This is a genomic window from Pseudomonas sp. BIC9C (assembly GCF_034541995.1).
Taxonomy (GTDB): Bacteria; Pseudomonadota; Gammaproteobacteria; order Pseudomonadales; family Pseudomonadaceae; genus Aquipseudomonas; species Aquipseudomonas fluorescens_CC.
In genome coordinates, this window is the sequence record NZ_JAWDGM010000004.1 from 286,009 (window position 1) to 513,493 (window position 227,485).

Annotated in this window: 204 protein-coding genes and 17 pseudogenes (2 of these 221 running past the window's edge); 128 read left to right on the plus strand and 93 right to left on the minus strand. The window is 61.0% G+C overall.

Features of this window, described 5'->3' with window-relative positions:
- From RS887_RS19140 to RS887_RS19155, 4 genes are all read right to left on the minus strand, one after another.
- Nucleotides 1-626, minus strand: the start of a protein-coding gene (locus tag RS887_RS19140) for a TolC family protein (RefSeq protein WP_322616573.1). It extends 790 nt beyond the left edge of the window; only the first 626 of its 1,416 coding nucleotides appear in the window; the start codon lies at nucleotides 624-626; its stop codon lies beyond the left edge, outside the window.
- Nucleotides 626-3,817 (minus strand): efflux RND transporter permease subunit, encoded by a 3,192-nt coding sequence (locus RS887_RS19145; RefSeq protein ID WP_322616574.1) that lies wholly within the window; start codon nucleotides 3,815-3,817, stop codon nucleotides 626-628. The genes RS887_RS19140 and RS887_RS19145 overlap by 1 nt, the downstream gene beginning before the upstream one ends.
- A gap of 12 nt (nucleotides 3,818-3,829) precedes the next feature.
- Nucleotides 3,830-5,071 (minus strand): multidrug efflux RND transporter periplasmic adaptor subunit MexE, encoded by a 1,242-nt coding sequence (mexE, locus tag RS887_RS19150; RefSeq protein ID WP_008018632.1) that lies wholly within the window; start codon nucleotides 5,069-5,071, stop codon nucleotides 3,830-3,832.
- Between the two features lie 152 nt (nucleotides 5,072-5,223).
- Nucleotides 5,224-5,517, minus strand: coding sequence for a LysR family transcriptional regulator (locus RS887_RS19155; protein WP_322616575.1), 294 nt, complete (start codon nucleotides 5,515-5,517; stop codon nucleotides 5,224-5,226).
- 147 nt (nucleotides 5,518-5,664) lie between these two features.
- Between RS887_RS19155 and RS887_RS19160 the strand changes: the two genes are divergently transcribed.
- Together RS887_RS19160 and RS887_RS19165 are read left to right on the plus strand one after the other, a co-directional pair.
- Entirely contained in the window at nucleotides 5,665-6,228 is a 564-nt protein-coding gene (locus tag RS887_RS19160) for a helix-turn-helix domain-containing protein (RefSeq protein ID WP_322616576.1), read from the plus strand.
- A 121-nt stretch (nucleotides 6,229-6,349) separates the two neighbouring features.
- Nucleotides 6,350-7,432, plus strand: a complete 1,083-nt coding sequence (locus RS887_RS19165; protein ID WP_322616577.1) for a 2OG-Fe(II) oxygenase — start codon at nucleotides 6,350-6,352, stop codon at nucleotides 7,430-7,432.
- Nucleotides 7,433-7,563: 131 nt separating this feature from the next.
- On the opposite strand, the gene katG is transcribed toward RS887_RS19165, so the two are convergent.
- Nucleotides 7,564-9,777 (minus strand): catalase/peroxidase HPI, encoded by a 2,214-nt coding sequence (katG, locus tag RS887_RS19170; protein ID WP_322616578.1) that lies wholly within the window; start codon nucleotides 9,775-9,777, stop codon nucleotides 7,564-7,566.
- A 331-nt stretch (nucleotides 9,778-10,108) separates the two neighbouring features.
- On the opposite strand from katG, the gene RS887_RS19175 reads away from it, so the two are divergent.
- A complete protein-coding gene (locus RS887_RS19175) occupies nucleotides 10,109-10,315 on the plus strand; it encodes a hypothetical protein (protein ID WP_322616579.1) in 207 nt (68 codons plus the stop codon).
- A 62-nt stretch (nucleotides 10,316-10,377) separates the two neighbouring features.
- Here the strand turns inward: RS887_RS19175 and RS887_RS19180 are convergent, their stop codons facing one another.
- Nucleotides 10,378-10,575 (minus strand): YbdD/YjiX family protein, encoded by a 198-nt coding sequence (locus RS887_RS19180; protein ID WP_322616580.1) that lies wholly within the window; start codon nucleotides 10,573-10,575, stop codon nucleotides 10,378-10,380.
- Between the two features lie 14 nt (nucleotides 10,576-10,589).
- The gene (locus RS887_RS19185; RefSeq protein ID WP_322616581.1) at nucleotides 10,590-12,647 is read right to left on the minus strand and encodes a carbon starvation CstA family protein; all 2,058 of its coding nucleotides are present in this window, start codon (nucleotides 12,645-12,647) and stop codon (nucleotides 10,590-10,592) included.
- 389 nt (nucleotides 12,648-13,036) lie between these two features.
- Between RS887_RS19185 and RS887_RS19190 the strand changes: the two genes are divergently transcribed.
- The 11 genes and pseudogenes from RS887_RS19190 to RS887_RS19240 all read left to right on the plus strand — a co-directional run bounded on the left by RS887_RS19190 (nucleotide 13,037) and on the right by RS887_RS19240 (nucleotide 22,669).
- The gene (locus tag RS887_RS19190; protein ID WP_322616582.1) at nucleotides 13,037-14,407 is read left to right on the plus strand and encodes a cache domain-containing protein; all 1,371 of its coding nucleotides are present in this window, start codon (nucleotides 13,037-13,039) and stop codon (nucleotides 14,405-14,407) included.
- Between the two features lie 8 nt (nucleotides 14,408-14,415).
- Entirely contained in the window at nucleotides 14,416-15,048 is a 633-nt protein-coding gene (locus RS887_RS19195) for a response regulator transcription factor (RefSeq protein ID WP_322616583.1), read from the plus strand.
- 226 nt (nucleotides 15,049-15,274) lie between these two features.
- Complete coding sequence (locus RS887_RS19200) at nucleotides 15,275-15,598, plus strand: hypothetical protein (protein ID WP_322616584.1); 324 nt, start codon at nucleotides 15,275-15,277, stop codon at nucleotides 15,596-15,598.
- A gap of 211 nt (nucleotides 15,599-15,809) precedes the next feature.
- Nucleotides 15,810-16,400 carry an amino acid synthesis family protein gene (locus tag RS887_RS19205; protein ID WP_007978708.1) on the plus strand — a complete coding sequence of 197 codons (591 nt, stop codon included), beginning with the start codon at nucleotides 15,810-15,812 and terminating at the stop codon, nucleotides 16,398-16,400.
- Nucleotides 16,401-16,443: 43 nt separating this feature from the next.
- A complete protein-coding gene (locus RS887_RS19210) occupies nucleotides 16,444-17,277 on the plus strand; it encodes an alpha/beta fold hydrolase (protein ID WP_322616585.1) in 834 nt (277 codons plus the stop codon).
- The gene (locus RS887_RS19215; protein WP_322616586.1) at nucleotides 17,274-18,755 is read left to right on the plus strand and encodes an aldehyde dehydrogenase; all 1,482 of its coding nucleotides are present in this window, start codon (nucleotides 17,274-17,276) and stop codon (nucleotides 18,753-18,755) included. Before RS887_RS19210 ends, RS887_RS19215 begins: the two co-directional genes overlap by 4 nt.
- A 12-nt stretch (nucleotides 18,756-18,767) precedes the next feature.
- On the plus strand, nucleotides 18,768-19,253 hold the full coding sequence (locus RS887_RS19220) for a flavin reductase family protein (RefSeq protein ID WP_008019716.1): 486 nt from the start codon (nucleotides 18,768-18,770) through the stop codon (nucleotides 19,251-19,253).
- A gap of 149 nt (nucleotides 19,254-19,402) precedes the next feature.
- Nucleotides 19,403-20,854, plus strand: a complete 1,452-nt coding sequence (locus RS887_RS19225) for an NAD-dependent succinate-semialdehyde dehydrogenase (RefSeq protein ID WP_322616587.1) — start codon at nucleotides 19,403-19,405, stop codon at nucleotides 20,852-20,854.
- 19 nt (nucleotides 20,855-20,873) lie between these two features.
- Nucleotides 20,874-21,263, plus strand: coding sequence for a carboxymuconolactone decarboxylase family protein (locus tag RS887_RS19230; protein ID WP_007991919.1), 390 nt, complete (start codon nucleotides 20,874-20,876; stop codon nucleotides 21,261-21,263).
- 89 nt (nucleotides 21,264-21,352) lie between these two features.
- Nucleotides 21,353-22,104: pseudogene (locus tag RS887_RS19235) on the plus strand (GntR family transcriptional regulator).
- Nucleotide 22,105: 1 nt separating this feature from the next.
- On the plus strand, nucleotides 22,106-22,669 hold the full coding sequence (locus RS887_RS19240) for an NUDIX hydrolase (protein WP_322616588.1): 564 nt from the start codon (nucleotides 22,106-22,108) through the stop codon (nucleotides 22,667-22,669).
- A gap of 493 nt (nucleotides 22,670-23,162) precedes the next feature.
- Here RS887_RS19240 and RS887_RS19245 read toward each other — a convergent pair.
- The 3 genes and pseudogenes from RS887_RS19245 to RS887_RS19255 form a co-directional block, all read right to left on the minus strand.
- Nucleotides 23,163-24,243: pseudogene (locus tag RS887_RS19245) on the minus strand (IS110 family transposase).
- 584 nt (nucleotides 24,244-24,827) lie between these two features.
- Entirely contained in the window at nucleotides 24,828-25,940 is a 1,113-nt protein-coding gene (locus RS887_RS19250) for a succinylglutamate desuccinylase/aspartoacylase family protein (protein ID WP_322616589.1), read from the minus strand.
- Between the two features lie 205 nt (nucleotides 25,941-26,145).
- Complete coding sequence (locus RS887_RS19255) at nucleotides 26,146-26,925, minus strand: ABC transporter substrate-binding protein (RefSeq protein ID WP_322616590.1); 780 nt, start codon at nucleotides 26,923-26,925, stop codon at nucleotides 26,146-26,148.
- Nucleotides 26,926-27,254: 329 nt separating this feature from the next.
- On the opposite strand from RS887_RS19255, the gene RS887_RS19260 reads away from it, so the two are divergent.
- Complete coding sequence (locus tag RS887_RS19260) at nucleotides 27,255-27,896, plus strand: type 1 glutamine amidotransferase (RefSeq protein ID WP_322616591.1); 642 nt, start codon at nucleotides 27,255-27,257, stop codon at nucleotides 27,894-27,896.
- 108 nt (nucleotides 27,897-28,004) lie between these two features.
- Here RS887_RS19260 and RS887_RS19265 read toward each other — a convergent pair whose 3' ends face one another.
- The gene (locus RS887_RS19265; RefSeq protein WP_322616592.1) at nucleotides 28,005-28,439 is read right to left on the minus strand and encodes a rhodanese-like domain-containing protein; all 435 of its coding nucleotides are present in this window, start codon (nucleotides 28,437-28,439) and stop codon (nucleotides 28,005-28,007) included.
- Between the two features lie 101 nt (nucleotides 28,440-28,540).
- On the opposite strand from RS887_RS19265, the gene ftrA reads away from it, so the two are divergent.
- Nucleotides 28,541-29,515, plus strand: coding sequence for a transcriptional regulator FtrA (ftrA, locus tag RS887_RS19270; RefSeq protein ID WP_322616593.1), 975 nt, complete (start codon nucleotides 28,541-28,543; stop codon nucleotides 29,513-29,515).
- A gap of 108 nt (nucleotides 29,516-29,623) precedes the next feature.
- Here the strand turns inward: ftrA and cobF are convergent, their stop codons facing one another.
- Together cobF and RS887_RS19280 are read right to left on the minus strand one after the other, a co-directional pair.
- Nucleotides 29,624-30,379: a precorrin-6A synthase (deacetylating) gene (gene cobF, locus RS887_RS19275; RefSeq protein ID WP_322616594.1), complete on the minus strand. Its 756-nt coding sequence runs from the start codon at nucleotides 30,377-30,379 to the stop codon at nucleotides 29,624-29,626.
- Complete coding sequence (locus RS887_RS19280) at nucleotides 30,379-30,951, minus strand: histidine phosphatase family protein (protein ID WP_322616595.1); 573 nt, start codon at nucleotides 30,949-30,951, stop codon at nucleotides 30,379-30,381. The genes cobF and RS887_RS19280 overlap by 1 nt, the downstream gene beginning before the upstream one ends.
- A 656-nt stretch (nucleotides 30,952-31,607) precedes the next feature.
- Here RS887_RS19280 and RS887_RS19285 point away from each other — a divergent pair.
- The 3 genes and pseudogenes from RS887_RS19285 to RS887_RS19295 all read left to right on the plus strand — a co-directional run bounded on the left by RS887_RS19285 (nucleotide 31,608) and on the right by RS887_RS19295 (nucleotide 34,725).
- Nucleotides 31,608-32,623, plus strand: a pseudogene (locus tag RS887_RS19285) (arginine N-succinyltransferase).
- A gap of 55 nt (nucleotides 32,624-32,678) precedes the next feature.
- Nucleotides 32,679-33,713 (plus strand): arginine N-succinyltransferase, encoded by a 1,035-nt coding sequence (gene astA / locus RS887_RS19290; protein ID WP_322616596.1) that lies wholly within the window; start codon nucleotides 32,679-32,681, stop codon nucleotides 33,711-33,713.
- A gap of 142 nt (nucleotides 33,714-33,855) precedes the next feature.
- A complete protein-coding gene (locus RS887_RS19295; RefSeq protein ID WP_322616597.1) occupies nucleotides 33,856-34,725 on the plus strand; it encodes an oxaloacetate decarboxylase in 870 nt (289 codons plus the stop codon).
- 212 nt (nucleotides 34,726-34,937) lie between these two features.
- Here the strand turns inward: RS887_RS19295 and RS887_RS19300 are convergent, their stop codons facing one another.
- Nucleotides 34,938-36,011, minus strand: a complete 1,074-nt coding sequence (locus RS887_RS19300; RefSeq protein WP_322616598.1) for a diguanylate cyclase — start codon at nucleotides 36,009-36,011, stop codon at nucleotides 34,938-34,940.
- 199 nt (nucleotides 36,012-36,210) lie between these two features.
- On the opposite strand from RS887_RS19300, the gene RS887_RS19305 reads away from it, so the two are divergent.
- From RS887_RS19305 to RS887_RS19315, 3 genes and pseudogenes are all read left to right on the plus strand, one after another.
- The gene (locus RS887_RS19305; protein WP_322616599.1) at nucleotides 36,211-37,665 is read left to right on the plus strand and encodes an NAD(P)/FAD-dependent oxidoreductase; all 1,455 of its coding nucleotides are present in this window, start codon (nucleotides 36,211-36,213) and stop codon (nucleotides 37,663-37,665) included.
- 22 nt (nucleotides 37,666-37,687) lie between these two features.
- Nucleotides 37,688-38,643: pseudogene (locus RS887_RS19310) on the plus strand (alpha/beta fold hydrolase).
- Between the two features lie 272 nt (nucleotides 38,644-38,915).
- Nucleotides 38,916-40,325: pseudogene (locus RS887_RS19315) on the plus strand (VOC family protein).
- Between the two features lie 518 nt (nucleotides 40,326-40,843).
- Here RS887_RS19315 and RS887_RS19320 read toward each other — a convergent pair.
- The 4 genes from RS887_RS19320 to RS887_RS19335 all read right to left on the minus strand — a co-directional run bounded on the left by RS887_RS19320 (nucleotide 40,844) and on the right by RS887_RS19335 (nucleotide 45,744).
- Nucleotides 40,844-41,422: a hypothetical protein gene (locus RS887_RS19320; protein WP_322616600.1), complete on the minus strand. Its 579-nt coding sequence runs from the start codon at nucleotides 41,420-41,422 to the stop codon at nucleotides 40,844-40,846.
- Between the two features lie 117 nt (nucleotides 41,423-41,539).
- Entirely contained in the window at nucleotides 41,540-42,613 is a 1,074-nt protein-coding gene (locus tag RS887_RS19325; protein WP_322616601.1) for a lipocalin-like domain-containing protein, read from the minus strand.
- Nucleotides 42,603-45,074, minus strand: coding sequence for an ABC transporter permease (locus tag RS887_RS19330; protein ID WP_322616602.1), 2,472 nt, complete (start codon nucleotides 45,072-45,074; stop codon nucleotides 42,603-42,605). The genes RS887_RS19325 and RS887_RS19330 overlap by 11 nt, the downstream gene beginning before the upstream one ends.
- Before the next feature lies 1 nt (nucleotide 45,075).
- Nucleotides 45,076-45,744 carry an ABC transporter ATP-binding protein gene (locus RS887_RS19335; protein ID WP_322616603.1) on the minus strand — a complete coding sequence of 223 codons (669 nt, stop codon included), beginning with the start codon at nucleotides 45,742-45,744 and terminating at the stop codon, nucleotides 45,076-45,078.
- Between the two features lie 1,324 nt (nucleotides 45,745-47,068).
- Here RS887_RS19335 and RS887_RS19340 point away from each other — a divergent pair.
- From RS887_RS19340 to RS887_RS19415, 16 genes and pseudogenes are all read left to right on the plus strand, one after another.
- Nucleotides 47,069-48,421 (plus strand): UDP-glucose/GDP-mannose dehydrogenase family protein, encoded by a 1,353-nt coding sequence (locus RS887_RS19340; RefSeq protein ID WP_322616604.1) that lies wholly within the window; start codon nucleotides 47,069-47,071, stop codon nucleotides 48,419-48,421.
- On the plus strand, nucleotides 48,418-48,546 hold the full coding sequence (locus RS887_RS19345; protein ID WP_322616605.1) for a hypothetical protein: 129 nt from the start codon (nucleotides 48,418-48,420) through the stop codon (nucleotides 48,544-48,546). The genes RS887_RS19340 and RS887_RS19345 overlap by 4 nt, the downstream gene beginning before the upstream one ends.
- A gap of 51 nt (nucleotides 48,547-48,597) precedes the next feature.
- A complete protein-coding gene (locus RS887_RS19350) occupies nucleotides 48,598-49,308 on the plus strand; it encodes a sugar transferase (RefSeq protein ID WP_322616606.1) in 711 nt (236 codons plus the stop codon).
- Nucleotides 49,309-49,956 (plus strand): CpsD/CapB family tyrosine-protein kinase, encoded by a 648-nt coding sequence (locus RS887_RS19355; protein ID WP_322616607.1) that lies wholly within the window; start codon nucleotides 49,309-49,311, stop codon nucleotides 49,954-49,956.
- Between the two features lie 22 nt (nucleotides 49,957-49,978).
- Nucleotides 49,979-51,019: a polysaccharide biosynthesis/export family protein gene (locus RS887_RS19360; protein ID WP_322616608.1), complete on the plus strand. Its 1,041-nt coding sequence runs from the start codon at nucleotides 49,979-49,981 to the stop codon at nucleotides 51,017-51,019.
- A 14-nt stretch (nucleotides 51,020-51,033) separates the two neighbouring features.
- A pseudogene (locus RS887_RS19365) lies at nucleotides 51,034-52,625 on the plus strand (GumC family protein).
- A complete protein-coding gene (locus RS887_RS19370; protein WP_322616609.1) occupies nucleotides 52,622-53,716 on the plus strand; it encodes a glycosyltransferase family 4 protein in 1,095 nt (364 codons plus the stop codon). The pseudogene RS887_RS19365 and the gene RS887_RS19370 overlap by 4 nt, the downstream one beginning before the upstream one ends.
- Nucleotides 53,713-55,080 (plus strand): O-antigen ligase family protein, encoded by a 1,368-nt coding sequence (locus RS887_RS19375; protein WP_322616610.1) that lies wholly within the window; start codon nucleotides 53,713-53,715, stop codon nucleotides 55,078-55,080. Before RS887_RS19370 ends, RS887_RS19375 begins: the two co-directional genes overlap by 4 nt.
- Nucleotides 55,077-56,045, plus strand: coding sequence for a glycosyltransferase (locus RS887_RS19380; RefSeq protein WP_322616611.1), 969 nt, complete (start codon nucleotides 55,077-55,079; stop codon nucleotides 56,043-56,045). Before RS887_RS19375 ends, RS887_RS19380 begins: the two co-directional genes overlap by 4 nt.
- On the plus strand, nucleotides 56,038-57,174 hold the full coding sequence (locus RS887_RS19385) for a glycosyltransferase (RefSeq protein WP_322616612.1): 1,137 nt from the start codon (nucleotides 56,038-56,040) through the stop codon (nucleotides 57,172-57,174). Before RS887_RS19380 ends, RS887_RS19385 begins: the two co-directional genes overlap by 8 nt.
- Nucleotides 57,175-57,186: 12 nt before the next feature.
- Nucleotides 57,187-58,188: a polysaccharide deacetylase family protein gene (locus RS887_RS19390; protein ID WP_322616613.1), complete on the plus strand. Its 1,002-nt coding sequence runs from the start codon at nucleotides 57,187-57,189 to the stop codon at nucleotides 58,186-58,188.
- Nucleotides 58,185-59,489 carry a lipopolysaccharide biosynthesis protein gene (locus RS887_RS19395; RefSeq protein WP_322616614.1) on the plus strand — a complete coding sequence of 435 codons (1,305 nt, stop codon included), beginning with the start codon at nucleotides 58,185-58,187 and terminating at the stop codon, nucleotides 59,487-59,489. The genes RS887_RS19390 and RS887_RS19395 overlap by 4 nt, the downstream gene beginning before the upstream one ends.
- Nucleotides 59,486-61,405, plus strand: a complete 1,920-nt coding sequence (locus RS887_RS19400; RefSeq protein ID WP_322616615.1) for a hypothetical protein — start codon at nucleotides 59,486-59,488, stop codon at nucleotides 61,403-61,405. Before RS887_RS19395 ends, RS887_RS19400 begins: the two co-directional genes overlap by 4 nt.
- An 83-nt stretch (nucleotides 61,406-61,488) precedes the next feature.
- Entirely contained in the window at nucleotides 61,489-62,175 is a 687-nt protein-coding gene (locus RS887_RS19405) for an N-acetyltransferase (protein ID WP_322616616.1), read from the plus strand.
- 4 nt (nucleotides 62,176-62,179) lie between these two features.
- On the plus strand, nucleotides 62,180-63,373 hold the full coding sequence (locus tag RS887_RS19410) for a GNAT family N-acetyltransferase (protein ID WP_322616617.1): 1,194 nt from the start codon (nucleotides 62,180-62,182) through the stop codon (nucleotides 63,371-63,373).
- Nucleotides 63,345-64,139 carry a ChbG/HpnK family deacetylase gene (locus RS887_RS19415; RefSeq protein ID WP_111285116.1) on the plus strand — a complete coding sequence of 265 codons (795 nt, stop codon included), beginning with the start codon at nucleotides 63,345-63,347 and terminating at the stop codon, nucleotides 64,137-64,139. The genes RS887_RS19410 and RS887_RS19415 overlap by 29 nt, the downstream gene beginning before the upstream one ends.
- Before the next feature lie 836 nt (nucleotides 64,140-64,975).
- Here the strand turns inward: RS887_RS19415 and RS887_RS19420 are convergent.
- Entirely contained in the window at nucleotides 64,976-65,272 is a 297-nt protein-coding gene (locus tag RS887_RS19420; protein ID WP_322616618.1) for a DUF1330 domain-containing protein, read from the minus strand.
- Nucleotides 65,273-65,342: 70 nt separating this feature from the next.
- On the opposite strand from RS887_RS19420, the gene ribBA reads away from it, so the two are divergent.
- The 6 genes from ribBA to RS887_RS19450 all read left to right on the plus strand — a co-directional run bounded on the left by ribBA (nucleotide 65,343) and on the right by RS887_RS19450 (nucleotide 72,679).
- Entirely contained in the window at nucleotides 65,343-66,452 is a 1,110-nt protein-coding gene (ribBA, locus tag RS887_RS19425; protein ID WP_322616619.1) for a bifunctional 3,4-dihydroxy-2-butanone-4-phosphate synthase/GTP cyclohydrolase II, read from the plus strand.
- Between the two features lie 293 nt (nucleotides 66,453-66,745).
- The gene (locus tag RS887_RS19430) at nucleotides 66,746-67,771 is read left to right on the plus strand and encodes an ABC transporter substrate-binding protein (protein WP_008022157.1); all 1,026 of its coding nucleotides are present in this window, start codon (nucleotides 66,746-66,748) and stop codon (nucleotides 67,769-67,771) included.
- The gene (locus RS887_RS19435; RefSeq protein WP_322616620.1) at nucleotides 67,768-68,712 is read left to right on the plus strand and encodes an ABC transporter permease; all 945 of its coding nucleotides are present in this window, start codon (nucleotides 67,768-67,770) and stop codon (nucleotides 68,710-68,712) included. The genes RS887_RS19430 and RS887_RS19435 overlap by 4 nt, the downstream gene beginning before the upstream one ends.
- A gap of 6 nt (nucleotides 68,713-68,718) precedes the next feature.
- Nucleotides 68,719-69,528 (plus strand): ABC transporter permease, encoded by an 810-nt coding sequence (locus RS887_RS19440; RefSeq protein WP_007976227.1) that lies wholly within the window; start codon nucleotides 68,719-68,721, stop codon nucleotides 69,526-69,528.
- Between the two features lie 17 nt (nucleotides 69,529-69,545).
- On the plus strand, nucleotides 69,546-70,700 hold the full coding sequence (locus tag RS887_RS19445) for an ABC transporter ATP-binding protein (RefSeq protein ID WP_322616621.1): 1,155 nt from the start codon (nucleotides 69,546-69,548) through the stop codon (nucleotides 70,698-70,700).
- 263 nt (nucleotides 70,701-70,963) lie between these two features.
- Nucleotides 70,964-72,679 carry an amidase gene (locus tag RS887_RS19450; protein WP_322616622.1) on the plus strand — a complete coding sequence of 572 codons (1,716 nt, stop codon included), beginning with the start codon at nucleotides 70,964-70,966 and terminating at the stop codon, nucleotides 72,677-72,679.
- Nucleotides 72,680-72,724: 45 nt separating this feature from the next.
- On the opposite strand, the gene RS887_RS19455 is transcribed toward RS887_RS19450, so the two are convergent.
- Complete coding sequence (locus tag RS887_RS19455; RefSeq protein ID WP_322616623.1) at nucleotides 72,725-73,723, minus strand: bile acid:sodium symporter family protein; 999 nt, start codon at nucleotides 73,721-73,723, stop codon at nucleotides 72,725-72,727.
- Between the two features lie 85 nt (nucleotides 73,724-73,808).
- Between RS887_RS19455 and RS887_RS19460 the strand changes: the two genes are divergently transcribed.
- The 7 genes and pseudogenes from RS887_RS19460 (at nucleotide 73,809) to RS887_RS19490 (ending at nucleotide 80,850) form a co-directional block, all read left to right on the plus strand.
- Nucleotides 73,809-74,597 (plus strand): helix-turn-helix transcriptional regulator, encoded by a 789-nt coding sequence (locus tag RS887_RS19460; protein ID WP_322616624.1) that lies wholly within the window; start codon nucleotides 73,809-73,811, stop codon nucleotides 74,595-74,597.
- 187 nt (nucleotides 74,598-74,784) lie between these two features.
- Entirely contained in the window at nucleotides 74,785-77,703 is a 2,919-nt protein-coding gene (locus RS887_RS19465; RefSeq protein WP_322616625.1) for a monovalent cation/H+ antiporter subunit A, read from the plus strand.
- Complete coding sequence (locus RS887_RS19470; protein ID WP_008020558.1) at nucleotides 77,703-78,047, plus strand: Na+/H+ antiporter subunit C; 345 nt, start codon at nucleotides 77,703-77,705, stop codon at nucleotides 78,045-78,047. Before RS887_RS19465 ends, RS887_RS19470 begins: the two co-directional genes overlap by 1 nt.
- Nucleotides 78,044-79,729, plus strand: a complete 1,686-nt coding sequence (locus RS887_RS19475; RefSeq protein ID WP_322616626.1) for a monovalent cation/H+ antiporter subunit D — start codon at nucleotides 78,044-78,046, stop codon at nucleotides 79,727-79,729. The genes RS887_RS19470 and RS887_RS19475 overlap by 4 nt, the downstream gene beginning before the upstream one ends.
- Nucleotides 79,726-80,214, plus strand: a complete 489-nt coding sequence (locus RS887_RS19480; protein ID WP_322616627.1) for a Na+/H+ antiporter subunit E — start codon at nucleotides 79,726-79,728, stop codon at nucleotides 80,212-80,214. Before RS887_RS19475 ends, RS887_RS19480 begins: the two co-directional genes overlap by 4 nt.
- Nucleotides 80,211-80,489 (plus strand): K+/H+ antiporter subunit F, encoded by a 279-nt coding sequence (locus RS887_RS19485; RefSeq protein WP_007986253.1) that lies wholly within the window; start codon nucleotides 80,211-80,213, stop codon nucleotides 80,487-80,489. The genes RS887_RS19480 and RS887_RS19485 overlap by 4 nt, the downstream gene beginning before the upstream one ends.
- A 95-nt stretch (nucleotides 80,490-80,584) precedes the next feature.
- Nucleotides 80,585-80,850: pseudogene (locus tag RS887_RS19490) on the plus strand (Na+/H+ antiporter subunit G).
- Between the two features lie 146 nt (nucleotides 80,851-80,996).
- Here the strand turns inward: RS887_RS19490 and RS887_RS19495 are convergent.
- From RS887_RS19495 to RS887_RS19510, 4 genes are all read right to left on the minus strand, one after another.
- Complete coding sequence (locus RS887_RS19495; RefSeq protein ID WP_322616628.1) at nucleotides 80,997-81,434, minus strand: DUF3995 domain-containing protein; 438 nt, start codon at nucleotides 81,432-81,434, stop codon at nucleotides 80,997-80,999.
- A gap of 101 nt (nucleotides 81,435-81,535) precedes the next feature.
- Nucleotides 81,536-82,549 carry an ABC transporter substrate-binding protein gene (locus RS887_RS19500; RefSeq protein ID WP_322616629.1) on the minus strand — a complete coding sequence of 338 codons (1,014 nt, stop codon included), beginning with the start codon at nucleotides 82,547-82,549 and terminating at the stop codon, nucleotides 81,536-81,538.
- 118 nt (nucleotides 82,550-82,667) lie between these two features.
- On the minus strand, nucleotides 82,668-82,871 hold the full coding sequence (locus tag RS887_RS19505) for a hypothetical protein (protein WP_322616630.1): 204 nt from the start codon (nucleotides 82,869-82,871) through the stop codon (nucleotides 82,668-82,670).
- Nucleotides 82,871-83,320 carry a hypothetical protein gene (locus tag RS887_RS19510; RefSeq protein WP_322616631.1) on the minus strand — a complete coding sequence of 150 codons (450 nt, stop codon included), beginning with the start codon at nucleotides 83,318-83,320 and terminating at the stop codon, nucleotides 82,871-82,873. Before RS887_RS19510 ends, RS887_RS19505 begins: the two co-directional genes overlap by 1 nt.
- Before the next feature lie 434 nt (nucleotides 83,321-83,754).
- Here RS887_RS19510 and RS887_RS19515 point away from each other — a divergent pair, with 434 nt between their 5' ends.
- The 3 genes from RS887_RS19515 (at nucleotide 83,755) to RS887_RS19525 (ending at nucleotide 84,763) form a co-directional block, all read left to right on the plus strand.
- Nucleotides 83,755-84,003 carry a hypothetical protein gene (locus tag RS887_RS19515; protein ID WP_322616632.1) on the plus strand — a complete coding sequence of 83 codons (249 nt, stop codon included), beginning with the start codon at nucleotides 83,755-83,757 and terminating at the stop codon, nucleotides 84,001-84,003.
- A 160-nt stretch (nucleotides 84,004-84,163) separates the two neighbouring features.
- On the plus strand, nucleotides 84,164-84,394 hold the full coding sequence (locus RS887_RS19520; RefSeq protein WP_008020538.1) for a hypothetical protein: 231 nt from the start codon (nucleotides 84,164-84,166) through the stop codon (nucleotides 84,392-84,394).
- 132 nt (nucleotides 84,395-84,526) lie between these two features.
- Entirely contained in the window at nucleotides 84,527-84,763 is a 237-nt protein-coding gene (locus RS887_RS19525) for a DUF2789 domain-containing protein (protein ID WP_015094504.1), read from the plus strand.
- 5 nt (nucleotides 84,764-84,768) lie between these two features.
- Here the strand turns inward: RS887_RS19525 and RS887_RS19530 are convergent, their stop codons facing one another.
- From RS887_RS19530 to RS887_RS19540, 3 genes are all read right to left on the minus strand, one after another.
- The gene (locus RS887_RS19530) at nucleotides 84,769-84,972 is read right to left on the minus strand and encodes a hypothetical protein (RefSeq protein ID WP_322616633.1); all 204 of its coding nucleotides are present in this window, start codon (nucleotides 84,970-84,972) and stop codon (nucleotides 84,769-84,771) included.
- Nucleotides 84,973-85,100: 128 nt separating this feature from the next.
- Nucleotides 85,101-86,708, minus strand: a complete 1,608-nt coding sequence (locus RS887_RS19535; RefSeq protein WP_416339983.1) for a methyl-accepting chemotaxis protein — start codon at nucleotides 86,706-86,708, stop codon at nucleotides 85,101-85,103.
- A 235-nt stretch (nucleotides 86,709-86,943) separates the two neighbouring features.
- Nucleotides 86,944-87,348: a TraR/DksA family transcriptional regulator gene (locus tag RS887_RS19540; protein WP_007935965.1), complete on the minus strand. Its 405-nt coding sequence runs from the start codon at nucleotides 87,346-87,348 to the stop codon at nucleotides 86,944-86,946.
- A 370-nt stretch (nucleotides 87,349-87,718) separates the two neighbouring features.
- Here RS887_RS19540 and RS887_RS19545 point away from each other — a divergent pair, with 370 nt between their 5' ends.
- The 3 genes from RS887_RS19545 (at nucleotide 87,719) to RS887_RS19555 (ending at nucleotide 90,608) form a co-directional block, all read left to right on the plus strand.
- Nucleotides 87,719-88,324 carry a glutathione S-transferase N-terminal domain-containing protein gene (locus tag RS887_RS19545; protein WP_322616634.1) on the plus strand — a complete coding sequence of 202 codons (606 nt, stop codon included), beginning with the start codon at nucleotides 87,719-87,721 and terminating at the stop codon, nucleotides 88,322-88,324.
- Nucleotides 88,325-88,543: 219 nt separating this feature from the next.
- Nucleotides 88,544-89,227, plus strand: coding sequence for a response regulator transcription factor (locus RS887_RS19550; protein ID WP_008020526.1), 684 nt, complete (start codon nucleotides 88,544-88,546; stop codon nucleotides 89,225-89,227).
- Nucleotides 89,205-90,608 carry a HAMP domain-containing sensor histidine kinase gene (locus tag RS887_RS19555; protein ID WP_322616635.1) on the plus strand — a complete coding sequence of 468 codons (1,404 nt, stop codon included), beginning with the start codon at nucleotides 89,205-89,207 and terminating at the stop codon, nucleotides 90,606-90,608. The genes RS887_RS19550 and RS887_RS19555 overlap by 23 nt, the downstream gene beginning before the upstream one ends.
- Before the next feature lie 126 nt (nucleotides 90,609-90,734).
- Here RS887_RS19555 and RS887_RS19560 read toward each other — a convergent pair whose 3' ends face one another.
- The 3 genes and pseudogenes from RS887_RS19560 to RS887_RS19570 all read right to left on the minus strand — a co-directional run.
- Nucleotides 90,735-91,145: an SRPBCC family protein gene (locus RS887_RS19560; protein WP_322616636.1), complete on the minus strand. Its 411-nt coding sequence runs from the start codon at nucleotides 91,143-91,145 to the stop codon at nucleotides 90,735-90,737.
- Nucleotides 91,146-91,171: 26 nt separating this feature from the next.
- A complete protein-coding gene (locus tag RS887_RS19565) occupies nucleotides 91,172-91,969 on the minus strand; it encodes an SDR family NAD(P)-dependent oxidoreductase (RefSeq protein WP_322616637.1) in 798 nt (265 codons plus the stop codon).
- Nucleotides 91,970-91,971: 2 nt separating this feature from the next.
- Nucleotides 91,972-92,448 (minus strand): annotated as a pseudogene (locus RS887_RS19570) (aldo/keto reductase); the annotation flags it as partial.
- Between the two features lie 2 nt (nucleotides 92,449-92,450).
- On the opposite strand from RS887_RS19570, the pseudogene RS887_RS19575 reads away from it, so the two are divergent.
- Nucleotides 92,451-93,035: pseudogene (locus tag RS887_RS19575) on the plus strand (LysR family substrate-binding domain-containing protein); the annotation flags it as partial.
- 215 nt (nucleotides 93,036-93,250) lie between these two features.
- Nucleotides 93,251-94,171 (plus strand): LysR substrate-binding domain-containing protein, encoded by a 921-nt coding sequence (locus RS887_RS19580; protein WP_111289336.1) that lies wholly within the window; start codon nucleotides 93,251-93,253, stop codon nucleotides 94,169-94,171.
- Here RS887_RS19580 and RS887_RS19585 read toward each other — a convergent pair.
- On the minus strand, nucleotides 94,092-94,688 hold the full coding sequence (locus tag RS887_RS19585) for a DinB family protein (protein WP_322616638.1): 597 nt from the start codon (nucleotides 94,686-94,688) through the stop codon (nucleotides 94,092-94,094). The two genes, RS887_RS19580 and RS887_RS19585, sit on opposite strands and share 80 nt — an antisense overlap.
- 72 nt (nucleotides 94,689-94,760) lie before the next feature.
- Complete coding sequence (locus RS887_RS19590; protein ID WP_322616823.1) at nucleotides 94,761-95,870, minus strand: NAD(P)/FAD-dependent oxidoreductase; 1,110 nt, start codon at nucleotides 95,868-95,870, stop codon at nucleotides 94,761-94,763.
- A 192-nt stretch (nucleotides 95,871-96,062) separates the two neighbouring features.
- Between RS887_RS19590 and RS887_RS19595 the strand changes: the two genes are divergently transcribed.
- Entirely contained in the window at nucleotides 96,063-96,383 is a 321-nt protein-coding gene (locus RS887_RS19595) for a DUF2388 domain-containing protein (RefSeq protein WP_322616639.1), read from the plus strand.
- A 53-nt stretch (nucleotides 96,384-96,436) separates the two neighbouring features.
- Here the strand turns inward: RS887_RS19595 and RS887_RS19600 are convergent, their stop codons facing one another.
- Together RS887_RS19600 and RS887_RS19605 are read right to left on the minus strand one after the other, a co-directional pair.
- The gene (locus RS887_RS19600; RefSeq protein WP_322616640.1) at nucleotides 96,437-97,369 is read right to left on the minus strand and encodes a pyridoxal-phosphate dependent enzyme; all 933 of its coding nucleotides are present in this window, start codon (nucleotides 97,367-97,369) and stop codon (nucleotides 96,437-96,439) included.
- A gap of 102 nt (nucleotides 97,370-97,471) precedes the next feature.
- Nucleotides 97,472-98,263: an SDR family oxidoreductase gene (locus RS887_RS19605; RefSeq protein WP_322616641.1), complete on the minus strand. Its 792-nt coding sequence runs from the start codon at nucleotides 98,261-98,263 to the stop codon at nucleotides 97,472-97,474.
- A gap of 124 nt (nucleotides 98,264-98,387) precedes the next feature.
- Between RS887_RS19605 and RS887_RS19610 the strand changes: the two genes are divergently transcribed.
- Both RS887_RS19610 and RS887_RS19615 read left to right on the plus strand, forming a co-directional pair.
- Nucleotides 98,388-99,335 carry a GlxA family transcriptional regulator gene (locus RS887_RS19610; protein ID WP_322616642.1) on the plus strand — a complete coding sequence of 316 codons (948 nt, stop codon included), beginning with the start codon at nucleotides 98,388-98,390 and terminating at the stop codon, nucleotides 99,333-99,335.
- A gap of 125 nt (nucleotides 99,336-99,460) precedes the next feature.
- On the plus strand, nucleotides 99,461-100,120 hold the full coding sequence (locus tag RS887_RS19615) for an isoprenylcysteine carboxylmethyltransferase family protein (RefSeq protein WP_322616643.1): 660 nt from the start codon (nucleotides 99,461-99,463) through the stop codon (nucleotides 100,118-100,120).
- A gap of 108 nt (nucleotides 100,121-100,228) precedes the next feature.
- On the opposite strand, the gene RS887_RS19620 is transcribed toward RS887_RS19615, so the two are convergent.
- The 5 genes from RS887_RS19620 to RS887_RS19640 form a co-directional block, all read right to left on the minus strand.
- On the minus strand, nucleotides 100,229-100,891 hold the full coding sequence (locus RS887_RS19620; protein WP_322616644.1) for an HAD-IA family hydrolase: 663 nt from the start codon (nucleotides 100,889-100,891) through the stop codon (nucleotides 100,229-100,231).
- A 59-nt stretch (nucleotides 100,892-100,950) separates the two neighbouring features.
- Nucleotides 100,951-101,358 (minus strand): response regulator, encoded by a 408-nt coding sequence (locus tag RS887_RS19625; RefSeq protein WP_111289322.1) that lies wholly within the window; start codon nucleotides 101,356-101,358, stop codon nucleotides 100,951-100,953.
- Between the two features lie 307 nt (nucleotides 101,359-101,665).
- Nucleotides 101,666-101,965: a pentapeptide MXKDX repeat protein gene (locus RS887_RS19630; protein WP_322616645.1), complete on the minus strand. Its 300-nt coding sequence runs from the start codon at nucleotides 101,963-101,965 to the stop codon at nucleotides 101,666-101,668.
- 53 nt (nucleotides 101,966-102,018) lie between these two features.
- Complete coding sequence (locus tag RS887_RS19635; RefSeq protein WP_322616646.1) at nucleotides 102,019-102,804, minus strand: molybdopterin-dependent oxidoreductase; 786 nt, start codon at nucleotides 102,802-102,804, stop codon at nucleotides 102,019-102,021.
- On the minus strand, nucleotides 102,801-103,418 hold the full coding sequence (locus RS887_RS19640) for a cytochrome b/b6 domain-containing protein (protein ID WP_322616647.1): 618 nt from the start codon (nucleotides 103,416-103,418) through the stop codon (nucleotides 102,801-102,803). Before RS887_RS19640 ends, RS887_RS19635 begins: the two co-directional genes overlap by 4 nt.
- A 280-nt stretch (nucleotides 103,419-103,698) precedes the next feature.
- Here RS887_RS19640 and RS887_RS19645 point away from each other — a divergent pair, with 280 nt between their 5' ends.
- Nucleotides 103,699-104,640, plus strand: coding sequence for a class I SAM-dependent methyltransferase (locus RS887_RS19645; protein ID WP_322616648.1), 942 nt, complete (start codon nucleotides 103,699-103,701; stop codon nucleotides 104,638-104,640).
- 27 nt (nucleotides 104,641-104,667) lie between these two features.
- Here the strand turns inward: RS887_RS19645 and RS887_RS19650 are convergent, their stop codons facing one another.
- A complete protein-coding gene (locus RS887_RS19650; protein ID WP_322616649.1) occupies nucleotides 104,668-105,441 on the minus strand; it encodes a helix-turn-helix transcriptional regulator in 774 nt (257 codons plus the stop codon).
- 110 nt (nucleotides 105,442-105,551) lie between these two features.
- On the opposite strand from RS887_RS19650, the gene RS887_RS19655 reads away from it, so the two are divergent.
- Both RS887_RS19655 and RS887_RS19660 read left to right on the plus strand, forming a co-directional pair.
- Complete coding sequence (locus RS887_RS19655; RefSeq protein WP_322616650.1) at nucleotides 105,552-106,655, plus strand: extracellular solute-binding protein; 1,104 nt, start codon at nucleotides 105,552-105,554, stop codon at nucleotides 106,653-106,655.
- 164 nt (nucleotides 106,656-106,819) lie between these two features.
- Nucleotides 106,820-107,950, plus strand: a complete 1,131-nt coding sequence (locus tag RS887_RS19660; protein WP_322616651.1) for a P1 family peptidase — start codon at nucleotides 106,820-106,822, stop codon at nucleotides 107,948-107,950.
- A 277-nt stretch (nucleotides 107,951-108,227) separates the two neighbouring features.
- Here RS887_RS19660 and RS887_RS19665 read toward each other — a convergent pair whose 3' ends face one another.
- Nucleotides 108,228-108,860, minus strand: coding sequence for a TetR/AcrR family transcriptional regulator (locus RS887_RS19665; protein WP_322616652.1), 633 nt, complete (start codon nucleotides 108,858-108,860; stop codon nucleotides 108,228-108,230).
- A 165-nt stretch (nucleotides 108,861-109,025) separates the two neighbouring features.
- On the opposite strand from RS887_RS19665, the gene RS887_RS19670 reads away from it, so the two are divergent.
- Nucleotides 109,026-109,466, plus strand: coding sequence for a hotdog fold domain-containing protein (locus tag RS887_RS19670; protein ID WP_322616653.1), 441 nt, complete (start codon nucleotides 109,026-109,028; stop codon nucleotides 109,464-109,466).
- Between the two features lie 157 nt (nucleotides 109,467-109,623).
- Here the strand turns inward: RS887_RS19670 and RS887_RS19675 are convergent, their stop codons facing one another.
- Nucleotides 109,624-110,346: a GNAT family N-acetyltransferase gene (locus RS887_RS19675; protein ID WP_322616654.1), complete on the minus strand. Its 723-nt coding sequence runs from the start codon at nucleotides 110,344-110,346 to the stop codon at nucleotides 109,624-109,626.
- 258 nt (nucleotides 110,347-110,604) lie between these two features.
- On the opposite strand from RS887_RS19675, the pseudogene RS887_RS19680 reads away from it, so the two are divergent.
- Nucleotides 110,605-113,986: pseudogene (locus RS887_RS19680) on the plus strand (Ig-like domain-containing protein).
- A 220-nt stretch (nucleotides 113,987-114,206) separates the two neighbouring features.
- Here the strand turns inward: RS887_RS19680 and RS887_RS19685 are convergent.
- The 3 genes from RS887_RS19685 to RS887_RS19695 all read right to left on the minus strand — a co-directional run bounded on the left by RS887_RS19685 (nucleotide 114,207) and on the right by RS887_RS19695 (nucleotide 117,154).
- Nucleotides 114,207-114,791, minus strand: a complete 585-nt coding sequence (locus RS887_RS19685; protein WP_322616655.1) for a YceI family protein — start codon at nucleotides 114,789-114,791, stop codon at nucleotides 114,207-114,209.
- 138 nt (nucleotides 114,792-114,929) lie between these two features.
- Entirely contained in the window at nucleotides 114,930-115,601 is a 672-nt protein-coding gene (locus RS887_RS19690) for a phosphoribosyltransferase (protein WP_322616656.1), read from the minus strand.
- 194 nt (nucleotides 115,602-115,795) lie between these two features.
- Nucleotides 115,796-117,154, minus strand: coding sequence for an MATE family efflux transporter (locus tag RS887_RS19695; protein WP_322616657.1), 1,359 nt, complete (start codon nucleotides 117,152-117,154; stop codon nucleotides 115,796-115,798).
- Between the two features lie 220 nt (nucleotides 117,155-117,374).
- Between RS887_RS19695 and RS887_RS19700 the strand changes: the two are divergent.
- Nucleotides 117,375-117,572: pseudogene (locus RS887_RS19700) on the plus strand (hypothetical protein); the annotation flags it as partial.
- Between the two features lie 236 nt (nucleotides 117,573-117,808).
- On the plus strand, nucleotides 117,809-118,789 hold the full coding sequence (locus tag RS887_RS19705) for an NAD-dependent epimerase/dehydratase family protein (RefSeq protein ID WP_322616658.1): 981 nt from the start codon (nucleotides 117,809-117,811) through the stop codon (nucleotides 118,787-118,789).
- Here the strand turns inward: RS887_RS19705 and RS887_RS19710 are convergent.
- Nucleotides 118,755-119,168 carry a MerR family transcriptional regulator gene (locus tag RS887_RS19710; protein ID WP_322616659.1) on the minus strand — a complete coding sequence of 138 codons (414 nt, stop codon included), beginning with the start codon at nucleotides 119,166-119,168 and terminating at the stop codon, nucleotides 118,755-118,757. The two genes, RS887_RS19705 and RS887_RS19710, sit on opposite strands and share 35 nt — an antisense overlap.
- Nucleotides 119,169-119,756: 588 nt before the next feature.
- Here RS887_RS19710 and RS887_RS19715 point away from each other — a divergent pair.
- Nucleotides 119,757-123,063, plus strand: a pseudogene (locus RS887_RS19715) (Ig-like domain-containing protein).
- A gap of 406 nt (nucleotides 123,064-123,469) precedes the next feature.
- Here the strand turns inward: RS887_RS19715 and RS887_RS19720 are convergent.
- From RS887_RS19720 to RS887_RS19735, 4 genes and pseudogenes are all read right to left on the minus strand, one after another.
- Entirely contained in the window at nucleotides 123,470-123,937 is a 468-nt protein-coding gene (locus RS887_RS19720) for an NUDIX hydrolase (protein ID WP_322616660.1), read from the minus strand.
- A 328-nt stretch (nucleotides 123,938-124,265) separates the two neighbouring features.
- On the minus strand, nucleotides 124,266-125,069 hold the full coding sequence (locus RS887_RS19725) for an alpha/beta hydrolase (protein WP_322616661.1): 804 nt from the start codon (nucleotides 125,067-125,069) through the stop codon (nucleotides 124,266-124,268).
- Nucleotides 125,070-125,089: 20 nt separating this feature from the next.
- A complete protein-coding gene (locus RS887_RS19730; protein WP_322616662.1) occupies nucleotides 125,090-125,392 on the minus strand; it encodes an AzlD family protein in 303 nt (100 codons plus the stop codon).
- Nucleotides 125,389-125,874 (minus strand): annotated as a pseudogene (locus tag RS887_RS19735) (AzlC family ABC transporter permease); the annotation flags it as partial. The gene RS887_RS19730 and the pseudogene RS887_RS19735, both read right to left, overlap by 4 nt.
- Before the next feature lie 750 nt (nucleotides 125,875-126,624).
- On the opposite strand from RS887_RS19735, the gene RS887_RS19740 reads away from it, so the two are divergent.
- The gene (locus RS887_RS19740; RefSeq protein ID WP_322616831.1) at nucleotides 126,625-126,825 is read left to right on the plus strand and encodes a hypothetical protein; all 201 of its coding nucleotides are present in this window, start codon (nucleotides 126,625-126,627) and stop codon (nucleotides 126,823-126,825) included.
- 456 nt (nucleotides 126,826-127,281) lie between these two features.
- Nucleotides 127,282-128,169, plus strand: coding sequence for an alpha/beta hydrolase family protein (locus tag RS887_RS19745; protein ID WP_322616664.1), 888 nt, complete (start codon nucleotides 127,282-127,284; stop codon nucleotides 128,167-128,169).
- Nucleotides 128,170-128,459: 290 nt separating this feature from the next.
- On the opposite strand, the gene RS887_RS19750 is transcribed toward RS887_RS19745, so the two are convergent.
- Nucleotides 128,460-129,392 (minus strand): transporter, encoded by a 933-nt coding sequence (locus RS887_RS19750; protein WP_322616665.1) that lies wholly within the window; start codon nucleotides 129,390-129,392, stop codon nucleotides 128,460-128,462.
- 463 nt (nucleotides 129,393-129,855) lie between these two features.
- On the minus strand, nucleotides 129,856-130,662 hold the full coding sequence (locus tag RS887_RS19755) for a lytic transglycosylase domain-containing protein (protein ID WP_322616666.1): 807 nt from the start codon (nucleotides 130,660-130,662) through the stop codon (nucleotides 129,856-129,858).
- Between the two features lie 772 nt (nucleotides 130,663-131,434).
- On the opposite strand from RS887_RS19755, the gene RS887_RS19760 reads away from it, so the two are divergent.
- From RS887_RS19760 to RS887_RS19785, 6 genes are all read left to right on the plus strand, one after another.
- Nucleotides 131,435-131,569 carry a hypothetical protein gene (locus RS887_RS19760; protein ID WP_258394918.1) on the plus strand — a complete coding sequence of 45 codons (135 nt, stop codon included), beginning with the start codon at nucleotides 131,435-131,437 and terminating at the stop codon, nucleotides 131,567-131,569.
- A gap of 296 nt (nucleotides 131,570-131,865) precedes the next feature.
- The gene (locus RS887_RS19765) at nucleotides 131,866-133,362 is read left to right on the plus strand and encodes a methyl-accepting chemotaxis protein (protein ID WP_322616667.1); all 1,497 of its coding nucleotides are present in this window, start codon (nucleotides 131,866-131,868) and stop codon (nucleotides 133,360-133,362) included.
- 195 nt (nucleotides 133,363-133,557) lie between these two features.
- Nucleotides 133,558-135,159: an ArnT family glycosyltransferase gene (locus RS887_RS19770; RefSeq protein WP_322616668.1), complete on the plus strand. Its 1,602-nt coding sequence runs from the start codon at nucleotides 133,558-133,560 to the stop codon at nucleotides 135,157-135,159.
- A 134-nt stretch (nucleotides 135,160-135,293) separates the two neighbouring features.
- Nucleotides 135,294-135,698, plus strand: coding sequence for a hypothetical protein (locus RS887_RS19775; RefSeq protein ID WP_322616669.1), 405 nt, complete (start codon nucleotides 135,294-135,296; stop codon nucleotides 135,696-135,698).
- A complete protein-coding gene (locus tag RS887_RS19780) occupies nucleotides 135,692-136,384 on the plus strand; it encodes an RES family NAD+ phosphorylase (RefSeq protein ID WP_322616670.1) in 693 nt (230 codons plus the stop codon). Before RS887_RS19775 ends, RS887_RS19780 begins: the two co-directional genes overlap by 7 nt.
- A 247-nt stretch (nucleotides 136,385-136,631) precedes the next feature.
- Complete coding sequence (locus RS887_RS19785) at nucleotides 136,632-137,072, plus strand: phage infection protein (protein WP_322616671.1); 441 nt, start codon at nucleotides 136,632-136,634, stop codon at nucleotides 137,070-137,072.
- 68 nt (nucleotides 137,073-137,140) lie between these two features.
- Here the strand turns inward: RS887_RS19785 and RS887_RS19790 are convergent, their stop codons facing one another.
- The 4 genes from RS887_RS19790 to RS887_RS19805 form a co-directional block, all read right to left on the minus strand.
- Nucleotides 137,141-138,709 (minus strand): DHA2 family efflux MFS transporter permease subunit, encoded by a 1,569-nt coding sequence (locus tag RS887_RS19790; RefSeq protein WP_322616672.1) that lies wholly within the window; start codon nucleotides 138,707-138,709, stop codon nucleotides 137,141-137,143.
- Nucleotides 138,706-139,797, minus strand: a complete 1,092-nt coding sequence (locus RS887_RS19795; protein WP_322616673.1) for an HlyD family secretion protein — start codon at nucleotides 139,795-139,797, stop codon at nucleotides 138,706-138,708. Before RS887_RS19795 ends, RS887_RS19790 begins: the two co-directional genes overlap by 4 nt.
- A 96-nt stretch (nucleotides 139,798-139,893) precedes the next feature.
- Nucleotides 139,894-140,307: a cupin domain-containing protein gene (locus RS887_RS19800; RefSeq protein ID WP_322616674.1), complete on the minus strand. Its 414-nt coding sequence runs from the start codon at nucleotides 140,305-140,307 to the stop codon at nucleotides 139,894-139,896.
- A 44-nt stretch (nucleotides 140,308-140,351) separates the two neighbouring features.
- Nucleotides 140,352-141,104, minus strand: coding sequence for an SDR family oxidoreductase (locus tag RS887_RS19805; RefSeq protein ID WP_322616675.1), 753 nt, complete (start codon nucleotides 141,102-141,104; stop codon nucleotides 140,352-140,354).
- Nucleotides 141,105-141,367: 263 nt separating this feature from the next.
- Between RS887_RS19805 and RS887_RS19810 the strand changes: the two genes are divergently transcribed.
- The 7 genes from RS887_RS19810 to RS887_RS19840 all read left to right on the plus strand — a co-directional run bounded on the left by RS887_RS19810 (nucleotide 141,368) and on the right by RS887_RS19840 (nucleotide 150,079).
- Nucleotides 141,368-142,957 (plus strand): winged helix-turn-helix domain-containing tetratricopeptide repeat protein, encoded by a 1,590-nt coding sequence (locus RS887_RS19810; RefSeq protein WP_322616824.1) that lies wholly within the window; start codon nucleotides 141,368-141,370, stop codon nucleotides 142,955-142,957.
- Nucleotides 142,958-143,252: 295 nt separating this feature from the next.
- On the plus strand, nucleotides 143,253-144,626 hold the full coding sequence (locus RS887_RS19815; RefSeq protein WP_322616676.1) for a glutamine synthetase family protein: 1,374 nt from the start codon (nucleotides 143,253-143,255) through the stop codon (nucleotides 144,624-144,626).
- A 7-nt stretch (nucleotides 144,627-144,633) separates the two neighbouring features.
- Nucleotides 144,634-146,025, plus strand: a complete 1,392-nt coding sequence (locus RS887_RS19820) for an aldehyde dehydrogenase family protein (RefSeq protein WP_322616677.1) — start codon at nucleotides 144,634-144,636, stop codon at nucleotides 146,023-146,025.
- A gap of 3 nt (nucleotides 146,026-146,028) precedes the next feature.
- Complete coding sequence (locus RS887_RS19825) at nucleotides 146,029-147,189, plus strand: iron-containing alcohol dehydrogenase (protein WP_322616678.1); 1,161 nt, start codon at nucleotides 146,029-146,031, stop codon at nucleotides 147,187-147,189.
- Nucleotides 147,190-147,349: 160 nt separating this feature from the next.
- Nucleotides 147,350-148,903 (plus strand): amino acid permease, encoded by a 1,554-nt coding sequence (locus RS887_RS19830; protein ID WP_322616679.1) that lies wholly within the window; start codon nucleotides 147,350-147,352, stop codon nucleotides 148,901-148,903.
- Nucleotides 148,904-149,122: 219 nt separating this feature from the next.
- A complete protein-coding gene (locus RS887_RS19835; RefSeq protein WP_322616680.1) occupies nucleotides 149,123-149,413 on the plus strand; it encodes a hypothetical protein in 291 nt (96 codons plus the stop codon).
- 81 nt (nucleotides 149,414-149,494) lie between these two features.
- Nucleotides 149,495-150,079, plus strand: a complete 585-nt coding sequence (locus tag RS887_RS19840; RefSeq protein WP_322616681.1) for a chorismate mutase — start codon at nucleotides 149,495-149,497, stop codon at nucleotides 150,077-150,079.
- A 66-nt stretch (nucleotides 150,080-150,145) separates the two neighbouring features.
- Here the strand turns inward: RS887_RS19840 and RS887_RS19845 are convergent, their stop codons facing one another.
- Nucleotides 150,146-151,111, minus strand: coding sequence for a GlxA family transcriptional regulator (locus tag RS887_RS19845; RefSeq protein WP_322616682.1), 966 nt, complete (start codon nucleotides 151,109-151,111; stop codon nucleotides 150,146-150,148).
- Nucleotides 151,112-151,215: 104 nt separating this feature from the next.
- Here RS887_RS19845 and RS887_RS19850 point away from each other — a divergent pair, with 104 nt between their 5' ends.
- From RS887_RS19850 to RS887_RS19870, 5 genes are all read left to right on the plus strand, one after another.
- Nucleotides 151,216-151,785 carry a thioesterase family protein gene (locus tag RS887_RS19850; protein ID WP_322616683.1) on the plus strand — a complete coding sequence of 190 codons (570 nt, stop codon included), beginning with the start codon at nucleotides 151,216-151,218 and terminating at the stop codon, nucleotides 151,783-151,785.
- A 274-nt stretch (nucleotides 151,786-152,059) separates the two neighbouring features.
- Nucleotides 152,060-152,434 carry a hypothetical protein gene (locus RS887_RS19855; RefSeq protein WP_322616684.1) on the plus strand — a complete coding sequence of 125 codons (375 nt, stop codon included), beginning with the start codon at nucleotides 152,060-152,062 and terminating at the stop codon, nucleotides 152,432-152,434.
- Entirely contained in the window at nucleotides 152,431-152,631 is a 201-nt protein-coding gene (locus RS887_RS19860; protein ID WP_322616685.1) for a helix-turn-helix transcriptional regulator, read from the plus strand. Before RS887_RS19855 ends, RS887_RS19860 begins: the two co-directional genes overlap by 4 nt.
- 27 nt (nucleotides 152,632-152,658) lie before the next feature.
- Nucleotides 152,659-153,393: an SGNH/GDSL hydrolase family protein gene (locus RS887_RS19865; protein ID WP_322616686.1), complete on the plus strand. Its 735-nt coding sequence runs from the start codon at nucleotides 152,659-152,661 to the stop codon at nucleotides 153,391-153,393.
- A 2-nt stretch (nucleotides 153,394-153,395) separates the two neighbouring features.
- A complete protein-coding gene (locus RS887_RS19870) occupies nucleotides 153,396-153,824 on the plus strand; it encodes a nuclear transport factor 2 family protein (RefSeq protein WP_322616687.1) in 429 nt (142 codons plus the stop codon).
- Nucleotides 153,825-154,103: 279 nt separating this feature from the next.
- Here the strand turns inward: RS887_RS19870 and RS887_RS19875 are convergent, their stop codons facing one another.
- Genes RS887_RS19875 through RS887_RS19890 form a run of 4 tightly spaced genes read right to left on the minus strand, consistent with a single transcriptional unit; the run spans nucleotide 154,104 to nucleotide 158,345 of the window.
- Nucleotides 154,104-155,228, minus strand: a complete 1,125-nt coding sequence (locus RS887_RS19875; RefSeq protein WP_322616688.1) for an agmatine deiminase family protein — start codon at nucleotides 155,226-155,228, stop codon at nucleotides 154,104-154,106.
- Nucleotides 155,229-155,277: 49 nt separating this feature from the next.
- A complete protein-coding gene (locus tag RS887_RS19880; protein ID WP_322616689.1) occupies nucleotides 155,278-156,378 on the minus strand; it encodes an extracellular solute-binding protein in 1,101 nt (366 codons plus the stop codon).
- 1 nt (nucleotide 156,379) lies between these two features.
- Entirely contained in the window at nucleotides 156,380-157,288 is a 909-nt protein-coding gene (gene aguB / locus RS887_RS19885; protein ID WP_322616690.1) for an N-carbamoylputrescine amidase, read from the minus strand.
- A 4-nt stretch (nucleotides 157,289-157,292) separates the two neighbouring features.
- The gene (locus RS887_RS19890; protein WP_322616691.1) at nucleotides 157,293-158,345 is read right to left on the minus strand and encodes an agmatine deiminase family protein; all 1,053 of its coding nucleotides are present in this window, start codon (nucleotides 158,343-158,345) and stop codon (nucleotides 157,293-157,295) included.
- Nucleotides 158,346-158,479: 134 nt separating this feature from the next.
- Between RS887_RS19890 and RS887_RS19895 the strand changes: the two genes are divergently transcribed.
- Nucleotides 158,480-159,355: a LysR substrate-binding domain-containing protein gene (locus RS887_RS19895; protein WP_322616692.1), complete on the plus strand. Its 876-nt coding sequence runs from the start codon at nucleotides 158,480-158,482 to the stop codon at nucleotides 159,353-159,355.
- Here the strand turns inward: RS887_RS19895 and RS887_RS19900 are convergent, their stop codons facing one another.
- Nucleotides 159,356-159,745: a cytochrome c family protein gene (locus tag RS887_RS19900; RefSeq protein WP_322616693.1), complete on the minus strand. Its 390-nt coding sequence runs from the start codon at nucleotides 159,743-159,745 to the stop codon at nucleotides 159,356-159,358.
- Nucleotides 159,746-160,093: 348 nt separating this feature from the next.
- On the opposite strand from RS887_RS19900, the pseudogene RS887_RS19905 reads away from it, so the two are divergent.
- Nucleotides 160,094-161,041: pseudogene (locus RS887_RS19905) on the plus strand (IS110 family transposase).
- A gap of 47 nt (nucleotides 161,042-161,088) precedes the next feature.
- On the opposite strand, the gene RS887_RS19910 reads toward RS887_RS19905, so the two are convergent.
- The 3 genes from RS887_RS19910 to RS887_RS19920 form a co-directional block, all read right to left on the minus strand.
- Nucleotides 161,089-161,484, minus strand: coding sequence for a DUF1801 domain-containing protein (locus RS887_RS19910; RefSeq protein ID WP_322616694.1), 396 nt, complete (start codon nucleotides 161,482-161,484; stop codon nucleotides 161,089-161,091).
- A 62-nt stretch (nucleotides 161,485-161,546) separates the two neighbouring features.
- Nucleotides 161,547-161,990, minus strand: coding sequence for an arsenate reductase ArsC (locus RS887_RS19915; RefSeq protein ID WP_322616695.1), 444 nt, complete (start codon nucleotides 161,988-161,990; stop codon nucleotides 161,547-161,549).
- 24 nt (nucleotides 161,991-162,014) lie between these two features.
- A complete protein-coding gene (locus tag RS887_RS19920; RefSeq protein ID WP_322616696.1) occupies nucleotides 162,015-162,944 on the minus strand; it encodes a Ppx/GppA family phosphatase in 930 nt (309 codons plus the stop codon).
- A 177-nt stretch (nucleotides 162,945-163,121) separates the two neighbouring features.
- Between RS887_RS19920 and ppk2 the strand changes: the two genes are divergently transcribed.
- Nucleotides 163,122-164,039, plus strand: a complete 918-nt coding sequence (ppk2, locus tag RS887_RS19925; protein WP_322616697.1) for a polyphosphate kinase 2 — start codon at nucleotides 163,122-163,124, stop codon at nucleotides 164,037-164,039.
- Between the two features lie 252 nt (nucleotides 164,040-164,291).
- Here the strand turns inward: ppk2 and RS887_RS19930 are convergent, their stop codons facing one another.
- Both RS887_RS19930 and RS887_RS19935 read right to left on the minus strand, forming a co-directional pair.
- Nucleotides 164,292-164,630 (minus strand): hypothetical protein, encoded by a 339-nt coding sequence (locus RS887_RS19930; protein WP_322616698.1) that lies wholly within the window; start codon nucleotides 164,628-164,630, stop codon nucleotides 164,292-164,294.
- Nucleotides 164,631-164,697: 67 nt separating this feature from the next.
- Nucleotides 164,698-165,357: an ATPase gene (locus tag RS887_RS19935; RefSeq protein WP_322616699.1), complete on the minus strand. Its 660-nt coding sequence runs from the start codon at nucleotides 165,355-165,357 to the stop codon at nucleotides 164,698-164,700.
- 230 nt (nucleotides 165,358-165,587) lie between these two features.
- Between RS887_RS19935 and RS887_RS19940 the strand changes: the two genes are divergently transcribed.
- Nucleotides 165,588-165,914 (plus strand): NIPSNAP family protein, encoded by a 327-nt coding sequence (locus RS887_RS19940; RefSeq protein WP_322616700.1) that lies wholly within the window; start codon nucleotides 165,588-165,590, stop codon nucleotides 165,912-165,914.
- Nucleotides 165,915-166,074: 160 nt separating this feature from the next.
- The gene (locus tag RS887_RS19945) at nucleotides 166,075-167,577 is read left to right on the plus strand and encodes a lytic transglycosylase F (RefSeq protein ID WP_322616701.1); all 1,503 of its coding nucleotides are present in this window, start codon (nucleotides 166,075-166,077) and stop codon (nucleotides 167,575-167,577) included.
- 20 nt (nucleotides 167,578-167,597) lie between these two features.
- On the opposite strand, the gene RS887_RS19950 is transcribed toward RS887_RS19945, so the two are convergent.
- The 6 genes from RS887_RS19950 to speB form a co-directional block, all read right to left on the minus strand.
- Nucleotides 167,598-168,056 (minus strand): GNAT family N-acetyltransferase, encoded by a 459-nt coding sequence (locus RS887_RS19950; RefSeq protein ID WP_322616702.1) that lies wholly within the window; start codon nucleotides 168,054-168,056, stop codon nucleotides 167,598-167,600.
- A 195-nt stretch (nucleotides 168,057-168,251) separates the two neighbouring features.
- Nucleotides 168,252-169,940, minus strand: coding sequence for a choline dehydrogenase (gene betA / locus RS887_RS19955; protein ID WP_322616825.1), 1,689 nt, complete (start codon nucleotides 169,938-169,940; stop codon nucleotides 168,252-168,254).
- A gap of 17 nt (nucleotides 169,941-169,957) precedes the next feature.
- The gene (locus RS887_RS19960) at nucleotides 169,958-171,532 is read right to left on the minus strand and encodes a purine-cytosine permease family protein (RefSeq protein ID WP_322616703.1); all 1,575 of its coding nucleotides are present in this window, start codon (nucleotides 171,530-171,532) and stop codon (nucleotides 169,958-169,960) included.
- A 9-nt stretch (nucleotides 171,533-171,541) separates the two neighbouring features.
- On the minus strand, nucleotides 171,542-171,736 hold the full coding sequence (locus RS887_RS19965; protein WP_416339987.1) for a hypothetical protein: 195 nt from the start codon (nucleotides 171,734-171,736) through the stop codon (nucleotides 171,542-171,544).
- A gap of 33 nt (nucleotides 171,737-171,769) precedes the next feature.
- Nucleotides 171,770-173,278 (minus strand): aldehyde dehydrogenase family protein, encoded by a 1,509-nt coding sequence (locus RS887_RS19970; protein ID WP_322616704.1) that lies wholly within the window; start codon nucleotides 173,276-173,278, stop codon nucleotides 171,770-171,772.
- A 70-nt stretch (nucleotides 173,279-173,348) separates the two neighbouring features.
- Complete coding sequence (speB, locus tag RS887_RS19975) at nucleotides 173,349-174,347, minus strand: agmatinase (protein WP_322616705.1); 999 nt, start codon at nucleotides 174,345-174,347, stop codon at nucleotides 173,349-173,351.
- 151 nt (nucleotides 174,348-174,498) lie between these two features.
- Between speB and RS887_RS19980 the strand changes: the two genes are divergently transcribed.
- The 7 genes from RS887_RS19980 to RS887_RS20015 all read left to right on the plus strand — a co-directional run bounded on the left by RS887_RS19980 (nucleotide 174,499) and on the right by RS887_RS20015 (nucleotide 181,678).
- On the plus strand, nucleotides 174,499-175,413 hold the full coding sequence (locus RS887_RS19980) for a LysR family transcriptional regulator (protein ID WP_111287857.1): 915 nt from the start codon (nucleotides 174,499-174,501) through the stop codon (nucleotides 175,411-175,413).
- 68 nt (nucleotides 175,414-175,481) lie between these two features.
- Nucleotides 175,482-176,990 carry a sigma-54-dependent transcriptional regulator gene (locus RS887_RS19985; RefSeq protein WP_322616706.1) on the plus strand — a complete coding sequence of 503 codons (1,509 nt, stop codon included), beginning with the start codon at nucleotides 175,482-175,484 and terminating at the stop codon, nucleotides 176,988-176,990.
- A 381-nt stretch (nucleotides 176,991-177,371) separates the two neighbouring features.
- Nucleotides 177,372-177,755: a glycine cleavage system protein GcvH gene (gene gcvH / locus RS887_RS19995; protein WP_322616707.1), complete on the plus strand. Its 384-nt coding sequence runs from the start codon at nucleotides 177,372-177,374 to the stop codon at nucleotides 177,753-177,755.
- Nucleotides 177,756-177,785: 30 nt separating this feature from the next.
- The gene (gene glyA / locus RS887_RS20000; RefSeq protein WP_322616708.1) at nucleotides 177,786-179,042 is read left to right on the plus strand and encodes a serine hydroxymethyltransferase; all 1,257 of its coding nucleotides are present in this window, start codon (nucleotides 177,786-177,788) and stop codon (nucleotides 179,040-179,042) included.
- Nucleotides 179,043-179,183: 141 nt separating this feature from the next.
- A complete protein-coding gene (gene lipA / locus RS887_RS20005; RefSeq protein WP_322616709.1) occupies nucleotides 179,184-180,173 on the plus strand; it encodes a lipoyl synthase in 990 nt (329 codons plus the stop codon).
- A gap of 33 nt (nucleotides 180,174-180,206) precedes the next feature.
- Nucleotides 180,207-180,965 (plus strand): M15 family metallopeptidase, encoded by a 759-nt coding sequence (locus tag RS887_RS20010; protein ID WP_322616710.1) that lies wholly within the window; start codon nucleotides 180,207-180,209, stop codon nucleotides 180,963-180,965.
- A complete protein-coding gene (locus RS887_RS20015) occupies nucleotides 180,962-181,678 on the plus strand; it encodes a L,D-transpeptidase family protein (RefSeq protein WP_322616711.1) in 717 nt (238 codons plus the stop codon). The genes RS887_RS20010 and RS887_RS20015 overlap by 4 nt, the downstream gene beginning before the upstream one ends.
- A 117-nt stretch (nucleotides 181,679-181,795) precedes the next feature.
- Here RS887_RS20015 and RS887_RS20020 read toward each other — a convergent pair whose 3' ends face one another.
- From RS887_RS20020 to ggt, 8 genes and pseudogenes are all read right to left on the minus strand, one after another.
- The gene (locus RS887_RS20020; RefSeq protein ID WP_322616712.1) at nucleotides 181,796-183,184 is read right to left on the minus strand and encodes a cytosine permease; all 1,389 of its coding nucleotides are present in this window, start codon (nucleotides 183,182-183,184) and stop codon (nucleotides 181,796-181,798) included.
- A 45-nt stretch (nucleotides 183,185-183,229) separates the two neighbouring features.
- Complete coding sequence (locus tag RS887_RS20025; RefSeq protein WP_322616713.1) at nucleotides 183,230-183,970, minus strand: TorF family putative porin; 741 nt, start codon at nucleotides 183,968-183,970, stop codon at nucleotides 183,230-183,232.
- Nucleotides 183,971-184,078: 108 nt separating this feature from the next.
- Nucleotides 184,079-185,818, minus strand: a complete 1,740-nt coding sequence (locus tag RS887_RS20030) for an amidohydrolase (RefSeq protein ID WP_322616714.1) — start codon at nucleotides 185,816-185,818, stop codon at nucleotides 184,079-184,081.
- Nucleotides 185,819-185,836: 18 nt separating this feature from the next.
- Complete coding sequence (locus RS887_RS20035) at nucleotides 185,837-187,633, minus strand: amidohydrolase (protein WP_322616826.1); 1,797 nt, start codon at nucleotides 187,631-187,633, stop codon at nucleotides 185,837-185,839.
- 202 nt (nucleotides 187,634-187,835) lie between these two features.
- On the minus strand, nucleotides 187,836-188,858 hold the full coding sequence (locus tag RS887_RS20040) for a helix-turn-helix transcriptional regulator (RefSeq protein ID WP_322616715.1): 1,023 nt from the start codon (nucleotides 188,856-188,858) through the stop codon (nucleotides 187,836-187,838).
- A gap of 112 nt (nucleotides 188,859-188,970) precedes the next feature.
- A pseudogene (locus RS887_RS20045) lies at nucleotides 188,971-189,111 on the minus strand (carbon-nitrogen hydrolase); the annotation flags it as partial.
- Between the two features lie 594 nt (nucleotides 189,112-189,705).
- Nucleotides 189,706-190,239: a cysteine hydrolase family protein gene (locus RS887_RS20060; protein WP_322616716.1), complete on the minus strand. Its 534-nt coding sequence runs from the start codon at nucleotides 190,237-190,239 to the stop codon at nucleotides 189,706-189,708.
- Nucleotides 190,240-190,308: 69 nt separating this feature from the next.
- Nucleotides 190,309-192,036, minus strand: coding sequence for a gamma-glutamyltransferase (gene ggt / locus RS887_RS20065; RefSeq protein WP_322616717.1), 1,728 nt, complete (start codon nucleotides 192,034-192,036; stop codon nucleotides 190,309-190,311).
- Nucleotides 192,037-192,172: 136 nt separating this feature from the next.
- On the opposite strand from ggt, the gene RS887_RS20070 reads away from it, so the two are divergent.
- Nucleotides 192,173-192,694 carry a methylated-DNA--[protein]-cysteine S-methyltransferase gene (locus RS887_RS20070; RefSeq protein ID WP_322616718.1) on the plus strand — a complete coding sequence of 174 codons (522 nt, stop codon included), beginning with the start codon at nucleotides 192,173-192,175 and terminating at the stop codon, nucleotides 192,692-192,694.
- Between the two features lie 199 nt (nucleotides 192,695-192,893).
- On the opposite strand, the gene RS887_RS20075 is transcribed toward RS887_RS20070, so the two are convergent.
- Together RS887_RS20075 and RS887_RS20080 are read right to left on the minus strand one after the other, a co-directional pair.
- Entirely contained in the window at nucleotides 192,894-194,144 is a 1,251-nt protein-coding gene (locus RS887_RS20075) for an IS256 family transposase (protein ID WP_322616429.1), read from the minus strand.
- Between the two features lie 51 nt (nucleotides 194,145-194,195).
- The gene (locus RS887_RS20080) at nucleotides 194,196-194,783 is read right to left on the minus strand and encodes an NUDIX domain-containing protein (RefSeq protein ID WP_322616719.1); all 588 of its coding nucleotides are present in this window, start codon (nucleotides 194,781-194,783) and stop codon (nucleotides 194,196-194,198) included.
- 166 nt (nucleotides 194,784-194,949) lie between these two features.
- On the opposite strand from RS887_RS20080, the gene RS887_RS20085 reads away from it, so the two are divergent.
- Nucleotides 194,950-195,375, plus strand: coding sequence for a GNAT family N-acetyltransferase (locus RS887_RS20085; RefSeq protein ID WP_322616720.1), 426 nt, complete (start codon nucleotides 194,950-194,952; stop codon nucleotides 195,373-195,375).
- Between the two features lie 127 nt (nucleotides 195,376-195,502).
- On the opposite strand, the gene RS887_RS20090 is transcribed toward RS887_RS20085, so the two are convergent.
- Nucleotides 195,503-195,853 (minus strand): hypothetical protein, encoded by a 351-nt coding sequence (locus RS887_RS20090; protein ID WP_111287897.1) that lies wholly within the window; start codon nucleotides 195,851-195,853, stop codon nucleotides 195,503-195,505.
- A 148-nt stretch (nucleotides 195,854-196,001) separates the two neighbouring features.
- Here RS887_RS20090 and RS887_RS20095 point away from each other — a divergent pair, with 148 nt between their 5' ends.
- The 9 genes from RS887_RS20095 (at nucleotide 196,002) to RS887_RS20135 (ending at nucleotide 201,010) form a co-directional block, all read left to right on the plus strand.
- Nucleotides 196,002-196,250, plus strand: coding sequence for a hypothetical protein (locus RS887_RS20095; RefSeq protein ID WP_008015571.1), 249 nt, complete (start codon nucleotides 196,002-196,004; stop codon nucleotides 196,248-196,250).
- Nucleotides 196,251-196,270: 20 nt separating this feature from the next.
- Complete coding sequence (locus tag RS887_RS20100; RefSeq protein WP_322616721.1) at nucleotides 196,271-196,609, plus strand: DUF6388 family protein; 339 nt, start codon at nucleotides 196,271-196,273, stop codon at nucleotides 196,607-196,609.
- 25 nt (nucleotides 196,610-196,634) lie between these two features.
- Nucleotides 196,635-197,339, plus strand: a complete 705-nt coding sequence (locus RS887_RS20105) for a YoaK family protein (protein WP_322616722.1) — start codon at nucleotides 196,635-196,637, stop codon at nucleotides 197,337-197,339.
- A 198-nt stretch (nucleotides 197,340-197,537) separates the two neighbouring features.
- Nucleotides 197,538-197,930, plus strand: coding sequence for a sulfurtransferase complex subunit TusD (gene tusD / locus RS887_RS20110; protein WP_322616827.1), 393 nt, complete (start codon nucleotides 197,538-197,540; stop codon nucleotides 197,928-197,930).
- 1 nt (nucleotide 197,931) lies between these two features.
- Nucleotides 197,932-198,294: a sulfurtransferase complex subunit TusC gene (tusC, locus tag RS887_RS20115; RefSeq protein WP_322616723.1), complete on the plus strand. Its 363-nt coding sequence runs from the start codon at nucleotides 197,932-197,934 to the stop codon at nucleotides 198,292-198,294.
- Nucleotides 198,294-198,587, plus strand: coding sequence for a sulfurtransferase complex subunit TusB (tusB, locus tag RS887_RS20120; RefSeq protein ID WP_322616724.1), 294 nt, complete (start codon nucleotides 198,294-198,296; stop codon nucleotides 198,585-198,587). The genes tusC and tusB overlap by 1 nt, the downstream gene beginning before the upstream one ends.
- On the plus strand, nucleotides 198,584-198,919 hold the full coding sequence (locus RS887_RS20125; RefSeq protein WP_046037873.1) for a TusE/DsrC/DsvC family sulfur relay protein: 336 nt from the start codon (nucleotides 198,584-198,586) through the stop codon (nucleotides 198,917-198,919). The genes tusB and RS887_RS20125 overlap by 4 nt, the downstream gene beginning before the upstream one ends.
- On the plus strand, nucleotides 198,916-199,917 hold the full coding sequence (locus RS887_RS20130) for a glycosyl transferase family protein (protein WP_322616725.1): 1,002 nt from the start codon (nucleotides 198,916-198,918) through the stop codon (nucleotides 199,915-199,917). The genes RS887_RS20125 and RS887_RS20130 overlap by 4 nt, the downstream gene beginning before the upstream one ends.
- A 91-nt stretch (nucleotides 199,918-200,008) precedes the next feature.
- The gene (locus tag RS887_RS20135) at nucleotides 200,009-201,010 is read left to right on the plus strand and encodes a glutathione S-transferase family protein (RefSeq protein WP_322616726.1); all 1,002 of its coding nucleotides are present in this window, start codon (nucleotides 200,009-200,011) and stop codon (nucleotides 201,008-201,010) included.
- Between the two features lie 127 nt (nucleotides 201,011-201,137).
- Here RS887_RS20135 and cysG read toward each other — a convergent pair whose 3' ends face one another.
- The 6 genes and pseudogenes from cysG to RS887_RS20165 form a co-directional block, all read right to left on the minus strand.
- Nucleotides 201,138-202,532 carry a siroheme synthase CysG gene (gene cysG / locus RS887_RS20140; protein ID WP_322616727.1) on the minus strand — a complete coding sequence of 465 codons (1,395 nt, stop codon included), beginning with the start codon at nucleotides 202,530-202,532 and terminating at the stop codon, nucleotides 201,138-201,140.
- A complete protein-coding gene (gene serS / locus RS887_RS20145) occupies nucleotides 202,533-203,813 on the minus strand; it encodes a serine--tRNA ligase (protein ID WP_322616728.1) in 1,281 nt (426 codons plus the stop codon).
- 16 nt (nucleotides 203,814-203,829) lie between these two features.
- Complete coding sequence (crcB, locus tag RS887_RS20150; RefSeq protein ID WP_322616729.1) at nucleotides 203,830-204,204, minus strand: fluoride efflux transporter CrcB; 375 nt, start codon at nucleotides 204,202-204,204, stop codon at nucleotides 203,830-203,832.
- Nucleotides 204,204-205,526, minus strand: a complete 1,323-nt coding sequence (locus tag RS887_RS20155; protein WP_322616730.1) for a replication-associated recombination protein A — start codon at nucleotides 205,524-205,526, stop codon at nucleotides 204,204-204,206. Before RS887_RS20155 ends, crcB begins: the two co-directional genes overlap by 1 nt.
- 138 nt (nucleotides 205,527-205,664) lie before the next feature.
- Nucleotides 205,665-206,288 carry an outer membrane lipoprotein chaperone LolA gene (gene lolA / locus RS887_RS20160; protein WP_322616731.1) on the minus strand — a complete coding sequence of 208 codons (624 nt, stop codon included), beginning with the start codon at nucleotides 206,286-206,288 and terminating at the stop codon, nucleotides 205,665-205,667.
- Nucleotides 206,289-206,354: 66 nt separating this feature from the next.
- Nucleotides 206,355-208,765 (minus strand): annotated as a pseudogene (locus RS887_RS20165) (DNA translocase FtsK).
- Nucleotides 208,766-209,071: 306 nt separating this feature from the next.
- On the opposite strand from RS887_RS20165, the gene trxB reads away from it, so the two are divergent.
- From trxB to infA, 4 genes are all read left to right on the plus strand, one after another.
- The gene (trxB, locus tag RS887_RS20170) at nucleotides 209,072-210,031 is read left to right on the plus strand and encodes a thioredoxin-disulfide reductase (protein WP_322616732.1); all 960 of its coding nucleotides are present in this window, start codon (nucleotides 209,072-209,074) and stop codon (nucleotides 210,029-210,031) included.
- A gap of 61 nt (nucleotides 210,032-210,092) precedes the next feature.
- Complete coding sequence (gene aat / locus RS887_RS20175; protein ID WP_322616733.1) at nucleotides 210,093-210,773, plus strand: leucyl/phenylalanyl-tRNA--protein transferase; 681 nt, start codon at nucleotides 210,093-210,095, stop codon at nucleotides 210,771-210,773.
- A gap of 57 nt (nucleotides 210,774-210,830) precedes the next feature.
- Complete coding sequence (locus tag RS887_RS20180; protein ID WP_322616734.1) at nucleotides 210,831-211,538, plus strand: arginyltransferase; 708 nt, start codon at nucleotides 210,831-210,833, stop codon at nucleotides 211,536-211,538.
- A gap of 111 nt (nucleotides 211,539-211,649) precedes the next feature.
- Nucleotides 211,650-211,868 carry a translation initiation factor IF-1 gene (infA, locus tag RS887_RS20185; protein WP_002553999.1) on the plus strand — a complete coding sequence of 73 codons (219 nt, stop codon included), beginning with the start codon at nucleotides 211,650-211,652 and terminating at the stop codon, nucleotides 211,866-211,868.
- Nucleotides 211,869-212,236: 368 nt separating this feature from the next.
- Here the strand turns inward: infA and clpA are convergent.
- Together clpA and clpS are read right to left on the minus strand one after the other, a co-directional pair.
- A pseudogene (gene clpA, locus RS887_RS20195) lies at nucleotides 212,237-214,507 on the minus strand (ATP-dependent Clp protease ATP-binding subunit ClpA).
- Nucleotides 214,508-214,537: 30 nt separating this feature from the next.
- Nucleotides 214,538-214,900: an ATP-dependent Clp protease adapter ClpS gene (gene clpS, locus RS887_RS20200; protein WP_033052565.1), complete on the minus strand. Its 363-nt coding sequence runs from the start codon at nucleotides 214,898-214,900 to the stop codon at nucleotides 214,538-214,540.
- 224 nt (nucleotides 214,901-215,124) lie between these two features.
- On the opposite strand from clpS, the gene cspD reads away from it, so the two are divergent.
- Complete coding sequence (cspD, locus tag RS887_RS20205) at nucleotides 215,125-215,391, plus strand: cold shock domain-containing protein CspD (RefSeq protein ID WP_416339984.1); 267 nt, start codon at nucleotides 215,125-215,127, stop codon at nucleotides 215,389-215,391.
- A 76-nt stretch (nucleotides 215,392-215,467) separates the two neighbouring features.
- Here cspD and icd read toward each other — a convergent pair whose 3' ends face one another.
- Nucleotides 215,468-216,724, minus strand: coding sequence for an NADP-dependent isocitrate dehydrogenase (gene icd / locus RS887_RS20210; protein WP_057399856.1), 1,257 nt, complete (start codon nucleotides 216,722-216,724; stop codon nucleotides 215,468-215,470).
- Here icd and RS887_RS20215 point away from each other — a divergent pair.
- From RS887_RS20215 to aceA, 10 genes are all read left to right on the plus strand, one after another.
- Nucleotides 216,723-216,950 (plus strand): hypothetical protein, encoded by a 228-nt coding sequence (locus RS887_RS20215; protein WP_322616736.1) that lies wholly within the window; start codon nucleotides 216,723-216,725, stop codon nucleotides 216,948-216,950. The two genes, icd and RS887_RS20215, sit on opposite strands and share 2 nt — an antisense overlap.
- A 279-nt stretch (nucleotides 216,951-217,229) precedes the next feature.
- On the plus strand, nucleotides 217,230-219,455 hold the full coding sequence (locus RS887_RS20220) for an NADP-dependent isocitrate dehydrogenase (protein ID WP_322616737.1): 2,226 nt from the start codon (nucleotides 217,230-217,232) through the stop codon (nucleotides 219,453-219,455).
- 197 nt (nucleotides 219,456-219,652) lie between these two features.
- Nucleotides 219,653-220,099, plus strand: a complete 447-nt coding sequence (locus tag RS887_RS20225; protein ID WP_322616738.1) for an NUDIX hydrolase — start codon at nucleotides 219,653-219,655, stop codon at nucleotides 220,097-220,099.
- A 108-nt stretch (nucleotides 220,100-220,207) separates the two neighbouring features.
- Nucleotides 220,208-221,302, plus strand: a complete 1,095-nt coding sequence (mnmA, locus tag RS887_RS20230; protein ID WP_322616828.1) for a tRNA 2-thiouridine(34) synthase MnmA — start codon at nucleotides 220,208-220,210, stop codon at nucleotides 221,300-221,302.
- Nucleotides 221,299-221,922, plus strand: a complete 624-nt coding sequence (gene hflD / locus RS887_RS20235; protein ID WP_085718320.1) for a high frequency lysogenization protein HflD — start codon at nucleotides 221,299-221,301, stop codon at nucleotides 221,920-221,922. The genes mnmA and hflD overlap by 4 nt, the downstream gene beginning before the upstream one ends.
- Nucleotides 221,923-222,046: 124 nt before the next feature.
- Nucleotides 222,047-223,417 (plus strand): adenylosuccinate lyase, encoded by a 1,371-nt coding sequence (purB, locus tag RS887_RS20240; RefSeq protein ID WP_007940861.1) that lies wholly within the window; start codon nucleotides 222,047-222,049, stop codon nucleotides 223,415-223,417.
- 86 nt (nucleotides 223,418-223,503) lie between these two features.
- On the plus strand, nucleotides 223,504-224,673 hold the full coding sequence (locus RS887_RS20245) for a cupin domain-containing protein (protein ID WP_322616739.1): 1,170 nt from the start codon (nucleotides 223,504-223,506) through the stop codon (nucleotides 224,671-224,673).
- Nucleotides 224,666-225,091, plus strand: a complete 426-nt coding sequence (locus RS887_RS20250) for a GNAT family N-acetyltransferase (protein ID WP_111287945.1) — start codon at nucleotides 224,666-224,668, stop codon at nucleotides 225,089-225,091. Before RS887_RS20245 ends, RS887_RS20250 begins: the two co-directional genes overlap by 8 nt.
- Nucleotides 225,092-225,455: 364 nt before the next feature.
- Entirely contained in the window at nucleotides 225,456-226,217 is a 762-nt protein-coding gene (locus tag RS887_RS20255) for a secretin N-terminal domain-containing protein (protein WP_322616740.1), read from the plus strand.
- 476 nt (nucleotides 226,218-226,693) lie between these two features.
- A protein-coding gene (gene aceA / locus RS887_RS20260; RefSeq protein WP_096510123.1) for an isocitrate lyase crosses the window boundary here: on the plus strand, nucleotides 226,694-227,485 show its 5' portion. It continues 534 nt past the right edge of the window; only the first 792 of its 1,326 coding nucleotides appear in the window; its start codon is at nucleotides 226,694-226,696; the stop codon falls past the right edge of the window.

Consider the following 227,485-nt stretch of genomic DNA (forward strand, 5'->3'; position numbering starts at 1 on the left):
CCAGCGTCACGCAGGCTCACCGTCACGGTGCGCGATTCACTCTGGTTCTTGAGGTTGGCCAAGGCGATTTTTTCCCGCAGTTGCGCACCGCGCAACTGACCATAGGCGTCCACCAGTTCGGCGATCATGGTCACCCGCAGTTGGTACAGGTCCGCCGCCGTGGCGTCTTCCCGGGCATCGCTGGATTCCAGTTCGCGCTGGATACGCCCGAACAGATCGATCTCCCAGGCCATGTCCAGGCCCAGATCGTAGCGCTCGGTGTTGACCCGATGCTCGGTCAGACCCGGCACCTGTGCCTTGCCCTGCGTGCTGCTGACCCGGCTGGTGACCACCGGCAGATTATCGTTGCTGATGTCATCGCGGATGGCGCGGGCGGCTTTCCAGCGGGCGAAGGCCACGCGCAGATCGCGGTTGCCATCGAGCGCTTTGCCGACCAACTGATTCAGTGTGGGGTCATCGAATTGCTGCCACCACAGCGTTTCGAAACGCGACTGATCGTAGTGGGCCCCTTGTGCCGAGACGACATGGGCAGGTGCCGTGTCCGGGGTCTTGTAATCCGGCCCTACGGTGCAGGCGGCCAGTGCCGCGACCAGGAGGCCGGGAAGAAAGAGCTTGTAAGCATTCATCAGTGTGCCTCCGAATCAATAACGTTGAGCGACTTAACCTGGGGCGCCTTGCCCGCGGTTTTACGCTCGATGTAGCGACGAATCAGGACGAAGAACACCGGCGTCAGCAGCAACCCGAAGAAGGTCACCCCGAGCATCCCGGAGAACACGGCGACCCCCATGGCCCGACGCATTTCCGAACCGGCTCCAGTGGAAGTCACCAACGGAATCACGCCCATGATGAAAGCGATCGAGGTCATCAGGATCGGCCGCAGACGCATGCGGCAAGCGTCGAGCACAGCATCCAGCGGCGACAGGCCCTGGTCCTGCCGGTCCTTGGCGAACTCGACGATCAGGATCGCGTTCTTACACGCCAGGCCCACCAGTACGATCAAGCCGATCTGGGTGAAGATGTTGTTATCGCCCCTGGAAAGGATCACCCCGGCAATCGCCGACAACAGCGTCATCGGTACGATCAGGATCACCGCCAGCGGCAGGCTCCAGCTTTCATACAGTGCCGCCAGCACCAGGAACGCCAGCAGGACGCAGAGCGGGAACACCAGCAACGCGGTATCGCCGGACAGGATCTGCTGGTAGGTCAGGTCGGTCCACTCGTAGGTCATGCCGTTGGGCAATTCTTCCTTGAGCAGTTTCTCGATGGCTTTCTGGGCCTGGCCGGAGCTGAAGCCGGGCGCCGCCGCGCCGTTGATTTCCGCACTGATGAAGCCGTTGTAGTGCATGACCCGATCTGGCCCCGACGTCGGGCTGACCTTGATGAACGTGGCGAGCGGGATCATTTCTCCATGGTCGTTACGCACCTTCAACTGGCCGATCTGCTCCGGCTCCAGGCGGAACTGCTGGTCGGCCTGAACGTTGACCTGATAGGTGCGGCCGAAACGGTTGAAGTCGTTGGCATACAGCGATCCCAGGTACACCTGCAGCGTATCGAAGATATCGCTGACGGCCACGCCGTGAGTCTTGGCTTTTTCCCGGTCAATCGCGGCGTCGACCTGCGGCACGTTCACCGTGAAGCTGGTGAACAGATTGGCCAGTTCCGGAACGCTGCGGCTCTTGGCGATGACGTTCATGGTCTCTTTGTACAGGGCTTCATAGCCCAGGTTGCCGCGGTCTTCGATCTGCAGTTTGAAACCACCGATAGTGCCCAACCCTTGAACCGGCGGTGGCGGGAACACGGCGATGTAGGCGTCCTGAATGCTGCCGAATTTGGCGTTCAGTGAAGCGGAAATCGCCTTTGCCGACAGGCTCGGGTCTTTGCGTTCATCGAAGGGCCGCAAACCGATGAAGGCGATGCCGGCGTTCGGGCTGTTGGTGAAGCCATTGATCGACAGGCCGGGGAACGCCACCGCGCTGTCAAAACCTGGCTCGTTCATGGCGATGGTGCTCATGCGACGGATCACCGACTCCGAGCGATCAAGGCTGGCGGCGTCCGGCAGTTGCGCGAAAGTCACCAGGTACTTTTTATCCTGGGTCGGCACGAAACCGGTCGGCGTGGTGCTGAAGCCCATGTACGTCATGGCGATCAGCCCGGCATACACCAGCAAGGCCACGCTGCTGCCACGAATGACCTTGGCGACGGCAACCACATAGCCATGGCTGGCCTTTTCGAATACACGGTTGAAGGGTTTGAACAGCCAGCCACCGAACAGACGATCCAGCACTTTGGAGAAACGGTCTTTCGGTGCGCCGTGGGCCTTGAGCAATACCGCGGCCAATGCCGGCGACAGGGTCAGGGAGTTGAACGCCGAGATCACGGTCGAGATGGCAATGGTCAGGGCGAACTGCTTGTAGAACTGCCCGGTCAGGCCCGAGATGAACGCTGCCGGCACGAACACAGCGCACAACACCAGCGCCGTGGCGATGATCGGGCCGGTCACCTCGCCCATGGCTTTCTTGGTGGCTTCGATCGGCTCGAGGCCCAACTCGATGTTGCGCTCGACGTTCTCCACCACCACGATCGCATCATCGACCACGATCCCGATGGCCAGCACCAGGCCGAACAGCGACAGGGCATTGAGCGAGAAACCGAACAGGTGCATCACGGCAAAGGTGCCGATCAACGATACCGGCACAGCGACCAACGGAATGATCGAGGCGCGCCAGGTTTGCAGGAACAGGATCACCACCAGCACCACGAGGATCAGCGCTTCGAACAGGGTGTGAACCACCGCTTCAATCGAACTGCGCACGAAGATGGTCGGGTCGTAGACGATCTCGTAGTCCATGCCCTCCGGGAAGCCTTTCTTCAGTTCGGCCATCTTCGCCCGTACCTGGTCGGAGACGTCGATCGCATTGGAGCCCGGACGCTGGAAGATCGGCATCGCCACCGCTTCCTGGTTATTGAGCAAGGCGCGCAGGGCATACTGGTTGGAGCCGAGTTCAATCCGCGCAATGTCCTTGAGGCGAGTGATCTCGCCGTCCGGACCACTGCGGACAATCACGTTCTCGAACTCCTCCTCGGTGACCAGCCGCCCCTGGGAGTTGATCGACATCTGGAAGCTCGTGGCGTTGGGCGCAGGTGGTGCGCCCAGTTGGCCGGCAGCGACCTGACGGTTCTGTTCACGAACCGCGTTGACCACGTCAGTCGCGGTCAGGTTGCGTGAAGCGGTCTTGTTCGGATCGAGCCAGATGCGCAGCGAGTAATCGCCGATACCGAACATCTTCACGTCACCGATACCGTTCAGGCGCGACAGCTCATCCTTGACGTTGAGGATCGCGTAGTTGGACAGGTACAGCATGTCGTAGCGCTTGTCCGGCGAGGTCAGGTGCACCACCATCGTCAACTCGGGCGATGCCTTGTCCACGGTGATGCCGATGCGCGTCACTTCTTCGGGAAGTTTTGGCTCGGTGCGCGTGACGCGGTTCTGCACCTGCACCTGGGCGTTGTCCAGGTCGGTGCCCAGGGCGAAGGTCACCGTGAGGGTGAGCCGGCCATCGGCGGTGGACTGCGAGTACATGTAGAGCATGTTCTCGACGCCGGTGATGGCTTGTTCAAGCGGCGCGGCAACGGTTTCGCCAATCACCTTGGGGTTGGCGCCCGGGTAGTTGGCGTGGATGACGACGGTCGGTGGTACCACCTCGGGGTATTCGCTGATCGACAACTGAAACAGCGCGATGGCGCCGGCAATCAGGATCAACAGCGACAGCACCGCGGCGAAGATCGGCCGCGTGATAAAGAACCGGGAGAACTTCATGACAGTGTTCCTTTATCCGCGAGGCGAAACGGCAGCATCGGTTTTCACCAATGCCGGGGACGGAGCGACGGGCTGGTTACCCGCCTCGATGGCCTGACGTTGACGGGCCAGGGTGGCGACGGTTTGCGCATCGGCCATTGGCGCATCCTGAGGCGCGACCACTGCGCCGGGACGAACCCGTTGCAGGCCGTTGATGACGATCCGGTCTTCCTTTTGCAAACCGCTGCGCACAATGCGCAACCCTTCGAGCTTCGGTCCCAGATCGACGCTGCGGTACACGGCCTTGTTGTCCTGGTCGATCACCAGCACGAACTTCTTGCCCAGGTCGGTACCCACGGCCTCGTCCTTGATCAACAGGCCGGCATAGGCCGCGCTGCCCACCAGCTTCAATCGGGCATACAACCCCGGGGTGTATTGGCCGTCGGCGTTGTCGAACACCGCACGGCCACGAATGGTGCCCGTCTTGGGATTGACCTGGTTGTCGACAAAGTTCATCTGCCCCAGGTGGCTGTTGCCCTCCTCGTTCGACAAGCCCATGTACACCGGCGTGGATTGACTGCGCCGGCCTTCACGGGAGAGTTGGCCGTACTTGAGGAACAGGCGCTCATCGGCATCGAAATAGGCGTAGACCTTGTCGGTGGAGACCACGCTGGTCAGCGCCGAGGTGTCGGCGGTGACGATGTTGCCGGCGGTGATTTCGGCACGGCTGACCCGGCCGCTGATTGGCGCGGTAACGCGGGTGAAGCTCAGGTTCAGGCGTGCAAGATCGAGTTGTGCCTGCACGGCATCGACGGCGGCCCTGGCTTCCTGGGCGCTGGTGTTGCGCGTGTCGGCCAGTTCCGCAGAGATGGCATTGCTGCTCAGCAGGCGCTGGCCGCGTTGCGCTTCGTTGGCGGTTCGAGCCAGCGTGGCGCGAGTTTGCTGCAATTGCGCTTCAAGGCGATGCACTTCGTGTTCGAATGGTCGTGGATCGATCTGGAACAGCAAATCCCCTTTCTTTACCGACTCGCCATCCGTGAAGGCGACACGATCGATCTGCCCCGAAACCCGCGGGCGAACCACGACGGTTTCCGGCGCTTCCAGACGGGCGGTGACTTCGTCCCATTCCGTGATGGGTTGCTCCAGCACTTTGGCGACCGTGACATGCGGCGCACCCGGTGCCTGGGCGGCATCGGGTGCGTGACCGCAGGCAGTGATGGTCGCCAACGCCAATGCAGCAAGGGGATAACGCAAAGGTTTGAGTGACTGTTCCATGAGTAGTGTCCGCCAGACGGTTTAGGGGTTGGAAAATTCTCGGCCTCACAGAGGGCAGCGACGAATTGAACGGAGTGAACTTGGTTATCACCATTAATGATGACTATCATGTATAGGCACAAAAAAATGAAGGTTCAGATCAAGCCTATGAATTAACTGGGTTTTTTATTGCAAGCCGTCAGACTGACAACGGAACAAATGGAGTCCAGTGCGGGCCCAAGCGCTTGCGCCACCTGCAAGGCGCGGGTGGTCGGTTCCATTTTGTGGCCAATGCGTTTAAACAGAGGGTCGTTGAACAGTCTGCGCAGACGACCCAATGCGCCGCTGACCGCCGGTTGGCCCAGGGAAAGTCTTTCTGCGGCCCGAGTGACGTTGCGTTCCTGAATGAGCGCCTCGAAAACCACCAGCAGATTGAGGTCGATACTGCGCAGATCATTACGTTTCATGGGTCAGCACCCTGTGAGGTGTTTTGACTTGAGCCACGGGCTCGAGACCGGCAAAACCATTGCCGCGAATTTATATTACGACCATAATTAATACCAGCCCCTGAGCAAAAATTTGCCAGGGCGCTCATCGGATGACAGGACCCACTCATGAAAGTGACGAAAGACCAGGCAGCCGCCAACAAGGAAGCGATCCTCGGCGCGGCCTCGAAGATGTACCGGGAAAAAGGCATCGACGGCATTGGCATCGGCGAACTTTCCCGCTCGGTGGGCCTGACCCATGGCGGCTTTTACGGACAGTTCCCCGGTGGCAAGGAGCAGTTGGCGTCGGAGGCTGTGAGCCGCACGTTCGAAACCAACATCGAAGACTGGCGAGCGGCCAAGTCCATCCCCGAACTGCTCAAGGGTTACCTGACCCAAGCCCACCTGACCAACTGGACCGAAGGCTGCCCGATCCCCGCCCTGGGGGCCGATGTCGCGCGCAACGGCGGTGCCGTCAGCCACTCGTTCACCAAAGGCGTTCAGACCCTGATCGAAACGCTGATGCCACTGGTCGACGGTGAAACCGATGACGAAAAACACCAGGAAGCCTTGCGCATCCTGTCATCGATCACCGGGGCAGTACTGATCGCCAGGGCCCTGGATAACCCTCGATTGTCGGAGCAGTTCCTGCAATCGGTGATCGAGGCCTGGTCTGCCGACGCCCAGGCATGACAATCCTGGTAAAACCAGAGAGACAAGTCATGAATGAGGAGTCGCCCTCAGCGCTCCAGGCAACATCAACAAGACTGAACTAGCTTTACCCGCAACCACGGCCAACCGGCAAGGAGTTGTGATGCGCGCCACAGCATTTTCAGTCGGCCAACCAGCCCCCTGGTTCTATTGCCGAACTCAACTGAGAGAACGCTTTTGTTTCGACACTATCGCCGGTCGGTATGTCGTACTTTATTTTTTTGGTTCTGCGGCGGATCCTGCATCAACTGTAGTTCTGGAAGGTATTCGGGCCCATCGCCAGCGGTTCGATGATGATCACGTCTGCTTCTTTGGTGTTTCCGTAGATCCGGATGATGAAAAACTCAAGCGGGTGGAAAGTTCGATACCTGGCATGCGCTTCATCTGGGATTTCGATCGGTCAGTCAGCAAGCTCTACGGTACGTTGCAACCAGACGGCAGCATCAGGCAAATCACCTATGTGCTGGATCCTGCGCTGCGTGTCCTGGCCGTCGTCCCGATAGAAACACCGATTGATAACCATGTCCCCTCGTTGATGCGCTTTCTGGACAGATTACCGGCACCGACTCCGCCACGCGCCGCCACGCCACACGCACCCGTCCTGGTGGTTCCCCGTATATTCGAGCCCTCGCTGTGTAAAGCACTGATACGTTATTACGACGAACGTGGCGGAGAGGAATCCGGGTTCATGACCGAGCAATCGGGTAAAACCGTCCAGGTCACCGACCATGGCCACAAACGACGTCGTGACTGCGTGATTGAAGATCAGGCTCTAACCAAGGCCTGTGTGTTGCGCATAGCCAACCGTCTGCTTCCACAGCTACATCAAGCGTTCCAGTTCAATGCCACTCGAATGGAGCGCTACCTGGTGGCCTGCTACAACAGCGAGGAAGGCGGGCATTTCCGGCCCCATAGGGATAACACCACGAAGGGTACGGCGCATCGCCGCTTTGCCGTTTCCTTGTTTCTTAATGCGGGAGAGTACGAAGGTGGCTTTCTGCATTTCCCGGAGTATGGAAAAGTGCTTTACAGCGCACCAACAGGAGGGGCCGTGGTGTTTTCGTGTTCACTGTTGCACGAAGCCACTCCGGTAACCCAGGGTCGCCGTTATATGTTTCTCCCGTTTTTATACGATGATGCTGCTCGCATCATTCGAGAAGAGAACCGCTCATTTATTGAAAGCTGACTCGCGCTCGACACGATTCAACTTTCATTACAGGCGGCCTTGAGTGCTGGACGCCCTCCGCTGATGCAGGAGCCGGAGGGCGAGCCGAGGCACTTTTTGCCGGTTAAGCCGGCGTTATGACAACCTCTCCTCTAGACGCTGCGAGTCAAGTCGAAGCGGTCCAGGTTCATCACTTTGGTCCAGGCGGCGACGAAGTCCTTGACGAACTTCTGCTGCGCATCGGCGCAGGCATAGACTTCGGCCAGCGCACGCAACTGCGCGTTCGAACCGAAGACCAGGTCAACCCGGGTGCCCGTCCACTTCACTGCACCGGTTTTGCGATCACGCCCTTCATACTCCTGCTGGGCATCCGACACCGGCTTCCACTCCACGCCCATATCCAGCAGATTGGTGAAGAAGTCGTTGGTCAGCGCCTCCGGCCGTTGGGTGAACACGCCATGCCGGGTTTGCCCGACATTGGTGTTCAACACCCGCAGCCCACCCAGCAATACCGTCATTTCCGGCGCACTGAGCGTCAGCAGTTGTGCCTTGTCGATCAGCAATTTTTCGGCCGGCACACGGTACTGTTGCTTCAGGTAATTACGGAAGCCGTCGGCAATCGGTTCAAGGAAACCGAAGGACTCGACATCGGTCTGATCCTGACTGGCGTCCATGCGTCCCGGGCTGAACGGCACCGTCACACTGTGGCCGGCGTTTTTCGCAGCCTGTTCGACACCCGCGCCACCGGCGAGCACGATCAGGTCGGCCAGGGAGATTTTCTTGCCACCGGTTTGCGCGCTATTGAACTCCTTCTGGATGCCTTCGAGTTTGGCCAGCACATTGGCCAGTTGCTGCGGCTGGTTGGCCTCCCAGGACTTTTGCGGTGCCAGGCGCAGACGCCCGCCGTTGGCACCGCCGCGTTTGTCGGAGCCACGGAAGCTGGAAGCCGCCGCCCACGCTGTCGATACAAGCTGCGAGACCGACAGGCCGGACGCCAGCACCTTGCTTTTCAGGCCCGCCACGTCGCTGTCATTGACCAGCGGATGATCGACGGCAGGGATCGGGTCTTGCCACAGCAATTCTTCGTTCGGCATTTCCGGGCCGAGGTAGCGCGAGAGCGGGCCCATGTCACGGTGAATCAGCTTGTACCAGGCACGGGCGAAAGCGTCGGCCAACTGGTCCGGATTGGCCAGGAAACGCCGGGAAATCGGTTCATAGATCGGGTCGAAGCGTAGCGACAGGTCCGTGGTCAGCATGGTCGGATCACGCCGTATTGACGGATCGTGGGCATCCGGAATGGTACCGGCGCCAGCGCCGTTTTTCGGCTTCCACTGGTTGGCCCCCGCCGGGCTCTTGGTCAGTTCCCATTCGTAAGCGAACAGGTTCTCCAGATAGTTGTTGCTCCACTGGGTTGGCGTGGTCGTCCAGGTCACTTCCAGGCCGCTGGAGATGGTGTCGCCACCTTTACCGGTACCGAACGTGCTCTTCCAGCCCAGGCCCTGCAGTTCGAGGCCGGCGGCTTCGGGCTCAGGTCCGACATGATCGACGGGACCGGCACCGTGGGTTTTGCCGAAGGCGTGACCGCCCGCGATCAGCGCGACGGTTTCCTCGTCGTTCATTGCCATGCGCGCAAAGGTTTCACGGATGTCTATCCCGGCGGAAACCGGATCGGAGTTGCCTTCTGGGCCTTCGGGGTTTACGTAAATCAGGCCCATCTGCACGGCTGCGAGGGGAGTTTCCAGAGTGCGCTCTGCGGGAACTTGCCCGGCATCCTTGCCATAACGCACATCGCCACCCAGCCACTTGCTTTCAGCCCCCCAGTAAACGTCTTCGTCCGGTTCCCAGACATCCGGGCGGCCACCGGAAAAACCAAAGGTCTTGAAGCCCATGGACTCCAGTGCAACGTTGCCGGTGAGGACGATCAGGTCGGCCCAGGAGATTTTGTTGCCGTACTTTTGCTTGATCGGCCAGAGCAGCCGACGGGCCTTGTCGAGGCTGACGTTGTCCGGCCAGCTGTTGAGCGGTGCAAAGCGTTGCTGGCCGGAACCGGCGCCGCCCCGGCCGTCACCGGTGCGATAGGTGCCTGCGGCGTGCCAGGACATGCGGATAAAGAAAGGCCCATAGTGACCGAAGTCCGCCGGCCACCAGTCCTGAGAATCGGTCATCAGCGCAGTCAGGTCTTTTTTCAGCGCCTGGAAGTCCAGACTTTTGAAGGCTTCGGCGTAGTTGAAGTCGCCCCCCAACGGGTCAGACTTGGGCGAGTGTTGACTCAAGATCTTCAGGTTCAGTTGGTTCGGCCACCAGTCGCGGTTCGTCGTGCCACCGCCAGCGGCGTGATTGAACGGGCATTTCGATTCAGTTGACATGGCATCTCCTCTTGATTTTGTTTTCAGCTAACCACCTTTGAGCGTGGATCCGGATCACCGATTGATGAAATAGCTTTTCGGTATGGGATCCATAGCCTCAAGGCTATGACAGCCCCGTGATCTGTCGCTCCAGAACATCCATTAAAGTACCGGACCGGGAAACTGTCGCTGCCACCGGGGAGATAGCTGATAAACAGTTCAAATCAGCACGAAGATGCAGCAGGTCGTGAGAACATCGGCAAGATCATGAACACCTGCCACAATGCTTCACTGTTATTTGCTACAAGGATGTTGGCGATTGGAAGGATCGTTTGCCGCAAGAGGTTTCGCCATGCTCCTCAAAGTTTTTGTCATCTGGACATTGCTGTCGATCATCGTCGCCGCCGTGTTCTGTCGCCTGATGCATAACGCCAAGGTTGCCGACCGTGCGCTCAAGATCGCCAGGCCGGATCGTCAGCCCCATGGTCAAAAGGTGGGCAACACTTCCATGACCCGGGATAAAAGTGGCGACGACGATTCGGATCGCCACGCGGCCTGAAACATTCAGGGCGTTCCTGCACGCAATAAAAACCGGCTTTTCAGCCGGTTTTTTTGTTTCACTCAACAGCACTTCGGTCCGGCTTTACTGCCGTAACGGGCCTCCTGGCGCTCGCGGAAGAACGCCTCGTAGTCCATCACCGGTTTGTCCGGGTGCCTGGTCTGCATGTGCTCGACATAGTTGTCGTAGTCGGGCATGCCGACCATCAGGCACGCGGCCTGACCGAGGTATTTACCGAGGCGACTGAGGTCATTGAACATGCTGCCCTCCTCGCCTATGCATTCGGCACGACCTGGAATGGCGCTTCTTTATCCGTACGCTCCTTGCTGCCCCAGGCGGCAATACCGACCTTGAGCGCGAAGAACAGGATGCTGAACACCACGAACAGGAACAGCGCGGTCAGCGTTGCATTGGTGTAGGCGTTGAAGATCACGTGCTGCATCTGCTCGATGCTCTTGGCCGGGGCCAGCACCTGACCGTTGGCCAGGGCATCGCTGTACTTCTTGGCCAGGGCCAGGAAGCCGATCGCCGGGTTGGCATCGAACAGCTTGATGAAGCCGGCGGTGGTGGTGCAGATCAGCAGCCATACCGCCGGCAGCAAGGTGACCCAGACATAACGCTGGCGCTTCATCTTGATCAGCACCACGGTGCCGAGCATCAGCGCGATACCGGCCAGCATCTGGTTGGAGATACCGAACAGCGGCCACAGGGTGTTGATGCCGCCCAGCGGGTCGATCACGCCCTGGTACAGCAGATAACCCCACATGGCCACGCAACCGGCGGTGGCGATCAGGTTGGCGGTCCAGGATTCGGTGCGGCGCAGGGCCGGCACGAACGAGCCGAGAAGGTCCTGGAGCATGAAGCGCCCGGCACGGGTACCGGCGTCGACCGCGGTGAGGATGAACAGCGCTTCGAACAGAATCGCGAAGTGGTACCAGAACGCCATGGTGTTCTCGCCCGGCAACACGTGGTGCAGGATCTGCGCGATCCCCACCGCCAGGGTCGGCGCACCACCGGCACGGGCCAGGATGGTGGTTTCACCGATGTCGTGGGCCACCGCTTGCAACGCTTCCGGCGTGATGGCAAAGCCCCAGCTGCTGACGGTTTGCGCAACGGCCACCGCATCGGCGCCCACCACGGCCGCCGGGCTGTTCATGGCGAAGTACACGCCAGGATCGATCACCGAAGCCGCGACCATGGCCATGATGGCCACGAAGGATTCCATCAGCATGCCGCCGTAACCGATGTAGCGGGCATGCCCTTCACTGGCGAGCAGCTTCGGCGTGGTGCCGGAAGCGATCAGCGCATGGAAGCCCGACACCGCGCCACAGGCGATGGTGATGAACAGGAACGGGAACAGACCGCCCTTCCACACCGGGCCGGTGCCGTCGATGAACTGGGTCAGCGCCGGCATTTTCAGCTCGGGCATGGTCACCAGAATGCCGATGGCGAGGGCGACGATGGTGCCGATTTTCAGGAAGGTCGACAGGTAATCGCGCGGTGCCAGGATCAGCCACACCGGCAACACCGCCGCGACAAAACCGTAGCCGATCAGCATCCAGGTGATCTGGATACCGGTAAAGGTAAAGGCCTTGGCCCACACCGGGTCCGCAGCAATCTGCCCGCCCAGCCAGATCGAGCCGAGCAGCAACACCACGCCGATCACCGAGATCTCACCGATGCGGCCCGGGCGGATGTAGCGCATGTAGACGCCCATGAACATCGCGATCGGAATGGTCGCCATCACCGTAAACATGCCCCACGGGCTATCGGCCAGGGCCTTCACCACGATCAGCGCCAGCACCGCAAGGATGATGATCATGATCAGGAAACAACCGAACAGTGCGATGGTACCGGGGATACGGCCCATTTCTTCACGGACCATGTCACCGAGGGACCGGCCGTTGCGGCGGGTGGACATGAACAGGACCATGAAGTCCTGCACCGCACCGGCCAGCACCACGCCGGCGATCAGCCACAGCGTGCCGGGCAAGTAGCCCATCTGCGCCGCCAGCACCGGGCCGACCAGCGGGCCTGCACCGGCGATAGCGGCGAAGTGGTGACCGAAGAGGACGTGTTTGTTGGTCGGTACATAGTCCAGACCGTCATTGTTGAGCACGGCGGGAGTGGCCCGATTGGGATCGAGTTGCATCACTTTATTGGCGATGAACAGGCTGTAATAGCGGTAGGCAACGAGGTAGATAGCGACGGCTGCGACTACGATCCACAGGGCGTTGATCGCTTCACCGCGGCGCAGGGCCACGACACTCAGCGCAATCGCTCCCAGGACAGCCACGGCAAACCAGGCGAGGTGTTTAGCCAGACGGGGCATAGAAGGGTCTCCTGCCGACAGCTCGTGACTGCGGCGGTAATTTTTATAATTGTGTCCGCGGTGCGGAGCTGGCCCAATATCTGCGCATGCCGTCCACAAATAAATCCGCGTTACTACGTACGCGGCATCTACGTAGTTCTACGTAGATGACACCGATCTCATGTGGGTTGACCACCGGAACCGGGGCATCCCCGATCAAATGTGGGAGCGAGCCTGCTCGCGATAGCGGATTTTCAGCCACATCGCTTCTGAATGTGCCTCCCTCATCGCGAGCAAGCTCGCTCCCACAGGTCTTGCACACTCCCGCCAGGTCATTCCGTCCAGCAATGTTATTGGCCCGACGTATCTTTGGCTTATGATCCCAAGCCTTCGCGCGGGCAGGAGTCAACATGCAGCTCAAACACAAGATCGTCGCCCTCGGGATTCTGCCGCTGGTGCTGGCCATTGCCGTCATCTGCGCGCTGGTGATTTCCCTCAACCGCCAATTGGGCGATCAGCAGGCGCAACTGATCGAAGACAGCATTCTGGCGAGCAAGCGCGCGGAACTGAAAAACTACGTGGAAATGGCCCAGAGCCTGATCGCGCCGCTGTACGACGACGGTCACGGCGACGCCCGTGCCCAGCAACAAGTACTGGAAGAACTGCGCAAACTCAGCTTCGGCATCAACGGCTACTTCTTCGTCTACGATCGCGAAGGCCGCAGCCTGATGCACGCACGGCAGTCGGAACTGGTGGGGCAATACCTGTGGGACATGAAAGACCCCCACGGCCTGCCGGTGATTCAGGCGCTGCTCAAAAGCGCGCAATCGGGCGAAGGCTTTCAACGCTACGCCTGGAACAAACCCTCCTCCGGCCAGGTGACCGACAAGCTCGCCTACGTGGTGATGCTCGATCGCTGGGGCTGGATGCTCGGTACCGGCATCTACCTTGAGGACGTCGAACGCGCGACCCAGCAGGCCCGTGCCGAAGTGGCCATGGGCATCCGCAAGACCATGATGGCGATTGCCGTGGTTGCCCTTGTCGCGGTGCTGTTCGTCTTCGCCACGGGCATGACCCTCAACGTCAGCGAACATCGGTTGGCGGACAAAAAACTGCAGCGCCTGACCCAGCGCATCGTCAGCCTGCAGGAAGAGGAACGATCGCGGGTGTCCCGCGAGTTGCACGACGGCATCAGCCAGGTGTTGGTCTCGATCAAGTTTCAGTTCGAACTGGCCAGCCATCTGCTGGAAAGCGGACAGGCCCACGACAAGGGCCTGAACACGCTGAAAGACGCCACCGAGCGCCTGGGCGATGCCATCGGTGAAGTCCGCAGCCTCTCCCACGACCTGCGCTCCTCCTTGCTCGACACCCTCGGCCTGCCGGCGGCCATCGGCCAATTGGCCGCGGAATTCGAGCAGCGCAGCGGGCTGACCGTGACCTATGACGAAAATGAATTCGACTGCCAACTGGTCGACGGTGCCGCCGTCGCATTGTTTCGCATCGTGCAGGAAGGCCTGACCAACATCGAACGTCACGCCCGGGCGAAAAACGTGTCCATAACCCTGCGCGGCTGCGAACAATCGGTGCGGCTGACGGTGGTCGATGACGGCATTGGTTTCAACGTTGCCCAGGTCGAACGTCGCCAGGCCGGCATTGGTTTGCGTAACATCCGCGAACGCGTCGAACATTTTGGCGGGCGCTTCGATTTGATTTCGATGCCGGGCAGAAGTGAGCTGGACGTACTGCTGCCGATGAAACCTGGCGCAAAACTACAAGAGTGAAACCTCGCATGAACCTGCCCTCCCCGATCCGCGTCGCCCTGGTCGACGATCACTCCCTGGTCCGCGACGGCATCAAGGCGCTACTGGCCGTGATGTCGCCCCTGGAAATGGTTGGAGAAGCGGAAAACGGCGCCGAGGCCATCGAGATGGTCGGACGCTGCCAGCCAGACCTGTTGCTGGTCGACATCAGCCTGCCGGACATGAACGGCCTGGAACTGACCCGCATGCTGCGCAGCCAGTACCCGTCGCTCAAGGTGCTGGTGCTGAGCATGTACGACAATTACGAATACGTCAGTGAATCGGTGCGCTCCGGCGCCAGCGGCTACGTGCTCAAGAACGCCCCGTCACGGGAAATCATCGCCGCCATCGAAGCCATCAGCAGCGGCGGGACCTTCTACAGCGCGGAAATCGCCCAGCGGCTGATCGCCGACAGGAACACCGACAACGAACTGACCCCGAGGGAAAGCCAGGTGCTGTCGAAGATGGCGCAAGGGCTGAACAACAAGGAAATGGCCCGGGAACTGGATATCAGCGTGCGCACGGTGGAGACACACCGCTTGAGCATTCGACGCAAGCTCAACATCGACAAGCCGGCGGCGCTGGTCAAGTACGCCATCGATCACGGGCTTATTTCCCGCTAACACCGCGAACCCTGTGGGAGCGGGCTTGCTCGCGAAGAGGCCGGCACATTCAACATTGATGGCGACTGACACACCGCTTTCGCGAGCAAGCCCGCTCCCACAAAGATCACCAAATCATCCATTGACTACGTCGATAGTCACCATTGATTCAATGAAGTTCTCTTAAAAAATCCCCGGCGTAACATCTGCTCCATACCAACCCATCAGCACCCCGGAGCACACCATCATGAAACGCCAAACCCTTCTCGGCATCGCTTTCTCGGTTTTTGCAGTTAACGCTTTCGCCGCTACCTCTGCTCAACCTGTGGTCGCTGAAGGCGGCTCGGATCGTCTGATTGAAAGCCGTGTGGCCGAGGGTGGTTCCGATCGCCTGATCGAGAATCGTGTGGCCGAAGGTGGTTCGGATCGCCTGCTGGAAAAACGTGTTGCCGAAGGCGGTTCCGACAAGCTGCTGCAAAACCGCGTCGCCGAAGGTGGTTCCGACAAACTGCTGCAAAACCGCGTCGCCGAAGGCGGTTCGGATCGTCTGATCGAAAGCCGCGCTGTCTGAATGCAGTGCTTTACCGCAAGACTCAACGAAAAACCCGGCCTCATCAGCCGGGTTTTTTTACGTCTTTCATAAGTCCCTCCCGCCACACATAGCGCTTCGCCTGCACGCTTTTCATCGCCATCCAGCCAGAAACTCCGTTCGGGGACTTGTGCTTCAGGTATTATGGTATACCATCAGACGCACAGACACCCAAACCTCTACGGAGCAGCTCATGAGTTTCGAAATCCGCAAGATCGTCAGCTATGTCGAAGAAACCTTCATTGAAGGCGGCAAAGCCACCGATAAGCCCGTGACCATGGTCGGTCTGGCCGTGGTGATGAAGAACCCCTGGCTGGGCAACGGTTTCGTCGAAGACCTGAAACCACAGATCCGCGCCAACTGCTCCGACCTCGGTGCACTGATGGTCGAGCGCCTGGTGGGCATCATCGGCGGCGCCGAGAAGATCGAGGCTTACGGCAAGGCTGCGGTAGTCGGCGCCGATGGCGAAATCGAACACGCTTCGGCGGTGATCCACACCCTGCGCTTCGGCAACCATTACCGCGAAGCGGTCAAGGCCAAGAGCTACCTGAGCTTCACCAACAAGCGCGGCGGCCCGGGCACCTCGATCCAGATCCCGATGATGCACAAGGACGACGAAGGCCTGCGCTCACACTACATCACCCTGGAAATGCAGATCGAAGACGCACCACGGGCCGACGAAATCGTCGTGGTCCTGGGTTGCGCCGACGGCGGCCGCCTGCACCCGCGCATCGGCAACCGCTACATCGACCTGGAAGAACTGGCCGCCGAAAAAGCCCAGTAAAGGCCAGCACAACGACAACAAGAAGGCATTGCAGGAGCGCTCCATGATTCGGCTCACCGCTGAACTCACCCCGGCTGGCACCAGTTACCTGGCGACCGGCCAAGGCCAGCCCGTGGTCTTGATCCACGGCGTGGGCCTGAACAAAGAAATGTGGGGCGGCCAGATCGTTGGCCTGGCCACGAAGTACCGCGTCATCGCCTACGACATGCTCGGCCATGGCGCCAGCCCGCGACCGGAAAACGGCACGCAGCTGCTCGGCTATGCCGACCAGTTGCTGGAGCTGCTCGACCACCTGCAATTGCCCAAGGCAACGGTGATCGGCTTTTCCATGGGCGGGCTGGTGGCGCGGGCCTTTGCCCTGCACTATGCGCAACGCCTGGAAGGTCTGGTGGTGCTCAACAGCGTGTTCAACCGCAGCGCCGAGCAGCGCGCCGGGGTTATCGCCCGCACCAGCCAGGCTGCCGAACACGGGCCGGACGCGAATGCCGAAGCGGCCCTGTCACGCTGGTTCAGCCGCGAATACCAGGCAGCGAACCCGGCGCAGATCGCCGCGATTCGCCAGACCCTGGCCGGCAATGACCCGCAGGGTTACCTGACCACCTATGAACTGTTCGCCACCCAGGACATGTACCGCGCCGACGACCTGGGCGGCATCAAGGTGCCGACGCTGATCGCCACCGGCGAACTGGACCCGGGCTCGACCCCGGAAATGGCCCGGCAACTGGCCGATCGCATTCCCGGTGCGACCGTTGCCGTACTTGCCGAGCAACGGCATATGATGCCCGTAGAATCGCCGCGCCTGGTCAACCAGCTGTTGCTGGAGTTTCTTCAGGCCGCGCACTCCAGACAAAACCAGATCAAGGGGATCGTTGCATGACTCTCGCACGCTTCCAGATGTGCATCGGCGGTGAATGGGTCTATGCCCTGACCGGCAAGACTTTTGAAAGCCTCAACCCGGCGCTGGCCGAGCCCTGGGCCGAACTGCCCGACGCCGGTGAAGCCGACGTCGAGCGCGCCGTGCAGGCTGCGCAAACGGCATTCGACAGCCCGGCCTGGCGCGGCTTGACGGCCACCGCTCGCGGCAAATTGCTGCGACGCCTGGGCGACCTGATCGCCGAGAACAAGGAACAACTGGCGCAGCTGGAAAGCCGCGACAACGGCAAGCTGATCCGCGAAACCCGTGGCCAGGTCGGCTATCTGCCGGAGTTCTTCCACTACACCGCAGGCCTGGCCGACAAGCTCGAAGGCGGCACCCTGCCGCTGGACAAGCCGGACCTGTTTGCCTACACCGTGCACGAAGCCATGGGTGTGGTGGCCGCGATCATTCCGTGGAACAGCCCGCTGTATCTGACCGCGATCAAACTCGCCCCGGCGCTTGCCGCAGGCAACACTATCGTGATCAAGCCCTCGGAACACGCCTCGGCGACCATTCTCGAACTGGCGCGCCTGGCGCTGGAAGCCGGGATCCCGCCGGGGGTGGTCAACGTTGTCACCGGTTATGGCCCAAGCACCGGTGCCGCCCTCACCCGCCATCCGCTGGTGCGCAAGATCGCCTTCACCGGTGGCGCGGCCACCGCCCGGCATGTGGTGCGCAGCAGTGCGGAGAACTTCGCCAAGCTGTCGCTGGAACTGGGCGGCAAATCGCCGAACATCATCTTCGCCGACGCCGACCTCGACAGCGCGATCAACGGCGCCATCGCCGGGATCTATGCCGCTTCCGGGCAGAGCTGCGTCTCCGGTTCGCGCTTGCTGGTGCAGGACGAAATCTATGACGAGTTCGTCGGTCGCCTGGTTGAACGCGCCCGGCGCATCCGCATTGGCAACCCGCAGGACGACAGCAGTGAAATGGGCCCGATGGCCACCGCACAGCAACTGGCCGTGGTCGAAGGCCTGGTGGCCGATGCCATTGCCGAAGGTGCGCGCCTGCGCCTGGGCGGCAAGCGTCCGGCCAATCTGGGCGACGGCTGGTTCTACGAACCGACGCTGTTCGAGTGCGACCGCAACTCGATGAAGATCATGCAGGAAGAAGTCTTTGGCCCAGTGGCTTCGGTCATCCGTTTCAAGGACGAAGCCGAAGCGCTGGCGATTGCCAACGACTCGCAGTTCGGCCTCGCCGCCGGCATCTGGACCCGCGACCTGGGCCGCGCCCATCGCCTGGCCCGGGACGTGCGTTCGGGGATCATCTGGGTCAACACCTACCGCGCGGTCTCGGCCATGGCGCCGATCGGCGGCTTCAAGAACAGTGGCTATGGACGCGAAAGCGGCATCGATTCGGTGCTGGCCTACACCGAGCTGAAAACGGTGTGGATCAACCTGTCCCAGGCACCGATGCCTGATCCCTTCGTGATGCGCTAGGAGTCCTGGAAAATGATCGAACCCGGCATTTACAAAGACGTGATGAGCTCGTTCCCGTCCGGGGTCACGGTGGTCACCACCCTGGACCCGGCCGGCGGCATCGTCGGCATCACCGCCAGCGCCTTCAGCGCGCTGTCGATCGACCCGGCACTGGTACTGTTCTGCCCCAACTACGGCTCCGACACCTACCCGGTGCTGCGCGACAGCAAGCAGTTCGCGATTCACCTGCTGTCCGCCGACCAGACCGCCGAAGCCTATGCCTTCGCCGGTAAAGGCAAGGACAAGGCCAAAGGCATCGAGTGGCACTTGAGCGAACGGGGCAACCCGATCCTGGCCAAGGCCACGGCGATCATCGAGTGCGAACTGTGGCGCGAATACGACGGCGGCGATCACGCGATCATCGTCGGCGCGGTGAAGAACCTGATCCTGCCCGAGCAACCGGTGACGCCGATGATCTACCACAAAGGCAAGCTGGGGCCACTGCCCGCGCTGGCCTGACGGTTGTACACAAAACCCTGTGGGAGCGGGCTTGCCCGCGAAGGCGGTGTATCAGGCACCATCAATGTTGGATGTGCCGGCCTCTTCGCGGGCAAGCCCGCTCCCACAGGTACCGCACCAGACTGATCACTCTTTTCTCAGGAGCCGGCATGAGCCCAGCAGCCTCGCAATTGTTCCGTCAGCAGGCCTACATCAATGGCCAGTGGCTGGACGCGCCGGATGGCGCCTGTCAGGACATTTTCAACCCGGCAACCGGTGAACGGATCGGCCAGGTACCGAACCTCGGCGCCGAGCATGCGCGCCTGGCCATCGACGCCGCCAACAACGCCTGGCCAGCCTGGCGCGCGCTGACCGCCAAAGAGCGCAGCAACCTGCTCAAGCGCTGGCACGCGCTGATGCTGGAAAACGCCGACGCCCTGGCCGAAATCCTCACCCTCGAACAAGGCAAGCCACTGGCCGAAGCCAAGGGCGAAATCCTCTACGCCGCGAGCTTCATCGAGTGGTTCGCCGAAGAGGCCAAGCGCATCTACGGCGACACCATTCCCAGTCACAAGGGCGATGCGCGCATCGTGGTCAGCAAGGAGCCGATCGGCGTTGTCGCGGCCATCACGCCGTGGAACTTTCCGGCGGCGATGATCACCCGCAAGGCCGGCCCGGCACTGGCGGCTGGTTGCCCGTGCATCGTCAAGCCGGCTCCGGAAACACCGTTCTCGGCACTGGCCATGGCCGCGCTGGCGGAACAGGCCGGCATTCCGGCGGGCATTTTCAACGTGATTACCGGCGATGCCGTCGCCATCGGTGGTGAGCTGACCGGCAGCAGCCTGGTACGCAAACTGTCGTTCACCGGTTCCACCGCCATCGGCAAACTGCTGATGGCCCAGTGCGCACCGACCCTGAAAAAAGTCTCGCTGGAACTGGGTGGCAACGCGCCGTTCATTGTCTTCGACGACGCCGATCTGGAACGTGCCGTCGATGGCGCGCTGATCGCCAAATTCCGCAATGCCGGACAGACCTGCGTCTGCGTCAACCGCTTCCTGGTGCAAGCCGGCATCCATGACGCTTTTGTGACGCGCCTGGCCGAGCGGGTTTCGCAGCTCAAGGTCGGCAGCGGCTTCGACGTCGGTGTCACCCAGGGGCCACTGATCAACGAGCGTGCCGTGGCCAAGGTCGAAGACCACGTGCAAGACGCGCTGGCCCAGGGTGCACAACTGCTGTGCGGTGGCGAACGCCATGCGCTGGGCAACGGTTTCTTCCAGCCGACCGTGCTGATCGACGTCAACACGCAGATGAAAGTCGCCCGCGATGAAACCTTTGGCCCACTGGCCGCCGTGTTCCGCTTCGACACCGAGGCCCAGGCCGTCGCAATGGCCAACGACACCGAGTTCGGCCTGGCTGCCTACTGCTACACCCGCGACCTGGGCCGCGCCTGGCGCATGAGCGAGGCGCTGGAGTACGGCATGGTCGGGATCAACGAAGGCCTGATTTCCACGGAAGTCGCGCCGTTTGGCGGCATCAAGTCCTCAGGGCTGGGCCGTGAAGGATCGAAGTACGGCATCGAGGATTACCTGGAACTCAAATACACCTTGATGGGCGGCCTTTGAGCCCGCGGGAGTTACGCAAATGAACAACGAAAAATACGAAAAAGGCCTGAAGATCCGCACCCAGGTGCTGGGCGAAGCCTACGTCAATCGTTCCATCGAGAACGCCGACGACTTCACCCGCCCCTTGCAGGAAATGGTCACCGAGTATTGTTGGGGTCATGTCTGGGGCCGAGAGGGTTTGTCGCTCAAGGAGCGCAGCATGATCAACCTGGCGATGATCTCGGCCCTGAACCGGCCGCACGAACTCAAGCTGCATGTGCGCGGCGCCTTGCGTAACGGCCTGAGTCGTGAGCAAATACGCGAAATATTGCTTCAGGTCGGCATTTATTGCGGTGTCCCCGCTGCCGTAGACAGTTTCCGGCTCGCCCGTGAAGCCTTCGCCGAAGCCGATGCCGAGGCCTCCAGTTAACCCTTGGCTGTTTGATCTGACCGGGCACGCAGATTCCCGTAATCGCAGTGCTCCTATTTGCATGGACAGCCACAATCAGAGCGGACCCCATGAAACGCCTGCCACTCGACGACAGCTTCAGGTCAATCGCAACCCCGTCACCCTGCGCGAAATCGTGCTGGATAAACTGCGAAGCGCCATCATGAACTTCCAGCTCCTGCCGGGAGACCGTCTGGTCGAACGCGATCTGTGCGATCGCCTGGGCGTCAGCCGTACCTCGGTGCGCGAAGCCCTGCGTCACCTTGAATCCGAAGGCCTGGTGGAATTCGCCGATGCCAAGGGCCCGCGTGTCGCGATCATTACCCTGGCCGATGCCGTGGACATCTATGAACTGCGCTGCGTACTCGAAGGGCTGATCGTGCAGTTGTTCACCCTGCGCGCCAAGGCCAAGGACATCAAGGCCCTGGAAAAAGCCCTGGAAGAAAACCGCAAGGCGCTCAAGGACGGCGAGCTGCAACAGGTCATCGACTCGGTTCAGGGCTTCTACGACGTGCTGCTCGAAGGCTCGGGCAACCATGTCGCAGCCACTCAACTGCGCCAGTTGCAGGCACGCATCAGCTACCTGCGCGCGACCTCGGTGTCCCAGGAAAACCGTCGCGGCGCCAGCAACCAGGAAATGGAGCGCATGGTCGAAGCGATCAAGAGTGGAGACCCGCTGGCCGCCCACCAGGCTTGCGTCGACCACGTGCGTGCGGCGGCGGCCGTGGCCCTGGACTACCTCAAGCGCAAGCAGGAAGAAACCGGCGCCACGCCGCAGATCACCCTGCCCATCGCCTTGAAAGAACCACGCATAGGTCGCTGAGATGTTCAGCCCGAGCTTTTGCCCCAGGTGCGGCAGCGCTGATCTCGGTCAGCAGTTGCCGCCGGGCGATACGCACGAGCGCCTGATGTGCCGCGGCTGCGGCTACATCCATTACGTCAATCCGAAAATCATTGCCGGCTGCATCATCGAGCAGGACGGCAAGTACCTCTTGTGCCAGCGCGCCATCCCGCCGCGCCCCGGCACCTGGACCCTGCCCGCGGGCTTCATGGAAAGCGGCGAGACCACCGAGCAGGCGGCCTTGCGCGAAGTCTGGGAAGAAAGCGGCGTGCGCGCGGAAATCGTCTCGCCCTACTCGATTTTCAGCGTGCCGCAGATCAGCGAGGTGTACATCATCTTCCGCGCCATCGCGCTGGAGATCACCGGCCAGTACGGCCCGGAAACCCTCGACTACAAATTCTTCGCGCCCGAGGACATTCCCTGGGACAGCATCTACTACCCGGCGATACGGCAGATCCTCGAGCGCTATATCGAGGAGCGCCAGGCTGGGGTGTATGGCATCTATATGGGCAATGACGACAGCGGGAAGATTCACTTCATTCGCTGATAATCGCGGTTTTTTCCGTGTGCATATCCGTTACTTTGGTAATGGCGGCTTATGGTTCCGCCCTGACGGCGGGTTACTTGAAAAAGCCCCAAGTAACCAAAGGCTATTGCCCCTGACGTTCGGCCTCACGAGGGGGCAAGAAGATCAAAAGCCAAAGCAAAAGCGAAGCGGCCTACTGGCCGGCCTGATCGCAATTGAACTCGTTTCCCTGGGAGCGAGCTTGCTCGCGAAAAACGTTTGAACAACGCGATCAATCAGTCAGCACGCGTTATCGTTGACGTCCATCGCGAGCAAGCTCGCTCCCACATCTATGGATCCCCCCATTTCTGCAATACTGTTTTTGATGCGTGTTTGGCTTGCTTTCATCTATCCGGCGTCTGGGTGGCGACCCTGCGCCTCGATGAGAATCGCGCCTGACGGCCCTTCATAGAAAGAAGGCTTTTTCAGCCTTGTGGGAGCCCAGGGTAGTCGTCAGGCCGGTTGGCCGTTCACGTCATCTGTTATCCAGCATCGCAAAACCAGGTGGGTGGTGCTCGGGTGGCAGCGAGGTCAAGCGTTCATCGCGCTTGACCCCGCCTTTGAATTCATCGTGGTGAGCGGCGATCGACCAGGCGATTCTTGCCAGTTTGTTGGCCAAGGCGCAGACCACACGGTTGGAATGATGGCGAGCCAGCAGTTGGCGGACCCAATCGGCCAGCGCTCCTGTCTGTCGTTCCAGCCCCATCAGATACACACGGGCGCACTGGATAAGCAGCCGTCTCTGATTCCGGTCACCGCGTTTGCTGATCCCCAAAAGTACCGTCTTGTCGCCGGTGGAGTGTTGCTTGGGCACCAACCCAATCGAGGCTGAATAGTCTCGACCGCACTTGAACTGCTGACCGTTGCCCAACTCCGCAGCCAGGACGCTGGAGGTGATCGGACCGACGCAAGGAATTGTCATCAGGCGAGAAGCCAGATCATCTTCAGCGGCCTGGCGTTCAACCTGCTTGTCCAGTGCCTTGACCTGCCCGTCCAGATAATTGAAGTGCTCACGCAGCCCCAGCAGGATTTGTTTGATCTGCGCAGAAAATGAACACGCCTCCAGCAGCGCTGGCAGTTCCTTGATGGCGTGAAAGCCTGGGGACAGGCTGATACCGACCTCTAACAGGCCGGCGTGAATCCGATTGACGCTGGCCGTACGCTCCTTGATGTAGGCGTCGCGTTGCGAATTGAGCATGGCCAGCGCTTGTTGCGCTTCGGTTTTAGGGGCACAAAACGCATGGTCGGGCGGCTCGCCGCCTCGCAAATCGCCATGGCATCGGCGAAGTCGTTCTTGTTGCTTTTCACGTAGGGACGCACGAGGTGGGGGCAATGAGTTTGGGCACATGGCCCCATTTTGCCGCTTCCCGCGCCGTGTAGTGGGCGCCACCACAGGCCTCCATCGCCACCGTGCACGGTTCAAGGTTGGCCAGGTGCCTGGCCAGACCTGCGCGATTGAATTTCTTGTGGTAGAGCTCATGACCGCGATCATCTTGCGCGTGCAGATGGAAGGTATGTTTCCCTAGATCGATAGCGACAATGGCAACGTTGTTCATGGCAATAGCCTCCGTAAGACACCCTGTGAAAGCTTAGAGAGCGATCACAGGGTGTGGGGGGGAGCCATTTCATTAGAAGAGCAGAGCAGAGCGAAGGCAGATCGGCGTACCCCCACGCTTCTCACCACTCCACAGGCCGAGCGTTAGCTCGCCTGCCGCTCTTGATCTTGATCCACCCGCCCCCTCGGAAGGCTGAGTGGAGGTGTTCATCCGGGGATGGGCGCGCAGCGCCGTTCGACGCAGTCGAACACATTGCATGTAGGTGCAGCGAAGCAAACCGGAGGGCAATGCCCCCGGATGAATGCCGGAGCGAAGGAACCCCGAGCCTTGGCGAGGGGCCGGACGTTCGGGGCGAGCGCTTTTTTGCTTACTTTTTTTGAGGCGCTTGTTAAAAAAAGTGAGTCGCCGTAAGGGCGAAACCATAAGTGGCCGTTACCGAAGAAACGGATATGCACACCGTCAACAAAAGAGAGGCCAGCTGTCAGGCCGCCTTCGCGAGCAAGCCCGCTCCCACATTTGGAATGCGCTCCTGTGGGAGCGAGCCTGCTCGCGAAGAGGTCAGAACAGACGGCAAAAATCCCTGGTCAGTCGTTGATCAACTTCCCCACCCGAATCGGCTCACGCCCGGCAACTTTCGCCTGCCAGGTGCCCGGCTGGGTATAGCGCCCACGGTCAATGGCAAACAACACACCGCTGGTACCAGCCTGCACGGTAGTGACCTTGTCATTCAACGGGTCGACCACCTCGAACAGCGCATCACCCTTTTCCACCCATTCCCCGGCTTCACGCAGGAAACTGACCACGCCGTGGTGCGGTGCGAACAGGTATTGGGTGCCTTCGAACGGCATGCCTTCACAGCATTCGGCCGGTGCCGCCGGCCAGGTGCCGGAGATGAAACCCTGCTCGGCGAGGAACCCGAGAATGGCCTCGCCATTGGCCTGGGCCTGGTCGACGCGGGTGTCTCCCATGCTGCCCAGCTCCAGCGTGGTCGCCAGGTTGGCCGGTGGAATCGCCGCCGCCGGGAACGCCCTGGCCAGACGCAACCATGGCGAAGAACAGGATTCATCGAACGAACTGCCGCCGGAGTCTTCGCACAACAACGCCACGCCGGCCTTCAAGCGTGCCGCCAGGGATTGCCATTGCGGCCAGTGCTGCGGCAAGGCGTAGATGTGAATCGCTGCATCGAAATCGCAATGCAGGTCGAGGGTGATGTCGGCGTCACAGGCATGGCGCAGCAACAGGCGGTGCATCGCTTCGAGCTGCGATGTCGCTGCCGGCAGGTCGTCGAGGACCTGGCCCATGGTCTGGCGAATCAGCGTGATGTTGGCCTGGGCATCGCTGCCGAGGCGATCACCGATCAACTCGGCCACCGGCGCACTGAGTTCGACGAACGAGCGGTTGAAGTTCTTGCCGCTGCCCAGTTCGAAACGCCCCATGTGGCTGCCTTGCAGGTGCTGGTCGAGGCCAATGGGATTGGCCACCGGCACCAGTTCGATCACACCGTTCAGTTGCCCCTGTCGTTCAAGTTCGGCCAGGCGTTTCTTCAACTCCCAGGCCGTGCGCATGCCCGGCAATTCGTCGGCGTGCAGGCTGGCCTGGATGTACACCTTGCGCGTACCCGCGCCATAACGAAACACGCTGAGGGTGCGCTCTGTGCCCAGGTGACTCCAGGGAAGTGTATGGTCGATGCGTTGCATGGGGGAACTCCTGGTGTCTGCACGGTGAAATCACCTGTGGGAGCGGGCTTGCTCGCGAAGGCGTCGGTACATTCAACATCGATGTTGCCTGACATGACGCTTTCGCGAGCAAGCCCGCTCCCACAGGTCTCTCTCAATGCTGAAAATGATTGCACAAAAAAAATGGCAACCGCGTCAACGATTGCCATTTTTTCAGCCTGCTCGCTTACTCGCCGTAAACGTCAAACTTGAAGTACTTGTCCTGCACTTGCTTGTACTTGCCGTTGGCGCGGATTTCGGTGATAGCGGTGTTGAATTTGTCCGCCAGCTCCTTGTCACCCTTGCGCACGGCAATGCCGGCGCCACCACCGAAGTATTTCGGATCGTTGTACTCAGGGCCGACGAAGGCAAAACCTTTACCGGCGTCGGTTTTCAGGAAACCGTCGTCCAGGTTGACCGAGTCGGCCAGCAGCGCGTCAATGCGGCCGGAGACCATGTCCAGGTTGGCTTCCTGTTGCGAGCCGTAACGCACCAGGTCGATGCCGGCAGGCACCAGCACTTCCGTGGCGAAGCGGTCGTGGGTACTGGCGCGCAGCACACCGACTTTCTTGCCTTTGAGCTCGGTCAGCGGGTCCTTGATGCTGGAGCCTTCCTTCATCACGAAACGTGCCGGGGTGTGGTAGTACTTGATGGTGAAATCGACGTTCTTCTTGCGGTCGTCAGTGATGGTCATGGACGACAGGATGGCGTCGATTTTCTTGACCTTCAGCGCAGGGATCAGGCCGTCGAACTCTTGCTCGACCCAGGTGCACTTCACTTTCATCTGCTCGCACTGGGCGTCGCCGATGTCCACGTCGAAACCGGTGAGTTTGCCGTCAGGGGTTTTCATCGAGAATGGCGGGTAGCCGGCTTCGATGCCGATGCGGATCGGCTTGGCGTCTTCAGCCACGGCGGTCAGGGACAACATCGACAGTGCCAGGGCACCGAACATCACTAGCTTCTTCATTTATAACTCCTGTGTGCGGAGGCTTTTATTGGCAGCTTCGATTGGCAGCGTTCGGCCATCGCTTTGTGAGCGGAAACCGAAGTGGCCGGCAGTCTAGAGCGGCCACAGGAGGGTAAATTACGCCGAGGCGACAAATATTTATAGAAAAGTGGCACCGGGATGCAGGTATTGAGGTTAAGGCTCCATGACGGTGCAACGTCTGTCAGACATATCGCGTTTTCAGACCAGACCTGGAGGTTTTCGGCCAATTCCAACGAAATCAACCGACTGGCGATGCCCGGTGTTTTACGGCACATTGGGCCCCCTTGCGTCCCATCGAGAGTAGCGCGATGCCCACGTTGAACCTGATCCAGCACCACCCCGCCGAAGGTCCGGGCGCCATCGCCTTTTGGGCCGAGTCCCGGGGGCTGACGCTGAAGGTGTTTCGCGCCGACCTCGGACAGTTGCCGCCCGTCAGCGCCGATCCCGTGATCCTGTTGGGCGGGCCTTACGAATCCAACGCCGGTCCGGTGTGGCTGGAGGCCGAACGGCAATGGCTCAGAGGCAGTCTGGATCTGGGTGGGGCCGTGTTCGCCATATGCCTGGGGGCTCAGTTGCTGGCGTTGAGTCTGGGCGGGAATGTACGGCGGATGGACCGTACCGAAACCGGATGGACCACGGTGAGCTTTATCGATGGGCAAACGCTGAAGGTACTGGAGTGGCACGAAGATGCCATCGACCTGCCGCCGACCGCGCAACTGCTGGCCAGCAGCGCGCAATGCGCACAGCAGATGTACCGCGCCGGGCCGACGCGGCTGGGGTTGCAGTTTCATCCGGAGTGGAACGCCGAGTCGGTGGCCATGCTCAATGCGCATTTTGGCGATGAGTCGCCGTTGCCCCGAGGGCCGCAGGACGGTGCTGCCTACGCCGACGTATTTACGTGGTTGCAGGCAACACTGGATGAGTGGTGGGCGGCCTCTAACGCACACTGATACAACTCTTGCTCCCGCCGGGTCGCGAAGCGGCCCCAAAAAATGCGTCTGCTTCGCAGCCGGGCGGGAGCAAGCGCCCTCGCCACAATGATCAATGGTGTTTGGGTATCAGCATTCGCAACCGATCGCGGTATTCGCCGACCGGGGCACCTCGACACTCAACTCAAACCCTTCATCCAGCCATCCGGTCACGCCGCCGATCATCTCCTTGACCGGATAACCCAGGGCCGCCAGTTTCACGGCAGCCTTATTGGCACCGTTGCAATGAGGCCCGGCGCAATAGACCACAAACAGGCTGTTTTTCGGATAACCCGCCAAGCCCTCGGCACTCAGCAAGCGCCCGGGTATGTTGATCGCTCCCGGCACATGCCCGCGTTCGAACGCCAGCGGGCCACGAACATCCACCAGAACGAAATCGACTTCACCGCCCTGCTGGCTGGCATGGACATCGGAACAATCGGTTTCGAACGTCAGACGGTTGCTGAAATGCATCAGGGCGATGGCCGATGGGGCGGCGGGAATTTCGCGAACCAGGCTGGTCATGGGCTGTACTCCAAAGTAGCGGTGGGTGTGGGAAGACTTTATCCGCCAGTCACTTGCGGCTACAGTGGCGCACAAGACACTCACCGGGAACTTTCCGCCAAATGCACCCCACACCTGGAATGGTCGCGATTCTGGCCTACGACGGCCTCTGCACATTCGAGTTCGGCATTGCCGTGGAGATCTTCGGCCTGCCACGACCTGAGTTCGATTTTCCTTGGTACGAGCATCGTATCGTCGCTGTCGATCAAGGCCCGATGCGTGCCATGGGCGGCATCCAGGTACTGGCCGATGGCGGCATGGAATTGCTCGCCGATGCCCGCACCATCATCATTCCCGGCTGGCGCGACCGCAGCACCGCGGTGCCTGCGCAACTGATCGCCGCCCTGCGCCAGGCCCATGCGCGGGGGGCGCGGTTGCTGTCGATCTGCTCCGGTGTTTTCGTCCTCGCCGCCACCGGGTTGCTCGACGGGCGCGGTGCGACCACGCACTGGCGCTATACCTCGGAACTGGCCGAGCGGTTTCCCGGCATCCTGGTGGACCCGGACGTGCTGTATGTCGATTCCGGCCAATTGATCACCTCCGCCGGCAGCGCGGCGGGCATCGATGCCTGCCTGCATCTGGTGGCACGGGATTTCGGCACCCAGGTGGCCAATGCCGTGGCCCGGCGCCTGGTCATGTCGCCGCAACGCAGCGGTGGCCAGGCGCAATTCATTCCGACGCCGGTCAGTCCCACACCGCGCAGCGATCTTTCCCGCGTCATGCAGTGGGCACGTGAGCGTTTGCACGAACCACTGGAGGTGCGCGACCTGGCCAGCGAAGCCGCGATGAGCGAACGCACGTTCCTGCGCCGCTTCACCGAAGCCAGTGGGCAGTCACCGAGAACCTGGTTGCAGCACGAACGTCTGGGCCGCGCCCGCGAACTGCTGGAAAGCAGCGACCAGAACACCGAGCAGATTGCCGAACGTTGTGGTTATCGCTCGGTGGAAAGCTTCCGGGTGGCCTTTCGCACAGTGGTTGGCGTGCCGCCATCGGTGTATCGGGAGCGGTTTGGGCGTGGGGGCAATGCTGCTTCTTGAGGTGTTCTCAAGGGCCTCTTCGCGGGCAAGCCCGCTCCCATATTTGAAATGCATTTCCCTGTGGGAGCGGGCTTGCTCGCGAAGACGTCGGTCTGGCTACCACAAACCTCAGGGTTTTCGCAGCAGATAGGTATCCATGATCCAGCCATTGGCCAGCCGCGCCGCCTTGCGCACCCGTTCGACTTCATCCGCCACATCCTTGAGCTTGCCGCTGATCAGGATTTCATCCGGCGTCCCCAGATAAGCGCCCCAGTAAATCCAGGTGTCCTGATCCACCACCTGATGGTAGGCATCCTGAGCATCGAGCATCACCACCAGGCTGTCGGCATCGCTCACCTGCCCTGCCGCCAGGCGTCGGCCTGTGGTGATTTCAACGGAGCGGCCAATCTGGTTGAGCGGCACCTTGTGCTGTGCCGCCAACGCCTGGACGCTGGTAATGCCGGGGATCACCTCGAATTCGAACGCGCTGGCACCTGAAGCCTGGATGGCCTGCAGGATACGAATGGTGCTGTCGTACAGCGCCGGGTCGCCCCACACCAGAAAACCACCACACTGGCCGTCGGACACTTCTTCATTGATCAGCCGCTCGAAGGTCTGCTGCCTGGCCAGGTTCAAGTCGTCGACACTGGTCTTGTAGTCCACCTCACCGCGCTCACGCTCAGGGCTGTGGGCTTCGACAAAACGGTAATCGTGATCGGTGATGTAGCGTTCGCAGATTTCGCGCCGCAGATCGATGAGTTTGTCCTTGCGCTGGCCCTTGTCCATGAGAAAAAAAACATCGACCCGATTCAGCGCCTTCACCGCTTGCATCGTGATGTAGTCGGGATTGCCGGCACCGATGCCGATGACCAGGAGTTTTTTCATCAAGGCAGGTCCTCGGCATCGGTGCCCGGCAAGCGCAGCCGCCAGCGGCCATGGAACCTCAACTCGAGCGCCGACAGGGGTTCGACGTCGATCAGGCTGGACGCTCCACCCTGCAACACCTGCGTCAGAGCGGCGCGGATGACAAAGGGATGAGTAATGGCAAGGATGTGCCCTGGCGTCGACTGCAATGCTGTCAACCAAGCGCCCACTCGCTCGCCCAACTGCACCAGCGACTCGCCACCGTGGGGTGCTGAAGCCGGATCCCCCAGCCAATGCTGGAGCGCCTCCGGTTCGCTCTTTTGCAGGTCGCCGATGCGCTCACCGCCCCAGCGTCCGAAATCGCAGTCCTTCAACGCATCGACAATCTGCGGCGCACTGCCGAACAGTTCAGCGGTCTGCCGGGTGCGCAATTCCGGGCCGCAGACAAGACGCGCAGCGCCCTTGAACTGATTGCAACGGGACAGCCTGAACGTGTGCCAATCCATCTCCAGAGGCTCGTCCAATGGAAAACGCGCCAATTTCTGGGCGACGGTTCGAGCGTGACAAATCAGGGTTAAACGGGTTGCCTGCACCGGCTATCACTCCAGGGAAGGAAAGGAACGACGGCGTCAGGTGAGCGCCATTGCGCAATTGTGCCGCAAGAAAGCACGCCCTGGGGGGGGTAATGCTGTTCAGTAAAGGATTCTGTAGGAGCGAGCTAGCTCGCGATGGACTCAAGAGCGCTGCGTTTAGTCAGTAAACACGCGGCATCGTTAACGACCATCGCGAGCTAGCTCGCTCCTACAGTCATTTCCTGCCAGGTTTTCTGTGATGGCTGACTGCAATAGAGGCAATCACCTACAAGACTTTACGAGATCGGCGTAGTCCCTTGGTACAGGCACTTCGCCGCTTTTTCGGGCACGGTCAGACCCTGCGAAAATTAACTAGACAGGCAGTACGTGATAATTAAATACTCCTTTCAACGGACTGTTGAAACATGAACCACACTCATCCAGCAGGAGCCCGGATGCCCATTCTCGAACCCCCGATCTACGCACCTGGCCAGGCATCGCATCCGGCCGAACCGCACGATCCTTGTTTAATGCGTTCCCTCTCAAGAAACACCTGACAAGAAAAAGAGTGGCGCCTGATAACGTTCAGACGACCACCGATTTGATGTGTGGAAAAACCGACAGTGATAGTCAGGTTCGGCTCAAACCGCCGAATCGTTTGATACAGGAGTGTCTCCATGCTGGTCTTGCGTCCAGTCGAGTTGGCCGACCTGCCCCAGTTGCAGAAGCTGGCTCGTGAAAGCCTTGTGGGCGTCACATCCCTGCCCGACGATAGCGAACGATTACGCGGAAAAATCCTTGATTCCTGTGCCTCGTTCGAGAAGGACATCGAGGGTCATGGCGCGGAAAACTATTTCTTCGTCCTCGAAGACCTGACGACGCAACACCTGGTCGGCTGCTCGGAAATCCTCGCCACGGCCGGGTACAACGAGCCGTTCTACAGCCTGCGCAACCGACACTTCACCAGTGCCTCGAGGGAGCTGAACATCGAGCACGGCGTACCGGCGTTGTCGTTGTGTCACGATCTCAGTGGCCACACCTTGCTGCGGGGCTTCCATATCGATGCCGCACGGGTACGCACCGCGCATTCCGAACTGCTGTCGCGGGCGCGCCTGTTGTTCATCGCCGCCCACCCCCGGCGTTTTTCCGAAACGGTGATCACCGAGATCGTCGGCTACAGCAGTGATGAAGGCCACTCGCCATTTTGGGATGCCGTGGGCAAGCATTTCTTCGACTTGCCCTACACCGAGGCCGAACGGCTTTGCGGCCTGCAGAGCCGCACCTTTCTCGCCGAACTGATGCCGCACTATCCGATTTTTGTGCCCATGCTGCCCCAGGCGGCACAGGACTGCATCGGCAGCATCCATCCCGATGGCCAGAGGCCTTCGATATCCTCGAGCGTGAAGGCTTCGAAACCAACAGCTACATCGATCTGTTCGATGGCGGCCCCACGCTGTTTGCGCGCACGTCGGGCATTCGTTCCATCACCCACAGCCAGCGCGGCGTCACGCTGCCTGGCCCGGTGATCGATAGCCGTGGCCGCTTTCTGGTGAGTAACGAGTCATTGAAGGATTATCGGGCCATCGTCGCCGATCTTGATTACGTCACCGGGCAACCCGTGACGCTGGACGCGGCCATGTGCAAGGCGCTGAAGGTGACCGAGGGCAGCCCCGTCAGGCTGATCGCCCTGTGAATACCCGCCAGGGTCAACGCCAATGCCCGGGCACACGCGAACAAGGAACAGCCGCATGATTGTCCGTCCGGTCCAGATTACCGACCTGCCCGCCGTGCTCAGACTGGTGCGTCAGGCGGTTCCGGGGCTTACCAGCCTGCCGGCTGACGAAGAACGCCTGGCCTATCGGATCCGCTGGGCCCAACGCACTTTCGCCGGGCAGGTCGATCGGGCCGATGCCGATTATCTGTTCGTACTCGAGGACGACGAGCAGCAAGTGGTGGGCGTCAGCGCCCTGAAGGGTGGGGTCGGCCTGCGCGAGCCCTGGTACAACTACCGGGTCGGACTGACGGTCAGTGCTTCACCGGACCTGGGTATCCAACGCCAGATCCCGACCCTGTTCCTGAACAACGAATTGACCGGGCAATCGGAAGTCTGCTCGTTGTACCTGCGCCCCGATCAGCGTCAGGGAAGCAACGGGCGTTTGCTGTCGCTCGGGCGTTTGTTGTTTGTGGCCGAATTTACCCAGCTGTTTGGCAACCGCCTCATCGCCGAATTACGTGGAAGTGCCGACGAACGAGGTGGTTCACCGTTTTGGGACAGTCTCGGCCGACACTTTTTCAAGATGGATTTCAGCCATGCCGATCACTTGTCCGGGCTGGGCAACAAATCGTTCATCGCCGAACTGATGCCGCGTCAGCCGCTTTACACCTGCCTGTTGACCGAACAGGCCCAGGCGGTGATCGGCAAGGCCCACCCGAATACCGGGCCAGCCCTGAAAATCCTCAGCGCCGAAGGGTTTGCCCACAACGGCTACATCGATATCTTCGACGGCGGACCGGTCATTGAAGCCCCGGTTTCCGGGATCCGCACCGTGCGCGACAGCCAACCGCTGTCACTGGTCATCGGCTCGCCGGACGATAAAGCGCCCATCTGGCTGATCCACAATCGCCGCCTGCAAAACTGCCGCATTACCTGTGCCCCGGCCCGACAGGTGGGCCACAGCCTGGTGGTTGATCGCCTGACCGCCAGGCGCTTGCAGCTGCAACCCGGTGACTCGGTGCGCGCCGTGCCGCTGCTTGACCAACGGCAACAGACCGTGGCGGCGTGACTTGGCAGGCCCATCGTTACGACGCCAATCTGCCCAACCCGGCAAATTCGTCATCATTCTCCCCTTGCGCGCGTGATAGCCTTTTATTTCTTCGGCGTTGACACTTTTGCTCAAGCCCTTCCATTCCATTGGTGGAACTCATATGTCCAGGCTTTCCCATCAAGATTTGCGCCGCAATTTTCGCCAACTGTTCGCCTCCAGCACCTGCTACCACACAGCCTCGGTTTTCGACCCGATGTCGGCCCGTATCGCCGCCGACCTGGGCTTCGAAGTCGGGATCCTCGGTGGTTCGGTCGCCTCGTTGCAAGTGCTGGGCGCCCCTGACTTTGCCCTGATCACCCTCAGCGAGTTCGCAGAACAGGCCACCCGTATCGGCCGCGTCGCCCAGTTGCCGGTGATTGCCGACGCCGACCATGGCTACGGCAACGCGCTCAACGTCATGCGCACCATCGTCGAACTCGAGCGTGCCGGCGTCGCGGCGCTGACCATCGAAGACACCCTGCTGCCCGCGCAGTTCGGCCGCAAATCCACCGACCTGATCACGGTCGCCGAAGGTGTCGGCAAGATCCGCGCGGCACTGGAAGCCCGCTGCGATAAGGAAATGGCGATCATCGCCCGCACCCATGCAGGGATTCTGCCGGTTCAGGAAATCATCAGCCGCACCCGGCAATACCAGCGCGCCGGGGCCGATGGCATCTGCATGGTGGGCGTAAAGGACTTCGACCATCTGGAGCAGATCGCCGAGCACCTGAGCGTGCCGCTGATGCTGGTGACCTACGGCAACCCGCTGCTACGCGATGACAAGCGCCTGGCCGAACTGGGTGTGCGCGTAACCATCGACGGCCATGGCGCGTACTTCGCCGCGATCAAGGCGACCTACGACAGCCTGCGCGAGCAACGCCAGATCCTCACCCAGACATCGGACCTGAGCGCGACCGAGCTGACGCACACCTACACGCAACCTGAGGAATACATCCGCTTCGCGGAGGAGTTCATGAGCGTGAAGGAATGACGTTTTAAACCGATACGCCGCCATCGTCGGATCGCCGCCCGGAGCCGGCTCGCTCCCACAGTGGATCGGCGGCTAGCACATCATTTGCGTCCACCAGCGATCATTTGTGGGAGCGGGCTTGCTCGCGAATGGGCCATCACAGCCAACACCCACGCCGCCTGACACGCCGCCATCGCGGGCAAGCCCGCTCCCACAGGTTTTGCCGTGGACGGTCACGCCGAGTCGAGCAGTTCGCGATGGGGTTTCCCGTCACCGCAACAGATCACCCGGTTACGCCCGGTGGTCTTGGCTTCGTATAACGCATGATCGGCGTCGTTGAGCCAAAGCGTCGCGTCGGCGTGGGCCGGGTCGAATGACGCCAGGCCAATGCTCAGGCTGACTTTCAGCGCCGGGTTCTGCTCGTACCCCAAGGTGGCAAAGCGATCCCGCAGGGCCTCCATGATGTCGGCGGCGCGGTTCAGGGGCAGGTCCGGAAGGATCACGCAGAACTCGTCACCGCCGTAGCGCCCTGCCACATCGGTCGCCCGCAGGTTCTGCCTGAGCATTTTGCTCAACTGGCGCAAGACGATATCGCCGGCAACATGGCCGCAGGTGTCATTGATTGCCTTGAAATGGTCGATGTCGATCAGGGCAATCGCCCCGCCTTTTTGCTGGCGTTTGCAACGCTGGAACTCGACTTCCAGCTGGTCCTTCCAGGCGCCATGGTTCAGCAGGCCGGTCAGGCTGTCGGTGCGGCTCAGGGCCAGCAGTTCACGCTTCTGACGGCCAAGGGTATGGGCCTGGCGGAAGCAGATCCAGCCCAGTGCCAGCGGATACAGGCACAGCAACGGCAAACAGGCATAGAGCTGCACCGGGCTGGTGGCAGGAATGAACGCCGGTGCGAAAATCTGCAGGCCGACACAGACGCCCAGCACTTGCGCGGCCGTCCCGGCCAACAGGAAGCGCATGCCGCCGATGGCCACGTTGTTCATGGCCATCATGGAAATAGTGGAGGCGCTGGGCAGTGGATTGAATTGCATCGCGGCAATCCAGAAGCCGCCGAGAAAGGCATCGATCAGCAGGTTGCGGTGTTCGACATGATAGGGCGCCCTGGCCCGACGCGTCCATTGGTATGCCAGGTGCGGCCAGACCAGGCCATTGAACCACATGAAACCCCAGGCCCAGGGCGCCGGATCGAGTGGATACATCGCCGCGCTCACGCAGACCAATCCCAGGGCCAACCCCAGGATTCGCGATGTATAGAGCCTCCTGGCCAATGAAAACCCCGTTCCTCCCGTTTTTGCCATAGGGCCTCTGTACCACTCGACGGAATGCGATAACAGCCTGTGCCTCTGCGCTGGAGTCTATCAGGGTGAGATTAAATAGCCATCACCGACTGGCGAGCTGAACATCGCCACATCACGCTCGTGTAAAAGCAAAAGCCTCGTCTCCAGAAACGGCTATACATGAAAGAAGGGGTTGATCAATGACCATAAGAGGAGGCCCATGCAGACCTTTCAAGTATTGATCATCGGCAGCGGTTTTGGTGGCCAATGTGCCGCGATCAATTTACTCAAGGCCGGCATCGACGATTTCCGCCTGCTGGAACGACGGGATTTCTTCGGTGGCACCTGGTGCCAGAACACTTACCCCGGCGCGGCGGTCGACGTGCCCTCGCCGCTGTACTCCTTGTCTTTCGCCCCCTATCGCTGGACACAAATGTTCGCCGGACAGGCCGAACTGCACCGCTACACCCGCCATGTGGTGGAACACTTCGGCCTGCGGGACAAGGTGGAACTGGACGCCAATGTCGAGCGCATCGAATGGGACGACGCCAACAGGCGCTGGACGGTATTCACCGCTGGCAAAGGCACGTTTTGCGCGCAGTTCCTGATCAACGCGACCGGGCCGCTGAGCCAACCGGTGGTGCCACACTTCGACGGGCAGGAACGCTTTCGGGGCAAGACTTTTCACACCAACAACTGGGACCACACCTACGACTACCGGCAAAAACGCGTAGCCATCGTCGGCAGCGGCGCCAGTGCGGCCCAGGTCATTCCGGCGATTGCCCCGGACGTCGGACACTTGCATGTGTTCCAGCGCACGCCTCACTGGGTGTTGCCCCGGGCCGACCGCAGCTTTGGCCGCTTGCAGCGCTGGCTGTTGGGATTCAAGCCCGCCTACAAGTTGCTGCGCTGGGGAATCTACTGGCAATTCGAAACCCGGGTGATTGCCTTCAAGTATTCGAAGCCGGCGGTGCACAGGGTCCAGCGCCAGGCCCTGGGTTTTCTCAAACGCCAGGTACCGGACGCCGAACTGCGGCGCAAACTGACGCCGGACTACACCATCGGCTGCAAACGGGTGATTCTCTCCAGCACGTTGTACCCGGCACTGGCCCGCCGTAACGTGACGCTGCACAGCCGCGAGCAAGGCATCGCGTCCATCGACGAAACCGGCATCGTTACCCTCGATGGCCAGCATATCGACCTGGACCTGATCGTCTGGTCCACCGGCTACGACGCCACCGACGGGGTGATTTCCTACCCGGTAACGGGCAAGAACGGCACACGTCTGAAAGAGGTCTGGGCGCAATACCCGCGAGCCTACCTCGGCACCGCCCTGCCCGACTTTCCCAACCTGTTTATCGTCACCGGGCCGAACACCGGCATCGGCCACACCTCGGCGCTGTTCATCATCGAATCCCAGATGAATTACATCCTCGATTGCATTCGCACCTTGAAGACTCAAGGTTTACGCAGCATCGAGGTTCGCCATGAGGCGGAACGTACCTACACTGAAATGATCCACCGGGAAATGGAACGTACCGTGTGGAAGTCCGGTGGATGCCACAGTTGGTACCAAAGCAAGAGCGGTCATGTGATTGCCATGTTTCCGGGGTTCAGCTTCAGTTTTCATCGCTTGACCCGAGCGCTGAAACCCACCGATCACATTTTGTCCTGAGCTGATAGAAGGGAGACGCATGATGCTTTTGTTGTTCGTCGTTCTCGCAGTTTTCGTCGCCTGGAGCTGGCTGACCTACCCGGCCATCGGCTACTGGCTCTATGACTTGAACATGGCGGCCGAGGCCAAGCTGTACCGGCTGCACAAAATCGTCGTGCCCATCCCCGAGATGACCGTCTCGACCTGGCAAGGCGGGCGTACGAAGCCACCAGCAATGTGCTGATGCTCCATGGCTTCAGCGCCGACAAGAACCTCTGGCTGCGTTTCGCCCGGCACTTTGTCGGCAGCCACCGGGTAATCATCCCGGACATCGCCGGCCATGGCGAAACCGGATTCAAGGCGGGTGGCGGCTACGACATCCCGCTGCAGGCCAAGCGCATGATCCAGCTGCTGGACGTGTGCGGGGTCGAGAAAGTGCATGTCATCGGCAACTCCATGGGCGGCTACATGGCCGCGTGGCTCGCGGCCAACTACCCGGAGCGCATTGTGTCCGTAGCCCTGATCGACCCGGCTGGCGTCACCTCGCCCGAGCCCAGTGACCTCGAGCGGCATTTGGCCAAGGGCCACAACCCGTTTCTGATTCATTCGCGGGAAGAGTTCCGGCGCTTCTACGCCATGACCATGGCTTCACCTCCCTGGGTACCCAAGCTCGTGCTCGATGCCGTCGCCCAGCGCTATGAACAGTCCCGCGAGGAGCTGGAAGAAATCTTCCGGGAGTTCCGCGCCAGCCCGCCGATGGAACCGCACCTTCCCAACATCAGCGCCCCGGCACTGTTGCTATGGGGGCGCAAGGACCGGCTGATCGATGTCAGCAGCGTAGCGGTCTGGAGCAAGGGCATCGCCGACTTGCGCGTGCATATCTGGGACGCCATCGGGCACATGCCCATGGTGGAAGCCCCCACCGGATCGGCGCGCCTGTATCGCGAGTTTTTGGCATCGCTGCGCTCGGAGAGCCCACAGGATCAACGACAGCACTAGGGGGCGTTCTCAATTGGTTTCCCTACCGCGCCGGGTTGTGCCTTAAAGCGGGCCATGCTGCGTTGCAGGCCTTGGAAAGGGAACAACCATTCCCGGCGGCCTACGCCTTGCCTGGCCAGCTTTAAGGCGACAACGCGGTAGGGAAACCAACTGAGAACGCCCCCTTGCAGTCCTTTGCAGAATGAAGTTCGTCAGAAACTTCGTTTGTCGGCGTCGCTGAAGGCTGCGATCTTTCGTCCATCCTTTACGTCACCGCGCCAGGAATCCTGTTCATGAATCACCCGAACTTCGTCAGCCCTGACTTGATCCGCCAACGCTTCTCCAAAGCGATGTCCGACATGTACCGCGAGGAAGTGCCATTGTACGGCGCGCTGATGGAACTGGTGGAACAGACCAACCGTCACGTGCTGGAAAGCGATCCGCAACTCCTGCAGCAGCTCACGAGCACCGGCGAAATCGAGCGCCTGGACCTGGAGCGACACGGGGCGATCCGCGTCGGCACGGCCGATGAACTGGCGACCCTCGCGCCCGCCTGTTCGCGGTGATGGGTATGCAACCGGTGGGTTACTACGACCTGACGCCGGCCGGCGTGCCGGTGCATTCCACCGCTTTTTCGCGCGGTGCACGAAGCGTCGTTGCAGGTCAGCCCGTTCCGGGTGTTCACCTCGCTGTTGCGCCTGGAATTGATCGAAGACCTGGAGCTGCGAGCGTTTGCCCAGTCGATGCTCGACCAGCGCTCGATCTTCACCCCCACGGCCCTCACGCTCATCGAGCGTGCCGAATCCCAGGGTGGCCTGACCGGGCAGGAAGCCCTGGAGTTCGTCGAACAGGCCCTGGAAACCTTTCGCTGGCACCACAGCGCCACCGTCACTGCCGAGCAGTATCAAAAGCTCAGCGCCCAGCATCGTCTGATCGCAGACGTAGTGGCGTTCAAGGGCCCGCACATCAACCACCTGACACCACGGACCCTGGACATCGACATCGTTCAGGCGCAAATGCCGGCCCATGGCATCACCCCCAAAGCGGTGATCGAAGGCCCGCCCCGCCGCCAGTGCCCGATCCTGCTGCGCCAGACCAGTTTCAAGGCCCTCGACGAGCCGATTGCCTTTACCGATCAAAACGAAGCTCGCGGCAGCCACAGCGCCCGCTTCGGCGAGATCGAACAGCGCGGTGCTGCTCTCACGCCCAAGGGCCGCGCACTGTACGACCGCTTGCTCAATGCCGCACGGGACGAACTCGAGGACTTCCCCAACGAAGCCAACGCCGCGCGCTATAACGCCCTGATGGCGCAGCACTTCAACGAGTTCCCCGACACCTGGGAAGGCATGCGCCAACAGAGCCTGGCTTACTTCCGCTACTTCGTGACGGAAAAAGGCCTGGCGCAGGGCGACCTGAAAAACGCCGCCCTGGAAGACCTGCTCGACAGCGGTTGCCTGCGGGTTGAACCGCTGGTGTATGAAGACTTCCTGCCGGTCAGCGCGGCGGGGATTTTTCAGTCAAACCTGGGGGACGCGGCGCAGGCCCGTTATGGTGTGCACTCCAATCAGCAAGCGTTCGAAAAGGCTCTGGGCCGACCGACGATCGATGAACTGGGGCTGTATGCCCAGAGCCAGCAGCGTTCAATCGAACAGTGTTTCGCCGCGCTGGCCGAGGTTGTTCAAGCCAGTAAAAAACATGACTGAACGACTTCTCACCGCTCAATAAAAAAGGTTCTTCACGCACCCCCGGGAAACTGTAGGAGCCGGCTTGCCGGCGATGGACTCACATGCGCCGCGATTATCCAGTTCACACGCGTTATCGTTAACGACCATCGCTGGCAAACCAGCTCCTGCAAGAGACCGCGTCCGACCTCAATACCAGCGAAAGGCCCCAAAAAAATGGGCGACCTGATGGTCGCCCGTTTTTTATATCCAAAACTTTCAATACAGCAAATAAGGTGTTCGCCCAGTGCAATGGCCTCGGCAATCCATGCACTGGTAAAGAGCCCTGACACTGGGCGAACGGAAAGTATTTTAGTAGAAGCGAATTAATATGTCCGCACTACAAAAATGAAATTTATCGACACAACATTTAACAAAATGTCGACTTAAATACTATGCCACCCGGAATATTAAACTCACCAGTTCGACCATTCGAGTTGATTATTCCTATACAAAACCTGCACAAAAACAATCAACCCGTTTAGAGCCAACATTCAATATCAGTGCTTGCTGGTCACCGTCAATATATCGGTGTAAACCACGTTCACGCTTTGCCCGACTTTCAGGTCCTTGAGTTTGGCCTGGACTTCAGGTCGCTTGACGTCAACCGTCTTGGACTTGCCTTCCGGGTTTTCGAAGGTCACCTGGTGTTTCTTCAGGTCAATGTGGGTGATTTTAAGCTGCACTTTCACCTGACGGTAAGCTTCGCCGCCGGGGTTGGCGCTACCGGGTGCCGCGCGCACTTCGCCACTGGCTTCGGCGGTGCCTGGCAAGCCTTTGTCGACATCGGTGTCGAGGTAGGCGGCAACGGCGCTGGTGACCCTGATGTCGACCGTATCGCCGGCCTTGAGGTTCTTGAGGTTTTTCGCCTTGTCGGTCAATTGCACCGGGAACTCATTACCCTGCGGGCCTTTGAGGACCACGGAATGGTTCGCGGTATCGACCGAAACGACTTGGGTGGAGACCTGATCAGCCACCACGACTTCCGACAACGGGATATCGGCGGCAACCGCGCCAAAACTGGCGCCAGACAGCAAAGTAGCGAGGGTGATGGCTTTGGTCAGTGCGTGGCGTTTCATAGGCAGAACTTTCCCTGTGATAGATGGCAACAGACGGCGTTGAAGCCAGGCTCGACGCCATGTGTGCGATGAGCATAGACGCTGTTCGGCGAGTGGGCGCCGCGAGGCGCTGATTTTCTAATACCCGGTCATTTCCAGATATCCGTTCCCGGCATGGCTGCCACTGAGGCGTACCGGGCCTTCCCAATAAGGAATGCGCAAATCCATCCAGGCCTGGGGATTGAGCGCGGTGATGACGATATCAAGGTGTCTGGCGGGGATCCTGATCGACCAGCGAACAGGCATCTCGCGTCCGGCCACGCGGGCGGTGTCTTGCGGGGTCAGGTTGATGTCGCTGGCGTGCAGCAATTGTGTCTGGCCCCGGGCGTCGATCCAGGTACCGGTGAGGTAAGGCTCGCCGTCCTTTTGCCGCATGCGATACAGCATCACCTGCTCGCCGCTGTCCAGGTGCAGGGAGAACCAGTCCCAACCGCTCTGGTTGGCCGTCAGGGGCTGGCTGCTCCATTCACGGTCAAGCCAGGCCGGGCCACTGACCTGGAAAGTCTGGCCGTCGATGTCCAGAGTGCCGCTGGCCTGGAAAAACGGCTGGCTGTAGTAATAAGAGGCCTGGCCCTGTTCGGATTTCTGGCTGAAGCCCTGGTCCCCCTGAAGCACCAGCGGACCTGTCGAGGTCAACCGCAACCGGTAGCTGAAACGCTTGTCGCGAGCGCTGAGCAGCAGGTCGGCCAATGGATTGTCGGCAGTCGCCTGGCTACGCAATTGCCAGTCGTCGATCCATGCATTGAACGGCGCGACGCTGACACCGGCCTGACCGATGCCGCCGCGGGCATAACGTTCGGCCGCGTGATGCGCCGTCGCCGACGTCACCGCCGCGTGACCGAGCCAGATCGTTTGATTCTGCCAACCCGTCACCTCGGGGGCGGCTTTCAAGGCACTGCGGAACAACGTCCATTGCGCGCCGAACTCATGCCCCTGATCGTCCTTCAGGTTGGCCGTGACGTACCACCATTCGATGCGAAAGCCGTCGTGCGCGCCGTGATCCGCCGGGAAGCTGAACACCCGACCGGGCACCACCGGGGTGAACGCCGCGGCCTGGTTAACCAGCCCGGCAAAACCCTTTTCGACCGGTGCCGGTTGCTCGCAACCGCTCGCCAGCAGCATCAGGAGCAACACACCGACTTTATTCTTCATGGGCAAACGTCCGCAGCAGATCCGCCGGTTGCGTGCGGTACAAACGGTACAACGGCCAGGCCGAGGCCAGTAACGTCGCCACCAGCGCCAACCCCATCAACTGCAGCAGTTGCCATGGAAACACCCGCAGCGGCAGGCGCCAGCCAAAGGCCTGCACGTTGATCACCGTGTCCAGGCACCACGCCAGGGCGATGCCAAGCGGCAACGCCAGCACCAGGGTCAGCAGCGCCAGCAACCAGGTTTGCCCGAGGTTGAGCAACATCAGATGCCGACGTGTCACGCCCAGCGCCCACAGCGGCGCCAGTTGCCCGAGACGGCTCTGGCTTTGGGTCAACAGACTGATGAACAACGCCACCCCGGCCACGCACAGCGTCAGGCTATTGAGCGCGGCGGTGGCGGCAAAGGTGCGTTCGAAGATTTGCGTGGACCAGCCCTTGAGCCGCGCCTGATCGACGATGCGGCTGTCGTCCAGGGTGAAACGCGCCTGCAACGCCGTGACGAACGCCGGGATCGACGCCGGATCGATGCGCAGGTTGAAGCGGTTCGGCGTCAGTTGCGGCCAGCCGCGCAACAGGTGGCGGACGTTCACCAGAATGTGGCCCTTGGGATTGCCATAGTCGGCGTAGATCCCGACGATTCGCGGCACCCAAGGGCCCGTGGGCGTCGGCAGCGCCAGGTGATCACCCAGTTGCACCTGCAGGCGCCGGGCCAGTTGTTCGCTGAGCATCACCGCATCGTCCTTGGCCAGTCGCTCCCATGGGTCATCGCCCAGGGCTTCGAGCAGCGGCCAGTGCTGGCGATAGGTCGGGTGGTCGATGATCCCGGACAGGTCCGTCGGCCAGCCCTGCAACTGGATCGACACCTGCCAGTTGGGCAGCACCGCCGCCAGTTGCGGCTGCTGGTTGAGCCAGCTGTTCAGCTCCCGGGCCTGGGCCGGGTTCTGTGGGTTGAGGTAAAGCTCGGCCGTCAGCCGTTGCTCGAGCCAGTCGCTGAAGGTCTGGCGAAAGCCCGCGGTCATGCTGCCGGCCCCGATATTCGCCGCCATGGCCAACAGCAGCGCCATCAATGCCAGGCTCAGCGCCGGCAATTGCTGGCGGCAATCGGCGACAAACCATTGGCCAAGCACCGAGCGACTGCGCTGCGAACCGAGATTGAGCAGCGAACTGAGCACCACCGGCAGTGCCAGAGCGGCACCGACCAACAGCGCCGCCATCAACGCGAAGCCACTGACCAGGCTGTCGCCGAAGAACAGCGCCAGCAGCGCGATCACTCCGGCCATTGCCGCCACCCCGCCCTGGCGCCGCAACCAACGGGCATGGGCCTGATGCCAGGCCTGCGGGTCGGCCAGCGCCAGCAAGGGCAAACGCGCTGCCCGCAGCAGACTGTTGACCCCGGCCAGCATCGCGCCGATCAGGCTCAGGCCGATACCGCTGAACCACCATGACAGGCTGAGGCTCAACTGCCCCGCCACTTCGGCGCCGTACAAGCCGCGCAGGCTGGCGGCGACATCCGGCAACAGCATGCTGGCCAGCAGGTAGCCGCTGACCACCCCGGCCACGCCGCCGATCAGGGCCAGTCCTCCCAGTTCGACGGCGAGACAAGCGATCAGCATCCGCGCACTCACACCGCAGGCACGCAAGGTCCGGAGCAAGCCTCGCCGCTGCTCCAACGCCAACCCGATGGCGGCATGCACGATGAACAGACCGACCACGAACGACAGCCCCCCCAGGGCATCGAGGTTCAGGTGAAAGCTTTCGGTCAGGCGCGCCAGGTTATTTTCTTCACCGGCGCTCTTGAGTTGCAACTGTCCCTTGAGCGCGTCCGGCAGCGGCGCGGTGAAACCCTTCGGTAACAGCAGTCGCGACAGTTGCTCCGGCAACCCCAGAATCTGCTGGGCAAAACCGATGTCCACCAGCAGCATGCCTGGCGCCATATCGGCCTGCACATGCAGCGGCGGCAGTGCCGCGCCAGTCAGGCTCAAGGGCCGGTCACCCTCGCGCAAACCCAGTGCCTGCAAGGTCTGCGACGATATCCAGGTACTGCCCGGCGGGCTGAAAAAGCCGACGACCTGTTCAATCGCCAAGGCCTGCCCGGCCACCGCCGCGCCAGCCGGCAGCGACACCGGCTCGATGCCCATCAACTGCAAGCGCTGCTCTTCGTGCCCCTTGAGCGTGACCCGCCCTTGCAGTACCGGTGACACAGGCCACCCCGCCTGGCGCAGATCGATAAACCATTGCTGTGGGAAGGTGCCGCCACCGGGCGCACTGAGGCTGGCTTGAAGTTCGCCGCCGATCAACTGACTGGCACGGGCATAGCTGTCGCGGGCCTGGCTGTTGAGTGCCTGGACACCGGTCAACAGGCTGGTGGCCAGCCACAGCCCGGTCAGCACACTGAAAAACTGCACCGGGTGCTGCCGCCAGTGGCTGAGCAGTGCCCGCAGGGTTTCGCCAAAGATGCGCATGTCAGCGCTCGCCCGCACTGGCCAGACGACCACCGCACAGCAAGGCTTTTTCCGCCAGCCGCGCCGCCACGCCGGGACTGTGGGTGACCATCAACAGGCTGGTGGGACTGTCGTCGAGCAATTCCAGCAGCAACTGCAACACCTCGGCGCCGGTGGTTTCATCGAGGCTGCCGGTGGGTTCGTCGGCCAGCAGCAAGGGTGGGCGTGACGCCAGCGCCCGGCCCAGTGCGACCCGTTGCTGCTGACCGCCGGACAGTTGCTCCGGGTAGCGCCGCAGCAACTCGCCCAAGCCCAGGCGCCGCACCAGATGCGCTTGCCAGCGTGGGTCATGGCGGCCCGCCAGACGCGCCTGAATCGCCAGATTGTCTTCGACCCGCAGGCTGCCGATCAGGTTGAATTGCTGGAACACCAGGCCGATTTCCGTACGGCGCCAGTTCGCCAGCTGCCCTTCGTTCATCTGTTCCAGACGATGCTCGCCACTGCGGATGCTGCCGCGATCGACCTTGTCCAGCCCGGCGATCAAGTGCAGCAGGGTGCTTTTGCCACTGCCTGACTCACCCATCAGTGCCAGGCTGCTGCCGGGCCTGAGCTTCAGGTCGACACCTTGCAGCACCGGCAGCGGCCCTTGCGGTGTGGCGTAGCTTTTGAAAACGCCGTGGACTTCAAGCATGGGGTAACCTGTTGGATATGCTTGGCCCAAGGATAGCGGCCCGCAATGGTATTTGTCCGGTGACGCTCATCGCCCCGCTCGGCCCCGGGACTTATCTCTGGATCCAGACACAGGCGGGGTTGTTTGCGAAGGCTGCACGATGTCTGTTTATCGGTGTGCATATCCGTTTTTGCGGTAACGGCCACTTATGGTTCCGCTTTTACAGCGGGTTACTTGGAAAAGCCCCAAGTAACCAAGGGCTCTTGCCCCTGACGTTCGGCCTCTCGAGGGGGCAAGAAGATCAAAAGCCAAAGCCAAAGCGAGGCGGCCTACTGGCCGGCCTGATCGCAATTGCACGCGTTCCCCTGTAGGAGCGAGCTTGCTCGCGATGGTCGTCAACGATGACGCGGGCTGTCTGAATCCCCGCGGTGTCCCGGCGTTTTTCGCGAGCAGGCTCGCTCCTACAGAAGAGCAGAGCAAAAGCAGGTCGGCGTACACCCAAGCTCTTCACCACCCAACAGGCCGAGCGTTAGCTCGCCTGCCGCTCTTGATCTTGATCCACCCGCCCCCTCGGCAGGCTGAGCGGAGGTGTTCATCCGGGGATGGGCGCATAGCGCCGTTCGACGCAGTCGAACCCATTGCATGTAGGTCGCGCGCAGCCGACCGGAGGGCAATGCCCCCGGATGGACACCGGAGCGAAGGTACCCCGAGCCTTGGCGAGGGGCCGGACGTTCGGGGCGAGCGCTTTTTTTGCTTACTTTTTTTGAGGCGCTTGTCAAAAAAAGTGAGTCGCCGTAAGGGCGAAACCGCCTGCCGCCGTTGCCCAAAAAACGGATATGTACTCAGTCAGGCCGCCTTCGCGAGCAAGTCGGATCGCCGCACCACCGCTCCCACAGGGAACCGGACGAGCCTGCACTTTGCCCGGCTCCAAACCCGCCGGTTTACCACACCCCGGCAAATTGATGCCCGTTGCCGTTCACAGGCGCCTGGCTGACGAACACAGCATCATTGAATTTGCCATGACTCGACAGGCACCTGGCCAACGAATTGTCGACCGATTTTAGATAACAGCACTACGCCACCCCACCGTTAAAAACTGTCGGACTTTGCGAGGAATCCGTTATTAACTCGGTGACTCAAACCTGACACACTCAGCTACAACCCTTGTATTTCAAGGCTCACGACCGCCTGGCGGTTTCTTGAGACTTTCGCCGGACAGCCAAAATCGGGAGCTGTTGCCCATTTGACATACCGGTCTGCCGACACGATTCGCCGAAGCTGGTCTATACCCCCCTTTTGACAGTCTTGCGCTGCAAATTTCCACCGTCTTACGAGGCACGCAAATATGGACGTGAGCGTATTTGGTACAGGCTATGTTGGCCTGATACAAGCAGCTGCACTGGCCGATGTCGGACATCGCGTCCTGTGTGTCGACATCGATCCGAACAAGATCCGGCAACTGCAACAGGCCGTGCCACCGATCAGTGAGCCGGGGCTGTCCGGCACCCTTGAAGAAAACATCAAGGCCGGTCGCTTGCTCTTCACCACCCAGGCCAGCGATGCGGTGGAGCACGCCGAACTGATTTTCATCGCCGTCGGTACACCCGCCGACGAAGACGGTTCAGCTGACCTCAGCCATGTGCTGAACGTGGCCCGGCAGATCGCCAGTTGCATGGAGGCCGACCGCACCCTGATCATCAAGTCTACGGTGCCGGTGGGTACGGCGGACCAGGTCAGCGCTACTGCCGTTGAAGCGTTGCAGCATCGCGGCAAAAGCTCGCTGAAGGTACGGGTGGTGTCCAACCCGGAATTTCTCAAGGAAGGCAGTGCCCTGGCCGATTGCATGCGCCCGGACCGGATCATCGTCGGCACCGGCGACGATGAAGCCCGTAGCCAGATGAGCGAACTCTACGCGCCGTTCTGCCGCAACCACGACAAATTGATGTTCATGGACAACCGCAGCGCCGAGCTGACCAAGTACGCGGCGAACGCGATGCTGGCCACGCGCATCAGTTTCATGAACGAACTGGCCAACCTCACCGAGTTGCTGGGGGCCGATGTCGAAGCCGTGCGCAAAGGCATCGGTTCGGACCCGCGCATCGGTTACCACTTCATCTACCCCGGTTGCGGCTTCGGCGGTTCGTGCTTCCCCAAGGACCTGCGCGCCCTGTTGCACACCGCCGAACACGCCGGAATGCCCCTGAAGTTGCTGCGTAGTGTGACCGACGTCAACGACCACCAGCGGCATATTCTGTTCAGCAAACTCAAGGCGCAATTTCCCGGTGGCCTGGCCGGAAAATCCATCGCGGTGTGGGGCCTGGCGTTCAAACCCAACACCGATGACATGCGCGAAGCACCCAGCCGCTACCTGATGGAAGCGCTTTGGGCCGAAGGCGCGAGCGTGCAGGCCTACGACCCGGAAGCCATGTCCGAATGCCGGCGCATTTACGGTTACCGCGGTGACCTGCACCTGTGCGCCACCCGCGATGACACACTCGAAGACGCTGACGCCCTGGTGATCTGCACCGAGTGGAAGAACTTCCGCGTGGTCGACTTCGACCTGTTGGCGAGCAAACTGCGTCAACGGGTGATCGTGGACGGGCGCAACCTGTACAGCCCGGAACAGGTGGCGGCCGCCGGCCTGCACTACAGCGGCATTGGCTTGCGCCACATCGTGCCCGAGGCCGTACGTCCATGAAGATTCTCGTCAGCGGAGTGGCCGGTTTCCAGCTGTGTATCGAGCAGGATGAGGGACCGGGGCGCTTCGTTGCCTGGTTCCGCACTGACTACTGCCTACCTGTCGCCCACGCCGCACACGGCTGAACTCTGCGGAGGATTTATGTCTGATCACGAAAAAGTGTACCCCTTGGCAAAATGCATAGGGACAAGCGCCTGGACCCCGAGCAACGCAGGCGCATGGATGCCGCCATCCACATGCAGGGCCGTGGCTGGATGACCGGTCGCGAAGGTGGCCGGCCGTGGACCCTGTCACGCACCAACCGCGTCCTGGCCTGCTTCGGCGCGCTGCTGATCCTGGTGCTGATTTCCCCGTTGCTGCTGGGGCTGGCGCTGGCCATCAGACTCACCAGCCCGGGGCCGGTGATGTTCGTGCAGAAACGCACCGGTTATCGCGGCCGCATGTTCGGCATGTACAAATTTCGCACCATGGTCGCCAACGCCGAGGAGCTCAAGGAGTCCCTGCGGCACCTCAACAAGCACGGTGCCGACGCCATCGATTTCAAGATCGACAAGGACCCGCGTATCACCGCTATCGGCGGTTTCCTGCGGCGCACCAGTCTCGACGAGCTGCCGAACCTGTTCAACGTGGTGACCGGCGACATGCGCCTGGTAGGCCCCAGACCGACTTCGTTCAATGCCTACCGCTACAAGAACGAACACCTCGTTCGCCTGAGCATCTACCCCGGCATGACCGGCCTGTGGCAAATCTCCGGGCGCAGCAATATCGATTTCGACCAGCGCGTTGAGTTGGACGTTACCTATATCACCGAGCAGAGCCTGCTGCTCGATTTGAAGATTCTGCTGAAAACCCCTTTCAAAGTATTCAGCGGTCACGGGGCAAGTTGAATGGACGGTTCAACGGCCAAAAGCCTCAGTATTGCCAGCCCGAGCGAGTCCAACCTGACATCGACCGTGCTCGACCAGAACCTGCGGATCCTTTTCCTGACCGCCGCCAACCCCGGCGCAGGCACCACCACCAGCGCCCTGGCGCTGGCCAGTCAACTGGCGAAGATGAGCGGCGGCCTGGTGCTGCTGGTGGATGCCAGTCAGTCGGCGACCAACCTCACGCAACAGTTGGGGCTGAGCAAGGAACGGGGGTTTCGCGACTTGTTGTTCAACACCCAGAGCCCGCCCTTGTTGCAGGACTGCGTGGTGGATGTCTCCAGCCTGCCTTTTCACGTTCTGCCATTCGGCCGCTACTCCCGTGGCAACGAACACCTGACACCCGAGCGCCTGAGCCCGCTGCTCGATCAACTCGGCATCCGGTACCGTTTCGTGGTGATCGACGGCGACGCGGTGTATTCGGCCACCGACACCCTGGTCATCAGCACCCAGGTGGACGGCGTGGTCCTGGTCGTGCGCTCGGAAGACACCCGCTGGGAAGTGGCCCAGGCCGCCGCCCAGCGCTTGAGCCAGGCCGGAGCGAAGCTGGTCGGCAGCGTGTTCAACCGACGCAAGTACTACATGCCCGAATGGCTGTACAGAAACCTGTGAGCAATCAGACAAGGATGACGCCATGAACGCCAAGATGCTTGTCCTGCTTTTGCTGCCCCTTGCAGGTTGCTCCAGCACTTCCTCCGACGATTCCCAAGGCATGCCGGTGCAAATTCTCACGGCCCCACCGGCCAACGCCCAGGCCACCGACGTGCCCAAGGTCGAGCAGACCCTGCGCCCACAGGATGTGCTGGACGTGATATTCCACATCAGCACCAGTGGCTCGGCCGCCTATCGCGTGCAGTCCGGGGACACGATCGCGCTGAACTTCACCGCCGCCAGCCAGTTCAACGGCAATCAGTTGGTGCTGCCCGATGGCACCATCGAACTGCCGGGGGCCCACACCACGGTGAAAATCGAGGGCCTGACCCGCGATGAAGCACGGGACGCGATTCAGCGCGCCTACGATCGCAAACAGCTGTTCCAGCCCAACCGCAATCAGCTGTCAGTGATGGTGGTGAACCCGCTGGCCAATGAGTGGAGCCTCAAGTCCGCGCTCAACCACCCCACCACCGGCATGAGCCGGGAAATCACGGTGGGCACCGACGGCTACGCCAGTTTCCCGGAAATCGGCGCCGTGCCGCTGCAAGGCATGACCGTCAACCAACTGGAGGCTTACCTCAATAAACGCTACGCCACCTTGCCGGGTCGCATGACCGTGGACGTGCTGCTCAAGTCCACCGCCGGCAACGAAATCTACGTACTGGGTGAAGTCGGCCAGCCGGGCGCCTATCCGATCCGCCGCCCGGTGTCAGTACTCGAGGCCCTGACCATGGCCCGCGGTTCCAACGTCAAGGCACGCCTGGACTCGGTGATGATCATGCGGCGCAACGGCAACCAGGTGGTCGCGCATCGTTACGACGTGGAAAAAGCCTTGTCCGGCGACGCCAGCCAGATCGCCTACCTGCAAGCGGACGACATGCTGTACGTGCCCAAGACCAGACTGGCCAGCGCCGGTGAGCTCGCGCGGCAACTGGCGGACGTCGTGTTGTTCCAGGGCATGGGCCTCAGCTTCAGCTACCGCGTCGACAACAAAAACGACAGCAGCGGCAACAACAACTGACTCTCAGGTGACCCATGAATCCAAAGGAAAATTACCTGCATGAGTTCTTCAGGATCTTCTTCGCCAACAAGCAGTTGGTGAAGCGAGTCTTCCTGGTCTTTGCGGTGATCGCCCTGGTCTTGCCGCAGTTGCTCAAGCAAAGCTTCGATATCACCGCCCAGGTGATCGTGCAGTCCAAGAAAATCTCCCAGGGGGATGCCACCAGTACCCTCAACCAGGAAAACGCTTCCTTCATTCCGCCGTCACTGGCGGACATGGAGACCGAGAGCAATATCCTGCGTTCGCCGGCCTTGATCCGCCAGACCATCGGCCAGCTACGGGAAAAGGGTGAGTACACGCTGCCGGTGAGCGCCTTCAACAAACTGCTGGTGCAGCCGTTCAAACGGTTTGTGAGCAACCCTGTTCGCGAGCACGTGATCAACCCGGTTCGCAGCCTGCTCGGGCTGCAGACCGATCCGGTCCGCGACACCGTGCTCGATGCCCTCACGCAGCAAGCGTCCGCTGCCCTCAAGGTTGAAACCTTGTCGGGCTCCAACGTGATCTCGATCGTGTACCGCTTCCCTGACCCGGCCCAAGGCACCCGTTTCGTCGCCGCCCTGCTGCAAAATTACCTGGTCAGCCGCCAGGAAATGCAATCCATCGACCTGCCGCAGAGCTTCTACGAAACCAAGAAGTTGCAGTACCAGGTGCGTCTCGATGGCCTGGAAGCCAATCGCCTGGCCTTGCTCGAAAGCATCGGCTCGTCCGACCCCAAGGAAGAAATCACGTTCCGCCTCAACGCAATCAACACCGAGGAGCAGGCGCTCAACCTGTATCAGGACCGACTGCTGCAAAGCCAGCGCTGGCTCGATTACCTGAAAACCAGTCTGGCGACCGCCAACAACGCCAGATTCACCGACTACACCTTCCCCTACACCTTCACCACCACGGTCGACAGCGTCGCTCTCGAAGACCGCGAGATCAAGCAACTGGGTGAGCAACTGACAACCCTGGTCAGCCGCTACATGGACGACCTGGCGGTCTTTCAGCCCGGCAGTGAGCCGATGCAAATGGTCCGCGAGCAAATCATCCGGGCCCGTGGGCAATTCCTGAAGATTGTCAGCAACCGGATTCAGGAGCGCACCAGCGACCTGGCGACGATCAGCTCGGTTATCGAGCAGAAAACCGCGCGCATTGCCGAGTTCAAGAATCGCGTCCACCAGTTGCAGGAAACCCGGAGTAAGCTGCGGCAGATGGACACCGAGATCAACGCGCTGCACAAGGCGTTCGGCACCTATGCCCAGCGTTTCGCCGAAAGCAGCACGGCGCGCGCGCTGGACAACGACCTGTCCAACGCACGGGTGCTCAGCCCGCCGTTCGAACCGACCGAAGCGGCGTTCCCAAGCCGATGCTGATCATTCCGTTCGGGCTGTTCACCGGTTTGCTGCTGGCGATTGCCCTGGTCTATGTGCGTGAGTTCTTCGACCACCGCTTCAAGCACCCTGCGCAAATCACCCATGAACTGGGCTTGCCGGTGCTGCTGGTGATCAACGATCAAAGCACCCGGCCGCACAACCCGCACAAGAAATGGAGTGTGCCAGCCCTCGTGCATTGGGTGCGCAATTGAACGCGCCGCTCGGCACCACCCACGACCTGCCGATCATTCATTTGCTCAGCAGTGGCGGCTTCTATGGGGCCGAGCGGATGCTGCTGGATCATTGCCTGGCGACGCCGGGGCAGCACCAGGTGCTGTTTCTCGATGCGCCGCCAGAACTGATCGCGCGTTTTCGCGAGGCCGGAGTCGATTGCCTCGGCTGTGCAGGCCTGGTCGCGTTGCTGGGACATTTGCGCCAGCGACGGAACCAGCGGCCACTGATCAATACGCACAACTTCAAGGGTCTGTTGTTCGGCTGGGTCGGCGCGACGCTGTTGCGCCTGCCACTGGTGATCACCCAGCACGGCTTCACCCCGCGCAGTCGCAAGCAGAAGTTCTACACCTGGCTGAGCCTGCAACTGTGCCGCACCGCCTCGGTGAACCGGGTGGTGTGTGTCGCCGAAAGCATTGCCGCGCTGCACCGTCAGGCCAATGTGCGCGCGGACAAACTGCAGGTGATCCCCAATGGCCTGCCGGCGGCCAACGGCTTGCTGCCGCACAGTGGCGAACGTCAACGCCGGCTGGCCGGATACGTTGGGCGCCTGAGCAGCGAAAAAGGCCCTGACCTGTTTCTCGACGCACTGATCCCGTTATGTCAGCAGTACCCGCAACTGGACGCGGTGATGCTCGGCGATGGGCCGGAGCGGGAAAGCCTGCAGGCGCGGATCGACGAGGCAGGCTTGCAGGCACGCATCACATTGCCGGGCTATCAGACCGACATGCGCGCCTGGTGGCAGCAACTCGATGCGCTGGTGATCAGTTCGCGCACCGAAGGCACGCCAATGATTCTGCTCGAAGCGATGCAGGCCGGAGTACCGGTGGTGGCCTTCGGCGTCGGCGGGATTCCCGATGTCTTGCAGGACCGCCACAACGGCCTGCTCGCCGCGCCCACCGACAGCGCCGCCCTGGCCCGCCAGATCGGCGCGCTGCTGGATGACCCGGCCCTGGCCGGCGCGTTGATCGACAACGCAAAACAGACGCAACGGGATCGCTACGACCTCAAGGCCCTGGCCGAACGCTGGTCGCAGCTTTACATCCGGACTGCACGGGAGCCGCGCGCGTGATTATTCCGCTCTCGATCGTCAGTTTGCTCGGCCTGGTCTGCCTCGGTTTGCTGGCCAGCCCTTATCCGTATCTGGCGCCGGGAGCGGTGCTGGGGCTGGTGGGCGTCGTGGTGCTGTACCGCAAACCGGCCTGGGGCCTGCTGGGCATTGTCGCCATCCTGCCTTTCGAAGGCCTGTTCAAGGACAACGCCTTGTCGGGCTCCAAGTTCCTCGGGGCTTCGCTGGCGCTGATCCTGATGCTGCAACTGGCGATTCACCAACTGCCGGCCGGGCATCTGCGCAGCAATATCTGGCGTTTCCTGATCGGGTTCATGGCGTTGTACCTGCTCAGCATGCTGAACACCGACGACATGGGTTTCTCCCTGGACCACCTGCGCGAATTGAGCGTCGGCCTGATTCTGTTTGTCATCACCCTGCTGGTCGGGCGTGAGTTGAACCTCGTCATGTTCGCCAAACTGGTTGCCATCAGTGTCGCGGTGACCTGCGCCATGGCGATGTTCTCTGCCAAATACCAGGACGACGGCCGTGCGTCGGGCATGCTCAACGACCCGAACCACTTTGCCCTGTTGATCGCCTTCGCCGTGCCCATGGCACTGTGGCTGGTGGTCCGCAGCCCGAACCTGTTGCACCGGCTGTTCTGGGGTGCCTGTGCCCTCTTGCTGCTGGGCGGCATGACCAAGACCGAATCACGTTCGGGGCTGGTGGTGATGTTGCTCAGCCTGCTGATCGGCGCGTGGCATTACCGCGCGCAGTTGCCAGGTATTCGTCCGCGCCACCTGGGCTTTGCCATGCTCGGCCTGGCCATTGTGATTCCGCTGGGGCTCTATGCGATGCCGCCCGGTTACGTGGCGCGTATCCAGTCGCTGAGCATCCTCAGCTCCGGGGCCAAGAGTCAGGACCAGTCCCTTGGCCGTCGCGCCTCCTACGTTGTGGTCGGCAGCGCCATGATCGCCGAGAACCCCTTGCTTGGCACCGGCCCCGGCACGTTCCCGCTGCACTACGCTACCACCGGTTATGCCAAGACCTTTGCCATGACCGGCAAGATCGAAGACCTGTACCGTCGCGCCCACAACACCTACCTGGAGATCTTCAGTGAACTGGGGATTCCCGCTGGCCTGATGTTCGTCGGCATGCTGGCCCTGGGTTTGTACAACCTGATTCGCGCCCGCCGCGCCTGGCTGTTGCGACGAGACGGGGATCAGGCCGATCTGATGACCCACCTGAGCATGACTTTTCTGTCGTTGACGTTGTTCCTGACGTTCCTCAGCGCGCCGAACCACAAGTACCTGTGGATCATGCTCGCGTTGAGCAGCGTGCTGCGCACTAAAGCCGAAGAAGCCCCGCCAACGGAGGTCAGGGCATGAACCGCATCAGCATCGTCATCCCGATGTACAACGAGGCCCGGCACATCGCCCGGACCCTGCAAGCGGCGCGACATGCCGCCGAGGCGGCCAACGTCGAATGCGAGTTGATCGTGGTCGATAACGGCTCCGACGACCAGGGCCCGGACATTGCCCGACAGTTCGGCGCCCAGGTTCTGGTCCTGCCCGGTCTGCTCATCGGCGCGTTGCGCAATCGCGGAGCGGCGATCGCCAGTGGTGAATGGCTGGCCTTCATCGATGCTGACATCGAGATGCCCGAGAACTGGCTTAAGCTGTTGTTCGACCTCGAGTCCGGCGGCCAGGCCGATGTCATCGGCCTTGACCTGCACACCCCGGCCGACGCGCCGTGGTACGCCGACGCCTGGCAGCGCCGCACCTTGCGTCCCGATACACAGCCGCTGCATGTCGCGCAATGGCTGCCCAGTTCCAACCTGCTGATGCGCCGTCGCTGGTTCGACAAGGTCGGTGGTTTCAATGAACAACTGCGCACCGGCGAGGACAAGGACCTGACCATGCGCCTGTCCGACGCGGGCGCGAAGCTGCTCTCGGTCAACCAAAGCGTGGCGCTGCATTGGGGCTACGAAGGCAGTTGGCGCGAATGGGTGGGCAAGGAATTGTGGCGTCAGGGCAGTCATCTGCAACTGCTGCACACCCATGGCCCGAGCCTGCGCCTGCTGCGTTTTCCGTTGCTGTCGATTGCCGTCTGGGGGATCGATATCGTGGCCATTTCCGCCTTGTTCGACGGTTCCCTCCAGCATGCGGCGCTGATGCTGCTGCTGACCGTCCTGCCCGCCCTGGCACTGAGCCTGCGTCAGAGCGCCAGGCACCGCGACACACTCCTGACCCTGCAACTCTGGGGCCTGCACTGGGTGCGCCTGCACCTGGCGGGCGCCGCATTCATCCTCAGCCTTTGTCATTGGAATGCCAGGAGGCCCGCCCGTGGCTGAATTCATTTTCTGGTTGTGCCTGTTGCTACCGGTATACGCCTACCTCGGCTATCCCTTGTTGCTGACGTTGCTGGCACCGTTTTACCCGGCACCGCGCCATGGACCTGCACAACCGATGAACGTGAGCATCGTGATTGCCGCACATAACGAAGCGCGGCATATCGAAGAAAAGCTGCGCACCGTGCTGGCCCAGGATTATCAGGCCAGCTCGCTGCAAATCATCCTCGCCAGCGACGGCTCGACCGATGACACCGTGGCCTGCGCGCGCCGGGTCGAGGACCCGCGTATCACCGTGCTCGACCTGCCCCGCCAGGGCAAGGCGGCGACGCTCAATGCCGGGGTCGCGATCAGCAGCGGCGCGATCCTGGTGTTCACCGACGCCGACAACCAGTGGTCGACCGATACCCTCGGCCATTTGCTCGCGCCGCTCAACGACCCGCAGGTCGGTGGCTGCGCCGGGCACATGGTGATCCCGGTGACCGGCAAGGGTTTGAGCGTTGGCGACAGCCTGTATCGGCACTATGAAGGCTGGCTGCGCTACGTGGAAAATCGCACCGGCTGCATGGTCTCCGCCGATGGCGCATTGCTCGCCCTGCGCCGCGAGTTGTTCCAGAACGTGCCGGCGGAGGTCAACGACGATTTCTTTATCAGCACCTGCGCACCGGTTGCGTTCAAGCGGATTGTCTATGTACCCCAGGCCCGGGTAATCGACCAGGGCGTGGACGAAGCCGACAAGCAATTCCGCCGTCAGCAGCGGGTCACGGTGGGAGGCCTGCAAAGCCTGGCCCAGCGCCGGGAGCTGCTGAATCCGCTGACCCACGGCCTGTATGCGGTTGCCTTGATCAGCCACAAGCTGATCCGCCGGCTGGCGCCGATCCTGTTGTTGCCGTTGCTGTTGAGCAATTTCTGGCTGTGGGAGGATCACGGCTTTTATCGCTTGAGCCTGATCGCACAACTGCTCGGTTACACGGTGGCTATCGCCGGCCTGCTGGATTCGCAACACCGCTTGCCCAAACCCTTTCGCCTGGCCGCGTTCCTCCTGGTGACCCTGGCCGGGATGAGCATCGGCCTGTGGCAGTTCCTGCGCGGTCGGCGTTACGCCCAATGGAATCCCGAGCAAAATCGATGAGAGGTGCATGCCGTGGCGATCAAACAACTGTTAAAACGCACCAGTGGCTGGCTGTACCTCAACTCCCCGGTCGGGCGCAATCAACTGCACGGCGCCGGTGTGATCCTGATGCTGCACCGGGTACTGGCCAGCGACCAGGCCGCCGAACTGCCCCACCGCAATGAACTGTGCGTCGGGCCAAAGGCGTTTGAACATTTGCTGGTGTGGTTGAAAAAACACTTCGACTGCGTGCCGCTGATGGACATTCTGCAACCCGATACGCAGCGTTCGCAGCGGCCGAAAGTGGCGCTGACCTTCGACGACGGCTGGCGCGACAACGCGTTGAATGCCTTCCCGTTGCTGCGAAAACACCAGGTGCCGGCGAGCATCTTTCTGTCCACCGACTTCATCGGTAGCCGCCAGCGCTTCTGGTGGGAAAGCATCGGCGAAACCCTGTGGAACAGCCATGGCGAACAGGCACGCCAGAAACTGATCGAACGCTTGCAGCAGCTAGGGCGTCCGTTGCCGACACGGTGCGATGACCCGGACCGGCAACGCCGCAGCCTGGCGTTGCTGAACTTTTTGCAGAGCCTGAAAACCCTGTCGCCGCTGGACCTCAATCGCCTGACCGACGACTGCCCGCACGAGTCGTTGCCCCAGGCGCTGGACTGGCAGCAAGTGCGCAACCTGGAAGCGTCCGGCCTGGTGCGCTTCGGCCCCCACGGTGCCAGCCACGCCATCCTCACCGGCCTCGACGATCAACGCCTGGATGAAGAACTGAGCCGCAGTCGCGACGCGCTGCTCCACGCCTGCAACCGGCCGTTGCCGGTTTACTGCTACCCCAATGGCGACAATGATGCGCGTGTGCGCCAACAGGTGGCCAGGCATGACTTCCCGTTTGCCCTGGGTACCGGTACCGGCATTTATCGAGGGGCCGAAGATCCGCTGGCGCTGCCACGCTTCGGCGTCAGCCAGCGTACCGCGCGCAATCCCGAGTTGCTGTCCTGGCGCATCTTTCGTGGGGCTCGTCCATGAGCCGCAACAACTACCTCAGGCACCTGGCCCTGAGCATGGGCACCAAACTGGCGATGATCGCCCTGCGCTTGCTGCGTAACGTGTTGCTGGCACGGATTCTCGGCCCCAGCGAACGTGGCTTGTTTGCCTTGCTCAGTGCCCTGCCCGACCTGATTAGCGCGGCCACCAGCGGCGGCCTGAATTCAGCGGTGGGCTATCAGGCGGCCAAGCAACGACCAATGGGCTTGCTGCTCAGCCAGGTGCTGCTGTTCGGTTGTCTGCTGGCGGCGTTGCTGACCTTGCTGGTGGTGGCGCTGACCCGCGAGTTCGGCAGTGAACTGGACATCACCACGCAATTGGGCCTGCTTGCCTGGCTGTTGCTGCTGGCGGTGCCGCTGACCGTGCTCAAAAGCGGTTTGCTGACCCTGCATAACGCCTCGGGCGGCGTGGTCGCGTTCAATGCCTTGCGCCTGATCGAGTCGCTGGCGCCGCTGCTGCTGTTCCTTGCCCTGTTCTGGATGTGGAAAAGCGCGGCCCTGGAGGCGGCATTGATCAGTTGGCTGACGGGGATCAGCCTGGTGGTGCTGGCCGGTTGGGTCTGGCTCAAGCGCGAGCATCCACTGAGCCTGCAATGGGACCGCGCCAGTCAAAACGAACTGCTGCGCTACAGCGCCCGCAGCCATCCGGACCTGCTGTTCCAGCAAGTGATCCTGCGCTCCGACTACCTGTTCATCGGTGCCCTGCTCGGCACCACGGCACTGGGTCACTACGCCATGGCCAGCGCGGCCGCCGAGTTGCTGCTGATCGTTCCGGAAGCCGTGACCACGCCGCTGATGAAGCGCCTGCTGCAACAGGAAGAAGGCATCGAAAAAGTCACACCACTGGCCTTGCGCTTGACCGCCACGGTGATGATCGGCGCTTGCCTGAGCATGGCAGTGGTCGGTGAATGGTTGATCGTGACGCTGTTTGGCGAGGCCTATCAGCCTGCCTATCCTGCGTTGCTGGCGCTGCTGCCAGGCCTGCTGGGTCTGTGCTACGCGAGCATTCTGCGCCTGGACCTGCTGGGCAAAAACCGGCCCGGCGCGATTTCGTTGTTGATGGGCCTCAGCGCCCTGCTCAACCTGACGCTCAATGTGCTGCTGATCCCGACCTACGGCATCGTCGGCGCAGCAGCCGCGTCCTCTATCGCGTACCTGGCCGTGACCCTGGCGCTGTTGGTGCTGTATTGCCGGTTGAGCCACGTGCCGATCTGGCAAACGCTCATCGTCCTGCCCGGCGACATCGCGCCGATGCTGCTGATGCTGCAACGGAAATCGGCATGAAACGCCTGTTATTGCTGGTGAGCCTTGGCCTCGGGCTGAGCGCCGAAGCTGCCCCCATGCGTTGGGCCGATATCCGCGATGGCAGCCTGTACCTGCAAACGGACCGCCCCGACACCCTGACCGTGCTCTGGGCCCCGGTGTGGCAGGCTGAAGCCAACGAAGAACACCTCTACTTGCTCGACGGCCAGGGCAAACTCCAGAGCGAACGACTGATTGCCGCCAATGAGCCCCGCGGCAGTCAACGCTGGGACCTGGCGCCGGGCGCCGCCAGTTATCGACTGGAAATTCCTGGCTACAGCTTCCGCCGTTATACGGTTGAGCACGACGACCGCACCGTCGCACTGTTCGCCCCGGCCAAGGTGCATTTCAGCGCCGAGCCCCGGGACGGTGACGAGTTGTATTTCAAGGTCGCGGCGGGTGAACACGCGGTGCTGGCCGGCAAATTCCACGGTGGCGTCGGCGCGTTGCAAGCGCAGCGCGTGAGTGACGGCCAACAGCTTTCACTGTCTCTCAAGCCTTACCCCGCCTATTGGCAGTTCGACAAAGTCGGGTTGCCCGTTGCAACCAGCGATCAAGTCTGGCACCTGCACCTGCGCGGCAGCGGCAAGGTCGCATTCTGGCTCGACGGCACGGCCAACCTGTTCGCCCAGAACCCGCAACAGCTCAAACCCTTGCGCGAAGACGAAGGCGAGACCCGGCTGACGCTGCACCAGGACGTGCTCGGCAAGACCCCGAACCTGGGTATCGCCCTGCCCTATGCGCGGCCGCCGGATTCCAGTTTCGCCGTGCTCGATGCCCTGCAACCACAGGCCGGAACCTATTACAGCCTGGTCGACATCATGGCCACGCGGCCGCATTACGAAGACGTGTTCCGCCGGCTGTATCAGGATCGCTTCGGCATTACTCAGGACATCACCCTGTTGGCCGGCAGTCAGCGCAAGGCCGACCTGCGCGCCGACACCACCAGCAACGCCGGCCTCGACGCCTGGCTCGCCGCCACACGCGCACTGGGCGGCAAGGGCACGCACTACATCAGCTTTGCCGACGAACCGAACCTCAACTACCCGGACTACGCCAGCTACCAGCGCATCTTCAACAGCATGGCCTGGCAAGTGCGCAGCAACCCGGACAACGCCAAAGCCGGCGTACGCATCGCCATGCCGGCCAGCTCCCGGTTCGTCAATGGTCCGTTCGTCGACAATGCCGCCGACAAGCGCGGCATCGACTGGGCCCGACGCTTGCTGGCCGAGTCTGGCGACAGGATCGATGCGCTGGCATGGCACGAATGGATGGTCCGCGACCTGCTGGCGACCCGTGTCTACCGCGATAGCGTACGCAAAGCGGCAGAGCTGGTGGGGCTCGACGCCCAGGGACGACCGCGCAAGGCCTTGTTGCTGGACCAGACCAACATGTCCAGCGGGGCCAGCCTCAGCCCTTACGATCAGGAAACCCACTACGCCTCGTTATGGTGGGCCTCGGTCATCATCAATGCATCCCAGGACGGCTTGCTCGACATGCTCGGCTGGTTCCAGGCCGACGACGAACCCGAGTATCCCAAGGGCATGTTCCGCGTGCTCGGCAAGGACGAATTCGAGCTCAAGCCCGTAGGCCTGGCGCAGCAATTTATCCGCAAGCATTGGCTACAGGATGTCATGCGCCTGGAGAACGACGCCTTCGAGGTTGACGTGCTGGCCATGTCTGCCGGGCAGCAACGCAGCCTGCTTGGCGTCAACAAAGGCTCGCGTCTGCAGCGTGTGAGCCTGGCTGGCGCGCAATGCCCATTGTCCCAGGGATCATTGCGCTATTTCGGCGCCGACAACCGCAGTCGCGACGCATCTTTCAAATGCCTGGAGGGTCGCATCAACTTCGATTTACCAGGAGAAACCCTGTTTGCCCTCAGCTGGAGCGCCACATGAACGTCATTGATTTTTGCCGTGCAGTCGATTCGTCGTGCATTGAGTCACTCCACTCGCGACCAACACCGTGAGGAGTCGAAAACATGAATGTTCTAGAAAAACTCAGCGATCACCTCAAGCAAAAAGGCCTGCGCGCCACCGTCGGCAAGTTGTGGAAACACTACGTGTTTTTCCACGAAGAACTGTTGTGGATGGAGCGCGATCTGGTGAGCCCGGTACCGCCACACAAGCTTCGGCCCTATGCACCGCCGCGACTGGAAACCATCACCCCACAAAACGCCGTAGCGTTCGCCAGGCACTTCGGTGATCGCGTGGGCACCATGGCCGAGTTGGCGTGCGAAGGGTACACCGGGCACATGTACCTGGATGAACACGGCGATACCGTGGCCTTTATCTGGGGCAGCAAACGCGATTATCTCGACCGTCATTACTACGGCTGCCTGTTCCCGGTGAAGCCAGGCGAGTTCTTCCAGTTCGCTCTCGAGCAGATTCCTGCCTACCGGGGCACCACGTTGTCGGTCGATTTTCAGCTGAACCTGTGGAAAGCCATGGCCGATCAAGGCTGCAACAAAGTGGTGGACATCTGCGAGTCCCACAACATTCCCGCGCTCAAGCTGCACATCCGCATGGGGTATCGCGAGCAAGGACGGATCATGAACATTTACCACCTGTTCGGCTGGCGCTTCTTCCGCGAAACCCGTTACAGCGGTTCACGCCTGGATGCCTTGCGCAAACCGGCCCCTTCTCCTGTTCCAGCCGAGGCGAGCTGACCTTATGTCTGCACGATTCGAATGGCGCACTTCGCTGTGCACCGACGATTTTCCGGTCGCGGCTTACGAAGCGTTGCGCCAGCGCGTAACGGACCACACGCCGTTCAACACCCTGGCCTGGCTATACGCATCGGAACTGGAACTCAAGCCCAACGCGCAGTTGCACGTGCTGCTAGGCTGGCAGGGTGACGAACTGGCGCTGTGCCTGCCGCTGGTGGCGTCCGTGGAGCGCTTTGCGCGTTTGCCGTTTCGGGCCCTGCATCACTTGGGCTATCCCCTCACCGACCGCCTCGCACTGCTGACGAGGCTGGACGATGACAATTTACGCAAGGCGCTGACGCAGATCCGTCAACGCCTGCCCCATACCGTGCTGCAACTCAACGAACTGGCCGGCTCCACGGCACAGGCCCTGGCACCTTGGCAGGCGCTGAGTTCGACCTCCGAACAACGCCTCAGCTGTCGAGTGCCGGTGCACCTGATCAGCGAGGCCGACCATCAGGAAGTCTCCGGCGACCCGCGCTACAAGCTGCGCCGCGCACGCAAACGCATTGCTGCGTGCGGTGCCCAGGTGCGGCGGATTACGCCCGACGCCCTGACCATGGGGCCGCTGTTGCAGGAACTCAGTGAGGTCGAAGCGGTGAGCTGGAAAGGCGATGAAGGGGTCGGGATCTTTTCCGATGCGCGCCATCGCCTATGGATGGACCGCGCCTTCACCGCCCTGGCGGCCCGAGGCCTGGTGCGCGTGGTGGTGCTGGAGCTGGAGGGGCGCTGCATCAGCTATCGCCTTGGCTTGCTGGAACAGGGTCGACTGTACGACTACAATCTGGCGTTCCTGCCGCAATATGCCGACCTGGGCAGCGGCCGGGTGCTGCTCGAAGAGTGGATTCGCTGGGGCCTGGAAGACAACTGGTGCTGGATCGATGCGTCCCGGGTCAGCCTGGAAAACTCCAGCCATCAACTGCACGAACGCATGACCGGGCAACTGGAACACTGGCGATGGAGTTTTTACTCCTGGCGCCCGGGCGGCCTGGTGCTGGGGCTGGCCTTGCGGGTCTGGCAACGCTTGAAACCCCGATTGCAGCAATGGCGAGCCCGACGCGCGGCGGCCGCAGTCGCGACACCCGCGGTCAAAACGCCTGCGCCTACGGAAAAACTCAAGGAGGGTGAACATGCCTCGGCAAGTGATAGTCAACGCTGACGATTTCGGCCTCAGTGCCTGCGAAAACGCGGTGATCCTTGGCGCGTTCCAGGCCGGGCTCATCAGTTCCGCCACCGCCATGGCCAACATGCCGGCGTTCGAAGCGGCCTGCGTCCTGGCCCGGCATCCGTTGCTCGAAGGCCGCATCGGCCTGCACTTCAACCTGACCTACGGCCGTCCGCTGAGCCAGAGCATCGTGCAGCGTCCGACGTTTTGCGACGGTGCCGGCGTGTTCGACCTCAACCTGCCCCGCACCCGCCTCTGGCTCGGGCGCCGGGATCGCCACGCCGTACTGGAAGAACTCGAAGCCCAGTGGCAGCGCTGCCTGGACAACGGCTTGCGCCCCAGTCACCTGGACTCCCATCAACACGTGCACAACATCTGGCCGATCGGCGAGATTGTCGCGCGCTTCGCCGCCCGCCAGGGGGTGCCGGTGCGTCTGGCGCGCAACCTGGGACAAAACCTCAGCCTGCCCAAACGCGTGTTCAAGGACCTGCTCAACCGGCGCCTGAGCAACCTGGCCGGCGCCACCGCCGACTACGTGTGCACCCCGGTGGATCTGCGCAACGCCGAGCCGCCACCCGACGGACTGCTGGAAATCGTCGCCCACCCGAACCAGCTCGGCGCCGACTTCGGCGATGCCTACCTGGAACCGGGAGAGTCCTTGAGCGTGTTGCTGGAACAGCGTTTGCCGGGTGTACCGCGAGTGGCCTATACCGCTGCGGGCGATGCCGCACCTCGCCGTGCGCAGGCCGTTCTGGAGTAATCCGCAATCCCTGTGGGAGCGTGGCTTGCTCGTGATGGCTATGTGGCTGGCAGCTTATGTTTTTGGAGTGTACATATCCGTTATTGCGGCAACGGCCACTTAGGGTTCCGCCCTTACGGCGGGTTACTTGGAAGAGCCCCAAGTAACCAAGGGCTCTTGCCCCTGACGTTCGGTGCCTCGCCAAGGCTCGGCATCCCCTCGCTTCGGTCCTGCTCCGTGGGCCCGCCGCGATCGGCCATCCATGGCCATACGCGGCTAACCCGGCATCCATGCCGGGTTGCCCACTGCACAGAACCTGCGCTCGGCCTCTCGAGGGGCAAGAAGATCAAAAGCCAAAGCCAAAGCGAGGCGGCCTGCTGGCCGGCCTGATCGCAACTGAACTCGTTTCCTGTAGGAGCGAGCTTGCTCGCGAAAAACGCCAGGACACCGCGGGGATTCAGACAGCCCGCGTTATCGGAGTCCGGATCGGCGTATACAGACACTCTTCACCACTCTACAGGGCCGAGCGTTAGCTCGCCTGCCGCTCTTGATCTTGATCCACCCGCCCCCTCGGAAGGCTGAGTGGAGGTGTTCATCCGGGGATGGGCGCGCAGCGCCGTTCGACGCAGTCGAACACATTGCATGTAGGTGCAGCGAAGCCAACCGGAGGGCAATGCCCCCGGATGAATACCGGAGCGAAGGAACCCCGAGCCTTGGCGAGGGGCCGTACGTTCGGGGCGAGACCTTTGGTTCCTTTGGGCTGGGCCGGCACTCCGGCGTTTGCCAAAGGGACTCGCCGTAAGGGCGAAACCGCCAGCCGCCGTTACCGCAGCAACGGATATGTACTGAGTCGCCATTCAGAGCGGCACCACACCCTCAACAATAATCACCTCAGCCACAGCCACCCCATCACGATACCCCCTAGCCTCCTGATACAACGCCGAGTGATAGCAAGCCACCGCCTGCTCATAGGAGTCAAACTCGATCACCACACTGCGTTGCGGCGTCGATCGACCTTCCATCGCCTCGCTGCGCCCGCCCCGCGCCAGAATCCGACCACCATACAAGGCAAACGCCTTCGGCGCCCGCTGCGTGTATTGGCTGTATCGATCGGGATCAGTGACATCCACATGAGCAATCCAGTACGCCTTCATAGTGACCTCTCTGCTTACTTTGTATTATGGTATACCACATTACCCATCCAACAAATATCGAGACTCCAGCATGGCCTTCAACAGCATCGAAGAAATCATCGAAGATTACCGCCTCGGCAAAATGGTCCTGCTGGTCGACGATGAAGACCGGGAAAACGAAGGCGACCTGTTGCTGGCCGCCGATTGCTGCACACCCGAGGCGATCAGCTTCATGGCCCGTGAAGCCCGGGGCCTGATCTGCCTGACCTTGACCGACGAACACTGCAAACGCCTGGGCCTGGAGCAGATGGTGCCGAGCAACGGCAGTGTGTTCAGCACCGCATTCACCGTGTCCATCGAGGCCGCCGTCGGAGTGACCACCGGCATTTCCGCCGCCGATCGTGCCTGCACCATAGCCGCCGCCGTTGCCGCCAACGCCGGCCCTGCCGACATCGTGCAACCCGGGCATATCTTCCCGTTGCGCGCCCGGGAAGGCGGCGTGCTGACCCGCGCCGGTCATACCGAGGCCGGTTGCGACCTGGCCCGCCTGGCCGGCTTCACGCCGGCTTCGGTGATCGTCGAAGTGATGAACGACGACGGCACCATGGCCCGGCGCCCCGACCTGGAAGTGTTTGCGCGCAAGCACGGGATCAGGATCGGCACCATCGCCGACCTCATCCACTACCGCCTCAGCACCGAACACACCATCGTGCGCATCGGTGAACGTGACCTGCCAACCGTGCACGGCACCTTTCGTCTGATCACCTTTGAGGATCGCATCGAAGGCGGTGTCCACATGGCGATGGTCATGGGCGATCTGCGCCGCGATGAGCCGACGCTGGTGCGCGTGCACGTGATCGACCCGTTGCGCGACCTGGTCGGCGCCGAGTACAGCGGGCCGAGCAACTGGACCTTGTGGGCGGCCTTGCAGCGTGTCGCCGCTGAGGGCCACGGCGTGGTCGTGGTGCTGGCCAATCACGAATCCTCGCAAGCGTTGCTCGAACGCGTGCCGCAATTGACCCAATCGCCCCGGCAGTTCAGCCGTTCGCAGTCGCGGATTTACTCGGAGGTGGGTACTGGCGCGCAAATCCTGCAAAACCTTGGCGTGGGCAAGCTGCGCCACCTTGGGCCGCCACTGAAATATGCGGGCTTGACCGGTTACGACCTGGAAGTGGTGGAGAGTATTCCATTCGCGGGTTGATGCATCCCCTGTGGGAGCGGGCTTGCTCGCGAAGCGGCCGGTACATTCAACATCTTCGTTGACTGTTACACCGCCTTCGCGAGCAAGCCCGCTCCCGCAGGGGGAATGTGTCGACGCTGAAAATTGCGTTTTTGGCTGATAGCCGGTACGGCAAAGTGCTTGCACAAAGTTTGGAATACCATAATATGATATTCCATAGACCGGACAGTCAGAACTGACTCGATGGGCCTGTTGCTCCCGATAGGCGGGCACTCAAAAGCCCCGCTCATAAACACAACAATGAGGGCGTGAAAATGGTGTTGAACAAACGTGCGACCGCGGTTCTTTTTGCGGGACTGCTGAGTGTGACCAGCCAGGCATTGCTGGCGGCTGAAAGCGTCAACTTCGTGAGTTGGGGCGGCAGCACCCAGGATGCGCAAAAGCAGGCCTGGGCCGATCCGTTCAGCAAGGCCAGCGGCATCACCGTTGTGCAGGATGGCCCGACCGACTATGGCAAACTCAAGGCCATGGTCGAAAGCGGCAACGTGCAGTGGGACGTTGTCGACGTCGAAGCCGACTTCGCCCTGCGCGCCGCCTCCGAAGGCTTGCTCGAACCCCTCGATTTCAAAGTCATCGAACGTGACAAGATCGACCCGCGTTTTGTCTCCGATCACGGCGTCGGCTCGTTCTTCTTCTCCTTCGTCCTCGGCTACAACGAAGGCAAGCTCGGCGCCAGCAAACCTCAGGACTGGTCCGCCCTGTTCGACACCAAGACCTACCCCGGCAAACGTGCCCTCTACAAATGGCCAAGCCCTGGCGTGCTCGAACTGGCGCTGCTGGCCGATGGCGTGCCGGCCGACAAGCTCTACCCGCTGGACCTGGACCGCGCGTTCAAGAAGCTCGACAGCATCAAGAAAGACATCGTCTGGTGGGGCGGCGGCGCGCAGTCGCAGCAGCTGCTGGCCTCCGGTGAAGCGAGCATGGGCCAGTTCTGGAACGGCCGGATCCACGCCCTGCAGGAAGACGGCGCCCCAGTCGGCGTAAGCTGGAAGCAGAACCTGGTCATGGCCGACATCCTGGTCATTCCCAAGGGTTCGAAAAACAAGGACGCGGCGATGAAGTTCCTGGCCAACGCCAGCAGTGCCAAGGGCCAGGCGGACTTCTCCAACCTGACCGCCTACGCCCCGGTCAACGTCGACAGCGTGCAGCGCCTGGATTCGGTGCTGGCCCCCAACCTGCCGACCGCTTACGCAAAGGATCAGATCACTCTTGATTTCGCGTACTGGGCCAAGAACGGTCCGGCCATCGCGACACGGTGGAACGAATGGCTGGTCAAATGAAAATGACGGCAACCGCGCCTCATCCATCCACGGCCACCGGGAGCGCCATTGGCGCTGCCGGTTCGGCACCCGGCCAGACCGTTGCCAGGCAACCCTCGCCGTCGCTGAAACAGCGTTGGCGTGGCGCCAGTAACCTGGTCCCGGCGCTGCTGTTTCTCGGCCTGTTCTTTCTCGCGCCGCTGATTGGCCTGCTGTTGCGCGGCGTGCTGGAGCCGGTGCCAGGCCTGGGTAACTACGAGCAGCTATTCGCCAACTCGGCCTATGCGCGGGTCTTGCTCAACACCTTCTCGGTGGCCGGCCTGGTGACCTTGTTCAGCCTGTTGCTCGGCTTCCCGCTGGCCTGGGCGATCACCCTGGTGCCGCGCGGCTGGGGTCGCTGGATCCTGAACATCGTGCTGCTGTCGATGTGGACCAGCCTGCTTGCCCGCACCTACTCCTGGCTGGTGTTGCTGCAAGCCTCGGGGGTGATCAACAAGGCGCTGATGGCCCTGGGCATCATCGATCAACCGCTGGAGATGGTGCACAACCTCACCGGCGTGGTGATCGGCATGAGCTACATCATGATCCCGTTCATCGTACTGCCGTTGCAGGCGACCATGCAGGCCATCGACCCGATGATCCTGCAGGCAGGTTCGATCTGCGGCGCCAGCCCCTGGACCAACTTCTTCAGGGTGTTCCTGCCGCTGTGCCGGCCGGGGCTGTTCTCCGGCGGCCTGATGGTGTTCGTGATGTCCCTCGGTTACTACGTGACCCCGGCCTTGCTGGGCGGCGCGCAGAACATGATGCTCCCCGAGTTCATCATTCAGCAGGTGCAATCGTTCCTCAACTGGGGCCTGGCCAGCGCCGGCGCCGCGTTGCTGATCGTGATCACGCTGGTGCTGTTCTACTTCTACCTGAAGCTTCAGCCGGAATCCCCGGTTGGCGCCAGCAACGCGAGGTAAGCCGTCATGCTCCTGACTCCCAATGCCATGAGCCGGCGCATGCGCTTCGGCCTGTACGCCACCACCGGGCTGATCGGTCTGTTCCTGCTGCTGCCGATCGTGTTCATCGTGTTGCTGTCGTTCGGCTCGTCACAATGGCTGGTGTTCCCGCCACCGGGCTGGACGCTGAAATGGTACGGCCAGTTCTTCTCCAATGCCGACTGGATGAACGCGGCGATGGCCAGCCTCAAGGTCGCGGTGTTGACGACGTTCTTCGCCGTCGCATTGGGCCTGCCGACTGCGTTCGCCCTGGTTCGCGGCCGTTTCCCCGGCCGGGAAATGCTCTACGGCCTGTTCACCCTGCCGATGATCGTGCCCCTGGTGATCATCGCCGTGGCGGTGTACGCGCTGTTCCTGAAACTCGGCTACACCGGGACCATGTTCGCGTTCGTGGTCAGCCACGTCATCGTCGCGTTGCCGTTCACCATCATCTCGATCATCAACTCGCTGAAGCTGTTCGATCAGTCGATCGAGGATGCGGCGGTGATCTGCGGCGCTTCGCGTCTGCAAGCGGTGTTCAAGGTGACCTTCCCGGCGATCCGTCCGGGCATGGTGGCCGGCGCCCTCTTCGCCTTCCTCGTCTCGTGGGATGAAGTGGTGCTGAGCGTGATGATGGCCAGCCCGACCCTGCAAACCCTTCCCGTGAAAATGTGGACCACCCTGCGCCAGGACCTGACGCCCGTGATCGCCGTCGCCTCGACGCTGCTGATCGGCCTCTCGGTTTTGGTCATGGTGATCGCCGCCGCTCTGCGCCGGCGCAACGAAATCAGCGCCTGAGCGCCCAGGAGTACGACATGAGTGCAGTGATCCAAGATTCCGCGCAGCAAAATGACAAGCCCCTGGTCAGCCTGCGTAACCTGAACAAGCACTACGGCGACTTTGCCGCCGTGGACAACATCTCGCTGGACATCAAGGACGGTGAATTCCTCACCTTCCTCGGCTCCAGCGGCTCGGGCAAAAGCACGACGCTGTCGATGCTTGCCGGCTTCGAAACCCCGAGCAGCGGTGAGATCCTGGTCAACGGCCAGTCGCTGGTCAACGTGCCGCCACACAAACGCGACATCGGCATGGTGTTCCAGCGTTATTCGCTGTTCCCGCATCTGTCGGTGCGCGACAACATCGCCTTCCCGCTGGCAATCCGCAAACTCGCCACCACCGAACGTGACAAGCGCGTCGATGCGATGCTCAAACTGGTGCAGCTGGAGCAATTTGCCCACCGCCGCCCTTCGCAACTGTCCGGTGGCCAGCAGCAACGGGTCGCCATCGCCCGGGCCCTGGTCTATGAACCACGCATCCTGCTGATGGACGAGCCGCTGGGAGCACTCGACAAAAAACTGCGCGAGGACTTGCAGGATGAACTGCGCCAACTGCATCGGCGCCTGGGCATCACCATCGTCTACGTGACCCACGATCAGGAAGAAGCCATGCGCCTGTCCCAGCGCATCGCGATTTTCAGCCACGGCAAGATCGTCGGCCTGGGCAGCGGCTATGACCTTTACCAGAACCCGCCGAACGCCTTTGTCGCGTCGTTCCTCGGCAACTCGAACTTCCTCAAGCTCAAGGCCCAGGGTAATGCGGTGGCGACTTTCGAAGGCCAGGCGCTGTCGATCCGCCTCACTGCCGGCCTGCAAACCAATCAGGACGTGCTGCTGATGGTGCGTCCGGAAAAAGCCCTGGCCCTGAGCAATGAACAAGCGATGGCCGAACCGCTGGCCGCCGGCTGGAACGAAGTCTCGGCCAAGGTCGTGGAAGTGCTGTTTCTCGGCGAAAGCCAGACCTGCAGCGTGGTCACCGCTGGCGGCACCTCGATGACGGTCAAGGCGCTGTCCGCCGCCGGCATGCCGCTCAAGTCCGGTGACACGGTGCGGGTGCGCTGGGCCACGGCGGACGCCTGCGTGTACACCGAATGGGCCGAAAGCGACCTGAACAAGGCTGCCGGCGCTCACTGATCCATTGGCCTGCGCGTGCGGGCCACTATAATGAGTCACCCTCGGGCCACCACAACGTCGGGTTGTGGTGGCCTTTTTTCTGTCGCCTGTAAGATAAATTGGACAACGGATTCCTATAATCCCGGTTTAATGCTAAATAGTGCTCAGTATTTTTAACACTGACCCTGTCGTGCCACACAGTGCAACGAGAATAACGATATGAATGTCCATTTCGAGAAAAGTGAAGTGTTTGGGACCCTCCACCTGCAAATGGCGGTGGCAGCATGATCGAAGTCACCGAAGTTTCCATTGCCCAGTTGCGCGCCGCGCTCGAATCCGGCCAGACCACGTCGGTTGAGCTGGTCCAGGCCTATCTTGCGCGGATCGACGCCTATGACGGCCCCGAAACACTTACTGCCCTGAACGCAGTCGTGGTGCGCAACCCCGAGGCGCTCGCCGAGGCACGGGCCTCCGACGCCCGTCGCGCCAAGGGCGAGGTGCTGGGACCGCTGGACGGCATCCCTTACACCGCCAAGGACAGTTATCTGGTCAAGGGGCTGACTGCCGCGTCCGGCAGCCCGGCCTTCAAGGACCTGGTCGCTTATCGCGATGCATTCACCATCGAACGCCTGCGCGCCGCCGGGGCGATCTGCCTGGGCAAGACCAACATGCCGCCGATGGCCAACGGCGGGATGCAGCGCGGCGTCTACGGCCGCGCCGAGAGCCCGTACAACGCAGACTACCTCACTGCCCCTTTTGCCTCCGGCTCGTCGAACGGTGCTGGCACGGCGACCGCGGCCAGTTTCTCGGCCTTCGGCCTGGCGGAAGAAACCTGGTCGAGCGGTCGCGGCCCGGCCTCGAACAATGGTTTGTGCGCCTACACCCCTTCACGCGGGGTGATCTCGGTACGCGGCAACTGGCCGTTGACCCCGACCATGGACGTGGTCGTGCCGTTTGCCCGGACCATGGCCGACCTGCTTGAAGTACTCGACGTGGTGGTGGCCGATGACCCGGACACCCGCGGCGACCTGTGGCGCCTGCAACCCTGGGTGCCGATCCCGAAATCGTCCTCGGTGCGTCCCGAATCCTACGTGGCCCTGGCGGCGAACAGCGAAGCACTGGCTGGCAAGAAGTTCGGCATTCCGCGCATGTACATCAACGCCGACCCTGAAGCGGGCACCTCCGAAGCGCCGGGCATCGGCGGGCCAACCGGCCAGCGCATCAACACCCGTCCTTCGGTGATCGGGCTCTGGGAACAGGCGCGCAAGGCCCTCGAAGCCGCGGGTGCCGAAGTGCTCGAAGTGGACTTCCCGCTGGTGTCCAATTGCGAGGGCGATCGCCCCGGCGCGCCGACCGTGTTCAATCGCGGCATCGTCTCCAAGGAATTTTTACACCATGAACTGTGGGACCTGACCGCCTGGGCGTTCGATGATTTCCTGCAGGCCAATGGCGACCCGAAACTGAACCGTCTGGTCGATGTCGACGGCCTGCAGATCTTCCCTCACGACCCGGGCACCCTGCCCAACCGCGAGGGCGACCTCGCCGCCGGCATGGACGAATACGTGCGCATGGCCGAACGCGGCATCACACCGTGGGACCAGATCAGCACGGTGCCGGACGGCCTGCGCGGACTGGAAAAGACCCGCAAGATCGATCTGGAAGACTGGATGGATCGCCTGGGCCTCGACGCGGTGCTGTTCCCGACGGTCGCCGATGTCGGCCCGGCAAATGCCGATGTCGATCCGCAATCGGCGGATATCGCCTGGAGCAACGGCGTCTGGGTCGCCAACGGCAACCTCGCCATCCGTCACCTCGGCGTGCCAACGGTCACCGTACCGATGGGCGTGATGCCAGACATCGGCATGCCGGTCGGCCTGACGTTTGCCGGGCGCGCCTATGACGACTCCAGGCTGCTGCACCTGGCATCGGCGTTCGAGTCGACCGGCAGCAAACGCATGATTCCGCCGCGTACCCCGCCATTGGTCGCTGACAAGCGCTGACCCGTAAAACCGTGGCGGCTCACTTGAGCCGCCATTGCTGGCTAATCAGGGATCGACCTGGGCCATCAGTTCCGGAATCGATTCCGGCCGATTGGCATAACGCTGCGCCAGCACCGCACAGACCATCAGTTGAATCTGGTGGAACAGCATCAACGGCAGGATCAGCACCCCAATGGTGCTACCGGCAAACAACACCTGCGCCATCGGTACACCGGTTGCCAGGCTTTTCTTCGAGCCGCAGAAGAGAATGGTGATGCGGTCTTCCTGATTGAAGCCGAATGCTTTGCCCAGTACGGTCGAGGCCGCCAGTACCAGCGCCAGCACCACACAACACGCCACCACCAGCCCGGCCAGATCCAGCAGCGGAATCTGGTGCCAGAGGCCCTCGATCACCGCCTCGCTGAACGCGCCGTAGACCACCAGCAAAATCGAGCCCTGATCGACGAACTTCAACCAGCTTTTGTTACGCGCCACCCAGTTGCCGATCCAGCGTCGCGCGATTTGCCCGGCAATGAACGGTAGCAGCAATTGCACGCTGATCTTGAGGATGGCGTCGAGGGTCGAGGCGCCTTCGCCGTGCACATTCAACAGCAGGGTCACCAGCAACGGCGTGAGAAATATCCCGAACAGGCTGGACGCCGCCGCGCTGCAAATCGCCGCCGGGATGTTGCCCCGCGCCAGCGAAGTAAAGGCAATCGCCGACTGAACCGTGGCGGGCAGCGCACACAGGTAAAGCATGCCCATGTACAGGTCATTGCCAATCAGCGGCGACAGCAGCGGCTTGAGCGCCAGACCGAGCAACGGAAACACCACGAAAGTCAGGCTGAACACCAGCAAATGCAGGCGCCAGTGCCCGGCACCGGCAATGATCGACTCGCGGGACAGCTTGGCGCCATGCAGAAAAAACAACAGTGCGATGGCGATGTTGGTCAACCAGCCAAAACCGACCGCGACCTGGCCGCTGACGGGCAGCAGGCTGGCGAGCGTCACCACGCCGATCAGGGTCAGGGTGAAGTTGTCGGGTAACAAGCGGGGGCGAGTCATGGGTTTGATCATCCGGGGGTTGCCAGTACGTGAAAGCGACTCTAACGTGCTTGGGAATTACCGACTAACGCCCATGAGCCAGCAGATGCCGCCTAAAGGACATGACAAAAGTATCCGGCGCAGTATTCCCGGGCTGTCCAGCCTGCCACGGCCACTCTACGGCCGTACCGAATCACTGCCCAATCGCGCACTGACCCGGCGTCACAGCCACCCGTGGGTGCAGCTGTCCTATGCCATTCAGGGCGTGCTCGAAATACAGACCGGCGCCGGGCGTTTCGTGGCCCCGCCGGAGCGTGCGGTGTGGATTCCGGCGGGCATGCCGCACCGGGTGTTCAGTTCGCCGCGCACGGAAATGCGCAGCCTGTACATCGATTGCAGCGTCTCGACGTGGGCGCCGCCGGGCTGTCATGTGTTGGGGGTCAGTGATTTGTTGCGCGAGCTGATCCGTGCCTTCAGCCAGATTCCGGTGGAATACGATCAGAACGGCCCCCACGGTCGGTTGGTCCAGGTGATTCTGGATCAGTTGGCTGAGGCGCCACAGATCGACTTGATGCTGCCGCTGCCCCAGGACAGCCGATTGCGGCAAATCGCGCAAAGCCTGGAGTCGCACCCGGAACAACAGACCACGCTCAGTCACTGGAGCGACAAATTCGGCGTCACCGAGAAAACCCTCAGTCGCCTGTTCCTGCGCGACACCGGTCTGACCTTTCGCGCCTGGCGACAGCGCTTGCGCCTGCTCGGCGCCCTGACGCCACTGGAACAGGGCGAACGCGTGACCGACGTCGCCCTGGCCTGTGGCTATGACTCGACGTCGGCATTCATCGCTGCCTTCCGCCAGCAGTTCGGCGAAACACCGGGGGAGTTCTTCCGCTAAACCCTGCACAAAACAACCTGCAGGAGCCTGCTCGCGAAGGGGACCACCCAGTTGAAGTCATTCCCTCTGAAACAATGTGAATCAGGACTTTTCCGGCTACCGTGTAGGATTCTGCGACAGCTTGGCGTTTGGTGATCCGGTAGCTGGCACGTATGATGCTTCACAAACTTCCGCAGATTAGAAGCCTATGTCCCTGATAGTTCTACTGCTTCTGCCTTTCATAGGCAGCTGTTTGGCGGCCGTGTTGCCGCACAATGCACGTAACGCCGAATCCCTGTTGGCAGGCCTGATCGCCCTGATCGGCACCCTTCAGGTCGCGTTCCTGTACCCGCAGATCGCCCATGGTGGCGTCATTCGCGAAGAGTTTTCCTGGCTGCCCAGCCTGGGCCTGAACTTCGTCCTGCGCATGGACGGTTTCGCCTGGCTGTTCTCCATGCTCGTGCTGGGCATTGGCACCCTGGTTTCGCTGTACGCCCGCTACTACATGTCACCGAACGATCCGGTGCCACGATTCTTCGCATTTTTCCTGGCCTTCATGGGCGCCATGCTCGGGCTGGTGATCTCCGGCAACCTGATCCAGATCGTGTTTTTCTGGGAGCTGACCAGCCTCTTCTCGTTCCTGTTGATTGGCTATTGGCACCATCGCGCCGATGCCCGGCGCGGCGCCTACATGGCGCTGATGGTGACCGGTGCGGGCGGTTTGTGCCTGCTGGCGGGGGTGATGCTGCTTGGCCATGTGGTTGGCAGCTACGACCTGGACAAGGTCCTGGCCGCCGGCGATCTGATTCGCGCCCACACCCTCTACCCGATTCTGCTGCCCCTGATCCTGATCGGCGCTCTGAGCAAAAGTGCGCAATTCCCCTTTCATTTCTGGCTGCCCCACGCCATGGCCGCGCCGACCCCCGTGTCGGCGTACCTGCACTCGGCGACCATGGTCAAGGCCGGGGTGTTTCTGCTCGCGCGGCTATGGCCTTCGCTGTCGGGCAGTGAAGAATGGTTCTACATCGTCAGCGGCGCCGGTGCCTGCACCCTGTTGCTGGGGGCGTATTGCGCGATGTTCCAGAACGACCTCAAAGGGCTGCTGGCCTACTCGACCATCAGCCATCTCGGCCTGATCACACTACTGCTCGGTTTGAACAGCCCGCTGGCCGCCGTGGCCGCGGTGTTCCACATCCTCAACCATGCGACGTTCAAGGCCTCACTGTTCATGGCCGCCGGGATCATCGACCACGAAAGTGGCACCCGCGACATCCGCAAGCTCAGTGGCCTGTACAAGCTGATGCCGTTTACCGCCACCCTGGCCATGGTCGCCAGCGCCTCGATGGCCGGGGTACCGTTGCTCAACGGTTTCCTGTCCAAGGAAATGTTCTTCGCCGAAACCGTGTTCATCAATGCCACGCGCTGGGTCGAGTTGAGCTTGCCGATCGTGGCAACGATTGCCGGTACCTTCAGCGTGGCTTACTCCCTGCGTTTCACCGTGGATGTGTTCTTCGGTCCGTCCGCGACCGACCTGCCGCACACGCCCCACGAGCCACCGCGCTGGATGCGTGCGCCGGTTGAGCTGCTGGTGTTCACCTGCCTGCTGGTGGGGATCTTCCCGGCCCAGGTGGTAGGCCCGCTGCTCGCGGCGGCGGCGCAACCGGTGGTCGGCGGCACGCTGCCCGAATACAGCCTGGCCATCTGGCACGGCCTGAACGCACCGATGATCATGAGCCTGATCGCGTTGTCCTGCGGCACCGTGCTCTATCTGCTGCTGCGCAATCAATTCAAGCGCGGAAACTTCAACCGTCCGCCCGTCATCGGTCGCCTGGACGGCAAGCACCTGTTCGAATACGCCCTTGTCACCATCGTGCGCCTGGCCCGTCGCCTGGAGCCGCGGATTGGCACCAAACGCCTGCAAATGCAGTTGTTCCTGGTGGTGCTCGCCGCCTTGCTGGCCGGGTTGATTCCCATGCTGCACAGCAGTCTTCACTGGGGTGACCGGCCGAAAATCCCCGGTTCGATCGTCTTCGTCACCCTGTGGTTGCTGGCCATTGCCTGTGCCCTTGGCGCGGCCTATCAGGCCAAGTATCACCGACTCGCGGCCCTGACCATGGTCAGCGTCTGCGGCCTGATGACCTGCGTCACCTTCGTCTGGTTTTCGGCGCCGGACCTGGCCCTGACCCAACTGGCGGTCGAAGTGGTGACCACGGTGCTGATCCTGCTGGGCCTGCGCTGGCTGCCACGACGGATCGAAGAAGTCTCGCCGCTGCCAGGCAGTCTGCGCCGGGCGCGGGTACGGCGTATCCGCGACTTGCTGCTGTCGACCTCGGTCGGTGTCGGCATGGCGTTGCTGGCCTACGCCATGCTGACGCGCCAGACCCCCAACGACATTTCCTCCTTCTACCTGAGTCGCGCCTTGCCCGAAGGCGGCGGCAGCAACGTGGTCAACGTGATGCTGGTGGACTTCCGTGGTTTCGACACCCTTGGTGAAATCACCGTACTGGTGGCCGTGGCCCTGACCGTGTATGCCCTGCTGCGCCGCTTCCGTCCGCCGAAAGAAAGCCTGCAACTGCCGGCCCAGCAACGCTTGCTCGCACCGGATGTGGTCACCGACCTGGTCAACCCGCGTCACGCCAGCGACACCGCGCTCGGCTTCATGATGGTGCCGGCGGTGCTGGTGCGCCTGCTGTTGCCGGTGGCGCTGGTGGTGTCGTTCTACCTGTTCATGCGTGGGCACAATCAACCGGGCGGCGGCTTTGTCGCCGGGCTGGTGATGTCGGTGGCGTTCATCCTGCAATACATGGTCGCCGGCACGCAGTGGGTCGAGGCGCAAATGAGCCTGCGGCCGCTGCGCTGGATGGGCACCGGGCTGCTGTTTGCCACGGCCACCGGCCTGGGAGCCATGGTGGTCGGCTATCCGTTCCTGACCACCCACACCTGGCATTTCTCGTTGCCGCTGCTGGGTGACATTCACCTGGCCAGCGCGCTGTTCTTCGACATCGGTGTGTACGGCGTGGTAGTTGGCTCGACCCTGTTGATCCTCACCGCCCTCGCCCACCAATCGGTGCGGGGTCACAAAACCGCTGCCCAGCCTAAATCCGTTACCGCCAAGGGAGCCGTCTGATGGAAGAAGTCATCGCAATCGCCATCGGCGTACTGGCCGCGTCCGGCGTCTGGCTGATCCTGCGCCCACGGACGTTCCAGGTGGTCATGGGCCTGTGCCTGCTGTCCTACGGGGTCAATCTGTTCATTTTCAGCATGGGCAGCCTGTTCATCGGCAAGGAACCGATCATCAAGGACGGCATACCTCAGGACCTGCTGCATTACACCGACCCGTTGCCGCAGGCACTGGTGCTGACGGCGATCGTCATCAGCTTCGCCATGACCGCGCTGTTTCTGGTGGTGCTGCTGGCCTCCCGAGGCCTGACCGGCACCGACCATGTGGATGGCCGGGAGCCCAGGGAATGATGGCGATGACCCACTTGATCGTCGCGCCCATTCTGCTGCCGCTGCTGACCGCCGCGATCATGCTGATGCTTGGCGAGAAGCACCGGTCGCTCAAGGCAAAGATCAACCTGATCTCCAGCCTGCTCGGGCTGGGCATTGCCGTGGCGTTGTTGCAATGGACACAAACCACCGGTGTGCCCGGCTCCATCGGCGTGTACCTGCCGAGCAACTGGCAAGTGCCGTTCGGCCTGGTGCTGGTGGTCGATCGCCTGTCGGCGCTGATGCTGGTGTTGACCGGCCTCATCGGCGTCAGTGCCCTGCTGTTCGCCATGGCCCGCTGGGACAGCGCCGGTTCGAGTTTTCACGCGCTGTTCCAGATCCAGTTGATGGGCCTTTACGGCGCGTTCCTCACCGCTGACCTGTTCAACCTGTTCGTGTTTTTCGAGGTGTTGCTGGCCGCGTCCTACGGGTTGATGCTCCACGGCTCGGGCCGGGCGCGGGTGTCGTCGGGGCTGCATTACATCTCGATCAACCTGTTGGCCTCGTCGCTGTTCCTGATTGGCGCGGCGCTGATCTACGGCGTCACCGGCACGCTGAACATGGCCGACCTGGCGGTGAAAATCCCGCTGGTGTCCGCAGCCGATCGGGGCTTGCTACATGCCGGCGCGGGGATTCTGGCCATCGCGTTTCTGGCCAAGGCCGGCATGTGGCCACTGAACTTCTGGCTGGTGCCGGCCTACTCCTCGGCCAGCGCGCCGGTGGCGGCGATGTTTGCGATCATGACCAAGGTGGGCGTCTACACCTTGCTGCGCCTGTGGACGCTGCTGTTCTCCGCCCAGGCCGGGGCGTCGGCGTTCTTTGGCGGTGAGTGGCTGATTTACGGCGGCATGGCGACCATCGTCTGCGCCGCCATCGCGATCCTCGCCGCGCAACGCCTGGAGCGCATGGCCAGCCTGAGCATTCTGGTGTCGGCGGGCATTCTGTTGTCGACCATCGGTTTCGCCCAGCCGAACCTGGTTGGCGCGGCGCTGTTCTATCTGTTCAGCTCGACCCTGGCGTTGAGCGCACTGTTCCTGCTGGCCGAACTGATCGAGCGCTCGCGCTCGGCCAACGAAGTCCTGCTCGAAGATGAGACCGAACTGCTGCCCCGCCCACTGGAATCCCTGCATCCGCCCAAAGGTACCAACCTCGACGACGAACAGAAGGCCGTGGTCGGCCAGGTGATTCCCTGGACCATGGCGTTTCTCGGCCTGAGCTTCATCGCCTGTGCTTTGCTGATCATCGGCATGCCGCCGCTCTCCGGGTTTATCGGCAAACTCGGGTTGATCGGTGCCTTGCTCAATCCCCTGGGTCTGGGCAACAGCGGTGACACACCGATTTCCAGCGCCGCGTGGGGCTTGTTGGTGTTATTGATTTTGTCGGGGCTGGCGTCGCTGATCGCGTTCTCGCGCCTGGGCGTCCAGCGCTTCTGGACTCCGGCGGAACGACCATCGCCCCTGCTGCGACGCTTCGAATGCGTGCCTATCTTCGCGCTGCTGGGCTTGAGTATTGCGCTGACCTTCAAGGCAGATCCGCTGCTGCGCTACACCCAGGCCGCCGCCGACGCCTTGTACAACCCGCAGCAATATGTGATGGCCGTGCTCGACACTCGCGTCGTGCCGAACCCGACGGCCAAGGCGACCCCGCAGGAGGTGCAACCGTGAAGCGTCTGTTTCCCGCACCCTTGCTGTCGCTGGCCTTGTGGCTGTTGTGGCTGTTGCTGAACCTGTCGACAAGCACCGGCAATCTGCTGCTGGGTGCGGCGCTGGGGTTTTGTGCGCCGCTGATGATGCGCCGGCTGCGTCCGCTGCCGGTACGCATCCGTCGTCCCGGGGTGATCCTGCGTCTGGTGCTGCTGGTCGGACGTGATGTGCTGGTGTCCAACTTCGCCGTGGCCTGGGGCGTGCTCAATGCCGGTCGCCGCCCGCCCCGCTCACGATTCATCAAGGTGCCGCTGGACCTGCGCGATGCCAACGGCCTGGCCGCGCTGTCGATGATCACCACGGTGGTGCCCGGTACGGTCTGGTCGGAGCTGGCGCTGGACCGCAGCATTTTGCTGTTGCACGTCTTCGACCTGGACGATGAGGCGCTGTTCATCCAGCACTTCAAGGCGACCTACGAACGCCCGTTGATGGAGATCTTCGAATGAGCCCGTTGCTGTCGAACGCGATCCTGCTGAGCCTGTTCTTCTTTTCCCTGGCGATGATCCTGACCCTGATCCGCCTGTTCAAGGGGCCGTCGGCCCAGGACCGGGTTCTGGCGCTGGACTACCTGTACATCGTCGCGATGCTGATGATGCTGGCGCTGGGTATTCGTTATGCCAGTGACACGTACTTCGAGGCGGCGCTGCTGATAGCACTGTTCGGTTTCGTCGGCTCGTTCGCCCTGGCGAAATTCCTGCTGCGTGGTGAGGTGATCGAATGAATGCGCCATTGTCGATGTGGGTGGAAATCCCGGTGGCGATCCTGCTGGTGCTCGGCAGTCTGTTTGCGTTGATCGGCGCCACGGGCCTGCTGCGCATGAAGGATTATTTCCAGCGCATGCACCCACCCGCCCTGGCCTCACGACGCTCGGAGCCTGGTGCGTGGCACTGGCTTCGATCATCTACTTTTCGGCGCTCAAGTCCGCGCCGGTATTGCACGCCTGGCTGATTCCGATCCTGCTGGCGATTACCGTACCGGTGACCACCTTGCTGCTGGCCCGGGCGGCACTGTTTCGCAAACGCATGGCCGGGGATGATGTGCCGGCCGAAGTGAGCAGCCGTCGGACCGAAAGCAGCAGTTAAAGCAAATTTTTTAGTGCCTGGACCGGCCTCTTCGTCGGATCGCCGCCCGGACCAAGCCCGCTCCCAGAGGGGTTGCGCTGAACCTTGTGGGAGCGGGCTTGCCCGCGAAGGCGATAGACCTGTCGATACATCAGGACCTGTCTGTCTCAGACCCAGGCCACCGCCAACAACCCGGCCCCCAGCACCACACACAACGGCGAGTAAACCCAAGTGTCCAGCCGGGCAAATTCCGAGCCTTTGACCTCTTTGAAAAAACCCACCAGCTCCGAATCGCCAATGGCCCGGGCAAACAGCAAAATCGCAATTGCGCTGATCACCCACTGCAACGACCAGTGATGCAACGGTGGCAGCCACCACCCCACCCGCCAGCACACCAGCACGGCAATCGACAGCAGTACCGCGGCCACCACCAGTGTGATCCAGCCCCGTGGCTTGAACGCCGGCCGCAGTTGTGCGCTGCCCTCCTGCGGTACGTGCGGGACCGCCGCCACCGCCGCCCACTCACCACCCAACGCCCAATACACATGCACCAGACTGATCACGGCGAAGATCGTCACCAGCCATTGAGCCAACAACAAGGTCATGGTTCAGAGGTCCTTGAAAGGGATTTGAACAGAACAGGCTAGCCGGCTTTTCCCGTCGTGCGCGGGCAAGTGCAAGATCAAAAGTTCATACCGGCGGCCGCTCACATTCCGGTGGCGACTTTATCCGCCACGTCCTTGGGCAGCCAGGCCCGCCAGACGTCCGGATGAGCCTTCATGAACGCCTGCGCAGCCTGGCGCGGCGGTGTATGTTTCTCGCTCATTTCGGCCAGCGCTTTGTTCAGGGGGGCGATCGGAAAGTCGACCTTGGCGAAGAACTCGGCAATCTGCGGGTATTGTTTCTGAAAGGGGGTGGACACCCCGATCGACAGCTTGGAGGCAAGGGAACGGGTCGGCTGCGGATTGGGGTTGTCGGCGTCGGTCAAGGTTTTCCAGGCCTCGGCGTCGAACGGTGGCTCTTCGAGTTGAATCAGCTTGAAGCGGCCAAGCAACGGCGTGGGCGACCAGTAGTAAAACAGCACCGGCTTGCCACGATGAATTGACGAACTGATCTCTGCATCCAGTGCCGCGCCCGAACCACTGCGGAAATTCACGTAGCTGTCGTCCAGCCCATACGCCTTGAGCTTCTGCTTGTTGACCACTTCCGAGGTCCAACCGATAGGGCTGTTGAGGAAACGCCCCTTGGTCGGGGCTTCCGGGTCCTTGAACACGTCTTTGTAACGCGGCAGGTCGCTGACGCTGCGCAGGTCCGGCGCCAGCGGCTTGATGCCCTTGGCCGGGTCGCCCTTGACCACATATTCCGGCACCCACCAGCCTTCGGTAGCGCCCTTGACCGTATCGCCGAGGCTGACGACTTTGCCTTCGGCTTCCGCCTTCACCCAGACCGGGCTGCGACCGGCCCACTCTTCGCCGATGACCTGGATGTCATTGTTGGCCAGCGCGGTTTCCAGGGTGATGGTGGTGCCCGGCAAGGTATCGGTCGACAGCCCGTAGCCCTTCTCGACAATGATACGCAGGACATCGGTAATCAGGCTGCCGCTTTCCCAGTTCAGGTCGGCGAAGTGGATGGGTGTCTGGGCGGCCAACGCCGGGGCCGGTGTCGCCAGCAAACCGAAAGTGGCCAGGACAGCAGCCAGCAACCGTCGAAATCCGTTCATGCTTTTGCACCTCGTGCTGTTCACAGCAATAGCAGGATGGCCTGGCAGCAGACCGCGAAGCCTCTGAATACTCAGTTCATTGACTGTAGTAGAGGTTCCTGCTTTCGAGGTGCGTGGATCAATTTTCGGAAGTTTCCTGCAATCGCATCAACTCTCGCCTGACCATGCTGGCGTACTCCGCCGGTTGCAGTTGGTAAAGCTGTGACGCCACCCAATTCAGCCAGGCTCCTTGCAGAATGGTCTTCTGCCCGAACAGCCGCCGCGCGTCGTCTTGTGCGCTGACCAGGTTGTGCTCGTGGAAATCGGCGCGGGTCAGGGTCATCACTCGCTGGCCTTGAAGGTCACCAGCTCGCCCTTGCGCCACTTGGCCGCTTTGGCGGTCACGGCTTTCAGGGTCTTGGTCAGGCCTTCCTGCAACTGTTGATGGGCGGCAAACACCGTCACCACGCTGTGCCCCTCCTTGAACACAATCCCCTGACCGTCGGCCGTGGTCACGAAGGCGTAATCGCCAATTCCGTAAACCGTCAGCTTGATGTCGCGGAACCTGATGTCCAGCTTGCCGCCTTCGCGACTGGGCAGCACCGAAGCGCTGAAATGATCGCCGACCTTGAGTTTGAGTCCGGGTTTGTCGTCCACCACCAGGGCCGATTCGGTGTCGATTTCGGCAATGTAAATGCCTTCAGCGTTCTGTTCGGTGAGGTAAACGAAACGTGACTGAAACTGCTTGACCAGCTTTGCGCGCAAATCACCCAGCACGAACAAAGCATGCATATCGAGATTACTTACTGCCAAGGAAACATCCCCACATCTGAAAAATGGTGTCGTGCGCGAAAAATAAACGCACAGCCAAAAAAGCGGCAATGCCGAAGGTGTAGCCAAAGAACCCGGATTGATGTCCTGAATGAGTAGTGCACTCATTCATCACGAAGCTTGAGAAGACTACTGAAACGTCACTCGTGTCGTCCTGGCTGGCGTTCGTCACAGGTTGAAGGAAAACTCCCTTCCTGCTGCCAGAAAATTATGGACTATCAACTTCGGGGAAAAATCTCATCAAGAAAAAATCTTTTCCTACATATCGTGCGTAAAAAATTGCTTTAGATAAACATCATTCACCCACCAGTGAGGGTGATTCTAGAGCAGCGATGCTCTTGGAGACTAGCCAAAACGACGTACATACGTCGGTAAAACAATGAAAAGGACTTCATATGTGCATGCTGACCCACTTTGCCTATCCCTTGGTGCCTGACTCGGAAACCGCGCCGATCTCGCCCCCGGCACGGTTCCGCCGCCACGAACCGCTTCCCGATGTCCCGCCCCGCCCGCGATTTCAGGTGGTGATGGCGGGCATTGCCTTCTTTCATATCAAGGAAATTTCTACAGGCTACGTAAGAGGTTTCCGAGCCAATCATAACGAAGCCTGCGCCCTCGCCCGGCTTCTGGAGTCACACAGTTGACATGCCCACCGAGCGCCTTTCCATGGACGTTTGGTCTGCCCGTCGACTTATCTCAGCCGTCGACGGGCAACTACTGCCATACTGCCTGCCCAATAAAACGGATCCGGAAAAATCGGGTTACGTTGACAACAACAATGTATTTCCAGGGGAAGTCTGCAACGTGACGGAATTTGATATCGGCGAGTTTTTTATCCGGGGTGAAGCCAGAGAAATCGACGGTGAATTCCAGGCCGTGATTGTCATGCGCGCCAAACCACCGTTAAAGACCGTGACGTATCACCAGGTCGAAAAGGATCGCTGGTTCAAAACCCCGGATGTCGCCGCCATTGCGGCCCAGGAATCGGCCCGGGAACTGAAGGCGGCGGTCGATGCAGGGGCACTGAAAGCCTGATTGTCGGTTTGGCGGTCTATGCTCACTGTTGCGCTTGAACATCGCGATCGAACTCCACCCGTGCAGCACCCTCGAAGCCTGGGTACCGCGCGTTGCCCCTCGACCCGACTGATGACCTGCAAGGAGATGAAGATGGAATCACCGACACACGACTTGAAAGGCCTGTTCGACCAGCTCGGCCTGGACTCCAGCCAGAAAGCGATCGACGACTTCATTGCCGGCCATTTCCTGCCTGACGACAAGAAGCTCATCGACGCCGAGTTCTGGTCACCGCAACAGGCCGGCTTCCTCAAAGAACAATTACGCGAAGACGCCGACTGGGCGCGGGTGGTCGACGACCTGAACCTGCGCATGCACCAGACGCACTGACCGCCTCAATGCAGGCTGCCAGGTCTTTCGGCGTTCAATTGCGCCAACCAGGCAGCCCTGCACTCTTCCGCTTCGTCTCGACTGGAGAACGCCGTGCCCCGGCGCTCGCCATTGAGCAACACCACCCAGCACACCTTGCGCCCCATGGAGCGCAGATTGGCAGGTACTCCGCTGCCGATCATGACCGCGACATCAACTTTGCCTTGCATGCTGACCTCTCGAACTTCATTAGCAACCTAATTAATAGATATGTTAATTAGTCTTTCGCCGAGGAAACAGCAAAACCCTGCACAGGTTAATTGCAAAATGTGTAACAGTTGCCCGGCAGCCGGGGTTTCTAGCGCGGCTTTTCCAGTTTGTAGCCCAGGCGCAAACCGCCCCAATGCCGGCCCTTGAGCATGATCGGCACCGAGAGATCGTGCATCAACTCTCCGGTGTCGCGGGTATAGGTTTGCAGCAGCACAGCCTTCTGATGACTGCCACAGCGGATCCCGGTGCGGTCGGCGAACTTGCGCTTGGTCCGGTTCTGCAAGGCGTCGATCTGCGCGTCGCCCGTCAACGGCTGACTGAACGCATGGTTGTGGGTCGGCACATAACCCTGCTGGGTGCAGGCGATGGCGAACACCAATCCTTCGTGACGCGGTAACAACGGCTCCTGGATGGTTGGCAAAACCTGATCGGTGTAGCGGTCGAAACGCGTCTGGTACTTGGCCGGGCTGGTATCGGGGATGACCTGGTAATTGCGGTCGAACAAGTCGTCGAGACTGATTCGACCGGTGTCGATATCCGCCTCGAAACGCGCTGCGATCTGGCTCGCGCCTTCCCGGGCCAGGTCAAAGATCCGCTGGTGATAGTCATCCAGTCCCACCTCGGCAAGACGCTCGCTGATGGTTTCCGCCTGCCCTTCCATTTGCACCGCCGCTTGGGCCAGACGTTGAGTCTGCTGGTCGCTGACCGCCAGGTCGCTGCGCATCTGTTCGATGGCGTGAAACAGGCTGTCGAGCTGTTCACGGTTGGTGTCTGCCCCTCGGGCGATTTCTCCGACCTTGGACTCGACACTGGCCGCCAGACGGGCAATGTTCTCCAGGTGCTGCCCCGTCCGTTCGACCTGCCCGACACCGGTGTCGAGGTCGCTGGACAGTTGGCGGATCTGCTCCACCACCTGCGCCGTGCGTTGCTGGATATCGGCCACCATCTCGCCGACTTCACCCGTGGCGGCCGCCGTGCGGGCGGCGAGCCCACGAACCTCGTCGGCCACCACGGCAAACCCGCGACCGTGCTCCCCCGCCCGCGCCGCTTCAATGGCGGCATTCAACGCCAACAGATTGGTCTGGCTGGCGATGGACTGAATCACCAGGGTCACGCGCTGGATATCATCGCTGCGCAGGCTCAAGGCTTCGATCAGTTCACGGCTGTTGCTGGCGCGCTGGCTGAGTTGATGCATGCGCGCAATGGACTCGATCAGTTCCGTACGCCCGACCGCGCCACTTTGATGAGCCTCGCTGGCGGCACTCAACGCCTGGCGACTGAGCGTCGAGGCGGCGTGTTCGGTGGTGATCATGACCTCGGCGTTGCTGACGATCCGGGCCGCCGCCGTGAGCTGCGATTGCAGCTTTTCCGCCAGTTGTCGAACCGAAAACGCCACACCGGCAGCCGATAGCGCGTTATGACTGGTGGTGTAGGAAAGATCGCGAGTCAACTCGCCGATGGCATCGGAGTTGTCGGGGCAAGCAGCCTCCGGGGTCGCGCGCGAACGCAGGCGAGGCAACCAGACAATCAATACGGCCAGGGGCAGGCCAAGGTAGAGCGACCAGTCGCCCAGCGTCATGCCACATAACAACAGCATCAGGGCGATGCTTTGCAGCGTCGGTGTCAGCCAGCGGTTTTTCGGCAACAGCACTGGTGCAGGCACTGCCGCAACCAGAGACCCGTCTCTCGTCATCATCGTCACCCCGGAAAGCTTCTAATTGTTGTCTTCGCATTAAACGCCACCATAAGGCCATTATCCATGAGCCTTTAGTCGCGAACGTTGCAGCAGATCAATAGAAGAACCGGGAAATCGAAGACGGCAGAAAACAAAGATCGCAGCCTGCGGCAGCGTCCTGCTTCAATTGCGCAGGAGCTGCCACAGGCTGCGATCTTTTCAAGGCAGCCCGGATCAAAAGGGCTGCCTCGCAGAATCAGGCCTGACGCTGGTGCTTGTCGATTTGCTCGTGACGTTCCTGAGCTTCGATGCAGTACTTGGTGGTCGGGCTGATCAGCAGGCGCTTGAGGCCAATCGGCTCGCCGCTGTCGTCGCACCAGCCGAAGCTGTCTTCCTTGATGCGTTCCAGCGCTTGTTCCAACTGAGGCAGCATGCGCTGGTCGCGATCGATCGCGTTCACCAGCCAGGTGCGCTCTTCTTCGACCGAAGCCGCGTCTGCCGGATCGGCCGGGGTGTCCAGGCTTTCGATGGCGATGCGGTTCTGTTCGATGCGCTCATGGGTTTCGACTTTCATGTTCTGCAACAGCTCGGAGAAAAAAGCATGTTGCTCGGCATTCATGTAGTCATCCGCCGGCATGGCCAGCAACTTGTCCTTTGTCATTGATATCTCTATAAAAAAACGTGCATTAAGGCGAATAAGGGAGCGTTCCGGCAGACCTGGGCAGGCCATCGGAAAGGCGCCGTTTGTTCCAAGCGCCACCCGGCACTCAATTTACGAGGGGCGGCAGTCTAAGGCCGACTTGAGGCCTCAGCAACTGAAAAGACAGCGAATTTGTCCGACAAAGCCCTGAAAATGCTCTACGGCAGGCTTTGAGGCGGTAATCGGAGTGCGTTTATAGCAAGAAATTCAATCGAGCGGCTGTATATAGAAGACAAACGGCTGGCACCGGGCATTTTTCACGGTCATTTGCAGGGTTGCGAACCTCAGCTAAGGTTGTCCCTCCCGAAATGGCCATATAAAGGAAAGGACCATGAAGCTGATCGGTATGCTGGACTCGCCCTATGTAAGGCGCGCCGCCATTTCTGCCAAACGCCTGGGAATCACGCTGGAACATCAGTCGGTCTCGGTGTTCCGCCACTTCGAACAGTTCCGGCAGATCAACCCGGTGGTCAAGGCGCCCACGCTGGTGCTGGATGACGGTGAGGTGTTGATGGATTCGACGCTGATCATCGACTACCTGGAAACCCTGGCCCAAAAAAGCCTGATGCCCGCCGAACCGGGTCAACGCCTGCGTGCGCTGCGCCTGATTGGCCTGGCGTTGGCCGCCAGCGAAAAGTCCGTGCAGCTTTACTATGAGCGCAACCTGCGGCCGGCGGAGATCCAATTCGAACCCTGGGTGCAGCGGGTCGAAGGACAGCTGACGGCAGCCTATTCGGCGCTGGAGCGGGAGCTGGAAAATCAGCCGCTGAAGACTGACGGCGCGATTGAGCAGGACGGCATTACCCTCGCCGTGGCCTGGAGCTTTACCAACCTGGTGGTGCCGGATCAGGTGAGTGCGGCGCAGTTCCCCCGGATCGCCGCATTCACGGAGTATGCCGAAGGGCTTGAGGTGTTTGTGGATACGCCGATTGAATAGGTGGACTCGCTTCGCCTGACCTACCGTTTTCGTCGGAACGCCGCCCGGAGCAGGCTCGCTCCCACAGGGGATTGCATTCTCTTGTGGCAGCAAGTTTGCTCAGCGGGCTTATGCATTGGCCGAAACCCGGAATGCCCATGAACTTTTATTTAGAAAGCCTGCGAGCATTTCTTGGCAAAATGCCGCACAACGTTGTGAACATTTAATCAGGCCAGCCCCATGACCCGCATCTTGACCATCGAAGACGACGCCGTGACCGCCCGGGAAATTGTCGCCGAACTGAGTAGCCACGGCCTCGACGTCGACTGGGTCGACAATGGCCGCGAAGGGCTGGAACGTGCGGTCAGCGGCAACTATGACCTGATCACCCTCGACCGCATGTTGCCCGGGCTCGATGGCCTGGCGATTGTCACCACGCTGCGGACCATGGGCGTGGCCACGCCGATCCTGATGATCAGCGCACTGTCCGACGTCGATGAGCGTGTGCGCGGCTTGCGCGCCGGCGGCGACGACTACCTGACCAAACCCTTCGCCACCGATGAAATGGCTGCCCGGGTCGAAGTCCTGCTGCGCCGGCAGAATACCGTGACCGCCCAGGCCACCACGCTGCGGGTGGCGGACCTGGAGTTGAACCTGATCAGCCACGAAGCCAGCCGCGACGGTCAGTTGCTGACGCTATTGCCCACCGAATACAAACTGCTGGAATTCCTGATGCGCAATACCGGGCAAATCCTCTCGCGGATGATGATTTTCGAGGAAGTCTGGGGTTACCACTTCGACCCTGGCACCAACCTGATCGACGTCCACATCGGTCGTCTGCGCAAGAAGATCGACCCGCCTGGCAATGTCCCACTGATTCGGACCGTGCGAGGCTCGGGTTATGTCATTGCCGAACCCGTCTAAAGGCTGGCGCTCCTCCAGCAGTCGTCTGCTGGCGCTCTACAGTTCGCTGTTCGTGATCTGGAGCGGGATTCTCATGGGGGTCATGTACTACGAGGTTTCCGCTTACCTGGACAACCTGGCCAAGCATTCGCTGATGCAACGCCAGCACCTGTTCTCGCGCTTCTCGGGCGAGCAACTGGTGGACGCCCTCGCCGTGAGCATGACCTTCGACATCCGCGGCATCGACGCCTACGGCCTGTTCGATGCCCGGCACCGTTACCTGAGCGGCGCCCTGCGCTACATTCCGGACGGCTTGCCGCTCGATGGCAGGATCCACACGCTGCGCGACTGCGACGCCTCCGACGACAGCGGCGAGCAGACGCTGCCCGCCGACAGTTGCGATGCCGTGGCGACCCCCACCCTCGACGGCCGCTGGCTGGTGCTGGTGCGCGACAACGGTTCGCTGTTCGCCGTGACCCGAATCATCCTTCACGCCCTGTTCTGGGGCGTGACCCTGACCATCGTGCCAGGCATCGTCGGCTGGTATCTGCTGCGGCGCCGGCCGTTGCGACGCATTCGCGCCATCCAGGCCAGCGCCGAAGCCATCGTTGCTGGCGACCTGAGCCGGCGTTTGCCGCTGTCCAATCGGCGTGACGAACTGGACATGCTCGCCGCCATCGTCAACGCCATGCTCGAACGCATCGAGCGCTTGATGAACGAGGTCAAGGGCGTGTGCGACAACATCGCCCATGACCTGCGCACGCCCCTGACCCGCCTGCGCGCACAGCTTTACCGCATGCAGCAGCAAGCCGGCGAAGGTTCACCGCAGGCCCTGCAACTGGACCTGGTGCTGGCCGAGGCCGATACGTTGATGGCGCGTTTCCGTGGCTTGCTGCGGATTTCCGAACTGGAAGACCGCCAGCGCCGCTCCGGTTTCGTGCAACTGGACCCGGTGGCGTTGTTGCAGGAACTGCATGAGTTCTATCTGCCCCTGGCGGAAGACGACGGCCTGGTGTTCCAACTGCACCTGCCCGCGTCGTTGCCACCCCTCAATGGCGACCGGGCACTGCTGTTCGAAGCCGTGGCGAACCTGTTGAGCAACTCGATCAAATTCACCCCGCCCGGCGGCGCAGTGATCTTGCGCGGGGTCAACGATGGCGGGCACACGCGCATCGAAGTGCTCGACTCCGGCCCGGGCATTCCCGAGGCGGAACGTGAAGCGGTGTTCCAGCGTTTCTATCGCGCCGAGGCGGGCAATCAGAAAAGCGGCTTCGGGCTGGGGCTGTCCATCGTCGCAGCAATTGTCAGCCTGCACGGGTTTACGCTGGAGGTGGGCAGCAGTGAACTGGGAGGCGCGCGGCTGGTGCTCGATTGTCGGGAGAGTTTGATTCCTCAAGCCTGACACCACTGTAGGAGCGAGCTTGCTCGCGAAAAATGCCGGGGCACCGCGGGGATTCAGACAGCCCGCGTTATCGTTGACGTCCATCGCGAGCAGGCTCGCTCCTACAGGGGATTGGTGTTTTGACGGTCAGGCCGGATAATTGGCCCGCAACGCCTCGAGCCCACCCTGATAGATCCCGGTAAACAACGCCACCACTTCCTCGTTGCTCACACCCACCGGTTCGAACCGACCGGACCAGGTCACCCGCGCGCCCTCGCCTTGTGCTTGAACCTTGATCGTTGCCAGATAATCAGTCGCCGGAAAGGGTGCCTGCAAAATCGAGTAGCTGTAGGTTTGGCCCGCGTTGTCGAAGGCTTGCAGGCGTTCGATGACCACCGCACCGTCCGCCGTTTGCAGGCTGCGCACGCGCCCGCCTTCGCTGAGTTCGCTCTTGGGGATGAACGGCAGCCAGTCCGGCAGCGAGTTGAAACCGCCAATCAATTGCCAGACCTGGTCGGCCGAAGCCGGGATGTCGATATAGGCTGATGCAGTTGCCATGTAATGCTTTCTCCAATCAATAAGGTTCAGATGGCCAGGCTGTCGACGACACCGCCGTCGACCCGCAGGGCTGCGCCGGTGGTGGCCGAGGATAGCGGCGAAGCAATGTAGGCCACCAGGTTCGCCACTTCCTCGACATCCGCTACCCGCTGGATGATCGACGTTGGCCGGGCGCTGCGCACGAAGGCGTCGGCTTCTTCGCGAACGCTGCGCCCCGATTCGGCAGTGGCGTCCTTGAGCATCTGCTCCACGCCGTCGGTCAATGTCGGCCCCGGCAGGATCGCATTGACCGTCACCCCGGTGCCCGCGAGCCGCTTGGCCAGCCCATGGGACACCGCCAGGTTGGCGCTTTTGGTCACGCCGTAGTTGAGCATGTCGGCCGGTATCGCGATCCCGGATTCCGAAGACAGGAAAATCACCCGCCCCCAACCCTGTTTGACCATGTCCGGCACGTAATGCCGGGACAGGCGCACACCGGAGATTACGTTGATCTCATAGAACCGCGTCCACTCGCTGTCGGGGGTGTCAAAGAAATCAACCGCGTTGTAGATCCCCAGGTTGTTCACCAGGATGTCGGCCCGTGGCTCGGCGGCGAACAGTTTTTCCGCACCTTCGAGCGTTCCGAGATCGGCAGTCAGCCCACGCAATTGAGCACCCGGCACCTGCTGGCGAATGTTCGCCACCGCCTGCTCGACCTTGGCCGTCTCGCGGCCGATCACGACCACCGTGGCGCCGGATTCGGCCAGCGCCTTGCTGATGCCCTGGCCAATGCCGGCGGTGCTGCCGCTGACAATGGCGAGTTTTCCAGTCAGATCGATTTTCATACTCATGCTCCAATGATCGGCAAAGGTGCGCGCTCGGACACCAGTTTCGCTTCGCGCATTGCTTGCCAGAAGGCTGCTGGGATCACCGCTGACAGCGCGGCGACATCTTCGACAATCCGCTCAGGGCGGCTGGAACCGGGAATCACCGCCGCAACGGCGGGGTTAGCCAACGAGAACTGCAATGCAGCCGCCTTGATATCAACACCATGGGCCGCCGCGATACGTTTGATCTGCTCGACCTTGCTGATGATCGCCGGGCTGGCCTTCTGGTATTCGAAGTGTGCGCCGCCGGCCAGAATGCCCGAGCTGTAAGGACCGCCTACCACGATCTCGACGCCCTGCGCCAGGGCGGCGTCCATCAAGCGCTGCAAGGCGCGATCATGGTCGAGAAGAGTGTAGCGACCCGCCAGCAGAAAACCGTCCGGCTGCGCCTCGCTCAGATCAAGGGTCAGCTCGCAGGGCTCAACCTTGTTCACGCCCCGGCGTGCTGCCCAATGCCTTGCGCGTGCTGCGGGTCGACCGGCCGAACGTACACGTGGCGCTTTACAATCTCAGCTCGACAGAACAGCTCGAAGGCTTGCGCCAACGTAGCCTGGATATTGCCCTGGTCAGCGAACCACCGACCGATGACGACCCGGACTTGCTGGGTTTTCAAGTGCTGGACGACCCGATGCTGCTGGCCCTGCCCGAGCACCATCGGCTGGCGCAGCAGCCCGTGCTGACCCCGGCCGACCTCGCCGACCAGGAGTGGATCGGCGTGCAGCACCGGCAGAACGCCAGCTGCCACGACGACTTCGTCAGCGCCTGCATCCGCGCCGGCTTCACCCCGGATATCCGCATGCAAGCCACCGAACCCTTCACCGCATTGGGGCTGGTCGCGTCGGGGCTGGGCATCGCGATGATCCGGAAAGGCCTGAGCCGCAACGCCCCGCCGGGGGTGGTACTGCGGGAGGTGCCGTGGATTTCCTTCACCACGCCATTGTGGGCGACGTGGCACCGGATCAACCTGCGGCCGCTGGTGGAGACATTCAGGAAAGTGCTGACCGAACCAGAGTCGGTTGACTGAAACCTTGTGGCGAGGGAGCTTGCTCCCGCTCGGCTGCGCAGCAGTCGTAAATCCACTTCACGCGAATAACCTGAATGAACACGCCGACAGGTTTTGGGGCCGCTGCGCGACCCGGCGGAGCAAGCTCCCTCGCCACAAGTGCGGTACACACAGGTTCCTTTTCATGGGTTTGATGCTTTACTGAGAAGACTCAAAAAACCACCGAGAGCCCCGGCATGAACCGCAACGACCTGCGCCGCGTGGACATGAACCTCCTGGTGATTTTCGAAACCCTGATGTTCGAGAAGAACCTGACCCGGGCCGGGGAAAAGCTGTTCCTCGGTCAGCCCGCTGTCAGCGCGTCGCTGGCAAAGTTGCGCGATCTGTTCGACGACCCGTTGCTGGTGCGCAACGGACGAACCCTGGAGCCGACCCCGAGGGCATTGCAGATTCTCAAGGAATTGCAGCCGGCGATGGACACCATTTCCGGTGCAGTCAGCCGGGCCAAGGATTTCGAGCCCTCCACCAGTCGCGACGTGTTTCGCATCGGCCTGTCCGACGACGCCGAATTCGGGCTGTTTCCGCCGCTGCTCAAGCAGATTCGCGAGGAGGCGCAGAACGTCGTGGTGGTGGTGCGCCGGGTGAATTACCTGCTGATGTCGTCGATGCTGGCCAGCGGCGAGATTTCCGTCGGCATCAGCTACACCACGGAATTGCCGGCCAACGCCAAGCGCAGGAAATTGCGCGACTTGAGCGTAAAGATCCTGCGCGGCGATGACCGTCCCGGACCGTTGACCCTGGACGAGTTCTGCGAACGCCCCCACGCGCTGGTGTCGTTTTCCGGGGATTTGAGCGGCGCCATCGACAACGACCTGGCACGGATCGGCCGTTCGCGCCGGGTGGTGCTGGCGGTGCCACAGTTCGCGGGGTTGCGGGCCTTGCTGGCGGGTACTGACATGCTCGCCACCGTGCCGGACTACGCGGCCAGTGCGTTGATAGAAGGCAGCAGCCAGTTGCGGGCGGACGATGCACCCTTTGATATCAACCTGTCCGAATTGTCGATGGTCTGGAACGGGGTCAACGATAACGATCCGGCAGAACGCTGGTTGCGCTCGAAAATTGTACAGCACATGGCGGTTCCACTGCCGGCACGCTGACCGGGCGGAACAGGAACGGCTCGGACTCGCGCAGGTACACCGGCATGTCGGTGACCGGTGGCATGGCCGGGATCTCGAAGTACATCTGCACCACCCAGCCACGGTGATAGCTGGCGTGATTGACCACGTGCATCAGCATCGCGCCGGCACTCATGACGCCACTTTCGCCCGAGACAAAAGTGAACTCCACAGGCTTGTCCAGAGAGGCATCGGTTTGCCGGGCGCTCCAGTCGCAATACCAGCGATCGATCTCTTTTTGCGCCATGCGCAGTTCGGACAGATCGGCATGCAGCAGATCATGTGAAGTCTTGAAGTTATGCCCCCGGCCTTCAAGGTGCGCTCGCCAGATGCAATCCACCACATAGACATGATTGAGAGTGCCGATCATGTTTTTGAACACCGACACCCGTTCTTTTTTGACTTCGCCTGGAGGGAGCGCTGCAAGGCTGTCAAAGAGGCGCTGATTGGCCCAGCGTTTGTAATCGGCCAGCAGACAGGCAGTGCGTACGGTGATCATCAGAATTCTCCGATGGCGGTAAGCGCACTCCCTAGCATAGACCCGATGGCCGCGAAGCAGCGCCAGCCCTGATCATCGGTCGTTCAGGCGCGCCACCACGCGCTCGGCGAGCGCCAGGCAACTGGTCAGCCCCGGTGATTCGATGCCGAACAGATTCACCAGCCCCGGCACACCATGTTCGGCGCATCCGCTGATGAGAAAATCGGCGGCCGGCTCAGTCGGCCCGCTGATTTTCGGGCGAATGCCGCTGTAGGCCGGTTGCAGGCTGTTGTCTGGCAAACCCGGCCAATAACGGCGGATCGCCTGATAGAACCCCTCGGCCCGCCGGGCTTCGACGCGGTAATCAATGTGCTCGACCCATTCGACATCCGGTCCGAAGCGCACCTGCCCGCCCAGGTCGAGCGTCATGTGCACACCCAGTCCCGCGCTCTCCGGGGCCGGATACACCAGATGGCGAAACGGCGCCCGACCGCTGAAACTGAAATAACTGCCCTTGCACAAGTGCGCCCGGGGAATGAACTGCGCAGGCAGACCGACGACAGCGCTCGCCACCTCGGGAGCGGACAGCCCCGCGCAGTTGATCAATTCGCGGCAGCCCAGCGTCATGGGTTGATTGCCGCCCATGTACAGCTCGAAACCCTGTTCGGTGCAACGGGCCGACAGCAGCGGCGTGCGCAAGGCCAGCGTCGCTCCGAACGTCTGTGCATCACCCTGAAGCGCCAGCATCAGTCCGTGGGAATCGACGATGCCGGTAGAGGGCGACCACAGTGCCGCGACGCAGGACAACGCCGGTTCAAGCTCCCGGGCCTGTGCGCTATCCAGCCATTGCAGGTCATCGACGCCATTAAGACGCCCCTGCTCCAACAGTCGCGTCAAAGCCGAGCGCTGTTGCTCATCGGTGGCCACGATCAGCTTGCCCACGCGCCGGTAATCAACAGCGTGCCCATCGCAATAAGCGTAGAGACGCCGCTTGCCTTCCACGCACAACTGCGCCTTGAGACTGCCCTCCGGGTAATAGATGCCGGCATGAATCACTTGCGAATTACGCGAGCTGATGCCCGTGCCGATGCCCTCACCCGCCTCGACCAGCAGCACGTCCCGCCCGCTCATGACCAGGGCCCTGGCCACCGCCAACCCGACGACACCCGCCCCGATCACCACGCTTTGAATATCGACGTTCAACGGCCTGCCTCCCTCTTGCCCCGTTCCTCGCTGCGGATAGTCGATCAGGCTGGAGAAAATCGCCAGCGGCAAGACCATGAATTCACCGGTCCATGCGCAGAGTCGGCAACGCCAGGGAACTCTCGGGGACCGCCGCGCATCCTAAATTATGTGGTACTTCACTTATGCTTCATGCTGTCGGAGGACACCGTCATGCGTCGTCTGTTTATCATTTCTACTCTGGTACTTTGTTTACCCGCAGGTTCGACTTTGGCCAAAGTGGATGCCGGTGACGTCGCCACTTCCGCCGGGGTTTCCGCCTCGCTGTACTCGACGTTCAAAGACCACAAACTCATGATTCCCGCCCGGGATGACGCCTCCAGCTTCGTCGCCAGTGGCGGTGCGATTCGTGGTGCCTATCTGGAGGCGGTGTTGAAAAAGATCCGTCAGGACAATCCTGCCCTCAACAACGCAAGCGACGAAGACCTGGCCCGCGCCATTCTCGTCCAGGATGGCGTTGCCACCGATCACTGAAGATCGTCATCGCCTGTGGTAGGGCTTGTGACACCGGGATAGCGTTTGCGGCCCTACCTGGCGTGCGTGGCAGTGGACAAGCGTGCCCACCCGGCCACCAGTTGCGCGTTGATACTCACCCCGCCGCACACCACGATCACCACGTCATTGGCGTCGGCAATCGCCGGGTGATCCAGGTAGGCAATCGCCAATGAAACGCCGCATGCCGGCTCGACCAACTGACGCAAGTCATTGGCGTAACGCACCACGCCCATGATCGCCTCATCATCACTGAGCACCACGCACTCATGGGGGAATTCGCCGATGTGCTTGACCGGCCAGGTGGCCACTTGTGCGGCGCCCAGAGACGTGGCGACAGTGTCGATTTTCGGCAATCTGACCGGGTACCCGGCCGCCACCGCCGCGGCGAACGACGCCGCGCCTTCGGTTTCGCAGGCAACGATGCGGCAATCGGTGCGCCGATGACGGATCAGGCCGGTGAGCAGCCCCGCCAGCAAGCCACCGCCGCCCACCGATGTCACCAGCACATCCACTGGCGGGCAGTCTTCAAGGATTTCATCGACCATGGTGCTGTGCCCTTCCCACAACACCGGGTGGTCGAAGGCCGGCACGAATTCAGTGCGCGGGTCCTGGGCAAGTTCCCGTGCCCGTTGGTTGGCTTCGTCCCAGACCTTGCCGTGCACGATCACCTCGGCACCGGTATTGCTGATCCGCTCCCGGGTGCTTTGCGGGGTGGTGTGCGGCACCACGATGCAGGCCTTGAGCCCCAGGCACGCGGCAGCCATGGCCGTGGCCAGTCCCGCGTTACCGCCGGAGGGACAGATCACCTTGCGCTTGCCCTGCTGCGCCGCCCGGCTGCACAGCAAGCCAATGCCGCGTATTTTGAACGAGCCGCCAGGTTGCAGGTTTTCCAGTTTCAGCCAGATACGGCGAGTCGGGGTCGACAGGCCAGGGTGCAGGATCAAAGGCGTTCGGATGTGAAGCATATGGGCTCCTGTTACACGCCACCGGCTCGTCGAGCTTGCGCAAGCCGGTGGTGAACGGTCCTCTCTCCCAAGCTTAGTTCACCCGGCCTCGGGTCGACCGTCTCAGCGATAGCGCGGCGCCGCCACGGAGTTGCCAAACAACCCGGACAGCGTCTGCCGCTGGGCTTCGTAACGGTCCCACTGGCTGGCATCGTACAGGCCCGGAATGGTCACCACTTCGCCGGCCGCCAGGCCAGCGAGCGCGGCATCGACCATGTCTTCGGCCGACATCACGATTTCCTGCGGCAGGTTTTCCACCGGGTTGCCGGCCTCACTCCAGAAATCAGTGGCGGTCGCCCCCGGCAACACCGCCTGGATGCGTACGCCTTTGTCCGCCAGTTCATGCTGCATCGACTGGCTCAGGCTCAAGACGAACGCCTTGGTCCCGCCGTACACGCCGTTGAGAATCTCCGGGGCGATGGCGACGATGGAGGCGATATTGATCACAGTGCCAGCGCCCCGGGCGACGAAGCCCGGTACCACGGCATAAGCCAGGCGCATCAACGCCGTCACGTTGAGGTTGATCATCGCCTCCATCTCGTCCACGGGACTTGCAAGCAGCGGCATGACGCCACCGACCCCGGCGTTGTTGACCAACAGGGTGATGCTGGCATCGCTGCGCAGGATCTGTTCGACCCGCAGCGAATCTGCCTTGCTCTTCAGGTCGGCGACAACCACCTCCACGGTGCGCCCGGTCTGGTCGCTCAAATGATTGGCCAGGGCATTGAGCCTGGCCCGGCTGCGGGCCACCAGAATCAGGTTGTAACCCTGCCGGGCGAGGCGATCGGCATACACCGCGCCAATGCCCGAAGAAGCGCCGGTGATCAGTGCAGTACCTTTGGATGAGAGCGCCATGGTGCAATTCCTCTACGGTGAGGCGAGAGATTCGCCGGGTGCTGACCGTTATAAAGGGACTTACGCTTGTCTCAAATGACGTTTAAAGTACGTTTTTCGGACACGACCATTTGAGGGTAGCTCCATGATCAACGTGGCGTTCGTGGTTTTCGAGGGTTTCCAGTCCATGGCGCTGGCCGCCATGCCGGTGTTCGAGTACGCCAATTTCAGTGCCGCAGAGGCGCTGTATGACGTGCGCGTGCTGTCCGAAAACGGTCACACCCTGTGTGCCTCCGGCGGCTTGAGCGTCGGCACCGAGGCATTCGACGGGCGCGTGTTCGACACGGTGATCGTGGTCGGTGGCGACTCGATCGTCGAACAGGCGCCCGAGGCCGTGCTGGATTACCTGCGGGCCAGTATCAACACTGCACGCCGCACGGCGTCGATCTGCTCCGGAGCGTTCGTCATGGCCCAGGCCGGCCTGCTCGACGGACGGCGGGCCACCACCCACTGGGCCTACGCCCGGGAACTGCAGGAACGGTTTCCGGCGATCAAGGTCGAGGCTGATCGCATCTATGTGATCGACGGTTCGATCTGGACCTCCGCCGGCATGACGGCGGGCATCGACCTCGCCCTGGCCATGGTGGAAAAGGACCACGGCGCCGAGCTGGCCCGGGCCGTGGCGCAGAAACTGGTGATGTACCATCGCCGCGCCGGCGGCCAGTCGCAGCACTCGGCGCTGCTGGAGCTGGCGCCGAAATCCGATCGCATTCAAACCGTGCTCGGCTACGCCCGGGAACACCTCGCCCAGCCCCTTTCGGTGGAGCAACTGGCGCAAGTGGCCAACCTCAGCCCCCGGCAATTCAGCCGGGCATTTCGCGCCGAAACCGGGCAATCGCCGGCCAAGGCCATCGAGAACCTGCGTCTGGAAGCGGCGCGACAGATGCTTGAACGCGGACGCCTGACCCTTGACCAGATCGCCCTGGAAACCGGGTTCGCTGACCGCCGTCGCATGCGCGAAACGTTCCTGCGGGTGTTCGGGCAACCGCCGCAGGTGATTCGGCGCAATGGGAGAGCGGAGTCGTTTGTGTAGGCGCCGGCTTGCCGGTCATAGCTTCTGAAGCCGGTGTCGAGTCTTCAAACGCCATCGCAGGCAAGTCGGAACGCCGCATCGCAGCTCCTACAATGTAAGGAGGCACTTTCGCGTGTGAGGCACTTATGAAAATCTCGGCCAGACTGGCGTTTTTCGCCGTCGTCAGCACCCTCGCCTACCTTGGCCTGGCGATCTGGGGACTGGGTGGTTTCGCGGCCTATTTCAATCACGGCTCACTGGTCGTCGTTGCCCTGGCCACCCTGATCATGGCCGTCGTATCACTGTTCAGCGAGGTCAACCTGAGTTCGGGGGAGCGCGAAGACCGGGCCAATCGCTGGGTCCTTCCGGCTTTCGGCGTGATCGGTGTGCTGAGTGGCTTTCTGCCAGCCTATACCGACCGCATCGACTTCTGGACTTTCGGCGGTGAAGGCGTGCGCTGGCTCGGGTCGCTGCTGTTCATCGTGGGCGGCGCGCTGCGGTTGTGGCCCGTATTTGTGCTGGGCAAGCGCTTCAGCGGGCTGGTGGCCATCCAGCCGGGGCATCGACTGGTCACCGAGGGGATTTACCGCAACCTGCGCAACCCCAGTTATCTGGGGATGATGGTCATCGCCGTGGGCTGGGCGCTGGCGTTTCGCTCGAGCGTCGGTCTGTTGCTGGCGGCGTTGACCTTGATCCCGCTGATTGCCAGGATTCACTCGGAAGAGGCCCTGCTGAGGGCGCAGTTCGGCAGCGAATACGAGGCCTATTGCGCCCGCTCCTGGCGGCTGGTTCCGGGGCTTTACTGACTGGAACATTGGCCCCCCTGTGGGAGCGGGCTTGCTCGCGAATGCGGCCCATCATTCAACAAACATGTCGACTGGAAGGACGCTTTCGCGAGCAAGCCCGCTCCCACATTAGACGGCGTACAGGCGCAGACCGGCGGCATCCACCAGAACCCGCACCGATTCATAACTTGCCACCGTCACATGCTCAGTCTCAATGGGCTGCTCATGGGTCGCCGTGACAATCATCAAGTCCGCCCCCGCCGCCTCGGCCGCCAGAATCCCCACCGTGGCGTCCTCAAAAACCAGACACTGCTCAGGCTCGACACCCAGGCGCCGGGCCGCGAGTTGGTACCCCGCAGGATCGGGTTTGCCGGCCGTGACGTCTTCGGCAGTCACCATCACCTCAGGCTCTGGAATCCCCGCCGCCGCCATCCGCCGCAACGCCAGTTCCCGAGGGGCGGAAGTGACGATGGCCCACTGCTTGACTGGCAAAGACCGCAGGAACTTCGCCGCGCCAGCCACTTCGAATACCCCGTCGACATCCTCGATTTCCGCTTCGGTAATCCACGCTGCTTCCGCTTCGGCATCCACCCCGGGCAAGCCCAGACGGCTGATGGTGTCGATGGCGCGGGCACCGTGGATGGTCGGCAGGAAGGCGTCGACATCGACGCCATGGCGCACGGCCCAGGTTGTCCAGACCCGCTCGGCGGCGGCAATGGACGTCAGGACCGTGCCGTCCATGTCGAACAGAAAGGCACGGTAAGTCGAGTTGAAAACAGAGTGATCAGCCAAGGAAAAGAACCTCGCGGGTGCTGGACGGATTTGCCCGGCAATGTAGCATCCCGCGCGGGTCAGTTGAGTCGCCTGGATTTGAAGGTCTCGCCCACACAATCGAGCAGCCCGCCGATCATCCAGGGCTTCTTGATGAAAGAGACCCTGTGCCGCACGCCCGAGCTTTCAGGGGTTTCGAAACCGGACATGATCATGATCGGCTTGTCCGGCCAGCGATCGCCGAACTGGTTGGCCAGGTCAGCGCCATTGAGCGTGCCGGGCATGTTGATGTCCGTCAGCAGCATGTGCACCTGCGGCGCATGCTCCTCCAGATAGATCACTGCGGCGTCCGCACTGATTTGCGGCTCGACGACAAAACCTTCCTCCTGAAGAATCTCACACAGAAACTCCAGGATCAGCGGGTCGTCCTCAACCACCAGGATCAACCCGCCAGGAAGATCTCCACCCGCCGTCGGTGCTCGACTCATGACCGTGCCGCTCCCTGATTGCCTCTATGAATTCACGGGCTCTAATCCGCTACCTTAAAGGTATGAGCAGTAGACTCGGCGGAAATTCATTTTTGATGCAGCCAGGTGACCGATCCGGGTTTTGTAACGCCCTTGAGGGCACTTTCGCTGGCAAGCCAGCTCCTGCGGTGATCTGTGGTGATCCCAAAATCACTGTGGGAGCGGGCTTGCTCGCGAAAAGGCGGTGGATCAGTCAACATTGATAGCGACTGACACTACGCCTTCGCGAGCAAGCCCGCTCCCACAGGGGGATTTCGGTTGTCTGGACTTACTGCGACATTTCGCTTTTTTTCATCGCATCCTTGGACATCGCATCTTTTTTCATCGCGTCCTTGGACATTGCATCCTTGGACATGCTGTCTTTGGACATCGCGTCCTTGGACATCGAATCGGTCTTCTTCATCGCGTCTTTTTTCATCGCATCCTTGGACATGGCGTCTTTGGACATGGCGTCCTTGGACATCGAATCCTTGCTCATGCTGTCGTTGCTCATGGTGTCAGCGGCGAACACAGAGGCGGCGCCAACGGCCAGGCACATGGACAGAACAACGGTGGTCAACTTTTTCATGATGAATCTCCTTGGAGCACGGGTTTGCGGACGGTGAATGTTTTGCACGCTCATCAGCTGCCACCAAACCAGTTGTAGCCCTGGTCTTCCCAGAAGCCGCCGCTGTAGGTGTTGCTGACGAAAATCGCCTGAATGTGTTTGGGGTTCTTGTAGCCCAGCTTGGTGGGCATGCGCAGCTTCATCGGGAAGCCGTATTGGCGCGGCAACACCGCGCCGTCGTACGTCAGCGCCAGCAGGGTTTGCGCATGCAGCGCGGTGGCCATGTCGATGCTGGTGTAGTAGTCGTCGGCGCATTTGAAACCGACGTACCTGGCATCAGTGTCGGCGCCGATGCGCTTGAGGAAATCGCTGAAACGCACACCGCCCCAACGGCCGATCGCACTCCAGCCTTCGACGCAAATATGCCGGGTAATCTGCTCGGTCTGCGCCATGGCGCGCAGTTCTTCGAGGCGCCAGCTGCGCTTGTCGGCGACCAGGCCGGTGACTTCCAGGCGATAGCTCTGCTCCTCCACCGTCGGTGCCTCGTCGATGCTGTAGTAGGCATTGAAGGGAAACGGCCGGGTGATCATCGACTCGGGATAGGTCGGCGCCATCGCATTGGGGTTGAACAGCCAGCCCTGGACCCGATCGTTGAAGCGCGACATGGACGACAGCGCAGTCTCGACGCTTTCGTTGTCGGTGATGTTGCAGCCGGACAACATCGCCACGCCACCGAGGGTCAGGCCGCGCAGCAGGAACGAACGGCGCGAGCGGTCTTCGATTTGCGGGGCGAGGATCTTGCGGGCGTCGGCCAGGATCGAAGCCTCGTCCAGCCCGGGTACTTGAATGCGCTTTTTCATACCTGCTCCTTGCGGCCGACGATCATGGCCAACAGCGTTTTCGGAACCAGCGCGACCATCACCAGGTGCACCGCCACAAAGGCCACCAACAACGCCATGGCGAAGAAGTGCACGCGGCGCGCGCCTTCGTAACCGAACAGCAATTCACGCAACAGCGGGAACTGCACCGACTTCCACAACACCAGACCGGAGAGCACCAGCAGCGTGATGTCGACTATCACGAACAGGTAAGCGACGCGTTGCACCTGGTTGTAATGACTGAGGTCGGCGTGCCCGAGTTTTCCGCGTAACGCGGCCCACAGGTCCTGCAGTACGCCTTTGGGCGAAACCGGGAAAAACCGCCGCTTCAGGCGCCCGCTGAACAGGTTGAAGGCCAGGTAGATCAGGCCGTTGATCGCCAGGAACCACATCGCTGCGAAATGCCATTGCAGCGCGCCGCCCAGCCAGCCGCCGAGGGTGATCGACTTGGGAAAGCTGAATTCGTAGATCGGCGAGGCGTTGTAGATGCGCCAGCCGCTGGTGACCATCACCAGCACCGCCAGGGCGTTGAGCCAATGGGTCAGACGTAGCCAGCGTGGATGACTGGACTTGGGTGAAGCAGTGCTCTGCGACATGTCCGGCTCCCGTTTGTTGTTCGTTGGGGCCGATTATGGGAGCCGGAAGATCGCCAAATCCTCACGCAAAGTTAAATTAATCGTGATAACTCGCTCCTGGTGAACACCTAAAAACCTGTGGGAGCGAGCCTGCTCGCGAAAGCGGTGTGTCATTCAACAACTATGCCGACTGACGCGGCCCCTTCGCGAGCAGGCTCGCTCCCACCCTTTTTTGTGGTGGTTCACCAGCAGCGCAATTATGGTTAAATGCCGCCCCCCAACAAATGACCGACCCGACCCGATGAACCCTGAAGCCCTCGCCCCCCTTAACCAACAAGTGCTCACCGCCCTGGCTACCGCCCCAGCAGAAACCCGCCGCCTGTTCCACGGCCGTGGCCGCTGCTGGCCGGGGCTGGAGCAAGTGACCGTGGACTGGTTGCAGGGCGTGGTGCTGGTGGCGCTGTTCAAGGAGCCGCAAGCGCCGCAACTGGAAGACTTGAAGCAGGTGCTGATGGCGATCACCCAATCAGCGCAATGGGCCCAATCCGGTGCCCACACGCTGCTGTTGCAACATCGCTACCTGCTGCAAAGCACCACCGAATGGCTGCTCGGGGACGTCATCGAGGAAATGACCATCACCGAAGGTGGCCTGAAATACCGGGTGGACCTTGGCCGCAAACAGAACACCGGGCTGTTCCTCGACATGCGCTACGGCCGTGACTGGGTGCGGGCCAACGCCCAAGGCAAGCGGGTGTTGAACCTGTTCGCCTACACCTGCGGCTTCTCGGTAGCGGCCATCGAGGGCGGCGCGACGCATGTGGTCAACCTCGACATGTCGAGCTCGGCCCTGAGCCGTGGCCGCGACAATCACCGGCTCAACGGCCATGATCTGGGCAAGGTCACCTTTCTAGGCCACGACCTGTTCAAATCCTGGGGCAAGGTGATCGGCAAGGGGCCGTACGACCTGGTGATCATCGACCCGCCGTCGTTCCAGAAAGGCAGCTTCCTGCTGACCAAGGATTACCAGCGCGTGCTGCGCCGGTTGCCCGAATTGCTCAGCCCACAGGGCACTGTACTGGCGTGCATGAACGACCCTGCGTTCGGCGCCGACTTCCTCATCGAGGGTGTCACCCGCGAATCACCGAGCCTTCAGTTTGTGCAGCGATTGGAGAACCCGCCGGAGTTTCCCGATGCGGATGTCGAGTGCGGGTTGAAGGCGTTGGTGTTCAGGCTGGGAGACTGAGTTCCGCTTTTTGTGGCCTGACTCAGATCAACGCGGCCGCAACACCAGTGCAAACAACTCGCCATGCCCGTTCACGTTGAGCTTGTGATAGAGATTGCGCCGATGCACTTTCACCGTCTCCGGGGAGATGCCCATTTGCTGGGCGATGGCCTTGCTGGAGAAACCCTGGAGAATCAGGCGCGCGGTTTCGATTTCCCGCAGGGTCAGGCGTGCGTCGAAGCGATCGAGCAAGGTCGCCAGATCGCCGGCCGGTGGTTCGGCGACCGGCCCTTGCGGTGGCAGCAAATCCAGGTGTCGGCGCATCGCCGCCAGCACCCAGTCACGCACGCACAGCAGGCGGCCCTGTTCCTCGAGGCTGAAGCGCATCGAACGCCCCAGGGACAGGCCGAGCACGGCGCCGTCGAGGTTCACCATGAACTGCAACTCGTCCCCACCGACCACGGTGCTGAAGTAACTCAGGTAGTACTCGCTATGCTGGAACTGGTCGGGGGCCACCGATTCGAGGCTGTGCAAGCCGTCGGCGATGCCGGAGCAAGCGGCTTGATAGAACGGATCGAGCAGGTACATGCCGGCGCAGTAGTCCGCCAGTTCTTCCTGCTCGTCACCGTTGCCCTTGGCGTCGAAATCAATCAGCAGGCGCGGTACATGGCCCGGCCGCATCAACGCTACCAGCGCGTTGTCCAGCGGCACCAGCAACCGCAGGGTATCCACCAGCGCACGCCAGAAAGCGTCCCGCCCCACCGCCGTGAAGACCCGCGCCAGCCCCTGGTGCACCGGCAACTCTTTCAACAACGCGTCCACGCACTACCCCTTTTGAGTAACCCATGATGGGAATGGGTGAAGGCCACCCCGGTCGATACGCTGCAAACTCCTGATTACCACCGGCCGCAACAGGCCAGGAGTGCCGCATCATGAGTCGTCACCGCTTGTATTTCAATCTGGGGTTTGGCGCCTGTCTGTCAGTGTCGCTGTCGGCTTTTGCGGTCGAAGCCCCGACGGTGCACGTGTACAACTGGTACGACTACATCGGCCCCACTACCCTGCAGGACTTCAAGCGTGACACCGGGATTGCGCCGGTCTACGACACCTTCGACAGCGCCGAAGTGCTCGAAGGCAAGTTGCTCACCAGCCGCAGCGGCTACGACGTGGTAGTGGCCAGCAACTTCAGTTTGCCCACGCTGATCAAGGCCGGCGCCCTCGCCCCCCTGCCCCGTGCGCAGATGCCGGACTTCAAGAACATGGACACCGATCTGCTGGCGAAACTGGCCAACAACGATCCGGGCAACCAGTACGCCGTGCCTTACCTGTGGGGCACCAACGGCATCGGCTACAACATCGACAAAGTGCGCGCGCTGCTGGGTGACAAGGCGCCGGTGGATTCCTGGGACCTGGTGTTCAAGGAAGAGAACCTGGCCAAACTCGGCGAGTGCGGCGTGGCCATGCTCGACTCGCCGTCAGAGATGCTGCCGGTTGCCCTGCACTACCTCGGCCTGCCGCCCAACAGCACCAACCCCGAAGACTACAAGAAGGCCGAAGCGTTGCTGCTCAAGCTGCGTCCGCACATTGCCTACTTCAACTCGTCGAAGTTCATCAGCGACCTGTCCAACGGCAACATCTGCGTGGCGGTCGGCTGGTCCGGCGCGATGCTCGAAGCCAAGACCACCGCCGAGCAGGCCGGCAACGGCGTGAAGATCGCCTACAGCCTGCCGAAGGAAGGCGCGCCGGTGTGGTTCGACACGCTGGTACTGCTCAAGGACGCCCCGCACCCGGAACAAGGGCTGGCCTTCATCGACTACCTGATGCGCCCCGAGGTCATCGCCCCGGTCAGCGACCACCTCAACTACCCCAACGGCAACCGCAGCGCGACCACGCTGGTGGCCGAAGCGACCCGCAGCAACCCGGCCGTCTATCCGCCCGCCGAAGCCATGGCCACCTTGTTCACCCTCCAGCCCCTGCCGCCCGCTACCGAGCGCGTGCGCACGCGGATCTGGAGCAAGGTCAAGAACGGCCAATAAACACACCGCCAACCCTGTGGGAGCGGGCTTGCCCGCGAAGGCGTCGTATCAGTCGCCAAAAATGTTGGCTGACACACCGCTTTCGCGAGCAAGCCCACTCCCACAGGGACGGTGTCGCCCAACAGATATTCTTTTTTCTGCCACGATTCGAAGATGAGAAAACCATGAAACCACGCGCCCGCGACCTGAACATCCCGATCGGCCAACTGCAACCCGGCCCGCTCAATGCCATCACCGACGTCCCCGGCGTACGGATCGGCCACAGCAATGTGCGAGGACGCACTGCCAACGGCCGCGACATTCTTACGGGTGTCACCGTCATCGAACCGCGCGCCGGTTCCACCAGCCAGCAACCGTGCTTTGCCGGTGTGCATGTGCTCAACGGCAACGGCGATGCCACGGGGCTGGAGTGGATTCGCGAAGCAGGCTTGCTGACCAGCCCCATCGCCTTTACCAACACCCACAGCCTGGGCGTGGTACGCGATGCGCTGATCGTGATCGACCGCGAGCAGCAACCGGATGACGGGCGCCTCTACTGGAACATGCCGGTGGTGCTGGAAACCTTCGACGGCTTGCTCAACGACATCAACGGCTTTCACGTGAAGCCGGAACACGTGGCCCAGGCCGTGCGCAGCGCCGAGAGCGGCCCGGTGACCGAAGGCAATGTCGGCGGTGGCAGCGGCATGATCTGCCACGAATTCAAGGGCGGCATCGGCACCGCGTCGCGACGGTTGAACAGCGCCCAGGGCGGCTGGACAGTGGGGGCGATTGTCCAGGCCAACCACGGCATTCGCAATGAACTGCGCGTTGACGGGTATCCGGTCGGGCGCTACATGGAACAGGTCGATTCGCCGTTCCTCAAGGCGTCGCTGCCCCATCCGGGCATGGGTTCGATCGTGGTCTGCCTGGCCACCGATGCGCCGTTGCTGCCGCACCAGTGCACACGCCTGGCCCAGCGCGCCAGCCTCGGCCTGGCCCGCACCGGCGGTGGCAATGAAGACCACAGCGGCGACATCTTCATCGCCTTCGCCACCGGCAACGATCACGTCCCCCCGGCCGCCTACGAGAGCAAGAAAGCGCCGACCACCCACAACCTGAGCATGGTCAACAACGACCACATCAGCGAGCTGTTCCTGGCCGCCACCGAAGCCGTGGAAGAAGCCATCATCAATGCCTTGCTCGCCGCCGACACCGCCGAAGGCAACGGGCATGCGGTACCGGGGCTGGACGCCGAAACCTTGCTCAAGGCCTTGCGTCGCGCCGGCTGGCCGGGGGATGCGACTAGCGGTACTTGAGTGAAACACTAGGTCTTTTTAGGATGAACTTGCGCAGTCGCTTGTTTGCTCAAGCTGCTGCGCAGGTGGTGAGTGAACTGAACCCCTACCAAGCTCACCGCCTGCTTCATGCGCATCTTGAGCCTCAAGGGCTCTACTTCCTCCCCATCAAAGAGCTTTGAGGCTCTTTTTTTTGCCTCTGAAAACCCACACTTTCCTCTTGTAGGAGCGAGCTTGCTCGCGATGGAGTGTCAGGCTAAGTGGTGTCACTGACACACCATCGCGAGCAAGCTCGCTCCTACAAGGGATTTTCATTGGAGTTGGGGATGCACAGCGACCGCCACGCCGCCTGCGCCAGCATGTCCCGGTACGCCTTCGGGCTGCCCTTGACCCGGCCCGACAACCAGGCGCGGCAGTAACTGTCTGCCTGGCCGATGATCAACGACAGTATCAACTCCGCCGGAAAACCGCCCAGCTCGTCGCCCTGTGCGCCCAGCCATGCCAGCAACTGCTTGTTGCGCGTCTTGTTGCGGGTGGCGAGTTCGTCCTTGAACGGCCCCTTGGTGACGGCAAACCGCGCGTGGTACTGGAACCGCGCCCACTCCGGCTGGCTATCGACCCAATCCACGTAGCTGTGCACCAGCGCGTGCACCCCCGCTTGTGTGGTGTGTGCGTCAGCCAGGTAGCTGTCGCGCAAGCGGGCCTGATCATCCAGAGCGGTGAAGAACAACGTCGCCACCAGGCCTTCCTTGTTGCCGAAATGGTGATAGATCGCGCCGACACTGGTGTCGCATTCGGTGCGAATCATTTCGATGGTGGTGGCCTCGATCCCCTGTTCGTTGAACAGGCCGAGGGCCTTTCTGAAGATGTCGCGCTTGAGTTCGGCGCGTCGTCCGGGGTAGCAGCGTTCGAGCAGATCGGCGGTTTCCATGCTGAAAGACAGTCCAGAAAAGTCATCGGTGGAAGCTGGCGGTTGCCAACGAACTAGTGGCGCTAGGTTGACAGATTTCTCCTCGACAGAATACTGTTCCGTCACAGAACATTATTCTGTTAAAGAATATTAGTCTGCAAACTGTCATCCTCAAGAGGCATCAAAATGAGTCAGTTCCTCAGCATATTCAGCAGTGCAGGCCCGCAAGCGTTCAGCAAAATGGCCTGCCAGGTGGCGCCCTACTTCTCCACCATCAACCCGCTGGTCAAGGATTTGCGCAAAGGCAGCGCCACCGTGCACGTGCCGTTTGCCCGGGAGATCACCAATCATTTGGGTACGGTGCATGCGATTGCGATGTGCAACGCCGCCGAACTGGCCGCCGGGATGATGACCGACGTTTCCATTCCCGCCGGCGCACGCTGGATTCCCAAAGGCATGACCGTCGAGTACCTGGCCAAGGCCAAGAGCGATGTGACGGCGGTAGCCGAGGGGAATGCAGTGGACTGGACCACCGAAGGCGACAAGATCGTGCCGGTGGACATTCACGATGCCGAGGGCAAGAAGGTGTTCACGGCGCGGATTACCATGAATGTGAAGCTGACCTAAACGCTGAGCGAGCTCTCGCGGGCAACTCGATCCCCCCTGTAGGAGCGAGCTTGCTCGCGAAAGCGGTGCATCAGCCAACATTTATCGCGACTGACACGACGCCATCGCGAGCAAGCTCGCTCCCACAGGGGGAGTTGTGGTGTTTGGGAGATTGCGGTCAGACCAGGCGCAATCGAGGTCCGCTGGCGGGTACGGCATCTTTTCCGAGCCGCCCCCGCACAAACTCCAGAGCCTTGCGCGTCAACTGGTCCAGGTGCCGGTCGCGCTGTTTTTCCGCGTCGGTCATGGCCCGCTTGCCATGCTTTTGCAGCAGGTAGGTGTGAATCTGCCGCACTTCCAGCGAGCTGTAGATCGACGCCACATCCAGCAGCGCCATCAAGCCATCGGTGACGTGGTCGCGGGTGTTCATCAACACCTGGGTCGCACGCACGCCCACCACCTCAAAGCCCATCGCCTCGAAATACGGCACCTTGGCCACCGCGCAGGTCAGCTCGGCATGGGGATAGCGGCCGACCATTTCCCGCAGCATCCGCCGGGCCACGCCCTGGCGCCGATACTCGGCCTGCACCGCCATGTACGCCACACCACAGGCCTCGGGGTCGTCCTGCACCGGCAGGTACAGCACAAAGCCCGTCACCTTTTGCGGGTCGTCTTCGTCAGTGGCAACGATCAACTCCACGGCAATGCCTTTTTCACCGTTCAGCGCTTGCAGATACAGGTGCACCTCATAGCCGATCGCGTATTGGTAAAGGTTGTACAGCAGGTTGCTTGGCGGGATCGCGACCATGCTGATGTCGGTCAGGTTATCGACCACCATCTGCAGGATCTGGCTATTGATGTGCTCGGGGCACGGGGTCTTGAAGTGGCTGATCAGGGGCATTGCGGTGACAGGCTCCGGGAGGCAAGGGCCGCCTATCATAGCGCGCCTGGCACTTGCGCAGTGGGGGGGATGGTTGGGTGAAGGCACCCAACATTGAGGGTTGCCACCCACTGCGCCATTACGACCCAAGTCCGACCCATCAAGCGCTTGATATCAAACAGCTATTTGTCTTTCCCGGATCTCCCCGCCATTGGCGCACCTCTTGCATCGAGCGAATTGCGAACGTCAGCCACACCGGCGCGCCCCGAGGGAAACAAGATGAAACACACACCTGACATCAAGTCGCTTGGCCTTTTCAGGAAACCGGGCATCGCCGCTGTGATGCTGATCAACATCAGCCTCGGCAACGCCAACGCCGCACCGCTGGATGATGTCAGCTATCCGCCGCCAACGGACCCCTCGGCATATACCAATCCGCCGGCCGACCCCAAGGCCGCGCTGGATGCCATACTGGCCATGCCACCCGCCAACCAGGGAGCCATCGCCCTGCCCAATGGCATGTACGGCACCCGCACCACGCCAACCACCGACAACGTGTTGCCGCCAGCCCAGCAAACATCATTCAAGATCCCCACTAACGGCAAGCCCAGCCCATTGTTCGGGGCGCAGCCGTACACCCAGCAATTGCTGCTGTTCGAAGAGTTCGGCACGGAAAAACTCGACCCGACACTGCCGGCACCGCCCCTGACCTTCCCGGTGCCGACCGTCGGCCCGGCGCCCACGCAGGACCCGAACAACATCGCCCGCAGCGGCCCTTCGGCCACGGCGCTGGAAGCCTTCATGCGCCAGCCCGGGCTGTACCCGTATCCGTCGCAGTATTCCAACGTGCTGGACCGCAACCCGTGGAAAACGCAGATCGAAGCCTTCCTCAACCGCCATCCGGTCGGCTCGCCGGCCGAAGGTCGTCCGCCAGGAAAAGGCTGGTCGCACCAGCGCTGGAACGAGTTCTACCCACAGGTCGCCTTCAAGACCGTGCAAGCCGGCGCCAAGCTCAATGGCGGCATGCGCGACCGCCGCCAGTTGCACAACTACGCCGTCGGTGAGTTCGGGCCTGGTGGGCTCTATAACCAGACCTCGGACACTCCGATAATAGCGGGCACCACCAAAGGCATCGATACCCGTTTCCACCCCAACATGCCGATTCAGAACCACAAGGCGCTCTGGACCTTCGACGGCACCTTTCCGCCAAAACTGTTGATGGTGCGCTACGGCCAACCGGTGCTGATGCGTCACTACAACGCCTTGCCGATCGATCCGGCGGCCAACATGGGATTTGGCCTGCACACCCTCACCACCCACGAACACAACGGCCACTCCCCGGCCGAAAGCGACGGCTATGCCAATGCGTTTTTCTTTCCGGGGCAGTACTACGACTATCGCTGGCCGGTGCAACTGGCCGGTTACGACACCATCAACACCAGGGCTGAAGATTCTCACGCGGCGTTCCCCTGCGCCCCGGGCGAAACCCTGTATGTCAACGATGCCACGCCGGGCCTGAAGACGTGCAACAACGGCAGCATCAAGATCCGTGGCGACTGGCATGAAACCATGAGCACCCACTGGTTCCATGACCACATGCTCGATTTCACCGCGCAGAACGTCTACAAGGGCAACGCGGTGATGATGAACTACTACAGCGCCATGGACCGCGGTAACGAAGCCTTCGAAGACGGCGTCAACCTGCGCCTGCCCAGCGGTTCGGCGCTGCCCTGGGGCAACCGTGACTACGATGTGAACCTGATGGTGGCCGACAAGGCCTGGGACGCCAATGGTCAGCTGTGGTTCAACCCGTTCAACACCGATGGCTTCCTGGGCGATCAGATCCTGGTCAACTGGCAGTACCAGCCACGCCTGAATGTGCGCGCGCGCAGCTATCGCTTCCGCATTCTCAATGGCTCGGTGTCGCGTTTCTTCAGGATCGCGCTGGTGCGTGAAGTCGCCGGCACCGGCGGCGAGTTCCCGGCCCGGCAGGTTCCGGCCTGTCTTATACCCGCGTGCCGTTCCACATGATTGCCAACGACGGCAACCTCATGGAACACGCCGTGCCGTTCGACGGCAGCATGGACCTGGATGGCGACGGTGACATGCAGAACCACAACGCCATCCTGCCGACCATCGGCATTGCCGAGCGGTTCGACATCATCGTCAACTTCGCGAAAAACGGGATCAGCGTCGGCGACAAGCTGTACTTCGTCAACCTGATGGAGCACCAGAGCGGCAAGGGTCCGGAGCCTGTACCGCTGAGCCTGGCCGACGTGCTGTCCGGGAAGTACAAAGCGGTGCTCAAACAGGGCAGCAAAGGGCTGGAATGGGACAACGGCGACCCGGTGGTGGGCAAGTTCATGCAGATGGTGGTGCAGCCTTATGCCGGCCAGGACGTGAGCATGAACCCGCCGACTACGAACCCGCCAAACCGGGTAAAGCGGTCGGCAAGGTCATGATCCCGCTGACGCTCAACCGCGACGATCCGGTGGTGCAGGCCAAGCTCAAGGCAGCGCGGCATCGTGAGTTCATTTTCGGCCGCTCCGACGGCACCGACGCAGCCCCCTGGACGATCAAGACCGACGGCGGTTTCGGCTACAGTATGGACCCACGCCGGATCGACGCCGCTCCGCAACTGGCCAACGGCCCGACCGATGCCGGGTTCTCCGGCGACGGCACCCTTGAGGTGTGGAAAATCAAGAACGGCGGCGGCGGCTGGAGCCACCCGGTGCATGTGCACTTCGAAGAGGGCATCGTCCTCCACCGTGACGGCAAGGCGCCACCGGAATGGGAAAAATGGGCACGCAAGGACGTCTATCGCATTGGCGAGGGCATCGACAGCTCGCAGGAAGTGGAAATGGCGATCCACTTCCGTGAATTCGCCGGGACCTACATGGAGCACTGCCACAACACCCAGCACGAGGACAACGCCATGCTGCTGCGCTGGGATATCGAGCACCCCGGCCAGTTCCAGTTGATGCCAACGCCCCTGCCCGGCTGGGATGGCGTCAACTACGTCAACTCCGCCGCGCTGCCGACCTTCCGCACTGGCGATACCCGTGCCAATGACGGCGATAACAAAAAACCGATTGCCAACCCCGACAGCGCGATCAGCAACAACGGCCAACCGCTGACCATCAACGTCCTGGCCAACGACAGCGACCCTGACGGCAACGTGCCACTTAAAGTGGTGGGTCTGGCGCAACCGGACTCCGGCAAGGGCACGGTCAGCACCGATGGTCTGCGCGTGACCTACACACCACCGGCCACGGTCCCCGCGCCGTTCACCGCGACCTTTACCTATAAGGCCGTGGATACCAAGGGTGCGGAGTCGGCACCGGCGACGGTGTCCGTGGCGGTCTCGGCAGCGGTCGTCGAGAACCTGATCGTCACCAGCGCTACCGTCACCGCCCGCAGCAACAGCCGCTACTACTGGGTGCTGTCCGGCACCACCTCGCGTGGCACGGGCAATACCATCACGGCGACTGCCACGACCACAACCGGTACGGTGAACCTGGGTGCTGCCACCCTGACGCCTACGGCGACAGGCGCGCGCTGGAATATAGCGGTGACGACCGTCGGCGGTGGCCCGTCGCCCAGCCCGACGGCGACCATCAAATCGGCCTTCGGCAAAACCGTGACGGTGCCAGTGCACTAGAGCGGATTGATCGACGCCCGGTCCATGCAATGTGGATCGGGCGTTTTTCTTTGTGAGTCGCAAGGTAGTACCGAGCAAAGTGCCTGGCATTTGCACTGACGGTCAGGGCCGCTATCGCGAGCAGGCTCGCTCCCACATTTGGATCGACGTCAAACACCAGTCTTGTGTTCGCTGAAGATCCCCCTGTGGGAGCGAGCCTGCTCGCGATCGGGGTCTCCAGTCACCGCTGCGGCGCCACCATCCGAAAACGGATATTGATCTCGTTGGACACCACACTGTCCGCCCACTCGCCCTCGCCCATCTTGAAGTCGTCACGCTTGAGCACCAGTTGGCCATCGAAGATGCCAATGGAGCTCTCCGATTTCAGCAGCACCGGCACACTCACCTCCCGCGTGATCCCGCGCAGGGACAGTTTGCCGGTGATGGTGTAGCGGTTATTGCCGAGGGTCTTGATGGACGTCGACTTGAACGTCGCCACCGGATACGTCGTCGTGTCGAACCACGCCGGTTTTTGCAGTTCGGTATTGGCGTCGCTGCTGCCGGCGTCGATACTTTTGAGGTCGATGGTCAGCCCGGCATGGGCGGCGCCGGGGTTTTCCGTGTCGAAGTCGAGATCGGCCTTGAACTTGCCGAAGGTGCCGTAGACTCTCGAACCCATCTGCTCATAAGTGAAACTCAAGGTGCTGGCCTTGGCATTCACTTCCTTGTATTCCACGGCTTCAGCGAACGGCGCCAGGCTGAACTGCACCGGGCCGAACACAAACGTGCCGGCCAGAGCGACGCAACGCGCGGATCGAAGGTTCATGGCACTCTCCGGGAGGGCTCCCGTCTTGAGTTGGCATGCCGCACAAAAAGGCTGGCACCAGATGGACTAAAGCAAACAACCGGCGTTTATTCCACCTCACGCGTTGATTTGCGACCACCTGTCGATGGCGCTTCAGCGCTACCCGCACTCCCCGCGTTGCCACGCCCGCTGCAACAGTTCGATCACCTCGGTATCCGAGGTCTGGGCAAAATCCATGTACCAATGCCCAATCGAAGTGAACCACTCGGGCATCAGCGGGCAGACCAGTTCATCCACCTCGCTGCGCAGTGCCTCCACCGTATCGATCGGTGCCACCGGCACCGCCACCACAATGCGCGATGGCGCCTGCATACGCAGCGCCTGGATCGCCGCCCTCATCGAAGCGCCGGTGGCCAGGCCGTCGTCGATCAGGATCACCACCTGATCCTTGAGCTGCACCGGCGGCCGCGTGCCGCGGTAGACCTTCTCGCGGCGCAGCAACTCGCGGGTTTCCCGCTCTACCACGGCGTCGAACACGGCGCGATCAATCGGGTGCACCCGCAGCGCCTCTTCATTGAGAATCCGGATACCGCCACTGGCAATCGCGCCCATGGCGTACTCCGGGTGGGACGGCACGCCAAGCTTGCGCACCAGCATCAGGTCCAGGCGAACCTTCAGCGCCGTGGCCACTTCATAGGCCACCGGCACACCGCCACGGGGCAAGGCCAGAACGATGACATCGGCTCGGTGGGCATAAGGCAGCAGCGGCTCAATCAAACGCCGCCCGGCCGCTGGCCGGTCTTGCAGGATGGAATGGGACAAGGGGCTCATGTGAAAACCTCCCCAGGCGATGGCGCCTGTCGGTGAATCCTGCTCCCACTGATGAAGTGCCTGATTTTCAGTGTGCACAAGATTACAAACACCACAGTCCCTGTGGGAGCGGGCTTGCCCGCGAAGACGTGAGAGTGTCAACCTCTGCATCAACTGAACCACCGCTATCGCGAACAGGCAATCAAAAAAACCACCTACACCAACCGCTCAATCTTCTGATGCTGCCACACCAGTTTGTAATACAGCGTCTGCAACGCCAGCATCCCCAGGTACGCCACCGGAAACGCCATCCACACTCCTTGCAGCCCGAACTTCGCATCCAGCAGATACGCCGCCGGCAACTGCACACCCACCACGCACACAATGGAAATCGCCACCGGCACCATCACCGTGCCGCTGGCACGCATGATCCCGCCGATGATCGCCTGGAAGCCGAACACCAACAGGCTCCAGAGCATGATGTGCAACAGGTGCTGGGCCATGGTCCGCGTTGCCTCTTCAGTGAGGAACGACGCCAGCAGCCAATGCGACAACAAGTACCCGAGCACCACCAAGCCACCGGTCAGGCACACATTGATCATCAACCCCGTACGCAAAATCGGCCCCATGCGCTCGATGCGCCCGGCTCCGATCGCCTGCGCCCCGAGGATCGACGCGGTAATCGCAATCGACAACGCCGGGAACTGCACGTAATTGACGATCTGCGTGACCGCGCCATACGCCGCCGTCGCCTGGGAACCGTGCTGGTTCACCAGCGCCAGAATCACCAGTTCCGACAGCGACAACACCACCATCTGCAAGCCGGTGGGCAACCCGATGCGCAGCACCTTGCCGAGAATCGCCATGTCCAGCTTCATCGCCGCAAAGAACTCACGGTCCGGCGCCAGCGGATGACCCTTGCCAATCAACCGCCACGCCAGCAATCCCATCGCCACCAGGTTACCCACCAACCCGGCAAACGCCGCACTCTGAATCCCCATCGGCGCAAAACCCAACCACCCGCGAATCAACGTCGGCGTCAGCGCCAGCCCGACAATGGTCGACACCACCAGCGCCAACAACGGCGACAAGGTATCGCTCACCCCACGCAACAACTGCGTGAACAACACAAACACCAACAGCGACGGCATGATCCACAACATCACATGGGCATACGCCACCGCATCGTCCAGCACATCCGCCGGCGTCCCCAACCCCACCAACGCCGATCGCGCAAACACACTCCCGACCACCGCCGCCGCCAACCCGATCAACACCCCCAACAACAACGTCGCCCCGGCAATCGCCTTCACCAGATGCGTCTCCCGCGCACCCCACGCCTGCCCGATCAACACCCCCGCGCCCGCACCGAGACCGATGACCAGGGCGATGAAGAAAAACACGATGGGGAACATGCCCGACACCGCTGCCAGTGCCTGGGTGCCGAGCATCTGGCCGATGTAGATGCTGTTGACCGTGCCGGACATGGATTGCAGGAAGTTCGACAGGACCATCGGGGCGAGGAACAGCAGGTAGGTTTGCCAGAGGGGGCGTTGGGGGATTGCGGTTTGCATGAGCGAAGGTCCATCTCGACGGCAGGAGCGATGATTAAGGATAGCGTTGGCGGCTGAAACCAAGGGGCAGTGAACATCTCAGGTCTGTGTTTATATTTCCAGCGACGTGATGTGAAAGGTCTGAAGTTTCATCATCGAAGGTCCTGCACAAAGCTCGGAATGCCTCACCTTCCCCTGCAGATCTTGTGCGGTTTATAGTCGGCGCCGTCACCCATTATGGCTGGCGGATTACCGAATTCGTGCGGTTACGCAGGTGCTGGAGAACATTGCCTGCCGGGCTGAGATTGGTTGCGACACGGTGGTGTTGGCCGACTTTTACAAGTTGCTGGCCATTCCGTTGCGTCGACCGGTTGAATCCACAGCTGAGAGCGGACGGTCGGATACGTTTAGAAAAACCGGGGCGATTCAAGTCCCGTAAATTGAGGGAGGGTAATACTGGATCAGTTTCAATGCCTGGTTGCTCCCCCCGACCTCTGCAGCATCAATATCGTGGTCTATCCCCTGGTGCTCAATCGTGATTTTCCACGAGCCGGTGAAGACCCTGTGCAGTCACCTACGACGGGGCCTGACGCCAGCGCTTGACTCTGTCCCTAAGGGCAACCCGCACCCTGCCTTATCTGTTTCAGGCTTCTCAGTCAGCGGATAAGGCAATCCATGAATACGCTATCGATGGTCACGGGTGCCAATGGGCATCTGGGCAATACCTTGGTCCGGGCGCTGCTCGCCCGTGGGCAACAAGTGCGCGCCGGGGTCCGTGACCCGGACCGAAACACAGCCCTGAACGGGCTCGACTGCCAGATGGTACGCGCCGAACTGCAAGACCCTGATTCACTGCGCCAGGCCCTGCAAGGGGTGGACGTGCTGTACCAGGTGGCGGCAGTGTTCAAACACTGGGCGAGGAATCCACACGCCGAGATCGTCGACGTCAACGTACAAGGTACGCGTAATGTACTGCGCGCCGCCGCCGAGGCCGGGGTCCAGCGCGTGGTCTATGTCAGCTCCGTGGCAGCGGTTGGACACAACGGTCAGCGTCTAAATGAAAACAGCTGGAACACCGATCAGCAAAACCCGTACTACCTCTCAAAAATCCTCTCTGAACGCGCCGCCTGGGACACTGCTCAGGCCTATGACCTGCCGATGGTCGCGGTGTTGCCCTCGGCAATCATCGGCCCTCATGCCACGCGGCTGACCGACACTATGGGATTTCTTGCGGCCGTGCTGGCGCGCAAACTGGTGCTGGACCCGAACTTTCATTTTAACTTTGTCGATGTGCGCGACGTGGCCGATGGCCTGATCCGCGCGGCTGAAAAAGGCCGCCCCGGCCAGCGCTACATACTGGCCAATCAGCGGGCTTCATCACTGGCAGAGGTAATCGAGGCGCTCAACACGCTTTGCCCCGGCTATCGTCTGCCGCGCCGCGCTCCAAAAGCCTTGCTGTTACTGATCGCCTGGCTGCAAGAACAGCGGGCACGGTACACCGGTCAGCCAGCCGAATTGCTGCTCAGCCAGGTGCAGATGTTTTATGGGGTGCGTCAGGTTTACTGCATCGATAAAGCCATCAATGAGCTGGGCTACCAGCCGCGCTCGCCGCAGAACGCCCTCAAGCAGGCGTTTGCGCACCTATTGGCGCGCTGATACTGGGCGCAGCACCAGGCACTGACGTGGGGGCGAACTTCTGGTTGATCTGTTGTTGCAACTGCGTCAGGTACTGCTCCAGATTCTGCAAGGCCAGGATCTGCGCTTGCAACTCTAAGCGCTTGGCCTCAATGCCCTGATTGGCCAGTGCCAGGGGAAACGGTGCCTGATGTTTCTTGGCTGCCAGCAACTCGCTCATCTCCCCCAGTTTGAACCCCACCGCCTGGGCGCTGCGGATCATCTGCACCAGCGTCAAGTGATGGGCCGTGTACAGCCGATAACTGCCACGGCGCTGTGGGGTCAGCAGGCCCAGTTGCTCATACAAACGAATGGCTTTGGGAGTGCACCCCGACAACTTGGCAAGTTCACCTATGTACATACATCGCCCTCTCCCTCATCCAGCTCCAGCCCGCAGTTTACTGGCTGTGGCCAGATGTTGTCTTGGCATACCCGGTGTTCATACAGGTTCCGTCAACAGCACTGTCTTGTAAGGGAAGAGGGGACAGATTTGTTTTCCATCCATGTATTGGCCACTCTTGGCCGATTTCTGCCGGCCTTCACCGGCAACTTTGGGTTGACTGTTGCCCTTCATAACAGGCAGAAACCGGCCAGGAGCGGCCCTTCTCGAACGGTTAAATCCATGCCGCTGCTCTCTCCATAAATGGGGGAACTACACCCACCCAACCGGGCGTTTTCCTCTAATTTGAGGAGTATCCCCCACTCCCTCCTCTCCCCAACCAGAAACATTTAGAAACATCCTGCTAATTAATTTGAACTTTTTCTTCGCCCCACGGTAATGGCTCATTAGTTGCACCACCCCCTGATACCCGCAACTGCTGTCGTCCCGGACATCATGGAGACGGCGGGGCTTGCCAAACCCGGTATGACTTGAGGGGGGAAAATGAAACGCGCAACAACACCATACAACTCTATCGCCCTGCTGCGCAGGTCAAGCCTGCCCTGTGCGATGCTCCTTACTCTGGCCACGGCAAACGCCGCGCCGCTCGACGATGTCAGCCAGCCGCCGCCAACAGATCCTTCGGCGTATACCAACCCGGCTGCCGATCCCAAGGCCGCGCTGGATGCCCTGCTCGCCATGCCACCCGCCAACCAGGGTTCCATCGCCTTGCCCAATGGCATGTACGGCACCCGGACCACGCCACGGGCCGACAACGTACTGCCGCCGGCCCAGCAAACATCCTTCAAGATCCCCACCAACGGCAAGCCCAGCCCGTTGTTCGGGGCGCAGCCGTACACTCAGCAACTGCTGCTGTTCGAAGAGTTCGGCACGGAAAAACTCGACCCGACACTGCCGGCACCGCCCCTGACCTTCCCGGTGCCGACCGTCGGCCCGGCGCCCACGCAGGACCCGAACAACATCGCCCGCAGCGGCCCTTCGGCCACGGCGCTGGAAGCCTTCATGCGCCAGCCCGGGCTGTACCCGTATCCGTCGCAGTATTCCAACGTGCTGGACCGCAACCCGTGGAAAACGCAGATCGAAGCCTTCCTCAACCGCCATCCGGTGGCTCGCCGGCCGAAGGTCGTCCGCCAGGAAAAGGCTGGTCGCACCAGCGCTGGAACGAGTTCTACCCACAGGTCGCCTTCAAGACCGTGCAAGCCGGCGCCAAGCTCAATGGCGGCATGCGCGACCGCCGGCAAATGCACAACTATGCCGTGGGCGAGTTCGGGCCTGGCGGGCTGTACTACCAGACTTCAGACATCCCGACCACCACGGGCACCACCAAAGGCATTGACACCCGTTTCCACCCCAACATGCCGATTCAGAACCACAAGGCGCTCTGGACCTTCGACGGCACCTTTCCACCAAAACTGTTGATGGTGCGTTACGGCCAACCGGTGCTGATGCGTCACTACAACGCCCTGCCGATCGATCCGTCGGCCAACATGGGTTTTGGTCTGCACACCATTACAACCCACGAACACAACGGCCACTCCCCGGCGGAAAGCGATGGCTTTGCCAATGCGTTTTTCTTTCCCGGACAGTACTACGACTATCGCTGGCCGATGCAACTGGCCGGTTACGACACCATCAACACCAAGGCTGAAGATTCCCACGCAGCGTTCCCCTGCGCCCCGGGCGAAACCCTGTATGTCAACGATGCCACTCCGGGCCTGAAAACGTGCAACAACGGCAGCATCAAGATCCGTGGCGACTGGCACGAAACCATGAGCACCCACTGGTTCCATGACCACATGCTCGATTTCACCGCGCAGAACGTCTACAAGGGCAACGCGGTGATGATGAACTACAGCGCCCTGGACCGCGGTAACGAAGCCTTCGAGGACGGCGTCAACCTGCGCCTTCCCAGCGGCTCGGCATTGCCCTGGGGCAACCGCGACTACGATGTGAACCTGCTGGTGGCCGACAAGGCCTGGGATCAGAACGGCCAGCTGTGGTTCAACCCGTTCAACACCGACGGCTTTCTCGGTGATCAGATCCTGGTCAACTGGCAGTACCAGCCACGCCTGAAAGTGCGCGCACGCAGCTATCGCTTCCGTATTCTCAACGGCTCGGTGTCGCGCTACTTCAGGATCGCCCTGGTGCGTGAAGTCGCCGGCACCGGTGGCGAATTCCCCGGCCCGGCAGGTTCCGGGGTGTCTTATACCCGCGTGCCGTTCCACATGATCGCCAACGACGGCAACCTCATGGAACACTCCGTGCCGTTCGACGGCAGCATGGACCTGGACGGTGACGGCGATGTGCAGGACCACAACGCCATCCTGCCGACCCAGGGTATCGCCGAGCGGTTCGACATCATCGTCAACTTCGCGAAAAACGGCATCTCCGTGGGCGACAAGCTGTACTTCGTCAACCTGATGGAGCACCAGACCGGTAAGCAGCCGGAAAAAAACCCGCTGAGCCTGGCCGATGTACTGTCCGAGAAGTACAAAGCGGTGATCAAGCAGGGCAGCAAGGGACCGGAATGGGACAACGGCGACCCTGCAGTGGGCAAGTTCCTGCAGATGGTCGTGCAGCCTTATTCTGGCCATGACGTGAGCATGAACCCCGCCGACTACGAACCCGCCAAGCCGGGCAAACCGGCCGGCAAGGTCATGATCCCGCTGACGATCAACCGCGACGATCCGGCGATGTAGGCCAAGATCAAGGCGGCACGGCATCGCGAGTTCATTTTCGGCCGCTCCGACGGCACCGATGATGCCCCATGGACCATCAAGACCGACGGCGGGCCAGGCTAACATGGACCCCGCCGGATCAGTGCCGCCCCGCAACTGCTCGGCTGACCGATGCCGGCTTCTCCGGCGACGGCACCCTGGAGGTGTGGAAAATCAAGAACGGCGGCAACGGCTGGAACCACCCGGTGCACGTGCACTTCGAAGAGGGGACCATCCTCACCCGCGATGGCAAGGCACCGCCGGAATGGGAGAAATGGGCACGCAAGGACGTCTATCGCATCGGTGAAGGCATCGACAGTTCGGTGGAAGTGGAAATGGCGATCCGCTTCCGTGAATTCGCCGGGACCTACATGGAGCACTGCCACAACACCCAGCACGAGGACAACGCCATGCTGCTGCGCTGGGATATCGAGCACCCTGGCCAGTTCCAGTTGATGCCAACGCCCCTGCCCAGCTGGGACGGCGTCAACTACGTCAACTCCGCCGCGCTGCCAACCTTCCGCACCGGCGATACCCGTAACGCCGACGGCAATAACAAAAAACCGATCGCCAACCCCGACAGCGCCACCAGCAACGGCCAACCGGTGACCATCAACGTCCTGGCCAACGACACCGACCCCGACGGTAACCTGCCACTCAAAGTGGTGGGCCTGGCGCAACCGGACTCCGGCAAGGGCACGGTCAGCACCGATGGCGTGCACGTGATCTACACGCCACCGGCTACGATCCCCGCGCCGTTCACCGCGACCTTTACCTATAAAGCCGCGGATGCCAAGGGGGCGGAATCGGCACCGGCGACCGTGTCCGTGGCGGTCGGGGCAGCGGTCGCCGAAAACCTGATCGTCACCAGCGCGACCGTCACCGCCCGTAGCAACAGCCGCTACTACTGGGTGCTGTCCGGCACCACCTCGCGTGGCACGGGCAATACCATCACGGCGACGGCCACGACCTCGGCCGGTCCGGTGAACCTGGGGGCTGCCACCCTGACGCCTACGGCTGCAGGCGCGCGCTGGAATATAGCGGTGACGACCACCGGCAGTGGCCCGTCGCCTGGCCCGACGGCGACTGTTACCTCGGCCTTGGGCAAAACCGTGACGGTGCCGATAGGGGCGCACTGAGTAGAACCTGGCTGTAGCAAGAGGGCCTCATTGAGGCCCTCTTGCTACAAGCAAACTGACACCTTGGCTGGTTGCCAGTGTTCAGAAGACTGGCACCTCAAGCCGTAGCCCGGATCCAGAGCTTCCATCACCGATGGACGAACTATCTATACAGGGTCGGTTGCAGCCCTTGGTGACAGGCAACAATCGGCCGATTCTGTTGAAAAAGTCGGTCTGCCCAAATTGCCTGATCATTGACTAGTGAAAATGCCTTTTTGCACGCTGCTACGTGAAATCAGAGTCCGGAAGCCTCTGCCAAAAGTAAGGATTTCAATCTCGGGCGCGTCCTTTTCTGATGCGCAAACCATGGCCGACTTTTTTCAACAGAATCGGCCAGAAGCAGCCGCTCGAAAGCCGCTTGCGAACATCAAGTCGGAGCTTCGGATGATATGTTTGTGCTTTGATCATGAGCCAATACATAACCTTGCGCTGTCAGCGTGGCAGTCAGGTACCGTAATGCTCGACGGAAGACCGGATGACAGTCGGCAAACGGCAAATCATCGAGCGGAGCCCAAAAAAAGCTGAAGGTCTGACCGTGGTCATCGAGCGTGTGATGAGTCCATTGCTCCGGCAAAAGTGCCTGCGTGTAACACAATTGAAATGACCATATCTGGTCGAGATGCGCGGCGTCCCAGCAGCCCATATCGCTGACAACCGAGGCGGCTTCTATGCCTGATTCTTCGCTCAATTCACGCAGAGCGGTCTGAGCTGGAGTTTCACCTGTCTCGATTGTCCCTTTGACCAGTTGAACGCCTGCTATTGGATGGCGGAACAGAAGGATGTGTGTGCCAGGAATACTGGAGAGGATGACCGGGCAAGCCTTGTTCGGTGACATGGCGATTTCCTTATCGGCAATGAAGCACACATCTTACGGCCTTATCCCTTACGCGAGCGGCCAGATATTCAGATGTCCGCTTGGGGTCGGTTTGAGCCCGTCGTGGAAGGCAGCAATCGGCCGATTCTGTTGAAAAAGTCGGCAATGGTTTGGGCATCAGAAAAGTACGCGTCCGAGATTGAAATCTTTACTTTTGGCAGAGGCTTCCGGACTCGGATTTCACGTAGCAGCGTGCAAAAAGGCGTTTTCACCAGTCAATGATCAGGCAGTTTGGGCAGACCGACTTTTTCAACAGAATCGGCCAGAGGCAGTCAGAATCAGTCATTCATCAATGGCTGATTCGAAGAAATCGACCGACTGCATCCAGAACGACATCGGGGGCCTCTCGATGGGGGACATGATGACAATTTTCCAGTATCCGGTATTCCCCGGTCGCCGTCGCAAGCCTGGCGATGCGCTTGGGGTGCAGAACGGATCCGTACTCGTCTTGCTCTCCATGAAGTGCAAGCAGCGGGCAGTGAATCGAGTCAGTGGCGTCTTCAATTGTCCAGCCGCTAAATGCCTCCGACAGCCAGGTATCCGTCCAGGCTGACAGCACCCAATGCGCTTTATCGCCATGATATTTCTCAAGACGCGCCATTTGCCCTGGCGCCTCAAACTGCGCCTTGGCTTCCCGAATGCCGCACAGCGTCTGCTCTTCGACGAACGCTTGCGCTGAAACGGTGATCAATGCAACACAGCTCTGTGGGTACAAGGAGGCGCAGTTCGTTGCCATCGCGCCGCCGACACTATGGCCCATGGCGACAAAGCGATCGAATTGGAATTCGGCCCTGACAAACGCGAAGAAGCGCTCGGCTTCGTCGCGAATGAAATGCATGGGCAAGTTCCCCGGATACGGATCCGACTGCCCGAAGCCGAGTCGGTCATAGGCAATCACTTCGCGCTTTGTGGTCTCACAGAGTCGCTCAGGAAAATTTCGCCACAGTTCGACGCATCCCAGGGAATCATGAAAAAGAATGATCGGCGGTTCTACCTGGCTGTATTCCACGCCCGCTGGAAACCAGCGCCGGGTAAACAGTCGTCCATGGGGCGTATCGATCCAAAGCGTTTCGGCACAGACAAACGATGACATTGGAATCCTCAACTGATCATTCAGGCGGATAAGAGTAAACGAAGTGTTCCGGTCGCGAGGACAGCGATCAGCACGACCGGAAAAATCGGCAGACGGGTGGCGGCAATAAGTGTCAGCGCCAGGGCAATAAGGTCGGCAGGGTTTCCATGGGCGAATTTGGGTGCAATGACGGCGATCAGCACACAACCTGGCGCCGCCTGCATGACCTCTTGCGCAATGGGGCTCAGCGTCCTGTTGCGCAGCAGGATGAAGCCCAGCACGCGGGTCAGGTACGTTACAAACGCCATCGCCATGACGATGAGCAAAGTCAGGCTATCGATCATGATTTCGCCCATAGATAAGCGGCGACAAGCCCTGCCACGGTACCGGCCAGCACATACCAGCCCCCGGGAATCAGCAGATAAAACGTGGCACCCGTGACCAGGCTGAACAACCAGGGCACCGCTGCCTGTACACCCCGCCACATGCCTCTGAGCAACACCAGAAACACCGCCGCGAAAGCCATATCAAAACCATAGCTATGCAGGTCTCCCAGCACCGGCCCGATGACCGCCCCGAGCAAGGTGAACATTACCCAAGTCAGCCAAAGACAGAGCGATACCCCCAGAAAATAGACCAGGCTGAAGCCGGGAATACCCGACGCCTCTTCACGGCGTTTCGTGTCGGCCAAGCCCATGGCCCAGCTCTCGTCACACATGAAAAACAGAGACGGCAGTGTTTTTTTCAACGGCAAATGCTGGAGGTAAGGGGTCAGCGCCGCCCCCATCAGCAAGTGCCGGCTGTTGACCAGCAGCGTCATCGCCATTCATTTGAAAAAATCTGTTTCCTGAATCGCCCTAGACGTAAAGCATTGGCTTCGGTTTCAAGCTCCCGCTGGGTGGCATCCGAGCGAATGTTCCCCATAGGTGGGGAATCTCACTTTTTTTGGGGGGATTGAGGGTCAGTTTTCGGCCGGAGGCGGCTAAGAACGTAGCGCTAGAGGAGCCAGGCCTCTGTCACTCAAACGGCTTGATTATTGCGTGTTCCATTTCATGAGTATCTCAGCACCCAAACTACAGAGCACCAACAGAAACTGTAGTTTCTGGGAGATTAATGCCATGTGGAATCACCCTTTGATGTTTGCGGCTTACTACCTGCTTTTCACCCTCACCATTGGCTGGTTGTGGTCCATTGCTATCCTGTATCTGCTTTGATTCCCGAGCACTGCCACAACTGTCCACCCCCAGGCACACTGGTGTCCGGTCTCCCCCAATCGACTCGTTCGATGAAGTTCTTCAGACCTGCTCCCCCCTCCCTGCTTTTCAAGATCAACAAAAATCAACTCGCCCTGGAAGCTGCCATCATGGAACTGACGAACCGGGTCAAGCAGCGGGAAGACTCACAGCGGATACGCCAACGGGTGGATGAGGCCGTTCGCCCTGCGGACCGATCCACAGCGTTACCCGTAACGACCCGAACCGAAGTGAGAAAATCCCACTACGCTCAACCGGAAAGGAACCCCCGCGCCGCTAGCCGAGGCCCTGCTACGCTGAGAGTATTCCCAGGAGGCAGAACAATGCAGTTACATGAAGCCCACGTCGTGAATGAGTTGACCAATTACCGCGAGGTGAACATGGCGTTACAGGACGGCTGGAAGCTGTTGGCGGTGATGTCAGCATCGAGCGTGACCGACCCGACGCGCATCCAGGTGCACTACGTGGTGGGTAAGCCCAAAGACAACGCCGCGCCTAAGTCGGGCGGATTTACCGTCGCGTAGGAAGTCCCACGCTTTACGAGTAACGGGACATTCGTTCAATTGCCCCCACACTAAGCCCAGGTGGGGGGGCAATTTTGTTTGCCCCCGGAAACCACCACCCTCTAAATGAATACACCAGACCCCAACCTTCTGGTTGTACGCACATGAGACTGGTGGTGGCCGGCGACATTGCCTGCAACGCAGGGCTCCAGGTTTGGATCAAGGCGATTGACCAAGTAGAAGCTTTGAAACCGCACATCGTTATTGCCGGGCACAAACAGAAAAATCGTGCCGATGATCCAGTCATTCTGGAACAGACCCGCCAATACCTGTTGGATGCCCTGGAACTACTCGCCGAGAAGCCGACCCCACATGAGCTCTTCGACAAGATGATCGAACTCCACCCCCGACTGCATCTTCGGAGGTTGCCCCCAGCCCAGGAATTAAACTTTTATCCGTCTAGCCGAGGATCCCCCCATGCCTGCTTTTTTGCCCCGTATAGTACTTCTCGCAAGCCTGGTTGCAGCCCCGTATCTCGCGTCTGCGGCTGAAGAAAAAGTCACCTTTTCCGTTGAGGGAATGAACGTCGTTGGCACTCTGAACCTGCCCGACGGCGTTAAGAAGCCCCCGGTAATTCTGTTACTTCACAGTTTCGGGGGCAGCAGGGATGAGGGGATCATTCCGGTCGTCAATGAAGGTATCTATGCTCGTGCCGCACGTCTTTGGGCCGAACAAGGCATTGCCAGCCTGCGCATCGATTACCGTTTTGATGGCGACAGTGATGGTGCCAAGACCGACGGCACACTCGATACAGATGTTGAGGATGGGCTGGCTGCGCTCGACTTTCTGGCCAGGTCCGGGCGCGTCGACGCCAACCGCATGGCGCTTGTTGGATGGAGTATGGGCGGAGCAATTGGTGCTGCTGTAGCAGGACGGACCCCGCATGAACTCGACGCGGTCGCACTCTGGAATCCCGCGACCAATATGGGAGCCGCTTTCCCGCTGTTGTGGGGCTCCGAGAAGATCAAGGAAGCGTTGCACAGCGGTGACACCCCCGTCGCACTGGCAGTACCTGGTGGTGGCGAGGTCAAGCTTAAATCCGCGTTCTTTGTCAGCTTGATGACCCTCGATGCCGCCGCCGAGATCACCCGTTACAAGGGAGCACTGCTCGTCGCCGTCGGCACTGACGACGACATCGTTTCTCCGCAGCCAACCCTCGGAAAAAGCTTTATCAGCTATCACCCTGGAGAACATGAGCTGCTTGTCCGGCCCATGGATCATGCCTTCAACATGACCAAAGACGAGAAGCAGATCGACGAGCTGATTTCGACGACCGCTACCTTCGTCAAGAAACACATTCACTGAGCGCGGTATCCCCGGCTATTTCAAGTTGCCTGGAACGAGTCCCTTGCCGTTGATTGATGACTGGCAAGGCAGCTAAACAGCCGCCCTCGGAAAACACTGAACTACGAAATGCCCGCTGAACGATTCAGCCAATCCGTTGCATCGACCGGTTGAATCCACAACCCAATATAGCGGCCTGTCAACACGGCAGACATTGGCCTCTACCTACCTGTCACAAATGGCAGGTAACAACCAGCATCAGACGAATGTCTCACGAACGCATGAATGGAATGTAGCGTAAGTCCCAGGTTTCAAAGCCCTCCGCCGAAGCGATACTGCCAGACGATGCCAATAGCATCGTATTCGCTGCCGGTACGGGTATGCGCACCATCACTCGCAAACAGCTTTAGTGAGTTATTTCGGTTCAACGGCAGCGAGAGGGTGCCCCCATAGCGGGTATTTTCCTGAAAGTCGTGGTTACCGATCCCATCGACTGAGGTACTCCCGCCAGCTAACCAGGTCCCATCCAGCGAGGCCCAGACACCGTTACTAAAGGCATAGATAAGATGCACCTGTGCCTGATAAGTCGGGTTCTGGGAAAATGTACGGTCGCCAAGGTACTGGTCATTGTCGGTGTAAAAGGTTCCCGCACCGGATAATTCCAGGGTCACGGGTCCCAAGCGCTTGGAAATCCCAAGTTCGGGTTTGAATGACCAGCGGTTGTTGCCGAGATTTACCAGCTTACTGGAGTCGTACTGGCCAAGTGGCGCTGTAATTGCCAGGCTGGCGCCGATAATCACATCCTGTTGATAGCTGGGGAACTCAGCCAGGGACATCGCCGGAGCGCCATACAAGTTGACCGAGAACCGGAATCTTGGATCTATCAACCCAGTCACATTTCGCTCCTTGGGTTCACCGGCGAACAGAGCCGAGCCCGTCAATCTGGCTTCAGGCACGACGATATCGAACTTCCCGGAGCGGCCCCAGACGTCCAGGGACCTGGCAAAGGCAAACACGACAGTCTTGATGTTGAGCTTGGCATCCTGGAGGGGGACTGAGGGGTTGGCGGTCACGCTACCATGGAGATCGCTGTAGCCCATGAGCAAGAAATTGATACCGACCGGCGTATTGGCGTAGGACCTGGGTTCGAGATCCTCTGCGACTGCACTGGTGGCTACCATGATGAGCGAAGCGGATGCGAACCGAGCCAGCCTGACGACGCAGAGTTTGTGTTTCATCCACATTCGCTCGCTTCCTGTCAGGACCTCAGGGTTCTATGTATTGTTGTAGTGCATCTGCATTCGTTTAGCACTTATAGCTGCCGCCAGCTTTGTGTCACCGCACTTACTGTTTGATCGGATACTCCTGGTCGATCAGTGACCAGGCATACTGTTTAACGGATGAGGGTTGCCTCCCTGGTTTCGTGGACAGCTCGAATTCTTATAACAAAACGCTGCAAGAGACAGATCGCCTGGGTTTCCCGAGACGAAATCGACGGGCAGATTTTGGCCGGTTGCTGCCCCTCACGGAGGGCCGCTATGAGTCGATAGCTACCGATGAGCATCGAAGTTCGCTTGAGCCATTCCCCGCCCGGCGTATTGAACGAGCGCGGAACCTGATTGCTTTCGTAGGGTGGATAACGCGCCAGCGTTAGCCGCCGTGGAGGGGCCGGCGTATTACCTATTCCGGGTTATGCGCCCTACGGTACTAGCGATGGTTGCGATAGCGTTCGGTCAAGGACTGCACGAGGGTGACGTAGGATTGCGTCTCGGCGTAGGGAGGCACCCCGTTGTACTCGACCACGGACGCTTCGCCGGCGTTGTAACCTGCCAAAGCCAGCACCTGGTTGCCGTTGAAGCGCTTGAGCAGCCAGGCCAGGTAGCGCACCCCGCCACGAATGTTCTGTCGTGCGTCGAACGGATCGTCCACGGCGAAGCGCTCGGCGGTGGCGGGCATCAACTGCATCAGCCCCTGGGCGCCGGCTTCGGAAATGGCGTTGGGGCGAAACGCCGATTCGGCATGTATCACTGCGCGGACCAGCGCCCTGTCGACACCATAATGACCCGAAGCGGCTTCGATCTCCCGCTGATAGGAATGGGTGTCCAGGCGCAGTGAGGCGACCTTGAAATCCTTCGGCGCCATGCACAGATAGCAGCCCTTGATGTAATAGAGCTCAAGGACATCGACCCGTGCGGAGATCCCGACGGGGCGCCGGCTCACAAATTGACGAATACCCTTGTGGATGAAGGTCCACACCCGGATCCGCACCGCGCCTGAGTCGTCGTCCCGCACAAGCCGTGGCAGGGCCATTGCGTTGGCGCCGACACCGGCGCCCGCCATGCCATTCAGGCGAGTGCAGCGGGCGCTGGCGATGGCTTGGCTGGTGTAGCTGATGGCTCCGTCCCTGGCTTGGCATTTGAACATGGCGCTGGCGCACAGCGGCGCGACCAGCAAGGCCAGTTCGATGCAGCCAAGAAGGCTCTTGCGAGCCCATCGCCATGCTCTGGAACTCATCACATCGCTCCGCGCAGCAGGCGCCGATCAGGCCTGAGGCGCCTAGCCCGGGCGCTGCCTTTGGAGGGCCTGTTCCGGGTGACCCGCCTTTTGTTCTGATAGTTATACCCCTTGTAACCGGCCTTGGAACTTGCGTTGACGTACGGCTGCCGGCGTTCCCAGGCGAGGCGCAGGCCTGATTGCTCGCACGACGCGTCGTCCCGGCTTGCCAGGGCCGGGCGCAAGTCCGATCCGCGGGTGACAGCCCCGCTAACGCCGAACTCCTAGTCTCTAGACCGGCCATTCTTCCCCGATTTCTCATATCCTCCTCAATCAACAAGAAACCAACAATTGACCCTGTGGCGAGGGAGCTTGCTCCGGAACAAAGGGGACCGAACAAAGGAACAAACGGAACTGATTTTTTTGCGATGCTCAGTAAGCAACGGCTGATTGTCGTGCTCTGGCGGTCACACAGGTGCTGGAAAATATCGCCTGCCGTTGCGCACTCGGTTGCGACACGGTGGTGTTGGCCGACTTTTCCAAGCGACTGGCCATTCCATTGCACGAAGGCTGCGATTTGATGGATGTGATCGACCGACGCTTTAGAGCATAAGCAGCGGAATAAACGAAAACGGGGGCCTGATCAGGCGCCCGTTTTACTCGCGCTGCATGCAGCGGATTTGGGGCGCTCAGCGCACATGCCCCATGTGCCAAACGACCCAGCCCACAGTCGATTAGCTAAACTTCATCAGTAACCCACTTCGCGAATCCCTGAAAACTCAGGAGGCGAACCATGAGCAAACAACCTCAACCCCAAAGCCGCTCCAACCCCCAACCCAGATCCCGTCCGGTTTTGCCGAGCCTGCCGAGCAAAACCGGCAACAAGTCCGGTCGCTTGCGCAGCAACTATCCGTCGAAGAAATCGTAATGGCCTCTGGTGTACGACAGGCTTTGCAATGGAGTCTGTCGTACTCCCCCGCCAATTCAGCATTACTTGCCTCTATATCGGACATTTTTTCCGCGAGCGACGTCGTACCTGCCAAGAATGATGGCCAAGGGCTATGCTCTCCACGGCGTCTCAAATACAGCCCGACCATGCCACCAACAGATTCGCATCCCTGACGCTGAAACGTCTGCACCCTTAACGCCCCCAAGCCTTTCGCGATGTCCCGTGTTGCCATAAACCCTGCTTTTTTCTGGCTCATTTACATGGAGTAAGCGTACATGCCCTTCCCCCCTCGTTTCCTCGACCACTACCGCAAAGCCGATCGCATCATGCTGGGCCTGATCTGGCTGATGTTCGCTTTCGCTATCGGCCTGGCGTTCTGGCACGACACGTTCAAGCAGGCGTTGCTGGTGGGCGGCGGCACCAGTGTGCTGCTGACGCTGTTGTACCGCGCCATCGGCGGGTCGCGGTGGATGCGCTGTTTGCTGGGCGTTGGTTTGATGGTGATGGCGGCGCTGCATATCAATCAGGCCGAGGGGGTCATTGAGTCGCACTTCGGGATTTTTGCGTTGTTGGCGGTGTTGACGTTTTATCGGGACTGGCTGCCCATTCTGGTGGCTGCGGTGACGATTGCGCTGCATCACGTGGTGTTTCATGTGCTGCAGCATCAGGGTTTTCCGGTGTATGTGATGGCGCATCACGGTGGCTGGACGATGGTGTTCGTTCACGCTTTTTATGTGGTGATGGAGACAGTCGCGCTGCTCTATCTGGCGTTGCACAGCCAGGCTGACGCGGTGGAAAGCCAGGACATGCTGGACAGGATGCTCGCCACCACGTCGCAGTTCACCGCTGGTGCCGGCCAGGGTGACAAGGCGCGGGTGCATGTGTCGCTGGCCCAGCGCTTCGATCAGTTTTTGATGCAGATCACCGCGTTGGTGGATGGCGTGGTGCGTGACTCTCTGGGTTTGGGTGAATTGGGCCAGGAGTTGGCCAAGGCCAGCAGCACGCTGGAGAAAGGTGCCAGGCATCAGTTGACGGAAATCGCGCAGATGACCGGGTCGATGCAGCGCATGGGCGATGCGATGGAGCACATCGTGGTGCATGTCGAGCATGCCGTTGAGCATGCGGGCCAGGCCAGTGTGCAGATCACCCGCGGGCAGGAAAGCGTGAACCGTGCCCGGCAGGAAATCACTCAGTTGGCGTCGCGCCTGCAAGGCACTAATGAGACCGTGCAGGTGCTGGCCGGGCAGGCACAGCAGATCGGCAAGGTGCTGGAGGTGATCAGCAGCATAGCCGAGCAGACCAACTTGCTGGCGCTCAACGCTGCCATCGAAGCCGCGCGCGCTGGCGAGCAAGGCCGGGGCTTTGCGGTAGTGGCCGATGAAGTGCGCAGCCTGGCGCAGCGCACGGCGGTTTCCACCAAGGAAATCAGGACCATCATCGAGGCCCTGCAGCAAGGCAGCCGCAAAGCCGTGGAGGCCATGCAGGACAGTCGCGAAGGTGTGGAGCGCTGTGTCGAGGACAGTCAGTTGGCGGCAGCGATGTTGCAGGCGGTGGGCAGCGACATCTCGCAGATCGATGAACTCAATGGGCGAATTGTCACTACGACCCGTGAACAATCCACGGCGAGTTTCGAGATTGTCGAGCGCTTGCAGTCGGTGCAGAGCATTGCGCAGAACACGGCGGATGACGTGGAGACGCTGGCGTCGAGCAGTCGGCGCTTGCCGCCTATTGCCACGCGCCTGGATGCACTGGGGCGTACTTTTCATCAATGATGGCGCCGTGGTTTGCATGAACAATTGTTCATCGTGCAGATCACGGCCTTGCGCCTATTGATGTAGCCACCACCTCCAGACCAGAGCTAATGGTTTATTCGCAATCTGCTGACAATCCCATCACATTTCGCCCGATAGCCTTGCAGTTCCAGCCGCTTCTCCGTCGCCACGGTGAGCGCAACGTGCGAAACAGTGATGAAAAATTCGTTAGTCAGATTTCTGAAAAGTGACCAGGGTGCGCTGCTCCTCTTGCTTGGCGTATCTGCACTTCTTTTGCTGTTCGGATTGGGGGCAAGGGAGCTTTGGGGGGCGGAAACCCGCTGGGCGAATATCGCGTTGCAGATGTTGCAGACCGGCGATTATTTCGACCCTTACCTCAAGGGCATGCCCTATTACGACAAGCCGCTGCCGTCCTATTGGTTGATTACGGCCACTGCCCATTTGATGGGTGGTCTCGGGCACTGGTCGCTGCGCCTGCCTTCGGTGCTGGCGGCATGGCTGAGTATCTGGCTGGTCTACCTGATCGGTGAACGGCTCTATGGCAAAGGCACCGGGTTGATTGCCGGCTGGTTTCTGGCGACGACGTTCTTTTTCGTGTTCTGGGCGCGGGTCGCCACGGCGGACGTGCTGACGGTTTGCGGTGTACTGGCGGCAGTCTGGTGGTATTGGCGCGGCCCGGATGACACACGGCTGAGCCGGTACTGCGTGTTTTTCCTGATGCTGGCACTGACCTCGCTGTTCAAGGGCTTGATCGGGTTCATCCTGCCGGGGCTGATGCTGTTGCCGCATCTGCTTGGCGAGGGACGCTGGAAAAATCATCTCAATCCACGCCTGTTTCTGGCGATGCTGGTGGGCGGCGTGGTCTACATGCTGCCGTTCATGCTGTCGCAGCGTTATGGCACGCCGACTTATGGGCCGAGTGGGCTGGGACTGGTGTTTCAGGAGAACGTGGTTCGATTCTTCAAGCCGTTCGACAACATTGGCCCGATCTATACCTATCTGCTGTATCTGCCGGTCTATACCCTGCCCTGGGCACCCTGCTGGATGCTCGGCCTGTGGGTGGCGGTACGCAGTTGGAAGCACACCGAACCCAACGTTCGCTGGCTGATCCTGGGCCTCGGCTTGCTGTTCCTGTTCTTCACCGCCAGTGGCAGCCGGCGCAGCTATTACGTGTTGCCGCTGGTGCCGTTTGCGCAACTGCTGGCGGCCTGGTGGGTCACCCGGCGTATGGCTGCGCGTCAGGCGGCCGGTAAAGCCAGCGGCCCCGGCTGGACGAAAGGCATTGCCGGGGCGGCCGGGTTCCTGTTTTTGATCCTTGGCGTTGTCTACCCCTGGACCAACGGCGGTGCCGGCGGTGTCATGCAGTTCACCCGGGATGTGCGCGCCGAAGCGATCAAGACGGCGCCGTGGAACGAATGGCGCATGGTGCTGGTGGATGTCGACAACAAGCTGCCCATGTACCTGCAAAATCACGGCTCGCCGTTCTACTACGTGCTCCCGGATTCGGACATTCCACAAACCGGCGGCAGTGCTGCGCTGATGGCGTGGCTGGAAAGGAAAAGTGGCGAGACCTGGAATCCGGACCGCACGATCATCGTGGAGCAGTACCAGGACATCCATCAATTGCCCCTGGATTATCTGACGGCGGACCATCAGTTGATCACCACCAGGCCAAACAACGGCGCCCGGCTGTTTCATACCCATGAAAATGGCAGTGCAGCGTTTATTCCCAATGGGAAAACGGCGCTGGCCGGGCAAGCGGTACGCAGGCTTTGGATCAATGATGTATTGAGGTGAGCTATCAATAAAAACGGGCGCCCGCGGGGCGCCCATTGTGTTTATGCGCGCAAGCCCGCTGATCGCGTAGCCATTGCTCTGTAGATTCAATCTATCTACATTTGAATCTACAGATGCAAATAGAGTACACGAACATGGCCGTCCCCATCCAAGCTCAATCCTTCACAAAAAACCAATGCGTCACTGGACTGCGCGCCGCCGTGGGCATTCTGGAAAAGTGGCAAGCCACCGGCGATCAGGCCTGTCGCATCCTGCGCATTTCCCGCAGCACCTACACCCGCGCCCGTCAGCGTGACCTGGATTGGGCGGTGGCGCTGGATGCGGACCAGATGCAGCGCATCAGTTTTGTGCTGAACATTCATGCGACGTTGCGGCTGGTGTTCGACAACCCGGACAACGTGTATGGCTTTGCCTCGATGATCAACGACAACGAGTTTTTCAACGGACGTTCGCCGCTGGAGATCATGGCGCAGGGCGACATGATTTCACTGTATGAAACCTTCCGCCGCATCGACATGTTGCGGGGGGCGCAATGGTGATGGCGAGTAAACTGGCGGTGTTTGCCGGCCAGTCGTTGCAGGCCTATCGCCTGGTCAACTCGAAGTTTCCACCCATAGCGTTGTTTGATGACGTGGCGAACGCGGATGAATTTGAAGTGTTGTTCGAGATTCAGGCGCTGACCAATCCGCGCTTGAAGAACGAGTTGGGTCAGCTTGAGTTGATTGCGCGCAGCGAGATTCCGTTCGGGATTGCGGGCTGCTCATACGCCATCGCGCCGTTTACCCACGTCAACCCGGCGGGTTCGCGCTTCAGTGATGGCAGTTTTGGTGTGTTGTACCTGGCGGATTCGATGGAAGCGGCGCTGACCGAGGTCAGGCATCACCAGAGTCTGTATTGGTCGAAGGTGCCGGGCCTGAATTATGAGCGGTTTGTGTTTCGTGGGTTGGCCTGCGCCTTTGGCGATGGGGGGATGAAGGACGCCACCGCCCTGCCGCTGACCGATCCGGTGTATGCGCCGGACGACTACAGCCATTCCCGTGTTCTGGGACGGGCGGTGCGAGACGCCGGTTGTCCCGGCCTGCGATATCACTCGGTGCGGATGCCGGGCAGTCATTGCTGGGCGCTGATGACGCCGCGAGCGGTTTCGTCGATTGTGCAGACGGCGCATTACGAGATGGTGTGGAATGGTCAGATCACCAGTGTGAGCCAGATCAGTGAGGCATGATCGCCTGCGATCATACTGTGGCGAGGGAGCTTGCTCCCGCTGGGTCGCGCAGCGGCCCCAAATGGAGGACTGCTACGCAGTCCAGCGGGAGCAAGCTCCCTCGCCACAAAAAGAGGTGCTTATACAGGCGGTGTACGATCCATTGACTGCGTCGATTGTCACCATTGATTCAATGAAGTTCTCTTAAAAAATCCACGGCGTAACATCTGCTCCATACCAACCCATCAGCACCCCGGAGCACACCATCATGAAACGCCAAAACCTTCTCGGCATCGCTTTCTCGGTTTTCGCAGTTAATGCTTTCGCCGCCACCTCTGCTCAACCTGTGGTCGCTGAAGGCGGCTCGGAGCGTCTGATTGAAAGCCGTGTGGCCGAGGGTGGTTCCGATCGACTGATCGAGAATCGTGTGGCCGAAGGTGGCTCGGATCGTCTGATCGAAAAACGCGTTGCCGAAGGTGGCTCTGACAAACTGCTGCAGAACCGCGTCGCTGAAGGTGGTTCGGACAAACTGCTGCAAAACCGCGTCGCTGAAGGCGGTTCCGACAAGCTCCTGCAAAACCGCGTCGCTGAAGGCGGTTCCGACAAACTGCTGCAAAACCGCGTTGCTGAAGGCGGTTCCGACAAGCTGCTGCAGAACCGCGTTGCCGAAGGTGGTTCGGATCGCCTGATCGAAAGCCGCGCTGTCTGAATGCAGTGCTTTACCGCAGGACTCAACGAAAAGCCCGGCCTCAACAGCCGGGCTTTTCGTGCGGGTCATCAATTCACCGGTTGTTCATGCACTTTCGCGTGTCGCGAGAGACCGATCTTGATGGCGACCAGGATGGGCGCGGCAAAGACGAACAGCAGGGCCACGGCAACGAACGCCGTATCGAAGGCAATCACCGTGGCCTGACCTGACACCGCCTTGCCCAGCAGGCTGGTGGCTGCCCGGCCAGCGGCTACCTGATCCAAGCCCTTCCCTGCCAGCATCGCGCTTGTGGTCATCAGCCGTTCGATGACCGCGTGTCCCCCTGGGGTGACATTGGCGCCAAGGACCATGCCATTGCTGACCACCTGATGGTCGATCAAGGTCTGCAGCCCGGCGACGCCCATCAAGCCACCCAACTGGCGCCCGGTATTGAACAGGCCGATGCCGCTGGCCAGGTTGCGGCTGTTGAGGTGGGTGAAAGCGATCAGCGTGATCGACAGAAACAGGAAGCCAAGGCCCAGGCCGCGCAACAGGATGGCCACCATCATGTCGTCACTGCCGCTTTCGCTGGTAGAGCCGGACAGCATCCACATCGCCGCCATGATCAGCAGGATGCCCAAGGGCACGGTCGCCACCGGCGGCACGCGGCGTACCTTGAACAGATAGGCAGCGACGAGCAGCGAGCCGACAAAAAAACCGCCACTGGGCAACAGGAGCAAGCCGGCATCGGTCGGTGTGAACGCGAGTACCGACAGGGCGAACGCCGGGATCAGGTAGGCGCTGCCGAACAGCGCGGCACCGGCAACGAAACTGACGCAAAAAGCAAAGGTAAAATCGCTTGATTTGAACAGGCTGAAGTCGAGCAGCCCCTGGCCGTTGGCCAAAACCTGTTGGCCGAGAAAGGCCAGCAGCGCGGCGGCACCGATCACCGTCAGCACCAGGATGCGCGGTTCCTCGAACCAGTCCCAGCGACTGCCCTGGCTGAGCACGTAGGTGAAACAGAACAGGGCCGCAGAGAGCAGCGAGAACCCGAGCCAGTCGAACGAACGTTGCCGGACCCTGGCGGGCACAGGGTGGTCGGCGATGAGCAACAGGCCAGCCGCCGCCAGGGCCAGCGGCACCACGCTGAAGAAGATCCAGGTCCAGGACTGGCTGTCGATCAACCACCCTTGCAGGGCCGGGGCGAGGGTCGCGGATGCGACCACGGCCGCCATGGCAAACAGGGCTTGCAGGATCGGCTGAAGTGCGCGCGGATAGCCGCGAAAAATGAGCGCCTGGCCCGCCACCAGCAAAGTACCACCGGCAAAGCCTTGCAGGATGCGCAGTGTGATCAGCAGCTCCAGCCAGGAAGTAACGGCAGCCACGCCGCACGCCAGGCCCATGACCAGGGTGGCGCCGACGATCACGTTGCGCGCAGCAAATCGCTGCATCAGCCAAGGGGCGAGCATGAACCCGATCAGCTTGAGCGCGATGTAGCCGACATCCAGCCAGGCGAACTCGTCGGGCGTGGCATAGATGTCGCCGAGGATGTCGCTGCGGCCGAGGGCCAGCACGGTGCTGGCGATCGCTTCCGTCAACGTCGCCAGCACGATGCCCGCGATGAGCAGGATGCCGGTCGACGGCCTGGCGCTGCTCATGACCCGGCCCCTTGCGCAACCTCCACCCGCGCCGACAGCCCCGGCACGATGCGCCCCGGCAGTGGGTTGCCGGCCAGGCGGATCTTCACCGGAACACGCTGCACGACACGCACAAAGTTTCCGGTGGCGTTGTCGGGCGGCAGCAGACTGAACGCCGAGCCACTGCCCGGTGCAAAGCTGTCGACCACACCATTCAGTGCCGCATCGGGGTAGCCATCGACCGTGACGCGCACGGGCTGACCAGGGCGAATGTGTTCGAGCTGGGTTTCCTTGAAGTTCGCCACGACCCACACATCGTTTACCGGCACGATATCGAGCAGGGATACGCCCGACGTGACGAAGCGGCCGAGGCGAACCTGACGGTTACCGACCACGCCATCCACCGGCGCGTGCACCACGGTGTGCTCGAGATCGATCCGGGCGAGCTCGCGGGCGGCCTGTGCCTGGCTCACAGCCGCCACGGCCGCCTCTCTCTCGGCCACCAACACCGCGATGTTTTGCTGTTGCGCCTCGACCGATGCCGAAGCGGCCGAAACCGAGGCGGCGGCTCTGGATTGCGCCGTGCCGGTTTCATCGACCAGGGCCTGACTGACCGCGTTGCTGACGATCAACTGGCGGCTGCGGTCGTGGGTCTTGGTCGCCAGGTTCATGTCGGCGGTGGCCGAACGTCGTTGCGCTTCGGCCTGTCGGATCAGCGCATGCTGAAGCTGGATCTGTGCATCGACATGGGTCAGGCGCGCCTGGGCGGCGCTGACATTGGCCTCCGCTTGCGCGAGTCTGGCGCGATAGTCGCGGTCATCGATACGAAACAGCACATCACCCGCGTGCACGGTCTGGTTGTCCTCGACCTCCAGCGCCGTGACATAGCCGGCGACCTTGGCGGCCAGCGAGGTGACGTCCCCGCGGACATAGGCATTGTCGGTCGAGGTCACGCCACTTGAAAATGCTATCGCCCCCCAGGCCGCCACGACCACCAGGGCACTGACGCACAGCAACAGGCCGATGGTCTTGCGCCGGCTACGTCGTGCTACGCCGCCTGGGGTGCGGGTGCTGGCGGCAATGGCCGCGTTGTCCTGGAGCGAGTTCATTTTTTCAATTCCTGTGCAGTGCCTTGTACTCCAGCAGCCACAGGGCGGCAGGGTCTGCCGCCCGGCTGTCGAGCCTTCATGAGCGCGTTGATCGGCTCACTCCTTGATGGGAGTTACGAGCACCTTTTCGTCGGTGTCGAGGACGAACACCGCCAACAGGCGTGCAGGCTGGGTGTCGCTGGCGTTGGCGCTGACCAGGTGCACGGAGCCCGGTTCCTCAACAAAGTTTTCGCCGGCCTTGTAGATCTTTTCCGGCTGGCCTTTGACCTGGATGCGAAACGCCCCCTCCAGCACCGTTGCATAGATGAAGGCCGTTTTCGGATGGGTGTGGGCCGGTGATGCGGCTCCCGGCCCGTACTCGACGACCACGCCTCTCATGCTCTTGCCGGGGATGTTGGGGATGGGCCGGTCGAACACGACGGTCACCTTGCCGGGGGGCGGCTCGGCGGCCGACGCTGCGCTGATCGAGAGCGCGGCGAAGACGGCGGCCATTAGCAATCGGGTAATCATGGGATGTCTCCTGGATGCATTGGGAAATGTGATGGAGCGATCCATTACTTCGCCATCGACCGGGCCAACCAGTCGTCGAAGCGGATCGCGCCCAGGCGTGCGTTCTTGCCGGTGGTCAGCGATTGATCGTTGAGCACTGCACCGAAGTAGCGCGCATGCACGTCCGGCACGACCTTGCGGTTGTCCTGGGTCGCCCGCAGATAGCGCCTGGCCAGTTCGTCGATCGGCATGGTTTCCGGGCCGCCGACTTCAACCGTGCCATTGACCGGTGCCGCCAGCACGACATCGGCCAGCGCCGCTACCACGTCGTCGGACGCGATCGGCTGGATCAGCGCCGGCGAAGCATGAATTTCCTCGCCAACGGCGAACGACTGGACAATGCCGCCGGCAAACTCGGAGAACTGCGTGGCACGCAGAATGGTGTAAGGCATGCCGGACGCCTTGATAAGGGCTTCCTGCGCGACCTTGGCCCGGAAATAGCCGGTATCGGGAAGCCGTTCGCTGCCGACAATCGACAGGGCAACATGATGACGAACCCCGGCAGCGGCTTCGGCGGCCAGCAGGTTACGGCTCGACGTTTCAAAAAAATCGAGAACGGCCTGGTCCTCCCACGACGGCGCGTTCGCCACGTCGACAACGACATCGGCGCCATCCATCGCTTCGGCCAGGCCTTCGCGGGTGATGCTGTTCACGCCCGTGCTGGGGCTGGCGGCGAGCGCATCATGGCCGCGCTCGCGCAGGGTGTTCACAAGTTTCGACCCGATGAGGCCGGAGCCTCCGATAACGACGATCTTCATGATTTTTCTCTCCGCTAGTTGAACGCAACCATTGCGTCGGTGTAGAGAGAGATTGCCTGCACACGTGAGGCAAGTCCTTGCACCGGGCTTGGGTTTACCTTGGCGAGCGCTTGGATTTATGTCCAAAGAAGAGGCTGCTTGTCCAACATCCCCTGGCGCGGACGGTGCAGCGGGTGCCTGGCTGCCGTATCATCCTTCTCCGTTACCAACCGCCAGCCGCCTGGGACACGACGTTGAGGGCGCTTCGCCAGGGGATGCTCGATTTGCAATTCGCCTTTGAAGACTACGTACTCGATCAAAAGCGCCGGGAGCTGACCTTGCGCGGGCAGGTCGTGGCCGTCGGACCGCAGGTCTTCGACCTGTTGCTGCTGTTCGTCAACAATCCCGACCGCGTCGTCAGCAAGGACGAATTGCTCAAGGCGGTGTGGGGTGGCCGGATCGTTTCGGAATCGACAATCACCAGCCACATCAATGCGGTGCGCAAGGCCGTCGGTGATACCGGTGAGGAGCAGCGCCTGGTGCGCACCGTCGCCCGCAAGGGCTACCGCTTCGTTGGCCGGATCCAGGTCGACATGACCGGGGAAGCGCGACAGCCGGATATCGATGAACGCTCGTCCGCTGCTGCGAATCAAATCCCCTCCTCTACACTCGTCCTGCCGGAAAAACCCTCGATCACCGTCCTGCCCTTCCAGAACCTGAGCGGCGATCCGGAGCAGGAATACTTCGCCGATGGCGTCGTGGAGGACATCATCGCTGCCCTGTCGCGCATCCGCTGGCTGTTCGTCATCGCGCGCAATTCGAGCTTCACCTACAAGGGCCGGACGGTGGACGCCCAGGGTGTCGGCCAGGAGCTCGGCGTTCGCTACGTGCTCGAAGGCAGCGTGCGCAAGTGCGGGAACAAGGTGCGCATTACCGGGCAACTGATCGACGCGACCAGCGGGACGCACATCTGGGCGGAGCGCTTCGAAGGCACGCTCGACGATATCTTCGAGCTGCAGGACCAGATCACCGAAAGCGTCGTCGGCGCGATCTCGCCACAACTGGAACGGGCGGAAATCGAACGCGCCAAGCGCAAGCCGACGGAAAGCCTGGATGCCTACGACTATTACCTGCGCGGCACGGCAAAACTGCACAGCGGCGGCCGGGAAGCCATCGAGCAGGCGCTGCCGATGTTCTACAAGGCCATCGAACTCGATGCAGAATTTGCCTCGGCCTATGGCATGGCCGCCTGGTGCCACTTCTGGCGCAAGATCAATGGCTGGATGACCGATCGGCCTGCAGAAGTCGCCGAGGGCATACGGCTGGCGCGTCTGGCGGTGGCCCTCGGCCGGGATGATGCGGTCGCACTGACGCGCGGCGGACATGCACTGAGCCATCTCGCCGGTGAAATCGACGGCGGCATTGCACTGCTCGACAGGGCGCGCCTGCTCAATCCCAACCTCGCCCCCGCCTGGTTTCTGGGCGGTATCCTGCGGGCGCTGCACGGTGAAACAGATGCCGCCATCGAGCATTTGAACCATGCCGTTCGCTTGAGCCCGCTGGATCCGGAAATGTTCAGGATGCAGGTCGGGATGGCGCTCGCGCATTTCTTCGCCGGGCACTTCGATGTCGCTGCAGACTGGGCGGAAAAGGCACTGGGCAACCTGCCCAGCCTGCTGGCCGCGGCGGCGCTGGTGGCGGCCAGTCATGCACTCGGCGGACGAATGGATAAAGCGAAGTGGGCGATGCAACGCCTGCGAGAGCTCGATCCCTCTTTGCGCCTCGCCACCCTCAAGGACTGGCTGCCCATTCAACGGCCTGAGGACTTCGCCCGTTTCGCCGATGGACTGCGGCTGGCCGGGTTGCCGGAGTGACGGCAACTCGCCTCACCTTGTAGGAGCGAGCTTGCTCGCGATGGTCGTCAACGATGACGCGGGTTTTCTGATTAAGCGCGGTGCCTTCAAGTCCATCGCGAGCAAGCTCGCTCCTACAGGGGGCCAGGTCGTGCGTTGGCTTTCACCTGGCAAAACTTGCACTTTGCACCGGTAGGCTAAGCTTTGATCAACTCGTTGCTCATGATGCTCGGTTCTGCAGGTTTTGGGTGTTTCTGGAGAGCGTCTGCAACAGCGATCTCAGACTGGCCCAAACCTTTCACGCAGGATTGACGTGATGACCGAGCCCCTCCTCAGTTTTGATGCACTCAAACGCGCCGCGGCTGCCGGCGAAATCGATACCGTGCTGGTCTGCATGGTCGACATGCAGGGACGGCTGGTCGGCAAACGATTCCAGGTCGAGTTTTTCATCGACAGCGGCCACGAAGAAACCCATTGCTGCAACTACCTGCTGGCCGATGACATCGACATGGAGCCGGTGCCGGGTTACGCCGCGGCCAGTTGGAGCAAGGGCTACGGCGATTTCGTGCTCAAGCCCGACATGTCCACCCTGCGGCGCGTTCCCTGGCTTGAATGCACGGCGCTGGTGCTGTGCGACGTGCTCGATCATCACCATCGCCAGGACCTGCCCCACAGCCCTCGGGCGATTCTGAAAAAACAGGTCGAGCGCCTGCACGCGCGCGGCTATACCGGCATGTTTGCCTCGGAACTCGAGTTCTATCTGTTCGATGAGAGTTACGCGGCGATCCACGAGCGCAACTATCACAAACCGAAAACCGCCGGCCATTACATCGAGGACTACAACATCCTGCAGACCACCCGCGAAGAGCCGGTGCTGCGGGCGATTCGCAAGCATTTGCAGGCATCTGGCATTCCCGTGGAAAACTCCAAGGGGGAATGGGGCCCGGGCCAGGAAGAGATCAACATCCGCTACGCCGATGCCATGACCATGGCCGACCACCACGTCATCATCAAGCACGCCTGCAAAGAGATCGCCCAGTTGCAGGGCAAGGCGATCACCTTCATGGCCAAGTGGCGCTACGACGCCGCCGGTTCCAGCAGTCACATCCATAATTCGCTGTGGGACAAGAACGCCAAAAAGCCGCTGTTCTTCGACGCCAAAGCCGAGTTCGGCATGTCGAAACTGATGCGCGCCTGGGTCGCCGGTCAGCTCAAGTACGCCAACGACATCACCTGCTTTCTCGCGCCCTACATCAACTCCTACAAGCGCTTTCAGGCTGGCACTTTTGCGCCAACCCGGGCGGTGTGGAGCCGCGACAATCGCACCGCCGGCTTTCGCTTGTGTGCCGAAGGCAGCAAGGCCATCCGCATCGAATGCCGCATCGGTGGCGCCGACCTCAACCCCTATCTGGCCTTCGCCGCATTGATCGCGGCGGGCCTGGCCGGTATCGACGAGAAACTCGACCTCGCGCCGCCGTTCGAAGGTGACGCCTACCTGGATGAGCATTTGCCGGAAGTGTCCAAGACCCTGCGCGAAGCGAGCGCCGCACTCAAGGCCTCCGGCATGTTGCGCAAGGCGTTCGGCGATGAGGTGGTCGACCATTACGTGCACACCGCCGAGTGGGAGCAGAAAGAGTACGACCGGCGAATCACCGACTGGGAATTGCAGCGCGGCTTCGAGCGCTATTGAGAACATCATGACTGAGAAGGTTCAACTGATCTCCCCGGTCGATGGCCGGGTGTACGTCGAACGCGAAGTGGCCGATGCGGCGCAGGTCGAGCAGGCGCTGACGGCCGCTGCCAGCGCACAGGCGTCATGGCAACGCCGCCCACTGAGCGAGCGCGCGGCGTTTTGCACTGCCGCGGTGGACGCGATGCTGTCGATGCAGGCGGACATCGTGCCGGAGCTGGCCTGGCAGATGGGCCGCCCCGTGCGTTTTGGCGCCGGTGAGTTGCGCGGTTTCGCTGAACGCGCCCGGCACATGATCGCTATCGCACCGCAGGTCCTTGACCGGGTAGAACCCGAGCCTGTCGCGGGATTTCGACGCTATATCAAGCGCGAACCGCTGGGCACGGTGCTGGTCGTCGCCCCGTGGAATTACCCCTACCTGACGGCGGTGAACACGATTATCCCGGCGCTGATGGCCGGCAACAGCGTGATCCTCAAACATGCGTCCCAGACGCTGCTGGTGGGCGAGCGTTTCGCCGAGGCCATGCGTCGCGCAAAACTGCCCGAGGGGCTGTTCCAGAATCTGCTGCTCAACCATGTATCGACCGGGGCGATCATTGCTTGCGGGCGCGTGCAGCAAGTGAACTTCACCGGTTCCGTGGAGGCGGGCAAAGTCATGGAAAGCGCCGCCAGCGGACAATTTCTCGGCATGGGCCTGGAGCTCGGCGGAAAAGACCCGGCCTATGTCCGCGCAGACGCCAACCTTGAACATGCGGTGGAAAATCTGGTGGACGGCAGCTTCTTCAATTCCGGGCAGAGTTGCTGCGCCGTGGAACGTATCTACGTCGACCAGAAAATCTTCCCGGTGTTTGTCGAGCGCTTCGCCGAACTGACCCGCCAGTACGTGCTGGGCAACCCGCTGGACGAAGCCACTACCCTCGGTCCGCTGGTGACACCGGGCGCCGCATTCTTCGTTCGTGGCCAGATCGCCGAAGCGCTGGCCCAGGGTGCGACGGCGCTGATCGATCCGCAGGCATTTGCCGCCGACGTACCGGGCAGCGCCTACCTCGCGCCGCAGGTCCTGGTCGATGTCACCCATCAAATGTCGGTCATGCGCGACGAAAGCTTTGGCCCGGTGGTCGGCATCATGCCGGTGGCCAGCGATGACGAGGCCATTGCCTTGATGAACGACAGCGAGTTCGGGCTCAGCGCTTCCATCTGGACCCAGGACCTCGCAGCGGCCGAGCGCCTGGGCAACGAAATCGCCACCGGCACGGTGTTCATGAACCGCTGTGATTACCTGGATCCGGCACTGGCCTGGACCGGCGTGAAGCACAGCGGACGCGGCGTCACCCTGTCGCCATTGGGCTACGAGCACCTGACCCGGGCCAAATCCTTTCATCTGCGTCACGAGGTGTAGACCATGAACCTGACAGGAAACTGGAACTACCCCACGAGCGTTCGTTTCGGTGTCGGGCGCATCGCCGAACTGGCCGACGTCTGTCGCAGCCAGGGTATCCAGCGGCCGTTGCTGGTGACCGACAGCGGCCTGGCGCGCGCGCCGATCACCACGGCGGCCCTGGACGCGTTGCGCGCCGCCGGTCTTGGTGTCGCGCTGTTCTGCGACCTCAAGCCCAATCCGGTGGAAGCCAACCTGGCCGGCGGGCTCGACGCCTGGCGTGCCGGCCGGCACGACGGCGTGATCGCCTTCGGCGGCGGCAGTGGCCTGGACATGGGCAAGCTGATTGCGTTCATGAGCGGCCAGACCCGCCCGGTCTGGGACTTCGAGGACATCGGCGACTACTGGACCCGCGCCGACGACAGCCGCATCGCCCCGGTCATTGCGGTGCCGACCACGGCGGGAACCGGTTCCGAAGTCGGTCGTGCGGCGGTGATCATCGATGAGCGCACCCACACCAAACGCATCATATTCCACCCGAAAATGATGCCGCGCGTGGTGATCAGCGACCCGGCCCTCACCGTCGGCATGCCGGCCAAAATCACCGCCGGCACCGGCATGGATGCATTCTCCCACTGCCTGGAAGCGTACTGCGCCCCCGGCTTTCACCCCCTGGCCGATGGCATTGCCGTGGAAGGCATGCGCCTGGTGGCCAATTCACTGGTGAAAGCGGTACACACGCCGTCGGACCTTGAGGCGCGCGCGCAAATGCTCGCGGCGGCGGCGATGGGCGCCACCGCATTCCAGAAAGGCCTGGGCGGGATGCATGCGCTCTCGCATCCGGTGGGCGCGCTGTACGACACCCATCACGGCATGACCAACGCCACCTTCATGCCCTATGTCCTGCAGTTCAATCGCTCGGCCATCGAGGAGCGCATCACCCGCCTAGCGGCTTACCTGCGCCTGCCCTCCCCGGGGTTCGACAGCTTCCAGGCCTTCGTCCTCAAGCTGCGCAAGGACATCGGCGTGCCCCATACCCTGGTTGAGCTGGGCGTGGATGACCGGCAGGCCGACCTGATCGCGGACATGGCGATTGTCGACCCCTCCGCCGGCGGCAACCCGTTGCCATTGACCCGGGACGGCGTGGCAAGGATTTTCGACGCGGCGTTTCACGGCCGTCTGTAGGAGCGAGCTTGCTCGCGATGAACGTCAACGATGAAGCGGGGAGCCTGACACCCCACGTCATCCTCAAGTCCATCGCGAGCAAGCTCGCTCCTACAGAAATCCAAGGTCGAGCCTACGGCGGCTCAGTTCGGCCTGTCCAAAACCTGAAGGGGCACACATCATGAACCCAGCAAGCCAGCCCGGCACCGACGCGCAAGACGAAGACGTCAAAGTGCTGCACAGCATGGGCTATGCCCAGCAACTCTCACGACGAATGGGCGTTTTCTCCAACTTTGCCATTTCCTTTTCGATCATCTGCATCCTCTCGGGTGGCATCAACTCCCTGGCCCAGGGCACCTCGGGCGCGGGGGGTATATCCATCGGCATCGGCTGGCCGATCGGCTGCCTGATCTCCGGGGTGTTCGCCATGGCCATGGCGCAGATTTCCTCGGCCTACCCCACCGCTGGCGGCCTGTACCACTGGGGCTCGATCCTGGGTAACCGCTTCACGGGCTGGCTGACCGCGTGGTTCAACCTGCTGGGGCTGGTCACGGTGCTCGGGGCGATCAACGTCGGCACCTATTACTTCTTTTTCGGTGCCTTCGGACCGGCACTGGGCATGGAGGACACGACCACGGTCAGGGTGATTTTCCTGGCGATCCTCACCGGCCTGCAGGCCTTGTGCAACCACCTGGGCATCGGCCTGACCGCCAAGCTCACCGACTTCTCCGGCTACCTGATTTTCGCCACCGCGCTGGCGCTGACCATCGTCTGCCTGATCTCGGCGCCCAGCTATGAATTCGCGCGGTTGTGGACCTTCAACAACTATTCCGGCGAGGTGGGCGGCAGTGTCTGGCCGCAGGTCTCGAACGGCTGGATTTTCATGCTCGGCCTGCTGTTGCCGATCTACACCATCACCGGCTATGACGCCTCTGCGCACACCTCCGAGGAAACCCGCAATGCGGCCATGTCGGTGCCCCGTGGCATGGTCATGTCGGTGGTCTGGTCGTTGCTGTTCGGCTGGCTGATGCTAAGCGCGTTCGTGCTGATGCTGCCGAGCATGGACGAAGCGGCCAAGCAAGGCTGGAACGTGTTTTTCTGGGCCATGAATACGCAGGTGAACCCGTTGCTTCGGGACGTGCTGTACGTGGCGATTTTCATCTCGCAGGTGCTCTGCGGACTGGCTACGGTCACCTCGGTTTCACGCATGATCTTCGCGTTCTCCCGGGACGGCGGCCTGCCTTGTTCAAAAGCGCTGTCCTCGGTCTCATCGACCCATCGCAGCCCGGTCGCGGCCATCTGGACCGGTGCCACCCTCGCGGTGTTGTTCGACTGGGGATCTTCGGTGATCTCGATCGGGGCAACGCCGGTCTATACCATCGTGGTGTCCTGCACGGTGATCTTCCTGTTCTTCTCCTTCGCCATTCCCATCGTGCTCGGCCTGTTTACCTACGGGACGTCGAAGTGGCCGACCATGGGGCCATGGAACATGGGGCGTTTCTGGTACTCGGTGTTCGCCATTCTCTCGGTCCTGTCGATGATCATCATCTTCGTCATCGGCATCCAGCCACCGAACGATTGGGCGCTGTACATCACCATCGGCTTCCTGATCCTGACCGCCATCGTCTGGTTCGGTTTTGAAGCACGACGGTTCCAGGGGCCGCCGGTGGGCGACATGATCGTCAAGCGCCAGGCCGAAATTGCCGCGGCGGAAGCGGCGTTGAACAGGAAATAGAGCGAGCAATGAGTAACCTGTGGGAGCGGGCTTGCCCGCGAAAACGGCGTGTCAGGCGACATTGATGCTGAACGTGCCGGCCCCTTCGCGGGCAAGCCCGCTCCCACAATGATTGCAGTGTTCAAACCCTTAATTGATTGGCATTAGCCCGATCAACCGGGCTTTTTTGCAGGCCGATGATTTATCCTGTGCCTCCCCGATTTCGCCCCGGAGACACCAGTGCCCGCCCTCACCGCCCGCGAGGTTTACCAACAGTTGCGCGACGCCGCCCAGGGCATTCGCACCTTCCAGCGAGTCGATGAAGCTTGCGAGTCCAGTCATGTACAGATCGACATCGAAGGCTGGCGCCTGACGCTCGACGTCGACGCCGGCCACTTGCGCCACTGCCTGCACGGCCAAAGCCCCGATGGCCGCGAGTATGCGTTCGACAACGGGCAGCGCTTCGGCACCGACCCGGTGAGTTTGCTCAGCACCTGGGAACTGGCGCAGATTGAACGGCTGCTGGCCTGATTCCTTCGCAACCTGTCGTTCCCTGGCCGCACTTGTGATACACAAGCCGCAGTGATTACTGCGTCCAAGGAGGTTCTGCCCATGCCCCGTTCCCCACGCCTGCCGCACTGGCTGGCCTGCGCCCTGTTCGGTCTGTTCGCTGGCGGTGCCCAGGCCGGCACGACGCCTGCGGCGCCCGATGCCTTGCAACCCTTGCTGGCGACGATGAATGAGCGGTTGTACATCAGTGAACTGGTGGCGCTGACCAAGTGGGACAGCGGCAAACCGGTCCAGGACAACGCCCGGGAAGCGCAAGTCATCGCCAACGCCAGGAAGCAGGCGGCCGAGCGCAAGCTCGACCCCGACGATGTCGCCGACCTGATCGCCGCCCAGATCGCCGCCCAGATCGAAGCCAGCAAACTGCTGCAATACGGCCGGCTCGCGCAATGGCAAGCGGCGCACGAGGCACCGGACACGCCACGGCCGGACCTGGGCAACGAGATTCGGCCGAAGCTCGACAAGTTGCAAACCCTGCTGCTCAAGCAGTACGCCGATTTCCTGCCCTACCGCAAAGACCCGAACTGCCCGCAATGGCTGGCCACCGAACGCTCCGCGCTGATCAAGGATTCCCTGCATGGACAGGCGATGATTCGTGCGACAGGCGAGTTGTGCGTTGTGAGTCGATGACAGCGAAGTGATCCAGACGAAGAGCCCGGCCCAATCGGCCGGGCTTTCATGGACGCTCTTTCCTCTTCAGCTCGCCGCCGCTTGAAACCGCTTCCGGTAAGCCGCCGGCAGTAGCCCGACGCGTTGTTGAAACAGCCTGCGAAACGAGTTGCCATCCTCGTAGCCCACGGCATAGGTGATGCTGTCCAGCGTCATGCGTGTGGATTCAAGCAACTGTTTGGCCTTTTCCAGACGCAAGGTCTGCAGGTAGGCAATCGGCGTGTAGCCGGTGGCGTCCTTGAAACGTCGCTTGAAGTTGCGCACGCCGAAGCCGAATTGTTGGGCCACATCATCGATCAACAACGGCTGATCGAAGCGTTCTTCCAGCCAGTTTTGCACCCGCAGGATGTCGCCATCACCATGGCTCTTGGGCATTGACCACATCACATATACCGACTGCTCGCTGCGCACCGAGTCGACCAACAGGTACTTGCCACACTTTTGCGCCAGTTCCAGTGACACAAAGCGACGCACCAGGTGCAGCAACAGGTCCATGGCCGCACTCGCGCCGCCGCTGGTGACCACGCGATTGTCCTCGCAAATGATTTGCCCTTCGTCCAGCAACGCTTCGGTATAGCGGCGACGGAAAAGCTCGGCAAAAGCCCAGTGCGTGGTCGCACGGGTGCCGTTCAATAGCCCGGCCTCACCCAACATGAACGCCGCCGTGCACATGGAAGCCACCACAGCACCTTGGGCGTGCTGCTCACGCAGCCACGGCCCATAGGCGCAAAAGGCCGGCAAGGCGTCCTTGAGGGTGAAGAGGAATCCCGGGATCAGGACCAGATCGGTTCGCGGGATCTCGCGAGTGGAACGGTTCACATGCAAGCGCTGCCCGCCCCAGGCAGCGACATCGGCGCCATCGAGCGAAGCGCTGACCACCCTGAACGGTGGTGGGTCGCTATCGGCGAACAGGTTGGCGGCACTGAGCACTTCCAGGGCCATGGTTGCGCTAGCGGCGGAGCATTGATCAGCCAGTAACAAGGTGATGTGCATAGCGACTCCATTGCACTTTCCGCATGAAAAATGTCATTTGCGCACCTACCTTAGCCGATTTTCATGGCCTAAAGTGCAGCCATCAACCCAACGGTGGCGCACTTATGAATCTCTGGTTTCGACTTTTCCTTATGCTGTTGCGTCGCCCGTGGCGCAAACCCGTGGACGCCTCGGCGACCACCGTTGTGTGCATGCGCGTGTGGCCGCTGGATCTGGACCTCAACCGGCACGTCACCAACGGTCGCTATTTCACGCTGGCAGACATCGGGCGAATGGATTACGTACTGCGCAGCGGCGCCTTTCGCGTGGCGCTTCGTCATAAGGCCGTGCCGATTGTCGGTGATACCTGGGGCAAGTTCCGCCGAGAGTTGCGCCTGTTCGAAGCCTTTGAAATACATACCCGCATGCTTGGCTGGGACGACAAGTGGACCTTTATGGAGCACCGTTTCGTGAGCAAGGGCCGGGTGGTCGGCGTGGTGGTGATGCGTGGTCTGTTCCGCGCGGGCAAAGGCACGGTGGCACCCGGTGAATTCGCGCTGGAGCTGGGTTTGCCAGAGCAATCGCCATCGATGCCGCCATGGCTGACGGACTGGTCGCGTAACTGCAACGACATGAGCCATCAGTTACGTACACAAGAGGCTCGGCCTGCGCGGCAACCGGAGACAGTCGGCTGATCGCCACCTGTGCACGCTCTATTCTGTGCCTTCCCGACTCTGCACCGGAGGCACCTGTGCCCGCCCTCTCCGCCCAGGGCTAGCTGCATGGCCAGGCGATGATTCGCGCAACGGGCGAGTTGTATGTTGTGGGGTCGATGACAGCGAGTGATTCAGACGAAGAGCCTGGCCCAATCAACCGGGTTTTTCATGGGCAGGCCCCATGTAAAACACCCTTTACATTCGTGAAATCTCCGGCGAATATGTAAAGGGGCTTTTACATCAGGAGGATGCAATGAAACGCTTCTACATTGAAATGGGCATCGCGATTACGCTGTACACCCTGTTGTTGCTGGTGTCGGTGATTCTGCTTAAAGACCAGCAAGAAATGGCCATGGCGCTGAAGGTCATCATCACTCTGTTGCCTGTGATTCCAGCAGGGCTGATGTGTTGGGCGGTGGTGCGCAATGTGCGCACGCTGGACGAAATGCATTTGCGTATTCAGTACGAAGCGCTCGGTTTTGCCTTTGCCGCTTCTGCATTGCTGACCTTCACCTACGGTTTTCTGGAGAATGTCGGCTTTCCACACGTGTCCTGGGTCTGTGTGTGGCCAGTGATGGGCCTGATGTGGATGATCGGGCTCAGGCTTGCCAAGCGGCGGTATCAATGAAAAACCGGCTCAAGGAACTGCGTGCCGAACGCAAGTGGTCTCAGGTCGAGCTGGCGGCGTTGTTAAATGTTTCGCGGCAGACCATCAATGCCATCGAAAATGGCCGCTATGATCCCAGCCTGCCCTTGGCGTTTCAGATTGCCCGGGCATTTGCGTTGCCAATCGAGAGCATTTTCGACGATGAGTTCGCTGGGTAATCTCCCTCTTCAATCAGGCGCCTGTTCATGAGCCGCACTGAAACCCTCGCCAAAATCCTGCTCGGCCCGTTGTTGCTGGTACAGGGCCTGTACACGCGGCGGGTAACGCCCAGGTTGCCGGAGGCCGAAGGTGAGCGCCTGGGCGAGGCCGGCAGTGGCGAGGTTCTGCGCTTGTTGATTGTGGGCGACAGCGCCGCTGCTGGCGTGGGGGCGGCGACTCAAGGTGAAGCCCTCAGTGGTCGGCTGGTCGAGCGCCTGGCTGATGATTTTCAGGTGTCGTGGAAACTCTGGGCGCGCTCCGGCCTGGATTCGCAAGGGTTGCTGGCGCTGCTGGAACAGCACGCCCCGGAGCCGTTCGATGTGGCGCTGTTGTCGATTGGCGTCAACGATGTCACCAGCTCACTCTCCCTGGATCAGTGGCTCGCTCGGCAACAGCGATTGATCGCACTGTTATGCGACAAATTCGCGGTGAGGCAGATTGTGCTGTCGCCGCTTCCGCCCATGCATTTGTTCCCCGCCCTGCCGCAGCCGCTGCGCTGGTTCCTGGGGTTCAGGGCGCGCCGCTTCAATGCACATCTAGCGGATCTGGCCGCACGCATGGATCGATGTACGATGCTGAACACCCCGCTGGCACCCGAACCGGGCTTGATGGCCAGCGATGGTTTTCATCCGGGGCCGATGCTCTACCGTCAATGGGCCGACGATGCCGCCAGGGTGATCGACCAACGTTTTCGCACCACAACAATAAAAAACAGGAGTTGAAGATGTCTGAGCTGAACCTGAACCCCAACGTCGCAGCGTCCCTGCAGCAGTGGCACGCGATGATCGGCAAGCGTGACTTGAGCGCCTTGCCCGAATTGCTCGATCCGCAGGCGGTGTTCCGTTCGCCGATGGCGCACACGCCGTATCCGGGGGCGCCGGTGGTGTCGATGATCCTCAACACGGTCGTGAACGTGTTCGAGGAATTTGCCTACCACCGCGAACTGGCGACGGCGGATGGCTTGAACGTGATTCTCGAGTTCAGCGCCAAGGTCGGCGAGAAAGAGCTCAAGGGCATCGACATGATCCGCTTCAACGAACAGGGCAGGATTGTCGAGTTTGAAGTGATGGTGCGGCCACTGAGTGGCTTGCAGGCGTTGGGTGAGGAAATGGGGCGGCGCCTCGGTGCTTACCTGAAGGCCAGCAAGGCCTGAATTCCTTATCCCCCCTGTAGGAGCGAGCATGCTCGCGATGGGCGTTAACGAAAACGCGTGCTTGCTGGCTAAACACGGTGCTCTTGAGTTCATCGCGAGCAAGCTCGCTCCTACAGGGGATCATTCTCGCTTGAATGAACAGCATTACCCCTGTGGGAGCGGGCTTGCTCCGGGCGGCGTTCCGACGAAGGGGCCGGCACATTCAGCATCAATGTCGCCTGATACTCCGCCTTCGCGGGCAAGCCCGCTCCCACAGGTTTTGTGTAAAACCTGAAGTCATCACACCAACGGCTGGTGACTGGTCACGCAGTGAATGCCACCTCCGCCCGCGGAAATCGCGTCGATGTCGAGCTGCACCACCTCGCGGTCCGGGTAGAGTTCGGACAGCAGGTCGAAGGCTTTGGCATCCGCTTCCTTGTCGCCGAATTGCGGTGCGATGATCGCGCCATTGATCACGAAGTAGTTGATGTAGCCGGCGGCGAAGTCCGGGTTGTCCTTGCTGAACCGGCTGTTGCGCGGGTTGAGCGGTGGCGACAGGGTATGCACCTGCAACTTGCGACCATCGGCATCCGTGGCATTTTCGAGGATTTCCAGATGGGCGCGAGTGACCTTGTAGTCGTAGGACTCGGGGTCGTTGTCGAGGTTGGCGATCACCACGCCGGGCTTGACGAAGCGCGCATAGAAGTCGACATGGGCGTCGGTGATGTCCTTGCCCTTGATGCCCGGCAGCCAGATGATTTTGCGCAGGCCCAGCCGTTCTTTCAGTTCCTCTTCGACGTCGGCCTTGCTCCAGTCGGGATTGCGATTACGGTTGAGCCAGCTGCTTTCGTTCATGATCCCGGTGCCGTGGCCATCCACTTCGATGCCACCGCCCTCGCCCACCAGTTCGCTGCGCAGGTAATCCGCCTTGGCGTTTCCGGCGACCCGGGCGGCCAGTTGTGCATCCTCCTCATGCTGTTGTTTGTTGCCCCAGCCATTGAAGTTGAAGTCCACGGCGCCGAGGTCGCCGTTGCCATCGACGACAAAATTGGCGCCGATGTCGCGCATCCAGATGTCATCCAGTTCGGCGATCACGAAGGTCGTGTTGTGGCTGCCGCATTTGGCTTCGGCCAGGCGCCGCTCGCTCTGGCGACAGAACACGGTGACCGGCTCGTAGTGGGCGATACTGCGGGCGATCCGGCCAAGGGCGTCCTGCACGTGGGGCGTGAAATCCTCCCAGATCGCGGCCTGTGCCCTGAAGGCGATGAAGGCCCGCTGGTGTTTGTCCCCTTCATCGGGCATGTACCACTTGCCATTACCGGCCGCTCGCACCGGCAGGGAGGCAAAGCCCAGTCCCATGGAGGCCAGCGCACCCAGTCCGGCGGCGACCGATACCTGCTTGATGAATGTTCGACGTGTCGGCATGTATTTTCCTGATATCTCGGGTTTGGCCGGCCCTCGGGCCGGCCAGTGATCATTTAACGGTAGCGGTCTTGAATTTGGTCCAGGTGTGCATGCGTGCCCGCATGTCGGATTGGGGTATGTCCTTGCCGGGAATCAGCCGCGCGTAGGTGGCTGCATCGAGGTAGATGTCCGGGTTGTTGCGCATCGCGGCATCGACGTCCGGCCGCGCCTTGGCGTTGGAGGTCGGATAGCCGGTGAAGTTGCTGATGGCCGCCATGTTCTGCGGGCGCATCACAAAGTTGATGAACGCGTAGGCGTACTCCGGATGCTGCGCGTCGACGGGAATGGCCATGGTGTCCATCCACACCGTGGTGCCTTCGCGGGGAATGCGGTAGTGGAAGGTGGTTTTCTTGCCGGCGCTGTCAGATGTGCGCTGCGCCTGGGTCATGTCGCCGCTGTAGCCGAGGGACATGCACAGGTTGCCGTTGACCAGATCGGTCACCGGTTGCGACTGGAACTTGCGAATGTATGGCCGCAGTTTCATCAGCAACTCGCTCGCCGCCGCCAGGTCGGCTGGTTTGGCGCTGCGTGGATCGCGACCGAGGTAGTTGAGCACCACGGCCAGCACTTCGTCAGGCGAGTCGATCATCGAGATGCCACAGTCGGCGAACTTCGCCGCCAGTTCCGGTTTGAACAGCATGTCCAGGCTGTCGACCGGCGCGTCCGGCGCTCGCTTGGCAATCTGCTCGGCGTTGTAGGTCAGGCCGATGGTGCCCCAGGTATACGGGACCGTGGCCTTGCTCGAATGCTCATAGTGCGAGCGCAGCTTTTGCAATCCGGGCTCGACGTCGTTCAGGCCGGTGATTTTGGACTGATCCAGCGGCTGCAAACTGCCAGCACGCATCAAGCGCTCGGCCACGGTGTCACCGGGGAAGATCAGGTCGTAGCCACTGCCGCCAGCGAGCATTTTCGCTTCCAGGGTTTCGCTGCCGTCCATGACGTCGTAGATCACCTTGATCCCGGTTTCGGCGGTGAACTTGCCGAGGGTGTCCTCGGCAAAATAATCGGCCCAGTTGTACAGCCGCAGGGTTTTCTCTTCGGCGTGCAGCGCAGGCACCGCACAGGTCAGCGCCAGCCCCATGGCCAGGCACAGCTTGTTGATCGTGTTCATGTCACACCCCTTGGGTTGCCCAGCGTGAATGGATCTGACGACCGTCCTGGGTCAACAAGGCGCCGTACATTTCCGGACGGCGATCGCGGTAGATGCCCCAGGTCAGGCGGTCTTCGCGCATGGCCGCCAGGTCCAGGCTGTGGACCAGTACGCCGGTGCTGTCGCGGTCGGCTTCGGCGAGCAACTTGCCCTTGTGGTTGCAGATGAACGACGAACCGTAGAAGCTCATTTGCAGGGTCGGGTCGGTGGTCGCCGCTTCCCGGCCGACACGGTTGGCGGCCACCACCGGCAGCAGGTTGGCGGCGGCGTGGCCGCGCATGGTCATCTGCCAGTGATCGCGCGAATCCAGCGTTGCGCAGCCCGGCTCGGAGCCAATGGCCGTGGGGAACAGCAGCACTTCGGCGCCCATCAGGGCCAGGCAGCGGGCGGTTTCGGGGAACCACTGGTCCCAGCAGATGCCCAGGCCGATGCGCCCGAACGCGGTGTCCCAGACCCGGAAACCGCTGTCGCCGGGGCTGAAGTATTCCTTCTCCTGATAGCCGATGGCGTTGGGGATGTGGGTCTTGCGGTACACCCCCAACAGACGCCCGTCGGCGTCGGCCACGCTCAGTGAATTGAAGTAGGCGTTGCCGGCCTTCTCGTACCAGCTCAGCGGCAGCACCACGCCCAACTCTTTCGCCAATGCGGCAAAGCGCTGGAGCACGAGGCTGTCGCGATATTCCTCGGCCAGCGCCAGGTGTTTGTGGTGTTGCTCGATGCAGAAATACGGCGTGGCGAACAGCTCCTGCAACAGGATGACCTGCGCGCCCTTGGCCGCGGCCTCGCGGACCAGTTGCTCGGCCTGGTCGAGGTTGTGTTTGAGGTCCCAGGTGCAGGGCATCTGGGTGGTGGCGATGGTCAGCAGTGTCATGGCATCAACCCCGCACCGGCCAGGCCGGCTGTTGCTGGGTGATGCAATGCACACCGCCACCGCCATGGGCCAGATGGTTGATCCGCACCGGCACCACTTCGCGTCCCGGGAATGCCTGCACCAGCACTTGGGCCGCGACGTTATCGGCATCGATGCCATAGGCCGGCATGATGATCGCGCCGTTGGCGATGTAGAAGTTGGTGTAGGAAGCGCAAAACACTTCGGCCTCGGTGTCCACCGCATCGGTGGCTTCATGGAGTTCGATCAGCTCGAACCGGCGGCCCTGGGCGTCGGTGGCCAACTCCAGGGCACGGCGGTTTTCCCGGGCCACTTCGGCATACACCGATTGCTTGTCGTGGGTGGCGTCCACCAGCAGCACGCCGGGACGGGCAAAGGCGCACACGCCATCGACGTGACCGTCGGTCATGTCGCCGGTCACGTAGTCCGGATCGCCCGGCAACCAGATGGTTTTCTTCACCCCCAGCAGACGGGTGAAGATCTCTTCGATCTCGGCCTTGGTCACGCCCGGATTGCGATTGGGGTTGAGCAACACCGACTCGGTGGTGATCAACGTGCCCTCGCCGTCCACATGAATCGCACCGCCCTCGTTGCTCAGCGCCGTGCCGAAACACTCCAGCCCCAACTGGTTGAGCGCGCGACGGGCCAGGCTTTCGTCCAGATCGTGGGCCGACTTGCCGCCCCAGGCATTGAAGCGCCAGCTCACACCGGCCAAACCTTGCTGCGGGTGGCAGACGAAGCTCGGGCCGGAGTCACGGCACCAGCTGTCGTTGACCGCCAGTTCGATCAATTCGATGTTCGGCCCGCACAAGGCTTTGGCGCTGGCGACCGCCGAAGGATCGACCACCAGTTTCACCGGTTCGAAACGGGCGATGGCGTTGGCCACGCGGGCGAAGTCCTCTTGAACCTGCGGCAGTGTCACCCGCCAGCCTGACTCCCAAAGGGTCTTGTTGTGCGGCCAGACCATCCAGGTCGCGGCGTGGGTGACCCACTCGGCTGGCATCATCCAACCGCTGTTTTGAATTGCGTTCTGCTGCATGACAAGTACCTCTAAGTTAAGTCATTGTGTTCAATGAAAACGGCCTTGGCGGTCTTGGCATGCATGCTACGACTGGTAAAACGGGCAAACAAACGATGGATTTTGCAGGCAACTGATTAGAGGAACTTATCGATATGCTCAAACACTGGCCGCCCCTGAGCACCCTGCGCGGCTTCGAAGCCGCCGCCCGGCTGGGCAGTTTTCACAAGGCCGCCGAAGAGTTGCACCTCACCCAATCGGCGATCAGCCAGCAGATCCGCAGCCTTGAGGCTTACCTTGAACAACCGCTGTTCTATCGCAGCGGGCGCAGCGTCAGCCTGACCGATGCCGGTCACGATCTGCTGAGCACCACCCAGGCGTTGTTGCAGCAACTGGCGGTGGGCATTCGCCGGCTTGGGCAATACCAGAAACCCAATCAACTGGTGCTCAACACCACCCCGGCGTTTGCCCGGCACTGGTTGTTGCCGCGCCTGGGGGATTTCCGTCGGCAGCATCCCCAGGTCGATCTGTGGATTTTCAGCACCGATGAAGTGCCGGACATGGCCAGCCAGACCATCGACCTGGCGGTGCGCGACGACATCAGTTCCCAGGCCGAATGCAGCTTCAAGGTGCTGCACGCCGACCGCCTCTACCCGGCGTGTCACCCGAACCTGTTGGCTGTGCCGGTGAAGCAGCGCACCACCCTGCATGGCGAGCGGGAAATGGACTGGAGCCACTGGGCGGTGGAATCGGCAATCGATGTGGGGCAGATGGATCAGGGACTGAATTTTTCCGATCCGGGTTTACTGCTGGACGCAGCCTGCACCGGGCTCGGCATTGCGCTGGTGAGCCAGTTGCTGAGTCGGCAGGCGCGGGCCGCCGGGTTGTTGCGGCCGATGGTGGAGCAAACCATCCGCGGCCCGAACTGGGCGCTGCTGACGCACCGTGACAGCGAGAACATCCCGATGGCACGGGCCTTCACTGAATGGCTGGTGGACAATCTGGCAGCCGACCAGCAGGCCACTGCGTGATTATTGCGCCGGGAAGGTTTGCAGGTAGGCAAGCAAATCTTCGATTTTTTCCGGATCGCTGAGGCCCCAGAAAATCATGCGGGTGCCGGGGACGACCTTCTTCGGTGCTTCGAGGTAGGCGATCAGGGTTTCGCGGTCCCAGACCAGGTTGGCTGATTTCATCGCATCGGAATACACGTAGTCCGTGGTCACGGCGGAGTGGCGACCGATCACGCCATTGAGTTGCGGGCCAAAGAAGGCGCGAGCCGATTCGCCGATCTGATGGCAGCCGCTGCAGAGACGCTTGAACACTTTCTCCCCGGCCTGTGCATCGCCCGCAGCAAGGGCGGATGTGCTGAACAGGCCAGCGCTGAGCGCCAGGACGAGGGTCAGTGCGGCGATTTTCTTCATGTTGCGATTCCAGTCTGCGAATGCTCGCTATTGGAACATGACCGGCAATGATGTGCATTCCCTGTGGGAGCGGGCTTGCTCGCGAAGGCGGTCAACCCGCCACCTGCGATGTTGGAGGTGATGGCCTCTTCGCGAGCAAGCCCGCTTGTATGGTAGGACTTGAAGGGAGGAGGAGGGACAAAGCCCGATTCTGACTGTTGACGCAGTACAGATCCGTGGGAGATTTCGCCTCCTCCTTTCACCCAAGCGCCGATAAAGAATGCATCTGGCTAGACCGACGATAGGAACAAGCCTGCGCCTCTGGGTGAGCCCTTCAAGTGCTCAAAACCATATCCCGGAGGAAATTTAATGGCAATGCCGGTTTCTGTCTCAAAGCCGATCGCAGGCGTGGATGTCGCCAAGAATGAACTGGTGATTTATCACGCCGAACTTGACCTGCTTGAAACGATTCCCAACAACAAGGCAGCCATCAAGCAGTGGCTGAAGGACTTGCCGAGGACAGTGGCCATCGCCATTGAGTCGACCAATATCTATCACCTGGAGTTCGCCGATCTGGCCTACGAGGCCGGCTGCGTGATTTACATGGTGGGTGGCTATGAGCTGAGCCATTACCGCAAAGGGGGTGAGTGTCCGCGCCAAAACCGACGCGCTGGATGCCAGGCTGCTCGCTCGCTACCTGAAGAACGAAGGTGACGATCTTCATCCCTGGACCCCGCCATCACCGCTGTACCGTCAGCTCTTGAGCCTTTTCGCCGCCGGGCGGCTCTGGTTCAGGCACGAGTGGGCCTGGTGCAAAGCTGGGCGAATGAACCGCTGTTGAAGACCGCTTTCGCCGAGCAAGTGAAATCCATGCAACAGCTTGAGGCGCTGGTCGAAAAGACGATTAAGGATTATCTGAAAGAAGCCGGTTTACTCGGTCAGTTGAAGCGCTGTCTGAAAGTTGAAGGCATCGGATTTTTGACCGGAGCCCGCTTGATCGCAGCATTCCAGCGAGGCGATTTCAGAAACGCAGATGCCTTCATCGCCTTTCTGGGAATGGATTTGCGGGTGGCGAAGTCAGGACAAAAAAGACGGTCGCCGAAGCTTGACCAAACGAGGTGATCCGGAAGCTCGCCGACTTCTGCACAACGCAGCCATGTCGGCCAGTCGTACACCAGCCTGGAAAGATTTTTACGCGGCACAAAGAGCTCGAGGGTTCAGCACCACTCAGGCACTGGTGATACTGGCTCGCAACTTGCTCGGGTCGTATTCGCCTTGCTCAAGGGGCAAAGCGAATACCAGCCAAAAGTCGGTTGAGGGCTTCCCCTCAACCATAGAATCTCCCACAGGGGCCTGTGCATGGCTTACTTTTTGGATCGGGATGTATTGAGCTCGATTGCCACCTGAATCAATGCCTTCAGCGCCTTTTCATCGATTTGCTCACCCTCGCGAATATCAATCGCACGCCGCGTATTGCCTTCAAGGCTGGCGTTGAACAGCTTCGATGGATCGTCCAGTGAAGCGCCCTTGGCGAAAGTAAGCTTCACCACTTGTTTGTAGGTTTCGCCGGTGCAAATGATCCCGGCACGGGACCACACCGGCACGCCCCGCCACTTCCACTCTTCGATCACTTGCGGGTCGGCCTGCCGGATGATCTTGCGGATGCGGGCCAGGGTTTCGCCGCGCCAGTCAGCCAGCTCGCGGATTCGCTCGTCGATCAGCACCGAGGCTTCGTTTGAGTCAACCTTGTCCGTTTGCATACCCGTCTCCACCTTCTTCATGAGGGTTGTGACCGATGAGGGTAGACGGTGTTCGAGGCTTGTCAGGATTCGCTGACTGACGGCGTCTGGGCCACGTGTCGGGTTTTCACCGTGACGAACATTTTGATGCGGTCGCCGATTTCCTGAAGGGTATGGCGGAACGGATCGTGCCTTTCGCTGGTGGTCGGGTCTTCGAAGCTCCAGACGATCACTTCACCGGTAAACGGCATGCGCGAGGCCTCTTCGGAGGACTTGTCGCACAGGGTGATGACGTAGTCGAACGCCTGACCTTCGAAATCCTCGAGGGACTTGCTGCGCAAGCCGCTGGCATCGACATTGATGTGTTCGAGGGATTCGAACGTGCGTGGATCGATCTCGGTGGCCTCAAGCCCGGCGCTGAAGGCCTGGAAGTCGGCAGGGTCGGTGTGGCGAAGCAAGGCTTCGGCCATGGGTGAGCGAACATCGTTTCTGGCGCAGACGAACAGCACGCGACGTGGGTCGGTCATGGTTTTACCTCGGCTGGCAGGTTTTTAGTGTTTGCTCATCAATCCATGCAGCACGCCGAACCGCAAACCCGGCTCTGACGCAATCATATGCGTGATCCCGAACACCTTGAACGCCGCCAGCATCACCACCAGACCGCCGGGCAAGATGCTCAGGCGATGGGTGGGCAACCCCGCCAACTTGAGGTGTTTCACATGTTTGACTTCCAGCAGGCGCAACGACAGACGCAACAGGCCGCCGTAGGTGATGCCGCTTTGACCGTCGTCATTGAGGCCATTGGCCTTGAGCACCTTGGCCAGCATCCGCGCCGTCCCTGAAGAACCGATCGCCTGCTGCCAGCCCATGGCCCGGTAACGCCGGGCAATGCGCTCGAACTGCACCGTGGCCGCGCGTTCGGCCTCCAGCAGCGCTTGCGCCACGATCCGCCCGCCATGGAAGTAATGCGCACCGAAGGTTCCGCTGCCGATGGCAATGCTCTCGGTGACCAGCAACCGGTCGCCACAGCCGATGATCATTTCCGTGGAGCCGCCGCCGATATCCACCACCAGCCGCGTGCTCTGCGCCGGCAAGGTGTGGGCCACGCCGGCGTAGACCAATTGCGCCTCTTCGTGACCGGAAATGACGTCGATGCGAAAACCCAGGTGACGCTCGGCACTGGCCAGGAACAACGGCGCGTTGTCCGCTTCGCGCACGGCACTGGTGGCCACCGCCCGCACGCGCCCGGCCTCGAAACCACGCAATTTCTTGCCGAATCGCGCCAGCGCCTGCCAACCCCGGTCCAGCGCCAACTCATCGAGCGCCCCACCCTGCAGGCCATCGGCCAGACGCACCGGTTCACGCAGGGTCTTCACTTCCTGGATGACCATCTGCTGGTTCCGTCTCACCGACTGGCCAATCATCATGCGAAACGCATTGGAGCCCAGGTCGATGGCGGCAAACAGCGGGGCGTCTTTCATACGGGGTTCCTTGCACATTCGTCTGCCGGCAGGCTGGCGGTCGCCGGGCACTCAAGACGGATTGCGAGGATCTTGCCATTACTTCGATGACACCCGGATGACAACGCCGGGCATCACCACTTCGTAACAAACTGTGACTAGCTTCGACTGTGCCACCCATGACGCGAGTGTCTCACCATGCTTTCCAATCAGGACACCTTGATCCAGCGCATCCACCGCGAGCTGCTCGATATCAGTGACGAAGAGCTGGAACTGGAATTATCGGAAGACGGACACAACCTGGACGCCCTGTTCGATGAACACATCGAGGATGGCAGCGAGAAAGAAGCCCGGCGCCGTTACTTCGCCGAACTGTTTCGCCTGCAAGGCGAACTGGTGAAACTGCAGAGCTGGGTGGTGAAAAACGGGCACAAGGTGGTGATCCTGTTCGAAGGCCGCGATGCCGCCGGCAAGGGTGGCGTGATCAAGCGCATCACCCAGCGTCTCAACCCCCGGGTATGCCGGGTGGCCGCCCTGCCCGCGCCCAATGACCGCGAACGCACGCAGTGGTATTTCCAGCGCTATGTTTCGCACTTGCCCGCTGCCGGGGAAATCGTGCTGTTCGACCGCAGCTGGTACAACCGCGCCGGGGTCGAAAAGGTCATGGGGTTCTGCAATGACGACCAGTACGAAGAATTCTTCCGCACCGTGCCGGAGTTCGAGCGCATGCTCGCCCGCTCCGGCATCCAGCTGATCAAGTACTGGTTCTCGATTTCCGACCAGGAACAGAACCTGCGCTTTCTCAGCCGCATCCACGATCCGCTCAAGCAGTGGAAACTCAGCCCCATGGACCTGGAGTCGCGCCGCCGCTGGGAGGCCTATACCAAGGCCAAGGAAATCATGCTCGAACGCACCCACATCGCCGAAGCGCCCTGGTGGGTGGTGCAGGCCGACGACAAGAAGAAGGCCCGACTCAACTGCATTCATCACCTGCTCAGCCAGATGCCTTATGAAGAAGTCGAGCTGCCCGTGATCGAATTGCCGCAGCGCGTGCGCCAGAAAGACTATTCACGGGGGCCTGTACCGCAGGAAATCATCGTGCCGGAGATTTACTGAAGCTCAACACATGACCTGTGGCGAGGGAGCTTGCTCCCGCTCGACTGCACAGTAGTCGTAAATGCATGCCCCTCCGTATGCCCGAAAGATTGCAGGGGGTCGCTTCGCAACCCAGCGGGAGCAAGCTCCCTCGCCACAATTGTTCGCCTGTCATTGAATCGTCATGTACCGGACGCCATACTCAGTCCATCCAATGCGTGCTTTATCTTTCTGCTGCCTCTCCCGGCGGCTTTTTTTTGCCTGAAATTGCGCTTACAGACATTCCTGCGCCGCACGTTCGAACGTCGACGGCACGAACGCCGACGCCAGCAACTTGCGCTCATACAGGAACACCTTGCCGCCATTCGAGGCCTTATAGGTTTCGAGCACGTTGTCTGCCGCCACTTTGCTTGATACGACGATCCGGTAGCTGCGCTGGGTCTGCGACACTGTGGGCGCGAGTGCATCGTGCTGCAACTTCGGCACCACGCAATGGGTGTACTCCTCGGGCGACTTGGCGGTCTGCAAGGTCAGCGTCGGATCGTTCGGTGTGGCACAACCGGCCAGCAGCAACGGGGCGAAAACCAGGGTCGGGGCGAAAAAAGTGCGCATGCATCAGGTCCTGAAAAGAAATCAACAGTTGTCTGGGTTGCCCGCCGTCCAATGGACGCCGGGATAATTAATTTGTTGTTGCGGTTAATCCGGCAGTCACCAGCGCCTTCAAGGACGCATCGAACTGTTTCAATGCAGTCAGTTGCAGGTCGCGTTGCTGTTCGATTTGCGCGGCAATCTCGGGCGCGGCCTTGTCATGCACCCACACCGACGGCAGTTGTTTTTCCACCGCGCCTTCGGCCTTGCCGATGTATTGCAGGCTGGCGTCGTAGAACCGCGCGGTGAAACGCGCCTCGACCCGGTCGTTACGCTGGGTCAGCAACTGATTGTGGGTATCGAGCATCACCACCACATCCGGATGGGCCTGCACCAGGGCATCGAGGTTGTCGTAGACCGTCACCGACAGAAAAGTGTGGTGCAGCGAACTCATCAGCCAGTCGATGGCCAGGTCCGGATCGGAGCTGTTGACGAACGCCTGGCGAATCCGCGCATCCAGTGCATTCTTCGCACCGTTCACCGCGACCGAGTGGTATTGCTCAAGGTATTGCAGGTTTTCCACGGTGTTTTCGCTGTAGAGCACCCCGACCGTCTGCCCGTATTGCAGCCCGCCCTGACCAGCGGTGATGGGCGGCAGATGGCAGCGTGTGTCTTCGGCATAGGCCGATGCGGTGGATGCAACACTGCCCAGCAACAGGGCAATCACAGCCAGTCGGGTCAACATTTTCATCGCGCAGGTTCCTTGAGCAGCGTATTCAATGCAGGCGATTTTCCGCCTTTGCACAAAAAACAGAACTTGCGATTCTTGATGGTGACTATTGACTGAACCGATAGTGCGGGGCCGCTGGCGCATGCACCTGGCGTAAACCTACCGGTCAATGTCGAACAAACGGCTGTGCCGGGCGCCCACGGTTCATTACAGTGGCGACTGCCCTCAAAACCAGATCAAGGAACGAAACAATGGTGACCTGCTACCTGAAATACGTGCTCGATCCCTACCAGCTCGACGCCTTCGAGCACTACGGCAAATTGTGGATTCCCCTGGTGGAAAAGTTCGGCGGCCAGCACCACGGCTACTTTTTGCCGTCGGAAGGCGCCAACAACATCGCCATCGCCTTGTTTACCTTCCCGAACCTGGCGGCGTACGAGCATTATCGGCAGCAGTCGATGAACGATCCGGAGTGCCTCGCGGCGTTCAAGTACGCCGAAGACCGGAAATTCATCCTCAGCTATGAGCGTTCGTTCATGCGCCCGGTGTTCGGCGATGAAAAACAGCCAGCCTCCTGATTGAGTCGAACCTTGAACCGCGCCCCACAAGCGGCCAGTGGGGCGTCGCTCAGCGAGAACGATTGCCCGATAGTTTTTGTCGCGCTTGAACCAATACGCGCCCCGTCATTGACCATACTCAACGGTGATCTCAATCTCTCTGCCCTGTCGGTGAGTGAACATGAACCCTGTATGGCGTTGCGGCCACATACTGTCCCTGCTTCTGCTGCTGTGCTGGCTGAATTCAGCCCTGGCACAAACCCGGTCCGAACTGCCCGCCGTTGAGCTGACCCCGGCCGAAGAAGCCGAAGTGCAAAGCCTGGTATTGCCGGTGCCCCAGCCCTGGGTCGGCGACTTCGAAGGCATGCGCGAACGCCGCTTGATACGCATCCTGGTACCGTATAGCAAGACCTTCTTCGAACTCAATCGCGGTCGCCAGCAGGGTCTGACTTACGAGCTGGGCAAAGGGCTGGAAGCCTGGCTGAACAAGACCCAGCCCTACGCGAAGAAATCGATGCAATGGCGGGTAATGTTCATCCCGACCGCCCGCAACGAGCTGATGCCAAAGCTGGTCCAGGGCGTCGGCGACATCGCCGCCGGTGGCCTGAGCATCACCGACGGACGCCTGAAAACCGTGGATTTTTCCGATCCGTTTGCGGTGAACATTCCTGAAGTGCTGGTCACCGGACCTGGCAGCAAGCCCTTTGAAAAAATCCAGGACCTGGCCGGGCAGGAAGTGACCGTCCGCGCCTCGAGCAGCTACTACGAGCACCTTCAGGCGCTCAACGCTTCATTCAAGGAAAAGGGCCTGGCGCCCATCGACCTGAAGGCCGCCGATGAAAACCTGGAGTCCGAAGACCTGCTGCAAATGGTCAATGCCGGGTTGCTCAAGGCCACGGTGGTGGATCGTTACATCGCCATCATCTGGTCACCGCTCTACACCGACATGAAAATCCACAACGAAGCGTTCCTGCATGAAAACTCGGAATTAGCCTGGGCGATCCGCAAGGACAGCCCACAATTCAAAAGCCAGTTGGCCGGGTTCGCCAAAACCCACAAGCTCGGCACTGCGTTCGGCAACAGCCTGCGAACCAAGTACGTCACCAACAGCAGCAAACGGGTGCTCAATGCCACGTCCGAAGCGGAAATGAAGAAATTCCAGGAGATGGTGGAGATCTTCACCCGCCATGCCAGCACCTACGGTTTCGACCACCTGATGCTGATGGCCCAGGGGTTCCAGGAATCACAACTCGATCAGCGTGCCCGCAGCCCCCGGGGCGCGGTGGGCGTCATGCAGTTGTTGCCGAAAACCGCCAAGGACCCCACGGTGGCCATCGGCGATATCGACAAGAGCGCCGACAAGAACATCGAGGCCGGCAGCAAGTACATGCGCCTGCTCGCCGACAAGTACCTGAACGACCCGCAATTGAACCAGATGAACAAAACCCTGATGACCTTCGCCGCTTACAACGCCGGGCCGGGCAACCTGCGCAAATTCCGCGCATTGGCGGAAAAATCCGGGCTGGACAAGAACATCTGGTTCGGCAATGTCGAGCAATCCGCGGCGCAAGTGGTCGGCCGGGAGACGGTGGATTACGTCGGCAACATCTACAAGTACTACGTGGCGTACAAACTGGTGGAGGAAAAAAACGCGGCAAGTACAGCCAACGCCGCTCAGCAATGACGGCTGGGCGGCAGCCCGGCTCAGTCTTTTTTCAGATCCAGGCAATAGGTGTAGTAACCGGGGTCGCGCACCCAGCCCAGGGATTCGTACAAGCGCTGGGCGGTGAAGTTGTCGGTGGCGGTTTCCAGGGTCATGCCTTTGCCACCGGCCAGCCTGGCAAAGTCCCGGGCGGTGTTCATCAGCAAGGTGCCGACGCCTTTGCCCCGGGCGGCGGGCGTAGTGAACAGGTCACCGAGCAGCCAGGTGCGGTGGGCATCGATGGAGGAAAAGGTCGGGAACAGCTGGACGAAACCGAGGTTTTCGCCGTCGCTTTCCCGGGCAAGAAAAATCACCGATTCGTCCCGGGCAATGCGCTCGGCGATGAAGGCGCGCGATTGTGCCAGGTTCGACGGCTGCTCGTAGAACATCCGGTAGGCGTCAAACAAAGGGGCGATCTGGTCGATATGCGATGCGTCGGCGCGCAGGGCCTGAATAGCCATGAGGGTGCTCCATTGCGGTCTCAAAGAATTACAGACTAGCAACCGAAATGGAGCAGGGACGGAAATTTTCCTGGCAACACTGATGACCTGTGGGAGCGGGCTTGCTCGCGAAAGCGGTGGATCAGTCCCCCATGCATTGACTGGCACTCTGCATTCGCGAGCAAGCCCGCTCCCACATTGGATCGCGGATTGCGGTCAAACCCGCACATTACGCCCCGGCAACGAAGTACGCTGGCTGTGCTCCCAGCCCTCGACCAGCCCCACCGGCACATCCGACGCCGGCAGCATCTGCACGCCACGCACCAGATCGGCGGCGCGCTCGGCGAGCATGATGGTTGGTGCATTGAGGTTGCCGTTCGGTTCGGTCGGGAACACCGACGAATCGATTACCCGCAGACCGGCGATGCCGCGCACGCGCAATTGGGAATCGACCACCGCCATGTTGTCCTCGCCCATGCGGCACGAACCGCAGGGATGATAGGTGCTTTCCAGGTTGTCGCGCACGAAGGCGTCAAGGTCTTCGTCGCTGGTGACCTGTGCACCCGGGGCGATTTCGCCGTCGCGGAAGCGGTCCATGGCTTTCTGGCCGATGATCTCGCGGGTCAGGCGGATGCAGCGGCGGAAGCCTTCACGGTCCTCTTCCCGCTCCAGGTAGTTGAAACGGATTTCCGGATGCTCATACGGGTCGGCCGAGCGCACGCGCACGTAACCGCGACTTTTCGGTTTGTTCGGCCCGGTGAGCACCATGAAGCCGTGGCCCTTGATCGGCTTGTTGCCGTCGTAGCGCATCGCTGCCGGCAGAAAGTGAAACTGGATGTCCGGCCAGCGCAGGCCCTTCTCGGAGCGGATGAAACCACCGGCCTCGAAGTGGTTGGTAGCGCCCAGACCGTCCTTGAACAGCAGCCAGCGCAAACCGATCATCAGTTTGCTCAGCGGGTCCATCTTGCTGTTGAGGGTCACCGGTTCCTTGCAGCCGAACTGGATGTACACCTCGGCGTGATCCTGCAGGTTCTCCCCGACTCCCGGCAGGTCATGGCGTATGCCGATCCCGGCCTTGCGCAGGACGTGCGCCGGGCCGATGCCCGAGCGTTGCAGCAGGTGCGGCGAGCCGATCGGCCCGGACGAGATGAGCACTTCGCGGTTGCAATACACCTGGTGGGTCTGACCGCCGTGGTCATACATGACCCCGACAGCACGCTTGCCCTCGAGGATGACCTGCCGCGTCATCGCATGGGTGATCACCGTCAGGTTGGGACGGCCCATGGCCGGGCGCAGATAGGCGTTGGCCGTGGAGCAGCGCACGCCGTTCTTCACGGTCATGTGCATCGCCCCGAAACCTTCCTGCATGTAGCCGTTGCAGTCTTCGGTCTTGATGTAGCCCGCCTCCGCGCCGGCTTCGACCCAGGCACCGTACAGCGGGTTTTTCATGTGGTTGCCGTTGGTGGTGTGCAGCGGCCCGGTCTGCCCGCGGTAGCTGTCGCCGCCCGACTCATAGCTCTCGGCGCGCTTGAAGTACGGCAGGCAGTTGCGATAGCCCCAGCCTTCAGCGCCGAGGGATTCCCACTCGTCAAAGTCCAGCGCATGGCCACGGATGTACACCAGGCCGTTGATCGACGACGAGCCGCCCAGCACCTTGCCCCGTGGGCAGTGAATGCGCCGGCCGTTGAGGTAGGTCTCCGGCTCGGTCTCGTAGCGCCAGTTGTATTTTTTGGTGTTCATCGGGATCGAGAAGGCACTGGGCATCTGGATCACTACGCTCTTGTCGCTGCCGCCGAATTCCAGGACCAGCACCGAGGTGGCCGGATCTTCGCTCAGGCGGTTGGCCAACACACAACCTGCCGAGCCTGCGCCAATGATGATGTAGTCGTATTTTTGCGTTGCCATTTTTTGCATGGTCATGACTATCTCCCGACCGTTGATTCAGTGAATACCGGCACTGGTTGCTGTTTGTGGGTCAGCGTGTCGCCGGTGGTGTATTGCGGGGAGGTCTTTTCGATCTGCTGGATAACGGCTTCTTCGCGCTTGAGGTCGATCGAGCGGCTCAACCAGTAGTACGCCAGTCCCGACACGATCAGCCCGACCAGCCAGGCGATGTCGATGCTGCCCAGCGCCTTGGCGAGCGGGCCGACATACACCTCACGCTGCTCAACGCCGTCGAAGATGTAGAAGAACGGGATCATCGAAACAAAACCGATGGCATAGGCGGCGATACCGCGCAGTCCCCAGCTGCCATAGATGTTGCCGTGGGGCATGAAGAAGTGCGGGATGGCGTAGCGGCCCTTGCGCACGAAGAAGTAGTCAGTGAGGTTGACCGAGGTCCAGGGCACCAGGAAGTACAGCATCACCACCAGGTAGATCCCCAGCACCGACAGGCCTTTGCCGGAACTCTGGATGCTCAGGGCCACGCCCAGTTGCAGCAGGATCACGAAGCCGATGGCCAGGATGCGTGCCTTGCGCGTTGGTTCGATGTGCCTGATCGAGTCGACGCAGGTCAGCGTGGTCAGCTTGGCGCTGTAGATGTTCATCGCGATCACCGGCAGGAACGCCAGGATGGTGACGACCACCACCGCCGTGCCCACCAGCGGCGACACGGTGTTGCCGACTTGCCCGAGGGCGACCAGCACGTCAGTGGAGTGCAGGTGGTCGGCCAGCCAGCCACCCACGGAAATCATCCACGCACCGGACAGCGAAGCCCCGAGGAACACCACCGCGATCAGCTTGCCGCTGGACGTGTTCTTCGGCAGGTAGCGCGAGTAGTCCGACACGTACGGGGCGTAGGCGATGTTGTAACTGGCGGCCGCCGCAAACTGTGCGATGAAACCGGTCCAGTTGAAACCCAGTGGCGCCGGGGCCGTTTCGCCCGCCGCCAGTGCCGGCATGGCTGCGTCCGGCACCCAACCCATCAACACCGCCACGGTCACCAGGCCATACAGCGGCAAGGACAGGAACAACGCCCATTTGAAGCTGCGGTGCATCCAGTCATGGCCGAGGATCGCCAGCACCGCCGCCGGTATGGTCACCGCCACCGCGATCACCGCCGGGTTGAACCCGAACAGCGTGTGCAGCCCCTGCATCATCAGCACCAGGTTGACGATGTTGAAGCCGGCGAACACGAACAGCGTCGCCAGCAGCACCAGAATCACCCCGCGATAACCGAACTGCGCACGGGACTGGATCATCTGCGGCAGGCCAAGGTGCGGGCCTTGCGAGCCGTGGAACGCCATGAACAGCGTGCCGAACATGATGCCCAGCGTGCCGGCGAGCGTGGTCCAGAGCGCAGTCAGGCCGACGCTCGGGCCAACGAAGCCGATGGTCATGGTGAAGAAGGTGAAATTGCCGAGGAACCAGAACGGGCCCTGGCTCGACAGTTTGTCGGTGCGCTCGTTCTCGGGGATGAAGTCGATCGAATGCCCCTCGACGACGGATTTTTCGTCGAGGGCGGACACGCTCGTGGCGGACTTGGCGTTAGTGTTCATGACGGACTCTTATTGTTGGAAGATCATGACGAGATAACCGCGTTCTTTCGGGTGAACGACGCCCGGGCGCTTCCTTGCCGTTCCCGCTTTTTTCAAAGGCGCCGATGGCGCAGATGGTGAATAACCTGTAGGAGCGAGCTTGCTCGCGATGAACCCAAGAACACCACGGGGTGTCAGGTTTCCAGCGTTATCGTTGGCGACCATCGCGAGCAAGCTCGCTCCTACAAGGGACAACCGTCAGCCCGGCAGCGTGATCCACACGGCCTTGGTTTCGAGCAGGTAATCGAGCTGCTCGGCGCCCAGGTCCTTGCCGAATCCGGACTGCTTGTAGCCACCGAACGGCATCGACGGATCGAGGGTGCCGTGGGCGTTGACGTAGACCGAACCTGCCTTGAGGCGCGGGATCAGGCTGTGCACTTTGCCAAGGTCGTTGGAATACAGTGCGGCAGCCAGGCCGTAAGGCGAGTCGTTGGCCAAGGCCAGTGCGTCCTCTTCATCGTCGAACGGTGCGGTGACCAGCACCGGGCCGAAGATCTCTTCCTGGACAATGCGCATGTCGTTGCGGCAGTGGGCGAAGATGGTCGGCTCGACGAAGAAGCCTGGGCCATCGACCGGTTGGCCGCCGTAGACCAGCTCGGCGCCTTCGGCCTTGCCGGTTTCGATGTACTCGGTCACGCGCTGCTTTTGCAGGGCCGAGACCAGCGGCCCGATGAAGCAGTCCGGGTCCAGGCCCGGGGCCATTTTCAGGCGTGTGTAGGCGATCAGCTCACGCAGGAATTCGTCGTAGACACTGCTATGAATATAGGCCCGCGTACCGGCGTCGCAAACCTGCCCGGAGTTGAAAAACACACCGTTGGCGACTGCTTGTGCGGCGGCCGGGATGTCGGCATCGGCGAAGACAATGACCGGTGATTTGCCACCGAGTTCGAGGGTCAGGCGCTTCATCTCGTCCAGCGCGGCACGACCGACGGTACGGCCTACCGGGGTCGATCCGGTGAAGGTCAGTTTGTCGATGCCGGGGTGGGTGGCCATGGCCGCACCGACCACGCTGCCGCGCCCGGTGACGATGTTGATCACGCCGTCGGGAATGCCCGCTTCCTGCACCAGCTCGGCGAAACGCAGGGCCGACAACGAAGTCAACTCGGCAGGCTTGACCACCACGGTGCAACCGGTGGCCAGCGCCGCGCCGAGTTTCCAGGCCATGGTCTGCAGCGGGAAGTTCCACGGCACGATGGCGCCGACTACACCCACCGCTTCCTTGCGGGTATAGGCCAGGTAATTGCCCGGCAGCGAGGGTTCGACGGTACGGCCGTGCAGCTTGGTGGCCCAGCCGGCGAAGTAACGCAGGGTACCGACGGTGCCCTGGATATCCACGTCCCTGGCGAAGGCAACCGATTTGCCCATGTCGATGGATTCGATTTCCGCCAGTTCAGCAGCGTTCTGTTCGATCAGGTCGGCCAGGCGTTGCATCATCCGCTCGCGTTCGGCCGGTTTGGCCTGACGCCAGGCGCCGCCGTCGAACTGGGCGCGGGCGGCTTGCACGGCGCGGTCCAGGTCATCGATGGTGCCCATGGGAATACGGGTGATCAGGCCTTCGGTCGAGGGTTCGATCACATCGGAAGTCTGGCCGTCACTGGCTTCGACCCAGGCGCCACCGATGAACATCTTCTGGACCTTGCTGAGGAAGGTCTGGGTGGCTTCGCTGACGCCGAATTTCTGCAGGTAACTCTTGACGATCGTGTCCATTTTTATTCTCTCTGCCCGGCAGTCAGGCACTGCCGGGGTATGTGGTTTCGATGATCAGGCTGGCCAGCTCTTAAGCCAGCGATTCGCTCTCGGCGGCCGCCCGCACCAAGCCCCGCTCGTGGAAGATGAAACCGATGCTGTTGAGCAGCAATTGCGCGGCGAGAATCGACGTCATGCCGGTCGGGTCGTACACCGGTGCCACTTCCACCAGGTCCATGCCGACGATGTTGCCCTGGCTGCGCTTGGCCAGGGCCTGGATGATTTCCAGCACTTCGTAGTAGAGGAAGCCGCCGTGGCTCGGGGTGCCGGTGCCGGGGGCGATGGACGGGTCGAAACCGTCGATGTCGATGGTGATGTAGTAGTTGATGTTCTGCGGGATCAGCGCCAGCACACCCTCGACGCCGAGGCGACGCACATCGCGCACCGAGAGGATTTTCGAGCCAGCTTCGTGGGCGGCCTCATAGTCATCACGGTTGGACGACGACACGTTGCGAATGCCCATCTGGGTCATGCCGACAATGTGGTTCATTTCCGAAGCGCGGCGCAGCGGGTTGCCATGGCCGTAGCGAACACCGTGGCGTTCGTCGACGAAGTCCAGGTGCGCATCGAAGTGGATGATGTGGATCGGGCCACGCCCTTCGAAGGCCTTGATCACTGGCGCATGCACCGAGTGATCGCCGCCGAGCACCACCGGCATCACACCGGCATCGAGGATCTTGCGTACGGCGTATTCGGTGTTCTTGTTGCTGGTGGCCATGTCGGTGTGGACGATGTCGGCATCACCGACGTCGACCATGCGCACGTCCGATGCGGTGAGGTACATCACGTCATCTTCGTGATCGTAGGCGCCGGCGTGGCCGAAGGAAAACAGCGTCGATGCCTCACGAATCCCGCGTGGTCCAAAACGTGCGCCAGAGCGCCACTGGGTGCCCATGTCGTTGGGTACGCCAAGCACCGCAACGTCGGCATCCAGCGCATCCCAATCGGTGCACACCGGGGATTTGCCAAAGGTGCAATGACCCACGAATGGCAGGTTCAGGCGACCGGATTCATAACCGTTGTTCGACATTTCTAGCCTCTCCACTTCTTGTTATCGGCTTGGCGGACTGCAAGGCGACCGCCGTTGGAAAGACTATGAGCGCAGGTTTTCGTGGAAAAAATGCTAAACATCAGATACTCATATCGGCATTCCCGATGCTTCCCCATGCCGGAGGTCCCAGATGATCCAGTTGCACGATGTCGACCTGAAACTGCTCAGGGTGTTTGCCACGATTGTGCGCTGCGGCGGCTTCTCGGCCGCACAGGCGGCGTTGAATGCCGGGCAGTCGACCATCAGCGAACAGATGACCCACCTGGAAACCCGGCTCGGCGTCAAACTCTGCCAGCGCGGGCGCAGCGGCTTTCGCCTGACCGAGCAAGGCGTGGCGATTCATGAAGCCACCCAGCGCCTGCTGTCGGCCGTGGAGAACTTCTGCATGGACGCCGATGTGCTCAAGCAGCACATCAGCGGCAAGCTCAACCTGGGGATCATCGACACCACGATTACCGACCCCGACTCGCCAATTCCGCGCACCACCCAGCGCTTCGTCTCCCGCGGGCATGACGTGCACCTGAACGTGTACGTCGGCACCCCGGCGGAACTCGAAGAACGGGTGCTCGACGGCCGCTTGCACCTGGCCATCGGGCACTTCCCGATCCATGTGCCGGGCCTGCTGCAATCGCCGCTGTACCAGGAAGCTCTCGGTTTGTATTGCGGGCGGCGTCACCCGTTGTTTGGCAGCCAGGCCGAGGGCGCCGAACTGCTCGAAGAGGTCGGCGCAGGGCGCATTGTCGTCCGTGGCTACATGCAGCAATACGACCTGGAACACCTGGGCATCACCAAAGCGGCGGCCACCGTGGACAACATCGAGGCCTCAGCCATCCTGATCATCTCCGGCGCCTATGTGGGCTTCCTGCCCGAGCACTTCGCCAGCCAGTGGGTGAAGAGCGGCGAGATGCATCAACTGGCGCCCGCGAGCCTGCGCCTGAAGTCGCCGTTCGACGTGATCACCCGACGCGGCGTAGCACCGCCGCCGATCCTCCAGGCGTTCCTTGAAGACCTGGCCGCCAGCGCCCGCAAAACCGCCAGGCCGTGATGTGACACTCGCCAAATTGAAATTTTGCCGGGCATACTGATTCGGTTCGCCAACCTTGCAGGCCTGTCATGCGCATCCACGTCACCTTCATCGACCGTGTCGGAATCACCCAGGAAGTGCTGGCCCTGCTCGGTGGACGCAGTTTCAATCTGGACGCCGTCGAGATGGTGCCGCCGAACGTCTACATCGACGCCCCGACCCTCAGCGCCGACGTGCTCGAAGAACTGCGAGAGGCGCTTTTCGACGTACGCGGTGTGCAAGCGGTGACCATGGTCGACATCCTTCCGGGGCAACGCCGGCGCCTGCAACTGGACGCCTTGCTGGCCGCCAGTTCCGACCCGGTGCTGGCGGTGGATGACCGTGGTCATGTGCTGTTGGCCAACCCGGCGCTGATCGCCCTCTGCGGGCGCGAACCGGCCGGTGAATCGCTGACCGCGCTGTTCGACGATGCCGACTTGCAACGTACCTTGATCGATCACCATTTCCGCCTGCCGATGCACGAGGTCAGTCTCGGTGGCCAGACGTTTCTCCTCGACGCGATGCCGATCACCGACGCCGGCGCCCTGCTCACCCTGTATCAACCCAATCGCATCGGTGAACGCCTGTCGGCGCTGCACCATGACCATGCCGAAGGCTTCGATGCGCTGCTCGGCGAATCACCGCCGATCCGCGCGCTCAAGGCGCGTGCGCAACGGGTGGCGGCCCTGGATGCGCCGCTCTTGATCCAGGGTGAAACCGGCACCGGCAAGGAGCTGGTGGCCCGTGCCTGCCACGCCATCAGCCCACGGCACGATGCGCCGTTTCTGGCCCTGAACTGCGCGGCACTGCCGGAGAGCCTGGCCGAGAGCGAGCTGTTCGGCTACGCCCCCGGCGCTTTCACCGGCGCGCAACGGGGCGGCAAGCTCGGCCTGCTGGAACTGGCCGATCAGGGCACGGTGTTCCTCGATGAAGTCGGGGAAATGTCGCCCTACCTGCAAGCCAAACTGCTGCGTTTCCTGAGCGATGGCTGCTTCCGTCGGGTGGGGGGCGACAAGGAAGTCCGGGTCAATGTGCGGGTACTCAGCGCGACCCACCGTGACCTGGAAAAAATGGTCGCCGAAGGGCGTTTTCGCGAAGACCTGTTCTACCGCCTCAACGTGCTCAACCTGCAAGTACCGCCGCTGCGCGAGCGCGGCCACGACATCCTGCTGATGGCCAATCACTTCATGCAACAGGCCTGTGCGCAGATCCAGCGACCGGCGTGCCGCTTGGCGCCAAGCACTTTCAGTGCCCTGCTCGGCAACCGCTGGCCGGGCAACGTGCGGCAATTGCAAAACGTGATCTTTCGCGCGGCGGCGATTTGCGAAAATCCGCTGGTGGACATCGACGACCTCGACATCGCCCGCACCGCAGTCGAACGGCAAAACGACGGCGAAGTCGGCAGCCTGGAAGAGGCCGTGGGCGACTTCGAAAAGAACCTGCTGGAACAGCTGTATCGCAGCTACCCGTCAAGCCGGTTGCTGGCTGCGCGGTTGCAGACGTCCCACAGTGCCATCGCGATTCGCCTGCGCAAATACGGAATTCCCAACAAACCCTGAACCTGGCTCGGTCAAAATTGTGGGAGCGGGCTTGCTCGCGAAAGCGGTGGGTCAGTCAACATCGATATTGGCTGCAATGACGCCTTCGCGAGCAAGCCCGCTCCCACAGGGGATCAGTGTTGTTACCGAGTACCTCGTCTTCAAATCGATACAGCGTAGCGAAATCAAGACAAAACCTTTCCCACCCGCAATTACGGCGTCCGCCCCCACAGCCCGGCTTACCTGTATTCATTTCAATACAGCCGAAATCTCAAGCGCCTTACAAAATCACCTCAAGCCATTGATTTAAAACAAATAAAAAACATTGGCACCGCCCTTGCTATCACTCCTCCAACCCCGCTCGTCGCCCCGCCTCGAGCCTTAAAACAATAAGGAGTTGATATGAGCCAATTGCGTTTTACCGTCGATCACGAATGGTTGCGCCTTGAGAGCAATGGCCTGGTCACCGTGGGCATCACGGCGTTTGCCCAGCAGGCACTGGGGGACGTGGTGTTCGTTCAGGTGCCTGAACTGGGCGCCTTCGAGGCAGGCGCTGAAGTGTCGGTGCTGGAATCGGTGAAAGCTGCCAGCAGTATCGGCATGCCGCTGGACGGTGAAGTGGTCGAGATCAACGCGACGCTGGAGAACACCCCGGAATTGGTCAACGAAGACCCATTGGGCGAAGGCTGGTTCTTTCGCTTCAAACCGGTCGATGTCGAGGCGTTGAGCGACTTGCTGGATCAGGACGCCTACGAGCGCCTGACCGCAGACCACGCCGACGCCTGAAGCCCACCTCCTCCATACAAGGACCACACCATGTTCAGCAAGCACGACCAGATCAAAGGCTATGACGACGAACTGCTGGCGGCGATGAACGCCGAGGATGCGCGGCAGGAACACCATATCGAACTGATCGCCTCGGAAAACTACACCAGCCAGCGGGTGATGGAAGCCCAGGGCAGCGGCCTGACCAACAAGTACGCCGAAGGCTATCCGGGCAAGCGCTACTACGGCGGCTGCGAGCACGTCGATGTGGTCGAGCAACTGGCCATCGACCGCGCCAGGCAACTGTTCGGCGCCGATTACGCCAACGTCCAGCCGCACTCCGGCAGTCAAGCCAACGCGGCGGTTTATCTGGCCCTGCTGCAAGCCGGCGACACCGTGCTGGGCATGAGCCTGGCCCATGGCGGTCACCTGACCCACGGCGCCAAGGTAAGTTTTTCCGGCAAGCTGTACAACGCCGTGCAGTACGGCATCGATACCACCACGGGCCTGATCGATTACGACGAAGTCGAGCGCCTGGCTGTCGAGCACAAGCCGAAGATGATCATCGCCGGGTTCTCGGCCTATTCGAAGACCCTGGACTTCCCGCGCTTCCGTCAGATCGCGGACAAGGTCGGCGCGTACTTTTTCGTCGACATGGCCCACGTCGCCGGCCTGGTGGCCACGGGGCTGTACCCCAATCCCCTGCCCTACGCCGACGTGGTCACCACCACCACGCACAAGACCCTGCGCGGTCCGCGTGGCGGTCTGATTCTGGCCAGGGCCAATGCGGAGCTAGAGAAAAAGCTCAATGCCGCGGTGTTCCCCGGTGGCCAGGGTGGCCCGCTGATGCACGTGATCGCCGCCAAGGCCGTGTGTTTCAAGGAAGCGCTGGAGCCAGGCTTCAAGACCTATCAGACGCAAGTGATCCGTAACGCCCAGGCCATGGCGCAAGTGTTTATCGAGCGCGGTTATGACGTGGTGTCCGGTGGCACCGACAACCATCTGTTCCTGGTCAGCCTGATCCGCCAGGGCCTGACCGGCAAGGACGCCGACGCCGCCCTCGGGCGTGCCGGCATCACCGTGAACAAGAACGCCGTGCCCAACGATCCGCAATCGCCGTTCGTGACGTCCGGCCTGCGCATCGGTACGCCGGCGATTACCAGCCGTGGCTTCAAAGAGCCGCAGAGCATTGCGTTGGCCGGGTGGATCTGCGACATCCTCGATCACCTCGGCGATGCTGATGTGGAAGCTCAGGTCGCTCAACAAGCTGCTGCCTTGTGCGCGGACTTCCCGGTCTATCGCGACTGACCACACAACACCCCCCCCTGTAGGAGCGAGCTTGCTCGCGAAGAACCCAAAGACACCGCGTTAATCCTGAATGCGCGCGTAATCGTTGGCGACCATCGCGAGCAAGCTCGCTCCTACAGGTCTGTGCACAAGGAAAGAACGATGAACGCCATTGTCGAATCGGCCGGCAACAGCCCGGTCAAAGTGGAGGTCGGCACCAAACTGCGCGGCGCGCAAAAGGTGGCGCGGATTCCGGTGAAGATCATTCCCACGGATGAGTTCCCGCGCAAACCCGACTGGATTCGCGTGCGCATGCCGGTCTCTCCCGAGGTCGAGCGGATCAAGCAACTGTTGCGCAAGCACAAGCTGCACAGTGTCTGCGAGGAAGCCTCGTGCCCGAACCTCGGTGAGTGTTTCTCCGGTGGCACCGCGACCTTCATGATCATGGGCGACATCTGCACCCGTCGCTGCCCGTTCTGCGATGTCGGCCATGGCCGGCCCAAGCCGCTGGGTGCCAACGAGCCGATGAACCTGGCCGTGGCCATCGCCGAGCTGCGCCTGAAGTACGTGGTGATCACCTCGGTGGACCGCGACGATTTGCGCGACGGTGGCGCCCGGCACTTTGTCGATTGCCTGCGGGAAATCCGCAAGCTGTCCCCCGGCATTCAATTGGAAACCCTGGTGCCGGATTATCGTGGGCGCATGGACGTGGCCCTGGCGATCACCGCCGATGAGCCGCCGGACGTGTTCAACCACAACCTGGAAACCGTACCGCGCCTGTACAAGGCCGCACGGCCGGGCTCGGATTTCGAGTGGTCGCTGGATCTGCTGCAAAAATTCAAGCTCGCCGTGCCCCGCGTACCGACCAAATCCGGCCTGATGCTGGGCCTGGGCGAGACCGACGAGGAAGTCATCGAGGTCATGCAGCGCATGCGCGAACACGACATCGACATGCTGACCCTCGGCCAGTATCTGCAGCCCTCGCGCAGTCACTTGCCGGTGCAACGCTTCGTGCATCCGGACACCTTTGCCTGGTTCGCCGAGGAAGGCACGCGCATGGGCTTCAAGAACGTGGCGTCCGGGCCGCTGGTGCGTTCGTCCTATCACGCCGATCAACAACTTCATGGAGGTACGGACGGTTTCAAGCCATGATGAGACGACTGGTCATGCATGGAGCCGTTCCCGATGTTTCGTTCACCCTGTCTGTCGATGCTGTGCCTGAGCCTTGCCCTGCCGTGCATGGCCGACGAGGCGAAACCCGGGCATATGGTGTATGTGCGCAGCATTGCCCCGGGCATCGCGCAGGACATCCGCTACGCCAGCGCCCACAACTTCACCGGGCACCCGCTCGACGGCTACCAGGCGGCAGAATGTTTGCTGTCGGCGGATGCCGCAAACGCCCTGGCCCGGGTGCAAGCGACGCTTGAGGCCGAGGGCTACGGTTTGAAGGTATTCGACTGCTATCGCCCGACCCGCGCGGTGGCGGACATGGGCCGCTTTGCCAGCGAACCCGGCGACCCGCTCAAGACCGAGTTCTACCCACGGGTCGACAAGCAAGACTTCTGGCGCCTGGGTTATGTCGCCCGGGTGTCCAACCATTCCCGGGGCAACACCGTCGACCTGACCCTGACCGGCCCCGACGCCCTGCCCGCCGACACCTGGACACCTGCGGCCACGCCGGTGGATTGCACCGCGCCTTACGGCCAGCGCTGGCACGACGGCGCGCTCGACATGGGCACCGGATTCGATTGCTTCGATGAGCGTGCGCATACGGACTCGGCGCAGATCAGTGCGACAGCCAAAGCCAATCGACAGCGGCTCAACGACGCGATGGAAAAACAGGGCTTTGTGGGTTACTCGGCCGAGTGGTGGCACTTCACCTATAACGGGAATGCACAGAAGCCGGACGTCATGAACTTCCCCATCACGCCGTTGGCCCCATGAACAAACTGATCAAGACCCTGTTGCTGCTCTTGTTTCCACTGATCGCCATGGCACAGGGGCTCGACGGCAGCGATCAACTGATCGTGGTCACCAGCAAAAACTGGGATGACATTCAGGCCACTGCCCAGCGCTATGAGCGGCACGGCAAGTCCTTTGAAAAATTCGAAGCACCCTTTGCCGTGGTGCTTGGCAAGAACGGCATGGGCTGGGGCAAGGGCCAACTCAACCCCGGGCGACCTGAAGGACCGGTCAAACAGGAAGGCGATGGCAAGGCCCCGGCGGGAGTGTTCGGTCTGGGCACGGCGTTTGGCTACGAACCTTCGGCCCAAACCCGCCTGCCCTACCTGCCACTGACAGCAACCATCGAATGCGTGGACGACAGCCAATCGGCTCGCTACAACGAATTGGTCGACAGCTCGGCCGTTACAAGAGACTGGAGCAGTTCCGAGCGCATGCGCCGCAGCGATGACTTGTACCGCCAGGGCATATTCATCCGGCACAACACCCCGGCCACTCCCGCCGCCGGATCGTGCATTTTTTTCCACATCTGGCGCGGCCCCACGGCGCCGACTCGCGGCTGCACCGCCATGGCCCCGGCGGATATCGCGCGGTTGTTCAACTGGCTGGCCCCGGGCAAATCCCCGGTGCTGGTGCAACTGCCCGAAGCGCAGTACGAACAGTTGCGCCAGCGCTGGAACCTGCCGAAGCGCTAGTGAACACTAGACCCTGTGGCGAGGGAGCTAGCTCCCGCTGGGTCGCGAAGCGGCCCCAAAAGATCGGACTGATGCGCAGTCCAGCGGGAGCAAGCTCCCTCGCCACAAATGCGGGTATTAACCCCGCTCAACTACCACCGCACTCATCGACGGCTTGGCCAGCGCGTAATAGATCACTCCCGGCACCAGCAGCCCGACGATCCAGGAGATATCCACGCCGCCCAGTTGCGCAACCATCGGCCCGGAGTAGAAATGGGTATCGACAAAGGGCAACTGGATCAACACACCGATCACATAGACGCTGATCCCCAGCACGTTCCAGCGACCGTAGCGCCCTGCCGGGTCGGACAGTGCCGGGATGTCGTAACGCTCCTTGTTGATGAAGTAGTAATCCACCAGGTTGATCGCGCTCCAGGGTGTGAAGAACGTCAGCAAGAACAGGATGAAGTACTTGAACGAGTTGAGGAACGAGTGCTGTCCGAGCAACGCCAGCGCAGTGGACGCCGCGACGATCAGCAGCACGAACAGCATGCGCTGGCGGGCGGTGATTTCCAGGCGACGGCGCAAGCCACTGATGATAGTGGCGATGCACATGAAACTGCCGTAGGCGTTGAGGGTGGACACCGTGACCTTGCCAAACACAATGCTCAGGTACAGCAAGGACGCGATCACACCGCTACTGCCCAGACCGACAATGGTCGCCACTTCATGCCCGCGGAAATTCGCCCCGGCCAACGCGGCGGCGAACACCCCCAGCATCATTGAAGCCTGAGCCCCCAATACGGTGCCGAGACCGACGGCGGCGAAGGTTTTCCACGACGAGGTCTTGCTCGGCAGGTAGCGCGAGTAGTCCGCCACATAAGGGCCGAAGGCGATCTGCCAGGACGCCGAGAGTGACACCGCCAGCAGGAAGGTGCTCCAGCCAAAATGACGGTTGTCGAGCAGCAGGCCGATGTCGTTGAGGGTCATCAACCGGGTGAACAGGTAGGCGAACGCGATGATGCCCAGCACGCTGGCCACCCGCCCGACCAGGTGAATCACCCGATAGCCGAAGATCGTCAGGAACGCGATGCTCGCCGCGAAAATCAGGATGCCGGCGCTGTCGCTGACGCTGATCAACTGCGCAATCGCCTGCCCCGACAGCACCGCGCCGGTGGCACTGAAACCGAGGTACATCAGGCACACCAGAACAATCGGGATCGCCGCGCCATACACCCCGAACTGCACGCGGCTGGAGATCATCTGCGGCAGCCCGAGCTTGGGCCCTTGCGCCGCGTGCAGCGCTACCACGGCACCGCCGAATAGCTGCCCGACCAGCAAGCCGATCAGCGACCAGAACACATCGCCGCCCAGTACCACAGCGAGGGCGCCGGTGACGATGGCGGTGATTTGCAGGTTGGCGCCAAGCCACAGGGTGAACTGGCTGTAGAGACTGCCGTGACGCTCAGCCTCGGGAATGAAATCGATCGAGCGGGTCTCGATCAGGGGACTTCGTTGCGCACGCATGAGGGTGTTTCCTTTGAGGAACTGTTTTTGTTGTCGGGGTTGAACTTAGAAAGTCTTGGTTGCGCTGGCTACAACTGTGGCCGAACAAAGGTCGTCATAGCCGTACCAACTGCTGCACTCGCTTTTCGACAAGTCGGTATCGACATAGCTCAGACCCCAGGTCACGCCGACGAAATCACGGGTCAACTTGGCTTCCCACTCGTAGTAGGCCTCGCGGTTGTCGCCGTTGGCGGACCAGAAAGCCGGGTCTTTCACATCGTTGCGCCCCACCCGCAGCTCCAGGCCGAGTTCGGCCGGCAGCGTGAACTTGTAGCCGACGTAGGTGTAGAGCGTGTCCTGGTCTTCACCGAAAACGTTCGGTGTATCGTTCGAGTAATAGGCGCCGAGCTTCACGCCATAGACGTCGAGAATGGCGTAGATCTCGCTCAGGTTGAATTCGGAATTCTTCGGGTAGTCGTACTTGATGTAGCCCAGATCGAGGCTGATCGCGTCCGTCGCCTGCCAGTAGTAACCGGCGTAGTACTCAAGCTCCTGGCGGGTATCGAAGCCGCCGCCGAAATCGACGTTGGAGGTCCAGGCACCGATGTACAGGCCGCTGCCGTGCATCAGTGTCGCGCCGCCCTGCACGGCCGGATCGCCCAGGGTCTGCGAGATGCCGCGGGAACGGTAGTCGCTGACGACGCCCAGGGTCATGTCCAGGCTGAAGTCATCGTTGAGGACCAGGGCGTGGCTGGTCAACGGCGCCAAGGCCAGCGTAGCGAGGGTCAATGCTGAAAGTGCGTTCATACAATTCTCTTGTTGTTATGGCGTACGGGGAATTTCAGGCATGGCGATGCCACGCCCCTCGCGCTGCGAGGGGCTGGCGGTTATTACGTGTGTCGGGGTGCGCGCAGGTCAGGACGCGGGGGCGTAGACCTGCTTGCCCGCGAAGAAGGTGTTCAGGACTTTGGTTTCGAACAGCTCGTCATCGCTGACCTTGAACACATCGCGGTCGAGGATGATCAGGTCGGCCTGCTTGCCCGGTGCCAGCGAACCGATCTGCTGATCAAGGCGCAGGGTTTTCGCCGCGTTGAGGGTGTAGGCGTAGAACATGGTCTGGCGGTCGATGCTTTCCTTGGCATTGAGTACGCCCAACGGACCTTTGCGCGTGCTGGCCTGGGCAATGGCGTTGAAGGGATTGGCGCTCGACACCGGCCAGTCGCTGCCACCGGCAATCGTCGCGCCTGCGTTATGCAGGGACCGCGCGGGGTACTGGTAACCGTAGGCAAAGGCGCTGATGTAAGGCTTGACCAGTTCGACGGTGTAGGATTCGCCGGTGGCCCACAGCAGTTGCATCGAGGCGATCACGCCCAGTTGCTTGAAGCGCGGAAACTCCTTGGGGTTGACCAGTTGCAGGTGCGCGATGCTGTGGGGTACGGGTGTCGGGCTGAGCTTGCGCGCATACGCCACGCCATTGAGCGCTTCACGCACCGCGCGGTCGCCGACGGCGTGCATGTGCACGATCCAGCCGCGCTTTTCCGCCGCAACAACCAGCTCGCCGAAGTGCGCCGGGTCGGTCAGCAACTGACCATTTTTATGGCTGTTCTTGAACGGCACGATGACCGCTGCGGTTTGCCCCGGGAATTCGAGAATGCCGTCGACAAACACCTTGATGCCGGGGAACGTCAGGTTGGGCACGCCCTCGAATTGCTTCATCACGGTGGCGATCACTTCCAGGTCGGCGGGTTTGCTCTTCGGGTTGGTGACCATCAGTGCGGCGACGTGAGCGCTGAGTTCGCCGTTCTGCGCCAACTCTTTGTACAGCGGCAGTACTCCGACACTTTGCGCGGTGGCATGGAAATCGAACAGCGAATCTTCACTGCCGCCGTTCGCCGCCGCGTCCATCCAGGCGGTGACGCCGAATTGATTGTTGATCTTCACCGCCTCGCGAGCGGCCTTGAGCATGGCCTCCGGGGTGGGCGCCGGAATACCGTTGCGCACCACGTCCCAACGGGATTCGGCAAAGTAGCCGTTAGGGGTGAAGTCCGCTTCATGACCGATGTAGCCGCGTTCTTTTTCCGGCAGGCTCTTGACCAGTGCCGCGTCGATGTTCAGGCGCTTGAGCATCGCGTTGTTGGCCCAACCGGTGTGCCCGTCGATGCCGCTGAAGACAATCGGCTGATCGGCCCAGCGCCCCTGGTTGAACACCTTGCCGAGTTCACGGCTATTCTCCCAGTAGGCCGAACTCACCCCGGCGACGCTGATCACATCGCCGGACCGGGCACGCCCGGCCTTGTCTTCTTCGATCAACCATTGCTCCAGTTCCGGCAAGGGTTTGACCGCGTCCAGCAGGTTGGCCTTCATGCTGTCGAACGCCCCCACCACCGGGTGGCTGTGGGTGTCGATCATGCCTGGCATCAGCACCTTGCCCGCCAGGTCGATACGCTGGGTCCCGGCATCAGCCAAGGCATTGATTTCGGCATCGCTGCCCACTTTCAGAATCTTGCCGTCTTGCACCGCAACAGCCTGCACCAGCGCCTGGCCGGGTTCGGCGGTAAAGACCTTGCCGTTGAACAACACCAGGTCAGCGGCGGCCATGGCCTGTACCGAGGACAAGGCCAGCGCGGCGGCCAACAGGTTTGGAATCAATCGCATCGGAACGCTCTCTGGTTTTTATTGGACGGATCGGGAACTGACGACTTGGGAAACCACCTGTGGCGCAAGCCCCAGGAACGGCGCCTTGGCCCACACGACCTTGCCGCCGACCAGCGTCAGCAGCACGTCGTTGCGCCCCAGCTCCTCCTCGGGCACCTGCATGAAGTTCTTGTCGAGCACGATCAGGTCAGCGAACTTGCCGACTTCGACCGACCCCAGCACCGCGTCCAGTTTCAGCTGTTCGGCGGAACTGAGGGTGATGCTGCGCAGTACTTCGGCTCGCGACAGCGCCGGGTCGGCGTTGAGTCGCCCGGCATACTTGGGCCCATAGCTGTGTGGATTGGTGGGATCGCCGGAACGGGTGACACCGACTTTCAGCGCCAGGAACTCATCGAGGGGATCGACCGGCCAATCGCTGCCAAACGCCACTCGGCCGCCGGCATGGGCGATGCTGCCCGAGGGTTCCATGCGCTCGAATCGCTCGGCGCCAAGGTGATCACTGGTGCCGTCGACCGTGGACGGTGCCTGCTGCGCCCACTGGAACGACATGGTGGCCGTGACGTCCAGTGCCTTGAAACGTGAATAGTCGGCAGGATCGACTGACTCGGCGTGCGCGATGGCCGGGCGGAAGTCTTGACCGGGCAGCGCCTTGCGCACGTAGGCGACGCTGTCCAGTGCATCGCGCACCGCGCGCTCGCCGGTGGCGTGCAGGTGCGGATCGAAACCGGCCTTGACCGCTTGCAACAACAGCGGATTGAGCACTTGCGGCGGGAAGTACAGTTCACCCAGGTTCTTGCCCGGCGTCCACTTCGGCGCCTGGTCGGTGCCGCTGTTGTGTAGATACGGGGTCAACATGGCTCCGGTGTCCGCCGGGGCATTGATGATGCCGTCCATGAACAGTTTGACGTGGCGCATGTTCACGCCCGGCACGACCTTCACTTCGCCCTGGTCGTATGTGCTGGCCAGGGCCTTGGCCTCGGCGATGGTTTTCACCGGGTCGGCGGCAGCGGCGGCCGGGTCCAGCTTGATCGCCAGCAAGGCCCGGGCGGTCAGCTCGCCGGACTTTTGCAGGCGGGTGAAGGCTTTGCCGTTTTCCGGGCCGGACAGTGCATCGAAGAAACTGGTGATGCCTTGCTGGCGCATGGCGTCGAGGGCTGCTCGAAGCTGATTGAGTTTTTCCGCGTCGGTCGCGGGCGGCACCACGGCGGCCATCGATTCAGCGGCACCGTCTTCGCAGATACCGTTCGGGTTGCCGGCGCTGTCACGTCGGTATTTGCCATCTTCGGGGTCGGCGGTGTTCTTGTTGATGCCGGCCAGTTCCAGGCCGCGAGAGTTGGTCAGCACGGTGTGGAAGTCGGTGGAGCGCACCTGGATCGGGCGCCGGGTCTTGAGCGCGTCCAGGGTCGATTTGTCGGCATCGCCGTCGAGCCCGGTCATGCCCATGCGGTCCCAACTGCCCACTTCCAGCCAGACATCCGGGCCCTTGTCCTTGTCGGCATCGAGGCAGGCCTGGATGCTCGCCTGAAACTGCGCGCGGGTCAGGGTCTGGTATTTCAGGTCGCACAAGGTCATGGCGCGACCGCCATCCCCCGGGTGCATGTGCGCATCGACGAAGCCCGGCATCAGCATGCGCCCGGCCAGGTCGATCAGTTGTGTTTGCTTGCCGATGTAGCCGTCGACCCCGGCATCGCTGCCGACATAGACGATCTTGCCGCCTGAAATGGCAATGGCCTGTTGCACGGAATTCTGGCCATCGACGGTGTAGACGTAGCCATTGCGCATCACCGTGTCGGCGGGTGTCGCCGCCAACGCCATGCCGTAAAATGCCGATGTCGACGCAACGGCGATAAACAACCTGGAAAGTCTCAAATGCCTCACCCCTGTTCTTATTGTTTTGAAGCGGCCCGAAGCGACTGCACAAGCCCTTGTATAGACAGGGCCTACCCTATAGGGCGCAGCACGCGAATGGACCTCTGCAAATGAGGAGGGGTCAGGCAAATAATTGAAACGGCCGGGATCAGTCCCGGCGCACGGACTCCGCCAGCGCACCCGGAGAACGCAGGACGGAGCCCAGCTCCACCTTGCTTTTCACACCGAGCTGCAAGTAGCAGTTACGCAAATAGGTGCGCACGGTAGAGGGGCTCAGGGCGAGGATTTTGGCGATCTCTTTGTAAGAGTGACCGGCGGCGAACAGCATCGCCGCCGTGCGCTCCCGTGGCGCCAGGCTGTCCCCGCCGGATGGCGCATCGAGGGACAGGATGACGTGTTCGGCGTTGGGGCTCAGAGTCAGGGCGCAGCGCCCCAGGCGGATCACGCAGGGTGCCTTGGGCAGTTGCGCAACCACCTCGCCCGGCAGCATTGAACCGTTCCAGCCCGGTAATTCCCGTTGAATGGCGGCGCACAGCCTGGCCCCGACATACAGCAGACTGCCGTCCATGCGTGCGACGCCAAAGTCACTCGCGCCGTTTTCGCTGTCGAAGCGAATCATATCCTGTACCTGAAACCGCCACAGCTGGAACAGGTGATCGCAGAACGCCAAAAACAGCTCGGCTTCGTTCCCCTCGAATGCCTGTTCTTCCAGGCCACGGTAGAGACAGACGAAAAACATCAAGCCGCTTTCGGGTAATTCGTAGGTGATGCTGATCAAGTGATAGAGATCGTGGCGCCGGGCGAAATCGTTGACCGCCTCGCAAGGGTCGTTGAAACCACTGTCACGCACCACCTCACCGGGACGATTGAGCGTGGCGAGGGAGAACTGATCGATTGCCGCCACCGGATGCCATTCGGCGGCAAAGGATTCGGGGAGATTGATGCTTCCATGCATCCAGCTTTGAAGGGGCACATCAGCACCTGGTGTAGACATTTCGCCCCACCAGGCAGACGCGAAGGGCACCAGTTGACCGAATGCCTGCAGGCCATCGGCGATGAACCGCGACGCCCCGCTTTCCCGCGCCAGCCGCCCCAAGTGCAATACGCAATGATTGAACGCCTTGAGTGTGGCCAGCGACCTGTTGTCGTCGACTTTGTTTCCCTCCTCCATCATTGCGATCCCGTTCACGGCATGGTCTGTTGCCTGGACGATGCCATAGCGCCGGGAATGGCGTCCAGCGCGCCGTGACATCAACAGTTACAAATTGCCGCTCAGCCGTACAGCTGCGGGCGCTGATCCGCTTGCTGCGCGCCTCGGCGAGGTTCAGCGTGGCCAGCAACATCTGCTCGCCGCCCTGCTCCGTCGGCCCGGCCAGCGGGTAGCCGTTGGCATCGACGATGACGGAGCCCTGGACCCAGCCGACATCCATGTTGAATGTGCTGGCCTCATCGCGAGCAAGCTCGCTCCCACAGGGTGCGTGGGTGTACAAAAAATTTGCGGGCAACCGAAAATACTGTGGGAGCGGGCTTGCCCGCGAAAGCGGTGGGCCAGTCAGCATCGATGTTGGCTGTAATGACGCCTTCGCGAGCAAGCTCGCTCCCACAGGGTGTGGGTGTGCACAAAATCTGCGAGCAACCGAAAATACTGTGGGAGCGGGCTTGCTCGCGAAAGCGGTGGGTCAGTCAGCATCGATGTTGGCTGTAATGACGCCTTCGCGAGCAAGCTCGCTCCCACAGGGTGTGTGGGTGTGCACAAAATCTGCGAGCAACCGAAAATACTGTGGGAGCGAGCCTGCTCGCGAAAGCGGTGGGCCAGTCAGCATCGATATTGGCTGTAATGACGCCTTCGCGAGCAAGCTCGCTCCCACAGGGTGTGCGGGTGTGCACAAAATCTGCGAGCAACCGAAAATACTGTGGGAGCGGGCTTGCCCGCGAAAGCGGTGGGTCAGTCGGCATCGACATTGGCTGTAATGACGCCTTCACGAGCAAGCTCGCTCCTACAGGGGAATGTGGTGGATTCAGAGTTGAATATCCTTGGCCGGTATCACATCGATCCGCGCTACCGAACCGGTCAGGTGCGCCAGGTCCTTGTTGTGCTCGGCAATGATGTCTTCGGCGGTCAGGTTGCCGTTGTCGACGGTGGAATGCGCGTCCGCCGCCAGCACCACGTCGTAGCCCAGTTTCAGTGCCTGACACACGGTGGCATTGACGCAATAATCGGTTTGCAGACCGCAGATGACCAGGCGTTCGAAGTCCTGTATCGGCACCAACTGCTGCAGGTTGGTCTGATAGAACGAATCGCCAGTGGTTTTGCGTACGCGATGATCTTCGGGCGATGTTTGCAGCCCTTCGGCCAGTTGCCAGTCTGGGACACCGTGTTTCAACAGACCACTCTCTTCTTCATGCTGGATCAGTACCACGGGAACGCCGGCCTTGCGCGCCCGGGCAGAAAGGTCATTGATGGTGTTGATGACCCGTCCGATCTCGAAGCACTCGTACTCACCGGAGCACAAAGCCTGCTGGACGTCGATGATTAACAACGCAGTGGTCATGATTTCCTTCCTTGATATGTCGAGGGATCAGGGGACGAACATAAGCCCGTCCCCCTCCAGATACAACCCTCAATAACCCAGCGACAACCCGGTATTACGCCGTGGATCGTTGGCCCCGTAGAAACGGTTTTTGCCTACCGGTTTGCCACCCAGGGATGGCGCGCCGACCAGAATCGCCGCCAGGTGGTTGGCGTCCTGGGGACCGGTAAACTTGTGCCCCCAGCTTTCGAGGATTTTCACCGTGTCCGGGCTGGTGGTGAAGGCTTCCAGGTTGGTCTCCTCCGGCAGCCACTGTTGGTGGAAACGCGGCGCATCCACCGCTTCCTGGATGTTCATGCCGTAGTCGATCACGTTGAGCATGGTCAGCAGGGTCGCGGTGATGATGCGGCTGCCCCCCGGAGTGCCGACCACCATCACCACTTTGCCGTCCTTGGTGACGATGGTCGGGCTCATGGACGACAGCGGCGCCTTGCCGGGTGCGATGGCATTGGCCTCGCCCTGCACCAGGCCGTACATGTTCGGTACGCCGATTTTCGAGGTGAAGTCGTCCATTTCATCGTTGAGGATGACCCCGGTCTTGCTCGCCATCACGCCGGCACCGAACCAGTCGTTGAGGGTGTAGGTCACCGACACCGCGTTGCCCCATTTGTCGACGATGGAGTAATGCGTGGTGTTGTTGCCTTCATGGGGCGCTACACCGGGCTTGAGTTCGCTGGATACCGCGGCTTTCTGTGGTTTGATCGCTTCGCGAAGCTTGGTTGCGTAGTTTTTATCCAGCAGGTGGGCAATCGGGTTCTTCACGAAATCCGGGTCGCCGAGGTAGCTGTTGCGGTCCACATAGGCGTGGCGCATTGCTTCGATCTGGTAGTGCATGCCCTGGGCCGAGTGATAGCCCAGATCCTTCATCGGATAGCCTTCGAGAATGTTCATGATCTCGCAGATCACCACGCCACCGGAGCTTGGCGGCGGTGCCGAGACCACGTGGTAGCCACGGTAGTCGCACTCGATGGGCGCCAGTTCGCGGGTCTTGTATTTGTCGAGGTCGGCCTGGGTGATGATGCCCTTGTTGGCCTGGCTGGAGGTGACGATGGCGTCGGCCACCCAGCCTTTATAGAAACCGTCGGCGCCTTTCTCGGAGATCTCCTGCAGGGTCTTGCTCAGGTCCTTTTGCACCAGTTTCTGGCCGACCTGCATCGGCTCGCCGTTGCTGAGGAAGATCGAGCCGGAATCCTTGATGTCCTTCTTGAACATGTCGGTGGCGTAGTCCAGCAGATCGACATCACCCTGCTCCAGTACGAAACCGTCTTCGGCGAGCTTGATGGCCGGGGCGATGATTTCCTTGCGCGGTTTGGTGCCGTACTTGGACAGCGCCAGTTCCATGCCCGATACCGTGCCCGGCACACCCACAGCCAGGTGGCCACGGGTACTCAAATCGGGAACGACGTTGCCCTCCTTGTCCAGGTACATGTTGGCGGTGGCGGCCAGCGGCGCTTTTTCACGGAAGTCGAGGAAGGTCTTGCGCCCGTCCGCCAGTTGAATGGTCATGAAACCACCGCCACCGAGGTTGCCAGCCGCGGGGTAGACCACCGCCAGCGCATAGCCGACCGCGACCGCCGCATCGACGGCGTTGCCGCCGTTCTTCAGCACATCCACACCCACATGGCTGGCCAGGTGTTGGGCCGTGACCACCATGCCGTTTTCCCCGGTAGCCGGGGCCACGGAGGCGGCATGGGCGGTGAGGCAGCTGAGTGCCAATGAGGTCGCAATCAGCGATTTGGCAAAAGGTTCGTACTTCATGAGTCGGTCTCTTCTTGTTATTTCGTAGGAAAACGCTTCAAAAGCCGTAGCCAAGTATGGTCGGGATTACGTATTGCGCCTCCCCGTCGAGACAGTATCCTTAACGACTGTTCAGCCATTTCGCGCGAGCCCTGACATGACCTATACCTGCATCACCGTGGCTTCCCCGGTCGGCCAGTTGAAGCTGGTCGCGAATGGTTCACGACTGGCGGCCATCCTCTGGGAAAACGACAAACCCGGTCGGGTGCGCCTTGGTCCGATGAGCGAAGCGCCGGACAACCCGATCCTGGTGCGCACGGCTGCCCAGTTGCACGAATATTTTTCCGGCACCCGCGATCGCTTCGAACTGGAACTGGATTTTGCCGGCACGGAATTTCAAAAGAAGGTCTGGGCGGCGCTGCTGACCATCCCGTTCGGCGAGACCCGCAGCTACAGCCAGATCGCCGAACAGATCGGCAACCCGACGGCGGTCAGGGCCGTGGGTGCGGCGAATGGCAAGAATCCGATTTCGATCGTGGCGCCGTGTCACCGGGTGATTGGCGCGTCGGGCAAGCTCACCGGGTTTGCCGGTGGGCTTGAGGCCAAAGAGTTGTTGCTGACGCTGGAGGGCTGCGAGTGGTCGGGCGCCGGCAAGATGGATGATTTGTTTTCGTACTGATGCGCCCTGCTTCTGAGGCGAGTGAGCTTGCTCCCGCTCCAGTGCACAGCACTGGCAAAATCTTCGATAAGCTCAAGAATTCCGGGGCTGCTACGCAACCCGGCGCGAGCAAGCTCGCTCGCCACAAAAACGGTATGGATCAACCCGTGAAGAGGTTTTTCATGGGGGTGTACTGAATTCTGTGTAAACGGGGTTGCTGTTAATCCTGCAAAAGCCTGTCTTCGAACTGGATACTGAACCTGTTCAAGGCCCCCGCCCAGTCCCTGATTGGCATTGTCCACTTCTTGCTGATGTTGTTCAGCGCCAGATAAAAGAGCTTCATTACCGCATCGTCAGTCGGGAATGAGGCTCTGCTTTTGGTGACCTTGCGCAAGCTCATGTTGATCGACTCGATGGCGTTGGTGGTGTAAATCACCCTGCGGATCTCCGGTGGATAATCGAACAGGGGGATGACTCTCGCCCAGTTTTTGCGCCATGACTGGCTGATCAGAGGGTATCGATCATCCCACTTGGCCTCGAAGTCGGTCAGCTTTTGCTCGGCCATTTCAACGGTCGTCGAGCGGTAGATGAGTTTGAGGTCAGCGGCGGCCTCGCGCTGATACTTGTAGGACACGAACTTCAGACTGTTGCGCACCATGTGCACGATGCACAGTTGAACCGATGCTTGCGGATAGACCACTTCGATGGCTTCAGGGAAGCCCTTGAGCCCATCTACGCAGGCAATGAAAATGTCCTTTACCCCGCGGGTTTTAAGCTCTGTAACGACTTGCAGCCAGAACTTGGCGCCTTCCGTCTGGGCGATCCACAGCCCTAACACCTCTTTGCGACCGTCCATGTTGACGCCAATGGCCAGGTAAACCGCTTTGGTTCTGACTGCGCCACTGTCGCGCACTTTGACGTGAATGCAATCGAGGTAAAGGATCGGGTAGAGCTCGTCCAGAGGGCGCGACTGCCAGACCTTGACCTCTTCACTGACCGCGTCGGTGATCGCCGAGATGAGGCTGGGAGAGACCTCGGTTCCATACATTTCCTCCAGATGTCCCTGGATTTCCCGAACAGTCATTCCACGGGCGTAGAGTGAAATCACCTTGTCATCGAAGCCGGTCCAGCGTGTCTGGTGCTTGGAAATCAGCTGGGGCTCGAACATACCCTGACGGTCACGGGGAATCTCCAGCGGTAGCTCGCCAAAATCGCCCTTGAGCGTCTTGCCGCTATGGCCGTTGCGTGCATTTCCTTCTGCATTGGTCACCGCTGCGCTTTTGTCATGACCCAGGTGTTCGGTCATTTCAGCTTCCAGGGCGCGCTCGACAAGCATCTTGGTGAGCTGCTTAAGCAAGCCATTTTCGCCGATCAAATCCTCAGGCTTTCGGTAATTGGCCAACAGACTGTCGGCCAGCCTCACCAGCTCAGGGTCGGGTTTGACTCGTTTGGTGCGCTTTGGCTCGGTCATTGAAACTCCTTGGGAAAGGCAGTGTGCGCCTAATGACCGTTTACACAAACCTCAGTACACCCTCTTTTTCATCGCCGCATACTGCAACAGCATGATGGTCTTGGCGTCGCAGATCTCGCCGCGGTAAAACGCTTCGAGCGCGTCCTCGAACGCCCACTCCAGCACTTCGAGCTCCTCGGTTTCCGCCTCCAGCCCGCCGCCGTCGCTGACCTTCGACTTCGCGTCGTATTCGGCAATGAAGAAGTGCAACTTTTCCGTCACCGACCCCGGGCTCATGTACGCCTCGAATACCTTCTGCACATGGTGCACGCGATAACCCGTCTCTTCCTCCGCTTCATCGCGGATACGGTCTTCAGGCGCCGCGCCTTCCAGGAGCCCCGCTGCCACTTCGATCAACAGCCCATCGTGACCGTTGACGAACACCGGCAGGCGAAATTGCCGGGTCAGTACCACGGTTCGCTTTTCGCGGTTGTACAGGAGAATCGCCGCGCCATTGCCACGGTCGTAGACTTCCCGGGTCTGGCGTTGCCACTCGCCGTTGTTGCGTTGGTAATCGAAGGTGATTTTCTTGAGCAGGTACCAGTCGTGGGACAACACCTGAGACTCGACGATGTTGACCCGTTCGGCCGTGTTCGACATGACAACGCGTCCTGTTATTGGTCTGAGGGTGCATATGTTAAGTGAAAACCGACAGCCTTTGCCCCCTCAGGCAAGCTGCGCGTCGACGACGGTTCAAATTTTCCGGGGATGGAACAATCGCTGCAAGCGGGATAGGCTGCGACTTCAATGCCATATGGATATAGCCATGAACCTGCGTATCGAACTGTCGCAAAACCCCACGGAAGAACAACGCCAGGCCATCCTCAAGCCATTGCGCGCGTACAACGGCTCGAAGGCCGAAGGTAACGTGCCTGAGCACATCGCCTTGCTGGTGCGCGACGACAACGACGAAATCCTCGGCGGCCTGCATGGCCGATTGTTTTACCAGTGGCTGTACATCGACTTGCTGGTGGTGCCGGAACAGGCGCGGGGACAGGGCCTGGGTTCGAAACTGATGCAGATGGCCGAAGACCTGGCGCGGGAACGGCGCTGCGTCGGGCTCTGGCTCGACACCTTTGAATTCCAGGCGCCTGGGTTCTACAAGAAATGCGGCTACAGCGAGATCGGGCACATTGCCGACTATCCACCGGGGCACAAGCACTTTTTCTTTCAGAAGCGCCTGAGCTATTGACTGGACACAAAACCTGTGGGAGCGAGCTTGCTCGCGATGGCGTCAGGTCAGTCGACATCTACGTTGAAGACTGTCCGCTATCGCGAGCAAGCCCGCTCCCACAATGGAACTGCGTCCACGAGTCAGGTCACAGGCAGGTCGCCAACGCCGCCAAGCGGCGCTTGGCCACAAAGTCGTCCTTCTGTGCGTAGTAGCTCAGCACCGTGCCCGAGGCATCGGTGGTCACGTCGACGAAGGACTCCGCCGAACGGGTGTAAACGGTCGTGCCGCCCTTCTCGCCAGCTTGCAAATAGGCAGCGGCATCGACGCCGAACACGGCCTCGTCCTGCCAGGAAAACTGCACGCACTGGGCGACGTCCTTGGCTGGTTTTTCCGAGTTCAGGGTCTTGTACGGGGCCTTGGTGCGGGCGTCGTTCATCGCCGAGCCGGCGCATCCGGCCAGCAACGTCACGGCCAGCGCCACCATCAGAATTCGCATTGCATTCACTCATCAGGAAAAAGCGGACTTTATCACCCCGGCAGGCCGTATCGTTCTGCTTTACTGCATTTATACCGCGACAGCGCGCAACGATTCGCGCACCCTGTCGCGCCAATAACGCCCCATCGCGCCCATGACTGGAAATCTGATGACACCTAATGCCGAGTTCTACAAACCGAGCACTGAATATGCCGACAAGCTGATCAGCCAGATCGGTCAGACGCCTTCCTGGATCGCCAAGCGAATCGGCGTCACCGACAAGCGGATTCGTTACATCCTCGACGGCGAAAGAACCGTCAAAGGCGAAACCACGCCCATCCAGATGACCTACACCGAACAGTTTGCCCTCGAATGCCTGGCGGCAGCGGCCAAGGCCAGCAAGAAGCAGTCTTCGTAATCCCCACTCAAGGAGCGACCATGGCGGCAACCGAAGAACAACAACAACAACACGAGCTGGCACTGAAAAGGTTTCTCGACGAACGCCCCGGGTTGCGCGAAGAACTCGATCACCTCAACCCGCTGTTGGCTCAGGCCAAGGGCGAAACGGCGGCACAGTATCGCGAGGAACGACTGCACGAAGCGTTTGAAGCTGAAGCAGAACGCCTGAAGTTGTTCGCTTGGGAACTGACGTTGCAATTGACCGCCGCCACGCCCCAGGACTATGAGGCGCAACGCCTGGAAGTGCACCGGGAAGTGGCGGAGATGGCCGGCATGGACTGGCCGGAATATTGCGAGTTGAATGGGATAAAACCCTAAGCACTGTTCAGGGATACCATCGCCGATGCTGCCCAACACCGCCAGGACCCACGCCAGCCCCGGTCACTTGCACACGCAGAAATGGCGCGGGCGTATAGGCTTGAGCCTGGTGGCCATGCTCTCGGTACTCGCCGGCATGACCGACGCCATCGGTTTCATGGCCAGCGGCGACTTCGTCTCGTTCATGAGCGGCAATACCACCCGGATGGCGGTCGCCATCAGTGCTGGCGACCTTGGGTTGACCCTGCGCCTGGTCATCCTCGTCGCCACCTTCATCGTCGGCAACGCGCTGGGCATTATCGTCAGCCGGCTCGGTGGCCGCCGGGCCCTGCCCTTGTTGTTGTGCATCGCCACCCTGCTGTGCGCCGCCGCGGCCTGGCCTTTCGACGCGCAACTGCCCGCACTTCTGGCAGCGATCATCGCCATGGGAATGCTCAACGCCGCAGTGGAAGAAGTGAACGGTCTCCCGGTGGGCCTGACTTACGTCACCGGCGCCCTGTCGCGTTTCGGCCGCGGGTTGGGCCGCTGGATGCTCGGTGAGCGTCGTAATGGCTGGCGCGTGCAACTGATCCCCTGGACCGGCATGTTCGCCGGCGCGGTACTCGGTGCCGTGCTGGAACATCACCTGGGGCTCAAGGCGTTGTTTGCCAGTGGCCTGCTGGCTGCCGCGCTCGGGGTGTTGTCGTTGAAGATCCCGCGGCGCTGGCAGTTGGGGTATATGCCGCGCTGAGTCTGGAGTTGTCTGTGATGCCGTCATCGCGGGCAAGCCCGCTCCCACAGGTTTTGTGGTCATACTGCAATCTTTGGCATGGCACAGATCAATGTGGGAGCGAGCCTGCTCGCGAAGAGGCCTGTGCAGACAACATCGTTTTAGCCGCCCCGCCGATAAAGCATTATCATGGCCGCAGTTTCGCTGATCGAGTCCGTCATGAAGTTCGCCATCGCCGTGTTTTCCGCCGCCCATGCGCCCTCCTCGCGCCGTGCCTTGCTGTTCGCCCAAGCGGCGCTGGCCGGCGGGCATGAGATTGTCCGGCTGTTTTTCTATCAGGACGGCGTCTACAACGCCTCCGCCAGCGTGGTCACACCCCAGGATGAACCGGACTTGCCCAGGCAATGGCGCACCTTTGTCAGCGACCATCAGCTCGATGGCGTAGTGTGTATCGCCGCCGCCCTGCGTCGTGGTGTTTTGAATGAAGAGGAAGCCAAGCGCTATCAGCGCGAGGCGGTTGCCGTCGGTGCGCCGTGGGAATTGTCCGGCCTCGGCCAATTGCATGACGCGGCGCAGAATGCCGACCGCCTGATCTGTTTCGGAGGCGCATGACATGGCCAAATCCTTGTTGATCATCAGCCGTCAGTCGCCATGGTCCGGCCCGGGCGCGCGGGAAGCGCTGGATATCGTACTGGCCGGCGGCGCCTTCGATCTGCCGATTGGCCTGTTGTTTCTCGATGACGGCGTGTTCCAGCTGGCCGCCCGTCAGAACGCCAGGGCCGTGCAACAGAAAGACCTGAGCGCCAACCTGCAAGCCCTGCCGATGTTCGGCGTCGAGGAGTTGTTCGTCTGCGGTGACAGCATCACCCGGCGCGGCCTGGACCCCAACGGCCTGTCGCTGGAAGAAACCAGGGTATTGGCCGCCCACGAAATCACCGCCCTCATTGACCGTTACGACCAGGTGATCACCCTCTGATGTCGACTTTGCATGTGTTGTCTCATTCCCCGTTCGGCGACGAACGCCTGACCAGTTGCCTGCGTGTGATCGGCGCCAACGACGGCTTGCTGCTGTCCGGTGATGCGACCTATGCGTTGCAGCCCGGCACCGCGCCGTTCACTGCGCTCAGTGCCCGTGGCCTGAAGCTGTTCGTCCTGGCCGAAGATGCCCAGGCCCGTGCGCTTGCGGTTCCAGACTGGGCCGAGGCCATCGATTACCCGGCCTTCGTCGAACTGTCGGTTCACTACGACAAGGTCAACAGTTGGCTATGAATGCATTGACGGTCGGCGCCCGCGCCATCGAGCTGGACAAGGACGGTTTCCTGGTCGAACTGAGTGACTGGTCCGCCGATGTGGCCAGTGCCCTGGCCGCTGCCGAAGACATCGAGTTGACGCCCGAGCACTGGGAAGTCCTCGAACTGCTGCGCAGCTTCTACGCCGAATTCCAGCTGTCACCGGCTACCCGACCGTTGATCAAGTACACCGCCCTGAAACTCGGCCCGGAAAAAGGCAACAGCCTGCACCTGAACCGACTGTTCAAAGGCACTCCCGCCAAACTCGCCGCGAAACTGGCGGGCCTGCCCAAACCGACGAATTGCTTATGACTGATTACCCAGCACTGACACTCGAAACGCCCGCCGAGCATCCGTTCGCCCAATTCGTGCGGATCCTTGGCAAAGGCAAACGCGGCGCCCGTGACCTGACCCGGGTCGAGGCCCGCGAGGCCATGGGCATGGTGCTCGATGAAAAGATCGAGGAAACCCAGCTCGGAGCCTTCCTGATGCTGTTGCGGCACAAGGAAGAAAGCGCAGAAGAGATGGCGGGCTTCACCGAAGCATTGCGCGAACGCCTGAATCCTCCGGCGCTGGCGGTAGACCTGGATTGGCCGACCTACGCCGGCAAGAAGCGGCACTTGCCGTGGTATCTGTTGGCGGCCAAGTGCCTGGCACAGAACGGCGTGCGGATTTTCATGCACGGCGGCGGCGCCCACACGGCCGGTCGCCTGTACACCGAGCAACTGCTGGGCGAATTGAACATCCCGCTGTGCCGCGACTGGCAACAGGTCGGCTCGGCGCTGGATAACGGCGGCCTGGCCTTCATGCCGCTGGTGGACTGGGCACCGCAGCTGCAACGGATGATCGACCTGCGCAACACCCTCGGCCTGCGCTCGCCGATCCACTCGCTGGCGCGGATTCTCAATCCGCTGGGCGCGCGTTGCGGCCTGCAGAGCATTTTCCACCCCGGCTATCAGGCCGTGCATCGCGATGCCAGCGGACTGCTCGGTGATACCACCATCGTGATCAAGGGCGATGGCGGCGAAATCGAGATCAACCCGGACGCCGACAGCCACCTGTACGGCACCAGCGGTGGCGAGAGCTGGGATGAGGAATGGCCGCAGTTGTCCGCGCAGCGTCATGTCAAACCCGCCATGCTCGATCCCGAGCATTTGAAAGCGGTATGGCGCGGTGACGTGGTCGACAGCTACCCGCAAATGGCCTTGATTTCGACCATGGCCCTGGCACTGCGTGGCCTCGGACAGAGCCGCGAACAAGCCTTCGAAACCGCCGAGCAATACTGGGCCGCACGCAACAAATCGATTTAACCGATCATTCGCGCCCGATCTTTGCGCTTTTTGTTCGAACTCATCGGAATAGACTCAACTCCAACGATTATCGGTTTCGGGAGTCTTGAACATGGGTTTGTTAGTGGATGGCCGCTGGCAGGACAAGTGGTACGAAAGCAGCAAGGACGGCGCGTTCCAGCGTGAACAGGCACAGCGCCGCAACTGGCTGACCGCAGATGGCAAGCCGGGACCGACCGGCGTCGGTGGTTTTGCGGCCGAACCTGGGCGCTATCACCTGTACGTGTCCCTGGCCTGTCCGTGGGCCCATCGCACCCTGATCCTGCGCAAACTCAAAGGCCTCGAAAACCTGATCGACGTTTCGGTGGTCAGTTGGTTGATGCTGGAAAACGGCTGGACCTTCGACCGGAACCTGGGGTCGACCGGCGACAAGCTCGACCACTTCGACTTCATGCACCAGCGCTACACCGCCGACACGGCCGACTACACCGGCCGTGTCACCGTACCGGTACTGTGGGACAAACAGCACAAGCGCATCGTCAGCAATGAATCATCGGAAATCATCCGCATGTTCAATGGTGCCTTCGACGAATTGACCGGTAACGACCTGGACTTTTACCCGGCGCCCCTACGCGGTGAGATCGACGCGCTGAACGAGCAGATTTATCCGGCGGTGAACAATGGCGTGTACCGCGCCGGCTTTGCAACGTCGCAACAGGCCTATGAAGAAGCCTTCGATGATGTGTTTGCCGAGCTGGACCGGCTGGAGCTGCTGCTGGGCGCCAACCGCTATCTGGCTGGCGAGTATCTGACTGAAGCGGACATCCGCCTGTTCACCACGCTGATTCGCTTCGATGCGGTGTACTACGGGCACTTCAAGTGCAACCTGCGACGGATTGCGGATTATCCGAACCTGTCGAACTGGCTGCGGGAAATCTATCAGTGGCCGGGGGTTGCCGAAACGGTGGATTTCACCCACATCAAGCACCACTACTATGCCAGCCACCGCACCATCAACCCGACAGGAGTGGTGCCGAAAGGTCCGGCACAGGACTTCACCGCACCCCATGACCGGGAGCGGTTGAGCGGGAAAGGGGTTTGGCACAAGCCCTGAATCTGATCTGAATTTTGCGGTGAATTTGAGGGCCTCTTCGCGAGCAAGCCCGCTCCCACAGGGGATTTGTGTCGTCCACGAATCCAATGTGGGAGCGGGCTTGCTCGCGAATGGGGCAACTCGGTCTTCAGACCTGCCCCTGAGCCCCTTCAAACCACGCCAGTTTCTCGCGCAGTTGCACCACTTCGCCCACGATCACCAATGTCGGCGCATGCACTTCATGCTCCGCCACCAGCCGTGGCAAGTCAGCCAGGGTGCCGGTAAACACACGCTGGTTGACCGTTGTGCCCTGCTGGATCAAAGCTGCCGGGGTGTCAGCACCGCGACCGTGCTTGATCAACTGTTCACAAATGATCGGCAGGCCCACCAGTCCCATGTAGAACACCAGAGTCTGCGCGGGTGCGACCAGGTCGGCCCATGGCAAATCAGTGGAACCATCCTTCAGGTGCCCGGTGACAAAGCGTACCGATTGAGCGTAATCGCGGTGCGTCAGCGGAATCCCGGCATAGGCCGAGCAGCCACTGGCCGCCGTGATCCCTGGCACGACCTGGAACGGGATGCCCTGCGCCGCCAGTTCTTCGATCTCTTCACCACCGCGACCGAAGATGAACGGATCGCCGCCCTTCAATCGCACCACGCGCTTGCCCTGTTTGGCCAGATCCACCAACTGCTGGTTGATCTGATCCTGCGGCACCGCATGATCGGCACGGCGTTTGCCGACGTAAACCCGCTCGGCATCGCGACGGCACAGTTCGAGAATCGCCGGCGCCACCAGGCGGTCGTACAGCACCACGTCGGCCTGCTGCATCAGGCGCAAGGCGCGGAAGGTCAGCAGGTCGGGATCGCCCGGGCCAGCGCCCACCAGATAGACTTCGCCGGTGGCAACCGGCGCTTCGCCATCGATTTTCGCCTGAAGCAGACGCTCCGCTTCAGCCCCCTGCCCGGCCAGTTGCCGATCGGCAACCGGGCCCTGGAAAACATCTTCCCAGAACGCCCGACGCTGCTGCACATCCGGAAACAGGCCTTTGACCTGATGACGGAAACGCGCCGCCAACCCAGCCAATTGACCATAGGTGGAAGGAATCCAGGTTTCGATCTTGGCGCGAATCAAGCGCGCCAGCACCGGCGCATCGCCGCCGCTGGACACCGCGATGATCAGCGGAGAACGGTCGACGATCGCCGGGAAGATCACGCTGCACAGGGCCGGCGCGTCCACCACGTTGACCGGCACGCAACGCCGATGGGCATCGGTGGAGACTTGCGCGTTCAGCGCTTCATCGTCGGTGGCGGCGATGATCAGCCCGCAACCGTCCAGATCCGCTTCGGCGTAACCACGCAACAGGCACTCGCCACCGCTACCGGCAACCAGTTCGCGCAGTTGCGCTTCGATTTCAGGTGCAACCACCCGCAGCAGCGCACCGGCATCGGCCAGCAGGCGGGATTTGCGCAAGGCAATCTCCCCCCCACCGACGACCAACACACGACTGCCGCGAAGGTTGTGAAACAGCGGCAGATAGTTCATTTAACCAATGACCTCAAGGCCACCCATGTACGGTTTGAGGACTTGCGGCACTCGGATCGAACCGTCGGCCTGCTGATAGTTCTCCAGTACCGCGACCAGGGTACGGCCTACCGCCAGGCCGGAGCCGTTCAAGGTGTGCACCAGTTCCGGCTTGCCGGTTTCCGGGTTACGGAAGCGTGCTTGCATGCGACGGGCCTGGAAGTCGCCGCAGTTGGAGCACGACGAGATTTCGCGGTACTTGTCCTGGCTCGGGATCCACACTTCCAGGTCGTAGGTCTTGACCGCGCTGAAGCCCATGTCGCCGGTGCACAACGCCAGGGTGCGATAAGGCAGCTCCAGCAGTTGCAGGACTTTCTCGGCGTTGGCGGTCAGGCCCTCCAATGCTTCCATCGACTTCGACGGCTCGACGATCTGCACCATTTCAACCTTGTCGAACTGGTGCTGGCGGATCATGCCGCGGGTGTCACGACCCGATGCACCGGCTTCGCTGCGAAAGCACGGCGTATGGGCAACGAACTTGATCGGCAGCAGTTTCGAATCGACGATTTCGCCGGCAACGATGTTGGTCAGCGACACTTCGGCGGTCGGGATCAGGTACAGGTCGGCTTCGCCTTCGCGCGCGATCTTGAACAGGTCTTCTTCGAACTTCGGCAACTGGCCGGTGCCTTGCAGCGCAGGCGCCTGGACCAGATAAGGCGTGTAGGCCTCTTCATAACCGTGCTCGGTAACGTGCAGGTTGATCATGAACTGCGCCAGGGCGCGGTGCAGACGGGCAATCGGGCCGCGCAGCAGGGCGAAACGGGCGCCGGACAGTTTCGCGGCGGTTTCGAAGTCCAGCCAGCCGAACTTCTCGCCCAGGGCCACGTGGTCCTGGACCGGGAAGTCGAAAGCCTTCGGCGTGCCCCAACGGCGCACTTCAACGTTGCCGTCTTCGTCATCGCCAACCGGCACCGATTCGTGCGGCAGGTTCGGAATGCCCAGCAGGATCGAATCCAGCTCGGTCTGGATCGCGTCCAACTCGACTTTACCAGCGCTCAACTCGCCCGCCATGCGCTCGACGTCTGCCATCAACGGCGCGATGTCTTCGCCACGCTGCTTGGCCTGACCGATGGATTTGGAGCGCGCGTTACGTTCAGCCTGCAGTGCTTCGGTGCGGGTCTGGACGGTCTTGCGCTGTTCTTCCAGCGCTTCGATGCGCGCAACATCCAGTACAAAGCCACGGGATGCCAGGCGGTCCGCTACGTCCTGAAGGTTGCTACGTAACAGTTTGGAATCGAGCATGTCGGTTTCTCGTTTATCAAAGTTTGGTCAAGGACAGGCCGGCCCAGGTGGCAAGCAGCCCGCCGAATACGCTGAGTGCCGCATAGCCCAGGGCCAGCGGCACCTGCCCGCTTTCCAGCAGGCGCACCGTATCCAGTGAAAAGGATGAAAAAGTCGTCAGCCCCCCGAGGAAGCCGACTATCAACCCGGCGCGAATCTCAAAAGGCACCTCCGGGCGTATCAAAAACAGACCGTATAGAACACCGATCAGCAAACAGCCCACGATATTAACGGCCAGCGTCGCGGTATAGAAGTGCCGCGGCCAATTCCCGTTGATCCAGTTGCCCGTGGCAAAGCGCAACAATGTACCGGCTACCCCGCCAACGGAAACCGCAATGATCAAAGGAAGCACTATTTTCTCCGCTGCCTTGGGCTTGAACGGTCGAGTTTTGCCAGGTGATTGAGTTTTTCGCCGATTTTCAATTCCAGGCCACGGGGCACCGGCTGATAGAACGGAATCGGGTCGAGTTCTTCCGGGAAGTAATCTTCCCCGGCGGCATAGGCATCCGGCTCATCGTGGGCATAACGGTATTCATCGCCATAGCCCAACTGCTTCATCAGCTTGGTCGGCGCGTTGCGCAGGTGCAGCGGCACTTCCAGCGAGCCGTGTTCGGCGGCGGCGCGCAATGCGGTCTTGAAGCCCATGTACACCGCGTTGCTTTTCGGCGCGCAGGCCAGATAGGTGATGGCCTGGGCCACCGCCAGTTCACCCTCGGGGCTGCCAAGGCGTTCCTGCACCTCCCAGGCCGCCAGACACAGGCTCAGGGCGCGCGGGTCGGCATTGCCGATGTCTTCGCTGGCCATGCGCACCACACGCCGGGCCAGGTACAGCGGGTCGCAGCCACCGTCGATCATCCGCGCGAACCAGTACAGCGCGCCGTCGGGGTTGGAGCCGCGCACCGACTTGTGCAGCGCGGAAATCTGGTCATAGAACGCTTCGCCGCCCTTGTCGAAACGCCTGCGGGTATCGCCGAGCAGGCTTTGCAGCAGGTCGGTGCCCATCTCGCTGTTGTCTTCGGCCAGATCCGAGGCGTTCTCCAGCAGATTCAGCAGGCGCCGGCCATCGCCATCGGCAGCGGACAGCAGCATCTGGAAGCCCTCATCGCTGAGGGTCAGGTTGCGCTTGCCAAGCCCACGCTCCTCGGTCAGCGCACGCTGCACCAGCTTGCGCAGAGCCGCTTCGTCGAGGCTCTTGAGCACATAGACCCGTGCTCGTGACAGCAAAGCGTTGTTCAATTCAAACGAGGGGTTCTCGGTGGTGGCGCCGATGAAAATCAGCGTGCCGTCTTCGACATAGGGCAGGAACGCATCCTGCTGGGACTTGTTGAATCGGTGCACTTCATCGACGAACAGGATGGTGCGCTTGCCGTATTGCCCGGCCTGCTGCTTGGCGATTTCCACCGCCTGACGGATTTCCTTCACGCCGGCGAGCACCGCCGACACCGTTTCGAAGTGCGCATCCGAGACTTCTGCGAGCAATCGCGCCAGCGTGGTTTTGCCCACGCCCGGCGGCCCCCAGAAAATCATCGAATGCAGGGCACCCTGCTCCAGCGCTTCGCGCAAGGGCTTGCCGCGAGCGAGCACGTGTTCCTGACCGACGTACTCGTCCAGATTGGTCGCGCGCAGGCGGGCGGCCAATGGCTGGGCGATGGGGGTGCTGCGAAACAGATCCATGGCGTACTGTTAAACCTCTGATGTCATGTAGGAGCGAGCTTGCTCGCGATGGTCGCCAACGATAACGCTGTAAACCTGACACCCCGCGGCGTGCTCGGGTTTATCGCGAGCAAGCTCGCTCCTACAGGGGTTCTGCGTCTATTCCTGAATTACGTCCGCGCCTTTCGGGATGTCGAACTTGAACTTGGACGCCGGGATCGGCTCGTTGGCCTTCACCCCGGTGAACAGGATGTTGGTGCGCTGGCCGACGCTGTCGATCAGTTGCATGTCATTGACCAGGCCATTGCGGAACGACAGGCGCAGGCTGTCGAACAAGGTGTCCTTGGTTTTCGGTTTCAGGGTGAAGTCGATCACGCCGCCGGCTTCCTTGGCACTGATGTCGAAGCTCTGGCTGATCTTCGACACGTCACCGGACAGCAGCAACGCAGGCGTCTGGGTCATGCGCTCATCGAGCTTCTTGATGGTGGCCTGTTCCAGGTCCGGGTCCCACAGGGTGACCTTCTTGCCGTCGGAAACCATGGTCTGCTCGGCCGGTGCATCGGTGTGCCAGTAGAACAGGCCCGGACGCTGCAACGACATGTCGCCGGCGGTTTCCTGCAACTGGGTGCCGGTGCCGTCCAGGGTCAATTGAGAGAAACGTGCGGTCAGGGTCTGGGATTTTTCCAGCAATTGGGTCAGGCGTGCCACGTCCTTGTCATCGGCGTTAGCCTGGAGCGTGGTCAAAGCCAGTACCGGCAGCAACAGCATGCGGATCAGACGCATGGGAGTCCTCATAACATTCGTGGGAGTGCGAGCGGTGCCACAGGCACCACTCCTTTCATACTCGGGTCAGTCGCGCACCGGGCCCGGGGCCAGGACTTCACGCGAACCGTTGGTGTTCATGGACGTCACGACCCCGGCCATTTCCATGGCTTCGATCATGCGCGCGGCGCGGTTGTAGCCGATCTTGAGCTTGCGCTGAACCGCGGAAATGGAGGCGCGACGGCTTTCCAGCACGAACTGGACCGCTTCGTCGTACAGCGCGTCGGCCTCTGGATCATCACCGTCGCCGCCCCCGCTGCTGCCTTCGAAGCCGCTACCCGCCTCTTCGACGCCATTGAGAATGTCGTCGTTGTATTCCGGCGCGCCACGCAGCTTCCAGGCTTCCACCACGCGGTGAACCTCATCGTCGGACACGAAAGCACCGTGAACACGAATCGGCAGACTGGTACCCGGCGGCATGTAGAGCATGTCACCGTGGCCCAGCAGTTGCTCGGCACCGCCCTGGTCGATGATGGTCCGGGAGTCGATCTTGCTCGATACCTGGAACGCCATGCGGGTCGGGATGTTGGCCTTGATCAGACCGGTGATCACATCCACCGACGGACGCTGGGTCGCAAGGATCAAGTGAATACCGGCAGCACGAGCCTTTTGCGCGATACGGGCAATCAGCTCTTCAACCTTCTTGCCGACGATCATCATCATGTCGGCGAATTCGTCGACCACCACCACGATGGTCGGCAGCTTGCTCAGCAGCGGCGCTTCGTCGTGAATGCTCTCGCGCTTGTACAGTGGATCGCTCAAGGGTTCGCCGGCATCCTGGGCTTCCTTGACCTTGGCGTTGAAGCCCGACAGGTTGCGCACGCCCATCTTGGCCATCAGCTTGTAGCGGCGCTCCATCTCGGCAACGCTCCAGCGCAGGGCGTTGGCGGCGTCCTTCATGTCGGTAACCACCGGACACAGCAGGTGCGGAATGCCTTCGTAGATCGACAGCTCCAGCATTTTCGGGTCGATCATGATCAGTTTGGCGTCTTCCGGGCCGGACTTGAACAGGATCGACAGGATCATCGCGTTCACGCCCACCGACTTACCGGAACCGGTGGTACCGGCCACCAGCAGGTGCGGCATCTTCGCCAGGTCGGTGATGACCGGTTTGCCGCCGATATCGTGGCCCAGGGCCAGGGTGACCGGGGATTTGAAGTTATCGTACTCGGGGGTCGACAACACCTCGGAGAAACGCACGATCTGCCGGTCTTCGTTGGGAATCTCGATACCGACCGTGGTCTTGCCCGGAATCACTTCCACCACGCGCACGCTGGTCACGGCCAGGAACGGGCCAGGTCTTTGGCCAGGTTGGAGATGCGGCTGACCTTGACGCCGGCGGCCGGCTGGATTTCGTAACGGGTAATCACCGGGCCCGGGTGGATCGAATCCACTGCGACTTCAACGCCGAACTCCTTGAGCTTGATTTCCAGCAAGTGGCCAACCGCAGCCAGGGATTCAGGCGAGTAATTGAGCTGTTTCTTTTCCGCGGGATCGAGAATCGAGATCGGCGGCAAGGTGCCTTCCACGGCGCTGTCGACGAACAGCGGCGCCTGTTTCTCTTTTTCGACGCGTTTGCTCGGTGCGGCAGGCTTGGGTGGCGCGGGCGCGATCACCGGCGGCACCTGCTTCTCGCGTTCGGACATGTGTTTGCTCAGGGCTTGCTCACGCTCGATCAGCCGCTCCTTGACCTTGGCCTGCTCGCGCTTGTCGGTGACGGTCGGCGCAACCACTTCATCCATACGGTCGTCGACTTCACGCAACTGGGCGACCAGCTGTTTACGCTCGGTACGGGCCGCCCACCAGCGATTGGCCGCGCCCTGGAACAGTTCGAACAGGTCGAGGGTGATCTTGCCGGTGATATCCATCACCTTGAACCACGACAGGTCGGTAAACACCGTCAGGCCGAACAGGAACAAGGCGATGAACAGCAGGGTGCTGCCCTGGATATTCAGGGCGTTCCTGGCCAGGTCGCCGAGGCTTTCGCCCAGCGCACCGCCCGCACCGGCCGGCAGACCGGTCGCGGCATGGAAATGGATATGGGCCAGAGCGGCACCCGACAGCACCAGGAACACCAGGCCGATCAGGCGCCAGGAGAACAGCCAACCACTCCACTGCCACGGTTCGTGACGCTGGCGGAAGATCTGGTACGCCTTGATCGCCAGCAGCAACGGGAAGATATAGGCGAAGTAACCCAGCACCATGAACAGGATATCGGCGCTGTAGGAGCCCGCTGGCCCGCCGAAGTTCTGCACGTCGTCGATCTTGCTGTTATGGCTCCAGCCCGGATCATCCTTGCCATAGGTCAACAAGGCCATCATCAGGAACAGGCACAAGGCACCGATGGCGATCAGCGCACCTTCCTTGAGTCGGTAGTGCAAGTGCTGGCGCCAGAGCGGAACGACGGCTGGTTTAGGTGCTGCGGTGGATTTCTTCAAAACGCTTCTTTTCCTGCGCCATGGGCGCGTCCATCTGGTGAATGTCTATAAAAACCGGCAAAAAACTGCCCAATCCAGGCAGGTAAAAAAGTTAACACGCGTAACCGGGACTACTTTTAACACTGCGCCCCGGTTTTTATAAACACGGCGCGCACTGAATATATGTAACACGCACGGCATTGTACGGGTTTGTACGTACGACGCCATGCTTGAGACCCTTGGGTGTAGCATAGTCAACAGCACATGACATGCTGTTCAATTTGAGCATGCATTCTCTTTTGTGACAAAGGCTTATGAGGTGTTTTTATGAGCGAAGCGAAGCATTCCCGCCTGATTATCCTGGGCTCCGGCCCTGCCGGTTACAGCGCAGCCGTTTATGCCGCCCGCGCCAACCTCAAGCCCGTTGTCATTACCGGCATACAGGCAGGTGGCCAGCTCACCACCACCGTCGAAGTCGATAACTGGCCAGGTGACGTCGAAGGCCTGACCGGGCCGGTCCTGATGGAGCGCATGCAAAAACACGCCGAACGCTTTGCCACCGAGATCGTTTACGACCACATCCATACGGCCAAGTTGCAACAACGGCCATTAGAACTGATCGGCGATGGCGGAGCTTACACCTGCGACGCGCTGATCATTGCCACCGGCGCTTCTGCGCAATATCTGGGCCTGCCGTCGGAAGAAGCGTTTGCCGGCAAAGGGGTTTCAGCGTGCGCGACTTGTGATGGCTTCTTCTATCGCAACCAGGTGGTTGCGGTGGTCGGTGGCGGCAACACGGCGGTCGAAGAAGCGTTATACCTGTCGAACATTGCCAAAGAAGTGCACCTGATCCATCGGCGCGACAAACTGCGCTCGGAGAAAATCCTCCAGGATAAACTCTTCGAAAAGGCCGCCAATGGCAATATCCGTTTGCACTGGAACCAGAATCTGGACGAAGTGCTTGGCGATGCCAGTGGCGTGACCGGCGCCCGCCTGCGGGACAGCCACACCGGCGAAACCAGGGAACTGCCACTGGCCGGGGTGTTCATCGCCATCGGCCACAAGCCCAACACCGACCTGTTCACCGGACAACTGAAAATGCGAAACGGGTATCTGTTGGTCAAGGGTGGCAGCGAAGGCGATGCCACCGCCACGGCGATAGCAGGCGTGTTTGCCGCCGGCGACGTGGCCGACCACGTCTATCGCCAGGCCGTTACGTCTGCCGGGGCCGGTTGCATGGCGGCACTGGACGCTGAAAAATACCTCGACGACATTCCCGCCGTTTGAAGGCAAACTTTATAGCGAGCCAACACCACCACTGCCCTCCCCTTCTGCAAGCCCGGATGCCATGCTGACTTGGTTACAACGCAACACCTTGCATTTCCCGCCGCTGGAAAAGGCCATGCGCGACCCCAACGGGCTCCTGGCTGCCGGCGGCGATCTGTCCGCCGATCGGCTGGTCTCGGCTTATCGCCATGGCTGCTTCCCATGGTTCTCCGAAGGCCAGCCGATCCTTTGGTGGTCTCCGGACCCGCGCACGGTTTTGTTTCCCGACGAACTGCACGTCTCGCGCAGCCTGAACAAACTGCTGCGCCAGCAACGCTATCAAGTGACCTTCGACGCGGATTTTGCCGCCGTCATCCGCGCCTGTGCCGCCCCCCGGGATTATGCCGACGGCACCTGGATCACTGAGGCGATGCAAGATGCCTACATCGAACTGCACAGGCGCGGTCACGCGCACTCGGTGGAAGTGTGGGACGGGGACGAACTGGTCGGCGGGTTGTATGGCCTGGCGATGGGCCGGTTGTTTTTCGGTGAGTCCATGTTCAGCCGCGTCGACAACGCCTCGAAATTCGGCTTTGCCACACTGGTTCGACACCTGAAAGACTCGGGTTTTGTATTGATCGATTGCCAGATGCCCACTGATCACCTGCACAGCCTCGGAGCACGAGCGATTCCCCGCCGTGACTTTGCCCGTTACCTTGCGCAGTATCTGGACCAGCCCAGCAGCGCCAATTGGGTTTGCTGAGCGACTTTTGCGCGTGTGGCTTACACTTAATCAAAAGCATTATCCCGAGGGTTGATCATGACCGAGTTGGCGCGCTTGAAGTTCTATGCCACTCAGCCGCACTCTTGCAGTTATCTGCCCGATGAGCAGGCCACAACCCTGTTCCTCGACCCTAGCCAGCCCATGGATGTGCATGTCTATGCAGACCTGTCAGAGATGGGGTTTCGTCGCAGTGGCGATCATCTCTACCGGCCGCATTGCCAGAACTGCAATGCGTGCGTTCCGGCGCGCATTCCCGTGGGGCAGTTCACGCCCAACCGGCAACAGAAACGCATTTTCAAGCGCAACGCGGATTTGCAGGTGCGTCCGGCCAAGCCCGGCTTCAACGAAGAGTACTTCAACCTTTACCAGCGCTATATCGAACAGCGTCACGCCGATGGCGATATGTACCCGCCAAGTCGCGACCAGTTTTCGACATTCCTCGTGCGGGACCTGCCGTTTTCACGTTTTTATGAGTTCCGCCTGAACGGACGGCTGCTGGCCGTCGCCGTCACCGATTTACTGCCGAACGGTCTTTCGGCGGTCTACACCTTCTACGAGCCTGCCGAAGAGCGTCGCAGCCTTGGGCGCTACGCAATCCTCTGGCAAATCGCCGAGGCCAGCCGGCTTGGGCTGGAGGCGGTTTACCTCGGCTACTGGATCAAAAACTGCAAAAAAATGAACTACAAGACTCAATATCGCCCCATTGAATTGCTGATTAATCAGCGCTGGGTGGTTCTAAACTAGAGCCGGCCCTAAACCCCTTGGCTTAAACCCCACTTTTCGGGCACAATGCACGCCGCTTTTGCCTGGCGCAGTTGCACCGGGCCATTCATTGGACACCGAGGGCTTTACTGCATGTCGAAAGAAGACAGCTTCGAAATGGAAGGCACTGTCGTCGACACCCTGCCCAACACCATGTTTCGTGTGGAGTTGGAAAATGGGCACGTCGTAACCGCGCACATCTCCGGCAAGATGCGCAAGAACTACATCCGTATTCTTACCGGCGACAAAGTGCGCGTAGAGCTGACTCCCTATGACTTGAGCAAAGGGCGCATCACTTACCGCGCGCGCTAAGGCAGGAGCGAGCTTGCTCGCGAAAAACCTGAGGGCGCCGCGTCAAGTCAGACTCCCCGCATCATCGTTGACGACCATCGCGAGCAAGCTCGCTCCTACAGTGATAGGGCCCGCTCGCTAAGCAAGTCAATACAAGACGCCCGGCTCATGCCGGGCGTTTTTGTTTGCCTGCAATTTGCCCCCTTGTAGGAGCGAGCCTGCTCGCGAAAATCCGGAGGACGCCACGTGAAACCAGACTTCCCGCGTCATCGTTGACGACCATCGCGAGCAGTCGAGCGTCGACCGACTGCTCCTACAGACAGCAGATATACCGGTCAACAGGCAGCAGAAAGGCGCCTCTCGGCGCCTTTCTGTTTTGCTTTTGAACGTCAGGCCATCTCGGCCGTGGTCTCGAACTCGAAGGTCAGTTCGCCGTCCTTGATGTCGATGTGCACCACACCGCCATGTTCGGCCAGTTCGCCAAAGAGAATCTCCTCCGCCAGCGGACGCTTGATCTTGTCCTGGATCAGGCGCGCCATTGGACGAGCACCCATCGCTGCGTCGTAGCCACCTTCGGCGAGCCAGCTGCGAGCCGCATCGGTGACCTCCAGTAACACTCGCTTGTCTTCCAGCTGTGCCTGAAGCTCGGTAAGGAACTTGTCCACCACGCTCTTGATGACCTCATGGCTGAGGCGACCAAACTGGATGATGGTGTCCAGGCGGTTGCGGAATTCCGGCGTGAAGCTCTTCTTGATCACTTCCATCGCATCAGAGGAGTGATCCTGATAGGTGAAACCGATCGAAGCGCGAGCTGCAGTCTCGGCACCGGCGTTGGTCGTCATGATGACGATAACGTTACGGAAATCCGCCTTGCGCCCGTTGTTATCGGTCAACGTACCGTGATCCATGACCTGCAACAGCAGGTTGAAGACTTCCGGATGCGCCTTCTCGATCTCATCGAGCAACAGCACGCAGTGTGGCTGCTTGGTGATGGCTTCTGTGAGCAGACCGCCCTGATCGAACCCGACATAACCTGGAGGCGCACCGATCAGACGCGATACGGTGTGGCGCTCCATGTACTCGGACATGTCGAAACGAATCAACTCGACACCCAGCGCCTTGGCCAACTGACGCGCCGCTTCGGTTTTACCGACACCGGTAGGCCCTGCGAACAGGAACGAACCGACAGGCTTGTCAGGGGACTTGAGGCCGGCACGGGACAGCTTGATCGCGGTTGCCAGCGAGTCGATCGCGGCATCCTGACCAAATACTGTCAACTTCAGGTCACGCTCGAGGTTACGCAACAGCTCCTTGTCGGAACTGGTGACGTGCTTGGGCGGAATCCGCGCGATTTTCGCGACAATGTCCTCGACCTGAGGCACTTCGATACGCTTGACGCGCATCTCGACCGGTTGCAGGCGCTGGTAGGCACCCGCCTCGTCGATCACATCGATCGCCTTGTCCGGCATGTGTCGGTCATTGATATAGCGCGAAGCCAGCTCGGCGGCGGCGCGTAGGGCTTCATCACTGTATTCGATATTGTGATGCAGCTCGAAACGCCCTTTCAGGCCGCGCAGGATGCCGATGGTGTCTTCCACCGAAGGCTCCGACACATCGACCTTCTGGAAGCGCCGGGCCAAAGCACGGTCCTTCTCGAAAATGCCGCGGAATTCCTGGAAGGTGGTCGAACCGATGCAACGGATATCACCCGAGGACAGCAGCGGCTTGAGCAGGTTCGAGGCATCCATGACGCCACCGGACGCGGCACCCGCACCGATGATGGTATGGATCTCGTCGATGAACAGGATCGCCTGCGGACGTTTTTTCAGTTCATTGAGCAACGCCTTGAAGCGTTTCTCGAAATCACCACGATACTTGGTGCCCGCGAGCAGAGCGCCAAGATCGAGGGAATAAACAACGCTGTTGGCCAGCAGGTCCGGCACCTGGTTGTCGACAATGCGCTTGGCCAGGCCTTCGGCAATCGCGGTTTTACCCACGCCCGCCTCGCCCACCAGCAGCGGATTGTTTTTGCGACGACGCGCCAGGATCTGCGCGACACGCTCGACTTCCAGCTCTCGCCCCACCAACGGATCAATACGACCCTGGCGCGCCAGCTCATTGAGGTTGCTGGCATAAGCATCCAGGGGATTGCCCGAGGAAGAAGACTCACCACCCTCGTCGTCCTGCATATCTTGCTCACCTTCAGAATGATCGCCATGCCCCGGCACCTTGGAAATGCCATGGGCGATGTAGTTGACGACATCTATACGGGCAACGCTCTGCTGTTTCAGCAGGAACACTGCCTGACTCTCTTGCTCACTGAAGATCGCGACCAGCACGTTGGCACCAGTCACTTCGCGTTTGCCCGAGCTCTGTACGTGAAACACAGCACGCTGCAGTACACGCTGGAAGCCCAGGGTTGGCTGGGTTTCGCGATCCTCGTCATGCACGGGGATCAATGGCGTGGTGGAGTCGATGAACTCCTGCAGGTCGTGCTTCAGTTTGTCGAGGTTTGCGCCGCAGGCACGCAAAACGGTGGCGGCAGCCTCATTGTCCAATAGGGCCAGCAGGAGATGCTCGACGGTCATGAATTCATGACGCTTCGAACGGGCCTACTTGAAGGCAAGATTGAGGGTGACTTCGAGCTCGCGGTTTAACATAGCTTCACCTCATACCCAAGTGTCCGGCGATTAACCGTCCTTCTCGATTTCACAGAGTAGCGGATGCTGGCTTTCCCTGGCGTACTGGTTGACCTGCATGGCCTTGGTCTCGGCGATGTCGCGGGTAAACACTCCACATACTGCCCGTCCTTCAGTATGGACGGCCAGCATGACCTTGGTCGCCAGCTCGCGATTCAGGTTAAAAAACACCTCGAGCACTTCGACGACGAAATCCATCGGTGTGTAGTCATCATTGAACAAAACCACCTTGTACATCGGCGGCGCCTGTAGTGCAGGCTTTGCCTCCTGAACAGCAATGCCTGTGGAATCGTCGTCGTGTAAATCAGGGTGATCCTGATTGAATGTTAGTCGAATCTGGCTGATTGCATGCATGGAAAGAAAGGTTCGTCAGTGGTTCAAATACAGTGGTGGGGACGGCTATCAGCGTTTTCAACTCCGACTGCCTGGTCAGCTTGACTATCGGCAAAACGGTGTTACAACCAATAGAGCCCACAGTGGGTAAAAAAGGTCCGCGGAGTCAATCTTATTTACAGATTCGACTGCGGATGTACTGGATGATACTCCAGTGATGGAGTCTGTTGCAGAGGGATATGGGCATGTCAGGCGGCAAGGTCAGTGGCAAGGTCAAATGGTTCAACAATGCCAAGGGTTACGGTTTCATCATTGAGGATGGCAAGACAGAAGACCTGTTTGCCCACTACTCCGCCATCCAGATGGAAGGTTATAAAACCCTGAAAGCCGGGCAAGCTGTGGTATTCGACATCATCCAGGGCCCCAAAGGCCTGCACGCGATCAACATCGGCAACCCGGTGGATGCTTCGAAAGCGACGACATCCCCAGTGCAACAGACCGTTACGGCATAAGCCCCCACCACCATCCCGCAAAAAAACCGCCTGACTCAAATGCTTGAATCAGGCAGTTTTTTATGCCTGCGTTTTCTTACATGTGCGAGATCAGCGCATCACCGAAACCGGAAGACGACACCAGTTTCGCGCCTTCCATCAGACGCTCGAAGTCATAGGTCACGGTCTTGGCGGAAATCGCCCCGTTGGTGCCCTTGATGATCAGGTCGGCTGCTTCGGTCCAGCCCATGTGGCGCAGCATCATTTCGGCGGACAGGATCAGCGAACCCGGGTTGACCTGGTCCTTGCCTGCATACTTCGGTGCCGTACCGTGAGTGGCTTCGAACATGGCCACGGTATCGGACAGGTTGGCACCCGGCGCGATACCGATACCTCCCACTTCCGCCGCCAGGGCGTCGGAGAGGTAGTCGCCGTTCAGGTTCAGGGTGGCGATGACATCGTACTCGGCCGGGCGCAGCAGGATCTGCTGGAGCATGGCGTCGGCGATGGCATCCTTGACGACAACGTTCTTGCCGGTTTTAGGGTTCTTGAACTGCATCCACGGACCGCCGTCGAGCAGGGTCGCGCCGAACTCTTCAGCCGCCACTTCGTAGGCCCATTCCTTGAAGGCACCTTCGGTGAACTTCATGATGTTGCCTTTGTGCACGATGGTCAGCGAATCGCGATCATTGTCGACCACATATTGCAGGGCCTTGCGCGCCAGACGCTTGGTGCCTTGCAGGGACACCGGCTTGACGCCGATACCGCAGTTCTCGTCGAAACGGATCTTGGTAACACCCATTTCTTCCTTGAGGAACTTGATGACCTTGGTGGCTTCCGGCGTACCGGCCTTCCACTCGATGCCGGCGTAGATGTCTTCGGAGTTCTCGCGGAAGATGGTCATGTCGACATCGCCTGGCTTCTTGACCGGGCTAGGCACGCCTTCGAACCAGCGCACCGGGCGCAGGCAGACGTACAGGTCGAGTTGCTGACGCAGGGCCACGTTCAGGGAACGGATGCCGCCACCGACCGGGGTGGTCAGCGGGCCCTTGATGGAAACCACGTAATCCTTGACCGCGTCCAGGGTTTCCTGAGGCAGCCAGGTGTCCTGATCGTAAACCTGAGTCGCTTTCTCCCCGGCGTACACTTCCATCCAGGAAATCTTGCGCTCGCCACCGTAGGCCTTCTTAACAGCAGCATCGACAACCTTGATCATGACCGGGCTGATGTCGACACCAATGCCGTCGCCTTCGATGAAGGGGATGATCGGGTTATTAGGAACATTGAGAGAATGGTCTGCATTGACGGTGATTTTGTCGCCGACGGCTGGAACCTGAATCTTCTTGTAACCCATGCTGAACTCCATCGATTGGATTGAACATCTGGCTTGGTTCGAGCGTAACCCAGTTGAATCGGCGCGCAAACCCTATGTTCCGTCCATCTGCCGCAAAGCCTTGCATCTCGCGAGCTACAAGCCTGAAAGCAAAGGGAAAAGCGCCAAACTCAAGCACGACGAACGACCTTACGCCCTGCCGCCCCCTGCGACCTTTAGACCAATGGACGACATTCGTTGCGTATGAACCATCGGCAGATTGCCAGCTACCTATGTATAATGCCGCCGCTGACTAAAGGGTCACGACGGGCCGAGCAGCCTGCCGCTTGATGAAAAGCGACGAGTGTTTCCGCCCAAAGCCGGTCTGTTACCGCAGCCCGGCTGCTTGACACCCTACTGATGCACCCAACATCACAGCAACGAAACCTCGATATTCGGCTCATGGATGACTTTGAACGAACGCGCTTACCCGGCGCCCTCGAGTTTCTGCGCACGCTTTAGCAAAGAAGAGAGAGTTAATCCGAATATGCCCACCCGCTCGAAGATCATCTATACCTTCACCGACGAAGCCCCAGCCCTCGCCACCTATTCTCTGTTGCCTATCATCGAGGCCTACACCGCTTCGGCCGATATCGCCGTTGAAACCCGCGATATCTCTCTTGCAGGGCGCATCCTGGCCAGCTTCCCCGAGCAACTGGGCGACAAAGCCGTAGCCGACCACCTCGCCGAACTGGGCGCCCTGGCCGTTACGCCTGAAGCCAACATCATCAAGCTGCCGAACATCAGTGCCTCGGTTCCACAGCTGCAAGCCGCGATCAAAGAACTGCAAGCCCAGGGCTACAACCTGCCGGACTACCCGGAAACCGTGACCTGCGACGCCGACAAAGAAGCCAAGGCGCGCTACGACAAGGTCAAGGGCAGCGCCGTGAACCCGGTTCTGCGTGAAGGCAACTCCGACCGCCGCGCTCCGCTGTCGGTCAAGAACTACGCACGCAAGCACCCGCACAAAATGGGCGCCTGGGCCAAGGACTCCAAGTCCCACGTCGCGCACATGAGCACCGGCGATTTCTACGGCAGCGAAAAAGCCGCCCTGATCGACGCCGCTGACGCCGTGAAAATCGAACTGATCGCCCAGGACGGCACCGCCACCGTCCTGAAAGAAAAGACCACCGTACAAGCCGGTGAGATCCTCGATTGCGCGGTCATGAGCAAAAACGCCCTGCGCAGCTTCATCGCCGCCGAGATCGAAGACGCCAAGGCACAAGGCGTGCTGCTGTCGGTTCACCTGAAAGCCACCATGATGAAGGTCTCCGACCCGATCATGTTCGGCCAGATCGTCGCCGAGTTCTATAAGGACGCACTGGCCAAGCACGCTGAAGTGCTGGCACAGATCGGCTTCAATCTGAACAACGGCATCGGCGACCTGTACGCTCGCATCAAGGCATTGCCTGCCGAGCAACAAGCCGCCATCGAAGCTGACATCCAGGCGGTCTACGCCGTTCGCCCTTCCCTGGCGATGGTCAACTCCGACAAAGGCATCACCAACCTGCACGTGCCGAGCGACGTGATCGTCGACGCCTCGATGCCGGCCATGATCCGTGACTCCGGCAAGATGTGGGGCACCGACGGCCAGCTGCACGACACCAAGGCCGTGATCCCGGATCGCTGCTACGCCACCATCTACCAGGCAGTGATCGAAGACTGCAAAGCCAATGGCGCGTTCGACCCAACCACCATGGGCAGCGTGCCAAACGTTGGCCTGATGGCGAAGAAAGCCGAAGAGTACGGCTCCCACGACAAGACTTTCCAGATCAAGGCTGACGGCGTTGTTCGCGTCACCGACAGCAAGGGCAACCTGCTGCTGGAGCAGTCGGTTGAAGCCGGCGACATCTTCCGCATGTGCCAGACCAAAGACGCGCCGATCCAGGACTGGGTCAAACTGGCCGTCAACCGCGCTCGCGCCAGCAGCACTCCAGCGATTTTCTGGCTGGACCCGATGCGCGCCCACGATGGCGTGGTGATCGAGAAAGTTCAGGCTTACCTGAAGGATCACGACACTGCCGGCCTGGACATCCAGATCATGTCGCCGGTCGACGCCATGAAGTACACCCTGCAGCGCACCCGCGAAGGCAAGGACACCATCTCGGTGACCGGCAACGTACTGCGCGATTACCTGACCGACCTGTTCCCGATCATGGAACTGGGCACCAGCGCCAAGATGCTGTCGATCGTGCCGCTGATGAACGGCGGCGGCCTGTTCGAAACCGGCGCCGGCGGTTCGGCTCCGAAGCACGTCCAGCAGTTGCTGGAAGAAAACTTCCTGCGCTGGGATTCGCTGGGTGAATTCCTGGCCCTGGCCGCGTCCCTGGAACACCTGGGCGTGACCTACAACAATCCAAAGGCGCTGGTTCTGGCCAAGACCCTGGACCAGGCCACCGGCCAGTTCCTGGACAACAACAAGTCGCCATCGCGCAAAGTCGGCAACATCGACAACCGCGGCAGCCACTTCTACCTGGCGCTGTACTGGGCTCAAGCCCTGGCTGCCCAGACCGAAGACACTGCACTGCAAGCGCAGTTCGCGACCCTGGCCAAGACCCTGACCGAGAACGAGGCGACCATCGTTGCCGAGCTCAACGCAGTCCAGGGCAAGCCAGTGGACATCGGCGGTTACTACCACGCCGACGCCGAGCTGATCAGCAAGGCCATGCGCCCAAGCGCAACCTTCAACGCGGCCGTAGCTGCGCTGGTTTAAGGTTGTAAGGGAACATCACAAACCCCGGCCCTGTGCCGGGGTTTGTGTTTTCAGACCTCACACACACCATGTGGGAGCGGGCTTGCTCGCGAATGCGGTTTATCATTCAACATCGATGTTGAATGACCCACCGCTTTCGCGAGCAAGCCCGCTCCCACATTTGACTGTATTTCAACACTGAAAACCGAGGAAACCATATGGACTGGAAACCCCACATCACCGTCGCCACCATCGTCGAAGACAACGGCCGCTTCCTGATGGTCGAAGAACTCAAGCACGGGCGCGTGGTGCTCAATCAGCCCGCCGGCCATCTGGACCCGCATGAAACCCTGACCGAAGCCGCCGTGCGCGAGACCCTCGAGGAAACCGGCTGGGACGTCGAACCAACCGGCGTACTGGGCATTTATCTCTACACCGCCCCGAGCAACGGCGTGACCTATCAACGGGTCTGCTTCATCGCCAAAGCGATCAAACACCACGCGGATTATCAACTGGACGACGGCATCGTCGGCGCCAAGTGGTTGACCCGCGAAGAATTAATCGAGCAGCGCGACAATTGGCGCAGCGAGCTGATCATCCGCTGTATCGATGATTATCTGGACGGCAAACACTTCGGCCTCGAATTGATCCGTCCTTCTCTTTAGCCTTGCGGGCTCCAGCCTGTTAGAATCGCGTCCTTTTTCAAGACACTCATTGAATCCCTATGCGTGATCCAGCCCCTTCTGACACAAAAGAAGCGCGTCATCGTCGGCATGTCCGGCGGCGTGGACTCTTCCGTTTCCGCCCTCCTGCTGATCGAGCAGGGTTATGAGGTGGAAGGCCTGTTCATGAAGAACTGGGAAGAAGACGACGGAACCGAATACTGCACCGCCATGGATGACCTGGCGGACGCCCAGGCCGTGTGCGACAAGATTGGCATCAAGCTGCACACCGCCAACTTCGCCGCCGAATACTGGGACAACGTGTTCGAGCATTTCCTGGCCGAATACAAGGCCGGACGCACGCCGAACCCGGACATCCTGTGCAACCGCGAAATCAAGTTCAAGGCGTTCCTCGACTACGCCATGATGCTCGGCGCCGACCTGATCGCCACCGGTCACTACGTGCGTCGCCGTGACATCGATGGCCGCACCGAACTGCTCAAGGGCCTGGACCCGAACAAGGACCAGAGCTACTTCCTGCACGCCGTCGGCGGCGAACAGATCGCCAAGACCCTGTTCCCGGTCGGCGAGCTGGAAAAACCGCAAGTGCGCGCCATCGCCGAGAAATACGAGCTGGCGACCGCGAAGAAAAAGGACTCCACCGGGATCTGCTTCATCGGCGAGCGCCGTTTCAGCGACTTCCTCAAGCAGTACCTGCCGGCGCAACCGGGCGAGATCAAGACCACCGAAGGCGAAATCATCGGCCGTCACCACGGCCTGATGTATCACACCATCGGCCAGCGCCAGGGCCTGGGCATTGGCGGGCTGAAAGATGCCAGCGATGAGCCGTGGTACGTGCTGATCAAGGACCTGGAACACAACGAGCTGATCGTTGGCCAGGGCAACGATCACCCGTGGCTGTTCTCCCGCGCCCTGCTCGCTTCCGATATCTACTGGGTCAACCCGATCGATCTGAGCCAGCCGCGCAAGCTGACCGCCAAAGTGCGATATCGTCAAAGCGACCAGCCCTGCACCCTGGAAAAGACCGCCACGGGTTATCGCGCAACCTTCGATGATCCGCAACGCGCGGTCACTCCGGGCCAGTCAGTGGTGTTCTACGACGGTGAAGTCTGCCTCGGCGGCGGCGTGATTGAAGTGGCTGAGCCATGGACCAGCAAGGACACTCCTAAAGGCGAGCAACAATGAGCCCCATTCAGGAGCAATTGACCGCACTGGGCGGCGTGTTTCTCGCCGCCGTGCTGGTGGACAGGATTGCCAAGACCGGCCAGACCAACGAAGCAGGCCTGACCTGCATGCTCGGTAGCCTGCTGATTCGCGACCCCAAGGACACTCTGGAAGTCTATGGCGGCGATGACATCAACCTGCGCGAAGGTTATCGCGCCCTGATCGGCGCCCTCGAACGCGACCCAAGCGCCCTGCAGCGCGAGCCGCTGCGCTACGCCCTGGCCATGCTCGGTCTTGAGCGTCAACTGGCAAAGCGTGACGACATGCTCGACGTGATCGGTTTACGCCTGCCACAGATTCAATCCCAGGTCGAACACTTCGGCCCGGCGCACGAAAACGTGATCGCCGCGTGCGGCGCGCTGTATCAGGACACCCTGAGCACCCTGCGCCAACGCATCCAGGTGCACGGCGACATGCGCAACCTGCAACAACCGAGCAACGCCTCGAAAATTCGCGCCCTGCTGTTGGCCGGCATTCGTTCGGCGCGCCTGTGGCGGCAGTTGGGCGGTCATCGCTGGCAGCTGGTGATCAGCCGCCGCAAATTGCTGAAAGAGCTTTACCCATTGATGCGTAACGAATAACCCGCATCGACAGAAACGAACTTAGCAATACGCGTAATACGCCGGTCAGTTGGCGACGGACCGGCGGATTTTTTCATGTATGATACGCGCCCCATTTCGTTGCCCGACTGTCCGAGAACACCCCATGCAGCTCTCTTCGCTCACTGCGGTTTCCCCTGTTGACGGCCGCTACGCCGGCAAAACCCAGGCCCTGCGCCCAATTTTCAGCGAGTACGGCCTGATCCGTGCCCGCGTCCTGGTTGAAGTGCGCTGGCTCCAGCGCCTGGCCGCTCATCCTGCCATCAGCGAAGTGCCGGCGTTCTCCGCCGAAGCCAACGCCGTGCTCAATACCCTGGCGGAAAACTTCTCTCTGGAGCACGCCGAGCGCGTCAAAGAGATCGAGCGCACCACCAACCACGACGTCAAGGCCATCGAATACCTGCTCAAAGAGCAAGCGGCCAAGCTGCCGGAACTGGCCAAGGTCAGTGAGTTCATCCACTTTGCCTGCACCAGCGAGGACATCAACAACCTGTCCCACGCCCTGATGCTGCGCGAAGGCCGTGATGACGTGATGCTGCCGCTGATGCGCCAGACCGCCAACGCCATCCGCGAACTGGCCATCCGCTTCGCCGACGTGCCGATGCTGTCGCGTACCCACGGTCAACCGGCCTCGCCGACCACCCTGGGCAAAGAACTGGCAAACGTGGTTTACCGCCTGGAGCGTCAGATCGCCCAGGTCGCTGCCGTTCCGCTGCTGGGCAAGATCAACGGCGCTGTCGGCAACTACAACGCACACCTGTCGGCTTACCCTGAGATCGACTGGGAAGCCAACGCCCGCGCCTTCATCGAAGACGAACTGGGCCTGGGCTTCAATCCGTACACCACGCAGATCGAACCCCACGACTACATTGCCGAGCTGTTCGACGCGATCGCACGCTTCAACACCATCCTGATCGACTTCGACCGCGACATCTGGGGCTACATCTCCCTGGGTTATTTCAAACAGCGCACCATCGCTGGCGAAATCGGTTCGTCGACCATGCCGCACAAGGTCAACCCGATCGACTTCGAGAACTCCGAAGGCAACCTGGGCATCGCCAACGCGCTGTTCCAGCACCTGGCGAGCAAGCTGCCAATCTCCCGCTGGCAGCGCGACCTGACCGACTCCACCGTGCTGCGCAACCTCGGTGTCGGCTTCGCCCACAGCGTGATCGCGTACGAAGCCAGCCTCAAAGGCATCAGCAAACTGGAGCTCAACGAGCAGAAGATTGCCGCTGACCTGGACGCTTGCTGGGAAGTATTGGCCGAGCCGATCCAGACCGTGATGCGTCGCTACAACATCGAAAACCCGTATGAAAAGCTGAAAGAACTGACCCGCGGCAAGGGCATCAGCCCTGAAGCGCTGCAGACTTTCATCGACGGCCTGGACATGCCAGCTGCCGCCAAGGCCGAGCTGAAACTCCTTACCCCGGCCAACTACATCGGTAACGCTGTAGCACAAGCCAAACGCATCTGATCGAACGCTAGACCCTTTTAAGACGCCCGGCAGCGCCGGGCGTTTTTATTCCCGTCTGAAAAGTGCATTTTTTCAATAGGTTACACATGAATCCTGATACTCCTCTTCAACTTCTGGGCGGCATCACGGCACGGGAATTCCTGCGCGACTACTGGCAGAAAAAGCCGCTGTTGATCCGTCAGGCGATTCCTGATTTCGAAAGCCCGATCGACGCCGACGAATTGGCCGGCCTGGCGCTGGAAGAAGAAGTCGAATCGCGCCTGATCATCGAGCACGGCGAGCGCCCTTGGGAATTGCGTCGCGGTCCGTTCGCCGAAGACGAATTCAGCAAATTGCCGGAGCGCGAATGGACCCTGCTGGTGCAGGCCGTGGATCAATTCGTGCCGGAAGTCAGCGAACTGCTGGAAAACTTCCGTTTTCTGCCGAGCTGGCGCATCGACGACGTGATGATCAGCTATGCCGCACCGGGTGGCAGCGTTGGTCCGCACTTCGACAACTACGACGTGTTCCTGCTGCAAGGCCACGGCAAGCGCAACTGGAAGATCGGCCAGATGTGCAACACCGAAAGCCCGCTGCTGGCCCACGCCGACCTGCGCATCCTCGCTGACTTCGAAGCCACCGACGAATGGGTGCTGGAACCGGGTGACATGCTCTACCTGCCGCCACGCCTGGCACACTGCGGCGTCGCCGTCGATGACTGCATGACCTACTCGGTCGGCTTCCGCGCGCCGAGCGCCGCTGAAGTACTGACCCACTTCACCGACTTCCTCAGCCAGTTCCTGTCGGACGAAGAACGCTATACCGACGCCGACGCTGTGCCGACAGCCGACCCTCACCAGATCCAGCGCGACGCACTCGACCGCTTGAAAGGCCTGCTGGCCGAACACATGAGCGACGAGCGCCTGCTGCTGACCTGGTTCGGCCAGTTCATGACCGAGCCACGCTACCCGGAACTGGTGGTAGGCCCGGAAGACGTCGAAGAAGAAGACGTCATGAGCGAACTGGAACAAGGCGCGATCCTGATTCGCAACCCGAGCGCACGCCTGGCATGGTCCGAAGTTGACGACGACCTGCTGCTGTTCGCCAGCGGCCAGAGCCGTTATCTGCCGGGCAAACTGCGCGAACTGCTGAAGATGATCTGCGCCGCCGACGCGCTGCACGCCGACAACCTCGGCGAATGGCTGAGCGATGAAGACGGCCGCGGCCTGCTGTGTGAACTGGTCAAGCAAGGAAGCCTGGGGTTCGCCGATGAATAAGATTCACGTACGTGTCGCAGACTGGCAGAAGGACAACGCCGAGATCCGGCGCATTCGTGAAACGGTGTTCGTCGCCGAGCAGTGCGTTCCACCTGAACTGGAATGGGATGCCGACGATGCAACCGCCGTGCATTTCCTCGCGTTCGAAGGCGACTTTCCGATTGGCACCGCTCGCTTGCTGCCCGATGGCCACATCGGCCGAGTGTCGGTGCTCAAGGACTGGCGCGGTCTGAAGGTCGGCGACGCGCTGATGCAAGCGGTGATTGGCGAAGCCGAAGAGCGCGGCCTGAAGCAGCAGATGCTCAGTGCCCAAGTGCAAGCCACAGCGTTCTATGAGCGCCTGGGCTTCAACATGGTCAGCGAGGAGTTCCTGGAAGCCGGGATTCCGCATGTGGACATGGTGCGACACTCGGCCTGATACCGAGGCGCACCTTTCGCGAGCAGGCTCGCTCCCACACTGATCTGCACATGACGCAGAAACAATGTGCGGGCTTGCTCGCGAAGAGGCCAGAACGAACACCACAAAACGCCCCGTCATCTTCGGATGTCGGGGCGTTTTGCTGTCTACGATTCAACTTACCCCACCCCGGGCCGACAAACTGGCAGTATCAACACATACACCTGTTTGTAGGAGCGAGCTTGCTCGCGATGGTCGAGAGAACGCCGCGGGGTGTCAGACTTCCAGCATTATCGTTCACGCCCATCGCGAGCAAGCTCGCTCCTACAAACCCCGGCCCGACAAAGTGGCAACATCAAGCCTTTAGAACGCGGAGATAACGGACATGTCCCTACGCACCCTGCTCACTACCCTACTGCTCGGCTGCAGTTTTTCGGTGATGGCAGCCACAGAAATCATCCCCCTCAAATACCACACCAGCGCCGACCTGCTGCCGGTAGCGCAGGATTTCGTCGGCAAGGAAGGCCAGGTCAGCGCCTACGGCAGCCAACTGATTGTCAACGCCGATCAGCGCAAGATCGACGAACTTAAAGCCCTTCTTTCGCAACTCGATACGGCACCCAAGCGGCTGCTGATCACCGTCGACACCAGCGACAACAACTTTCAGGGTGACCAGGGTTATGCGGTGAACGGCGCCAAGCCAGGCCAGACCCGCATCATCAACTACAGCACCGACAGCCGCGACGGCGGCATTCAGCAGGTGCAGGCCAGTGAAGGCGCACCGGCACTGATCCAGGTCGGCCAGAGCGTGCCGATCACCAGCAGCCAGAGCGATTCCTATGGCGGCTACAGCAGCCAGACCGAGTATCGCAATGTCACCCAGGGTTTCTACGTCACCGCAAACGTCACTGGCGACATCGTTCACCTGTCGATCAGTACCAACCGTGACCGCATGAGCCAGGAACGTCCCGATGTAGTGAACATCCAAAGCACCGACACAACCGTCACCGGCCACCTCGGTGAGTGGATCCTGCTGGCCGGGGTCAATGGCCAGACACAGGCCGATAAACAGGGCCTGACCCGCAGCTACTCGACCCAGAGTCGCAACGACATGACTTTGCGGGTTAAAGTCGACACCCTGGACTAAAGCACCAAAAACTGACTGCCGAGTCGTATTAGACCAAAGATGTAGTGCTCGAAAAAAAGCACTACAAAACGTTTGACGAGCCAAAAAAGCGAAGGCATGATGGCCTCGCTCCCGCTAATCAGGGGCCCTGGCAAGGGCCTTCGAGGCGATGTTCGCAACCTACCCCCGCGAACCGCTTCGTGTCTGTACCGCCCACAAGGTGTGTTTGACGAGGTTGTCGACTGGAACGAAGTTGTCCCGAGGGACGGAAGCGTAATTAGGTAACCCGGCAGCACACTGATGTTCGTACCAAGGCCCACGACGCCCGAATGCGCCCGCAGTTCGCCTTTACCTGCTCACTTCCCCTCGAGCCGATCGTTCATCCCGTCGCCCTCCCCGCCGAATCCGACTTGACCGCTTAAGCCTCTGGTCAGCGAGCGCAGGAATTTTCCACCGCAGAACAACTTTTCATAAAGACGCGACGAGGTTTATCTCCCATGGCACTGACACGCGAACAGCAAATTGCAGCCCTCGAAAAAGACTGGGCTGAAAACCCGCGCTGGAAAGGCGTGACACGCACTTACTCCGCTGCTGACGTCGTCCGCCTGCGTGGCTCGGTTCAACCTGAGCACACCTTTGCAAAAATGGGCGCCGAGAAGCTGTGGAACCTGGTCACCCAGGGTGCCAAGCCGGCCTTCCGTCCTGAGAAAGATTTCGTCAACTGCATGGGCGCCCTGACTGGCGGCCAGGCTGTACAACAAGTCAAAGCCGGTATCCAGGCGATCTACCTGTCGGGCTGGCAAGTGGCTGCGGACAACAACTCCGCCGAATCGATGTACCCGGACCAGTCGCTGTACCCGGTGGACTCGGTTCCAACCGTGGTCAAGCGCATCAACAACGCGTTCCGTCGTGCAGACCAGATCCAGTGGAAAGCCGGCAAGAACCCGGGCGACGCTGGCTACATCGACTACTTCGCACCTATCGTGGCTGATGCTGAAGCCGGTTTCGGCGGCGTACTGAACGCTTACGAACTGATGAAGAGCATGATCGAAGCAGGCGCCGCCGGCGTTCACTTCGAAGACCAGCTGGCTTCCGTGAAGAAATGCGGCCACATGGGCGGCAAGGTACTGGTTCCTACCCAGGAAGCCGTACAGAAGCTGACCGCTGCCCGTCTGGCGGCTGACGTTGCCGGTACTCCGACCATCATCCTGGCCCGTACCGACGCCAACGCCGCTGACCTGCTGACTTCCGACTGCGACCCGTACGACCAGCCATTCGTGACTGGCGAA

Excerpts from the sequence above, each read along its gene's own strand:
- RS887_RS19145 (WP_322616574.1), bottom strand. The coding sequence starts at position 3,817 with ATGAAGTTCTCCCGGTTCTTTATCACGCGGCCGATCTTCGCCGCGGTG.
- mexE (WP_008018632.1), bottom strand. The coding sequence starts at position 5,071 with ATGGAACAGTCACTCAAACCTTTGCGTTATCCCCTTGCTGCATTGGCG.
- RS887_RS19155 (WP_322616575.1), bottom strand. The coding sequence starts at position 5,517 with ATGAAACGTAATGATCTGCGCAGTATCGACCTCAATCTGCTGGTGGTT.
- RS887_RS19160 (WP_322616576.1), top strand. The coding sequence starts at position 5,665 with ATGAAAGTGACGAAAGACCAGGCAGCCGCCAACAAGGAAGCGATCCTC.
- RS887_RS19165 (WP_322616577.1), top strand. The coding sequence starts at position 6,350 with ATGCGCGCCACAGCATTTTCAGTCGGCCAACCAGCCCCCTGGTTCTAT.
- katG (WP_322616578.1), bottom strand. The coding sequence starts at position 9,777 with ATGTCAACTGAATCGAAATGCCCGTTCAATCACGCCGCTGGCGGTGGC.
- RS887_RS19175 (WP_322616579.1), top strand. The coding sequence starts at position 10,109 with ATGCTCCTCAAAGTTTTTGTCATCTGGACATTGCTGTCGATCATCGTC.
- RS887_RS19180 (WP_322616580.1), bottom strand. The coding sequence starts at position 10,575 with ATGTTCAATGACCTCAGTCGCCTCGGTAAATACCTCGGTCAGGCCGCG.
- RS887_RS19185 (WP_322616581.1), bottom strand. The coding sequence starts at position 12,647 with ATGCCCCGTCTGGCTAAACACCTCGCCTGGTTTGCCGTGGCTGTCCTG.
- RS887_RS19190 (WP_322616582.1), top strand. The coding sequence starts at position 13,037 with ATGCAGCTCAAACACAAGATCGTCGCCCTCGGGATTCTGCCGCTGGTG.
- RS887_RS19195 (WP_322616583.1), top strand. The coding sequence starts at position 14,416 with ATGAACCTGCCCTCCCCGATCCGCGTCGCCCTGGTCGACGATCACTCC.
- RS887_RS19200 (WP_322616584.1), top strand. The coding sequence starts at position 15,275 with ATGAAACGCCAAACCCTTCTCGGCATCGCTTTCTCGGTTTTTGCAGTT.
- RS887_RS19205 (WP_007978708.1), top strand. The coding sequence starts at position 15,810 with ATGAGTTTCGAAATCCGCAAGATCGTCAGCTATGTCGAAGAAACCTTC.
- RS887_RS19210 (WP_322616585.1), top strand. The coding sequence starts at position 16,444 with ATGATTCGGCTCACCGCTGAACTCACCCCGGCTGGCACCAGTTACCTG.
- RS887_RS19215 (WP_322616586.1), top strand. The coding sequence starts at position 17,274 with ATGACTCTCGCACGCTTCCAGATGTGCATCGGCGGTGAATGGGTCTAT.
- RS887_RS19220 (WP_008019716.1), top strand. The coding sequence starts at position 18,768 with ATGATCGAACCCGGCATTTACAAAGACGTGATGAGCTCGTTCCCGTCC.
- RS887_RS19225 (WP_322616587.1), top strand. The coding sequence starts at position 19,403 with ATGAGCCCAGCAGCCTCGCAATTGTTCCGTCAGCAGGCCTACATCAAT.
- RS887_RS19230 (WP_007991919.1), top strand. The coding sequence starts at position 20,874 with ATGAACAACGAAAAATACGAAAAAGGCCTGAAGATCCGCACCCAGGTG.
- RS887_RS19240 (WP_322616588.1), top strand. The coding sequence starts at position 22,106 with ATGTTCAGCCCGAGCTTTTGCCCCAGGTGCGGCAGCGCTGATCTCGGT.
- RS887_RS19250 (WP_322616589.1), bottom strand. The coding sequence starts at position 25,940 with ATGCAACGCATCGACCATACACTTCCCTGGAGTCACCTGGGCACAGAG.
- RS887_RS19255 (WP_322616590.1), bottom strand. The coding sequence starts at position 26,925 with ATGAAGAAGCTAGTGATGTTCGGTGCCCTGGCACTGTCGATGTTGTCC.
- RS887_RS19260 (WP_322616591.1), top strand. The coding sequence starts at position 27,255 with ATGCCCACGTTGAACCTGATCCAGCACCACCCCGCCGAAGGTCCGGGC.
- RS887_RS19265 (WP_322616592.1), bottom strand. The coding sequence starts at position 28,439 with ATGACCAGCCTGGTTCGCGAAATTCCCGCCGCCCCATCGGCCATCGCC.
- ftrA (WP_322616593.1), top strand. The coding sequence starts at position 28,541 with ATGCACCCCACACCTGGAATGGTCGCGATTCTGGCCTACGACGGCCTC.
- cobF (WP_322616594.1), bottom strand. The coding sequence starts at position 30,379 with ATGAAAAAACTCCTGGTCATCGGCATCGGTGCCGGCAATCCCGACTAC.
- astA (WP_322616596.1), top strand. The coding sequence starts at position 32,679 with ATGATTGTCCGTCCGGTCCAGATTACCGACCTGCCCGCCGTGCTCAGA.
- RS887_RS19295 (WP_322616597.1), top strand. The coding sequence starts at position 33,856 with ATGTCCAGGCTTTCCCATCAAGATTTGCGCCGCAATTTTCGCCAACTG.
- RS887_RS19300 (WP_322616598.1), bottom strand. The coding sequence starts at position 36,011 with ATGGCAAAAACGGGAGGAACGGGGTTTTCATTGGCCAGGAGGCTCTAT.
- RS887_RS19305 (WP_322616599.1), top strand. The coding sequence starts at position 36,211 with ATGCAGACCTTTCAAGTATTGATCATCGGCAGCGGTTTTGGTGGCCAA.
- RS887_RS19320 (WP_322616600.1), bottom strand. The coding sequence starts at position 41,422 with ATGAAACGCCACGCACTGACCAAAGCCATCACCCTCGCTACTTTGCTG.
- RS887_RS19325 (WP_322616601.1), bottom strand. The coding sequence starts at position 42,613 with ATGAAGAATAAAGTCGGTGTGTTGCTCCTGATGCTGCTGGCGAGCGGT.
- RS887_RS19330 (WP_322616602.1), bottom strand. The coding sequence starts at position 45,074 with ATGCGCATCTTTGGCGAAACCCTGCGGGCACTGCTCAGCCACTGGCGG.
- RS887_RS19335 (WP_322616603.1), bottom strand. The coding sequence starts at position 45,744 with ATGCTTGAAGTCCACGGCGTTTTCAAAAGCTACGCCACACCGCAAGGG.
- RS887_RS19340 (WP_322616604.1), top strand. The coding sequence starts at position 47,069 with ATGGACGTGAGCGTATTTGGTACAGGCTATGTTGGCCTGATACAAGCA.
- RS887_RS19345 (WP_322616605.1), top strand. The coding sequence starts at position 48,418 with ATGAAGATTCTCGTCAGCGGAGTGGCCGGTTTCCAGCTGTGTATCGAG.
- RS887_RS19350 (WP_322616606.1), top strand. The coding sequence starts at position 48,598 with ATGCATAGGGACAAGCGCCTGGACCCCGAGCAACGCAGGCGCATGGAT.
- RS887_RS19355 (WP_322616607.1), top strand. The coding sequence starts at position 49,309 with ATGGACGGTTCAACGGCCAAAAGCCTCAGTATTGCCAGCCCGAGCGAG.
- RS887_RS19360 (WP_322616608.1), top strand. The coding sequence starts at position 49,979 with ATGAACGCCAAGATGCTTGTCCTGCTTTTGCTGCCCCTTGCAGGTTGC.
- RS887_RS19380 (WP_322616611.1), top strand. The coding sequence starts at position 55,077 with ATGAACCGCATCAGCATCGTCATCCCGATGTACAACGAGGCCCGGCAC.
- RS887_RS19395 (WP_322616614.1), top strand. The coding sequence starts at position 58,185 with ATGAGCCGCAACAACTACCTCAGGCACCTGGCCCTGAGCATGGGCACC.
- RS887_RS19400 (WP_322616615.1), top strand. The coding sequence starts at position 59,486 with ATGAAACGCCTGTTATTGCTGGTGAGCCTTGGCCTCGGGCTGAGCGCC.
- RS887_RS19405 (WP_322616616.1), top strand. The coding sequence starts at position 61,489 with ATGAATGTTCTAGAAAAACTCAGCGATCACCTCAAGCAAAAAGGCCTG.
- RS887_RS19410 (WP_322616617.1), top strand. The coding sequence starts at position 62,180 with ATGTCTGCACGATTCGAATGGCGCACTTCGCTGTGCACCGACGATTTT.
- RS887_RS19415 (WP_111285116.1), top strand. The coding sequence starts at position 63,345 with ATGCCTCGGCAAGTGATAGTCAACGCTGACGATTTCGGCCTCAGTGCC.
- RS887_RS19420 (WP_322616618.1), bottom strand. The coding sequence starts at position 65,272 with ATGAAGGCGTACTGGATTGCTCATGTGGATGTCACTGATCCCGATCGA.
- ribBA (WP_322616619.1), top strand. The coding sequence starts at position 65,343 with ATGGCCTTCAACAGCATCGAAGAAATCATCGAAGATTACCGCCTCGGC.
- RS887_RS19430 (WP_008022157.1), top strand. The coding sequence starts at position 66,746 with ATGGTGTTGAACAAACGTGCGACCGCGGTTCTTTTTGCGGGACTGCTG.
- RS887_RS19435 (WP_322616620.1), top strand. The coding sequence starts at position 67,768 with ATGAAAATGACGGCAACCGCGCCTCATCCATCCACGGCCACCGGGAGC.
- RS887_RS19440 (WP_007976227.1), top strand. The coding sequence starts at position 68,719 with ATGCTCCTGACTCCCAATGCCATGAGCCGGCGCATGCGCTTCGGCCTG.
- RS887_RS19445 (WP_322616621.1), top strand. The coding sequence starts at position 69,546 with ATGAGTGCAGTGATCCAAGATTCCGCGCAGCAAAATGACAAGCCCCTG.
- RS887_RS19450 (WP_322616622.1), top strand. The coding sequence starts at position 70,964 with ATGATCGAAGTCACCGAAGTTTCCATTGCCCAGTTGCGCGCCGCGCTC.
- RS887_RS19455 (WP_322616623.1), bottom strand. The coding sequence starts at position 73,723 with ATGACTCGCCCCCGCTTGTTACCCGACAACTTCACCCTGACCCTGATC.
- RS887_RS19460 (WP_322616624.1), top strand. The coding sequence starts at position 73,809 with ATGCCGCCTAAAGGACATGACAAAAGTATCCGGCGCAGTATTCCCGGG.
- RS887_RS19465 (WP_322616625.1), top strand. The coding sequence starts at position 74,785 with ATGTCCCTGATAGTTCTACTGCTTCTGCCTTTCATAGGCAGCTGTTTG.
- RS887_RS19470 (WP_008020558.1), top strand. The coding sequence starts at position 77,703 with ATGGAAGAAGTCATCGCAATCGCCATCGGCGTACTGGCCGCGTCCGGC.
- RS887_RS19475 (WP_322616626.1), top strand. The coding sequence starts at position 78,044 with ATGATGGCGATGACCCACTTGATCGTCGCGCCCATTCTGCTGCCGCTG.
- RS887_RS19485 (WP_007986253.1), top strand. The coding sequence starts at position 80,211 with ATGAGCCCGTTGCTGTCGAACGCGATCCTGCTGAGCCTGTTCTTCTTT.
- RS887_RS19495 (WP_322616628.1), bottom strand. The coding sequence starts at position 81,434 with ATGACCTTGTTGTTGGCTCAATGGCTGGTGACGATCTTCGCCGTGATC.
- RS887_RS19500 (WP_322616629.1), bottom strand. The coding sequence starts at position 82,549 with ATGAACGGATTTCGACGGTTGCTGGCTGCTGTCCTGGCCACTTTCGGT.
- RS887_RS19505 (WP_322616630.1), bottom strand. The coding sequence starts at position 82,871 with ATGACCCTGACCCGCGCCGATTTCCACGAGCACAACCTGGTCAGCGCA.
- RS887_RS19510 (WP_322616631.1), bottom strand. The coding sequence starts at position 83,320 with ATGCATGCTTTGTTCGTGCTGGGTGATTTGCGCGCAAAGCTGGTCAAG.
- RS887_RS19515 (WP_322616632.1), top strand. The coding sequence starts at position 83,755 with ATGTGCATGCTGACCCACTTTGCCTATCCCTTGGTGCCTGACTCGGAA.
- RS887_RS19525 (WP_015094504.1), top strand. The coding sequence starts at position 84,527 with ATGGAATCACCGACACACGACTTGAAAGGCCTGTTCGACCAGCTCGGC.
- RS887_RS19530 (WP_322616633.1), bottom strand. The coding sequence starts at position 84,972 with ATGCAAGGCAAAGTTGATGTCGCGGTCATGATCGGCAGCGGAGTACCT.
- RS887_RS19535 (WP_416339983.1), bottom strand. The coding sequence starts at position 86,708 with ATGATGACGAGAGACGGGTCTCTGGTTGCGGCAGTGCCTGCACCAGTG.
- RS887_RS19540 (WP_007935965.1), bottom strand. The coding sequence starts at position 87,348 with ATGACAAAGGACAAGTTGCTGGCCATGCCGGCGGATGACTACATGAAT.
- RS887_RS19545 (WP_322616634.1), top strand. The coding sequence starts at position 87,719 with ATGAAGCTGATCGGTATGCTGGACTCGCCCTATGTAAGGCGCGCCGCC.
- RS887_RS19550 (WP_008020526.1), top strand. The coding sequence starts at position 88,544 with ATGACCCGCATCTTGACCATCGAAGACGACGCCGTGACCGCCCGGGAA.
- RS887_RS19555 (WP_322616635.1), top strand. The coding sequence starts at position 89,205 with ATGTCATTGCCGAACCCGTCTAAAGGCTGGCGCTCCTCCAGCAGTCGT.
- RS887_RS19560 (WP_322616636.1), bottom strand. The coding sequence starts at position 91,145 with ATGGCAACTGCATCAGCCTATATCGACATCCCGGCTTCGGCCGACCAG.
- RS887_RS19565 (WP_322616637.1), bottom strand. The coding sequence starts at position 91,969 with ATGAAAATCGATCTGACTGGAAAACTCGCCATTGTCAGCGGCAGCACC.
- RS887_RS19580 (WP_111289336.1), top strand. The coding sequence starts at position 93,251 with ATGAACCGCAACGACCTGCGCCGCGTGGACATGAACCTCCTGGTGATT.
- RS887_RS19585 (WP_322616638.1), bottom strand. The coding sequence starts at position 94,688 with ATGATCACCGTACGCACTGCCTGTCTGCTGGCCGATTACAAACGCTGG.
- RS887_RS19595 (WP_322616639.1), top strand. The coding sequence starts at position 96,063 with ATGCGTCGTCTGTTTATCATTTCTACTCTGGTACTTTGTTTACCCGCA.
- RS887_RS19600 (WP_322616640.1), bottom strand. The coding sequence starts at position 97,369 with ATGCTTCACATCCGAACGCCTTTGATCCTGCACCCTGGCCTGTCGACC.
- RS887_RS19605 (WP_322616641.1), bottom strand. The coding sequence starts at position 98,263 with ATGGCGCTCTCATCCAAAGGTACTGCACTGATCACCGGCGCTTCTTCG.
- RS887_RS19610 (WP_322616642.1), top strand. The coding sequence starts at position 98,388 with ATGATCAACGTGGCGTTCGTGGTTTTCGAGGGTTTCCAGTCCATGGCG.
- RS887_RS19615 (WP_322616643.1), top strand. The coding sequence starts at position 99,461 with ATGAAAATCTCGGCCAGACTGGCGTTTTTCGCCGTCGTCAGCACCCTC.
- RS887_RS19625 (WP_111289322.1), bottom strand. The coding sequence starts at position 101,358 with ATGAGTCGAGCACCGACGGCGGGTGGAGATCTTCCTGGCGGGTTGATC.
- RS887_RS19630 (WP_322616645.1), bottom strand. The coding sequence starts at position 101,965 with ATGAAAAAGTTGACCACCGTTGTTCTGTCCATGTGCCTGGCCGTTGGC.
- RS887_RS19635 (WP_322616646.1), bottom strand. The coding sequence starts at position 102,804 with ATGAAAAAGCGCATTCAAGTACCCGGGCTGGACGAGGCTTCGATCCTG.
- RS887_RS19640 (WP_322616647.1), bottom strand. The coding sequence starts at position 103,418 with ATGTCGCAGAGCACTGCTTCACCCAAGTCCAGTCATCCACGCTGGCTA.
- RS887_RS19645 (WP_322616648.1), top strand. The coding sequence starts at position 103,699 with ATGAACCCTGAAGCCCTCGCCCCCCTTAACCAACAAGTGCTCACCGCC.
- RS887_RS19655 (WP_322616650.1), top strand. The coding sequence starts at position 105,552 with ATGAGTCGTCACCGCTTGTATTTCAATCTGGGGTTTGGCGCCTGTCTG.
- RS887_RS19660 (WP_322616651.1), top strand. The coding sequence starts at position 106,820 with ATGAAACCACGCGCCCGCGACCTGAACATCCCGATCGGCCAACTGCAA.
- RS887_RS19665 (WP_322616652.1), bottom strand. The coding sequence starts at position 108,860 with ATGGAAACCGCCGATCTGCTCGAACGCTGCTACCCCGGACGACGCGCC.
- RS887_RS19670 (WP_322616653.1), top strand. The coding sequence starts at position 109,026 with ATGAGTCAGTTCCTCAGCATATTCAGCAGTGCAGGCCCGCAAGCGTTC.
- RS887_RS19675 (WP_322616654.1), bottom strand. The coding sequence starts at position 110,346 with ATGCCCCTGATCAGCCACTTCAAGACCCCGTGCCCCGAGCACATCAAT.
- RS887_RS19685 (WP_322616655.1), bottom strand. The coding sequence starts at position 114,791 with ATGAACCTTCGATCCGCGCGTTGCGTCGCTCTGGCCGGCACGTTTGTG.
- RS887_RS19690 (WP_322616656.1), bottom strand. The coding sequence starts at position 115,601 with ATGAGCCCCTTGTCCCATTCCATCCTGCAAGACCGGCCAGCGGCCGGG.
- RS887_RS19695 (WP_322616657.1), bottom strand. The coding sequence starts at position 117,154 with ATGCAAACCGCAATCCCCCAACGCCCCCTCTGGCAAACCTACCTGCTG.
- RS887_RS19705 (WP_322616658.1), top strand. The coding sequence starts at position 117,809 with ATGAATACGCTATCGATGGTCACGGGTGCCAATGGGCATCTGGGCAAT.
- RS887_RS19710 (WP_322616659.1), bottom strand. The coding sequence starts at position 119,168 with ATGTACATAGGTGAACTTGCCAAGTTGTCGGGGTGCACTCCCAAAGCC.
- RS887_RS19720 (WP_322616660.1), bottom strand. The coding sequence starts at position 123,937 with ATGTCACCGAACAAGGCTTGCCCGGTCATCCTCTCCAGTATTCCTGGC.
- RS887_RS19725 (WP_322616661.1), bottom strand. The coding sequence starts at position 125,069 with ATGTCATCGTTTGTCTGTGCCGAAACGCTTTGGATCGATACGCCCCAT.
- RS887_RS19730 (WP_322616662.1), bottom strand. The coding sequence starts at position 125,392 with ATGATCGATAGCCTGACTTTGCTCATCGTCATGGCGATGGCGTTTGTA.
- RS887_RS19740 (WP_322616831.1), top strand. The coding sequence starts at position 126,625 with ATGCAGTTACATGAAGCCCACGTCGTGAATGAGTTGACCAATTACCGC.
- RS887_RS19745 (WP_322616664.1), top strand. The coding sequence starts at position 127,282 with ATGCCTGCTTTTTTGCCCCGTATAGTACTTCTCGCAAGCCTGGTTGCA.
- RS887_RS19750 (WP_322616665.1), bottom strand. The coding sequence starts at position 129,392 with ATGTGGATGAAACACAAACTCTGCGTCGTCAGGCTGGCTCGGTTCGCA.
- RS887_RS19755 (WP_322616666.1), bottom strand. The coding sequence starts at position 130,662 with ATGAGTTCCAGAGCATGGCGATGGGCTCGCAAGAGCCTTCTTGGCTGC.
- RS887_RS19760 (WP_258394918.1), top strand. The coding sequence starts at position 131,435 with ATGAGCAAACAACCTCAACCCCAAAGCCGCTCCAACCCCCAACCCAGA.
- RS887_RS19765 (WP_322616667.1), top strand. The coding sequence starts at position 131,866 with ATGCCCTTCCCCCCTCGTTTCCTCGACCACTACCGCAAAGCCGATCGC.
- RS887_RS19770 (WP_322616668.1), top strand. The coding sequence starts at position 133,558 with ATGAAAAATTCGTTAGTCAGATTTCTGAAAAGTGACCAGGGTGCGCTG.
- RS887_RS19775 (WP_322616669.1), top strand. The coding sequence starts at position 135,294 with ATGGCCGTCCCCATCCAAGCTCAATCCTTCACAAAAAACCAATGCGTC.
- RS887_RS19780 (WP_322616670.1), top strand. The coding sequence starts at position 135,692 with ATGGTGATGGCGAGTAAACTGGCGGTGTTTGCCGGCCAGTCGTTGCAG.
- RS887_RS19785 (WP_322616671.1), top strand. The coding sequence starts at position 136,632 with ATGAAACGCCAAAACCTTCTCGGCATCGCTTTCTCGGTTTTCGCAGTT.
- RS887_RS19790 (WP_322616672.1), bottom strand. The coding sequence starts at position 138,709 with ATGAGCAGCGCCAGGCCGTCGACCGGCATCCTGCTCATCGCGGGCATC.
- RS887_RS19795 (WP_322616673.1), bottom strand. The coding sequence starts at position 139,797 with ATGAACTCGCTCCAGGACAACGCGGCCATTGCCGCCAGCACCCGCACC.
- RS887_RS19800 (WP_322616674.1), bottom strand. The coding sequence starts at position 140,307 with ATGATTACCCGATTGCTAATGGCCGCCGTCTTCGCCGCGCTCTCGATC.
- RS887_RS19805 (WP_322616675.1), bottom strand. The coding sequence starts at position 141,104 with ATGAAGATCGTCGTTATCGGAGGCTCCGGCCTCATCGGGTCGAAACTT.
- RS887_RS19815 (WP_322616676.1), top strand. The coding sequence starts at position 143,253 with ATGACCGAGCCCCTCCTCAGTTTTGATGCACTCAAACGCGCCGCGGCT.
- RS887_RS19820 (WP_322616677.1), top strand. The coding sequence starts at position 144,634 with ATGACTGAGAAGGTTCAACTGATCTCCCCGGTCGATGGCCGGGTGTAC.
- RS887_RS19825 (WP_322616678.1), top strand. The coding sequence starts at position 146,029 with ATGAACCTGACAGGAAACTGGAACTACCCCACGAGCGTTCGTTTCGGT.
- RS887_RS19830 (WP_322616679.1), top strand. The coding sequence starts at position 147,350 with ATGAACCCAGCAAGCCAGCCCGGCACCGACGCGCAAGACGAAGACGTC.
- RS887_RS19840 (WP_322616681.1), top strand. The coding sequence starts at position 149,495 with ATGCCCCGTTCCCCACGCCTGCCGCACTGGCTGGCCTGCGCCCTGTTC.
- RS887_RS19845 (WP_322616682.1), bottom strand. The coding sequence starts at position 151,111 with ATGCACATCACCTTGTTACTGGCTGATCAATGCTCCGCCGCTAGCGCA.
- RS887_RS19850 (WP_322616683.1), top strand. The coding sequence starts at position 151,216 with ATGAATCTCTGGTTTCGACTTTTCCTTATGCTGTTGCGTCGCCCGTGG.
- RS887_RS19855 (WP_322616684.1), top strand. The coding sequence starts at position 152,060 with ATGAAACGCTTCTACATTGAAATGGGCATCGCGATTACGCTGTACACC.
- RS887_RS19860 (WP_322616685.1), top strand. The coding sequence starts at position 152,431 with ATGAAAAACCGGCTCAAGGAACTGCGTGCCGAACGCAAGTGGTCTCAG.
- RS887_RS19865 (WP_322616686.1), top strand. The coding sequence starts at position 152,659 with ATGAGCCGCACTGAAACCCTCGCCAAAATCCTGCTCGGCCCGTTGTTG.
- RS887_RS19870 (WP_322616687.1), top strand. The coding sequence starts at position 153,396 with ATGTCTGAGCTGAACCTGAACCCCAACGTCGCAGCGTCCCTGCAGCAG.
- RS887_RS19875 (WP_322616688.1), bottom strand. The coding sequence starts at position 155,228 with ATGCCGACACGTCGAACATTCATCAAGCAGGTATCGGTCGCCGCCGGA.
- RS887_RS19880 (WP_322616689.1), bottom strand. The coding sequence starts at position 156,378 with ATGAACACGATCAACAAGCTGTGCCTGGCCATGGGGCTGGCGCTGACC.
- aguB (WP_322616690.1), bottom strand. The coding sequence starts at position 157,288 with ATGACACTGCTGACCATCGCCACCACCCAGATGCCCTGCACCTGGGAC.
- RS887_RS19890 (WP_322616691.1), bottom strand. The coding sequence starts at position 158,345 with ATGCAGCAGAACGCAATTCAAAACAGCGGTTGGATGATGCCAGCCGAG.
- RS887_RS19895 (WP_322616692.1), top strand. The coding sequence starts at position 158,480 with ATGCTCAAACACTGGCCGCCCCTGAGCACCCTGCGCGGCTTCGAAGCC.
- RS887_RS19900 (WP_322616693.1), bottom strand. The coding sequence starts at position 159,745 with ATGAAGAAAATCGCCGCACTGACCCTCGTCCTGGCGCTCAGCGCTGGC.
- RS887_RS19910 (WP_322616694.1), bottom strand. The coding sequence starts at position 161,484 with ATGCAAACGGACAAGGTTGACTCAAACGAAGCCTCGGTGCTGATCGAC.
- RS887_RS19915 (WP_322616695.1), bottom strand. The coding sequence starts at position 161,990 with ATGACCGACCCACGTCGCGTGCTGTTCGTCTGCGCCAGAAACGATGTT.
- RS887_RS19920 (WP_322616696.1), bottom strand. The coding sequence starts at position 162,944 with ATGAAAGACGCCCCGCTGTTTGCCGCCATCGACCTGGGCTCCAATGCG.
- ppk2 (WP_322616697.1), top strand. The coding sequence starts at position 163,122 with ATGCTTTCCAATCAGGACACCTTGATCCAGCGCATCCACCGCGAGCTG.
- RS887_RS19930 (WP_322616698.1), bottom strand. The coding sequence starts at position 164,630 with ATGCGCACTTTTTTCGCCCCGACCCTGGTTTTCGCCCCGTTGCTGCTG.
- RS887_RS19935 (WP_322616699.1), bottom strand. The coding sequence starts at position 165,357 with ATGAAAATGTTGACCCGACTGGCTGTGATTGCCCTGTTGCTGGGCAGT.
- RS887_RS19940 (WP_322616700.1), top strand. The coding sequence starts at position 165,588 with ATGGTGACCTGCTACCTGAAATACGTGCTCGATCCCTACCAGCTCGAC.
- RS887_RS19945 (WP_322616701.1), top strand. The coding sequence starts at position 166,075 with ATGAACCCTGTATGGCGTTGCGGCCACATACTGTCCCTGCTTCTGCTG.
- RS887_RS19950 (WP_322616702.1), bottom strand. The coding sequence starts at position 168,056 with ATGGCTATTCAGGCCCTGCGCGCCGACGCATCGCATATCGACCAGATC.
- betA (WP_322616825.1), bottom strand. The coding sequence starts at position 169,940 with ATGGCAACGCAAAAATACGACTACATCATCATTGGCGCAGGCTCGGCA.
- RS887_RS19960 (WP_322616703.1), bottom strand. The coding sequence starts at position 171,532 with ATGAACACTAACGCCAAGTCCGCCACGAGCGTGTCCGCCCTCGACGAA.
- RS887_RS19965 (WP_416339987.1), bottom strand. The coding sequence starts at position 171,736 with ATGGTCGCCAACGATAACGCTGGAAACCTGACACCCCGTGGTGTTCTT.
- RS887_RS19970 (WP_322616704.1), bottom strand. The coding sequence starts at position 173,278 with ATGGACACGATCGTCAAGAGTTACCTGCAGAAATTCGGCGTCAGCGAA.
- speB (WP_322616705.1), bottom strand. The coding sequence starts at position 174,347 with ATGTCGAACAACGGTTATGAATCCGGTCGCCTGAACCTGCCATTCGTG.
- RS887_RS19980 (WP_111287857.1), top strand. The coding sequence starts at position 174,499 with ATGATCCAGTTGCACGATGTCGACCTGAAACTGCTCAGGGTGTTTGCC.
- RS887_RS19985 (WP_322616706.1), top strand. The coding sequence starts at position 175,482 with ATGCGCATCCACGTCACCTTCATCGACCGTGTCGGAATCACCCAGGAA.
- gcvH (WP_322616707.1), top strand. The coding sequence starts at position 177,372 with ATGAGCCAATTGCGTTTTACCGTCGATCACGAATGGTTGCGCCTTGAG.
- glyA (WP_322616708.1), top strand. The coding sequence starts at position 177,786 with ATGTTCAGCAAGCACGACCAGATCAAAGGCTATGACGACGAACTGCTG.
- lipA (WP_322616709.1), top strand. The coding sequence starts at position 179,184 with ATGAACGCCATTGTCGAATCGGCCGGCAACAGCCCGGTCAAAGTGGAG.
- RS887_RS20010 (WP_322616710.1), top strand. The coding sequence starts at position 180,207 with ATGTTTCGTTCACCCTGTCTGTCGATGCTGTGCCTGAGCCTTGCCCTG.
- RS887_RS20015 (WP_322616711.1), top strand. The coding sequence starts at position 180,962 with ATGAACAAACTGATCAAGACCCTGTTGCTGCTCTTGTTTCCACTGATC.
- RS887_RS20020 (WP_322616712.1), bottom strand. The coding sequence starts at position 183,184 with ATGCGTGCGCAACGAAGTCCCCTGATCGAGACCCGCTCGATCGATTTC.
- RS887_RS20025 (WP_322616713.1), bottom strand. The coding sequence starts at position 183,970 with ATGAACGCACTTTCAGCATTGACCCTCGCTACGCTGGCCTTGGCGCCG.
- RS887_RS20030 (WP_322616714.1), bottom strand. The coding sequence starts at position 185,818 with ATGCGATTGATTCCAAACCTGTTGGCCGCCGCGCTGGCCTTGTCCTCG.
- RS887_RS20035 (WP_322616826.1), bottom strand. The coding sequence starts at position 187,633 with ATGGCGTTGGCGGCGACACCCGCCGACACGGTGATGCGCAATGGCTAC.
- RS887_RS20040 (WP_322616715.1), bottom strand. The coding sequence starts at position 188,858 with ATGGAGGAGGGAAACAAAGTCGACGACAACAGGTCGCTGGCCACACTC.
- RS887_RS20060 (WP_322616716.1), bottom strand. The coding sequence starts at position 190,239 with ATGACCACTGCGTTGTTAATCATCGACGTCCAGCAGGCTTTGTGCTCC.
- ggt (WP_322616717.1), bottom strand. The coding sequence starts at position 192,036 with ATGAAGTACGAACCTTTTGCCAAATCGCTGATTGCGACCTCATTGGCA.
- RS887_RS20070 (WP_322616718.1), top strand. The coding sequence starts at position 192,173 with ATGACCTATACCTGCATCACCGTGGCTTCCCCGGTCGGCCAGTTGAAG.
- RS887_RS20075 (WP_322616429.1), bottom strand. The coding sequence starts at position 194,144 with ATGACCGAGCCAAAGCGCACCAAACGAGTCAAACCCGACCCTGAGCTG.
- RS887_RS20080 (WP_322616719.1), bottom strand. The coding sequence starts at position 194,783 with ATGTCGAACACGGCCGAACGGGTCAACATCGTCGAGTCTCAGGTGTTG.
- RS887_RS20085 (WP_322616720.1), top strand. The coding sequence starts at position 194,950 with ATGAACCTGCGTATCGAACTGTCGCAAAACCCCACGGAAGAACAACGC.
- RS887_RS20090 (WP_111287897.1), bottom strand. The coding sequence starts at position 195,853 with ATGCGAATTCTGATGGTGGCGCTGGCCGTGACGTTGCTGGCCGGATGC.
- RS887_RS20095 (WP_008015571.1), top strand. The coding sequence starts at position 196,002 with ATGACACCTAATGCCGAGTTCTACAAACCGAGCACTGAATATGCCGAC.
- RS887_RS20100 (WP_322616721.1), top strand. The coding sequence starts at position 196,271 with ATGGCGGCAACCGAAGAACAACAACAACAACACGAGCTGGCACTGAAA.
- RS887_RS20105 (WP_322616722.1), top strand. The coding sequence starts at position 196,635 with ATGCTGCCCAACACCGCCAGGACCCACGCCAGCCCCGGTCACTTGCAC.
- tusD (WP_322616827.1), top strand. The coding sequence starts at position 197,538 with ATGAAGTTCGCCATCGCCGTGTTTTCCGCCGCCCATGCGCCCTCCTCG.
- tusC (WP_322616723.1), top strand. The coding sequence starts at position 197,932 with ATGGCCAAATCCTTGTTGATCATCAGCCGTCAGTCGCCATGGTCCGGC.
- tusB (WP_322616724.1), top strand. The coding sequence starts at position 198,294 with ATGTCGACTTTGCATGTGTTGTCTCATTCCCCGTTCGGCGACGAACGC.
- RS887_RS20125 (WP_046037873.1), top strand. The coding sequence starts at position 198,584 with ATGAATGCATTGACGGTCGGCGCCCGCGCCATCGAGCTGGACAAGGAC.
- RS887_RS20130 (WP_322616725.1), top strand. The coding sequence starts at position 198,916 with ATGACTGATTACCCAGCACTGACACTCGAAACGCCCGCCGAGCATCCG.
- RS887_RS20135 (WP_322616726.1), top strand. The coding sequence starts at position 200,009 with ATGGGTTTGTTAGTGGATGGCCGCTGGCAGGACAAGTGGTACGAAAGC.
- cysG (WP_322616727.1), bottom strand. The coding sequence starts at position 202,532 with ATGAACTATCTGCCGCTGTTTCACAACCTTCGCGGCAGTCGTGTGTTG.
- serS (WP_322616728.1), bottom strand. The coding sequence starts at position 203,813 with ATGCTCGATTCCAAACTGTTACGTAGCAACCTTCAGGACGTAGCGGAC.
- RS887_RS20155 (WP_322616730.1), bottom strand. The coding sequence starts at position 205,526 with ATGGATCTGTTTCGCAGCACCCCCATCGCCCAGCCATTGGCCGCCCGC.
- lolA (WP_322616731.1), bottom strand. The coding sequence starts at position 206,288 with ATGCGTCTGATCCGCATGCTGTTGCTGCCGGTACTGGCTTTGACCACG.
- trxB (WP_322616732.1), top strand. The coding sequence starts at position 209,072 with ATGAGCGAAGCGAAGCATTCCCGCCTGATTATCCTGGGCTCCGGCCCT.
- aat (WP_322616733.1), top strand. The coding sequence starts at position 210,093 with ATGCTGACTTGGTTACAACGCAACACCTTGCATTTCCCGCCGCTGGAA.
- RS887_RS20180 (WP_322616734.1), top strand. The coding sequence starts at position 210,831 with ATGACCGAGTTGGCGCGCTTGAAGTTCTATGCCACTCAGCCGCACTCT.
- infA (WP_002553999.1), top strand. The coding sequence starts at position 211,650 with ATGTCGAAAGAAGACAGCTTCGAAATGGAAGGCACTGTCGTCGACACC.
- clpS (WP_033052565.1), bottom strand. The coding sequence starts at position 214,900 with ATGCATGCAATCAGCCAGATTCGACTAACATTCAATCAGGATCACCCT.
- cspD (WP_416339984.1), top strand. The coding sequence starts at position 215,125 with ATGTCAGGCGGCAAGGTCAGTGGCAAGGTCAAATGGTTCAACAATGCC.
- RS887_RS20215 (WP_322616736.1), top strand. The coding sequence starts at position 216,723 with ATGCTGAACTCCATCGATTGGATTGAACATCTGGCTTGGTTCGAGCGT.
- icd (WP_057399856.1), bottom strand. The coding sequence starts at position 216,724 with ATGGGTTACAAGAAGATTCAGGTTCCAGCCGTCGGCGACAAAATCACC.
- RS887_RS20220 (WP_322616737.1), top strand. The coding sequence starts at position 217,230 with ATGCCCACCCGCTCGAAGATCATCTATACCTTCACCGACGAAGCCCCA.
- RS887_RS20225 (WP_322616738.1), top strand. The coding sequence starts at position 219,653 with ATGGACTGGAAACCCCACATCACCGTCGCCACCATCGTCGAAGACAAC.
- mnmA (WP_322616828.1), top strand. The coding sequence starts at position 220,208 with ATGTCCGGCGGCGTGGACTCTTCCGTTTCCGCCCTCCTGCTGATCGAG.
- hflD (WP_085718320.1), top strand. The coding sequence starts at position 221,299 with ATGAGCCCCATTCAGGAGCAATTGACCGCACTGGGCGGCGTGTTTCTC.
- purB (WP_007940861.1), top strand. The coding sequence starts at position 222,047 with ATGCAGCTCTCTTCGCTCACTGCGGTTTCCCCTGTTGACGGCCGCTAC.
- RS887_RS20245 (WP_322616739.1), top strand. The coding sequence starts at position 223,504 with ATGAATCCTGATACTCCTCTTCAACTTCTGGGCGGCATCACGGCACGG.
- RS887_RS20250 (WP_111287945.1), top strand. The coding sequence starts at position 224,666 with ATGAATAAGATTCACGTACGTGTCGCAGACTGGCAGAAGGACAACGCC.
- RS887_RS20255 (WP_322616740.1), top strand. The coding sequence starts at position 225,456 with ATGTCCCTACGCACCCTGCTCACTACCCTACTGCTCGGCTGCAGTTTT.